General features: G+C 73.6%; 160 protein-coding genes, 1 tRNA gene and 3 pseudogenes (1 of these 164 only partly in view). 102 read left to right on the top strand and 62 right to left on the bottom strand.

The window, feature by feature from the left end:
* Both ABZ135_RS07275 and ABZ135_RS07270 read right to left on the bottom strand, forming a co-directional pair.
* Positions 1–440: hypothetical protein (locus ABZ135_RS07275; protein ID WP_356692702.1), on the bottom strand; the 440-nt coding region annotated here is incomplete at its 3' end.
* 34 nt (positions 441–474) lie between these two features.
* The gene (locus ABZ135_RS07270) at positions 475–1,677 is read right to left on the bottom strand and encodes a helix-turn-helix domain-containing protein (protein WP_356692700.1); all 1,203 of its coding nucleotides are present in this window, start codon (positions 1,675–1,677) and stop codon (positions 475–477) included.
* 175 nt (positions 1,678–1,852) lie between these two features.
* Between ABZ135_RS07270 and ABZ135_RS07265 the strand changes: the two genes are divergently transcribed.
* The 7 genes and pseudogenes from ABZ135_RS07265 to ABZ135_RS07235 form a co-directional block, all read left to right on the top strand.
* Complete coding sequence (locus tag ABZ135_RS07265) at positions 1,853–2,689, top strand: ABC transporter ATP-binding protein (RefSeq protein WP_356692698.1); 837 nt, start codon at positions 1,853–1,855, stop codon at positions 2,687–2,689.
* The gene (locus ABZ135_RS07260; RefSeq protein ID WP_356692696.1) at positions 2,686–3,639 is read left to right on the top strand and encodes an ABC transporter ATP-binding protein; all 954 of its coding nucleotides are present in this window, start codon (positions 2,686–2,688) and stop codon (positions 3,637–3,639) included. The genes ABZ135_RS07265 and ABZ135_RS07260 overlap by 4 nt, the downstream gene beginning before the upstream one ends.
* The gene (locus ABZ135_RS07255) at positions 3,636–4,526 is read left to right on the top strand and encodes a branched-chain amino acid ABC transporter permease (protein ID WP_356692694.1); all 891 of its coding nucleotides are present in this window, start codon (positions 3,636–3,638) and stop codon (positions 4,524–4,526) included. Before ABZ135_RS07260 ends, ABZ135_RS07255 begins: the two co-directional genes overlap by 4 nt.
* Complete coding sequence (locus ABZ135_RS07250; RefSeq protein WP_356692692.1) at positions 4,519–5,604, top strand: branched-chain amino acid ABC transporter permease; 1,086 nt, start codon at positions 4,519–4,521, stop codon at positions 5,602–5,604. The genes ABZ135_RS07255 and ABZ135_RS07250 overlap by 8 nt, the downstream gene beginning before the upstream one ends.
* Positions 5,601–6,866, top strand: coding sequence for an ABC transporter substrate-binding protein (locus ABZ135_RS07245; RefSeq protein WP_356692690.1), 1,266 nt, complete (start codon positions 5,601–5,603; stop codon positions 6,864–6,866). Before ABZ135_RS07250 ends, ABZ135_RS07245 begins: the two co-directional genes overlap by 4 nt.
* A gap of 39 nt (positions 6,867–6,905) precedes the next feature.
* Positions 6,906–7,325, top strand: a pseudogene (locus ABZ135_RS07240) (GNAT family N-acetyltransferase); the annotation flags it as partial.
* Between the two features lie 60 nt (positions 7,326–7,385).
* Positions 7,386–7,886: pseudogene (locus ABZ135_RS07235) on the top strand (GNAT family N-acetyltransferase); the annotation flags it as partial.
* Between the two features lie 94 nt (positions 7,887–7,980).
* On the opposite strand, the gene pssA reads toward ABZ135_RS07235, so the two are convergent.
* From pssA to ABZ135_RS07190, 9 genes are all read right to left on the bottom strand, one after another.
* Positions 7,981–8,859, bottom strand: a complete 879-nt coding sequence (gene pssA, locus ABZ135_RS07230) for a CDP-diacylglycerol--serine O-phosphatidyltransferase (protein ID WP_356692724.1) — start codon at positions 8,857–8,859, stop codon at positions 7,981–7,983.
* Entirely contained in the window at positions 8,852–9,508 is a 657-nt protein-coding gene (locus ABZ135_RS07225) for a phosphatidylserine decarboxylase (RefSeq protein WP_356692688.1), read from the bottom strand. Before ABZ135_RS07225 ends, pssA begins: the two co-directional genes overlap by 8 nt.
* 169 nt (positions 9,509–9,677) lie before the next feature.
* On the bottom strand, positions 9,678–10,883 hold the full coding sequence (locus ABZ135_RS07220) for an acyl-CoA dehydrogenase family protein (RefSeq protein ID WP_356692686.1): 1,206 nt from the start codon (positions 10,881–10,883) through the stop codon (positions 9,678–9,680).
* A 2-nt stretch (positions 10,884–10,885) separates the two neighbouring features.
* Complete coding sequence (locus tag ABZ135_RS07215; protein WP_345484522.1) at positions 10,886–11,398, bottom strand: MaoC family dehydratase; 513 nt, start codon at positions 11,396–11,398, stop codon at positions 10,886–10,888.
* Between the two features lie 5 nt (positions 11,399–11,403).
* On the bottom strand, positions 11,404–12,369 hold the full coding sequence (locus tag ABZ135_RS07210; RefSeq protein ID WP_356692684.1) for a CoA ester lyase: 966 nt from the start codon (positions 12,367–12,369) through the stop codon (positions 11,404–11,406).
* Positions 12,366–14,402, bottom strand: a complete 2,037-nt coding sequence (locus ABZ135_RS07205) for a protein meaA (RefSeq protein ID WP_356692682.1) — start codon at positions 14,400–14,402, stop codon at positions 12,366–12,368. Before ABZ135_RS07205 ends, ABZ135_RS07210 begins: the two co-directional genes overlap by 4 nt.
* A 14-nt stretch (positions 14,403–14,416) precedes the next feature.
* Positions 14,417–15,754 carry a crotonyl-CoA carboxylase/reductase gene (gene ccrA / locus ABZ135_RS07200; protein WP_356692680.1) on the bottom strand — a complete coding sequence of 446 codons (1,338 nt, stop codon included), beginning with the start codon at positions 15,752–15,754 and terminating at the stop codon, positions 14,417–14,419.
* Between the two features lie 519 nt (positions 15,755–16,273).
* A complete protein-coding gene (locus ABZ135_RS07195; protein ID WP_356692679.1) occupies positions 16,274–17,122 on the bottom strand; it encodes a TetR family transcriptional regulator in 849 nt (282 codons plus the stop codon).
* Positions 17,123–17,252: 130 nt separating this feature from the next.
* Positions 17,253–19,034 carry a 3-hydroxybutyryl-CoA dehydrogenase gene (locus ABZ135_RS07190; RefSeq protein WP_356692677.1) on the bottom strand — a complete coding sequence of 594 codons (1,782 nt, stop codon included), beginning with the start codon at positions 19,032–19,034 and terminating at the stop codon, positions 17,253–17,255.
* 391 nt (positions 19,035–19,425) lie between these two features.
* Between ABZ135_RS07190 and ABZ135_RS07185 the strand changes: the two genes are divergently transcribed.
* Positions 19,426–20,022, top strand: coding sequence for an adenylosuccinate lyase (locus tag ABZ135_RS07185; RefSeq protein WP_356692675.1), 597 nt, complete (start codon positions 19,426–19,428; stop codon positions 20,020–20,022).
* A gap of 63 nt (positions 20,023–20,085) precedes the next feature.
* On the opposite strand, the gene ABZ135_RS07180 is transcribed toward ABZ135_RS07185, so the two are convergent.
* The 5 genes from ABZ135_RS07180 to ABZ135_RS07160 form a co-directional block, all read right to left on the bottom strand.
* Positions 20,086–21,294 (bottom strand): FAD-dependent oxidoreductase, encoded by a 1,209-nt coding sequence (locus ABZ135_RS07180; RefSeq protein ID WP_356692673.1) that lies wholly within the window; start codon positions 21,292–21,294, stop codon positions 20,086–20,088.
* 138 nt (positions 21,295–21,432) lie between these two features.
* A complete protein-coding gene (locus ABZ135_RS07175; RefSeq protein WP_356692671.1) occupies positions 21,433–22,377 on the bottom strand; it encodes an RNA polymerase sigma-70 factor in 945 nt (314 codons plus the stop codon).
* 112 nt (positions 22,378–22,489) lie between these two features.
* Positions 22,490–22,906, bottom strand: a complete 417-nt coding sequence (locus ABZ135_RS07170; protein WP_356692669.1) for a RidA family protein — start codon at positions 22,904–22,906, stop codon at positions 22,490–22,492.
* Between the two features lie 85 nt (positions 22,907–22,991).
* Positions 22,992–24,629, bottom strand: a complete 1,638-nt coding sequence (locus tag ABZ135_RS07165) for an alpha/beta hydrolase (RefSeq protein ID WP_356692667.1) — start codon at positions 24,627–24,629, stop codon at positions 22,992–22,994.
* A 108-nt stretch (positions 24,630–24,737) separates the two neighbouring features.
* On the bottom strand, positions 24,738–25,769 hold the full coding sequence (locus tag ABZ135_RS07160) for an Rv2578c family radical SAM protein (RefSeq protein WP_356692665.1): 1,032 nt from the start codon (positions 25,767–25,769) through the stop codon (positions 24,738–24,740).
* A gap of 136 nt (positions 25,770–25,905) precedes the next feature.
* Here ABZ135_RS07160 and ABZ135_RS07155 point away from each other — a divergent pair, with 136 nt between their 5' ends.
* The gene (locus tag ABZ135_RS07155) at positions 25,906–26,349 is read left to right on the top strand and encodes an SRPBCC family protein (protein WP_356692663.1); all 444 of its coding nucleotides are present in this window, start codon (positions 25,906–25,908) and stop codon (positions 26,347–26,349) included.
* 413 nt (positions 26,350–26,762) lie between these two features.
* Complete coding sequence (locus tag ABZ135_RS07150) at positions 26,763–29,105, top strand: MFS transporter (protein ID WP_356692722.1); 2,343 nt, start codon at positions 26,763–26,765, stop codon at positions 29,103–29,105.
* 70 nt (positions 29,106–29,175) lie between these two features.
* Here ABZ135_RS07150 and ABZ135_RS07145 read toward each other — a convergent pair whose 3' ends face one another.
* Entirely contained in the window at positions 29,176–30,201 is a 1,026-nt protein-coding gene (locus tag ABZ135_RS07145) for a hypothetical protein (RefSeq protein WP_356692720.1), read from the bottom strand.
* A 221-nt stretch (positions 30,202–30,422) separates the two neighbouring features.
* Here ABZ135_RS07145 and ABZ135_RS07140 point away from each other — a divergent pair, with 221 nt between their 5' ends.
* From ABZ135_RS07140 to ABZ135_RS07120, 5 genes are all read left to right on the top strand, one after another.
* Positions 30,423–31,256, top strand: a complete 834-nt coding sequence (locus tag ABZ135_RS07140) for a M55 family metallopeptidase (protein ID WP_356692661.1) — start codon at positions 30,423–30,425, stop codon at positions 31,254–31,256.
* Positions 31,249–32,583, top strand: a complete 1,335-nt coding sequence (locus tag ABZ135_RS07135; RefSeq protein ID WP_356692659.1) for a M20/M25/M40 family metallo-hydrolase — start codon at positions 31,249–31,251, stop codon at positions 32,581–32,583. Before ABZ135_RS07140 ends, ABZ135_RS07135 begins: the two co-directional genes overlap by 8 nt.
* Before the next feature lie 45 nt (positions 32,584–32,628).
* On the top strand, positions 32,629–34,614 hold the full coding sequence (locus tag ABZ135_RS07130) for a prolyl oligopeptidase family serine peptidase (RefSeq protein ID WP_356692657.1): 1,986 nt from the start codon (positions 32,629–32,631) through the stop codon (positions 34,612–34,614).
* On the top strand, positions 34,611–35,552 hold the full coding sequence (locus ABZ135_RS07125) for an LD-carboxypeptidase (RefSeq protein WP_356692655.1): 942 nt from the start codon (positions 34,611–34,613) through the stop codon (positions 35,550–35,552). Before ABZ135_RS07130 ends, ABZ135_RS07125 begins: the two co-directional genes overlap by 4 nt.
* A 210-nt stretch (positions 35,553–35,762) precedes the next feature.
* Positions 35,763–37,559 carry a CocE/NonD family hydrolase gene (locus tag ABZ135_RS07120; protein WP_356692653.1) on the top strand — a complete coding sequence of 599 codons (1,797 nt, stop codon included), beginning with the start codon at positions 35,763–35,765 and terminating at the stop codon, positions 37,557–37,559.
* A 51-nt stretch (positions 37,560–37,610) separates the two neighbouring features.
* Here ABZ135_RS07120 and ABZ135_RS07115 read toward each other — a convergent pair whose 3' ends face one another.
* Both ABZ135_RS07115 and ABZ135_RS07110 read right to left on the bottom strand, forming a co-directional pair.
* Positions 37,611–38,729 (bottom strand): adenosine deaminase, encoded by a 1,119-nt coding sequence (locus ABZ135_RS07115; protein ID WP_356692651.1) that lies wholly within the window; start codon positions 38,727–38,729, stop codon positions 37,611–37,613.
* Positions 38,730–38,943: 214 nt separating this feature from the next.
* Positions 38,944–39,693, bottom strand: a complete 750-nt coding sequence (locus ABZ135_RS07110; RefSeq protein WP_356692649.1) for a GntR family transcriptional regulator — start codon at positions 39,691–39,693, stop codon at positions 38,944–38,946.
* Positions 39,694–39,888: 195 nt separating this feature from the next.
* Between ABZ135_RS07110 and ABZ135_RS07105 the strand changes: the two genes are divergently transcribed.
* From ABZ135_RS07105 to ABZ135_RS07095, 3 genes are all read left to right on the top strand, one after another.
* On the top strand, positions 39,889–40,026 hold the full coding sequence (locus tag ABZ135_RS07105) for a hypothetical protein (RefSeq protein WP_356692647.1): 138 nt from the start codon (positions 39,889–39,891) through the stop codon (positions 40,024–40,026).
* Positions 40,023–40,415 carry a hypothetical protein gene (locus ABZ135_RS07100; RefSeq protein WP_356692645.1) on the top strand — a complete coding sequence of 131 codons (393 nt, stop codon included), beginning with the start codon at positions 40,023–40,025 and terminating at the stop codon, positions 40,413–40,415. The genes ABZ135_RS07105 and ABZ135_RS07100 overlap by 4 nt, the downstream gene beginning before the upstream one ends.
* Before the next feature lie 490 nt (positions 40,416–40,905).
* A complete protein-coding gene (locus ABZ135_RS07095; protein ID WP_356692643.1) occupies positions 40,906–41,478 on the top strand; it encodes a GNAT family protein in 573 nt (190 codons plus the stop codon).
* Here the strand turns inward: ABZ135_RS07095 and ABZ135_RS07090 are convergent.
* Positions 41,466–41,798, bottom strand: coding sequence for a DUF6204 family protein (locus tag ABZ135_RS07090; RefSeq protein ID WP_356692641.1), 333 nt, complete (start codon positions 41,796–41,798; stop codon positions 41,466–41,468). The two genes, ABZ135_RS07095 and ABZ135_RS07090, sit on opposite strands and share 13 nt — an antisense overlap.
* A gap of 144 nt (positions 41,799–41,942) precedes the next feature.
* Between ABZ135_RS07090 and ABZ135_RS07085 the strand changes: the two genes are divergently transcribed.
* Positions 41,943–43,949 carry a DUF5107 domain-containing protein gene (locus ABZ135_RS07085; protein WP_356692639.1) on the top strand — a complete coding sequence of 669 codons (2,007 nt, stop codon included), beginning with the start codon at positions 41,943–41,945 and terminating at the stop codon, positions 43,947–43,949.
* A 105-nt stretch (positions 43,950–44,054) separates the two neighbouring features.
* Here the strand turns inward: ABZ135_RS07085 and ABZ135_RS07080 are convergent, their stop codons facing one another.
* Positions 44,055–44,864 carry a methyltransferase domain-containing protein gene (locus tag ABZ135_RS07080; RefSeq protein WP_356692637.1) on the bottom strand — a complete coding sequence of 270 codons (810 nt, stop codon included), beginning with the start codon at positions 44,862–44,864 and terminating at the stop codon, positions 44,055–44,057.
* A 44-nt stretch (positions 44,865–44,908) separates the two neighbouring features.
* Entirely contained in the window at positions 44,909–45,592 is a 684-nt protein-coding gene (locus ABZ135_RS07075) for a GNAT family N-acetyltransferase (protein ID WP_356692635.1), read from the bottom strand.
* A 144-nt stretch (positions 45,593–45,736) separates the two neighbouring features.
* Between ABZ135_RS07075 and ABZ135_RS07070 the strand changes: the two genes are divergently transcribed.
* Entirely contained in the window at positions 45,737–46,987 is a 1,251-nt protein-coding gene (locus ABZ135_RS07070) for an aminotransferase class I/II-fold pyridoxal phosphate-dependent enzyme (RefSeq protein WP_356692633.1), read from the top strand.
* Between the two features lie 242 nt (positions 46,988–47,229).
* Complete coding sequence (locus tag ABZ135_RS07065; RefSeq protein WP_356692631.1) at positions 47,230–48,267, top strand: MBL fold metallo-hydrolase; 1,038 nt, start codon at positions 47,230–47,232, stop codon at positions 48,265–48,267.
* On the opposite strand, the gene ABZ135_RS07060 is transcribed toward ABZ135_RS07065, so the two are convergent.
* Entirely contained in the window at positions 48,247–49,005 is a 759-nt protein-coding gene (locus ABZ135_RS07060; protein WP_356692718.1) for a VTT domain-containing protein, read from the bottom strand. The two genes, ABZ135_RS07065 and ABZ135_RS07060, sit on opposite strands and share 21 nt — an antisense overlap.
* A gap of 192 nt (positions 49,006–49,197) precedes the next feature.
* Positions 49,198–49,977: an MBL fold metallo-hydrolase gene (locus ABZ135_RS07055; protein WP_356692629.1), complete on the bottom strand. Its 780-nt coding sequence runs from the start codon at positions 49,975–49,977 to the stop codon at positions 49,198–49,200.
* Positions 49,978–50,176: 199 nt separating this feature from the next.
* Here ABZ135_RS07055 and ABZ135_RS07050 point away from each other — a divergent pair, with 199 nt between their 5' ends.
* The 5 genes from ABZ135_RS07050 (at position 50,177) to ABZ135_RS07030 (ending at position 55,135) form a co-directional block, all read left to right on the top strand.
* Positions 50,177–50,581 carry a recombinase family protein gene (locus ABZ135_RS07050; RefSeq protein ID WP_356692627.1) on the top strand — a complete coding sequence of 135 codons (405 nt, stop codon included), beginning with the start codon at positions 50,177–50,179 and terminating at the stop codon, positions 50,579–50,581.
* 207 nt (positions 50,582–50,788) lie between these two features.
* Positions 50,789–53,011: a phage holin family protein gene (locus ABZ135_RS07045; protein ID WP_356692625.1), complete on the top strand. Its 2,223-nt coding sequence runs from the start codon at positions 50,789–50,791 to the stop codon at positions 53,009–53,011.
* Between the two features lie 66 nt (positions 53,012–53,077).
* Entirely contained in the window at positions 53,078–54,478 is a 1,401-nt protein-coding gene (locus ABZ135_RS07040; RefSeq protein ID WP_356692623.1) for an amino acid permease, read from the top strand.
* A 135-nt stretch (positions 54,479–54,613) separates the two neighbouring features.
* Positions 54,614–54,916, top strand: coding sequence for a hypothetical protein (locus ABZ135_RS07035; protein WP_356692621.1), 303 nt, complete (start codon positions 54,614–54,616; stop codon positions 54,914–54,916).
* Positions 54,917–54,970: 54 nt separating this feature from the next.
* Complete coding sequence (locus ABZ135_RS07030) at positions 54,971–55,135, top strand: hypothetical protein (protein ID WP_356692619.1); 165 nt, start codon at positions 54,971–54,973, stop codon at positions 55,133–55,135.
* Positions 55,136–55,291: 156 nt separating this feature from the next.
* On the opposite strand, the gene ABZ135_RS07025 is transcribed toward ABZ135_RS07030, so the two are convergent.
* Positions 55,292–56,494 (bottom strand): low temperature requirement protein A, encoded by a 1,203-nt coding sequence (locus tag ABZ135_RS07025; RefSeq protein ID WP_356692617.1) that lies wholly within the window; start codon positions 56,492–56,494, stop codon positions 55,292–55,294.
* A gap of 240 nt (positions 56,495–56,734) precedes the next feature.
* Here ABZ135_RS07025 and ABZ135_RS07020 point away from each other — a divergent pair, with 240 nt between their 5' ends.
* Positions 56,735–57,151, top strand: coding sequence for a hypothetical protein (locus ABZ135_RS07020; RefSeq protein WP_356692615.1), 417 nt, complete (start codon positions 56,735–56,737; stop codon positions 57,149–57,151).
* Here ABZ135_RS07020 and ABZ135_RS07015 read toward each other — a convergent pair.
* Complete coding sequence (locus ABZ135_RS07015; RefSeq protein WP_356692613.1) at positions 57,141–57,968, bottom strand: helix-turn-helix transcriptional regulator; 828 nt, start codon at positions 57,966–57,968, stop codon at positions 57,141–57,143. The two genes, ABZ135_RS07020 and ABZ135_RS07015, sit on opposite strands and share 11 nt — an antisense overlap.
* A 101-nt stretch (positions 57,969–58,069) precedes the next feature.
* Here ABZ135_RS07015 and ABZ135_RS07010 point away from each other — a divergent pair, with 101 nt between their 5' ends.
* Positions 58,070–58,375, top strand: coding sequence for a 4a-hydroxytetrahydrobiopterin dehydratase (locus tag ABZ135_RS07010; RefSeq protein WP_356692611.1), 306 nt, complete (start codon positions 58,070–58,072; stop codon positions 58,373–58,375).
* Between the two features lie 43 nt (positions 58,376–58,418).
* Positions 58,419–59,165 carry a class I SAM-dependent methyltransferase gene (locus tag ABZ135_RS07005; RefSeq protein ID WP_356692609.1) on the top strand — a complete coding sequence of 249 codons (747 nt, stop codon included), beginning with the start codon at positions 58,419–58,421 and terminating at the stop codon, positions 59,163–59,165.
* Here the strand turns inward: ABZ135_RS07005 and ABZ135_RS07000 are convergent.
* Both ABZ135_RS07000 and ABZ135_RS06995 read right to left on the bottom strand, forming a co-directional pair.
* Positions 59,152–59,736 (bottom strand): hypothetical protein, encoded by a 585-nt coding sequence (locus ABZ135_RS07000; RefSeq protein WP_356692607.1) that lies wholly within the window; start codon positions 59,734–59,736, stop codon positions 59,152–59,154. The genes ABZ135_RS07005 and ABZ135_RS07000 overlap by 14 nt on opposite strands.
* The gene (locus ABZ135_RS06995) at positions 59,733–60,221 is read right to left on the bottom strand and encodes a hypothetical protein (RefSeq protein WP_356692605.1); all 489 of its coding nucleotides are present in this window, start codon (positions 60,219–60,221) and stop codon (positions 59,733–59,735) included. Before ABZ135_RS06995 ends, ABZ135_RS07000 begins: the two co-directional genes overlap by 4 nt.
* Positions 60,222–60,260: 39 nt before the next feature.
* On the opposite strand from ABZ135_RS06995, the gene ABZ135_RS06990 reads away from it, so the two are divergent.
* On the top strand, positions 60,261–61,217 hold the full coding sequence (locus ABZ135_RS06990) for a YafY family protein (RefSeq protein ID WP_356692603.1): 957 nt from the start codon (positions 60,261–60,263) through the stop codon (positions 61,215–61,217).
* On the opposite strand, the gene ABZ135_RS06985 is transcribed toward ABZ135_RS06990, so the two are convergent.
* Positions 61,202–62,188 (bottom strand): NmrA family transcriptional regulator, encoded by a 987-nt coding sequence (locus tag ABZ135_RS06985; RefSeq protein ID WP_356692601.1) that lies wholly within the window; start codon positions 62,186–62,188, stop codon positions 61,202–61,204. The genes ABZ135_RS06990 and ABZ135_RS06985 overlap by 16 nt on opposite strands.
* Positions 62,189–62,268: 80 nt before the next feature.
* On the opposite strand from ABZ135_RS06985, the gene ABZ135_RS06980 reads away from it, so the two are divergent.
* Together ABZ135_RS06980 and ABZ135_RS06975 are read left to right on the top strand one after the other, a co-directional pair.
* Positions 62,269–63,201, top strand: a complete 933-nt coding sequence (locus ABZ135_RS06980) for an AraC family transcriptional regulator (RefSeq protein ID WP_356692599.1) — start codon at positions 62,269–62,271, stop codon at positions 63,199–63,201.
* A gap of 87 nt (positions 63,202–63,288) precedes the next feature.
* Positions 63,289–64,302, top strand: a complete 1,014-nt coding sequence (locus tag ABZ135_RS06975) for a methyltransferase domain-containing protein (protein WP_356692597.1) — start codon at positions 63,289–63,291, stop codon at positions 64,300–64,302.
* A 71-nt stretch (positions 64,303–64,373) separates the two neighbouring features.
* On the opposite strand, the gene ABZ135_RS06970 is transcribed toward ABZ135_RS06975, so the two are convergent.
* The 3 genes from ABZ135_RS06970 to ABZ135_RS06960 all read right to left on the bottom strand — a co-directional run bounded on the left by ABZ135_RS06970 (position 64,374) and on the right by ABZ135_RS06960 (position 68,534).
* The gene (locus ABZ135_RS06970; RefSeq protein WP_356692716.1) at positions 64,374–65,168 is read right to left on the bottom strand and encodes an aldo/keto reductase; all 795 of its coding nucleotides are present in this window, start codon (positions 65,166–65,168) and stop codon (positions 64,374–64,376) included.
* Between the two features lie 242 nt (positions 65,169–65,410).
* The gene (locus ABZ135_RS06965; protein ID WP_356692595.1) at positions 65,411–67,240 is read right to left on the bottom strand and encodes an AMP-dependent synthetase/ligase; all 1,830 of its coding nucleotides are present in this window, start codon (positions 67,238–67,240) and stop codon (positions 65,411–65,413) included.
* A 406-nt stretch (positions 67,241–67,646) separates the two neighbouring features.
* Positions 67,647–68,534: a LysR substrate-binding domain-containing protein gene (locus ABZ135_RS06960; RefSeq protein WP_356692593.1), complete on the bottom strand. Its 888-nt coding sequence runs from the start codon at positions 68,532–68,534 to the stop codon at positions 67,647–67,649.
* A 109-nt stretch (positions 68,535–68,643) separates the two neighbouring features.
* On the opposite strand from ABZ135_RS06960, the gene ABZ135_RS06955 reads away from it, so the two are divergent.
* The 4 genes from ABZ135_RS06955 to ABZ135_RS06940 all read left to right on the top strand — a co-directional run bounded on the left by ABZ135_RS06955 (position 68,644) and on the right by ABZ135_RS06940 (position 71,378).
* Positions 68,644–69,762 carry a bile acid:sodium symporter family protein gene (locus ABZ135_RS06955; RefSeq protein WP_356692591.1) on the top strand — a complete coding sequence of 373 codons (1,119 nt, stop codon included), beginning with the start codon at positions 68,644–68,646 and terminating at the stop codon, positions 69,760–69,762.
* A gap of 203 nt (positions 69,763–69,965) precedes the next feature.
* Positions 69,966–70,451 carry a MarR family winged helix-turn-helix transcriptional regulator gene (locus ABZ135_RS06950; RefSeq protein WP_356692589.1) on the top strand — a complete coding sequence of 162 codons (486 nt, stop codon included), beginning with the start codon at positions 69,966–69,968 and terminating at the stop codon, positions 70,449–70,451.
* Between the two features lie 25 nt (positions 70,452–70,476).
* Positions 70,477–70,998, top strand: coding sequence for an isochorismatase family protein (locus ABZ135_RS06945; protein ID WP_356692587.1), 522 nt, complete (start codon positions 70,477–70,479; stop codon positions 70,996–70,998).
* Positions 70,995–71,378 carry a (2Fe-2S) ferredoxin domain-containing protein gene (locus ABZ135_RS06940; protein WP_356692585.1) on the top strand — a complete coding sequence of 128 codons (384 nt, stop codon included), beginning with the start codon at positions 70,995–70,997 and terminating at the stop codon, positions 71,376–71,378. The genes ABZ135_RS06945 and ABZ135_RS06940 overlap by 4 nt, the downstream gene beginning before the upstream one ends.
* 87 nt (positions 71,379–71,465) lie before the next feature.
* Here ABZ135_RS06940 and fdhD read toward each other — a convergent pair whose 3' ends face one another.
* Complete coding sequence (gene fdhD, locus ABZ135_RS06935) at positions 71,466–72,305, bottom strand: formate dehydrogenase accessory sulfurtransferase FdhD (protein ID WP_356692583.1); 840 nt, start codon at positions 72,303–72,305, stop codon at positions 71,466–71,468.
* Between the two features lie 217 nt (positions 72,306–72,522).
* Between fdhD and ABZ135_RS06930 the strand changes: the two genes are divergently transcribed.
* The 18 genes from ABZ135_RS06930 (at position 72,523) to ABZ135_RS06845 (ending at position 95,203) form a co-directional block, all read left to right on the top strand.
* Positions 72,523–73,467 (top strand): beta-ketoacyl-ACP synthase III, encoded by a 945-nt coding sequence (locus ABZ135_RS06930; protein WP_356692581.1) that lies wholly within the window; start codon positions 72,523–72,525, stop codon positions 73,465–73,467.
* A 202-nt stretch (positions 73,468–73,669) separates the two neighbouring features.
* A complete protein-coding gene (locus ABZ135_RS06925) occupies positions 73,670–74,341 on the top strand; it encodes a hypothetical protein (protein WP_356692579.1) in 672 nt (223 codons plus the stop codon).
* 153 nt (positions 74,342–74,494) lie between these two features.
* A complete protein-coding gene (locus ABZ135_RS06920; protein WP_356692578.1) occupies positions 74,495–75,199 on the top strand; it encodes a class F sortase in 705 nt (234 codons plus the stop codon).
* A gap of 184 nt (positions 75,200–75,383) precedes the next feature.
* Positions 75,384–76,565, top strand: a complete 1,182-nt coding sequence (locus tag ABZ135_RS06915) for an ROK family transcriptional regulator (RefSeq protein ID WP_356692576.1) — start codon at positions 75,384–75,386, stop codon at positions 76,563–76,565.
* 262 nt (positions 76,566–76,827) lie between these two features.
* Entirely contained in the window at positions 76,828–78,378 is a 1,551-nt protein-coding gene (locus ABZ135_RS06910; protein WP_356692574.1) for a sugar ABC transporter ATP-binding protein, read from the top strand.
* Positions 78,375–79,373: an ABC transporter permease gene (locus ABZ135_RS06905; protein WP_356692572.1), complete on the top strand. Its 999-nt coding sequence runs from the start codon at positions 78,375–78,377 to the stop codon at positions 79,371–79,373. The genes ABZ135_RS06910 and ABZ135_RS06905 overlap by 4 nt, the downstream gene beginning before the upstream one ends.
* Positions 79,374–79,417: 44 nt before the next feature.
* Positions 79,418–80,479, top strand: a complete 1,062-nt coding sequence (locus ABZ135_RS06900; RefSeq protein WP_356692570.1) for a substrate-binding domain-containing protein — start codon at positions 79,418–79,420, stop codon at positions 80,477–80,479.
* 63 nt (positions 80,480–80,542) lie between these two features.
* Entirely contained in the window at positions 80,543–81,763 is a 1,221-nt protein-coding gene (locus ABZ135_RS06895) for a Gfo/Idh/MocA family oxidoreductase (RefSeq protein WP_356692568.1), read from the top strand.
* Position 81,764: 1 nt separating this feature from the next.
* Positions 81,765–82,769, top strand: coding sequence for a sugar phosphate isomerase/epimerase family protein (locus ABZ135_RS06890; RefSeq protein ID WP_356692566.1), 1,005 nt, complete (start codon positions 81,765–81,767; stop codon positions 82,767–82,769).
* A gap of 255 nt (positions 82,770–83,024) precedes the next feature.
* Positions 83,025–86,735, top strand: a complete 3,711-nt coding sequence (locus tag ABZ135_RS06885) for a ThuA domain-containing protein (protein WP_356692564.1) — start codon at positions 83,025–83,027, stop codon at positions 86,733–86,735.
* Between the two features lie 131 nt (positions 86,736–86,866).
* Positions 86,867–87,985: an inositol-3-phosphate synthase gene (locus tag ABZ135_RS06880; protein WP_356692562.1), complete on the top strand. Its 1,119-nt coding sequence runs from the start codon at positions 86,867–86,869 to the stop codon at positions 87,983–87,985.
* Positions 87,982–89,037, top strand: coding sequence for an SCO3242 family prenyltransferase (locus ABZ135_RS06875; protein ID WP_356692560.1), 1,056 nt, complete (start codon positions 87,982–87,984; stop codon positions 89,035–89,037). Before ABZ135_RS06880 ends, ABZ135_RS06875 begins: the two co-directional genes overlap by 4 nt.
* On the top strand, positions 89,034–90,119 hold the full coding sequence (locus ABZ135_RS06870; protein ID WP_356692558.1) for a sugar phosphate isomerase/epimerase family protein: 1,086 nt from the start codon (positions 89,034–89,036) through the stop codon (positions 90,117–90,119). The genes ABZ135_RS06875 and ABZ135_RS06870 overlap by 4 nt, the downstream gene beginning before the upstream one ends.
* On the top strand, positions 90,113–90,658 hold the full coding sequence (locus ABZ135_RS06865) for an EboA domain-containing protein (protein ID WP_356692556.1): 546 nt from the start codon (positions 90,113–90,115) through the stop codon (positions 90,656–90,658). The genes ABZ135_RS06870 and ABZ135_RS06865 overlap by 7 nt, the downstream gene beginning before the upstream one ends.
* Positions 90,658–91,512 carry a TatD family hydrolase gene (locus ABZ135_RS06860; RefSeq protein ID WP_356692554.1) on the top strand — a complete coding sequence of 285 codons (855 nt, stop codon included), beginning with the start codon at positions 90,658–90,660 and terminating at the stop codon, positions 91,510–91,512. The genes ABZ135_RS06865 and ABZ135_RS06860 overlap by 1 nt, the downstream gene beginning before the upstream one ends.
* A gap of 12 nt (positions 91,513–91,524) precedes the next feature.
* Complete coding sequence (gene eboE, locus ABZ135_RS06855; RefSeq protein WP_356692552.1) at positions 91,525–92,694, top strand: metabolite traffic protein EboE; 1,170 nt, start codon at positions 91,525–91,527, stop codon at positions 92,692–92,694.
* The gene (locus tag ABZ135_RS06850; RefSeq protein WP_356692550.1) at positions 92,691–94,067 is read left to right on the top strand and encodes a nucleotide pyrophosphatase/phosphodiesterase family protein; all 1,377 of its coding nucleotides are present in this window, start codon (positions 92,691–92,693) and stop codon (positions 94,065–94,067) included. Before eboE ends, ABZ135_RS06850 begins: the two co-directional genes overlap by 4 nt.
* A 62-nt stretch (positions 94,068–94,129) precedes the next feature.
* Complete coding sequence (locus tag ABZ135_RS06845) at positions 94,130–95,203, top strand: sugar phosphate isomerase/epimerase (protein WP_356692548.1); 1,074 nt, start codon at positions 94,130–94,132, stop codon at positions 95,201–95,203.
* Between the two features lie 54 nt (positions 95,204–95,257).
* Here the strand turns inward: ABZ135_RS06845 and ABZ135_RS06840 are convergent, their stop codons facing one another.
* On the bottom strand, positions 95,258–96,535 hold the full coding sequence (locus ABZ135_RS06840) for a DUF2254 domain-containing protein (RefSeq protein ID WP_356692714.1): 1,278 nt from the start codon (positions 96,533–96,535) through the stop codon (positions 95,258–95,260).
* Between the two features lie 166 nt (positions 96,536–96,701).
* On the opposite strand from ABZ135_RS06840, the gene ABZ135_RS06835 reads away from it, so the two are divergent.
* Positions 96,702–96,786: transfer RNA gene (locus ABZ135_RS06835), tRNA-Leu, on the top strand.
* A 58-nt stretch (positions 96,787–96,844) separates the two neighbouring features.
* Here ABZ135_RS06835 and ABZ135_RS06830 read toward each other — a convergent pair.
* The 3 genes from ABZ135_RS06830 to ABZ135_RS06820 form a co-directional block, all read right to left on the bottom strand.
* Complete coding sequence (locus ABZ135_RS06830) at positions 96,845–97,570, bottom strand: class I SAM-dependent methyltransferase (protein ID WP_356692546.1); 726 nt, start codon at positions 97,568–97,570, stop codon at positions 96,845–96,847.
* 67 nt (positions 97,571–97,637) lie between these two features.
* Positions 97,638–98,090: a hypothetical protein gene (locus tag ABZ135_RS06825; protein ID WP_356692544.1), complete on the bottom strand. Its 453-nt coding sequence runs from the start codon at positions 98,088–98,090 to the stop codon at positions 97,638–97,640.
* Between the two features lie 5 nt (positions 98,091–98,095).
* On the bottom strand, positions 98,096–98,524 hold the full coding sequence (locus tag ABZ135_RS06820; protein WP_356692542.1) for an ATP-binding protein: 429 nt from the start codon (positions 98,522–98,524) through the stop codon (positions 98,096–98,098).
* Between the two features lie 257 nt (positions 98,525–98,781).
* On the opposite strand from ABZ135_RS06820, the gene ABZ135_RS06815 reads away from it, so the two are divergent.
* The 3 genes from ABZ135_RS06815 to ABZ135_RS06805 all read left to right on the top strand — a co-directional run bounded on the left by ABZ135_RS06815 (position 98,782) and on the right by ABZ135_RS06805 (position 100,788).
* Positions 98,782–99,648 carry a helix-turn-helix transcriptional regulator gene (locus ABZ135_RS06815; protein ID WP_356692540.1) on the top strand — a complete coding sequence of 289 codons (867 nt, stop codon included), beginning with the start codon at positions 98,782–98,784 and terminating at the stop codon, positions 99,646–99,648.
* Positions 99,649–99,885: a DUF397 domain-containing protein gene (locus tag ABZ135_RS06810; RefSeq protein WP_015037566.1), complete on the top strand. Its 237-nt coding sequence runs from the start codon at positions 99,649–99,651 to the stop codon at positions 99,883–99,885. It begins immediately after the preceding gene.
* 72 nt (positions 99,886–99,957) lie between these two features.
* Positions 99,958–100,788, top strand: a complete 831-nt coding sequence (locus ABZ135_RS06805) for an SAM-dependent methyltransferase (protein WP_356692538.1) — start codon at positions 99,958–99,960, stop codon at positions 100,786–100,788.
* 63 nt (positions 100,789–100,851) lie between these two features.
* Here ABZ135_RS06805 and ABZ135_RS06800 read toward each other — a convergent pair whose 3' ends face one another.
* Both ABZ135_RS06800 and ABZ135_RS06795 read right to left on the bottom strand, forming a co-directional pair.
* Positions 100,852–102,753: a M64 family metallopeptidase gene (locus ABZ135_RS06800; protein ID WP_356692536.1), complete on the bottom strand. Its 1,902-nt coding sequence runs from the start codon at positions 102,751–102,753 to the stop codon at positions 100,852–100,854.
* 58 nt (positions 102,754–102,811) lie between these two features.
* Positions 102,812–104,155 carry a 6-phospho-beta-glucosidase gene (locus ABZ135_RS06795; RefSeq protein WP_356692534.1) on the bottom strand — a complete coding sequence of 448 codons (1,344 nt, stop codon included), beginning with the start codon at positions 104,153–104,155 and terminating at the stop codon, positions 102,812–102,814.
* Positions 104,156–104,172: 17 nt separating this feature from the next.
* Here ABZ135_RS06795 and ABZ135_RS06790 point away from each other — a divergent pair, with 17 nt between their 5' ends.
* From ABZ135_RS06790 to ABZ135_RS06775, 4 genes are all read left to right on the top strand, one after another.
* Positions 104,173–104,559 carry a VOC family protein gene (locus tag ABZ135_RS06790; RefSeq protein WP_356692532.1) on the top strand — a complete coding sequence of 129 codons (387 nt, stop codon included), beginning with the start codon at positions 104,173–104,175 and terminating at the stop codon, positions 104,557–104,559.
* A gap of 65 nt (positions 104,560–104,624) precedes the next feature.
* Positions 104,625–105,548, top strand: coding sequence for an aminoglycoside phosphotransferase family protein (locus ABZ135_RS06785; RefSeq protein ID WP_356692530.1), 924 nt, complete (start codon positions 104,625–104,627; stop codon positions 105,546–105,548).
* 52 nt (positions 105,549–105,600) lie between these two features.
* Positions 105,601–106,194, top strand: coding sequence for a GNAT family N-acetyltransferase (locus ABZ135_RS06780; RefSeq protein ID WP_356692528.1), 594 nt, complete (start codon positions 105,601–105,603; stop codon positions 106,192–106,194).
* A 49-nt stretch (positions 106,195–106,243) separates the two neighbouring features.
* Complete coding sequence (locus tag ABZ135_RS06775) at positions 106,244–106,699, top strand: YchJ family metal-binding protein (protein WP_356692526.1); 456 nt, start codon at positions 106,244–106,246, stop codon at positions 106,697–106,699.
* Between the two features lie 15 nt (positions 106,700–106,714).
* Here ABZ135_RS06775 and ABZ135_RS06770 read toward each other — a convergent pair whose 3' ends face one another.
* The 3 genes from ABZ135_RS06770 to ABZ135_RS06760 all read right to left on the bottom strand — a co-directional run bounded on the left by ABZ135_RS06770 (position 106,715) and on the right by ABZ135_RS06760 (position 110,559).
* A complete protein-coding gene (locus ABZ135_RS06770) occupies positions 106,715–109,015 on the bottom strand; it encodes an MDR family MFS transporter (RefSeq protein ID WP_356692524.1) in 2,301 nt (766 codons plus the stop codon).
* Positions 108,907–109,161 carry a hypothetical protein gene (locus ABZ135_RS06765; protein ID WP_356692712.1) on the bottom strand — a complete coding sequence of 85 codons (255 nt, stop codon included), beginning with the start codon at positions 109,159–109,161 and terminating at the stop codon, positions 108,907–108,909. The genes ABZ135_RS06770 and ABZ135_RS06765 overlap by 109 nt, the downstream gene beginning before the upstream one ends.
* 339 nt (positions 109,162–109,500) lie before the next feature.
* A complete protein-coding gene (locus ABZ135_RS06760; RefSeq protein WP_356692522.1) occupies positions 109,501–110,559 on the bottom strand; it encodes an ATP-dependent DNA ligase in 1,059 nt (352 codons plus the stop codon).
* A 52-nt stretch (positions 110,560–110,611) separates the two neighbouring features.
* On the opposite strand from ABZ135_RS06760, the gene ligD reads away from it, so the two are divergent.
* A complete protein-coding gene (gene ligD / locus ABZ135_RS06755) occupies positions 110,612–111,631 on the top strand; it encodes a non-homologous end-joining DNA ligase (RefSeq protein WP_356692520.1) in 1,020 nt (339 codons plus the stop codon).
* Between the two features lie 102 nt (positions 111,632–111,733).
* Entirely contained in the window at positions 111,734–112,738 is a 1,005-nt protein-coding gene (locus tag ABZ135_RS06750) for an alpha/beta hydrolase (RefSeq protein WP_356692518.1), read from the top strand.
* Between the two features lies 1 nt (position 112,739).
* Here ABZ135_RS06750 and ABZ135_RS06745 read toward each other — a convergent pair whose 3' ends face one another.
* Positions 112,740–113,402: a TetR/AcrR family transcriptional regulator gene (locus ABZ135_RS06745; RefSeq protein ID WP_356692516.1), complete on the bottom strand. Its 663-nt coding sequence runs from the start codon at positions 113,400–113,402 to the stop codon at positions 112,740–112,742.
* Positions 113,403–113,608: 206 nt separating this feature from the next.
* Here ABZ135_RS06745 and ABZ135_RS06740 point away from each other — a divergent pair, with 206 nt between their 5' ends.
* Entirely contained in the window at positions 113,609–113,860 is a 252-nt protein-coding gene (locus ABZ135_RS06740; RefSeq protein ID WP_356692710.1) for a WhiB family transcriptional regulator, read from the top strand.
* Positions 113,861–113,934: 74 nt separating this feature from the next.
* Here ABZ135_RS06740 and ABZ135_RS06735 read toward each other — a convergent pair whose 3' ends face one another.
* The 3 genes from ABZ135_RS06735 to ABZ135_RS06725 form a co-directional block, all read right to left on the bottom strand.
* On the bottom strand, positions 113,935–114,909 hold the full coding sequence (locus ABZ135_RS06735) for an acyl-ACP desaturase (RefSeq protein WP_356692514.1): 975 nt from the start codon (positions 114,907–114,909) through the stop codon (positions 113,935–113,937).
* Between the two features lie 245 nt (positions 114,910–115,154).
* The gene (locus ABZ135_RS06730; RefSeq protein WP_356692512.1) at positions 115,155–116,825 is read right to left on the bottom strand and encodes an ABC-F family ATP-binding cassette domain-containing protein; all 1,671 of its coding nucleotides are present in this window, start codon (positions 116,823–116,825) and stop codon (positions 115,155–115,157) included.
* A 314-nt stretch (positions 116,826–117,139) separates the two neighbouring features.
* Positions 117,140–117,556 carry an SsgA family sporulation/cell division regulator gene (locus ABZ135_RS06725; RefSeq protein WP_356692510.1) on the bottom strand — a complete coding sequence of 139 codons (417 nt, stop codon included), beginning with the start codon at positions 117,554–117,556 and terminating at the stop codon, positions 117,140–117,142.
* Between the two features lie 215 nt (positions 117,557–117,771).
* Here ABZ135_RS06725 and ABZ135_RS06720 point away from each other — a divergent pair, with 215 nt between their 5' ends.
* Positions 117,772–118,896 carry an oxidoreductase gene (locus ABZ135_RS06720; RefSeq protein WP_356692508.1) on the top strand — a complete coding sequence of 375 codons (1,125 nt, stop codon included), beginning with the start codon at positions 117,772–117,774 and terminating at the stop codon, positions 118,894–118,896.
* Here ABZ135_RS06720 and ABZ135_RS06715 read toward each other — a convergent pair.
* Entirely contained in the window at positions 118,893–119,192 is a 300-nt protein-coding gene (locus ABZ135_RS06715; protein WP_356692506.1) for a YciI family protein, read from the bottom strand. The two genes, ABZ135_RS06720 and ABZ135_RS06715, sit on opposite strands and share 4 nt — an antisense overlap.
* Positions 119,193–119,359: 167 nt before the next feature.
* On the opposite strand from ABZ135_RS06715, the gene ABZ135_RS06710 reads away from it, so the two are divergent.
* Both ABZ135_RS06710 and ABZ135_RS06705 read left to right on the top strand, forming a co-directional pair.
* The gene (locus tag ABZ135_RS06710; RefSeq protein ID WP_356692504.1) at positions 119,360–120,001 is read left to right on the top strand and encodes a class I SAM-dependent methyltransferase; all 642 of its coding nucleotides are present in this window, start codon (positions 119,360–119,362) and stop codon (positions 119,999–120,001) included.
* An 84-nt stretch (positions 120,002–120,085) separates the two neighbouring features.
* Positions 120,086–120,787: an endonuclease V gene (locus ABZ135_RS06705; RefSeq protein WP_356692502.1), complete on the top strand. Its 702-nt coding sequence runs from the start codon at positions 120,086–120,088 to the stop codon at positions 120,785–120,787.
* A gap of 5 nt (positions 120,788–120,792) precedes the next feature.
* Here the strand turns inward: ABZ135_RS06705 and ABZ135_RS06700 are convergent, their stop codons facing one another.
* Positions 120,793–122,649, bottom strand: coding sequence for a VWA domain-containing protein (locus tag ABZ135_RS06700; protein WP_356692500.1), 1,857 nt, complete (start codon positions 122,647–122,649; stop codon positions 120,793–120,795).
* A gap of 218 nt (positions 122,650–122,867) precedes the next feature.
* On the opposite strand from ABZ135_RS06700, the gene ABZ135_RS06695 reads away from it, so the two are divergent.
* Entirely contained in the window at positions 122,868–123,305 is a 438-nt protein-coding gene (locus tag ABZ135_RS06695) for a VOC family protein (protein ID WP_356692499.1), read from the top strand.
* A gap of 13 nt (positions 123,306–123,318) precedes the next feature.
* Here ABZ135_RS06695 and ABZ135_RS06690 read toward each other — a convergent pair whose 3' ends face one another.
* On the bottom strand, positions 123,319–124,506 hold the full coding sequence (locus tag ABZ135_RS06690) for a saccharopine dehydrogenase NADP-binding domain-containing protein (RefSeq protein ID WP_356692497.1): 1,188 nt from the start codon (positions 124,504–124,506) through the stop codon (positions 123,319–123,321).
* A 233-nt stretch (positions 124,507–124,739) separates the two neighbouring features.
* On the opposite strand from ABZ135_RS06690, the gene ABZ135_RS06685 reads away from it, so the two are divergent.
* The 4 genes from ABZ135_RS06685 to ABZ135_RS06670 are packed head-to-tail and all read left to right on the top strand — an operon-like array spanning position 124,740 to position 130,489.
* Complete coding sequence (locus tag ABZ135_RS06685) at positions 124,740–125,897, top strand: CaiB/BaiF CoA-transferase family protein (RefSeq protein ID WP_356692495.1); 1,158 nt, start codon at positions 124,740–124,742, stop codon at positions 125,895–125,897.
* On the top strand, positions 125,894–127,036 hold the full coding sequence (locus ABZ135_RS06680; protein WP_356692493.1) for an acyl-CoA dehydrogenase family protein: 1,143 nt from the start codon (positions 125,894–125,896) through the stop codon (positions 127,034–127,036). The genes ABZ135_RS06685 and ABZ135_RS06680 overlap by 4 nt, the downstream gene beginning before the upstream one ends.
* A gap of 24 nt (positions 127,037–127,060) precedes the next feature.
* Positions 127,061–128,275: an acetyl-CoA C-acetyltransferase gene (locus ABZ135_RS06675; RefSeq protein WP_356692491.1), complete on the top strand. Its 1,215-nt coding sequence runs from the start codon at positions 127,061–127,063 to the stop codon at positions 128,273–128,275.
* A 36-nt stretch (positions 128,276–128,311) separates the two neighbouring features.
* Positions 128,312–130,489 carry a 3-hydroxyacyl-CoA dehydrogenase NAD-binding domain-containing protein gene (locus ABZ135_RS06670; protein WP_356692489.1) on the top strand — a complete coding sequence of 726 codons (2,178 nt, stop codon included), beginning with the start codon at positions 128,312–128,314 and terminating at the stop codon, positions 130,487–130,489.
* Here ABZ135_RS06670 and ABZ135_RS06665 read toward each other — a convergent pair.
* On the bottom strand, positions 130,473–131,252 hold the full coding sequence (locus ABZ135_RS06665; protein WP_356692488.1) for a MerR family transcriptional regulator: 780 nt from the start codon (positions 131,250–131,252) through the stop codon (positions 130,473–130,475). The genes ABZ135_RS06670 and ABZ135_RS06665 overlap by 17 nt on opposite strands.
* Positions 131,253–131,329: 77 nt before the next feature.
* Between ABZ135_RS06665 and ABZ135_RS06660 the strand changes: the two genes are divergently transcribed.
* The gene (locus tag ABZ135_RS06660) at positions 131,330–131,812 is read left to right on the top strand and encodes a macro domain-containing protein (RefSeq protein WP_356692486.1); all 483 of its coding nucleotides are present in this window, start codon (positions 131,330–131,332) and stop codon (positions 131,810–131,812) included.
* A 103-nt stretch (positions 131,813–131,915) separates the two neighbouring features.
* Positions 131,916–132,401 carry a hypothetical protein gene (locus tag ABZ135_RS06655; protein WP_356692484.1) on the top strand — a complete coding sequence of 162 codons (486 nt, stop codon included), beginning with the start codon at positions 131,916–131,918 and terminating at the stop codon, positions 132,399–132,401.
* Positions 132,402–132,453: 52 nt separating this feature from the next.
* Here the strand turns inward: ABZ135_RS06655 and sph are convergent, their stop codons facing one another.
* On the bottom strand, positions 132,454–133,461 hold the full coding sequence (sph, locus tag ABZ135_RS06650; protein ID WP_356692482.1) for a sphingomyelin phosphodiesterase: 1,008 nt from the start codon (positions 133,459–133,461) through the stop codon (positions 132,454–132,456).
* Positions 133,462–133,644: 183 nt separating this feature from the next.
* Between sph and ABZ135_RS06645 the strand changes: the two genes are divergently transcribed.
* Together ABZ135_RS06645 and ABZ135_RS06640 are read left to right on the top strand one after the other, a co-directional pair.
* Positions 133,645–134,133, top strand: a complete 489-nt coding sequence (locus ABZ135_RS06645; protein WP_356692480.1) for a hypothetical protein — start codon at positions 133,645–133,647, stop codon at positions 134,131–134,133.
* A 127-nt stretch (positions 134,134–134,260) separates the two neighbouring features.
* A complete protein-coding gene (locus ABZ135_RS06640; RefSeq protein WP_356692478.1) occupies positions 134,261–135,223 on the top strand; it encodes an oxygenase MpaB family protein in 963 nt (320 codons plus the stop codon).
* On the opposite strand, the gene ABZ135_RS06635 is transcribed toward ABZ135_RS06640, so the two are convergent.
* The 3 genes from ABZ135_RS06635 to ABZ135_RS06625 form a co-directional block, all read right to left on the bottom strand.
* Positions 135,192–136,562: a GH1 family beta-glucosidase gene (locus ABZ135_RS06635; protein ID WP_356692476.1), complete on the bottom strand. Its 1,371-nt coding sequence runs from the start codon at positions 136,560–136,562 to the stop codon at positions 135,192–135,194. The genes ABZ135_RS06640 and ABZ135_RS06635 overlap by 32 nt on opposite strands.
* Positions 136,563–136,628: 66 nt before the next feature.
* The gene (locus ABZ135_RS06630; protein WP_356692474.1) at positions 136,629–137,315 is read right to left on the bottom strand and encodes a hypothetical protein; all 687 of its coding nucleotides are present in this window, start codon (positions 137,313–137,315) and stop codon (positions 136,629–136,631) included.
* Between the two features lie 10 nt (positions 137,316–137,325).
* Positions 137,326–137,955: a TetR/AcrR family transcriptional regulator gene (locus ABZ135_RS06625; RefSeq protein ID WP_356692472.1), complete on the bottom strand. Its 630-nt coding sequence runs from the start codon at positions 137,953–137,955 to the stop codon at positions 137,326–137,328.
* 47 nt (positions 137,956–138,002) lie between these two features.
* Here ABZ135_RS06625 and ABZ135_RS06620 point away from each other — a divergent pair, with 47 nt between their 5' ends.
* A complete protein-coding gene (locus ABZ135_RS06620; protein WP_356692470.1) occupies positions 138,003–138,566 on the top strand; it encodes a GNAT family protein in 564 nt (187 codons plus the stop codon).
* Positions 138,567–138,673: 107 nt separating this feature from the next.
* On the opposite strand, the gene ABZ135_RS06615 is transcribed toward ABZ135_RS06620, so the two are convergent.
* The gene (locus ABZ135_RS06615) at positions 138,674–140,242 is read right to left on the bottom strand and encodes a M1 family metallopeptidase (protein WP_356692469.1); all 1,569 of its coding nucleotides are present in this window, start codon (positions 140,240–140,242) and stop codon (positions 138,674–138,676) included.
* 200 nt (positions 140,243–140,442) lie between these two features.
* Here ABZ135_RS06615 and ABZ135_RS06610 point away from each other — a divergent pair, with 200 nt between their 5' ends.
* The 3 genes from ABZ135_RS06610 (at position 140,443) to ABZ135_RS06600 (ending at position 144,242) form a co-directional block, all read left to right on the top strand.
* The gene (locus ABZ135_RS06610) at positions 140,443–142,518 is read left to right on the top strand and encodes a Xaa-Pro dipeptidyl-peptidase (protein ID WP_356692467.1); all 2,076 of its coding nucleotides are present in this window, start codon (positions 140,443–140,445) and stop codon (positions 142,516–142,518) included.
* A complete protein-coding gene (locus tag ABZ135_RS06605) occupies positions 142,515–143,816 on the top strand; it encodes a M14 family metallocarboxypeptidase (RefSeq protein WP_356692465.1) in 1,302 nt (433 codons plus the stop codon). The genes ABZ135_RS06610 and ABZ135_RS06605 overlap by 4 nt, the downstream gene beginning before the upstream one ends.
* 117 nt (positions 143,817–143,933) lie before the next feature.
* Positions 143,934–144,242, top strand: coding sequence for a hypothetical protein (locus ABZ135_RS06600; protein WP_356692463.1), 309 nt, complete (start codon positions 143,934–143,936; stop codon positions 144,240–144,242).
* A 313-nt stretch (positions 144,243–144,555) separates the two neighbouring features.
* Here ABZ135_RS06600 and ABZ135_RS06595 read toward each other — a convergent pair whose 3' ends face one another.
* Entirely contained in the window at positions 144,556–145,527 is a 972-nt protein-coding gene (locus tag ABZ135_RS06595) for an FAD-dependent oxidoreductase (RefSeq protein ID WP_356692461.1), read from the bottom strand.
* 58 nt (positions 145,528–145,585) lie between these two features.
* Here ABZ135_RS06595 and ABZ135_RS06590 point away from each other — a divergent pair, with 58 nt between their 5' ends.
* The 4 genes from ABZ135_RS06590 (at position 145,586) to ABZ135_RS06575 (ending at position 148,934) form a co-directional block, all read left to right on the top strand.
* The gene (locus ABZ135_RS06590) at positions 145,586–147,223 is read left to right on the top strand and encodes an ABC-F family ATP-binding cassette domain-containing protein (protein WP_356692459.1); all 1,638 of its coding nucleotides are present in this window, start codon (positions 145,586–145,588) and stop codon (positions 147,221–147,223) included.
* Positions 147,223–147,963: a 2-phosphosulfolactate phosphatase gene (locus tag ABZ135_RS06585; protein WP_356692457.1), complete on the top strand. Its 741-nt coding sequence runs from the start codon at positions 147,223–147,225 to the stop codon at positions 147,961–147,963. The genes ABZ135_RS06590 and ABZ135_RS06585 overlap by 1 nt, the downstream gene beginning before the upstream one ends.
* A complete protein-coding gene (locus ABZ135_RS06580) occupies positions 147,960–148,364 on the top strand; it encodes a hypothetical protein (RefSeq protein WP_356692455.1) in 405 nt (134 codons plus the stop codon). Before ABZ135_RS06585 ends, ABZ135_RS06580 begins: the two co-directional genes overlap by 4 nt.
* Before the next feature lie 117 nt (positions 148,365–148,481).
* The gene (locus tag ABZ135_RS06575) at positions 148,482–148,934 is read left to right on the top strand and encodes an ester cyclase (protein ID WP_356692453.1); all 453 of its coding nucleotides are present in this window, start codon (positions 148,482–148,484) and stop codon (positions 148,932–148,934) included.
* A gap of 197 nt (positions 148,935–149,131) precedes the next feature.
* On the opposite strand, the gene ABZ135_RS06570 is transcribed toward ABZ135_RS06575, so the two are convergent.
* A complete protein-coding gene (locus ABZ135_RS06570; RefSeq protein WP_356692451.1) occupies positions 149,132–151,552 on the bottom strand; it encodes a Tex family protein in 2,421 nt (806 codons plus the stop codon).
* Between the two features lie 94 nt (positions 151,553–151,646).
* Positions 151,647–152,510: a hypothetical protein gene (locus tag ABZ135_RS06565; RefSeq protein ID WP_356692449.1), complete on the bottom strand. Its 864-nt coding sequence runs from the start codon at positions 152,508–152,510 to the stop codon at positions 151,647–151,649.
* A 932-nt stretch (positions 152,511–153,442) separates the two neighbouring features.
* Between ABZ135_RS06565 and ABZ135_RS06560 the strand changes: the two genes are divergently transcribed.
* Complete coding sequence (locus ABZ135_RS06560) at positions 153,443–154,489, top strand: GlxA family transcriptional regulator (RefSeq protein ID WP_356692447.1); 1,047 nt, start codon at positions 153,443–153,445, stop codon at positions 154,487–154,489.
* 19 nt (positions 154,490–154,508) lie between these two features.
* Positions 154,509–155,153 (top strand): DJ-1/PfpI family protein, encoded by a 645-nt coding sequence (locus ABZ135_RS06555; RefSeq protein ID WP_356692445.1) that lies wholly within the window; start codon positions 154,509–154,511, stop codon positions 155,151–155,153.
* A 4-nt stretch (positions 155,154–155,157) separates the two neighbouring features.
* On the opposite strand, the gene ABZ135_RS06550 is transcribed toward ABZ135_RS06555, so the two are convergent.
* Positions 155,158–155,901 (bottom strand): enoyl-CoA hydratase-related protein, encoded by a 744-nt coding sequence (locus ABZ135_RS06550; protein WP_356692443.1) that lies wholly within the window; start codon positions 155,899–155,901, stop codon positions 155,158–155,160.
* Between the two features lie 64 nt (positions 155,902–155,965).
* Between ABZ135_RS06550 and ABZ135_RS06545 the strand changes: the two genes are divergently transcribed.
* Together ABZ135_RS06545 and ABZ135_RS06540 are read left to right on the top strand one after the other, a co-directional pair.
* Entirely contained in the window at positions 155,966–156,709 is a 744-nt protein-coding gene (locus tag ABZ135_RS06545) for a DUF308 domain-containing protein (RefSeq protein ID WP_356692441.1), read from the top strand.
* A 142-nt stretch (positions 156,710–156,851) separates the two neighbouring features.
* Positions 156,852–157,298: pseudogene (locus tag ABZ135_RS06540) on the top strand (ATP-binding protein); the annotation flags it as partial.
* Positions 157,299–157,410: 112 nt separating this feature from the next.
* Here ABZ135_RS06540 and idi read toward each other — a convergent pair.
* From idi to ABZ135_RS06525, 3 genes are all read right to left on the bottom strand, one after another.
* Positions 157,411–158,019, bottom strand: coding sequence for an isopentenyl-diphosphate Delta-isomerase (gene idi / locus ABZ135_RS06535; protein ID WP_356692439.1), 609 nt, complete (start codon positions 158,017–158,019; stop codon positions 157,411–157,413).
* A 141-nt stretch (positions 158,020–158,160) separates the two neighbouring features.
* A complete protein-coding gene (locus tag ABZ135_RS06530) occupies positions 158,161–159,417 on the bottom strand; it encodes a bifunctional class I SAM-dependent methyltransferase/N-acetyltransferase (RefSeq protein ID WP_356692437.1) in 1,257 nt (418 codons plus the stop codon).
* Between the two features lie 220 nt (positions 159,418–159,637).
* On the bottom strand, positions 159,638–160,579 hold the full coding sequence (locus tag ABZ135_RS06525; protein ID WP_356692435.1) for a cation diffusion facilitator family transporter: 942 nt from the start codon (positions 160,577–160,579) through the stop codon (positions 159,638–159,640).
* A gap of 417 nt (positions 160,580–160,996) precedes the next feature.
* Here ABZ135_RS06525 and ABZ135_RS06520 point away from each other — a divergent pair, with 417 nt between their 5' ends.
* The 13 genes from ABZ135_RS06520 to shc all read left to right on the top strand — a co-directional run.
* Entirely contained in the window at positions 160,997–162,802 is a 1,806-nt protein-coding gene (locus ABZ135_RS06520) for a DUF5941 domain-containing protein (RefSeq protein ID WP_356692708.1), read from the top strand.
* Positions 162,799–163,548: a phosphocholine cytidylyltransferase family protein gene (locus ABZ135_RS06515; RefSeq protein WP_356692433.1), complete on the top strand. Its 750-nt coding sequence runs from the start codon at positions 162,799–162,801 to the stop codon at positions 163,546–163,548. Before ABZ135_RS06520 ends, ABZ135_RS06515 begins: the two co-directional genes overlap by 4 nt.
* Positions 163,536–164,597 carry an iron-containing alcohol dehydrogenase family protein gene (locus ABZ135_RS06510; protein WP_356692431.1) on the top strand — a complete coding sequence of 354 codons (1,062 nt, stop codon included), beginning with the start codon at positions 163,536–163,538 and terminating at the stop codon, positions 164,595–164,597. The genes ABZ135_RS06515 and ABZ135_RS06510 overlap by 13 nt, the downstream gene beginning before the upstream one ends.
* Complete coding sequence (locus ABZ135_RS06505; protein WP_356692429.1) at positions 164,575–165,354, top strand: CDP-alcohol phosphatidyltransferase family protein; 780 nt, start codon at positions 164,575–164,577, stop codon at positions 165,352–165,354. The genes ABZ135_RS06510 and ABZ135_RS06505 overlap by 23 nt, the downstream gene beginning before the upstream one ends.
* Positions 165,355–165,365: 11 nt before the next feature.
* Positions 165,366–166,250, top strand: coding sequence for a glycosyltransferase (locus ABZ135_RS06500; protein WP_356692427.1), 885 nt, complete (start codon positions 165,366–165,368; stop codon positions 166,248–166,250).
* A 50-nt stretch (positions 166,251–166,300) separates the two neighbouring features.
* Entirely contained in the window at positions 166,301–167,230 is a 930-nt protein-coding gene (locus ABZ135_RS06495; protein ID WP_356692425.1) for an ABC transporter permease, read from the top strand.
* Positions 167,223–168,011, top strand: a complete 789-nt coding sequence (locus tag ABZ135_RS06490; protein WP_356692423.1) for an ABC transporter ATP-binding protein — start codon at positions 167,223–167,225, stop codon at positions 168,009–168,011. Before ABZ135_RS06495 ends, ABZ135_RS06490 begins: the two co-directional genes overlap by 8 nt.
* Before the next feature lie 171 nt (positions 168,012–168,182).
* The gene (locus tag ABZ135_RS06485; protein WP_356692421.1) at positions 168,183–168,845 is read left to right on the top strand and encodes a TetR/AcrR family transcriptional regulator; all 663 of its coding nucleotides are present in this window, start codon (positions 168,183–168,185) and stop codon (positions 168,843–168,845) included.
* Positions 168,846–169,181: 336 nt separating this feature from the next.
* Positions 169,182–170,102 carry a squalene synthase HpnC gene (gene hpnC / locus ABZ135_RS06480; protein ID WP_356692419.1) on the top strand — a complete coding sequence of 307 codons (921 nt, stop codon included), beginning with the start codon at positions 169,182–169,184 and terminating at the stop codon, positions 170,100–170,102.
* Positions 170,099–171,049: a presqualene diphosphate synthase HpnD gene (gene hpnD, locus ABZ135_RS06475; RefSeq protein WP_356692417.1), complete on the top strand. Its 951-nt coding sequence runs from the start codon at positions 170,099–170,101 to the stop codon at positions 171,047–171,049. Before hpnC ends, hpnD begins: the two co-directional genes overlap by 4 nt.
* A gap of 316 nt (positions 171,050–171,365) precedes the next feature.
* Positions 171,366–172,847, top strand: coding sequence for a hydroxysqualene dehydroxylase HpnE (gene hpnE / locus ABZ135_RS06470; RefSeq protein ID WP_356692415.1), 1,482 nt, complete (start codon positions 171,366–171,368; stop codon positions 172,845–172,847).
* Entirely contained in the window at positions 172,844–173,944 is a 1,101-nt protein-coding gene (locus ABZ135_RS06465; RefSeq protein WP_356692413.1) for a polyprenyl synthetase family protein, read from the top strand. Before hpnE ends, ABZ135_RS06465 begins: the two co-directional genes overlap by 4 nt.
* 119 nt (positions 173,945–174,063) lie before the next feature.
* On the top strand, positions 174,064–174,272 hold the beginning of the coding sequence (shc, locus tag ABZ135_RS06460; RefSeq protein WP_356692411.1) for a squalene--hopene cyclase. It continues 1,948 nt past the right edge of the window; the window shows 209 of its 2,157 coding nt (coding positions 1–209); its start codon is at positions 174,064–174,066; its stop codon lies beyond the right edge, outside the window.

Here is a 174,272-nt window from a genome sequence, read left to right as displayed (position 1 = left end):
GTGAGGGGCGGGCCGTCGACGACCGAGATCCGCCACAGGGGGTCGATCATCGCGGAGCCGCGTTCCACCACGAGGTGACGCTGCGCGTGATGAGGGGCGGCCCGGCGGTCGGTCTCCTCCCAGTCGCCGCTGAGCATCGGGAACAGCAGCAGGCGGAAGCCCAGCACCCCGGCCGCCGCCACCCCGCACAGGAAGGCCGCCGTCACCCGTATCGCGTTCCGGCGGACCGCCAGCCAGGCGCCCGTGCCCAGCAGCAGGGAGGCCAGCAGGGCCCACGGCCAGCGGTACTCGAACGCGGAGACCAGGACCAGGAGCCGGGTCGAGTCGGCCGCCCGGGAACCGAGCGGGTGCGCCACCACCGCCAGCAGGCCCGCCGCCAGGAGCAGCCGACCGAGGCGCCGAGCTCCCCGGCTCGTACGGGTGTTCGTCGTCATCGTCACCCGGGCATCCTGCCAGTCCCGGCCACCCCCGGGATCACCCCGTCGCCGTCAGGCGGAAGGCGTCCAGGGCCAGTGTCATCTCCGTGAGGTCCCGCGGCCGCGACAGGGACCGCGACGTCAACTGCTCCAGGCGGCGCAGCCGGTTGAAGACCGTGTTGCGGTGGCAGTAGAGACGGCCCGCCGCACGGCCCGCCGAGCCCTCGCAGTCCAGCCACACGTCCAGCGTCTCCAGGAGCACCGCCCGGTCGGCCGGGTCCAGCTCCAGAAGCCCGCCGAGGACGTCGTGGACGAGCAGCCCCGCCATCTCGGGCTGGCTCACCACCAGCGCGCCCGGCATCCGCCGGTCGAGGCGGACGATCTCCTGCGACTCCGGCGGACACGTCCGCAGCGCCAGTTCCGCGAGCCGCCGCGCCCGCCCCAGCTCCGCGAGCCCCGTCACCACCGGGCTGATCCCGCCCGGGCCCGGGCAGCGGCCCTGCAGCAGATCCGACAGCGCGTCCAGGTCCGTGCCGTCGGCGAGCGCGACCACGCCGATCTCGCAGTGCGCCCGCATCCGCCACAGGAACCGCACCCCCGCCCCCCGCACCCGCCGGTGGAACGGCTCCGGCACCTCCCGCCGGTCCTGGCGCAGCACCACCACCGCGTACCGGCCGTGCTCCGGCAGGTCGAGGCCCGCCGCGGCCCGCGCCACCACCTCCGCGGCCTGCGGGCGGTCGCCGAGCAGCTCGTCGAGGAGCGCCGCCAACTGCTCGTCCGTCCGACGCCGCAGCTCCAGCTCCGTCGCCCGGTACGCCTCCGAGGCCGTGTCCGCCTGCGTGTCCACCGCCTGCCACACCATCGTGGCCGCCTGCATCAGCGCCGTCAGCTCCCCGGGCCGCGCCGCCGCGCCCTCGATCAGCGCGTCCCACACCAGGTGGCCGGCGTGCCGGTACGCGTGCACGACGAGCTCCAGCGGCATGCCCTGCTCCGCCCGCCGCCGGCCCATCTCGTCCGCGTGCTCCAGATCCCGCCGGGGCGAGTCGCGGGGCGCCGAGATCATCTCGATCCCGATCCGCATCGCCTCGTGCGCCTCCTGCCAGTGCTGGTCGTACGGCACGATCCGGCCGTACGCCGGCTCGTACTCGTGCAGCTCCCTCAGATGCTCGTCCACCAGCTCCGGCAACCGTTCCAGGAGCGCCGTGCACGCCTGTGCCAGCAGCTTCCAGTCATCGCCGGTCCGCGGTCTGCGCCGTCCCATGCCGGGAGGATGCCATCCCTCCGCCGCTTCCCACAGGCCCCTGACACGCACCGTTGTGCGCGTGCACAACCCGCCGCCGGGCCCGCTGGTCAACGGCAGCGTTTCGGCCGCCGGACGTGGACGGGCGACCCGGCCCGGTGCTGGGGTGAGCGCCACGCATCACGGAAGGGGAACCATGGGAGGTACCGCACTCGCCCTGGAGGTCGCGGACCTGACGGCGGGATACGGGCCGGTACGCGCCTTGCGCGAGGTGTCGATCGAGGTGCCCGAGGGCGCGGTCGTCACCGTCCTCGGCGGCAACGGCGCCGGCAAGTCCACCCTGCTGCGGGCGATCTCGCGCACACTGCCGTTCCACGGCGGCGCCGTCACGGCCGGCACGGTCCGCTTCGGCGGCCGTCCGCTCGACGGCCTCGCGACGGACCGGGTGGTGGCCGCCGGGGTGTCCCAGGTCCCCGAGGGACGTCAGGTCTTCGCCCGGATGACCGTGGAGGACAACCTGCGCGCCGGGGCCCTCGGCGCCCGCGGCGACCGCGCCGCGAAGGCGGCGGCCCTGAAGCGGGTCCACGAGCTGTTCCCGGTCCTGGCCGAGCGCGCCCGGCAGCAGGCGGGCCTGCTCTCCGGCGGTGAGCAGCAGATGCTGGCCGTCGGCCGGGCCCTGATGGCCTCGCCGCGGCTGCTCCTGCTCGACGAGCCCTCGCTCGGCCTCGCCCCGCTGATGGCCGCCCGGATCGCCGACACCGTCCGGGAGATCAACGCGCAGGGCACGGCGGTGCTGCTCGTCGAGCAGAACGCGGCGCTCGCCCTGCGCCTCGCCTCCCGGGCGTACGTCCTGGAGGTCGGCCGGGTCACCCTCTCCGGGCCCGCCGCGGAGCTCGCCGCCTCGGACGAGATCCGGCGCCGCTACCTGGGCGTCGTCGACGAGGACGAGTCCGCCGGGAGCCCGGACCCGGACGGGCACGCGGCCGGTCCCGTCCGCCGCCCGGTGCTCGCCCGCTGGGAGGAGACCCGATGAGCCCCACCCCGCCCCCGCCCTCCGGCCGGGACCCGAAGCCCGCCCCCACCGTCCCCGCCGAGGCCCCCGGCGGGAACCCCGGCGCCGCCCCGGCCCCCGGAGCCGTCCCCGCCCCGGCCCCCGCACCCGTCCCCGCCCAGGCCCCCGGCAGGGACCCCGGCCACGGTGCCTCCTCCGGCGTCCCCGCCCTCTCCGTCCGGGACGTCACCGTCCGCTTCGCCGGGCTCACCGCCCTCGACGGCGTCTCCTTCACCGTGCGGCCCGGGACCGTGCACGCCGTCATCGGGCCCAACGGCGCCGGCAAGTCCACCTGCTTCAACGTGCTCTCCGGCGTCTACCGGGCCACCTCCGGCTCCGTACGCTTCGGCGAGCAGGAGCTGACCGGACTGCCCCCGCACCGGATCGCCGACCTCGGCGTCGCCCGGATCTTCCAGAACCTGGCCCTGCCGCCCCGCGCCACCGTCGAGGACAGCCTGATGCTCGGCCGGCACCGGCTCACCCGGACCGGCTTCCTCGCCGCCGGGCTCCGGCTGCCGTCCGCCGCCCGCGAGGAGGCCCGGCACCGGGCCAGGGTGCGGGAGATCGCCGCCTTCGTCGGCCTGGAGGAGGACCTGGCCCGACCGGCCGGCTCCCTCCCGTACGGCCGGCAGAAGCTCGCCGAACTCGCCCGCGCCCTCTGCATGGAGCCCAAGCTGCTGCTCCTCGACGAGCCCGTCGCCGGGATGACCGCCGACGAACGGCGCCGCACCGCCGCCGTCATCGCCGGCGTCCGCGACAGCCTCGGCATCTCCATCGTCCTCGTCGAACACGACATGGGCGTGGTGATGCGGCTCGCCGACGCCGTCACCGTCCTCGACTTCGGCCGCCGCATCGCCGACGGCACCCCCGCCGACGTGCAGAACGACCCGGCCGTCGTCCGCGCCTATCTCGGAGAGGAGGACGCCGAGTGAGCACCTTCGCCGAACTCCTCGTCAACGGCGTCTCACTGGGCTCGATCTACGCCCTCATCGCCCTCGGGTTCGTGGTCATCTTCCGGGCCACGGAGGTCGTCAACTTCGCCCACGCCTCGCTGCTGCTCGCCGGCGGCTATCTCACCGCCGTCCTCCACGACGACCTCGGCTTCTGGCCCGCGCTCGCCGTCGGCGTCGCCGGCGCGGCCCTGGTCGGCGCGGCCGTCGAGTTCCTGGTGATGCGCCGCTACCGGGGCGCCGACCACAGCGTCCTCGCCATCGTCACCATCGGCGTCGACATCCTGCTCGCCACCGAGCTGACCCGCAGGATCGGCACCGAGATCCTCTCGCAGGGCGACCCGTGGGGCGACGCCGTCGTCACGATCGGCCCGGTCACGATCGCCGAGACCCGGATCGCCGCCTTCCTCGCCGCCGCCCTGCTCATCACCGCCTTCCTGCTGGCCTTCCGCTACACCTCCTGGGGCGTGGCCATGCGGGCCGCCGCCGAGAACCGGGAGACGGCCGCCCTGATGGGCATCCGGCTCGGCCGGGTCTCGCTCGGCGCCTGGGCGGTCGCCGGCGCGCTCGCCGCCGTCGCCGCGCTCTTCCTCACCGTCTTCCCCACCCCCGGCCTGGAGCGCTCCACCTCCCTGGCCGCGCTCAAGGCATTCCCCGCGGCCATCCTCGGCGGCCTCGACTCCACCATCGGCGCCCTCGTCGGCGGCCTGCTCGTCGGCGTCACCGAGTCCCTGGCCACCGGCTACCAGGGCGACCTGACCTTCCTGGGCCGCGGCATCGGCGACCTCGCCCCGTACCTCGTCATGGTGGCGGTGCTGCTCGTCCGGCCCGCCGGTCTCTTCGGTACGAAGGAGCTGGCCCGTGTCTGAGACGCTCACCGCCCGCCGTACGGCCGCGCTCGCCCGACCCCGGCTCTGGGTCCGGGCCGCCGCCGGGGCCGTCCTGCTCGCCCTGCCCTTCTACCTGGACCGCTTCTGGCTGCAGGCCGGGCTCTTCGCCATCGCCGCCGCGATCGGCGCCATCGGCATCAACCTGCTCACCGGCGCCACCGGCCAGCTCTCCATGGGCCACGCCTTCTTCCTCGCCGTCGGCGCGTACGGCTACTGCGCCTTCGCCGGCGACGGCTCCGACGGGCTGACCGGCCTCGGACTGCCCGGGTGGCTCGCCGCCGTCCTCGCCGTCGCCCTCGCGGGCCTCGCCGGCGGGGTGTTCTCGCCGATCGCGGGCCGGCTGCGCGGCGCGTACCTCGGTATCGCCACCCTCGCGCTGATCTTCATCGGCCAGCACGTGCTGTTCAACGCGCACGACCTGACCGGCGGCTACAACGGGCGGGCCGTCCCGCCGCTGAGCCTGTTCGGGCTCACCTTCGACGACAGCGAGCTGCTGGTCGCCCAGGTGCCGTTCGGCTCCGCCGAGAAGCTCTGGTACCTGGGCCTCGCGCTGCTCCTCGCCGGCGCCCTCTTCGCCCGGGGCGTCCTCCGGGGCCGGCCCGGGCGGGCCATGAACGCCATCAGGGACCACCGGATCGCCGCCGGGGTGATGGGCATCCCGGTGGCCCGCTACCGCGCCGCCGTGTTCGTCCTGTCGTCCATGTACGCGGGCCTGGCGGGCGTGGTCCTGGCGCTGGTCTTCCAGCGCACCGTGCCGGAGTACTTCGGCATGATGCTCTCCCTCGAATACCTGGCCATGATCGTCATCGGCGGTCTCGGTTCGGTCGCCGGTGCGGTCGTCGGAGGCGTCTTCGTCTCCCTGCTGCCGCAGGTCCTCAACCGGTACAGCGACGTCCTTCCCCTGGTCTCCGCCCCCGGGACGGGCGGGATCGCACCGGGGGAGGCCGCCCGCTACCTCTATGGCGCCGCCGTCGTCGCGGTGGTGCTCTTCCTGCCCGGTGGCCTGGTCCGGCCGGCCGCCCGGCGCACCCGGTCCACCTCTGGAGGGGAACGATGAACCACCGACGACAGGCCGTGCGGGGCCTGGCCGCCGCACTCGCGACACTCGTCGCGCTGACCGCGGCCGGCTGCAGCTCCAAGGCCAAGGGCGGCGACGGCGAGGGCACCGGCGCGGGCGGCGTGAAGGCCGGCGAGGGCGTCACCGACAAGGTGATCACCCTCGGCGCGCTCACCGACATGACGGGTGTGTACGCGACCCTCGGCAAGAGCGTCACCCAGGCCCAGCAGCTTTACGTGAAGCAGGTCAACGCCGCCGGCGGGATCTGCGGCCGGCGACTGGAGCTCACGGTCCGCGACCACGGCTACGACCCGCAGAAGGCGCTCGCCGCCTACACGGAGCTGGAGCCGAAGGTCGTCGGCTACGCGCAGTTCATCGGCTCGCCCTTCGTCGCCGCCGTCAAGCAGCGCGTCGACGGCCAGGACAAGGGCCTGGTCCTGCCCCAGGCGTGGTCGGCGTCCCTGCTCGGCTCCCCGTACATCCGCGTCCTCGGATCCACGTACGACGTGGAGACCATCAACGCGGTCGACTTCCTGGTGAAGGAGAAGGGCCTGAAGTCGGGGGACAGGATCGGGCACGTCTACTTCGAGGGCGACTACGGCGAGAACGCGCTGGCCGGAGCGAAGCACGCGGCCGGGAAGGCGGGCCTCGACGTCGTCGAGCAGAAGATCAAGCCCACCGACAACGACATGTCGGCGCAGGTCGCGGCCTTGAAGCAGGCCGGGGTGAAGGCCGTCGTGCTCAGCGCGGGACCGCGCCAGGCGGCCTCGCTCGTCGGCGTCGCGGCCGCCACGGGCCTGAAGGTGCCGGTCATCGGGAACAACTCGGCGTTCTCGCCGCAGCTCCTCGGCACCCAGGCCGGGCCGGCCCTGCAGAAGATGTACTGGGTCGCCTCCCCGAGCCTTCCGATCGGCGCGGACACCCCGGCCGCGAAGAAGCTGGCCGCCGACTACAAGGCCGCCTATCCGGGTGACAGCCTCGACAACGGCATCGTGGCGGGCTGGACCGCGGCGAGCGTCTTCGGGGAGGCCCTGAAGAAGGCGTGCGCCGACAAGGACCTGACCCGCGAGGGCGTCGGCAAGGCGCTGCTGACGATGACGGCGTACGACGCGGGCTTCGGCATGACGCACGACTTCGGCGGCCCGAAGGCGCCCTCGTCGCGGGAGTCGGTCATCCTCCAGCCGGACGCGTCGGTGCCGGGCGGCATGCGGACGGTCCGCGAGCCCTTCACGGCGGAGGCGGCGAAGACCTACACGCACTGACGTCACTCCCCGGAAACAACGGAATGTGAAGCTCGGGCCATGAACGATCTCTTCACGGTCCGTCCCGCCGCCCCCGGCGATCCCCGCGTCCCGGCCCTCCTGGCCGCCTACCACCTCGGCACCGAGGCCGAGAAGGGGCAGCCCGTCGACACCGTCGACGGGCTGCCGGCCGTCTACCGCGCCGAGGTGCGGGACCCGCGGGCCGCCTTCGCCGACGCCACCGTGCTCCTGGCCGAGGGGCCCGGCGACGCCGCGGCCGGACTGGTGGTGCTCACCGGCGGCGGCGAGATCAAACGGCTCTGGGTGGAGCCCGGCGCCCGGGGGAGGGGCGTGGCCCGGGCCCTGACGGCCGAGGCGCTGCGCCGGGCCGAGGCGGCCGGCGCCCGCTCCGTACGCCTCTCCGTCTGGCCCTGGCGGGAGCGCGCGATCGCCCTGTACCGGCGGCTCGGCTTCGAGACGGCCCGCCCCTGGGACGACCGGCCCGGCCTGCTGTGCCTGGAGAAGCCCCTGGACCGCGTCCTGCGGCTCTCCCCGGACGACATTCGCGCCCGGGCCGCCGACGGCCTCGCCGCGCTCCTGTGCGACGCCGTGGACGGCGGCGCCTCCATCGGCTTCCTGGCGCCCCTGGAAGCGGCCGAGGCGGCCGCCTGGTGGCGTACGGCCGCCGAGGACGCCGAACGGGGCGTACGGGAGGTCTGGGCGGCGTACGGGCCCGGGGACGAGGTCCTGGGCGCCGTCACCCTCGTCCGCGACGGCAAGGCCAACGGGCGCCACCGCGGTGAGATCGCCCGCCTGGTGGTGCACCGCTCCGCCCGGGGCCGCGGCCTCGGCGCCCGGCTCCTCGCCACCGCCGAGGCGCACGCGGCGGCACAGGGCCTCACCCTGCTCGTCCTGGACACCGAGACCGACAGCCCGGCCGAGCGGCTCTACCGCGCCGCCGGGTGGACGCCCGCGGGCACCGTCCCGGACTTCGCCGCCGCCCCGGACGGCACCCTGCGCCCCACCACGCTGTACTACAAGCTCTTCGCCCCCTAGAGGGTGCCCGGCGCACGGGAAGGGCCCCGGACGCGATCCGCGTCCGGGGCCCTTCCCGTATGTCTCCCGTGTCCCGCCGCTACGGCAACTGCGCCGCCTGCGCCTGCCGCGCCTCGCGGCTCTCGCGCCGGTTGTCGCGGAAGGTGTTCACACGCCGGGCCGTCGCGAAGAGGGGGATCACGGCGCCCAGCACCACCTGAAGCGCGCAGCCGGTCTGGAGCAGGAGCTGACCTCCCGGGGCGTCGAACGCCCAGGCCGCCAGCATGGCCATCGCTCCGACGATCCAGCTCAGCATCGCCACCGCGAGGACACCCCGCGGCTTGGGGTACTCCACCCGGCTCACCATCAGCCACGCCGTGCCGATGATCGCCAGCAGGGTCGGGATGAACGGCAGCTCCAGGAGGACGATCGAGACGACCGTCAGCGCGCCGAAGGGGCTCGGCATGCCCTGGAACATGCCGTCCTTCATCGTCACGCAGGAGAACCGCGCGAGCCTGAGCACCACCGCGAGCAGCACCACGATCGCGGCCACGGCCGAGACCTTCTGGTGGGCGTCGTCCGCGACCATGCCGTACACGAGCACGAAGTACGCCGGCGCCAGACCGAAGCTGATCAGGTCCGACAGGTTGTCGAGCTCGGCGCCCATCGGGGAGCTGCGGAGCTTGCGCGCGACGATGCCGTCGAACAGGTCGAAGATCGCCGCGCCCAGCATGAGGATCACGGCGGTCGCGGCGGAGTGCCGCGCCATGCCGGTCTCCACACCGCTGCCGGTGAGGTGCGGGATGAGGATGCCGGTGGTGGTGAAGTACACCGCCATGAAGCCGCACGTGGCGTTGCCGAGCGTGAGGGCGTCCGCTATGGACAGCCTCATCGACAGCGGCATCTCCTCGGCGTCCTCGGCCGCCTCCGCCTCCCCGTCGGCGACCCAGTCGGCCGCCCGTGTGTCGGGATCAATCACGGTCAATGCGAGTCACCCCCGCGGTCGTGGGCTGTCCCACCTCGACAGCGACTTCGACACCTTCCGGGAGGTAGATGTCGACACGCGAGCCGAAGCGGATCAGACCGATACGGTCACCCTGCTCGACCTTCGTCCCCTGCGGGATGTACGGCACGATCCGCCGGGCCACGGCGCCCGCGATCTGGACCATCTCGATGTCACCGAGCTCGGTGTCGAAGTGCCAGACAACGCGCTCGTTGTTCTCGCTCTCCTTGTTGAACGCCGGCACGAAGCCGCCGGGGACGTGCTCCACGGACGTCACCGTGCCGGCCAGCGGCGCGCGGTTGACGTGGACGTTCAACGGGCTCATGAAGATGGCGACGCGGGTGCGTCCGTCCTTCCACGGCATGATGCTCTGCACCACACCGTCGGCGGGCGAGATGACCCGGCCCTGAGCGATCTCGCGCTCGGGGTCGCGGAAGAACCACAGCATGCCGGCCGCGAGAGCGGTGACCGGCACGGCGACGGCCGCGGCGCGCTTCGACTTGCGGGCGCGCGCGAGGCTGAGCGCCGCGGTGGCGACGGTCGGCAGAAGCCACGGCGATGCTCCGCGTGCGATGCGTGCGCCCTTGAGGCTGTCGCGGTGTGCAGAGGTTTGGCTGTGGGGCATGGATGACCTTCGTAGCGGATGATGCCGCACTGGCAACGGGGGACGGCGGCTTTCCGGCGATGCTATCGGTTGCGGGCCGCAACTGGGCAAGCCAGAAGCCGAGTCGGCGGCCGGAAGACGAACACAGGGTGTGATCTTCTTCGCGGCCGAACCGACCCAAATGCGACAATCAACCCTGGAATCGGTACTCCTCGAGCAGCCGACGACCAATGATCATTTTCTGGATCTCGGCGGTACCTTCGCCGATGAGCAGCATCGGCGCCTCGCGGTAGAGACGCTCGATCTCGTACTCCTTGGAGAAGCCGTAGCCGCCGTGGATACGGAAGGCGTCCTCGACGACCTCCTTGCAGTACTCGGAGGCGAGGTACTTCGCCATCCCGGCCTCGAGGTCGTTTCGCTCCCCGGAGTCCTTTTTGCGTGCTGCGTTCACCATCATGGCATGAGCGGCCTCGACCTTGGTAGCCATTTCGGCCAGTTTGAACTGGATCGCCTGGTGCTGGGCGATCGGCTTGCCGAAGGTGTGACGCTGCTGGGCGTACTGGACGCCCAGCTCGAAGGCACGCTGAGCGACGCCGCAGCCACGGGCCGCGACGTTCACGCGGCCGACCTCGACACCGTCCATCATTTGGTAAAAGCCTCGGCCGGTGACCCCGCCCAGGACCCGATTGGCCGGAATGCGCAGTCCGTCCATGATGAGCTCGGTCGTGTCGACGCCCTTGTAGCCCATCTTCTCGATCTTGCCGGGAATGGTGAGGCCCGGACGGACCTCCCCGAAACCGGGCTCCTTCTCGACGAGGAAGGTCGTCATCGACTTGTGCGGGGCGGTCCCCTCGGGGTGTCCTTCGTCACTTCGGACGAGAACGGCGACCAGCGTTGACGTACCGCCGTTCGTCAGCCACATCTTCTGACCGTTCAGGACGTACTCGTCGCCGTCCTTGACCGCCTTGGACGTGATCGCCGACACGTCCGAGCCGAGCCCCGGCTCCGACATCGAGAACGCGCCGCGCACCTCGCCGGCCGCCATCCGCGGAAGGAAGTGGTCCTTCTGCTCCTGGGTGCCGTGCTGCTTCAGCATGTACGCCACGATGAAGTGCGTGTTGATGATGCCCGACACCGACATCCAGCCGCGCGCGATCTCCTCCACGCACAGCGCGTAGGTGAGCAGCGACTCACCCAGACCCCCGTACTCCTCGGGGATCATCAGGCCGAAGACGCCGAGCTCCTTGAGCCCGTCCACGATCTGCTGGGGGTACTCGTCACGGTGCTCCAGCTCCGTGGCGACCGGGATGATCTCCTTGTCGACGAAGTCCCGGACGGTGGAGAGGATCTCCTGCTGGACGTCGGTCAGACCGTGCGTCTGGGCGAGTCGCGCCATGACTACTTCCCCTGCTCGTTGAGGACCGGGCGGCCGGGCTGCTCGCCGCCGCGCGCTTCGATGTACTCGGCCGTCGGGACCATGACCTTGCGGCGGAAGACGCACACCAGGGTGCCGTCCTGCTTGTAGCCCTTGGTCTCGACGTAGACGATGCCGCGGTCGCTCTTCGACTTCGACGGCGTCTTGTCGAGCACGGTCGTCTCGCCGTAGATGGTGTCGCCGTGGAAGGTCGGCGCCACGTGCCGCAGCGACTCGATCTCCAGGTTGGCGATCGCCTTGCCGGAGACGTCCGGCACGGACATGCCGAGCAGCAGCGAGTAGATGTAGTTGCCGACGACGACGTTCTTCTTGAAGTCCGTCGTGTTCTCCGCGTAATTCACGTCCATGTGAAGCGGGTGGTGGTTCATCGTCAGCAGACAGAAGAGATGGTCGTCGTACTCGGTGACCGTCTTTCCGGGCCAGTGCTTGTAGACGGCGCCGATCTCGAACTCTTCATAGGTGCGGCCGAACTGCATCGGACTCATGCCTCCGGGATCTCGAACTTGCTGGTGCGCTGCATACCGGCGGCACGGCCCTTGCCCGAGATGACCAGCGCCATCTTGCGGGAAGCCTCGTCGATCATCTCGTCGCCGAGCATGGCCGAGCCCTTCTTCCCGCCGGCCTCGGACGTGTAGTAGTCGTACGCGTCGAGGATCAGCTCCGCGTGGTCGAAGTCCTCCTGCGAGGGCGAGAAGATCTCGTTCGCCGCGGCGACCTGGTCCGGGTGCAGCACCCACTTGCCGTCGAAACCGAGGGCGGCGGCGCGCTGGGCCACCGCGCGGTAGCCCTCCTGGTTGCGGATCTGCAGGTAGGGGCCGTCGATCGCCTGGAGGTTGTTGGCCCGGGCGGCCATCAGGATGCTCATCAGGATGTGGTGGTACGCGTCCGCCGGGTAACCGGGCGGCTGCTCACCCACGACCAGCGACTTCATGTTGATGGAGGCCATGAAGTCGGCCGGGCCGAAGATGATCGTCTCCACGCGCTGCGACGCCTGGGCGATCGCGTTGACGTTGGTGAGGCCCTGGGCGTTCTCGATCTGCGCCTCGATGCCGATCTTGCCGACCTCGAAGCCCATGGTCTTCTCGATCTGGGTGAGCAGCAGGTCGAGCGCGACGATCTGCTCCGCGCTCTGCACCTTCGGCAGCATGATGCAGTCGAGGTTCTGGCCGGCGCCCTCGACGACCGTGACGACGTCACGGTACGTCCAGTGGGTCGTCCAGTCGTTGACCCGCACGACCCGGGTCTTGCCCGTCCAGTCGCCCTCGTTCAGGAACTTCACGATGGTGTGGCGGGCGTCCGGCTTGGCCAGCGGCGCGCAGGCGTCCTCCAGGTCGAGGAAGACCTGGTCCGCGGCGAGACCCTGGGCCTTCTCCAGGAAGCGCGGGTTGGAGCCGGGGACCGCCAGGCACGAGCGGCGGGGGCGCAGGCGGTTCACGGGGCTGGTCATGCGGGGACCTCCGTACTTTCGAGGGGGCTGAGCTTGTTGGCTTTGCGGATCTCGTCGACGATACGGCCGATGATCCCGGTGATGCCGAAGTCCTTCGGCGTGAAGACGGCGGCCACACCCGCCGCCCGCAGCTCCGCGGCGTCGGCGTTCGGGATGATCCCGCCGACGACGACCGGGATGTCGGCCGCGCCCGCCTCCTTCAGCCGGTCCAGGACGTCCGGCACGAGCTGGGCGTGGGAGCCCGACAGGATCGACAGACCGACCGCGTGCACGTCCTCCTCCAGGGCCGCGTCCACGATCTGCTCCGGCGTCAGCCGGATGCCCTGGTAGACCACCTCGAACCCGGCGTCACGGGCCCGTACGGCGATCTGCTCGGCACCGTTGGAGTGCCCGTCGAGGCCCGGCTTGCCGACCAGGAAGCGGAGCTTGCCCACCCCCATGTCCTGGGCCGTGCGGTCCACCTTGCGGCGCACCTCGGCCAGCGGGGAGCCCGCCTCGGCCGGCACGGCCACCGGGGCGGAGGAGACACCGGTCGGGGCGCGGAACTCGCCGAAGACCTCGCGCAGCGCCCCGGCCCACTCGCCGGTCGTCACGCCGGCGCGGGCGCACTCCAGGGTCGCCTCCATGAGGTTCCCGGTGCCCTTGGCGGCCTCCTTGAGGCGCTCCAGCGCCTTGCAGGGCCGCGGGTGGTTGAACGGCGGCTGGTAGCGGGTGTCGCGCCAGTCCCGGAGCGCGGCGACCACCCGTGCCTCGACGGCCGGGTCGACCGTCTGGATCGCGGTGTCCAGGTCCGCGGTCAGCGGGTTCGGCTCGGTCGTCTCGAAGATGTTCACGCCGACGATCTTCTCCTCGCCCGACTCGATGCGGGCGCGCCGTTCGGCGTGCGAGGAGACGAGCTGGGCCTTGAGGTAGCCGGACTCGACGGCGGCCATGGCGCCGCCCATCTCCTGGATCCGCTCGATCTCGGCCGTGCACTCGGCGACCAGGGCGTCCACCTTGGCCTCGATGACGTGCGAGCCGGCGAAGATGTCCTCGTACTCGAGCAGGTCCGACTCGTGGGCCAGGACCTGCTGGATGCGCAGCGACCACTGCTGGTCCCAGGGGCGCGGCAGACCGAGCGCCTCGTTCCAGGCGGGCAACTGCACGGCCCGGGCGCGGGCGTCCTTGGAGAGCGTGACGGCCAGCATCTCCAGGACGATCCGCTGGACGTTGTTCTCCGGCTGGGCCTCGGTCAGACCGAGCGAGTTGACCTGCACGCCGTAGCGGAAGCGGCGCTGCTTGGCGTCCTCGATGCCGTAGCGCTCGCGGGTGATCCGGTCCCAGATGCGGCCGAAGGCGCGCATCTTGCACATCTCCTCGATGAAGCGGACGCCGGCGTTCACGAAGAACGAGATCCGGGCGACGACCTCGCCGAACCGCTCCTCGGGGACCTGCCCCGAGTCGCGGACGGCGTCGAGGACGGCGATGGCCGTGGACATCGCGTACGCGATCTCCTGGACCGGAGTGGCCCCCGCCTCCTGCAGGTGGTAGCTGCAGATGTTGATCGGGTTCCACTTCGGCATGTGGTTCACCGTGTAGGCGATCATGTCCGTCGTGAGACGCAGGCTCGGCCCGGGCGGGAAGACGTGCGTCCCGCGCGACAGGTACTCCTTCACGATGTCGTTCTGGGTGGTGCCCTGGAGCTTGGAGATGTCCGCGCCCTGCTCCTCGGCGACCACCTGATAGAGCGCCAGCAGCCACATCGCGGTGGCGTTGATGGTCATCGAGGTGTTCATCTGCTCCAGGGGGATGTCCTGGAACAGCCGCCGCATGTCACCGAGGTGCGAGACGGGCACCCCGACCCGGCCGACCTCGCCGCGGGCGAGGATGTGGTCGGGGTCGTAGCCGGTCTGCGTGGGCAGGTCGAACGCGACCGAGAGGCCGGTCTGGCCCTTGGCGAGATTACGCCGGTAGAGCTCGTTCGACGCCTCGGCGGTCGAGTGGCCGGCGTACGTCCGCATGAGCCACGGCCGGTCCTTCTGACGCTCTGTCATCTGTGGTCCCGGGGTCAGATGTTACGGAAGCGGTTGATGGCGTCGATGTGCTTCGCGCGCAGCTCCGGGTTGCGGACGCCGAGGCCCTCCTCCGGGGCGAGGGCCAGCACGCCCACCTTGCCCTGGTGCAGGTTGCGGTGGACGTCGTACGCGGCCTGGCCGGTGTCATCCAGCGAGTACACCTTCGACAGCGTCGGGTGGATCTTGCCCTTGGCGATCAGGCGGTTGGCCTCCCACGCCTCGCGGTAGTTCGCGAAGTGCGAGCCGATGATCCGCTTCAGCGACATCCACAGGTAGCGGTTGTCGTACTGGTGCATGTAGCCCGAGGTCGAGGCGCAGGTGGTGATGGTGCCGCCCTTGCGGGTGACGTAGACGCTCGCGCCGAAGGTCTCCTTGCCGGGGTGCTCGAAGACGATGTCGATGTCCTCGCCGCCGGTCAGCTCCCGGATCTTGGAGCCGAAGCGCTTCCACTCGCGCGGGTCCTGGGTCTGCTCGTCCTTCCAGAACTTGTAGCCCTCGGCGTTGCGGTCGATGACCGCCTCCGCGCCCATGGAGCGGCAGATGTCGGCCTTCTCCGGGGACGAGACGACACAGATCGGGTTGGCACCGCCGGCCAGGGCGAACTGCGTGGCGTACGAGCCGAGGCCGCCGCTCGCGCCCCAGATCAGGACGTTGTCGCCCTGCTTCATGCCGGCGCCGTTGCGGGAGACGAGCTGGCGGTACGCGGTGGAGTTCACCAGGCCCGGCGCCGCCGCCTCCTCCCAGCTCAGGTGGTCGGGCTTCGGCATGAGCTGGTTCGACTTGACCAGGGCGATCTCGGCGAGGCCGCCGAAGTTGGTCTCGAAGCCCCAGATGCGCTGCTCGGGGTCGAGCATGGTGTCGTTGTGGCCGTCCGAGGACTCCAGCTCGACCGAGAGGCAGTGCGCGACGACCTCGTCGCCGGGCTTCCAGGCGTTGACGCCGGGGCCGGTGCGCAGGACGACGCCCGCGAGGTCGGAGCCGATGATGTGGTACGGCAGGTCGTGGCGCTTGGTGAGCTCGGAGAGACGGCCGTAGCGCTCCAGGAAGCCGAAGGTCGACACCGGCTCGAAGATCGAGGTCCAGACCGAGTTGTAGTTGACCGAGCTGGCCATGACGGCGACCAGGGCCTCGCCCGGCCCGAGCTCCGGCAGCGGCACCTCGTCGAGGTGCAGCGACTTGCGCGGGTCCTTGTCGCGGCTGGCCTGCCCGGCGAACATCTCCGCCTCGTCCTTGTGGACGGTGACGGCGCGGTACGACTCGGGGAGCTTGATGTTGGCGAAGTCGGCCGAGGTGGACTCGGGCGACTGGATCGCGTCCAGGATGTCCTTCACGGGATGCCTCCGGCGGTGCGGCGCCCACGGGGCGCGCTGAGGGTTACGTCGGGGTTGCTGCTGTGGAGGTGTGCCGTCGGTTCGGCGCGGTGGTGCTGTGGCGGCGCCGTTGTGCGGCGCGAGGTTGCCTGTGACGCAGGCGCCCGGGCGCACAAGCAGGATCGCTTGCGGGGACAGCCGGCGCGCGAGGAGTCCTCGGCGCGCCGGCCGCCCGGACACCCTCAACGTATGGCACGCCGTGTCACCTGACAAGGCACTGCGTGCCAACAATTTCACTCAGATGCAATCTGCCCGCCACAGATGAGCGATGATCGATCGATGAGTGGCCGTAAACCCGTCTGACCAGGGGCGATTCGGGCGGCGTGGCGGCGCACCGGCTCCTCGCGGAGGCGGGCTTGTCGGTGGGCCGGGGCTCCAGACGGGCGCCCCGGCGGGCCGCGGGCAGGGCAGGCGCCGGCGCCGGGCGGGCCAGGGCACGCGGTGCCATAGGGCCCACGGGCCCAGGGGCCCGCCCAGGGATCAGCGCTTGCGGAGGGCTTCCTCGATGGTGCGGACGACCTCGTTCAGGGGGGCGTCGGAGCGCATCACGGTCACCACGACGTCGGTCTCGGCGGAGACCGAGGCGACCGCCGCCGGCTCCTCCGCGGCGGCCGCGGCGGCCGTGCCGGGCTTGCGGCCGGCGCCTATGCCCGAGCCGAAGGTCTCCCGGACGATCGCGAAGGCGTGGTCGAGCTGGGCCTCCACGTCACCCTGCCCACCCGCCCGCAGCCAGCGGCGAAGGACGTGGTTGTGGGCCGTCACCACGGCCGAGGCGGCCACCTCGGCCAGCAGCGGGTCGTCGTTGCCGTCGTGGTGGTCGCGCTCGTCGAAGTGGCCGAGCAGATAGCGGGTGAAGAGGCGCTCGTAACGGGCCACCGAGGCGATCTCCCGCTCCCGCAGCGTCGGCACCTCGCGGGTGAGCCGGTACCGCTCGACGGAGACCGCGGGCGAACCCGCGTACATCTTCATGACTTCCTTGATGCCTCGGCACACCGTGTCGAGCGGATGCTCGTGCGCCGGCGCCGCGTTGAGGACCGCCTCGGCCCGCACGAGGGTGTCGTCGTGGTCCGGGAAGATCGCCTCTTCCTTGGAGCGGAAGTGCCGGAAGAAGGTCCGGCGCGCCACCCCCGCCGCCGCCGCGATCTCGTCGACCGTCGTCGCCTCGTACCCCTTCGTGGCGAAGAGTTCCATGGCCGCGGCGGCCAGCTCCCGGCGCATCTTCAGCCGCTGCGCGGCGGCACGGGTTCCCGCCGCGCTCTCCTGAGCGTCGGGCGTGGACGTGGCACGGGGTGTCTTCGCGGCCTTGGACATGTCCCGAACGTACTGCATCGGAGCGGGAGTGTGCCCAGGTGGGGGAGGGGAGCCCGGCCCGGCACCGACCGTGCCCGACCGGCTGAGCAGCCCTCCCCACCCCCCGTGAGACCTTCCGCGAGACCCCCCGTGCGGCCCGGGCCCGGCCTCAGCGGCGGGCATATTCGCGGAAGCCGCGCCCCGTCTTGCGGCCCAGGCAGCCCGCGGCCACCAGGTGCTCCAGGAGCGGCGCCGGCGCGAGACCCGGGTCGCGGAACTCGCGGTGCAGCACCTTCTCGATCGCGAGGGAGACGTCGAGCCCGACCACGTCGAGGAGCTCGAACGGCCCCATCGGGTAGCCGCCGCCCAGCTTCATGGCGGCGTCGATGTCGTCCAGGGAGGCGTAGTGCTCCTGGACCATCTTGATCGCGTTGTTGAGGTACGGGAAGAGAAGCGCGTTGACGATGAAGCCGGCCCGGTCGCCGCAGTCCACCGGGTGCTTCCGGATCTTCGCGGTGACCTCGCGGACGGTGGCGTGGACGTCGTCGGCGGTCAGCACCGTACGGACGATCTCCACCAGCTTCATGGCGGGCGCCGGGTTGAAGAAGTGCATCCCGATGACGTCCTGCGGGCGCGAGGTGGCCTTCGCGCAGGCGACCACCGGCAGCGAGGAGGTCGTGGTGGCGAGCACGGCTCCCGGCTTGCAGATCTTGTCGAGGCGGGCGAACAGGTCCTGCTTGATCTCCAGGTCCTCGGCGACCGCCTCGACGGCCAGGTCGACCTCGGCGAAGGAGTCGAGCGAACCGGCCGGGACGATCCGGGCCAGCGTCGCGTCGCGGGCCTCGCCGGTCATCCGGCCCTTGTCGACGGAACGGGCCAGCGACTTCGCGATCCGGGCCTTGGCGGTGTCGGCCTTCTCCTGCGAGCGCGCGGCGAGGACGACCTCGAAACCGGCCTTGGCGAAGACCTCGGCGATGCCGGACGCCATGGTGCCGGAGCCGGCGACGCCCACCGAGCGGACCTCCCGGCCCCCGGCGGTGACCGCCGCCTCCAGCGGGGTGAGCGCGTCGCGGACGACGACGGCCGAACCGGGGGCCTCGTAGGTGTAGAAGCCGCGGCCGGACTTGCGGCCGGTCAGGCCCGCCTCGCTGAGCTGCTTGAGGATCGGGGCCGGCGCGTGCAGCCGGTCGTGCGAGGCCGCGTACATCGCCTCCAGGACGGTACGGGCGGTGTCGATGCCGACCAGGTCGAGCAGCGCCAGCGGGCCCATCGGCAGCCCGCAGCCCAGTTGCATCGCGGCGTCGATGTCCTCGCGGGAGGCGTACTTGGCCTCGTACATGGCGGCGGCCTGGTTGAGGTAGCCGAAGAGCAGGCCGTCGGCGACGAAACCGGGCCGGTCGCCGACCGCGACCGTTTCCTTGCCGAGCTCCTGGGCCAGACGGGTGACGGCGTCGACCGCCTGCGGGGCGGTCAGCACCGAGGAGACCACCTCGACCAGCTTCATCGCCTGGACCGGCGCGAAGAAGTGCAGCCCGAGGACGCGCTCCGGATGCGCCGAGTCGGCGGCGAGCCGGGTGACGGAGAGGGCGTTGGTGCCGGTGGCGAGGATCGCGTCGGGCCGGACGATCCCGTCCAGGGCCCGGAAGACCTCCTGCTTCGTCTCGTACGACTCGGGCACGACCTCGATGACGAGGTCGGCCTCGGCCGCGGCCTGGAGGTCGGAGTAGGTGCGGAACCGGGCGAGGACGTCCTGCCGCTCCTCCTCCGTGATCCGCTCGCGGGCCACCGCGCGGGCGGTGGACGCCTCCAGGGCGGCGACGGCCCGGGCCGAGGCGCTCTCGCTGATGTCGATGCCGATGACCTCGCGGCCGGCCCGTGCGAGCACATCGGCGATACCCGTGCCCATGGTGCCGAGACCGACGACGGCGATGGTGGAGAGAGGGGTGTCCATCAGGGGACTCCTGGGAGGAAGAGTGACGACTGAAGGCAGACGGCGCTGCCGCGGCACGATGCCGCGGCGGTGCCCTCCTGCGTTGCCGCGGCGCAGCGCGCGGTGCGGTGCCGCTGCGAGGCGGTGCGGAGCTGCTGCGGTGCCGGTAAACGGCTCCGGAGAAGCGGGCACGAGTCGCGCGAGAGCGCGATGAGGAAAAGGGCGACGGACTCTGTCCCGGAGTCACGCCAGAACTGCCGAACCGAACAACTCCCACGACGGCTGCGTCACCAGGCCGTTGTGATATTGCGGGGGGTGGCCCGCTCACCTGAGATTAACCGGTGGGTAACGAGCGCGCCAGTCCTTGGAAGTTGACGTACATGTGATTTGGATCGCGGATAGGCTCCGCATCATGAATTTCGCCGAGGATCCCGAATTCTGCTCGATGATCGATCGATTGCGAGAAGAGATCGGGAATGCCGGGGAAGAGGTTCCCGAGGTTTTCGAAGAACTCCTCGGACCCCTCGGGGCGGAGGAGCTCCACCACGTTCTCACGGCCCCCGGCCGGCCGCTCTGGGCCCGTGAGATCGCCGCCTTCCGGCTCGGCCTCGCCGGCGACCCGCGCGCCTTCGAGGCCCTCGTCCTCCTGCTCAACCACCGCGACCCGGAGCGCTGCGTCTCCGCCGCGTACGCCCTCTCCCGGCTCGGCGACCCGCGCACCGCACGCGCCGCCGCCGCGCTCGCCACCAACGAACTCCGCGTCGCCTACGCCCTGGTGCCGGTCCGTCTGCTGGCCCGGCTGCGCGCCCCGGAGAGCGTGCCCGCCCTCGTCACCGTCCTGGAGCGGCGCCTCGCGACCGACGACCCCCACTGGCGCGTCGGACTCGCCTGCGTCGAGGGCCTGGGCACGCTCGCCGACCCGCGCGCCCGAGGCGTACTGGAGGCGGCCCTGCCGCACCCGACGCTCGGGGGAGCGGCACGGGAGGCACTGGGGCGGCTGGGGGAGTGAACGCCCCCAGCCGTCCCACGGTCGCCGCCTGCCGCCCCTCGCGCCGCCCCTGGCGGGGGCGGCTCAGACCGTCGCCTCCACCCGGGCGCCGTGCGCGGCCTCCTGCCGGGCGACCCGCCGGCGGCGGGAGGGCAGGCCCGCCGTCGGGTTGGCGACGCCCCAGGCCGCGCCCTTGCAGATCAGCTCCTTGTAGGCGGCGGCGAGGCGGCCGGTCAGGGCGCCGTCCTTCGCACGGTCGTCGGCGGTGACGAACTGGATCAGGCCCTCCTTGCGGCCGAGCGAGACGCACTGCTGGTAGTAGCGGATGGCGACACGGGGAACCTTGGTGCCGGCGAGACGCGCGGCGATGGCGTCGGCGGCCTGCCAGGCCATGGGGACGCCCGAGGCGCAGGACATGCGCAGCGGCCTGTCGTTCGGGCCCATCGCCATCGCGGCGTCGCCGACGGCGTACACGTCCGGGTGCGAGACCGAGCGCATCGTGCCGTCGACGACGATCTGACCGTGCTCGGTGACCTCCAGGCTCGTGGCCCGGGCGATCGGGTGGACGGCGAACCCGGTGGTCCAGACGGTGGCGTCGGAGGGGAGGGTCCTGCCGTCGGCCGTGGTCACGGCGTCGGCCGCCACGGCGGCGACCTCGGTGTGCTCGTGGACGGTGATGCCGAGCCCGTCCACCACCTTCCGCAGGTGGCTGCGGCCCTTATCGGAGAGCCAGTCGCCGAGGGCGCCGCGGACGGCCAGCGCGACATCGAGGTCCGGGCGGGCCTCGGCGATCTCGGTCGCGGCCTCCAGGCCGGTCAGACCGCCGCCCACCACGAGCACGGGCCGGCCGGCGCCCAGGGCGGCCAGACGGTCGCGGAGCCGCAGGGCGCCCGGGCGGCCGGCGACATCGTGGGCGTGCTCGGCGACGCCCGGCACACCGCCGTCGTTCCAGCCGCTGCCGAGGGCGTAGACCAGCGTGTCGTACGCCAGTTCCTCCCGCTCCGGCCCGGCGCCCCGGACGGCGGCGACCGTCACCGTCCTGCGGTCCACGTCCACGCCCGTGACCTTCGCCAGCTTCAGCTCCACGCCCGTACCCGCGAACATCTCGTCGAACGGCCGGGGCTTGAGGTCCTGACCGACCGCCACCTGGTGCATCCGGACGCGCTCGACGAAATCGGGCTCGGGGTTGACCAGGGTGAGGGAGACGTCCTCGCGGCGCAGACGCCGGGCGAGACGGCCGGCGGTGACGGCTCCGGTGTAGCCGGCTCCGAGGACGACGATGCGGTGCTGCATGGGCCTGCTCCTGTCTGCGAGGTTTCCACCGCTGTCCTGCGCGGTGTCGCCCCTTGAACCGGGCAGCCCGACGTTTCCTGACAGGATCGGGATGTGACCTGCGTCACATCCCGATGCCCGTCTTTCCGGGGGTGCGGATCAGAGGACGTAGAGCGGGCCGTCCCCGTGGTCCGAGGCCGTCCACTGCGCGGTCGCCCGCACGAGCTTGTCGGGGTTGACCTGGCTGCGGATCGCGACGATGCCGTCCGCGGTGACCTCCAGGCAGGTGATGGAGACGACCCGGCCGTCCACGACCGCCACGACCGCGGGCTCGCCGTTGGCGGTCGTCGCGTACATCTCCGGCGCGCCGCCGACGAGGGCCCGCTTGGCGGCGCTGGGCTTGAACAGACCGCGCAGGAACGTGGCCACCGCGAGCGCGCCCTCGAACGCCTTCGCGCGGGCCGGGACCTTTCCGCCGCCGTCGCCGACCGAGATGGCGTCCTGGGTGAGCAGGCGTACGAGCGGTTCGGTGCGGCCGCTGGTCGCCGCGGCCAGGAACTCCTCGACGATCCGCCGGGCGGCCGCCTCGTCGATCTCGGTGCGCGCCCGGCCGTCCGCGACGTGCTTCTTGGCCCGGTGGTAGATCTGCTGGCTGGCGGCCTCGCTGATGTCCAGGATCTCGGCGATCTCCCGGTGCGGATAGTCGAACGCCTCGCGCAGCACGTACACCGCCCGCTCGTTGGGTGACAGGCGCTCGAGGAGGACGAGGACGGCGTACGAGACCGATTCGCGCTGCTCCGCGGTGTCGGCGGGGCCGAGCATCGGGTCCCCGGCGAGCAGCGGCTCGGGCAGCCACTGCCCCACGTACGTCTCGCGCCGGGCGCGGGCCGACGTGAGCTGGTTGAGGCAGTAGTTGGTGAGGACCTTGGTCAGCCATGCCTCGGGCACCTCGATCCGCTCGACGTCGGCCGCCTGCCAGCGCAGGAACGTCTCCTGCACGGCGTCCTCCGCCTCGCTCGACGAGCCGAGCAGCCGATAGGCGATGGCCTCCAGCCGGGGCCTGGCGGCCTCGAACCGGTCGACGTCACTCATGATCAGGACCATGCGGGCGATCCTAGCCGCCGGGGCGGAGCGCGTCACCGGAGCGCGCGACGCCTGCCGCCGGCCCGGGCGCGGAGCCGATCAGCCGTAAGCCGCCGCCGGCCCGGGGCCGTCCTCAGGCGGCCTCCCCGTCCTCGGATATCAGCGCGAACGCCTCGATCTCCAGCACGAGTTCGGGCCGCACCAGGGCGGTCACCTGCACCGCCGAGCTGGCCGGCAGCGGCAGGCGCCCGAAGGCGGCGTCACGGGCCTCGCGGATCGCGGGCAGGTGCGCCATGTCCGTCACGAAATAGGTCAGCTTCACCACGTCCTCGAACCCCGCGCCGGCCGAGGCCAGGCAGCGGCCGAGGTTCTCGAAGACCTGACGGGCCTGCGCCACCGCGTCGCCGGCGCCGACGACCGCGCCCGAGGCGTCCAGGGCGATCTGGCCGGACACGGCCACGAACCGGCCCGTGCCCCATACGACATGGCTGTACTGCGGGCTGGGGGCGAGGCCCTCGGGGGCGGACACATGGGTCAGGTGCGTGCTCATGGCTCACATCCTGACCCATGCCACTGACAGTCCGGCCCGCCGCCCCCGCCGGCCTGTGGAAAACCTCGGGGAGCCGCGGGGAACCTCAGCGCACGTGGCCGAGCAAGCCGTGCAGCGTCGCGCCCGCCGGGAGAACCGCGCCACGCGCCGCCCCGGGCTTCGCCGTCCTGGCCGTCTTGGCCGTCGTGACCGTCCTCGGCTCGGGCTGTGGCTCCGGCGTCGTCTCGCAGACCGCGTCGGCCTCCGCACCCGCCTCCCCGCGCGGCACCTCCCCGGTCGCCAGGTAGGCGGTGAGGTGCTCGTCCATGCAGGCGTTGCCGGCCAGCGTCACCCCGTGGTTCCCGCCGCCCTCCTCGACGACCAGGCTGGAGCCGCGCACCATCCGGTGCAGGGCGACCCCGCCCTCGTACGGGGTGGCCGCGTCGTCGGTGGCCTGGAGGATCAGGACCGGCGGCACCCGGTCGTTGCGGACGTCCGGCGGTGTCAGCGAGGCGACCGGCCAGAAGGCGCACGGCGCGTTGTACCAGGCATTGTTCCAGGTGGAGAACGGCGCCTTGACGTGCACGTCCCAGTTGTCCTTGCGCCAGACGTTCCAGTCGCGCGGCCAGGCGGCGTCCCGGCACTGGACGCTCGTGTAGACCGAGTAGCCGTTCTCGCCGGCGGCGTCCGCGGCGCCGTACTCCTCGTACGCCTTCACCAGCGGGGTGCTGTCCTTGTCGTTGACGTACGCGGCGAACGCCGCCGCGAGCCGGGGCCAGTAGCCGTTGTAGTAGCCGCCCGGCAGGTAGGTGTCCTCCAGCTCGCCCGGGCCGACCTTGCCGCCCGCGGGGGCGGTCCGCAGCTCCTCGCGCATCCGGTACCAGGCGGCCTCCACCACCGCCGGGTCGGTGCCGAGGCGGTACGCGGCGTCGTGGCGGGCCACCCAGGCCGCGAAGTCCTTGTGGCGGGTGTCGAAGGCGTGGTCCTGCGCGATGTTGTCCTCGTACCAGACGCCGTGCGGGTTGACCACGGAGTCGAGGGCGAAGCGGCGCACCCGCTCGGGGAAGAGCCGTGCGTACACGGCGCCGAGATAGGTGCCGTAGGAGTAGCCGAGGTAGTTGATCCTCGGCGCGCCGAGCGCCGCGCGGATGGCGTCCAGGTCGCGGGCGGTGGAGACGGTGTCGATGTACGGCAGGAGGTCGGCGTACTTCTCGCCGCAGGCCCTGGCGAAGGCCCGGGCACGCTCGACGCCGGCCCGCTCGCCCTCGGCGCGCAGCGGCACGGAGTCGGGGCGTACGGGGGCGAAGTGGCCGGGGCGGCAGTTCAGGGCGGGCTCGCTCTTGCCGACGCCGCGCGGATCGAAGCCGATCACGTCGTACTGCGCCGCCACCTTCGCGGGCAGCGCGGCGGCCACGTATCCGGCCATCCCGCGCCCGCTGCCACCGGGGCCGCCCGGGTTGACCAGCAGCGGGCCCTGGTAGGTCTTCGCCGTGTGGGGGACCCGGGTCAGGGCGAGGGTGACGGTCCGCCCGGCCGGGTCGTCGTGGTTCAGCGGCACCTTCAGGGTCGAGCACTGCAGCTTCGGGTACGCCTTGGTGCCGCAGCCCTTCCAGGTGAGCGGCTGCACGGGGCGGACGGCCGGTCCCGGCTCGGCGGCGGAGACCGTGGCGGACGCGGGCAGGACGGTGACCGTCCCGGCGACCAGCGCCCCAGCGGCGATCAGCATTCCTGCGCGTGGGTTCATACGGCGTCCGTGCCCCGCACAGCGCCCGAAGGGACCGATTCCGGCGAGAGTCGACCCGATCGGAGGACGTGACACGCCGTCACGAGGCGGTTTCCGGGGTCACCGTGCTCACAGGAGCGTGAGCTGTTCGGCCTCCGGCACGCGCGCGTGGTGGTCGGGTACGGGAGTCGCGCGGTGGGCCCCGCGCCCGGCGGGCCCGATGCCGAACTCGGCGGCCAGCTCGTGCACCTGACGGGTGATCCGGCGCTGGTACCAGGTGGGGGCGTAGGCGCCGGCCGCGTACATCCGCTCGTACCGCCCGACCAGTCCGGGACGGTGCCGGCGCAGCCAGGTGAAGAACCACTCGCGGGCGCCGGGGCGCAGGTGCAGCACGAGCGGGGTGACGGAGGTGGCGCCGGCCTCGGCGATGGCGCGGACCGTGTCCCGAAGCTGCTCGGGCCGGTCGCCGAGGAAGGGCACGACCGGGGCCATCAGCACCCCGCAGCCGATGCCGTGGCCGGTGAGGGTCCGCACCACGTCCAGGCGCCGCTCGGGGGCCGGGGTGCCGGGCTCGACGGTGCGCCACAGCTCCTGGTCGGTGAAGCCGACGGAGACGGACACGCCGACCTCGGTGACCTCGGCGGCCTGCCGCAGCAGGTCCAGGTCCCGCAGGATCAGCGTGCCCTTGGTGAGGATCGAGAACGGGTTGGCGTGGTCGCGCAGCGCCTCCAGGATGCCCGGCATCAGGCGGTAGCGGCCCTCCGCTCTCTGGTAGCAGTCGACATTGGTGCCCATGGCGATGTGGGCGCCCTGCCAGCGTCGGGAGGCGAGCTGCCCGCGCAGCAGCTCCGGCGCGTTCACCTTGACGACGATCTGGGAGTCGAAGCCGATCCCGGTGTCCAGGTCCAGATAACTGTGGGTCTTGCGGGCGAAGCAGTACACGCACGCGTGCGTGCAGCCGCGGTACGGGTTGACCGTCCACTCGAACGGCATGCGGGAGGCGCCGGGGACCCGGTTGACGATCGAGCGGGCCCGCACCTCGTGGAAGGTGATGCCGCGGAACTCGGGGGTGTCGAAGGTGCGGGTGGTGACCGCGTCCCTGCCGAACAGCGCGATGTCGGCGGGGACGGCGGGGGTGTCGGCCAGATGGTCCCAGCGCATGGTCGCCTCCTCGGTGACGGGTGGTCCCAGATTAGAACACATGTTCCCTTGATCGCCGCAACCCGGATTTTGGGCCCCGGCGCCCAGGTGGTTGGCTTGGGTCACATCCCCGAAGGATCGAGCTGGAGGAAGTGCAATGGCGCAGGTCGAGGCCACGACGGAGCGGATCATCGCCGCCGACGCGGAGACGGTGTTCGACACCCTCGCCGACTACAGCGGCACGCGCGGGAAGCTGCTCCCCGAGCACTTCAGCGAGTACGAGGTCCGTGAGGGCGGCGACGGCGAGGGCACCCTCGTCCACTGGAAGCTCCAGGCCACCAGCAAGCGCGTCCGCGACTGCCTCCTCGAGGTCACCGAGCCCACCGACGGGCAGCTCGTCGAGAAGGACCGCAACTCCTCCATGGTCACGACCTGGACCGTCACCCCCGCCGGCGAGGGCAGGTCCAAGGCCGTCGTGACCACCGTCTGGAACGGCGCCGGCGGCATCGGCGGCTTCTTCGAGCGGACCTTCGCCCCCAAGGGCCTCGCCCGCATCTACGACCTGGTCCTCGCCAACCTCGCCGCCCGGGTCGAGAAGTAGCCCGCTCCCCGGGCGAGCGGCATCCGGTCGGTAGCCTCGGGAAACCGGAACCCGGAAGTAACGCCCGGATCCGTCACCGATTCGAGTGGTTTCCCCGCGACCCCCACCAGAGCGCCCGGCGCACTCGGGGGTCGCGGGCCGCCTCGTAAACGCCCTGATGAGCGCCCCAAGTGCGCCGTTGCGCCGGGCTGTTCGACCTCCCTCGCCCCACCTTCCCCCTGTACCGCCCGACTTGCTCCCACTTCGCGCCCGATGCGAACAATGGCGCGCGCAGACGCCGGGAACGAGGGGAGCAGCACGTGGGTGCGATCACGGCCGCGAAGGCCGCCGAGGCCGTGCGGGGCGGCGAGGCCGCCGCCGACGACGGCGAAGGCCGGGCGGTGCTCCTCACCGCGGACCCGCCCGGCGGCCACGTGCCACCGGCCGAACCGGAACCGGCCCTCGACCCGCGCCGCGTCCGGCTCGTCTTCTGCGGACTCATGCTCGCGCTGCTCCTCGCCGCGCTCGAGCAGATGATCGTCGCCACCGCCCTGCCGAAGATCGTCGGCGAACTCCAGGGCCTGGACCGCATGTCCTGGGCGATCACCGCCTACCTGCTGACCGCGACCATCGGCCTGCCGATCTACGGAAAGCTCGGCGACCTCCTCGGACGCAAGGGCGTCTTCCTCTTCGCCATCGTCGTCTTCGTCATCGGCTCCGGCCTGGCCGGCTGGTCACGCACCATGGACGAGCTCATCGCCTTCCGCGCCCTCCAGGGCGCCGGCGCCGGCGGACTGATGATCGGCGTCCAGGCGATCATCGCCGACATCGTGCCCTCCCGGGAACGCGGCCGCTACATGGGACTCATCGGCGCCGCCTTCGGCCTCGCCTCCGTCGCGGGCCCCCTGCTCGGCGGCTTCTTCACCGACCACGTCTCCTGGCGCTGGTGCTTCTACTTCAACGTCCCCTTTGGCCTCGTCACCCTCGCCGTCGTCGCCACCGTCCTCAAGCTCCCCAAGCCCGCCACCCGCGGCCGCTTCGACACGCTCGGCGCCCTCCTGCTCGCCGCCGCCTCCACCTGCCTGGTGCTCCTCACCAGTTGGGGCGGCACCGAGCACGCCTGGGACTCCCGGGTCATCGTCGGCCTCGGCTGCGGCGCCGCCGCCGCGACCCTGCTCTTCCTCGTCGTCGAGCGCTTCGCGCCCGAACCCCTCATCCCGCTGCGGCTCTTCCGCGACTCCGTCTTCACCGTCACCAGCCTCGTCGGCGCGGTCGTCGGCATCGCCCTCTTCGGCGCCGCCAGCTACCTGCCCACCTTCCTGCAGATGGTCGAGGGCGCCACCGCCACCGAATCCGGCCTCCTGATGCTGCCGCTCATGGGCGGCATCGTCATCGCGTCGATCGTCTCCGGCCGGCTCATCACCCGCACCGGCCGCTACAAGGTCTACCCGGTCGTCGGCGGCGCCGTCTCCACGCTCGGCATGTGGCTGCTCTCCCACATGGACGCCGACACCCCCCGCCTGACGCACAGCCTCTGGCAGGCCGTCCTCGGCGTCGGCATCGGCCTCGTCATGCCGGTCCTCGTCCTCGCCGTGCAGAACTCCGTACGCCCCAGCGACCTCGGCACCGCCACCAGCGCCCACAACTACTTCCGGCAGATCGGCGGCAGCGTCGGCGCCGCCGTTTTCGGCACCCTCTTCGCCGCCCGCCTCGACGACGCCCTCGCCGAGCGACTGCCCCGGGACGGGACCGCCGCGCTCCCGCCGGCCGACGCGATCACCCCGCAGGCCGTCCACGCGCTGCCGCCGGCCCTGCGCGAGGCGTTCGTCCAGGCGTACGCCGACGCCATGCCCCGGATCTTCCTCTACCTCGTGCCGGTCCTCGCACTCGGCCTCGTCCTCGCCTTCCTGCTCAAGGAGAAACCGCTGGTGTCCCACCACACCCCCGCCACCGAGGCCCCCACCACCGCCGTGCCGCACGCCCGGGCCGCCGCCCCGGCCCCCGCCGCTCCTCCGCTCGCCGGCGTGCCCGTCTGCGGCACCGTCCAGCACCACGACGGCAGTTGCGTGCCCCGGGCCGCGCTCACCCTCATCGACGTCCAAGGGCGCCAGATCGGGCGCGGCGCGAGCGGCGACGACGGGCGGTACGCGCTCAGCGTGCCGGGCTCCGGCGCGTACGTACTGATCGCGGCCGCCGGCGGACACCAGCCGCAGGCCGTCTCCGTCACCGTCGGCGAGCGCCCGGTCGAGCTGGACGTCGTCCTCGGCGGCGCCGGCCGGCTCGCCGGCACGGTCGTCACCGCCGACGGCGCCCCCGTCCGGGACGCGGCCGTCACCCTCACCGACGTCCGCGGCGAGGTCGTCGCCTCCACCCGCAGCGGACGCGAGGGCGGTTACGTGATCGGCGACCTGGTCGCCGGCGAGTACACCCTGGCGGCCAGCGCCCCCGCCTTCCGCCCGGCCGCGCTCCCGGTCAGCGTGCAGGCGTCCCGCGAGACCCGGCAGGACATCGAACTCGCCGGCGGCGCGGTGCTCCGCGGCACCGTACGGGCGGGCGGCGGGCGAGCCGTCGAGGACGCCCGGGTCACCCTCCTCGACGCGGCGGGCAACGTCGTCGACACCCTCACCACCGGCCCCGACGGCACCTTCCGCTTCGTGGACCTCTCCTCCGGCGAGTACACGGTCATCGCCGCCGGCTACCCGCCGGTCGCCACGGTCCTCCAGCTCGCGGGCGGCGGCCGCACCGAACGCGACCTGCAACTGGGCCACGAGGACTGAGACGCCGGCGGCGCGGGTGGTGGGTCGGCGGGCGGCGCCGGAGGCCCGCCCACCGCCGACCGGCGTCGGCTCAGGACGCGGTGGTCGCCTTGCGCAGCGCGTCGATGCAGGCGCCGATCGCCTGCTGGAGGGCCTCCAGGCGCTGGAGCATGTCCTCCTCGACGACGTCCTCCTCCAGGACCTCGTCGAGGGTGAGCTCCTCGAAGACCTTCGTCGCCTTCTGCAGGCTGTTGTAGAACTTCGTGCGGCGCTCCTGGACCCGCAGCGCCGGGTCCGACTCGACCGCCCGGGCCACCATCGACCGCACCGTGTCGTATGCCTCGCCGGCCCACTCGCCGGCCTCCTCGGAGTCGTCGAGCTCGTCGATGAGCGACAGGTGGCGCTCCGCCTCCGCGCGCAGCTCCGGCGGCGCCTCGACGCTCTGGCCGGCGGGCGTCCGGATCCGGCCGCCCTCGGCGATCTGCCGCACGTAGTCGATCCGGTCGGCGGCCTTCGCCTCCTGCGCCACGGCCTTCTTCAGGTCGCCGGTGCGGGCGATGGCCCGCGCCATCTCCGTCTGCAGCGCCGGATCCTCCTTCATCCGGTCGAGGAGGGCGCCCCGCGCCGCCTCGGCGGTGCCGGGGTCGGCGAGGATCGCGGCGCGCAGCGCGGTCGGGTTCTCGGCGACCTCCAGGGCCTTGGTCGGCTTGATGCCCTCCGCCTCGGCCGCCGCGGTGATGGCGTGGCCGCGCACGGACGTGGCGCTGGAGCGGGAGGAGTAGTACGAGAGCCACACGTCGGCCTCGGGAAGCTCGACCTCCTCGCCGGGGACCAGGGCCTCGAACTGCGGCACCAGGCCGTCGTCCGCGGCCATGTCCCATGCCTTGTAGTAGCGCATGACCCGCTCGGGCGAGCAGCCGGCGAGCTCCGCGAAGACCTTCGCCGACACCTTCTCCGAGCCCTCCGCGGCCTGACCGCCCGGCCGCACGCTCCGCGCCACCTTCAGCGCGAACGCCCAGCCGCCCGTCCGGGCGTACACCCCGAAGTCACGGGCGTCGCGGACCACGGCCTCCGCGACCGCCTCGGCGGCGGGTTCGACCCAGGTGTCGGTCTCGATCGGGGCGAGCTCGATCGGAGCGGGCGAGGTGGTCACCGAGAGTCTCCTCAAGGGGTGAGCAGGGCGGGAAAGTGCGCGGGTAAGCCTATACGCGTGTGATGAAAGGATTCGCCCGAATCCCCGGTCGCGGTACGCGGCCGAACCACCGCCACCGGTCCAGCCCTTCGACACTTTTCCACAGGGGTGGTCGGGGTCGCGGGTCGGCGCGTACGGTGCCAGACATGAAGATCCTGATCAGCGCCGACATGGAAGGCGCCACCGGTGTGACCTGGCCCGCCGACGTGCTGCCCGGCACCCCGCAGTGGGAGCGGTGCCGGTCCATGTTCACCTCGGACGTGAACGCGGCGGTGCTCGGCTTCTTCGACGGCGGCGCCGACGAGGTGCTGATCAACGAGGCGCACTGGACCATGCGCAATCTCCTCCTGGAGCGGCTCGACGAGCGGGCCGAGATGATCACCGGACGCCACAAGGCGCTGTCCATGGTCGAGGGCGTCCAGCACGGCGACGTCGACGGCATCGCCTTCGTCGGCTATCACACGGGAGCGGGCGCCGAGGGCGTCCTCGCCCACACCTATCTCGCCAACTCCATCACCGGCGTCTGGCTCAACGGGGTGCGCGCGAGCGAGGGACTGCTCAACGCCCATGTGGTCGCCGAGTTCGGAGTCCCCGTCATCCTCGTCACCGGTGACGACCTGACCTGCGAGGACGCTCTCGGGTACGCGCCGGAGGCGCGCAAGGTCGCCGTGAAGGACCATGTCTCCCGCTATGCGGCGGTGTGCCGCACACCCACCCGCACGGCCGCCGCCATCCGCGCGGCGGCCAAGGACGCCGCCTCGCTCGCCGTGCGCCACGAGCCGGTCGCCGGCGGGCCGTTCACCGTGGAGCTGGAGTTCGACGCGGAGCATCTGGCCGCCGCCGCGACGGTGGTCCCGGGCACCGGACGGAGTGGCGAGAGACGGGTCGCCTACACCAGCGAGACGATGTACGAGGCAATTCGCACGTTCAAGGCGGTCACCACGATCGTGTCCGCCGCCGTGGAGGAGCAGTATGGCTGACGAGGACCGAGGTCCCGACGGTGCGGCGCTCGACGAGGTCGTCACCTTCACCTCCGAGCTGATCAGGATCGACACCACCAACCGGGGCGGCGGCGACTGCCGCGAGCGGCCCGCCGCCGAGTACGTGGCCGAGCGGCTCGCCGACACGGGCCTGGAGCCCACCCTCCTGGAGCGCACCCCGGGCCGCACCAACGTCGTCGCCCGGATCCCCGGCACCGACCCCACGGCCGACGCGCTGCTGGTCCACGGCCACCTCGACGTCGTCCCGGCGGAGGCCGCCGACTGGACCGTGCACCCCTTCTCCGGCGAGGTCCGCGACGGCGTCGTGTGGGGGCGGGGCGCCGTCGACATGAAGAACATGGACGCGATGGTGCTCGCCGTCGTCCGGTCCTGGGCCCGCCAGGGCGTCCGGCCCCGCCGGGACATCGTCCTCGCCTACACCGCCGACGAGGAGGCGAGCGCCGAGGACGGCTCCGGCTTCCTCGCCGACCGGCACCCCGGCCTCTTCGAGGGCTGCACGGAGGGCATCAGCGAGTCCGGCGCGTTCAGCTTCCATCCCGATCCCGGCACCACGATCTACCCGATCGCGGCCGGCGAGCGCGGCACCGCCTGGCTCAAGCTCACCGCGCACGGCAGGGCCGGCCACGGCTCCAAGGTCAACACGGCCAACGCCGTCACCCGCCTCGCCGCCGCCGTCGCCCGCATCGGCGCCCACCAGTGGCCGGTCCGGCTCACGGCGACGGTGCGGGCCGCGCTCAGGGAGCTGGCCGCGCTGTACGGGATCGAGGCCGACGTCGACGCCGCCGACTTCGACACCGACGTCCTCCTGGAGAAGCTGGGACCGGCCGCCGCCCTGGTCCAGCCCACCGTCCGCAACAGCGCCAACCCGACGATGCTGGACGCCGGTTACAAGGTGAACGTCATCCCGGGCCATGCCGTCGCCTACGTCGACGGGCGAATGCTGCCCGGCGGCGAGGAGGAGTTCGCCGAGACGATGGACCGGCTCACCGGTCCCGACGTGGAGTGGGAGTTCCACCACCGGGAGGTCGCCCTGGAGGCGCCGGTCGACTCGCCGACCTTCGCCAAGCTCCGCGCCGCGGTCGAGCGCTTCGACCCCGACGGGCACGTCATCCCCTTCTCCATGTCCGGCGGCACCGACGCCAAGCAGTTCTCCCGCCTCGGCATCACCGGCTACGGCTTCTCGCCGCTGAAACTGCCGCCCGAGCTCGACTACGGGGCGCTGTTCCACGGCGTCGACGAACGCGTCCCCGTCGACGCCCTCCACTTCGGCGTCCGCGTCCTCGACCACTACCTGCGCTCCGCCTGACCCGCACCCCGACCACCGCACGAACCGCTCAAGGGGGGAATCCCGATGGCACCCACGGCCGCCTACGGCAGTTGGCCGTCACCCATCGACGCGGCGCTCGCCGCCGCACACGACGGACGGCCCGAGTTCCTCGGCGTCGTCGGCGACGAGGTGTGGTGGACCGCCCCGCGGCCCGCCGAGGGCGGCCGGCGCGCCCTGATGCGCCGCCGCCCGGACGGCACCGAGGAGCCGGTGCTGCCCGCCCCGTGGAACGTGCGCAGCCGCGTCATCGAGTACGGCGGACAGCCCTGGGCCGGCACGGTGCGGGCGGACGGCTCGGCGCTCGTCGTCTTCTGCCACCACCCCGACCAGCGCCTCTACGTCTACGAGCCGGACGCCGCCGACGGCGCGGGGCCCCGGCCGCTCACCCCCGTCTCCACCGTCGGCGACGGGCTGCGCTGGGCCGACCCCGTGCTCCGCCCCGAGCGCGGCGAGGTCTGGTGCGTCCTGGAGGAGTTCACCGGACCCGCGCCCACCGACGTACGCCGGGTGATCGCCGCCGTGCCCCTGGACGGCTCCGCCGCCGAGGACCGCTCGCGGGTGCGGGAACTCTCCGACGGCCGCCACCGCTTCGTCACCGGCCCCCGGCTCTCGCCCGACGGCCGGCAGGCCGCCTGGATCGCCTGGGACCACCCGCGCATGCCCTGGGACGGCACCGAGGCCCTGCTCGCCGACATCACCGAGGACGGCCGCCTGGGCACCCCCCGCACGGTCGCCGGCGGCCCCGAGGAATCGGTGCCCCAGATCGGCTGGACCCCCGACGGCCGCCTCCTGCACCTCAGCGACCGCACCGGCTGGTGGAACCTCTACCGCGGCGCCGAGGACGGCGAACCGGTCGCCCTCTGCCCGCGCGCCGAGGAGTTCGGCGGACCGCTCTGGCAGATCGGACTGAGCTGGTTCCGGCCGCTGGACAACGGACTGATCGCCGTCGTCCACGGCAAGGGCACCACCGCCCTCGGCATACTCGACCCCGAGACCGGCGAACTGGTCGACGCCGCCGGCCCCTGGACCGCGTGGGCCGCCACCCTCGCCGTCCACGGCACCCGGGTCGTCGGCGTCGCCGCGGGCCCCCGCAGCGCCTACGAGGTCGTGGAGCTGGACACCCGCACCGGCCGCACCCGCGTCATCGGCTCCCCGCACCACGACCCGGTCGACCCCGCCTACTATCCCGAGCCCCAAATCCGTACCTTCACCGGCCCCGACGGCCGGGAGATCCACGCTTACGTCCACCCGCCGCACAACCCCGACCGCGCCGGCCCCGGCGGACAGCTCCCGCCCTATGTCATCCGGGCGCACGGCGGCCCCACCGGGAACGCGCCGCTCGTGCTCGACCTGGAGATCGCCTACTTCACCTCCCGGGGCATCGGCGTCGCCGAGGTCAACTACGGCGGCTCCACCGGTTACGGCCGGGAGTACCGCGAGCGGCTCCGCGAGCAATGGGGCGTCGTCGACGTGGAGGACTGCGCCGCCGTGGCCCGCGCCCTCGCCGACGAGGGCACGGCCGACCCGGCCCGCCTCGCCGTCCGCGGCGGCAGCGCCGGCGGCTGGACCGCGGCCGCCTCCCTCGTCCACAGCGACCTCTACGCCTGCGGCACGATCATCTACCCCGTCCTCGACCCGGCGGCCTGGGCCGACGGCGAGACCCACGACTTCGAGGCGCAGTACCTGCGGTCGCTGATCGGCCCGATCGACGAGGTGCCCGCCCGCTACCACGAACGCTCCCCGCTGGAGCACGTCGACCGGGTCTCCGTCCCCTTCCTGCTGCTCCAGGGCCTCGACGACGTGATCTGCCCGCCCGCCCAGGCCGAGAGGTTCCTCGCCAAGGTCGCCGGCCGGGGCATCCCGCACGCCTACCTCGCCTTCGAGGGGGAGGGGCACGGCTTCCGCAGGGCCGAGACCATGACCCGCGCCCTGGAGGCCGAACTGTCCCTGTACGCCCAAATCTTCGGACTCGACCGGTTCGACGTCCCCGTCCTGGAGCTGAGGACATGACGACCGTACCGGCCGGCCGGCCGGTACGGCCCCCGAGGCTCCGCCCCGGCGACCGGGTGGCCGTCGTCGCGCCCAGCGGCCCCGTCCCCGAGGACCGCCTGCGGGCCGGACTCGACATCCTGCGCGGCTGGGACCTCGACCCGGTCGTGGCCCCGCACGTCCTCGCCACCCACCCCGCCCTCGGCCACCTCGCCGGGACGGACGAGGACCGGGCCCGCGACCTCACCGAGGCATGGTGCGCCCCGGACGTCACCGCCGTGTTCTGCGCCCGCGGCGGCTACGGCGCCCAGCGCATGGTGGACCTGCTCGACTGGACCGCGATACGGGCCGCCGCCCCCAAGGTGCTCGTCGGCTACAGCGACGTCACCGCGCTCCACGAGGCGTTCGCCGTCCGCCTCGGGCTCGCCACCCTGCACGGCCCGATGATCGCCGCCGGAGCCTTCCTCCAGGACGCCCGCACCCAGGAGTCCCTGCGCGCCACCCTGTTCGAACCGGAGTCCGTGCGCGTCCTCGGCCGGGAGACGGCGCGGGCCCTGGTCCCGGGACGGGCGCACGGCCTCACCCTCGGCGGCTGCGTCAGTCTGCTGGCCGCCGACCTCGGCACCCCGCACGCCCGGCCCTCCGCCCGTGGCGGGCTGCTGCTCCTGGAGGACGTGGGGGAGGAGCCGTACCGGCTCGACCGGATCCTCACCCAACTGCTGCGCTCCGGCTGGCTGGACGGGGTCGCCGGGATCGGACTCGGCTCCTGGGAGGAGTGCGGGCCGTACGAGGAGGTGCGCGCCGTGCTCGCCGACCGGCTCGGCGGGCTCGGCGTCCCGGTCGTGGAGGAGATGGGCTTCGGGCACCACGCGAGCGCGCCGACCGTGCCGTTCGGCGTCCCGGGCGTCCTGGACGCGGAGGCGGGGACGCTCACCCTGGACGTACCGGCGCTGAGCTGAGGCGCACCGGGCCCGCCGCCTTCACCGGGCCCGCCGCCTTCACCGGGCCCGCTCCACCGGATGCCCCTCCACCGGATCCCCTTCACTGAATCTCCGTCAACAACCTTCGTCCCGCGCGTTGACGGGCCTCTGACACGTGTCACACCATGGGCGCGGCCCCGTACCTACCGGTAGGTACGTCGATCGCGCGTCCTCGGTGTGGAGGTTCCCGTGTCCCCAGCCCTGCCCGTCCTGCCCAGATCCCGCACGATCCTCGCCCTCGCGGCCGCGGCCCTGACGGCCGCGCCGCTCGCGGTCACCGCCCCCGCCCGGGCGGCCGACACCGTCACGGACGGGACCAACGGCACCTACACCGTCACCCCACTGCGCTTCACCGTCCAGGCGGGCGGCCGGACCTGCGCCGTCGACGCCGACCTCTACCGCCCCGACGGCGTCGACGCCGACCATCCCGCACCCGCCGTCCTCGCCACCAACGGCTTCGGCGGCAGTAAGAACGACGGCTCCACCGACGCCATCGGCAAGGCCGTCGCCGCACGCGGCTACGTCGGACTCGTCTACTCCGGCCTCGGCTTCGGCAAGAGCGGCTGCCTGATCTCCCTCGACGACCCGCGCGTCGACGGACAGGCCGCCGCCCGGCTCGTCGACTTCCTCGCCGGCAGCCGCGCCGCCGACGACGGCACCCGCGTCGACTTCGTCACCAAGGACGGCGCGAACGACCCCCGGATCGGCATGATCGGCGGCTCCTACGGCGGCGCCATCCAGCTCGCCACCGCCGCCACCGACCCCCGCCTCGACGCCCTCGTCCCCCTCATCACCTGGAACGACCTCGCCCACTCCCTCGCCCCCAACAGCGCCGACCGCGCCACCCCCGGCGTCTTCAAATGGCAGTGGGCCAACGGCTTCTACCTCATGGGCGAGGGCCAGCCGCTCCTCGTGCCCTCCCTCGACCCCAGCCGGATCAACTCCCTCGACTGCCTGCACTTCGTCAGCAACGCCTGCGACACCGTCCGCCTGCTCAACTCCGGCAGCTACCCGCGGGCCGAGACGGACAAGATGCTCGCCTTCGCCCGGAGCGTCTCCCCGGTCTCCTACCTCGACCGGGTCAAGGCACCCACGCTCCTCGTCCAGGGCCAGGCCGACAGCCTGTTCACCCTCAACGAGGCCCAGGACACCTACGAGAAGCTCCAGCGCCAGGGCGTCGAGACCAAGATGATCTGGCAGTCCTGGGGACACAGCGGCGGACAGCGGCCCGGCGAACTCGACCTCGGCTCGGGCGACCTGGAGAACAGCTACGTCGGGCGGCGCGTCCTCGCCTGGTTCGACCGCCACCTGCGCGGCGACCGCACGACCGACACCGGCGCCGAGTTCGCCTACCACCGCACCTGGCAGAGCGGCTACGGCACCGCCGCCGCCGTGCCCCCGCTCAACCACAAGCTCTACCTCTCCGGCGACGGCAAACTCGTCGACAACCGGGCCGAGGTCACCCGCGGCTCCCGCACCTACGCCAACTGGCTCGTACCGACCAGCCACTCCGAGTCCTCGCTGGCCGGCCTCATCGGACTGCCCGACCCCACCCCGTACGACATCGCCGGCACCTACCTCGGCTGGAGCAGCGCCCCGCTCACCGCCCCCGCCGACCTCGTCGGCGCGCCCCGCGCCACCCTGAAGGTCGTCTCGCCGCGCACCGAACGCGTGCAGGGCTCCGGCGACGCCGCCGACAAGCTGGTCCTCTTCGCCAAGCTCTACGACGTGGCCCCCGACGGCACGAAGACCCTGGTCAACCGGCTCGTCGCCCCCGTCCGCGTACCGGACGTCACCCGCCCCTTCACCGTCGAACTCCCCGGCATCGTCCACCGCTACGAGACGGGCCACCGCCTGGAGTTCGTGATCGCGGCCAGCGACACCGCCTACTTCGGCAACCGGGGCGTCAAGCCGGTCACCGTCGTCAGCGCCCCCGAGGACACCGGGACGCTGGAACTGCCCCTCGTCCAGGGGCACATCGGCTAGCGACGGGCCGCACCCGGTGCGAGCCGGGTGCAGCCGACGACCGGGGCGCTCCTAGCCGGCGACGAGGGGCGCGAGGGCGGCGTAACCCGGGCGGACCAGCTCGTCGATGAGGCGGCGGCGCTCCGGCAGCGGCAGGAAGGCGGCCTCCAGGGCGGCGACCGTGAACTCCTCGAAGACCTCGGGGCCGTAGCCGAACGCGTCCACCATGTGCTGGAACTCCTCGCTCATGGTGGTGCCGGAGACCAGCCGGTTGTCCGTGTTGAGCGTGATCCGGAAGCCCAGGCGGCGCAGCTCGTCGATCGGGTGCGAGGCGTAGTCCTTGGCCGCGCCCGTCTGCAGGTTGGAGGTCGGGCAGACCTCCAGGGCGATGCGGTTGTCGCGGACGTACGAGGCCAGCCGGCCCAGCGTGCCGTCCTCGGCGATGTCGTCGGTGATCCGCACGCCGTGGCCGATCCGCTCGGTGCCGCAGACCTGCACGGCCTCGTGGATCGACTCGGCGCCGACCGCCTCACCCGCGTGGATCGTGAAGTGGCAGTTCTCCCGCTTCAGGTGCTGGAAGGCGGGCAGATGGCGGGCCGGCGGGTTGCCGATCTCGCCGCCGGCGATGTCGAAGCCCGCCACGCCGTTGTCCCGGTGCGCCACGGTCAGCCGCGCGATCTCCAGCGAGCGGTCGGTGTGCCGCATGCCGGTGAGCAGCGTACGGACGGTGATCCGGCCGCCGGTGCGGCGCTCGCCCTCGCGGAAGCCCTCGTTCACGGCCTCCACGACCTCGTCGAGGGTGAGGCCGCCCTCCAGGTGCTGCTCCGGGGCGTAGCGGATCTCGGCGTAGACGACCCCGTCGGCGGCCAGGTCCTCGGCACACTCGGCGGCGATCCGCGTCAGCGCCTCGCGGGTCTGCATCACCGCACAGGTGTGGGCGAAGGTCTCCAGATACCGCTCCAGCGATCCGGAGTCGGCGGCCTCCCGGAACCAGACCGCAAGCTCGGCCGGGTCCTCGGTGGGCAGCCCGGTGTACCCGCAGGCCCGCGCCAGCTCCACGATCGTGGCCGGGCGCAGCCCGCCGTCGAGGTGGTCGTGCAGGACGGCCTTGGGGGCCCGCCGGATCCAATCGGCGACGGCGGGGGAGGAGGCGGGAACGGCGGACGCGGCAGGGTTGTCAGACAAGTGCATGGCGGGGAAGTGTACGCCACGTGGGGGCGGTGGTGGTGTGACGGTGGTGACAGGGGGTGGGGGAGGGCTCGCCGGGGCCCGTGCGGCGGGCCCGGGCGGCGGCCCGGGCGGCGTCGAACCGGCCCCTGGGAGCAGGGCCCGACGCCGAGACGGATACGGGGGCGGGCGCGGGCATGGGCGTGGGCGTGGGCGTGTGAGCCGGCCGGGGCCGGCGTCAGTTCGTCTGCAGCACCGGCAGGGCGGGGGCGCCCGTCGGCAGCATGTGCTTGGCCGCGAGAACCGGGGTCCCGTCGACCCGTACCACCTGGGTGACAAGCACCGCCGGCGTGTCCGCGGAACGGCCGAGCTGCTCGCCCCTGCGGCGGCCGAGCAGCGTCGCCGTGACCGCGCTGTGCGCGGCCAGCGGGACGCCCCGCGAAGCCCCCGCGAGCACCGCCAGCATGGACGTGCGGTCCGGCGCCGGCACCGTGCGCAGTGCCTCGGCGAAGGCCGGATGCGTCCGGTCCAGGACGTCGTCGGCGGCGGCCCACTCGTGGCTCAGGGCCGCGGGCCCCGCCTCCCCCGCCAGCACGGACTCCCAGAACCGCAGCTCGGCCCCGGCCGGGGCGAGCAGATGCTGGGTGGTGAAGTCGGTGGGCTCCTCGACGGACCGGAGCAGCCCGCGCACCCGCAGCGGTACGCCGGCCCCGAGCAGCTCCTCGAGGGCCTGGACGTGCTCGAAACCGCGCCGCGGCGGGTGCGCGTTGACCGTGCGGCCCACCCCTCGGCGTACCGTCAGCAGCCCGTCCTCCTGGAGCAGCAGCAGCGCCTCGCGCAGCGCCGGGCGGCTCACGCCCAGTTCGCCGGCGAGCTTCGGCTCGGACGGCAGGGTGGAGCCCGGCGGATAGGTGCCGTCGTGGATGGCGTCCGCGATCCGTTCGTAGAGCGCGACGACGGGTCGACGCTGCTGTCCGCCGGCTGCCACGGATCCTCCTCGTGCTGGTGCCCGTGCGGTGCCGCTGCCCGGGGCCTCTGCCGCATCCTCTGTCGCGTCCTCTGACAGGACCACCGTAGCGGCCCGGCGTTGTCTGACAAGTCACTCGTACGGACCGTCCGCCGCCCCCGAGCGCGGGCATCGGCCCATCCTGGGGGGACGTACGACGGAGGGAAGGGCCCGGCCATGAGCCCCAAGGAGCCAACGAACACGGGCGGGGGGATCTTCGTCTTCGAGAACACCCGCCATGTACGGATCCGGCTGCTGGTCCCCGAGGCCGGCACGGTCCGCGGCCATGACGCGGCGGCCAGGAGGCGCAAGTGAGGCGGGCAGCCGTCGTGGGCGCGGGGGCGGTCCTCGCCCTGTGGGCCGTGGCCGTCGGCTCGGCGGAGCCGAGGACGCGGGCGGGGGCGAGGGCGGGCGAACCCGCCGCGCCGGGCGGAAACCCGCCCGCACCGGGCGGAAACCCGCCGATGCCCGACCTCCTCGGCCTCGGCCTGTGGCGCGTCTTCACCACCCTCACCCCACGCACCCGCCTCGACGTCCACGACGTGGGCGGCGACGACCGCCGCGTGCTGTGGCCCCCGAACTGGCACGTCTGCACCCAACACCCACCCCCGGGCACCGCCCGGGACCCGCGCGGCCGCGTCGTGGTCGGCGTGGCAAAGCACGGCGAAACCTGCCCACCCCGCGTCGCCACGTCCCGCCGCTGAGCAACGTCGCCCTTGCCGTCGGGCTGCCGTACGGGGACCCTGGCCGTTGGGGCGGCCCCCCGGCGCCCGGCGGCCCGGGCTGGGCGCCTCGGCGCGGGTCCCCCCGGCCCCGGTTCCCCGGCCGGGCCGTCCCTGGCCTCGGGCATCGGCCCCCGGCCGCCGCCTGGGCCCCGGCCGCCGCCTGGGCCCCGGCCGCCCCGGCCTTGGCGCCGCACCCCCAGGCCCCGGCCCCTCGGTTAACGGGGACGGCCACGGGCCCCGTCCCCGGGTAGCCGTCCCGGCCACGGGCGTCGGCACCCGGCGGCCGCCCCCGCGGCCCCCGCCTCACCGGGGCGCCGCCACGGCCCGCCCGCCCCGCCGGGCGCCCACGCCGCGGCCCGCCCTGCGGCGGCACCGCACCTGCGCCCGCCCCCGCCGGGGCGGCCCGCGCCGGTCCCCACCCCGCCCGCCCGCGCGGCGCCGGAGGCATCGGCACCGCTAGCCTGGGGGTATGGCCGACGATCTTGGTTCGTATCTTGCCGTGGGGCCGCGCGTCGGGTTGCGGGCGTTCACACTCGGGGACGGTGAGGAGTTCACCGCGCGCGCCCGGGAGAGCCGTGCGCTGCACGAGCCGTGGCTGTTTCCGCCGCGGACGACCGAGGCGTACGCCGCCTACGCGCGGCAACTGATCGACGACCCGGCCAGGGCCGGCTTCCTCGTGTGCGAGCGGGAGGGCGGCGGGATCGCCGGGTTCGTGAACATCAACAACATCGTCCGGGGCGCCTTCCTCTCCGGCGCGCTCGGTTACGGCGCGTTCGCGCACGCCGCCGGGCGCGGGCTGCTCTCGGAGGGCCTCGGGCTCGTTCTCACGTACGCCTTCGGGCCGCTCGGGCTGCACCGGCTGGAGGCCAACATCCAGCCCGGCAACACCGCTTCCCGCGCGCTCGTACGCCGCGCCGGCTTCCGACTCGAAGGGTTCTCGCCCGCGATGCTGTTCATCGACGGGGCGTGGCGCGACCACGAGCGCTGGGCCACCACCGCCGAACGGTGGCCGGGCCCGGCGCGCGACGCTCAGCGCTTGTAGTTGATCTTCATCGTGTCCATGTCGGTGACCGTGGACCTCAGGCCGCCGAACCCGTGGCCCAGCTCCCTCAGCGCCGTCTCCACCCGGTCCTCCGCGATCGCCCCGGCCATCTCCTCGCCGTCGGCCGCGTCGGAGACGACCACCACGCGGTACGAGAAGTGCTTCAGCGTCCGGTCGTAGGCGAGCGACCCCCGCTCCGTGAACTCCATCGCCAACAGGCCGTGTTCGTCCACCTCGGCGAGCAGTCGCCCGCGACTCTCCTCCGACAGCCCCTCGAACGTCCCCCGGACGATCACCCGGTAGGTGTGCCGCTCACTCATGTCCCGCGCCTTTCTCGTCGCCGGCACACACCCTACGGCGGCAGGTGTAGACCGCAACGGAATTTCCCGGCCGGGTGAGCGCGGGCCGGAGGCCCGTTGTCCACCCCCTGGCCAGCAGTGGTTCCGCCGTGTTCCATGGTCGGCATGACGACCGTACGACGTGCCGTACTCACCCTGCCCGCGGCGCCGTTGGGCCCGGACAACCCCCTGCCCGCCCTGCGTCTCCTCGGCGGCCCCGGAACCCCCGCGGTCGACGAGCGCGATCGGGCCGAGCTGCCCCGCGACATGGCCCGGCAGCTCGGCCACGCCCCACTGCGCACCCTGCTGCCCACCCGCGTGCGCGACGGCTACGGGCGCGAGCGCACCCTCACCGAGTTCGACGCGCTCGTGATCGAGAACGACCGGCTGCGCGTCACCGTCCTGCCGGGACTCGGCGGCCGCGTCCACTCCCTGCTCCACAAGGTGACGGGACGTGAACTCCTCTACTCCAACCCCGTGTTCCAGCCCGCCGCCTTCGCCCTCAACGGCGCCTGGTTCTCCGGCGGCATCGAATGGAACATCGGAGCCCGCGGCCACGGCGCCCTCTCCTGCGCCCCGCTGCACGCGGCGGTCGTCCCGGCGCCCGACGGCGGCCCGATGCTGCGGATGTGGGAGTGGGAACGGCTGCGCGACCTGCCGTTCCAGGTCGACCTGTGGCTGCCCGACGGCGCCGAGCACCTGCGCGTCGGTGTACGGATCCGCAACCCGCACGAGCGGGCCGTGCCCTGCTCCTGGTGGTCCAACACCGCCGTCCCCGAGGACCGCCGGATCCTCGCCCCCGCCGACTCGGCCTGGCACTTCGGGTACGCCCGTGCCCTGCGCCGGGTCACCGTGCCCCGTACCGCGGACGGCGTCGACCGCACGTACCCCCTCGAGAGCACCCACGCGGCCGACTACTTCTACGCGCTGCCGGACGGGCAGCGGCGCTGGATCGCCGCCCTCGACACCGACGGCGGCGGCCTCGTCCAGACCTCCACGGACCGGCTGCTCGGCCGCAAACTCTTCGTGTGGGGCACGGGCCGCGGCGGCCGGCGCTGGCAGGAGTGGCTCACCGAGCCCGGCACGCCCGGATACGCCGAGATCCAGGCCGGACTCGCCCGTACCCAGCTCGAGCACCCGACCCTGGAGGCGGGGGAGGAGGTCTCCTGGCTGGAGGTGTACGCGCCGCTGACCGCCGACCAGGCCGCCGTGCACGGCACCGACTGGGCGGCGGCCCGCGCGGGCGTCGAGGACGCCCTCGAACGGGCGGTGCCGCGCGCCGAGGTCGACACGGCGTACGAGCGGTGGCGCGCCGCCGCCGACACCGCACCCGGCCCGCTCCTGGCGACCGGATCCGGCTGGGGAGCGCTCGAAGTGCTGCGCGGGGGTTACGCGTTGCCGGGCACCCCCTTCCCTCCGTCCCTCCTCGGCGAGGAACAGCGGCCGTGGGTCACCCTGCTGCACACGGGCGCCCTCCCGGACCCGAACGAGGACGCGGACCGGGAGACGGGTCCGGGGCGGCGGTCGGACGGGGACCCGGCCCCTCGGGGCGGCGGCGCGCGCTGGTCGACCCCGGTGTCCGGCGCCTGGCGGGACATGCTGGAGACCGCCCCGGCCGACCCGGTCACCGAGTACCACCTGGGCATCGCCCAGTGGGCGGCGGGTGACCTGGCCCAGGCGGTACGGAGCTGGGAGCGCGGCCTCAAGAACGCGGCCGAGCGCTGGCCGCTGCTCTACTGCCTGGCCGTGGCCGACCGGGAGGGGGGCCATCCGGAACGGGCGGCCGAGCGGTACGAGGAGGCGTTCGACGACCACGAGGGCGGCGACCCGCTCGTCACCGTCGCCCTCGGGCGTGAGACGGTCGCCGCCCTCCTGGACACTGGCCACCCCGAGCGTGCCCGCGCCGTCCTCGCCCGCCTTCCGCAGGACGCCCGGGCCCGCGGCGCCTTCCGCTTCCTGGAGGCCAGACTGCTCCTCGCGGAGGGCAGGAAGGCGGAGGCCCGCGCCGTGTTCGACGCGGGCTTCGAGGTCGCGGACCTCCGTGAGGGAGCCGAGGAACTGGGCGCACTCTGGGCCCGCCTCACGGACGAACCCCTTCCCGACTTGTACGAGTTCCGTATGCACAGCGACTGACCACCCAGGTCCGGACCGCCTCTGGCCCGGCCGCATCCTGTCCGGGCAGCCGGGGCCGGACCGTGCCGGCCCCTGGCGGCGGCCGGTCGGCGGTGGTCCCGGTCGTCAGACCCGGCACAGGATCTCGCCGTGCGGCACCATGAACCAGGCGTCGGGCTCCCGCCCCCAGGCGCGCCAGGCGTCGGCGATCGCGGCCAGCTCCTCCGGGCTCGTGTGGCCGCCCTCGACCGCCAGCCGGGCGTACACCGACTCGGTGGTGCGGTCCGCCCACAGGCCGCTCCACCAGGCACGCTCCTCCGGCGTGGCGAAGCACCAGGCGCCCGCCGAGGAGGTGACGTCGGTGAAGCCGGCCTGGCGGGCCCAGGACAGCAGGCGGCGGCCCGCGTCCGGCTCGCCGCCGTTGGCGCGGGCGACCCGCCGGTACAGGGCCTGCCAGCCGTCCAGGGCGGGCGCCTCCGGGAACCAGACGAAGGCCCCGTAGTCGCTGTCCCGGGCGGCCACCACTCCGCCCGGCCGGCATACGCGGCGCATCTCCCGCAGCGCCCGCACCGGGTCGCCCACGTGCTGCAGCACCTGGTGGGCGTGGACGATGTCGAAGGAGTCGTCGGGGAAGTCCAGCGCGTGGACGTCGGCGACCGCGAACTCCACGTTGTCCAGCCCCCGTTCGTCGGCCACCGCCCGGGCCTTCGTCAGGACGTCCTCGGCCGCGTCCACCCCGGTCACCCGTCCCGGCGCGACCCGCGCGGCCAGGTCACCGGTGATCGTGCCGGGCCCGCAGCCCACGTCCAGGACGTCAAGTCCCGTCCGCAGTTCGGGAATCAGATAGGCGGCCGAGTTCTCGACGGTGCGCCAGCTATGCGACCGCAGGACGGACTCGTGGTGGCCGTGCGTGTAGACGGCGGTCTCGTGCGTCATGACCTGACTCCCTTGAACGAGTGGGTGCGATCACCGTACGCCGCTCATTCGCATACTGAGACCCCGTTCTCATGATGTGGACCGGCGGGAGGAATGCGGCTGCAGTGGACGGGAGTTGGAAGGGGCTGTGTGAACGGCTCCAGCACCTGGCGGTGCCACTCCCAGCGCCGCTCGCCGTCGTGGAACACCTCCGTCGGCGCCAGCCCCGCCGCCGCGGCCACCGCTGCCGAGGCATGGTGCTCCGGATGCACATGCGCGACGAGCCGCGGCACGCCCCGCTCGCGCAGCCAGCCGGTCAGGACCACCGCCGCCTCCCGGGCGAGCCCGCGCCCCTGCCACGGCGTGCCGACCACCCACGCCACCTCGGCCGAGCCGGGCGTCACCGTGACCTGCACCGTGCCCACCACCACCGCCACCGCGTCCGCCACCGCCACCGCGTCCGTCACCACCTCCGGCTCCGCCATCCCCGTCCGCTCCTCGTCCTCGCGCAACCGCAGCGTCCAGTTGCACCAGGAGACGTCCGGATCCGGCGAGCCCGCGAGAAGTCGCGCGTAGCGGGCGCGGAGCTCGGGCTCCGGGAGCGGGGCCCCGCCGATGAAGGCGTGCAGGGCCGGGTCGGCGAGCGCCACGGCCAGTTCGGCGGCGTCGTCGAGCCGCAGCGGCTCCAGGTCCAGACGGACGCTGCGCAGCGGGACCGCGGTGATCCGGTTCGATTCGGGTGCTCTCATCCGTACAGTCTCCCCAGCCCCCTGGTACCCCGAGTTCGCCGCGCAAGCGGCGAAACCTCCCTAACCTCCGTATAAAGGGCACAGGGGCGTCGATGGCGGACGCCCCGGACAAGGAGCGGCCGCGGGCGCGAGGAGGTTCGGGACATGCGGCGGGACGTGCGGCGGACGGCCCCGGAGGGCCGCGGCCCGGTGCGCTACGGGCCGCCGGCACCCGAGCCCGGGCTCCCCGTGCTGCCCGGACTGGCCGCCCTCCTGGCCGCCTCGGCCGACCGGCGCACCCCGGAGCCACCCGGCGGCGGGCCCGTCCTGCGCGAGGCCGCCGCCGGCTACTGGTGGCGGCGCGGACTGCGTACCCACGCCGAGGACGTCGTCGCCGCCCCCGGCGCCCCGCCGCTCCTGCTGGCCCTCATCGCCGCCCACGACGGCGACCTCCTGCTGCCCCGCCCGTGCCCCGCCTGGTGGAGCCCGCAGGCCCGGCTGCTCGGCCGGCCCGCCTACCTCGTGCCCACGCCCGCCGAGTGCGGCGGCGTCCCCGACCCCTTCGCCCTCCTGGAGACCGTCCGCCGGGTCCGCGCGGAGGGCGGCGACCCCCGCCTCCTGCTGCTGTCCGTCGCCGACGACCCCACCGCCACCGTCGCCCCGCCCGAGCTCGTCCGCGAGGCGTGCGAGGCCGCCGTCGCCGAGGGGCTGCACATCATCAGCGACGAGACCTGGCGCGACACCCTGCACCGCCCCCAGGAGACGGTGCTGGTCAGCCCCGCCGAGATGTGCCCCGACGACGTCACCGTCCTCACTGACCTGGCCGGCGCCCTCGCCCCCGCCGCCTGGCCCCTCGCCGTCGCCCGCTTCCCGCCCGCCGCCGCCGCCGCCCGCGCCGGTGGCCAGGGCGGCGGCAGGCCCCGCACCCTCGACGTCCTCACCGCGCTCGGCGCCCTCGTGCCCGGGCCGTTCGCCCCCGCCGCCGCCCACGCCCTCGACGAACCCGAGGACGTCACCGTACGGGCCCGGCTCACCGCCCATCTCCACGGGCGGGTGGCCGCCGCCGCCCACCGCGCGGTGCTCGCGGTCGGCGCCCTCGCCCGGCCCCCGCAGGCCGGCCGCCACCTCTACGCCGACCTGGGCCCGCTGCGCGCCGGGCTCGCCGCCCGGGGCGTGACCGACTCGCTGGAACTGGAGACCCACCTCACCGAGCGGCTCGGCACCCCCGTCCCCGGCGGGCACCGCTTCGGCGACGAACTCGGCGCGCTGCGGGTCCGGTTCGACACGGCGGCCTTCCTGGGGGCCACGGAGGAGGAGCGGACCACGGCCCTCACCGCGCCGCGGCCCGAGGAATCGCCCCACGTGGCGGACGCGTTGAAGTCCTTCGGAGCCGCCCTCGACGAACTGAGCGGGTGACGACGGGTGACGCCGGGTGACGCCGGGTGGCACCCGATGACATCGGACGACACCGGATGACATCTGGTGGCCGCGAGGAGGTGATCCGGAGGGCCCGGGCGGGAAGGCGGAAGGACGGCACAGCGCGGACGGCAGGGCACGGACGGCACGTACGGCACGGACGTACGGCAGGGACGGCACGGCACGGACTGCGCCGCACAGACGGCAGGCACGGACCAGACGGAACAGACGGAGGCGCAGAGATGACGGAACAGACGGCCCAGCCACCCCGGGCCCCGCACTCCGCCCGTACCCCCCAAGCCCCGCATCCCTCCACCCGGCTCCAGTCCGTCGGCCGGCTGCGTCACGACTGGCCCCGCAGCTTCGCCGACCGGCTGACCGCGCCGCTGCCCGGCGTACGCGCCATGGCCCGGCTCGCCCGCGAGGGCGCCGTGCGCCCCGGGCCCGACGGGCTGCGCGACATCCCGCTGCTGCCGTTCTCGCCCGGCCCGCTGCCCGAGGCCGGGCCCGACACCGTCGCCGTCACCTGGGCCGGCCACGCCAGTTGGGTGCTGCGGATCGGCGGCCTCACCGTGCTCACCGACCCCGTCTGGTCCCGCCGCATCCTCGGCACCCCGGCCCGGATCACCCCCGTCGGCGTCCGCTGGGAGGACCTGCCCCGGGTGGACGCCGTCGTCATCAGCCACAACCACTTCGACCACCTCGACGCCCCCACCCTCAAACGGCTGCCCCGCCACACTCCCGTCTTCGTGCCGGCCGGCCTCGGCCGCTGGTTCACCCGCCGCCGCTTCACCCGTGTCACCGAGCTCGACTGGTGGGAGGCCGCCGAACTCGGCGGCGTCCGCTTCGACTTCGTCCCCGCCCACCACTGGTCGAAGCGCACCCTGCTCGACACCTGCCGCTCCCTGTGGGGCGGCTGGGTGCTCACCGACCGTGCCGGGCACCGGACCTACTTCGCCGGCGACACCGGCTACGGCCACTGGTTCGGCGAGATCGGCCGCCGCCACCCCGGGATCGACCTCGCCCTCCTGCCGATCGGCGCCTACGACCCGCGCTGGTGGCTCAGCGACGTCCACACCGATCCCGAGGAGGCCGTCCGCGCCTTCCAGGACCTCGGGGCGCGCCGGATGGCACCCATGCACTGGGCCACCTTCGTGCTCTCCTCCGAACCCGTCCTCGAACCGCTCACCCGCGTCCGGGCCGCCTGGGAGAAGGCCGGCCTGCCCCGCGAGGACCTGTGGGACCTCCCGGTGGGCGGCTCACGGGTGCTCGTCCCCTGACCCGGAGGGGGTGTCCGGGCCGGAGGATGCCTCCGAGCCCGAGGAGCCGCCCGAGCCCGAGCCGGAGTCCGAGTCCGAGGAGGCGCCCGAGCCCGAGCCCTGGGGGGCGTCCGGGCTCGGAGCTGACGGGAGCTCGCGGTGCCCGCCGCCGCGCACCCGGCGCCACAGCGACGGCACCGCGCTGACCAGCACGGTCAGCACCACCGCGGCCACCACGCCCTGCCACGGCTCGGGGAAGAGTGAACCGCCCAGGATGCCGATGAGCTGGTACGTCGCCGCCCACGCCAGACACGCGGGCAGGTCGCCCCGCGCGAAGCGCCGCAGCGGCATTCCGGCGAGCAGGCAGGCCAGCATGACCGGGATCCGCCCCGCCGGCACCAGCCGCGAAAGCACCAGCACCGACACCTGATGGCTCTCCAGCCGCTCCTGCGCCTGGGCGAGGCGCTCCGGCGTCACCCGGCCGCGCAGGGCCGCCAGCCATCGCGAGCCGTTGCGGGACCGGACCCCGCGCCGGCCCAGCCAGTAGAGCGCGAGATCGCCGACGAACGCGGCGAAGGACGCCACCAGGAAGACGAAGAGCAGCGCGAACGGCGAGGTCTGATGGAAGGCCACCACCGCCGCCGAACTCACGATCGCGCCCGTCGGCACCACCGGCACCAGGGCGCCGAGCGCCACCAGCAGGAACAGGGACGGATAGCCGACGGCCTGCTGCGTCGACTCCGGCGGCAGCTCCCGCACCGCCGCCAGGAGCCGGTCGATCACCGGGCGCCCCCCGCCCACGCGGCGAAGCCGCGCGGAGCCACCCCGCACCGCACACGAGCACGCCCCACCGCCCCGCGCCCCCTCACTCCACGCCCCACCGCCCCGCGCCGCACCGCCTCGCGCCCCACCGCCCCGCACCGCGCGCGAGCACCCCGCCCCGCCCCGTCCTCATCGCGCCACCTCCGGCCGGACCCGTTCGCCGTGCGCGAGCAGGTGGACCGCGACCTTCGGGGCGAGCCGGGAGGCGTGCCGGACGAACTCGTGGCCCGGGGAGTGGAACTCGTACGGCCGGATCGCGTCCATGCCGATCGGCCAGTACGTGCCGTAGTGCACCGGCACCGCGGCCGCCGGGGACAGAGCGGCCAGCGCCTCGGCGGCGCGGCCCGCGTCCAGATGGCCGTGGCCCAGATACGGGCCCCAGCCGCCGACCGGCAGCAGCGCCACGTCGACCGCGCCGACCGCCTCCGCCATGCCGTCGAACAGGCCGGTGTCACCGGCGAAGTAGGTGCGGGCCTCGCCCTCCACCACGTAACCGAGCGCGGGACAGCGGTGCGGTCCCACCGGGAGCCGGCGCCCGTCGTGCAGGGCCGGGACGGCCCGTACCGTCACGCCCTCGACGGACACCTCGTCCCCCGGCGCCAGCTCCGTGAGCCGCAGCCCCCGGTCGACGAGCCGGCGCAGGGCCGGTACGGCACGGGGCGCGCCTGACGGCACGATGAGACGGGTGCCCGGGGCGAGCCGGGCGAGCGAGGGGAGATGGAGGTGGTCGGCGTGCAGGTGCGAGACCAGCACGGCCTCGGCCCGCGCCGCCTCCGGTGGCGGGGGCGCGCCGCGACGGCGGCGCAGATGCGCGAGCCGGCGCGCGAAGAGCGGATCGGTCAGGAAGCGGACCCCGGAGTCCTCGACCGTGCACGTGGCATGACCCCACCAGGTGACCTCCACCGCCACGCCACCTCTCTTCCTCCGCCGCCGTCTCCCGCCCACGGATCTCGACTCTCGACTCTCGACGCCCGACGCTCGACTCTCGACCATAACGCGGAGGCCGCCCGGAACGAGGGGAAACGTCCGTGGCCGGTCTTCGCCGGAGCGCCGCACTTGGTATACCGAAACCCTCCTCGGGCGCCGTGCGACGCAGTAGGGTCGCCCCATGGACGACGTTCGGGTGGCGGCGATCGCCAGCCTCACCCCGCTCGAAGAGCTCGACGAAGACCCCTTCCTGGTCGACACCCGCAGCCAGCACGCCATGTGCGTCCGCTGGGCCGGCGACAAGGGTTATGTGGTGACGCGGCAGCTTTCCTGCTATGGCATCAGGCCCGACCACCAGGCGCTGTGGGCGGACGTCGAGGAAGGCGCCGTCGACCTCTTCGTGGCCCCGAACGAACGCGTCCTCGCCCGCGCGTTGACCGACGTCCGCGCGTTCTTCGCCGAGTGCGAGCGGCGCGGGGTGCGGCTCGAGACGGCGGGCCTCGACGAACCGGCGTACGACGCTTCGATGAAGGCCGGCGTGCACCGCAGGCTCTCCATGCCCACCGCGGGATACGACGGCTCCTGAGCCCGCGTCGGCACCCGCGCCGACAGCACCTGCCCGTAGCGCGCGCCGGCAGCATGCGCCGGCAGCGCACGCCGAAACAGCATGCGCCGGCAGCGCGCACCGAAACAGCACGCGCCGACTGCGCCCGTCGCACACCTGTCGCCCCGCCCCGCCGGGTGCCCGTTGTGCCACGCTGGGGGCAGGAATCGGGTGAAAGGCGAACGAGGCGTGGGTGAAGGGCGAGGACGGATCCCCGCCCGCTGGCGGAGCGCGGGCCGCGCCCTGCTGCGGGTGATCACGGTGTGGGCGGTCTCCACCCTCACCCTGCTCGCCCTGGCCGGTCTCCTCCCCGACTTCCAGCTCCAGTCGCCCGACGGCGACAGCGTCACCCGGACCGCGCTCACCGCCGCCTGGGGCGCGGGCGCCTTCGGTCTGCTCGGGGCCCTGGTGTGGCCCCTCATCGTGCGGGCCCTGCTCCTCGTACCGGCGCTCGTCCTCGGCCTGTTGGTCTTCTTCCTCAACGGCTCGCTGCTGCTCGTCGCGCTCTGGCTGATCCCCGACGGGCGCGGCGCCGCCGACCCCGAGACCGCCGTCGTGGTCGCCGCCGTGATGTCGGCGGTCGCCTCGGCCACCTCCACCGCGCTCGCCGTCCACGACGACGACGCCTACCGGCGCCGCCTCTACCGGCTGACCGACCGCACCCGCCGCCGGACCGCCCACGGCGGTGCCGAACCCGTACCCGGCACCGTCTTCCTGCAACTCGACGGCGTCGGCCACCGGGTGCTGTGCGACGCCGTCGCCGCCGGCCGGATGCCCACCGTCGCCGACTGGCTCGCCACCACCCACGCGCTCACCTCCTGGCGCACCGACTGGTCCAGCCAGACCGGTGCCAGCCAGCTCGGCATCCTGCACGGCTCCAACGAGGACGTGCCCGCCTTCCGCTGGTACGAGAAGGACACCGGCCGGCTCATGGTGTCCAACCGGCCGGCGAGCGCCGTGGAACTCCAGCGCCGCGCCGTCGCACGCACCGGCGACGGCGGGCTGCTCACCCTCGACGGGGCCTCCCGCGGCAACCTGTTCAGCGGCGGCGCGGACCAGCTCGCGCTGGTCCTGTCGATGGCCGCGCGCCGAGGGCGGCGCAACCGCTCGCGCTCGGGATACTTCGCGTACTTCTCCGACCCCGCCAACGCCGTCCGCACCGCGGGCTCCTTCGTCGCCGAGGTCCTGCGCGAGATCGTCCAGTCGACGCGGGCCCGGCTCCGCCGCGACACCCCGAGGGTCTCGCGCGGCGGCCTCTATCCCTTCGTACGGGCCTTCGCCACGGTCGTCGAGCGGGACGTGGTGGTCGCCGCCGTCATGGGCGACATGCTGGCGGGGCGGACCGCCGTCTACGCCGACCTCGTCGCCTACGACGAGGTCGCCCACCACTCCGGGCCGCAGGGCCCGGACACCGACCAGGTCCTCGAACGGCTCGACCGGGCGATCGCCCTGATCGCCGAGGTCGCCGAGCACGCGCCCCGCCCGTACCGGATCGTGCTGCTCTCCGACCACGGGCAGAGCCCGGGGGAGACCTTCGCGTCCGCGTACGGGCTCACCCTGCGCGAACTGGTCCGCGTCGGCTGCGGCCTGCCCGTGCCCCGCCGGGTGGGGCGCACCCCCTGGGGGCATCCCCGGACGGAGCCCGGGGGAGCGGCCTCGGAGGCTAGAGACGCCGCCCGCGACGCGCTGCGCAGCGTGCTGCACCGGCCCGTCGACGACCAGGGGAAGGACGAGGCGGAGGCCGAAGCCGAGGCGGCGGCCGTGGCCGCGGCCCGCGCTCCCGAGCCGATCGTGCTCGCCTCCGGCAACCTCGGGCTCGTCTCCTTCCCCGGCGTCCCGCACCGGATGACCCGCGAGGAGATCGACCGGCTCCACCCGGCGCTGCTGCGCACCCTCGCCCACCACCCAGGGATCGGCTTCCTGCTCGTCGCGAGCGAGGAGCACGGCTCGGTGGTGCTCGCCCGGGACGGCGTGGAGGTGCCGGTCACCGCACTCACCGAGGGTCCCGAAGCCGCCGAAGGGTACGGGGGCGCCGCCGACGGGCCGCTCGCCGTCTTCGGGCCGGGAGCGGCCGAGGCGGTGCGGCGCACCGACGGCTTCCCGCATGTCGCCGACATCATGGTCAACTCGATGTACGACCCGGAGACCGGCACGGTCCACGCCTTCGAGGAGCAGATCGGCTCGCACGGCGGCCTGGGCGGCGAGCAGGGACGCGCCTTCCTGATGTGGCCGCGCGAGCTGTCGGCGCCGCCCGAGGACCTGGTGGGCGCCGAGCAGGTGCACCAGGTGCTGCGCGGCTGGCTGAGGGAGGGGCACGGCCCCCAGGTGCCCCTGGAGATTTCCCCGCCGAACGGCCGTACGGAAGCACTTCTTCCGGTTGACGGGCCCGCCCTGCCGGACAAAAACGGGTGATTTGGCGCCCCGTCTCACCTACCGGACCATGGGTGCGTTTGTACGACGAGAGGCGCACCACCCCCCATGAGCACGGCCCCCACCAGCCCCGCCCCCACCGGCACCGGTTCCGCCCCCGCCCTCACGCCCGCAGAGGGGCAGCCCAGCCGCCACGCCCGGCGGTTCGGACTCCCCGTAGCCACCGCGCTCGTCATGGGCAACATCATCGGCGGCGGCATCTTCCTCCTCCCCGCCTCCGTCGCCCCCTTCGGCACCATCAGCCTCGTCGCCTTCGGCATCCTCACCCTCGGCGCGATCGCCCTGGCCCTCGTCTTCGGCCGGCTCGCCCACCGCCTCCCGCAGACCGGCGGCCCCTACGTCTACGCCCGCGCCGCCTTCGGCGACTTCGCCGGCTTCCTCGCCGCGTGGTCGTACTGGATCACCGCCTGGGTCTCCAACGCGGCCCTCGCCGTCGCCGCCGTCGGCTACCTCGACGTCCTCGTCCCCCTCCACGACTCCAAGGCCGCCACCATCGGCGCCGCCCTGCTGATCCAGTGGCTGCCCGCGCTCGCCAACCTGGCCGGCACCCGTTACGTCGGCGCCGTGCAGATCGTCGCCACCGTCCTGAAGTTCGTCCCGCTGCTCCTGGTCGCCATCGGCGGGTTCTTCTTCTTCGACAGCGCCAACCTCGGCCCCTTCCAGGCCACCGACGGCAGCGCGCTCGGCGCGGTCTCCGCCTCCGCCGCGATCCTGCTCTTCAGCTACCTCGGCGTCGAGTCCGCCGCCGTCAGCGCCGGCGAGGTCCGCGACCCGCGCCGCAACGTCGGCCGTGCCACCGTCCTCGGCACCCTCGGCGCCGCCGCGCTCTACCTGCTCGGCACCCTCTCCGTCTTCGGTACCGTCGCCCACGACAAGCTCGTCACCTCCACCGCGCCCTTCTCCGACGCCGTGAACGTCATGTTCGGCGGCTCCTGGGGCGGCGCGGCCGTCGCCTGCATGGCGCTGGTCTCCATGGTCGGCGCGCTCAACGGCTGGACCCTGCTCAGCGCCCAGGCGCCGTACGCCGCCGCCCGCGACGGACTGTTCCCGAAGGTCTTCACCGTCAAGCGGCGCGGTGTGCCCACCGTCGGCGTCCTCGCCACCGTCGTACTCGCCTCGCTCCTGACGGTCTACAACTACACGGCCGGCACCCAGGGCGTCTTCGAGATCCTCGTGCTGATCACCACCTTCACCGCCACCGTGCCCTACCTGCTCTCCACGGCCGCGCAGATCTACTTCCTGCTCTCGGGCCAGTCCGAGAAGGTCTCCCGCGCCCGCCTCGTCCGCGACGGCGTCCTCGCCCTCGCCGCCTTCGGCTTCTCCCTCTGGCTCGTCGCCGGCTCCGGCTACGCGGCCGTCTACCAGGGCGTGCTGTTCCTCTTCGTGGGTGTGCTGGTGTACGCGGCGATGGCGGCCCGCAGGGTGCGCGGGGCGGCGACCGCCGGCTGAGGTCGTCCGGACGTGCGTCCGATGCCCTCGATGCCCTCCGGTGCGGTGAAAAGCGGGCCGGGAGCGTAGGCCGCCCGGGCGGATCTTCCGGCCAGGACGGCAGACGGGTGTCCGCGGCGGGCAGTACGGATCTCCATGAGACCCCTCGCCCGGTTCCCGCTCGCGGTGCTGCTCGTGCTGGCCGCGCTGCTCGGCGTGGGATCCGGAGCGGGTGCCGGGATCGCCGAGGGCGAGTCCCGGATCGTCTCCACGGCGGCCGAGCCGGGCGCGGAGACCCAGGAGACCGCCGAGACCGAGGCGACTGCGCCCGCCCGCGCGGTCCGGCGGCCCGCCGTGCCCCGCGTCCCATGGCGCCCGGCGCCCGACCGCCGCCCCGTCCTCGTGTCCGTACCGCCCGAGCGCGGCGACGCTCCCCGGTCGGCGGTGATGCGGTGCTGAGAGGTCCGACCTCTCCCGCACCCTTCACCCCCCACCGACGCAAGGAGCTCCACCATGCCCGTCGACCCCTTCGCCGTGCTCAACGCCCTGCTGCGCGCCGAGGCGTCCCGCCAGAACCACCGCGGTGAACGCCCCGAACCGGAACGGACGGCGGAACCGCCCGCCGCCCGCACGACCGCACCGGTCCGGTCCGCCGAACCGGAGGGCCGGGCGGACTGACCGGCCGGAGTCGCAGGGATCCGCCGGAGTCTGCGGCGGATCCCGGATCCAAAATATTGGATCCGAAATGCCGGATCCGAAGCCCCGATGCCTCATAGTCGGATCCGAAATATTGGATCCAAAATATGGGATCCCTTGATCGGATCCAGGATCCGATCAGGCCGCCGGCACCGGCTGAAGCTCCCGCTCCGCCCGGCCGTGCAGGCCCACCAGCGCCGTCACAGTGAGCGCGAGGGCGGCCAGGGAGAGCAGCGCCGGGACCAGCGTCACCACAGGCCCCGCCACCAGGCAGCAGACACTCCCGACGAGGAGGGCCACCGGTCGGGGTCCGGAGGACCGCAGCACGATCGCCGCGGTGCCCAGCAGGAAGACGCCCACCCCGCCCGTCAGCGACCAGGCCACCGTCCCGTGCAAGGGCTCGGCCAGGCCGTAGTGGCCCGTGTCGGCGACCTGGGTGAGGACCTTCTTCATGCCGAGCGCGCACAGCACCACGCCCGCCACCAGCGGCAGGTGCAGGAAGGTGTACACGTCCCGGGCGAAGCGCGTGCGGTCGTCGCCGTCCTGCGCCGCGAGCCGGTGTTCGGCGATCTCGCCGATCCGGCGGAAGTACAGCGCCCACAGCCCGGCCGCGAGCAGCAGCCCCGCCGCGCACGCCCCGATGACCGTGACCGTCAGCGGGAAGCCGGACACGCCCACGCCCATCGCCAGGAACGACTCGCCGAGGGCGATCATCAGGATCAGCCCGTGGCGTTCGGCGAAGTGGCCGGGGGAGTTGACCCGCCAGCCGGACGAGCCGGTGACGTAGATGCCGCCGTAGTCGATCGCCACCGCCCCCAGCCACAGCAGCAGCCGCACGTTCCCGTCGTACGCGCACCCCACGAGGAGCAGCACAAGCGGCGGGAGCACCGAGGCCAGCGCGGTGCGCCGCAGCGTGGCGCGCAGCGCCGCGTCACCCCGGCCGGAGAGCCAGTACGAGACGAGATGCAGCACCCGCACCGCGCCGTAACAGACGACGAACACCAGTGCCGCCGGCAGCCCGCCCGGCGCGTCCGCGAAGACCTCGGGCACGTCGAGCGAGACCACGAACACCACCGTCATCACGGTCACGAACACCGCGAACAACGCGCCCGAGTCCGCCCGCACGACATTGCCCAGCCAGGCGAAGGCGCACCAGCACCACCACAACAGCGCCAGCACCGCCATCGCCCCGACCACCCGCACCGGCGAGGGAGCGGCCGCCATCAAGGCCGTGACCTGCGTGATCGCATACACGAAGACCAGGTCGAAGAAGAGCTCCGCCGGCGTGACCTTGTGGTCGTCCCCGGTCGCGACCAGCCGCGACCGCTCCTTGCGCCTCACGGCACACCCCCTGTACGAGCGGGCCGGCGTCCCCCGGCCGTCCAGCCGCGAAGAATACCCAGCCACCGCCCCCACCCCCGGGCCGCCCCGGGCCCGCACCACCTCCCGCATTACCTCCCGCGTAATCGACCCGCTCCGCCCGCCCCGGCATGCTCGTGGTCACCGGGGTCCGGGCGGCGCACTCCGCCCGGGCGCCGGGTTCCCGAACGTCAGTTACGCCTCACTGGAGGGTGATCCGCCATGTCCCAGACCCTGCTCGCCGGTCTCTCCCGCACCACCCAGCCGCGGTCCATGGTGCGCCGGTTCCTCGCCCTCGACGCCGTCGTCACGGGCGGCAACGGGCTCGCCTACCTCGTCGCCTCCGGGCCGATCGGCGCGTTCCTCGGCGTCGACCGCGGCCTGCTGATCGAACTCGGCGTCTTCCTCACCGTGTTCGCCGCCGGCGTGGCCTGGCTGGCCAGCCGCCCGCAGCCGCCCGCCCTCGGTGTGAAGGCCGTCGTGGAGATCAACCTGCTGTGGGCGGCGCTCAGTGTCGTCGCGCTCGCCGCCTGGCTGGAGCCCACCACCGCGGGCGCGGTGTGGACCCTGATGCAGGCCGGCTCCGTCGCCGGCTTCGCCCTGCTCCAGTGGACCGCCCTGCGCGCCGCTACCCGTTGAGGGTGCGCTCCTTCACCGTCTGCAGATACGCGACCGTCGCCGGGTCGGCCGGGAGGAACGTCTCGATGGCCAGCTCGGCGACCGTCACGTCCATCGGCGTGTTGAAGGTGGAGATCGACGACACGAACGACAGCACCTGCCCGTCGTGCTCGATCCGCATCGGCAGCGCGAAGTACGGGTACGGCTCCGGATCCTCCCGGTCCTCCGGATCGGCCGCCGCCCCCTCCGGCAGCGGATAGGCCGCCACCTCCTCGTACAGGGCGCGCAGTGACTCCGACCGGGCCAGCCCGATCTGGCGCTCCATCTGGGCCAGCAGATGCCCCCGCCACTCCCGCAGATTGCGGATCCGCGGCGCAAGCCCCTCCGGGTGCAGCGTGATCCGCATCGCGTTCAGCGGCGGCGTCAGCAGGTGCTCCGGCAGCCCCGCCATCAGCATCCCGATGCCCTGGTTGGCCGCCACCACCGTGTAGGAGCCGTCGACCACGAGCGCGGGATAGGGCTCGTATCCCTGCAGCAGCCGCTCGATCCCCTCGCGCAGCGTCTCCAGCTCCGGCGCGTCGAGCGGCGACTCGGTGAAGCGCGGGGCGTAACCGGCCGCCAGGAGCAGGGCGTTGCGATCCCGCACCGGTACGTCCAGGTGCTCGGCCAGCCTGAGGATCATCTCCTCGCTGGGGCGCGAGCGGCCGGTCTCGATGAAGGAGATGTGCCGGGCGGACGACTCCGCCCGCAGCGCCAGTTCCAACTGGCTCAGCCGCCGCTGCTCGCGCCAGCCGCGCAGCAGCGGACCCACACCCGTGTCGGTCACGACAGTTGTCATGGCCAGACGGTATCCCAGAGGAGGACCCGGGTAGCTTTCCCCGGGACCGCGCCGTCATCACGCACCACCTTCACCAGCCGTACGACCGGAGGGAGCACCACGTGCCCACACAGCCCCTGTCGCAGAAGGAGATCGAGGACCGCCTGCGAGAGCTGCCGGGCTGGTCCGTCGAGGGCGACCGGCTCACCCGCGGCTATCGCCTCCCCGACCACTTCGCCGCGACCGCGCTCGTCGTCCACGTCGCCCAGATCCAGCAGGAGCTCGACCACCACAGCGATCTGACGCTCGGTTACAACACCGTCGCTCTGGCGGTGAACACCCACTCGGCCGGCGGGGCCGTCACCGAGAAGGACTTCGAACTGGCCGAGCGCGTCGAGGCCGTGGCACCCGGCCACGGCGCGAGCTGAACCGGCCGCCGCCCCGATAGGCCCCCGACGTACGATCTCGCCCATGGGGGAGACGATTCTCGACTACGAGGCCGAGGCCGCGCGTTACGACGAGACCCGTGGCGGCGTGCCGCGCGCCGAGGCCGCGGCCGACGCCCTGCTGCGGCTGCTGCCGCCCGGCACCCGCACCGTGCTCGACCTCGCCTGCGGCACCGGCCTCGTCACCGAACGCCTCGCCCGGACCGGCCTCGCCGTCTACGGAGCCGACGCCGCCCATGCGATGCTGCGCACCGCCGTCGGCCGCGTCCCGGGCCGCGTCGTGCGCGCCGACGCCCGCCGGCTCCCGCTGCCGGACGGCTCGGTCGACGCCGTCACCGCCGTCTGGCTGCTGCACCTCGTGCCCTTCGCCGACGAGATCGTCGCCGAGGCGGCCCGGGTGCTGCGGCCCGGCGGCGTGTTCGTCACCACTGTCGACAAGGACGCCGCCCACGACGTCGGCAGCGACATCGACGCGCTGCTCCGCCCGCACCGCGCGCCCGGGGCCGGCTCCGACCGCGCCGACCGCGTCACCGCGTACGCCGCCGCCCACGGACTGAGCCCGGCGCCCGGCGCCACCTTCACCGGACACGGGCAGGGCACCACCCCGCGCCGCACGGCCGAGAAGCTGCGCGGCGGCTACTACGCCTCCTGGTTCCGCGGCATGGCCGCCGACGTCGACGCCCTGTGCGCCGCCCTCGCCGCCCTGCCGGACCAGGACCGCCCCCGCGCCGACCCTGCCTACCCGCTGGCCCGCTACGTCAGGCGCGGCTGAACTCCATCACCCAGTTCGTCACCCACGCCTCCGTGCCGGCCGGCGCGAAGGACTGCTCCCAGCGGGCCGCGTCGGCCGTGATGCCGGACCAGCGGAACCGCACCCGCACCGGTCGCCCCGCCGAGACGTCGTCACCGAAGAACTCACCCGTGCCGTCCGCGCCGAACCGGCCCCGCACCGCCGGCTCCAGCCTGCCGGTCCGGCTCGCCGACCAGTTCAGCGTCCACTCGCCGGTCTCCGGCTCGTACAGCCGCAGCGTCAGACCGCTGAAGCCCTTCGAGGGGAACACGATCTCGTCGACGTGCGCCCGGCCGTCCCAGAACAGCCGGCCCGTCGTGTGCCCGTCGAACACGTCCCAGCCGCTGTCCGGGTCGAGCGGTTCCGCCAGCCGGCGGTTGCGGACGGTGAACCGGCCGTCGAGGAAGCCGAAGCCGAAGCCGGAGCTGGGGCCGGAGCCGGAGCCGGAGTCGGAGCCGGGGGCGGAGTCGGGCCCGCCCCCCGACCCGGGCCCCGGGCCGAGGTCGGAACACGACCCGGAGCCGGGCCCCGAGCCGGCGCCGTCGCCGCTCATGCCCGCACCTCCGTCGTGCCGGAACGCAGCGCGTCCCGGACGTAGCCGGCGAGGTCCGGGGTCTCGGGCGCGAGCACGTGCCGCGCCCAGGCCGCGCGCTCGTGGCCGAGCGGGGCCAGCTCCCACACGCACCCGATCCAGTTCCGCGCGCCCGGCGCGGTCCGTACGAAGTGCGTCGGGTCCAGATCCGGGCAGTCGAGGGCCGGCTGCCCCGCCGCCGCGCCGGAGAAGTGCAGCACGTTGTCCCACACCCAGCTATAGACGTTCAGATACGCGCCGGTGTCACCGCCCCGGTGCAGCACGGCGAAGCTCGCCGCCGGGGTGCCGTCCGGCTCCGGGAGGAGCTCGGGCAGCAGCGCGTACGCCGCCTTCTCCACCTCCGGTGCGATGCCGGCCGGGTCGGCGGTGACGTGGTAGCGCTTGACGTGCCGGCCGCCGACGACGACCGGCTCCTGTACGAGGAGGTACTTCTCTGCGAAAGCCATGGCTGGACTGTAGGAACGCTTCACTGACATCTTGTGTCAGTGAAGTCCAGCCGTCTTCTGACGATCCTGCTGCTCCTCCAGACCCGTGGCCGGATGACCGCCGCCCAGCTCGCCGAGGAGCTGGAGGTCTCCGTCCGCACCGTCTACCGGGACGTCGAAGCGCTGCACGCCGCCGGAGTGCCGCTCTACGGCGACGCCGGGCACCGCGGCGGCTACCGGCTGCTGGCCGGTCACCGCAACCGGCTCACCGGCCTGTACGCGCGCGAGGCCGAGGCCCTGGTGCTGGCCGGGCTCCCGGCCGCCGCCGACGAGCTCGGGCTCGGCGGGCACTTCGCCGACGCCCGGCTGAAACTGCGGGCCGCCCTGCCCGAACCGCTGCGCGAGCACGTCGACCGGCTCCGGGCCCGCTTCCACATCGACGCGCCCGGCTGGTACGCCCAGGACACCGGCGCGCCCTTCCTGCCGCAGGTCGCCGACGCCGTCCGCGCGGGCCGCGTGCTCGCCGTCCGCTACCGCCGCTGGAAGGAGCCGACCGACGTCGACCGGCGCCTGGAGCCGTACGGGCTGGTGCTCAAGGCGGGCCGCTGGTACCTGGTCGCCGGGCCCGGCCCCCGTACGTACCGGGTCGACCAGATCCTGGACCTCACCGTCACCGACGAGGAGGCCGTCGTGCCCGAGGGCTTCGACCTGGCCGCCCACTGGCGGGCGAGCCAGGAGGACTTCCACGCCCGGCTGCACCGGGGCGAGGCCGTCGTCCGGATCTCCCCGCGCGGCGCCACCCGGCTGACCGGCGCCGCCGCCCGCGCGCTCGCCGAGAACGGCACACCGGAACCCGACGGCTGGACCCGGGCCACCCTGCCCGTCGAAGGACCCGACCACGCCCACGACACCCTGCTCGCCCTCGGCACGGAGGTGGAGGTCCTCGCACCCGAGGACCTCCGCGAGCGGATCGCCGCCACCGTACGGACGCTGGCCGCGCGTTACGCCGGTGCCTGAACGGCCTTCGTCTGAACGCCCGTTGCTGGGGCGGGTGCCGGGGCCGGGGCCGTTGGTGCGGAGGCCGTTGGTGCGGAGGCCGTCGGGGCGAACGCCCGCGCCGCGTAGGCGGAAAAGTCGCGCGGCTCACGCCCGAGCACCCGCCGCACCCCGTCCGTCACCGGCGCGTTGTGCCCGTCGAGCAGCGCCGCGAACAGGCCGGCCAGCCAGGCCGCCTCCTCCTCCGGCACGCCGAACCCGGCCAGCATCCCGGCGAATTCGGCCTCACCCACGGGCACGTACACCACCTCACGGCCCGACGCGCGGGAGAGCTCCGCCGCCACCTCGGCGAAGGTCAGCGCCCGGGGCCCGGTCACCTCGTGGACCAGGCCCGCGTGCCCATCCCCGATCAGCGTCTCCACGACCACCTCCGCGAGGTGGTCCGCGTCGATGAACGGCTCCGCCGTGTTCCCCGCGGGAAAGGCGATCGTCCCGGCCGCGACGCCCTCGGCGAGCAGCCCCTCGTCGAAGTTCTGCGCGAAGAAGGAGGCCCGGACGACGGTGAGTTCGGACCCGGCGGCCCGGACCGGGCCGCGCAGCGCCTCCTCCGCGCGGACCGCCTCCGGCTCGCCCCGACCGGACAGCAGCGTGAGTCGCCGCAGCCCGTGCGCCGCCGCGAGCCCGCCGAAAGCCCGCAGTGCCTCCGGGGCGCCGGGAGCGGCGAGGTCGGGGTGGTAGTTCACGTACGCGGCGTCCGCGCCGTCCAGGGCCGGGCCCCAGGTGGCCGGGTCCTCCCAGTCGAAGCGGGTGCCGCCGGTGCGCGAACCCGCCCGCACCTCCATGCCGCGCTCGGAGAGACGCCGCGCCACCCGGCGCCCGGTCTTGCCGGTGGCGCCCGTGACCAGCACCGTCCACGAGTCGTTCGTGTCGTTCGTGTCGTTCTCGTTGTTCCTGCTGTTCGTGCTGTGCCTGGCGTTCCTGTTCGTCGTCATGGCTCAAGGCTCGTGGCGGGGGCGCCCGTTGCCCATGCTCCACCGGCTCACCCGCATACGCGTCCGTCTACGCTGCCGCCATGGACGCACTCGCCGGTCTCCTTGACGGGCCCCGCGCCAAGGGCGCCTTCGTCCTGCGCATGGTCATGGACCCACCCTGGTCCGTACGCATCGCGGACCGGGCGCCGCTGTGCCTGATGTGCGTCACCGACGGCGAGGCATGGATCGTGCCGGGCACCGGAGCGGCCGTCCTGCTGCGGCCCGGTGACCTCGCCATCGCCCGCGGCCCGGAGCCGTACACCGTCGCCCACACCGCCGACGCCCCGCCCACCGCCGTCATCGGCCCCGGCGGCCACTGCACCACCCTGAGCGGCGAACCGCTCGCCGAGTCGATGAGCCTGGGCGTACGGACCTGGGGCAACGCCCCCGACGGCGCCACCACCGTCCTCGTCGGCACCTACCAGTTGGCCGGTGAGGTCAGCCGGCGGCTGCTGGACGCGCTGCCCGGCCTGCTCCACCTGCCGGCGGACGTGTGGCGGTGTCCGCTGATGCCCTTCCTCGCGGAGGAGATCTCCCGGGACGAACCGGGCCAGAGCGTCGTCCTCGACCGGGTCCTCGACCTGCTGCTCATCGCCGCCGTCCGCGCCTGGTTCGCCCGGCCCGGGGCCGCCGCGCCCGCCTGGTACCGGGCGATGGGCGACCCCGTGGTCGGCCGGGCCCTGCGGCTCATGGAGGACGAACCGGCCCGGCCGTGGACGGTCGCCTCCCTCGCCGACGAGGCCGGCGTCTCGCGGGCGGCACTGGCCCGCCGCTTCACCGACCTGGTGGGGGAGCCCCCGATGGCGTACCTCACCGGACGGCGTCTCGCCCACGCCGCCGATCTGCTGCGGCAGTCGGACGCGACCGTGGAGTCCGTCGCCCGCCGGGTCGGCTACAGCAGTGCCTTCGCGCTGAGCGCCGCCTTCAAGCGGGTCCGCGGGATCAGCCCGCAGGAGTACCGCGGCCGCGGGTGACCCGTTCGGCCGACACACCTCAGGGCAGCGCTTGCCGGACCGGCAAGTTTTCTCGCGTACGCGGCAGGGGCGTCGCACGCTGTCCCCATGAGCACAAACGAGCACACCTCCCAGGGGCACGCCCACGACCGCCAGGCGCACCACGGCGGCCACGGACCCGGCACGGGCCACGGACCCGGCAAGAGCCATGGATCGGGCACAGGGCATGGGCACGCCCCGGGGCATGGGCACGGCCACGGGCACGGCCACGACGGATCCGACCTCGACTGGGCCGCGATGGCCTCGCTGCTCACCCAGCAGGCGGAGACCCAGAGCCCGCTCTACGCGGAGGCCGCCGCCTGGCTCGCCTCGCTCGCCCCCGCGGCCTCGGTCCGCCGAATCCTGGACTTCGGCAGCGGGCCCGGGGTCGTCACCGTCCTGCTCGCCGAGGCGTTCCCCGAGGCGGAGGTCGTCGCCGTCGACGCGACCCCCGAACTCCTCGCGCTCGCCCGCGAGCGGGCCGACGCCCGGGGCGTCGGCGACCGGGTGAGCACCCTGCGCGCCGAACTGCCCGAGGACTTCGGCGCCCTGGGCACCGCCGACCTCATCTGGGCCAGCAACTCGCTGCACCACATCGGCGACCAGCGGGCCGCCCTCGCCGCCTTCGCGGACGTGCTGAACCCGGGCGGCCTCATCGCCCTCGCCGAGGGCGGGCTGCCCTCCCGCCATCTGCCGTGGAACCAGGGCGTCGGCCGTCCCGGCCTGGAGGCGCGGCTCGACGCGGCCAACGCCGACTGGTTCGGCGAGATGCGGGCCGGGCTGCCCGACACCAAGGAGGAGATCGACGACTGGGGCGCCCTCCTCGCCGACGCCGGGCTGACCCCGAGCGGCACCCGCAGCTTCCTCTGCGACGTCCCCGCCCCGCTGCCGGCCGCCGTGCGCGAACAGGTCGTCGCCCACTACACGCGGCTGCGGGAAGGGCTGGCCGAGCGCATCGCCGACGACGACCGCGCCGCCGTCGACCGGCTGCTCGACCCGGCGGAGCCGCTCTCCCTGCACGCCCGCCCGGACGTCTTCCTGCTCACCGCCCGCACCGTCCACACGGGCCGCAAGGCGAAGTGAGCCGCAGGCCGGTCCCGGTCGGTCCCGGTCGGTCCCGGTCGGGTGCCGGTCGGTCCCGGTCGGGTGCCGGCTCAGGCGCCGGCGTTGAACCCGGCCGGGTCCGGGCCGAGCCGGCGGCCCTCGTCGAGCGCGGCGACGGCCGCCAGGTCCTCGGCGTCCAGCTCGAAGTCGAAGACGTCGATGTTCTCCCGGATACGGGACGGCGTCACCGACTTCGGGATCACCACGTTCCCGATCTGGAGGTGCCAGCGCAGCACCACCTGGGCCGGAGTACGGTCGTGCTTCCGCGCGATGGCGACGATCGCCGGGACCTCCAGGAGGCCCTTGCCCTGGCCGAGCGGCGACCACGCCTCCGTGGCGATGCCGAGACGGGCGTGCGCCTCGCGGGAGGCGGACTGCTGGAGCTGCGGGTGCAGCTCGATCTGGTTCACGGCCGGCACCACGGAGGTCTCGCCGATCAGCCGCTCCAGGTGCTCCGGCAGGAAGTTGGAGACGCCGATGGCCCGGGCCCGGCCGTCGGCGAGGATCTTCTCGAAGGCGCGGTAGGTGTCGACGTACGCGTCCTTCGCCGGCACCGGCCAGTGGATCAGGTACAGGTCGACGAAGTCCAGGCCCAGCCTGGACAGGGAGGCGTCGAAGGCGCGCAGCGTCGAGTCGTAGCCCTGCTCGCTGTTCCACAGCTTGGTCGTGACGAAGAGCTCCTCGCGGGGGAGCCCCGAGGCGGCGAGGGCCTTGCCCGTGCCCGTCTCGTTCTCGTAGATGGCGGCCGTGTCGATGGAGCGGTAGCCGGCCTCCAGGGCCGTCGTCACGGCCTGCTCGGCCTCGTCGTCCGGCACCTGCCAGACGCCGAAGCCGAGCTGCGGCATCCGTACGTCGTTGTTCAGGGTGAGGAAGGGCACCTTGCTGTCCGTGCTCACGAGGGGTCGTTCCTATCGTCGTCGCGGTTCACTCCACCCAGCCTCAACGATCACGACCCCGATCGCATTCCGCCGGGCCGGAGAAATTGCCACGGGAGCCGGAGCGGGAGCGGGGACCGGGGACCGGGGTTGCGGTGTGTGGGCACGGCCGAGGCCGGAGCCAGAGCAGGGCCCGCCCCCCGGCCCGCCCCTCAGCGGTACAGCGCCTCGACCTCCGCCGCGTACGCCTGCTCGATCGCCTTCCGCTTCAGCTTCAGGGACGGGGTGAGGAGCCCGTGCTCCTCGCTGAACGGGTGCGCCAGAATCCGGAAGGTGCGGATCGACTCGGCCTGCGACACCAGCGTGTTGGCCGCCACGACCGCCCGCCGGATCTCCGTCTCCAGAGCCGGGTCGTGCACCAGCTCCGCCGGCGGCAGCGGCGGCCGGTGCTGCATCGCCAGCCAGTGCTCCACCGCCTCCTGGTCCAGCGTCACCAGCGCCGCCACATACGGACGGTCGTTGCCCACCACGATGCACTGCGCCACCAGCGGATGCGCCCGCACCCGCTCCTCCAGACCCGCCGGCGACACGCTCTTGCCGCTCGCGGTCACCAGGATCTCCTTCTTGCGCCCGGTGATCGTCAGATAGCCGTCCTCGTCGAGCGCGCCCAGGTCACCCGTCGCCAGCCAGCCGTCGTTGAGCACCGCGCCGGTCGCCTGCGGATTGTTGAGATACCCGGAGAAGATGTGGCCGCCGTGCAGCCACACCTCGCCGTCCTCCGCGATGTGCACCGTCGTCCCCGGCACCGGCTGCCCGACCGTCCCGTACTTGGTGCGCTCCGGCGGGTTCGCCGTCGCCGCCGCCGAGGACTCCGTCAGGCCGTACCCCTCGAAGATCGTGACGCCCGCGCCCTCGAAGAAGAGGCCCAGCCGCCGGTCCATGCCCGAGCCGCCCGACATCGCGTGCCGCACCCGGCCGCCGAGCGCCTCCCGGACCTTCCCGTACACCGTCTTCTCGAAGAACTGGTGCTGCATCCGCAACGCCGCCGACGGCCCGGGACCGAGGCCGAAGGCCCTGTGCTCCAGGGCCTCCGCGTACTTCACCGCCACGTCCACGGCCTTGTCGAACGCGCCCCGCTTCCCCTCCGCCTCGGCCCTGCGGCGGGCCGCGTGGAAGACCTTCTCGAAGACGTACGGCACCGCGAGGACGAAACTCGGCCGGAACGCCCGCAGGTCCGGCAGCAGCTCGGAGGCCGCGAGGACCGGCTGGTGGCCCAGCTTCACCCCGCCCCGGATCGCCGCCACCTCCACCATCCGCCCGAAGACGTGCGCGAGCGGCAGGAAGAGGAGGGTGGACGCCTCGTCGCCGGGCCGGGAGTGGAAGACCGGCTCCCAGCGGCCGATCAGCATGTCCGTCTCGAACATGAAGTTGGAATGGGTGATCACACAGCCCTTGGGCCGGCCCGTCGTGCCGGAGGTGTAGATCACCGTCGCCACCGACTCGGGGGTCACGGCCTTCCGGTGCCGGTGCACCACGTCCTCGTCGATGTCCGCGCCCGCCGCCATCAGCTCCGCGACCGCGCCCTCGCCGGCGTCCAGTTGCCACAGGCGCTGCAGCCGGGGCAGCCGGTCGATCACCGAACCGATCGTCATCGCGTGGTCCTCGTGCTCCACCACGCACGCCGTGACCTCGGCGTCGTGCAGCATCCAGTAGACCTGTTCGGTGGAGGAGGTGGGGTACACCGGGACCGGCTGCGCGCCGAGCGTCCACAGCGCGAAGTCGAAGAGCGTCCACTCGTAGCGGGTACGCGCCATGATCGCGACCCGGTCGCCGAACCGCACGCCCTGCGCGATCAGCCCCTTCGCCAGCGCCAGGACCTCGTCCCGGAACTCCGCGGCCGTCACGTCCCGCCACCGGCCCGCCGCGTCCTTGCGGCCGAGCGCGACCCGGTCCGGCTGCCGCTCCGCGTGGTCGAACACGGCGTCCGCCAGACCGCCGACCTGAGGCGCCGCCTCGACGGGCGGCACGGTGAACTCGCGCACTGACCTGCTCCCTCCCCCGTTCGGCGTCGCGCTCCGCACGGCGCCGGTGAACCTACCCCAGACCGCAGCGCGGCGGGAGAACCTTCACCAAGCCGCGACAATGCACGTATCCACAGGTCAGCAAGGGAAAACGGGCAAGTGAACGGTTCGCGGGGTTCGCCGCCGGACCGCCGCGGTACGGGGGCGGCCGGAATCTCCACGGAATCTGTGCAGAGCGCTCACCCGGGCCGGTGGGGGCACCCGGGCGGGTGAGGTCATCCGGGCCGGTGGGGCATCCGGGCCGGTGGGGCATCCGGGCGGGTGGGGCATCCGGGCGGGTGGGGGCACCCGGGCCGGTGGGGTTGTCCGGGCCGATGGGCGGCGGGGTGCGGGGCGGGCGCGCGGCGCCCGCGCATCCGGTGCGCCGTCAGCGCGGGCGGTGGAGGCGGTCGCCGCCCGCCAGGATCGCCGAGGCCAGCGCGTCCGCCGCGTCCTGCGTCGCCCCGCGCCGCCGCCCCTTGCGCAGGACGAAGTCCACGGCACCGAGCTCGGGGAGCCCCGCGCGGGCCGGGAGCTCGACGAGACCGGGCGGTACGAGACCACGGGTGTGCGCCATCACGCCGAGCCCCGCCCGCGCCGCCGCCACATTGGCGCTCAGGCTGGAACTCGTACAGGCGATCCGCCACGACCGCCCCTGCGCCTGGAGCGCCTCCAGGGCGCGGGCCCGCGTGATACCCGGCGGCGGATAGACGATCAGCGGCACCGGGCGGTCCGGGTCGAGCCGCAGCCGCGGCGCGCCGATCCACACCAGGACGTCCTGCCAGACCAGCTCGCCCTCGCTCGCGCCCTCGCTGTCGCTCTCGCCGCCGCCGCGCCGCTTGGCCAGTATCAGATCGAGCCGCCCCGCCTCCAGACGGGACTGGAGCGTGCCGGACAGCTCGACCGTCAGCTCCAGGTCGACCTCCGGATGCTCGCGCCGGAACGCCTCCAGAATCTCCGGCAGCCGGGTGGTGACGAAGTCCTCCGAGGCGCCGAAGCGCAGCCGGCCGCGCAGCCGCGTCCCGGTGAAGAAGGTCGCCGCCCGCTCGTGCGCCTCCAGGATCGTGCGGGCGAAGCCGAGCATCGCCTCGCCGTCCTCGGTCAGCTCCACTCCGTGGGTGTCGCGGACGAAGAGCGGCCGGCCGGTCGCCCCCTCCAGCCGCCGCACATGCTGGCTGACGGTCGACTGGCGCAGCCCGAGCCGCCGGGCGGCCTGGGTGAAGCTCAGGGTCTGGGCGACGGCGAGGAAGGTGCGTAGCTGCGTCGGCTCGTACACGCCTCCGACGCTACCGCCCGCCCTCGGCCGCTGTCATCGCGTTCCGTGATGACAGTCAGTGCGCTGTACGGGATTCCCGATCGCGGGGGCGTCCACCAGGATGGACGCCATGAGCTCCCGCACGTCCCGCGGCTCCCGCGGCCCCCTCCTGCCGTCCTGGCTGCCGATCGACCCGTACATCCTGGCGCTGGTCGGCACCGTCGGGCTCGCCGCGCTGCTGCCCGCCTCCGGGACGGCGGCGACGGTCGCGAACGGCGCCGCCACGGGAGCCGTCGCGCTGCTCTTCTTCCTCTACGGGGCGCGGCTCTCCACCCGCGAGGCGTGGGACGGGCTGAAGCACTGGCGGCTGCACACCACCGTCCTCGCCTGCACCTTCCTGGTCTTCCCGCTGCTCGGCCTGGCGGCCGCGGCGCTCGTACCGACCGTCCTCACCGCCGACCTGTACAGCGGATTCCTCTTCCTCTGTCTGGTTCCGTCCACCATCCAGTCCTCGATCGCCTTCACCTCGATGGCCCGGGGCAACGTGCCCGCCGCCATCTGCGCCGGCTCCTTCTCCTCCCTCGCCGGCATCCTCCTCACCCCGCTGCTCGCCGCCCTGCTCCTCGGCAGCGGCGCGGGCGGCTTCTCCGCGGACTCGCTGGTCAAGATCGTGGTCCAGCTCCTCGTGCCCTTCCTGGCGGGGCAGTTCCTGCGCCGCTGGATCGGCGGATTCGTCACTCGGCACAAGAAGGTGCTCGGTCGCGTCGACCGCGGCTCGATCCTGCTCGTCGTCTACACCGCCTTCAGCGCGGGCATGACCGGGGGCGTCTGGGAGCTGGTCACCCCGGCCAGGCTCGGACTGCTGCTCCTCGTGGAGGCGGTGCTGCTCGCCGCCATGCTGGCGCTGACCTGGTACGGGGCGCGATGGCTCGGGTTCGGGCGGGAGGACCGGATCGCCATCCAGTTCGCCGGCTCCAAGAAGAGCCTGGCGGCCGGTCTGCCGATGGCGAGCGTGCTCTTCGGCGCGCAGGCCGCGCTCGCGGTGCTGCCGCTGATGCTCTTCCACCAGATGCAGCTCATCGTCTGCGCCGTGATCGCCCGCCGCCGGGCCCGCGACCCCGAGACGGCGGGGGAGGCGGGGGCGGCGGGGGAGACCGTCGCGGCCGGCGCCGGGGCGGGGACCGGCGGCACTGACGGGAGCGCCGAGCCCGTGCCGGCGGCGGGGGCCGAAGGGCTGCGGGGGCGGTGAAGCAGGCGGGGCGCCGGGCCATGCCGGGGCGATGTCGCGCGGTAGGCCGCGCCCGGGCCGGTGGGGCGCGCTCGACGTGATGGACCGAGTCCGCGCGGGAGCGGTGCCTGGCGGAGCCGGTGTCTCCGTCCGGGGCGCCCGGGGCAGAGACTGATCGTGGGGAAGTCCAACGGTTTTGCTCGTCGCGACGTAGACTTCCGGCCATGGCCGCCCACACCCCGCCCGCCCCCCGCGCCCTCGCCGACCTGCCGAGCTGGCTCCTCGGTCGCGCGGCCACCCGGGGCCGCGGGCTCGTCGCCGCCGCCCTCGTCGGCGAGGGCATGCGGATGTGGCACCACGCCGTGCTCGCCGCCGTCGCCGAACGCGGGCCCGTCGCCCAGGCGGAACTCGGCCGCAGCCTCGCCATCGACCCCAAGGACATGGTCGGCGTCCTCAACGACCTCCAGACCGACGGCTACGTCAGCCGCGCCCCCGACCCCCACGACCGGCGCAAGAACGCCATCACCGCCACCCCCGACGGTCTGCGCCTCCTCGAGCGCTGCCGCCGCCTCGCGGACCGCGCCAACGAGGAGCTCCTCGCCCCCCTCGAACCCGCCGAACGCGACCGGTTCCTCGCGATGCTCCGCCGTATCGCCCTCGAACCCGCCGACGCCGTTGGCGGGATCACACCGCCGCCCGCCCCGCGGTGATCATCGGGGCCGATACGGTGCTCCCATGCCCGCACTCGATCCCGACCGCACCGCGCTCGTCCTCGTCGACCTGATGGAACGCATGGTCGCGCTGCCGCTCGCGCCCCGCCCCGGCACCGACGTCCTCGACGCGGCCGGCCGGCTCGCCGGCACCTTCCGCGCCGCTGGCGCGCCCGTCGTCCACATCCGGGTCGAACGACCGGGCGTCGACACCCAGCCGCCCGGCAGCGACCTCGTCGCCGAACTCGTCCACGACGGCGACGACGTCGTCGTCAAGCGCACGATCGGCGGCTTCCAGGACACCGGGCTGCACGCGCTCCTCAGCGGCCGTGGCGTGTCCACCCTCGTCTTCGGCGGCATCGCCACCAACCTCGGCGTCGAGTCCACCGCCCGCGCCGCCGCCGACCTCGGCTACGACCTCGTCTTCGCCGAGGACGCCATGACCGCCCTCACCGCCGACGAGCACCACGCCTCCGTCCGACTGGACTTCCCGCGCCTCGGCACCGTCGCCACCACCGGCGCGATCACCCTCGGCGGCGCCGCATGACCCGCGTGCCGATACGGTACGGGGCCCGCCCCTGCTCCCTCGTCGTCTGCCGCGGCTGCTGCTGCGGCGACGCCCGGAAGAACCCCGGCATGGACCACGCCGGCCAGCTCGCCCGCCTCAAGGAGGCCGCGGCGGCCTCCGGCGGCCGGCTCGTCGTCCGTACCAGCGACTGCCTCGGACCCTGCGCCCAGGCCAACGTGCTCGTGGTCCAGCCGTCCACCGAAGGGCGCCGCCGGGGCGGCCGGGCCGCCTGGATCGGCTGGAGCGCCGACCACGACTGCCTCGACGACGTCCTCGCCTGGACCGCGGCGGGCGGCCCCGGAATCGCCCCGCCCCCGGCCACGCTCGAACTCCAGATGATCGACCCGCCCCGTAACTGAGCCGCCCCGCAAGCTCCGGAAGGCCCCGCAAGCTCCGGAAGACACCCCGCCAGATACGCCAGATATGCCAGATACGGAAGACTCGGCCTAAGGCACCCGGTCCAGATCGATCCGGTGCTCACCCGCGTACACGTTCATGTCCTGTCCGCGCAGGAAACCGACCAGGGTGAGCCCGGACTCGACCGCCAGGTCCACCGCCAGCGACGACGGCGCCGACACCGCCGCGAGCACCGGAACGCCCGCCATCACCGCCTTCTGCGCCAGCTCGAACGAGGCCCGCCCGGACACCAGCAGCACCGCCCGCTCCAGCGGCAGCAGGCCCTCCCGCAGCGCCCGCCCCACGAGCTTGTCCACGGCGTTGTGCCGGCCCACGTCCTCCCGTACGTCGAGCAGCTCGCCCTCCTCCGAGAAGAGCGCCGCCGCGTGCAGGCCGCCGGTCCGGTCGAAGACCCGCTGCGCCGCCCGCAGCCGGTCCGGCAGCTCCGCGAGGAGGGCGGGCGCGAGGCGCAGCGGGGGAGTGTCGGCGATCGCGAAGCGGGCCGTGGTGCGGACCGCGTCCAGGCTCGCCTTGCCGCACAGACCGCAGGACGAGGTGGTGTAGACGTTGCGCTCCAGCGTGATGTCGGGGACCGCCACCCCGGGCGCCAGTTGCACGTCCACCACGTTGTACGTGTTGGAGCCGTCCTCCGTCGCCCCCGCGCAGTACACGATGTTCCGCACGTCGGAGGCGGACGCGAGCACACCCTCGCTCACCAGGAAACCCGCCGCCAGCGCGAAGTCGTCACCCGGCGTGCGCATGGTGATCGCGATCGGCCGGCCGTTCAGCCGGATCTCCAGCGGCTCCTCCGCCACCAGCGTGTCCGGCCGCGTGCTCACCGCCCCGCCCCTGATGCGCACCACACGTCGTCGCTCGGTGACCCGTCCCATGGTCGCTGCACTCGTTTCTGTCCGTGCGGGACGTCACCGTCCCCGCGGAACGCCCCCAGGGGCCTGACCGGCCCATTCTCCTCTTGTCACGGTCGAACAGGCACTTCGGGTGAATCTTGGTGGTTTACGTCACCTGTTACCCATGAGTCGCTGGCGAGACTGGGTGGTCCTGCCGTACGAACGAACCGACGAACGAACCACCTAGGGGGCCCCGGGCATGACGGGCACACGAATCGCCGCGCTCGGGCACTACCAGCCCGCCAAGGTGCTCACCAACGACGACCTCGCCGGCCTCGTCGACACCAGCGACGCGTGGATCACCAGCCGGGTCGGCATCCGCACCCGGCACGTCGCCGGGCCCGAGGAGCCGGTCGACGAACTCGCCGCGCACGCCGCCGGCAAGGCCCTCGCCGCCGCCGGGCTCGCTCCCGGCGACATCGACCTGGTGCTCGTCGCCACGTCCACCGCGATCGACCGTTCGCCGAACACCGCCGCGCGCGTCGCGGCCCGCCTCGGCATGGCCTCGCCCGCCACCATGGACCTCAACGTGGTCTGCGCCGGTTTCACGCACGCCCTCGCCACCGCCGACCACGCGATCCGGGCCGGCGCCGCCCGCCGCGCGCTCGTCATCGGCGCCGACAAGATGACCGACGTGACGGACTGGACCGACCGCACGACCTGCGTGCTCGTCGGCGACGGCGCGGGCGCCGCGGTCGTCGAGGCGACGGAGACCGACACCGGAGCCATCGGCCCCGTCCTGTGGGGCTCGGTCCCCGAGATGGGCCACGCCGTCCGCATCGAGGGCACCCCGCCGCGCTTCGCCCAGGAGGGCCAGGCCGTCTACCGCTGGGCCACCCAGCGGCTCCCGGCGCTCGCCCGGCAGGTCTGCGAACGCTCCGGCACGGCCCCCGAGGAGCTGGCCGGCGTGGTGCTGCACCAGGCCAACCTGCGGATCGTCGAGCCGCTCGCCGCGAAGATCGGCGCGGTCAACGCCGTCGTCGCCCGCGACGTCGTCGACTCCGGCAACACCTCGGCCGCCTCCGTCCCGCTCGCCCTGTCCAAGCTCCTCGAACGCGGCGAACTCCCCTCCGGCGCCCCGGTCCTGCTCTTCGGCTTCGGCGGAAACCTCTCGTACGCGGGGCAGGTCGTCCGCGTGCCGTGACGGGCGGGAGGGGCGAGCGGGGGGTGCGGAACCCCCTGTCAGCGCAGCCGACGAGCCCACGACGACGGTTGACCCGTTCGGCGGAGCCCGGTGGCGGGGTGTGCGGTGCGCGCCTAGCTTCGAACGCGGCGAGGGTCTGCTTCTCCGGCTCCTCTGCGGAGGCCCTCCGCCCGTCCGCACTCGCGTGATCTGGAGGACCCCCATGCGCGCGATACGCGCCGCCGCCCCGGCGGTCCTGCTCGGCCCCCTCGCTGCCGTCGCCCTCATGCTGTCCGGGCCCGCGGCGGTGGCCGACGAGGTCGGCCCGGACGACGGCGGCCTGCCCGCCTCGGACGCCGGTCTCCCCGCGGAAGGAGACGAAGGCGGCTTCCCGGAGGAGGGCACCGGGCACGGCATCACCTCCTTCGGCTTCTCGGTCACGCCCTCGACCGTCGCCCCCGGTGGCACCGTCACGCTGAAGTCCGACGGCTGCGAGGTGCCCACCGTGACCGTCGAGTCCGGTGTCTTCGACCCGGTCACCCTGACCGAGGGCCGCCCGGGCACCGCCACCGTCGACGCCGACGCCAAGGTCGGCGCGCAGTACGAGGTCACCTTCGACTGCAAGGGCGAGCGCGGCACCACCACCCTCACCATCGCGGGCGGCGGCCACCCGACCGGCCACCCGACCGGCCATCCGACCGGTCACCCGACGGGGCATCCCACCCCGCACCCCACCCCGCACCCCACCGTCGCCCCGAAGGGCGTGAAGGCGGGCTTCGGCACCGGCTCCGACGAGGAGGCCGGCACCGCCGAGGTGGTCACCGGCACCGCGCTCATCGCCGGCGCGCTCGGCGCCGCCGTGGTGCTGGTCCGCCGCCGGGGCGCCGGGACCTGAGACGGCTCCTCCGCCCCGGTGTGACGAGGTCCGGGGCGGAGGAGCGCCACACGAGAAGAAGGCACGGCACGTCGGCACGGCAGGTCGGCGCGATGAGACGGTACGACGAGACGGCACCGCGAGACGGCATCACGAGGAGAGGGCGGGACGGACGTGTGGGGCGCGAGCGGACCGACGGGCGGCCGACCGGGACGGCCCGGCGCGTGGGGGCTCGTCGCCGTCGTCCTCCTGGTCGGCGTGCACCTCGTACGCGGCGGGGCGGGGGAGTGGCCGGCCGAGGGCCCGCCGCAGCCGGCCGCCGTCGCGGCCCCCGGCCGGGGCGCCGCCGGCACCGGAGCCGCACCCGATCCGCTGCCCGCGTCGCCGCCCCTCCGGGTCCGCGTGCCCGCCGTCAGGATCGACGCCTCCGTGACCCGGGTGGGCCTGGACGGCGACGGCTGGATCGAAGCCCCGCCCCCACCCGAGCCGAGCCCGTCGGAGCGGGGCCCATCCGAGCCGCGTCCGTCCGAGCCGGGCCCAGCCGGCTGGTTCACCGCCTCCGTCACGCCGGGCGAGCGCGGCACCGCCGTCGTCGTCGGCCATGTCGACACCCCGGCGGGCGGGCCGGCCGTCTTCTACGACCTCGGCGCGGTCGTCCGGGGGCAGCGCGTCGAGGTCGCCCGTGCCGACGGACGGACGGCGGTGTTCACCGTGTACGGCATCGAGGTCGTCCCGCTGGACGACTTCCCCTCCGAGCGGATCTACGGCTCCACCGGCGCCCCGGAACTCCGGCTGATCACCTGCGGCGGCCCGTACGCGCCGGGCGGGGGCTACGAGAGCAACCTCGTGGTCTCCGCCCGTCTGACCGAGGTGCGCTGAACCCCGCGCCGCTCTCTTTGCCGCACGATCCCCCACCTTTGTCCTCACCCGGGAAAAAGTCGGGACCGATTCCCGCGCAACTTCTTCCCACCCCGGGACACCGCTGCTACGTTCCCCTCGAAAGCCCGACAGGACGGCAGCGAAACGGCAGCGCATCGGCCAAGGGGAGGGGCGCGTGAGACGCATGACGGCACGACCTGCCAACGCCCACCAGGCGCGACTCCTCCGGCTGTTGCGCGACGGAGGACCCAACTCCCGCGCGCAGTTGGGCGATCAGATCGACCTCTCGCGCTCCAAGCTCGCCGTCGAGGTCGACCGGCTGCTCGACACCGGTCTCGTCGTCGCGGACGGCCTCGCCGCCTCGCGCGGCGGACGCCGCTCGCACAACATCCGGCTCGCGCCCGAACTCCGCTTCCTCGGCATCGACATCGGCGCCACCTCCATCGACGTCGCCGTCACCAACGCCGAGTTGGAGGTGCTCGGGCACCTCAACCACCCGATGGACGTCCGCGAGGGCCCCGTCGCGATCTTCGAACAGGCCCTGGCGATGGCGGCGAAGCTGCGCGCCTCCGGCCTCGCCGAAGGCTTCGACGGCGCCGGGATCGGCGTCCCCGGGCCCGTCCGCTTCCCCGAGGGCGTCCCGGTCGCCCCGCCGATCATGCCCGGCTGGGACGGCTTCCCGGTCCGGGAGGCGCTCAGCCAGGAACTCGGCTGCCCGGTCATGGTCGACAACGACGTGAACCTCATGGCCATGGGGGAGCAGCACGCCGGTGTCGCCCGTTCCGTCGGTGACTTCCTCTGCGTCAAGATCGGCACCGGCATCGGCTGCGGCATCGTCGTCGGCGGATCCGTCTACCGCGGTACGACCGGCAGCGCCGGCGACATCGGCCACATCCAGGTCGACCCCGGCGGCCGCCCCTGCGCCTGCGGCAACACCGGCTGCCTGGAAGCCCACTTCAGCGGCGCCGCCCTCGCCCGCGACGCCGAGGAGGCGGCGCGCGGCGGCCGGTCGGACGAGCTCGCCGCCCGCCTCGCGGCGGCCGGCCGGCTCACCGCCGTGGACGTCGCGGCGGCCGCGGCCGCCGGCGACGCCACCTCGCTCGCCCTCATCCGCGAGGGCGGCAACCGGGTCGGGCAGGTCATCGCCGGACTCGTCAGCTTCTTCAACCCCGGTCTGGTGGTGATCGGAGGCGGCGTCACCGGCCTCGGTCACCAGCTCCTCGCCAGTGTCCGCACCCAGGTCTACCGCCGGTCCCTCCCGCTGGCCACCGGCAACCTCCCCATCGTCCTCGGCGAGCTGGGCCACACCGCCGGCGTCATCGGCGCGGCCCGCCTGATCAGCGACCACGTCTTCTCGCCGGCGTAACAAGGGGCGGTGGACGGCCACCCGGGAACGGGTGCGCCCCCACCACCCACCGGCCCGCCGGTCGCGGGGCCGGCCCCGCGCCACCCCCTGCCACCGCACCGCCACGCCCCGCACCTCGCCGCCGCCCCACCCACCGCTCCGTACCCCCGTACCCCCGCAACCCCCATACCCCCGCGCGCCTCACCCGCCCCGCTGCCCCGCCCCGCCCCGCACCGCCCACTCGCCCAGGCGCCCGCCCGCACCCGCCGAGGGGATCCCCGCCATGCCTCAGGAACCGCCCCCGCCGACCTCGCCCCCGACCTCACCCCCGCCCCTGCTCACCATGTCCGGCATCACCAAGTCCTTCCCCGGCGTCCGCGCCCTCGACGGCGTCGACCTGGAGGTGCGCCCCGGCGAGGTGCACTGCCTCCTCGGCCAGAACGGCGCCGGGAAGTCCACGCTCATCAAGGTCCTCGCCGGCGCGCACCAGCCCGACGGAGGTGCCATCACCTGGTGCGGCGAACCGGTCCGCCTCCGCTCGCCCAGCGCCGCCGTGCGGCTCGGCATCGCCACCATCTACCAGGAGCTCGACCTCGTCGAAGGGCTCTCCGTCGCCGAGAACGTCCACCTCGGGCACGAGCCCACCGCCGCCGGCTTCGTCGTCCGCACCCGCCACGCCCGCGCCACCGCCGCCGCGCTGCTCGCCCGGCTCGGCCACCCCGAGATCGACCCCGCCCGCCTCGTCGGCGAACTCTCCGCCGCCCAGCGGCAGATCGTCTCCATGGCCAGGGCGCTGTCCCACGACGTACGCCTCATCGTGATGGACGAGCCGTCCGCCGCGCTCGACCCCGACGAGGTCGCCAACCTCTTCCGTATCGTCGAATCCCTCACCGCCGACGGGGTCGCCGTCGTCTACATCTCCCACCGCCTGGAGGAGATCCGCAGGATCGGCGACCGGGTCACCGTCCTCAAGGACGGCCGGGCCGTCGCCGGCGGCCTGCCCGCCGCCACCACCCCCACCCGCGAGATCGTCGCCCTGATGACCGGCCGGGACGTCCCGTACGTCTTCCCCGACCGGCCCGCCGAGCCACCCTCCGGCCCGCCCGTCCTCACGGTCGAACGGCTCACCCGCGCGGGCGAGTTCGCCCCGCTCGACCTGGAGGTGCGGCCCGGGGAGATCGTCGGCCTCGCCGGACTCGTCGGCTCGGGACGCTCCGAGATCCTGGAGACGGTCTACGGCGCCCGCCGGGCCACCGCCGGCCGGGTCCTCGTCGACGGGCGGCCCCTGCGCCCCGGCAGCGTCCGCGCCGCCGTCCGCGCCGGACTCGGCCTCGCCCCCGAGGAACGCAAGGCGCAGGCCCTGCTCCTGCTGGAGTCCGTCACCCGCAACGTCTCCGTGTCCTCCCTCGCCCGCTTCTCCCGCGCCGGGTGGATCGACCGCGCGGCCGAACGCACCGCGGCCCGCGCCGCCACCCGCTCCCTGTCGCTGCGCCCCGACCAGCCCGAGGCCCGCGTCCGCACCCTGTCCGGCGGCAACCAGCAGAAGGCCGTCCTCGCCCGCTGGCTGCTGCGCGGCTGCCGCGTGCTGCTGCTCGACGAGCCGACCCGCGGCGTGGACGTCGGCGCCCGCGCCGAGCTGTACGCCGTGATCCGCCGCCTCGCCGACGAAGGGCTCGCGGTGCTCCTCGTCTCCAGCGAGGTCCCCGAGGTCCTCGGCCTGGCCGACCGTGTCCTGGTCCTGCGCGAGGGCCGGGTCGTGCACACCGCACCCGCCCGCGACCTCGACGAACACCGCGTACTCGACCTCGTGATGGAAGGGAGCCCCGCGGCATGAGCCTGTCCACCGCCAAGTCCCCCGTGCGGGAGCACGGCCGGCGCCCACTCGGCCTCACACCCGACCTGCGCAACCTGTCCCTGCTGGGCGTGCTCGCCGCGCTGGTCGTGGTCGGCGGCCTCACCCGGCCCTCGGAGTTCCTGGCCACCTCCAACCTCCAACTCGTCCTCACCCAGGCGTCCGTGATCGGCGTCGTCACCGTCGGCATGACCTTCGTCATCACCAGCGGCGGCATCGACCTCTCCGTGGGCGCGATCGTCGCCCTCGCCTCGGTGTGGGCCACCACCGTCGCCACCCAGGAGTACGGCTTCGCGGGCATCCTCTTCACCGCCGTGGTCGTCGGGCTGGCCTGCGGTCTCGTCAACGGACTGCTCGTCGCGTACGGGCGGATGGTGCCGTTCATCGCGACCCTGGCCATGCTCGCCTCGGCCCGCGGCCTCGCCCTCCAGATCACCGACGGCCGCACCCAGATCGTCACCGTGCAGTCCGTGCTCGACCTCGGCGTCCCCGACGCGTACGTCCTCGGCATCCCGCCGCTCGTCCTCGTCTTCGCCGCGGTCACCGTCGCCGGATGGCTGATCCTCAACCGGACCACCTTCGGCCGCCGCACCGTCGCCGTCGGCGGCAACGCCGAGGCCGCCCGCCTCGCCGGCATCGACGTCCGCCGCCAGCGCCTCTACCTCTATCTGCTCTCCGGCCTGTGCTGCGGCATCGCCGCCTTCCTGCTGATCGTCCTGTCCGGCTCCGGACAGAACACCAACGGCAACCTGTACGAACTCGACGCCATCGCCGCCGCCATCATCGGCGGCACCCTCCTCAGCGGCGGCCGCGGCACCATCGTCGGCTCCGTCCTCGGCGTCCTCGTCTTCACCACGATCACCAACATCTTCGCCCTCAACAACCTCCAGAGCGACGTCCAGCAGATCGCCAAGGGCGCGATCATCGTCGCCGCCGTCCTGGTCCAGCGCCGCACCGCCCGCGACGCCGACGCCTGACCCCCGCCCGTCCCCGTTCGCCACGCCCGAAGGGTCGATCCGCCATGCCCGCATCCCGCACCGCGACCAGCACCGCGACCAGCCGCAGATCCCTCCTCCTCGGCGGCGCCGCCGTCTCCGCCGGCGCCCTGCTCACCGCCTGCACCAGCAACGAACCCAAGAGCCAGGCCCCGGCCGCCTCCGGCGCCCCCGTCGCCGACGACAAGCCCGGCACCCCCGTCACCATCGGCTTCGCCGGCCCCCAGGCCGACCACGGCTGGCTCAACGCCATCAACCAGAACGCCAAGAACCGCGCCGGGAAGTACGCGGACGTCACCCTGGAGATCACCGAGGGCTCCAACGACACCGCCACCCAGATCGGCCAGATCCAGACCCTCATCAACAAGAAGGTCGACGTCCTCGTCATCCTCCCCGCCGACGGCAAGGCCCTCACCCAGGTCGGCCTCCAGGCCATGAAGGCGGGCATCCCCGTCATCAACCTCGACCGGATCTTCGCCTCCCCACAGGCATACCGCTGCTGGATCGGCGGCGACAACTACGGCATGGGCCTCAACGCCGGCCGCTACATCGGCGAGAAACTCAAGGACAAGCCGAACGCCAAGGTCGTCGAACTCGCCGGCATGGACAGCCTGGAGCTCACCAAACAGCGCACCCAGGGCTTCGACGACGCCCTGAAGAACTACCCCAACATCACCAAGGTGGCCCGCCAGGCCGCCGACTTCACCGTCGAGTCCGGCCAGGCCAAGATGGCCCAGCTCCTCCAGGCACAGCCGAGCTTCGACGCGCTGTGGAACCACGACGACGACCAGGGCGTGGGCGCGCTCAGGGCCATCGCCCAGGCCGGCCGCAAGGACTTCCTCATGGTCGGCGGCGCCGGCGCCCGGTCCGCCATGGACGCCATCAAGGCGGACGACGGCGTGCTCAAGGCCACCGTCCTCTACCCGCCCACCATGGCCGCCTCCGCGATCGACCTGGCCCGCGCCCTCGGCCAGAAGAAGGGCGTCGGCGGCATGGCGGAGCTGGAGATCCCCGCCTCGATCACCCTCTACTCCGCCGTCGTCACCAAGGAGAACGTCGACGAGTACCTGCCGACCGGCTTCAACTGACCGACGGCGCACGGAGCGAAGGGCCGGTGACCGGCGGCCGCACCACGAAACGGGAGGAACCACATGGAAGAGACGCTCGGCGTCGGCATGGTCGGCTACGCCTTCATGGGCGCCGCCCACTCACAGGGCTGGCGCACCGCGGGCCGCGTGTTCGACCTGCCGCTGCGGCCGGTGCTCGCCGCCGTCGCGGGCCGGGACGCCGCCGCGGTCCGGGCGGCCGCCGACCGGCACGGCTGGGCCGCGGCGGAGACCGACTGGCGCGCCCTCGTCGCCCGCGACGACGTCCAGTTGGTCGACGTCTGCACCCCCGGCGACAGCCACGCGGAGATCGCGGTCGCCGCCCTGGAGGCCGGCAAGCACGTCCTGTGCGAGAAACCCCTCGCCAACTCGGTCGCCGAGGCGGAGCAGATGACCGCCGCCGCCGAGGCCGCCGCCGGCCGGGGCCAGATCGCCATGGTCGGCTTCAACTACCGCCGGGTGCCCGCCCTTTCCTTCGCCCGGCGGCTGATCGCCGACGGCCGGCTCGGTGCGCTGCGGCACGTCCGCGTCACCTACCTCCAGGACTGGCTGGTCGACCCCGGCTTCCCGCTGACCTGGCGCCTGGAGCGGGAGCACGCCGGGTCGGGGGCGCTGGGAGACCTCGGCGCGCACGCCGTGGACCTCGCCCAACACCTCGCGGGGGAGCCGCTGGTGGGCGTGTCGGCGCTCACCGAGACCTTCGTACGGGAGCGGCCGCTGCTCACCGGGGCCGCGGCCGGGCTCTCGGCCGGGCGCTCGTCGGGAGCGGGCCCGGCCACGTACGGGCCGGTCACGGTCGACGACGCGGCCCTGTTCACCGGGCGGCTCGCCTCGGGGGCGCTGGCCTCCTTCGAGGCGACCCGGATGGCGGCCGGCCGCAAGAACGCCCTGCGCCTGGAGATCAACGGGGAGAAGGGCTCGCTCGCCTTCGACCTGGAGCGGCTCAACGAGCTGTCCTTCCACGACCACACCGAACCCGCCGCCTCGGCCGGCTTCCGCCGCATCCTCGTGACCGAGCCCGACCACCCGTACCTGGAGGGCTGGTGGCCCCCCGGGCACGCGCTCGGCTACGAGCACACCTTCGTCCACCAGGCCCGCGACCTGGTGCTCGCCATCGCGTCCGGGACCGCCCCGGCGCCGTCCTTCGCCGACGGGCTGCAGGTGCAGCGGGTGCTGGCCGCGGTGGAGGAGAGCGCGCGGAACAACGCCGTCTACACCGCCGTACCGCTCGGGTCCCCTCGTCCGCTCGTCCCCAGGAGGCCGTGAGATGCCCCGTCCCTTCACCCTCTTCACCGGCCAGTGGGCCGACCTGCCGCTGGAGGAGGTCTGCCGGCTGGCCCGCGAATTCGGCTACGACGGTCTCGAACTCGCCTGCTGGGGCGACCACTTCGAGGTCGACAAGGCCCTCGCCGACCCCGCGTACGTCGACGGCAGGCGCGCCCTGCTGGAGAAGTACGGGCTGAAGTGCTGGGCGATCTCCAACCACCTGGTGGGTCAGGCCGTCTGCGACCATCCGATCGACGAGCGCCATCAGGCGATCGTTCCGGCCCGGATCTGGGGCGACGGCGACGCCGAGGGCGTACGGCGGCGGGCGGCGCGGGAGCTGGCCGACACCGCGCGGGCGGCCGCGGCCCTCGGGGTCGACACCGTCGTCGGGTTCACCGGCTCGTCGATCTGGCACCTGGTGGCGATGTTCCCGCCGGTGCCGGAGCGGATGGTCGAGCGGGGTTTCGAGGACTTCGCGGAGCGCTGGAACCCGATCCTCGACGTCTTCGACGCCGAGGGCGTGCGCTTCGCGCACGAGGTCCACCCGAGCGAGATCGCCTACGACTACTGGACGACCCAGCGGGCCCTGGAGGCGGTCGGCCGCCGGCCCGCCTTCGGGCTCAACTTCGACCCCAGCCACTTCGTGTGGCAGGACCTGGACCCGGTGGGCTTCCTGTGGGACTTCCGCGACCGGATCTACCACGTGGACTGCAAGGAGGCGCGCAGACGGCTCGACGGCCGCAACGGCCGGCTCGGCTCGCATCTGCCCTGGGGCGATCCGCGGCGCGGCTGGGACTTCGTCTCCGCCGGGCACGGGGACGTGCCGTGGGAGGACGTGTTCCGGATGCTCCGCTCGATCGGCTACGGGGGGCCGATCTCGGTGGAGTGGGAGGACGCCGGCATGGACCGACTGACCGGAGCGCCGGAAGCGCTTTCCCATCTCAAGCGCTTCGACTTCGACCCTCCCGCGGCATCCTTCGACGCCGCGTTCGGAGGCGGCGACTGAGCTGAAACGCACAGGTCCACGCCCGGAGGCGAGTCCGCCGCCGGGCCGGACCGGGCTGCCCGCGAGCGGCTTTGTCCTCTCGCGGGAGAAAGTCCGACTCTCCTCCCGCACAAGGGCTTTCCGTCATGGACGAAGCCCGCTACGGTCCCTGATGTGTACATGACCTATCTCGCGTAACGGGACGACTCGACCAGCGTGACGGCGCACGCCGGTCCCCGGACACCCGCACACCCGGCCCTACTCCGGAGGACATCCGTGCACAGACAACGACTCCGAGCCAGGCGAGCCCGGAAGGCCCTCGCCCTCCTCACCGTCGGCCTGCTCGCCCTCGGCGCCCCCCAGGCCCTGGCGGCCGATCCGGCCTCCACCACGGCCTCCACCACCACGGCCGCCGCCGAGGAGCAGTTCCAGCAGGTCACCCTCGCCAAGGGCGCCGCCGAGGTCGGCGAACCCATGTCGCTGGCCGTGCTGCCCGACCGCAGCGTCCTGCACACCTCCCGCAACGGCGAGCTGCGCCGTACCGACGCCGCCGGCAACACCACCGTCGTCGGCCGTGTCCCGGTCTACACCCACGACGAGGAGGGACTCCAAGGCATCGGTCTGGACCCCGACTTCGCCCGCAACCGGGCGATCTACCTCTACTACGCACCGCCGCTGACCACCCCCGCAGGAGACGCCCCCAACGAGGGCACCCCCGCCGACTTCGCGAAGTTCGACGGCGTCAACCGGCTCTCCCGCTTCACCCTCAACGCCGACTTCACCCTGGACAACGCCAGCGAGAAGAAGGTCATCGACATCCCCGCCACCCGAGGCATCTGCTGCCACGTCGGCGGCGACATCGACTTCGACGCCCAGGGCAACCTCTACCTGTCGACCGGCGACGACTCCAACCCCTTCGCCTCCGACGGCTTCACCCCCATCGACGAACGCCCCGGCCGCAACCCCGCCTACGACGCCCGCCGCACCTCCGGCAACACCAACGACCTGCGCGGCAAGATCCTGCGCATCAAGGTCGCCGAGGACGGCTCCTACACCGTCCCCGCCGGCAACCTCTTCGCCCCCGGCACGGACCGCACCCGGCCCGAGATCTACGCCATGGGCTTCCGCAACCCCTTCCGCTTCAGCGTCGACAAGGCCACCGGCGTCGTCTACGTCGGCGACTACGGCCCCGACGCCGGAGCCGCCGACCCACTGCGCGGCCCCGCCGGGCAGGTCGAATTCGCCCGGGTCACCAAGCCCGGCAACTACGGCTGGCCCTTCTGCACCGGGAACAACGACGCCTACGTCGACTACGACTTCGCCACGAAGACCTCCGGCGCCGCCTTCGACTGCGCCGCCCCGAAGAACGACTCGCCGTACAACACCGGCCTCGTCGACCTGCCGCCCGCCGAGCCCGCCTGGATCCCGTACAACGGCGGATCGGTCCCCGAGTTCGGCAGCGGCTCCGAATCCCCCATGGGCGGTCCCGTCTACCGCTACGACCCCGCCTCCACCTCCCCCGTGAAGTTCCCCGAGGCATACGACGGCGACTTCTTCGCGGGCGAGTTCGGACGGCGCTGGATCAAGCGCATCGAGCACGGCGCCGACGGCGCCGTCCAGTCCATCAACCCCGTGCCGTGGACCGGCACCCAGGTGATGGACATGTCCTTCGGACCCGACGGCGCGCTCTACGTCCTCGACTACGGCACCGCCTGGTTCGGCGGCGACCACAACTCCGGCCTCTACCGCATCGAGAACGCCACCGACGGCCGCTCCCCGGTCGCCGAGGCGAGCGCGAACAGGACCTCCGGTGTCGCGCCCCTCAGAGTCGCCTTCTCCTCCGCCGGAACCACCGACGCCGACGGCGACACCCTCACCTACACCTGGGACTTCGGCGACGGCGGCACCTCGACCGGCGCCAACCCCACCTACACGTACCGCAAGAACGGCACCTACACCGCGACCGTCACCGCCAAGGACCCCTCCGGCCGCACCGGATCCGCGTCCGTCCGTGTCGTGGTCGGCAACACCGCCCCCAAGGTCACCCTCGAACTCCCCGCCGACGGAGCCCTGTTCAGCTTCGGTGACGAAGTGCCGTTCAAGGTGACCGTCACCGACCCCGAGGACGGCGCCGCCGGACCCATCGACTGCGCCAAGGTCAAGGTCACCTATGTGCTCGGCCACGACAGCCACGGCCACCCCGTCACCACCGCCCACGGCTGCACCGGCACCATCAGGACCGACGCCGACGGCGGCCACGACGACGACGCCAACATCTTCGGTGTCTTCAACGCCGAGTACACCGACGGCGGAGGCGGCGGCCAGGCCGCCCTCACCGGCCACGACCAGGCCAAGCTCCAGCCCCGGCACCGCCAGGCCGAGCACTTCGACGGCCACGCCGGCATCCGCACGTACGACAAGACGCAGGCGCACGGCGGCCGGACCGTCGGCGACATCCACGACGGCGACTGGATCTCCTTCACGCCCTACCACCTCGCCGGGTCGACCAGGCTGACCGCCCGTGTCTCCTCCGGCGGCGTCGGAGGCTTCCTGGAGGTCCGCACCGGATCGCCCACCGGCACCCTCCTCGGCTCCGCGGCCGTCCCCGTCACCGGCGGCTGGGAGACCTTCCAGGACGTCGACGTGCCGCTGCGCAACGTACCGCGCCGCACCACCGAACTCTTCCTGGTCTTCAAGGGCGGCGCCGGCGCCCTCTACGACCTCGACGACTTCACCCTCTCGAACGCTCCCGTCGACCGCACCACCAAGCGCGTCCTCGTCTTCTCCCGCACCGCCGGCTTCCGTCACGACTCCATCCCGGCCGGCATCACCGCCCTCAAGGAGCTCGGCGCGGGCAGCGACATCGTCGTCGACGCCACCGAGGAGCCGCGCCAGTTCACCACCGCCAACCTCGCCCGCTACGACGCCGTCGTCTTCCTCTCCACCACCGGCGACGTCCTCGACGCCGGCCAGCAGACCGCCTTCGAGAACTACGTGGCCAACGGCGGCGGCTACATGGGCGTCCACGCCGCCGCCGACACCGAATACGACTGGGAGTTCTACGGCGGCCTCGTCGGCGCCCACTTCCACTCCCACCCGCACATCCAGCCCGCCACCGTCCGCGTCGAGGACCACGCCCACCCCGCCACCGCCCACCTCGACGGCACCTGGCAGCGCACCGACGAGTGGTACAACTACCGCACCAACCCGCGCGGCCAGGCCCGGATCCTCGCCACCCTCGACGAGACCAGCTACAGCGGCGGCACCATGAACGGCGACCACCCCATCGCCTGGTGCCAGTCCTACGGCGGCGGCCGCTCCTTCTACACCGGCGGCGGCCACACCAAGGAGTCCTACGCCGAACCCGCCTTCCGGCAGCACCTGCTCGGCGGGCTGCGCTACGCCACCGGCCAGGTCGCGGCCGACTGCCGGCCCCAGACCGGCTACCGCTCGCTCTTCAACGGCGAGACCAGGGACGGCTGGAAGCAGGCCGGCCCCGGCGGCTTCGACGTCGTCGACGGCGAACTGCGCTCCACCGGCGGCATGGGCCTGCTCTGGTACCAGGCCAAGGAGTTCCGGTCCTACTCCCTCACCCTGGACTGGAAGGCCGAGGGCGACGACAACTCCGGGATCTTCGTGGGCTTCCCCGCCTCCGACGACCCCTGGTCGGCCGTGCACAACGGCTACGAGATCCAGATCGACGCCACCGACGCCCCCGACCGCACCACCGGCGCCGTCTACGGCTTCAAGTCCGCCGACCTCCAGGCACGCGACCAGGTCCTGCGGCCGCCCGGCCAGTGGAACAGCTACGAGATCCGGGTCAAGGGCGAACGCCTCCAGGTCTTCCTCAACGGCGTGAAGATCAACGACTTCACCAACACCGACCCGGCCCGCAGCCTCGCCGACGGCCACATCGGCCTCCAGAACCACGGGGCCGAGGACCAGGTGTCCTTCCGGAACATCCGGATCAAGGAGCTCGCCCCCTAGCGGCTCCCACCGGCCGGCGGCGGGCGGGGAGGCGCCGTACCCCCCGCCCGCCGCCACCCTCTCCCTTTCCGTTCCCCCACTCTTCCCGTTTTCCGTTCCCCTTCCCGCCCATCGGTCCCGAGGAGGCAGGCGTGACGAGCACCCATGCGCGCACAGGAGTCTGGTTGATCGGGGCGAGAGGCTCCGTCGCCACCACGGTGGTCGCCGGCTGGGCCGCCGTCACCGCCGGACTGCACCCGCCGACCGGCATGGTGACGGAGTCGGCGGCCTTCGCGTCCGCCCACCTGCCTCCGCTGCCCTCCCTCGTCTTCGGCGGCCACGACACGGCGAGCTGTCCGCTGCCCAGACGCGCCGAGCAACTGACCGTCGCCGGGGTCCTGCCGCCCGGTCTCGCCCCGGCGATCGCCGGGGAACTCGCCGCCGCCGACGCCCGGATCCGCCCCGGCGGCCCGCTGCCGGGCGACACCCGCGACGACGAGGAGCTGATCTCCGCCTTCGCCGCGGACCTGACGGACTTCCGCATTGGACTGGACCTGGAGCGGGTCGTCGTGGTCAATGTAGCTTCCACGGAGCCGGCGTCGGGGGGCGTCGGGCTCCCACCGAGCTCGCTCTACGCCGCGGCCGCGCTGCGGGCCGGCTGCCCGTACGTCAACTTCACGCCCTCCACCGGACTGCGTCACCCCGGCCTGGCGGAGGCCCTGGCCGCATCCGGACTGCCGTACGCGGGCCAGGACGGCAAGACCGGACAGACCCTGCTCCGCTCGGTGCTCGCCCCGATGTTCCAGCGGCGGGCCCTGGCCGTACGCGCCTGGTCCGGCAGCAACCTCCTCGGCGGCGGCGACGGCGCCGCCCTCGCCGACCCGGCCGCCGCCGCGGCCAAGAACGCCGGCAAGGAACGGGTCCTCGACGAGGTCCTCGGCCCCGGCGTCGAGGGACAGGTCCACATCGACGACGTCCCGGCGCTCGGGGAGTGGAAGACCGCCTGGGACCACATCGCCTTCGACGGCTTCCTCGGCTCCCGCATGATCCTCCAGACCATCTGGCAGGGCTGCGACTCCGCCCTCGCCGCCCCCCTCGTCCTCGACCTGGCCCGCCTCACCGCCCGCGCCCACGCCCGCGGCCTGACCGGCCCCCTGGAGGACCTCGCCTTCTACTTCAAGGACCCCGACGGCACCCCGCCCGCCGCCCTCTCCGACCAGTACACCCGCCTGCTGGCCTTCGCCGATCGCCTGGGGGAGGACGGACGATGAGCGGGAAGGGGCGGACGGCGGCGGGGAAGCCCCCGGGGGTCGGGGCGGGCGCGCGGGCCGCCGTACGCGGTGCGGAGGGGGCTCCGGCCGGGGTGGCCGCGACCGGGGCGTGGCGGGACCGGGCCGCGGCCTGGGCGGAGCTGTTCCGGGTGTCGGCCCTGGCCACCGTGCCCGGGGACGCGCTGGCCGGAGCCGCGGCGCGCGGTGTGCGGCCGAACCGGGGGACGCTGCTCGCGATCGGTGCGTCCCTCTGCCTGTACGAGGCGGGGATGGCCCTCAACGACTGGGCCGACCGCGAGGAGGACGCCCTCGACCGCCCGCACCGTCCGCTCCCCTCGGGCCGCGTCCACCCCGCCGCCGCCCTCGCCGCCTCCGCCGCGCTGACCACCGCCGGACTCGCCCTCGCGGCCCGCGCGGGACGGCCGCCGCTCGCCGTGGCCGCCGCCCTCGCGGCCACCGTCTGGTCCTACGACCTCCACCTCAAGCACACCTTCCTCGGCCCCGCCGCGATGGGCGCCGCCCGCGCCCTCGACCTCCTCCTCGGCGCCACGGCCACAGCCACGGCCACAGCCACGGCGCCCGCCACTGCCACGGCGCCGGCGTCCGGCCGGGCAGCCCGTGCGACCGCCGTGCCATGGTGGTCCCGCCCGACCGCCGGCGTCCGGCGGGCCGCGCTGTCCGCCGGGCTGCTCGGAGCCCACACCTACGCCGTCACCGCCGTCTCGCGGCACGAGGCCCACGGCGGCTCGGCGACCGCCCCCGCCGCGGCGCTGACCGTCACCACCGCCGTGGCCGCGGCGGCCGGTGGGGGAGCACCGCTCGCCACGGTGCTGGCGGCCGACTACGCCCGCACCCCCGCCACCTCCCTCCTCCACGCCGTCCTCAACCCCTCGCCACCCCTCACCCGACGGGCCGTCGGCGCCGGGATCCGCGCCCTCATCCCGCTCCAGGCCGCCCTCGCGGCCCGCTCCGGCGCCCCGGCGACCGCGCTCGCCGTCCTCGCCCTCGGCCCGCTCGCCCGCGCCCTCGCCCGGAAGGTGAGCCCCACATGACCCACCCGACCCACTCGACCCATTCGACCCACCCGGCCCAGCCGACCGGCACCGCGCCCCAGCCGACCCGCACTCCCATCGAGTCGACCCGCACCCCGGCCAACTCGACCGGCACCCCGGCCCTGTCAAGCCGCACCCGGGACCTCCCGACCCGCACCCCGGCCCTCCCAAGCGGCACCCCGGACCTCCCGACCCGCGCCCCGGACCCCGTCCGGCCCCGGCTCGGCTACGGCACCAACGGCCTCACAGACCTCCGGCTCGACGACGCCCTCGCCCTCCTCGCGGACCTCGGCTACGACGGGGTCGGGCTGACCCTCGACCACATGCACCTCGATCCGCTCGCCGCCGACCTGCCCGCCCGCACCGCGCGGATCGCCCGCCGGCTGGACGCGCTCGGGCTCACCGTCACCGTCGAGACGGGCGCCCGCTATGTCCTCGACCCGCGCCGCAAGCACGGCCCCTCCCTCCTCGACCCGGACCCGGACGCCCGCGCCGCCCGCACCCGGCTCCTGCGCACCGCGCTCCGCGTCGCCGAGGACCTCGGCGCCCACGCCGTCCACTGCTTCAGCGGCACCACCCCCGAGGGCACCGACACCCCCACCGCCTGGAAGCGCCTCGCCGACGCCCTCACCCCGCTCCTGGACGCGGCCGCCGCCGCCCGCGTCCCGCTCGCCGTCGAACCCGAACCCGGACACCTCCTCGCCACCCTCGACGACTTCCACCACCTCCGCGGCCTCCTCGGCAGCCCCGACCCCGACCTCCTCGGCCTCACCCTGGACCTCGGCCACTGCCACTGCCTGGAACCCCTGCCGCCGGCCGACTGCCTGCGCGCCGCCGCACCCTGGATCCACCACCTCCAGATCGAGGACATGCGGCGCGGCGTCCACGAACACCTCCCGTTCGGCGACGGCGAGATCGACTTCCCTCCCCTCCTCGCCGCCCTCACCGAACTGACCGCCGCCGGCTACCCGGGCCTCACCGTCGTCGAACTGCCCCGCCACTCCCACGCCGGGCCCGAACTCGCCCGCGCCTCCCACCACTTCCTCAGCTCCCTCCTGCGCGAGGAGGCCGCCGCGTGCTGACCGAACCCGCCCGCGCCTGGCTCACCGCCGCCATCGGCGACGCCACCGCCCGCCTCCCCGCCTGGGAGGCGCACTTCGCCGCCGCCGGCCGCCACTGCGGCCACGACCAGGCCGACACCGCCCGGCTCCGCCTGCTGACCGCGGCCCGCGCCGACCCCGCCACCCTGACCCGCCTCTACCGGCAGGGCAGCTCCGCCGAACGCCGCGCCGTCCTCCTCGCCCTCCCCTCCCTCGTCACCGGCCCCGAGGCCCTCCCGCTCGTCGAGGACGCCCTGCGCACCCACGACACCACCCTCCTCGCCGCCGCCCTCGGCCCCTACGCCGCCCGCCACCTCCCCGCGCACCTGTGGCGGCACGCCGTCCTCAAATGCCTGTTCACCGCCGTCCCCGTCGACGCCGTCGCCGGACTCGACCGCCGCGCCGCCGGAGACGCCGAACTCGCCCGGATGCTCCGCGACTACGCCGCCGAACGCACCGCCGCCGGCCGGCCCGTCCCCGCCGACCTGCCCCGCGTGCTCGCCCTCACCGAGGAGTCCTGATGCGCATCTTCGACCCCCACATCCACATGACCTCGCGCACCACGGACGACTACCGGGCCATGTACGACGCCGGGGTCCGCGCCGTCGTCGAACCCTCCTTCTGGCTCGGCCAGCCCCGCACCTCGCCCGCCTCCTTCCTCGACTACTTCGACTCGCTCCTCGGCTGGGAGCCCTTCCGCGCCGCCCAGTACGGCATCGCCCACCACTGCGCCCTCGCCCTCAACCCCAAGGAGGCCGGCGACCCCCGCTGCGTCCCCGTCCTCGACGCCCTGCCCCGCTATCTCGCCAAGGACCACGTCGTCGCCGTCGGCGAGATCGGCTACGACTCCCTGACCCCCGCCGAGGACCACGCCCTCGCCGCCCAGCTCCAGCTCGCCGCCGACCACGGCCTGCCCGCCCTCGTCCACACCCCGCACCGCGACAAGCTCGCCGGACTGCGCCGCACCCTCGACGTCGTCAAGGAGTCCGCCCTCGACCCCGGCCGGGTCCTCCTCGACCACCTCAACGAGACCACCGTCAAGGAGGCCGCCGACAGCGGTGCCTGGCTCGGCTTCTCCGTCTACCCCGACACCAAGATGGACGAGGCCCGCACGGTCGCCGTCCTGAAGGCGCACGGAACCGAGCGCGTCCTCGTCAACTCGGCCGCCGACTGGGGCCACAGCGACCCCCTGAAGACCCGCAAGGTCGGCGACGCCATGCTCGCCGCCGGTTTCACCGAGGACGAGGTCGACCAGGTCCTGTGGCGCAACCCCGTCGCCTTCTACGGCCTCAGCGGCCGCCTCCGGCTCGACCCGCCGGCCGCCGGAACCGGCGGCCTCCACGAAGGCAACTCCATCCTGCGCGGCGGGGAATGAGAGGAGCCGGCCATGCGCTTCCGCCACCCCGACGGCTCCACCGTGCATCTCGCCTACTGCACCAACGTCCACCCCGCCGAGACCCTCGACGGCGTCCTCGCCCAGCTCCGCGACCACTGCGAACCCGTCCGCCGCCGCCTCGGCCGCGACCGGCTCGGCATCGGACTCTGGCTCGCCCGCGACGCCGCCCACGCCCTGGTCGCCGACCCCGCCGCCCTGCGCACCCTGCGCGCCGCCCTCGACCGGCGCGGCCTTGAGGTCGTCACCCTCAACGGCTTCCCCTACGAGGGATTCGGCGCCGACGAGGTCAAACACCGCGTCTACCAGCCCGACTGGACCCGCCCCGAACGCCTCGCCCACACCACCGACCTGGCCCGGCTGCTCGCCGCCCTCCTGCCCGACGACGTCACCGAGGGATCCGTCTCCACCCTCCCGATCGCCTGGCGCACCCCCTTCGACCACCGCGCCGCCGACCTCGCCCGCGGCGCGCTCACCACCCTCGCCGAACGCCTCGACGCCCTGGAGGACCTCACCGGACGCTCCGTCCGCGTCGGTCTCGAACCCGAACCCGGCTGCACCGTCGAGACCGTCGCCGACGCGATCGGCCCCCTCACCGCCGTCGCCAGCCCCCGCATCGGCGTCTGCCTCGACACCTGCCACCTCGCCACCTCCTTCGAAGACCCCCACGCCGCCCTCACAGCCCTCGACGCCGCCGGCATCACCGTCCCCAAGGCCCAGCTCTCCGCCGCCCTGCACGCCGAACACCCCCATCTCCCCGAGGTCCGGTCGGCCCTCGCCGCCTTCGCCGAACCCCGCTTCCTCCACCAGACCCGCACCCTCACCGCCGCCGGCCTGCGCGGCACCGACGACCTCCCCGAAGCCCTCGCCGGCGACGCCCTGCCCGACTCCACCCCCTGGCGCGCCCACTTCCACGTCCCCCTGCACGCCCCGCCCGCGCCCCCGCTCACCTCCACCCTCCCCGTCCTGCGCGACACCCTCGCCCTGCTCGTCGGCGGCCCCCGTCCCCGCACCCGCCACCTGGAGGTCGAGACCTACACCTGGCAGGCCCTCCCGCCCGACCGGCGCCCCCGCACCCGCGCCCGGCTCGCCGACGGCATCGCCGCCGAACTCACCCTGGCCCGCGACCTGCTCACCGACCTCGGCCTCAAGGAACTCCCATGACGCCCACCCCGCTCCTCGTCCTCGACGTGGTCGGCCTCACCCCGCGGCTGCTGCCCCACATGCCCCACCTGAGGGCCCTCGCCCGGGACGGCTCCCAGGCCGCCCTGTCCACCGTCCTGCCGGCCGTCACCTGCACCGCCCAGACCACCTTCCTCACCGGCACCCTCCCCTCCGAACACGGCATCGTCGGCAACGGCTGGTACTTCCGCGAACTCGGCGACGTCCTGCTGTGGCGCCAGCACAACGGCCTCGTCCACGGCGACCGCCTCTGGGACGCCGCCCGCCGCGCCCACCCCGGCTACACCGTCGCCAACATCTGCTGGTGGTACGCCATGGGCGCCGACACCGACATCACCGTCACCCCGCGCCCCGTCTACTACGCCGACGGCCGCAAGGAACCCGACTGCTACACCCGGCCCCCCGAACTCCACGACGAACTCACCACGGCCCTGGGCACCTTCCCCCTCTTCCACTTCTGGGGCCCCGGCGCCGACCTCGTCTCCAGCCGCTGGATCATCGACGCCACCCGCCACGTCCTGCGCACCCGCCGCCCCGACCTCGCCCTCGCCTACCTCCCCCACCTCGACTACGACCTCCAGCGCTTCGGCCCCGACGACCCGCGCTCCCACCGCGCCGCCACCGCACTCGACGCCGCCCTCGCCCCCCTCCTCGACGACGCCCGCGCCGAGGGCCGCACCGTCGTCGCGCTCTCCGAATACGGCATCACCCGCGCCGACCGCCCCGTCGACATCAACCGCGCCCTGCGCCGCGCCGGCCTCCTGGAGGTGCACACCCAGGACGGCATGGAATACCTCGACCCCATGGCCTCTCGGGCCTTCGCCGTCGCCGACCACCAGATCGCCCACGTCTACGTCCGACGCCCCGCCGACCTCGAAGCGACCCGCGCCGCACTCGCCGGGCTCCCCGGCCTCGACCGGCTCCTCGACGACGCCGGGAAGAAGGAGCACGGCCTCGACCACCCGCGCTCCGGCGAACTCGTCGCCCTCGCGGAACCCGACGCCTGGTTCACGTACTACTACTGGCTCGACGACGCCCGGGCCCCCGACTTCGCCCGTCTGGTCGAGATCCACCGCAAACCCGGCTACGACCCGGCCGAACTCCTCATGGACCCGCTCGACCCGTACGTACGGCTCAAGGCGGCCACGGCGATCGCCCGCAAGAAGATCGGCATGCGCTACCGCATGGCGGTCGTGCCCCTCGACCCGTCACCTCTTCGCGGCAGCCACGGCCGCCTCCCCGCGAGCGAGGACGAAGGTCCGCTCATCCTGTGCTCCACCCCCCGAGCCGTACCCGGCCGCGTCGCGGCCACCGATGTGAAAGCCCTGCTGCTCGGCCTGGCGGGCCTGTCCTGACCCGCGCCCGCCTGCCGGATCAGTACAGCAGACGAAACAGACGACCAAGGAGTTATCCACAGATGAGTCGCACCTCCCGCCGGACCCCCGCTGACGCCGAGCTCTCCCACCGCCTCAGCAGACGGAACATGCTCGGCGTCGCCGCCGGAGCGACCGCCGCCGCCCTCCTCGGCGCGACCGCCGCCCCCGCGCAGGCCACCGCCTCCGCCTCCGACTCCGCCGCCGACCCCGCCGAACGCGGCCAGGGCCACGGCCGCCCCGTCCTGCCCCCCGGCCGCCTCGGCATCCAGCTCTACTCGCTGCGCGACAAGGTCTCCACCCTCGGCTTCGCCGCCGTCTTCGCCGAGCTCCAGCGCTACGGCTACGACGAGGTCGAGTTCGCCGGCTACACCCAGGGCTCCGCCGGCCCGATCACCCTCGCCCAGCTCAAGCGCCTCACCGCCGACCACGGACTGCGCGGGATCGGCAGCCACGTCGGCTACTACTCCGCCGACCCCCGGGCCTACACCTTCGCCCAGAACCTCGACCGCGTCCTCGACGACGCCGCCGCCCTCGGGCTCCCGCACATCGGCACCGCCTCCGGCCCGTGGCGCTACGGCGCCACCGTCGACGGCTGGAAGCACTGCGCCGAGGAGTTCAACCGCTTCGGTGCCGCCGCCAAGGCGCGCGGCATGAAGTTCTACCAGCACAACCACTCCGAGGAGTTCTCCTTCGCCACCGACCGCCCCGACGTCCGCCTCTACGACGTCCTCCTCGCCGAGACCGACCCCGAGCTCGTCCACCTGGAGATGGACGTCTACTGGGCCTACGTCGGCCAGTACCGCTACTCCCGCCGCCCCGACGGCACCCCCGCCCCCTTCGACCCGCTGGACTACGTGCTCGCCCAGCCCCACCGCTTCCCGCTCTTCCACGTCAAGGACGGCGACCGCGACGACTCCGCCGTCCCCTACGGCTACCGCATGACCGACGTCGGCGACGGCGACATCGACTACCGGCGCTTCATCTCCGAGGTCACCCGCACCCACCACGGCCGCCCCGGCCACCACTGGCAGGCCGAACGCGACAACCCGGTCGACTCGCTCTCCTTCGCCCGCCGCTCCAGCGCCCACCTCCACTCCCTGAGGGAGAAGGACTGAGGGAGAAGGACTGACCCGGGACCGGCCCCTCCGTTCTCCCCCCCCGGAGGCCCGTCAGCCGATCCCCTGACGGTCCGCCTCCAGGGCGAAGGCCCGGTCCGCCGCCTGCGGCACCGTGCGCTCCACCAGCTCCGTCAGGAGCACACGGTGCCGCAGCAGCGGCTCCCTGCGGTCCTCGGGCACCAGCGCCAGCAGGTCGTCGAGCCCCGCCAGCATCCGCCGCGACACCTGCGGACTGCCCACCGCGCAGCCCCGGATCTCGGCGAACCCCAGATCCACCAGGTCCACCCACCCCGGCACGTCCTGCACCAGCCGCACCGCCCCGCGGCCGTCCCGCCCGTCCCGGTACGCCACCGCGCCCAGCGGCCGGCGGGCGAGCGACGCCAGGAGCTGGACGATCCGGTCCAGGCACTGCACCGCCGTCGTCGGATCGTTCACGGCGGGCGACAGGGCCCGCAGCGCGATGTCCGCGAGCTGCCGCAGCCCGAAGCCGAGGTCCTGGTGGAAGGTCCGCTCGATCCCCACCGACACGGAGGACGAGAGCCCCTTCGGCGCCGCCCCGCCGTGCACCGCCAGGATCGGCGTGCCCGGCACCACGAAGTCCCCGATCCGCGGCAGCAGCCGCAGCACCAGACCGTGCCGCCGCGCCGCCCGCACCAGCCGCGCCACGTTCACGTCCCGCAGCACCCCGGCCCGCCCCCGGTGCACCACGTGCCCGGTCACCGGCCCGAGCTCGGCGCCCCCACCCTCGTACGACGGCGTCTTCGCGAGCACCCGGAACGACTCCCAGGCGATCCGGTCCACCACGTGTCCCACCCGCATCAGCCGCAGCGTCGAGTTCACGTACGCCACGAAGAGCAGCAGGCTCAGCCCCACCATCACCAGCGTGAGGATCGACTGCAGCAGGGGAACGGACGTCACGAGCCGGGGATCGGTCTCGCTCTCGTACGAGGTCAGCACGAGCAGTGACAGCAGGAAGGTGGCGAGGAAGACCGCGAGCGTCGCCTTGGTGATGCGGCTGCGGACGAAGATCCGCACCACGCGCGGGCTGAACTGCCCACTGGCCATCTGCACGGCCACCAGCGAGATCGAGAACACGACGCCGATGAAGGTCATCATCGCCGAGCTGACCGTGGTCACGACCGTCTTCGCGTCCTCGGCGATCCCGGCCAGGTCGCCGACGACCTCGTACTCGCCCTCCTCCCGCAGCACCTCGACGATCTTCGTGTCGAGGTCGGCGCACGCCCACCACAGCACGCAGATCGCCACCATGGCCGCGACCGGCGCGAACCAGAAGGTGTCCCGTAGGTGCTCCCGCAGCGGTGACAGCATCCGGGGCCTGCGGTAGGGGAGGGCGGCGGGGGAAAGGTGGCTCACCTGGCGCAGGCTAGGCCCAGCCGCCCCCACTGACCACGGGAAACGCTGGTGAAAGCCACCTCGAACCCCTGGTAGAGTTATCCATGTCGCCGCGGGGAACACCCGAGCGACACGACACCTCGTCCGGGTGGCGGAATGGCAGACGCGCTAGCTTGAGGTGCTAGTGCCCTTTATCGGGCGTGGGGGTTCAAGTCCCCCCTCGGACACCGTACGGAAGGACCCCGACACATGTCGGGGTCCTTCCGCGTTTGCGCGCTCAGGACCTCAGAAGGCCGCGTCCTCGGCCTTGCGCGCCACGACCAGCCGGCAGTGCGGGCTGCCGTCGTCCCGGAGGCCCAGGGACCGGACCGGGAGCAGCTCGACGCGGAAGCCGGCGTCCTGGAGGCGGGAGCGGACGTCGGCGAGGCGGAAGGTCCGGTAGTACATGACGAAGGGCGGCCGCCACAGAGCGTTGCGGACCCGCATCACCGCGTCGAAGCCCCACAGCGTCCAGTACGGGACGGACCCCACCGGCGGCGGGGCCGGCAGCGGGAAGGCGAGGACGCCGCCCGGGCGCAGGGCCGCGTGGACCTGGCGGAACAGGGTGCGCTGGTCGGCCGGCAGGAAGTGGCCGAAGGCGCCGAAGCTGACGGCCAGGTCGAAGGCGGGTGCGAAGGGGAGGGCCAGGGCGTCGGCCCGTACGAGGGTCGCGGTGGGGTGGGCGCGGCGGGCCTCGGCGAGCATGCCGGCGCTGAAGTCGACCCCGGTGATCCGTCCCGCGCACACCGACCGCAGCACCCCGAGACCGGCGCCGGTGCCGCAGCACACGTCCAGGCCGGAGTCGAAGGGCCCGAGCGGGTCCAAGGTCTCGGCGACCGCGGTGAGCAGCCGGTCCGAGGTGCGGAACGGGGTGGCGTCGAACTTGTCCGCGAGCAGGTCGTAGCCGTGCTCGACCGACGACAGCGCCTGACGGGTCAGCTCGCGGAGCGTGGGGCCCTCGGGGGAGAACATGCCCCGACCCTACGGCCCGGGGAGCGGGCGGGCCAGGAGTTCCGTGCGTCGCGGCCGGTCATGGCGATCACAGCGGGCTGCGCACCTGCGGAGGCACGGTCCACGCCGGGGCGATCCCGGTGAGCTGGCAGATCAGCAGGTAGAGCGGGATGGGCGGGGTGTACGGGGAGTCGCCGTCGGGGTGGTGGATCAGCCGGGGCCTGCGGTCGGGGATCACGGCGCCCGGGCCGTAGCAGGCCGGCAGCGGCCAGGTGAGGTCGAGGTCGGAGCCGGACGGCACCAGCCACCACCACCAGTCGCTGTCGGCGTACACGCAGCCCTTCGCGGGCAGCCGGGACAGGATGCGGAAGCCGTAGCGGGCGGGGACGCCCACCGCGTCGCAGCCCAGGGTGGTCGGGAGGTCGACGGGCACGAAGAGGCGGGTCACGGCGGCCGGCTCGACCGGTGCCGCGGGGGAGAGCGGATTCCGGGAGGCGTTCCCGGGGCTCTTGCGGGCGCGCGGGAGCAGCAGTGTCGCCATGGACCTCAGCACGGCTCTCCCATGCCGTGGGCGAGCTCCGCCCACACGATCTGGGCGGTGCCGTGGCCGGTGCGGTCCGCGCCCCAGGCGCTGGCCAGGGCGTCGACCAGGATGAGGCCCCGGCCGCGCTCCTCCTCGCCGCAGTCGCGGATGCGCGGTCCCGCGGGACCGCCCTCGTCGCGCACGGCTATCCGCAGCCGCTCCTCGCCCTCGCGCAGCTCGCAGACGACCCGGGCGCTCGCGGTGTGCACGACGGCGTTGGTGACCAGCTCCGAGACGACGAGCGCGACCGTGTCGCGTATGTCCGGGCCGCAGCCCCAGAGGATCAGCCGTTCCTCCGCGAGCCGCCGGGCGCGGGCGACCGACTCGGTGCGGGCGGGCAGTTCGAAGGCGAAGCGGCGGACGTCGGTGTGGGGCCGTGGGCGCTGGGGCATGACGCGGGGACTCATGAGACCTGAGGAGTGCGCGTTACCAGAAGCCACGACCGGATCCTCACAACAGTGGGCAGCAGTGCCGTACGCATCCCTCCGCCTCGAAGCGCACGGCGGCATGCGTACTGGTTCATCGGAATACTCTGCTCCTGAGTCGGACACTTGGCAAGCGGCACTCTGAAAAATGCAGAGTGCTGTGTTCTCTCTGGCCGTGTTCATGGCACACTCGTCGAAACAGCGCGTCGGGGAGGTCTTCTTAAGTGAGCGAGCCGCGGTCCGCCCCCACCGTGGGACAGGTCGTCCTCGGCAAGCGTCTCCAGGATCTGCGCGAACGGGCCGGCCTCAAGCGGGAAGAGGCCGCCAGGATCCTGCGGGTCGCCCCGGCCACGATCCGGCGCATGGAGACCGCCGAGGTCGCGCTGAAGATCCCGTACGTCCAGCTCCTGCTGAAGGCGTACGGCATCACGGACTCCGAGGCGGAGGGCTTCGTCGCCCTCGCGGAGGAGGCCAACCTGCCCGGCTGGTGGCAGCGCTTCCACGACGTGCTGCCCGGCTGGTTCTCCATGTACGTCAGCCTGGAGGGGGCGGCGAGCCTCATCCGGGCCTACGAGCCCCAGTTCGTCCCCGGTCTGCTCCAGACCGAGGACTACGCCCGTGCCATTCTGCGCAGCGGGGCCGTCGGCGGCAGCAACGACGCCGAGGAGATCGACCGGCATGTAGCCCTCCGCATGGAGCGCCAGTCCCTGCTCACCAGGGAGGACGCGCCCAAGTTCTGGGTGATCATGGACGAGACGGTCTTCCGCCGACCGGTCGGCCACGGGCCCGAAGTGATGCGCGACCAGCTCGACCGGCTGCTCGAAGCGTCGGAGCTGCCGAACGTCACCCTGCAGATCGCGGAGTTCGCGTCCGGCCACCACCCCGGCACCTACGGACCGTTCGTCCTCTTCCGCTTCGCCATGCCCGAACTCCCGGACATGGTCTACAGCGAGTACCTGACCGGCGCCGTCTACCTCGACGCGCGCCCCGAGGTGGCCTCCCACCTCGAGGTCATGGACCGCATGGCGGCCCAGGCCGCGACTGCACAACGCACGAAGGAGATTCTCCGGAATCTCCGCAAGGAGCTGTGAATGGATCGCATATACAACGGCATGCCCGCCGCCGAGCTCGGTGCCGAGGGCTGGCACAAGCCGTGGAGCGGCGGGAACGGGGGCAACTGCGTGGAGGCCATGAAGCTGGCCGACGGCAGAGTCGCCGTGCGACAGTCCGCAGACCCTGAGGGACCCGCGCTCATCTACACCCACGGAGAGATCGCCGCCTTCATCCAGGGGGCCAAATCAGGCCAGGCTGACTTCCTGCTCACCTGAACCTTCCGTCCCCGCCCTCACATCGCGTAACTCTTGCTGTAAGCGCCACCGTCGTCCCGCCGAGGAGAGCCGATGACCCAGGACCCCGCGTCCGTACGCAGCGAACTGCGCAGCGACCTGCGGATCGACACCAGCAAGCCGCATCCCGCGCGGATGTACGACTGGTTCCTGGGCGGCAAGGACAACTACCCCGTCGACGAGGAGATGGCCCGCCAGCTCCTCACCGTCGACGCCCGGGGCCGGGACATGGCCCGGGTCAACCGGGCCTTCATGCACCGCGCCATCCGCTGGCTCAGCGCCAACGGCATACGGCAGTACCTGGACATCGGCACCGGCATCCCCACCGAGCCCAACCTGCACCAGATCGCGCAGGAGGCCGCGCCGGAGGCCCGGATCGTCTACTGCGACAACGACCCCATCGTGCTCGCGCACGCCGCCGCGCTGCTGCGCTCGACCCCGGAAGGGGCCACCGAGTACATCCAGGCGGACGCCCGCGAGCCCGAGGTGATCCTCGAAAGGGCCGGAAAGGTCCTTGATTTCGACCAGCCCATCGCGCTGTCGATGCTCGCCCTGCTCCACTTCGTCGGCGACGAGGACGGTGCCTACGAGCTGGTCGCCAAGATCGTCGACAAGCTCGCCCCCGGCAGCTACCTCGTGCTCTCCCACGTCACCGGCGACTTCGACCCCGAAGGCGCCGCCAAGGCCGCCGCCATGTACAAGGCACGCGGCCTGACCCTGCGGCCGCGCTCGCGCGAGGAGCTGGCCGCGTTCTTCGACGGCCTCGACCTGGTCGAGCCCGGCGTGTCCCTCACCGCCGAGTGGCACCCGGAGCTGGGCGAGCCCGTACCGGTCCAGGGCGACGACCCGATTCCGGGCTGGGCGGCGGTCGGACGCAAGCGCTGACGATCCCGTACGGACGAGGAGGGGCCCGCGGACGACTCCGCGGGCCCCTCCTCGTTCGTACGCCTACTCGGGCCTGACCAGCGTCACCAGGAAGCTCCGGGCCGGGCTCACGTTCCCCGCCGCGTCGATCGTCCGGTACTCCACGGTGTGCGTGCCGTAGTCGGGCGTGGCGTCGTCCCACGGGACGGCCCTGCTCCGGCCCAGCTTGCCGTAGACGAGATCGTCGATCACCGTGCCGGAGGGCGAGAAGCGGAACGGCGCCGAGGCGTCGGTCGGCCAGCCGTAGTACGTGTACCAGCCGTCACCGTCCACCCGGAACTGGCTCACCACCGCGCCCTCCCGGTCGTCCCGCGCGGTCAGCCGCATCGTGAACTCCCCGTCGTACACGTACTCCACCGGCTGCCCCGGCCGGTGCACCGTGCGCAGCGGAGGCGACAGCTCGTACGCGGCGGAGGCGGCGCGCGCGTCCACCGTCCACCTCAACTCCGCGCCGCTGCCCGGGATGCCGGCCGTGAGGGTGTGGCTGCCGGGGGAGAGCCGCAGCGACCGCAGATCGAGGTCGCGGTCGTTGCCCGGGTTCGGCACCGTCTCCCCGTCGAGCCGCCAGCGCACCGCGACCGTCCCGCGCACCGGGTGAGTGGTGTCCGCGTGCACCACCGAACGGGCGCCGACGGGAGAGGCCGTCGAGGTGTGCCCGGTGAAGGCCGGCGCGACCTCCTCCCGCCGCGTGGTGAGCGCGGGGTTCACCGTCCAGGCGACCGTACGGGTGAGGGCGGCCGACGCCCGCACCGCCGGATCCCGCACGAACGGCGTGGGGTCCGTGACCTTCGCCGTCAGCGTGTGCGTACGGCCCCGGGGCAGATCCAGGGACCGCAGGTCGACCGTGCGGGCGCCACGGGTGTCGAGCAGCCGGCCGTCGAGCCGCCACTCCACGGCGAGTTCACCGCCCACCGGGTGCATCGTGTCCACCCACACCGAACGGTCGGCCCCGATCGGCGCCGTGTTCGGGGTGTGCGCCTGCACCAGGTCCACCTTGGCCGAGATCGCCCGCACCATGACCTCGCGCTCCACCTGGTCGAAGGCGTAGCCCAGCGTCTTCATGAGGGAGTGGCGGCTGGGCCGCCAGACGCCCGTGGTGCTGTAGAGGCCGCCCTCGTGGCGGCCGATGACCCCGCCCGACTCGCTCTCCTCGCCCAGCCAGCGCCACCACTTGGCCCGCTGTTCCCGCATCTGGCGTTCCGTCAGGAGGGTGTGGTGGACGGAGGACGGCTCCCCGCCCGTGTACGCGCCGCCCGGCACCCCGCGCGCGTAGTAGTCGTACTCGTCCTGGAGCCCGCCGAGCGAATGCCCGATCTCGTGCGGGGTGATGAGCGCCGACAGCGCGTTGCCGCCGGAGGCCGTGGCGTAACTGCCGCCCGCGCCGCCGTAGGTCGTGCTGTTCGCGAGCGCCACGATCTGCCGGTTCGCGCGGCCGGTGCCGGGCACCAGGTCGGCGAAGGAGGCGGCCTTGCCGCCGTCGACGGTCAGCAGCCGCTGCACGCCGGCGGCGTTGCAGCCGCCCCAGAAGCCCATGTCCAGGGCGGTGTCGCGGGCCGGCGCGTCGAGCCCCGGGTCGCAGTCCACGCCCGACTCGCGGGACGGGATCTCCACCGCCCACACATTGATGTACGAGCGGTAGGAGGCGAACGGCTCGATGCTCCACAGCATGCTCAGATGCCGCTCCACGTGGGCCCGGAACTCCGGCATCTCCTCGGCCGTGTACCCGTCGCCCATGACCACCAGGTTGAACCGCCGGTCCGCGGGACCGGTCGTCTGGACGGGCACCACGGTCGCCCCGTCCGACTCGGCGGTGGCCGGACTGCCCGCGGCCGCGGACCCCGTGCTCACGAGTCCCGCGGCCAGCAGGCAGCCCACGACAAGCCGGGCCACTCCGCGTCGAACACCCCTGCGTCGCTGTGAAGTCATGGGGCGCGAGCCTAGGCCGCGCTCCCGACGCCGTAAAGATGTTCGTCAGCCGTCCATCTCAGCGACGGAGATAGGCCAGTCCGGCGTGCTCGGCCGTGTAGCCCTCGACCAGTCGGCGGGCCACCGTCACCGAGTCGACCAGCGGATGCAGCGCGAAGGCCCGCACCGCCGCCGCCCGCGAACCGCTCTCCGCCGCGGCCAGCACCTCCCGCTCCACCGCCTTCACCGCCGTCACCAGACCGACCGCGTGGGACGGCAGCGGCTCCACCGACACCGGATGGGCGCCGGCCGCGTCGACGAAGCACGGCACCTCGATCACCGCGTCCGCGTCCAGGACCGACAGCGTGTGCCGGTTGCGGACGTTGAGGATCAGCGTGGCCCGCTCGTTGCGCGCGACGGCCCGCATCAGCGCCAGCGCCACCTTCTCGTAGCCGCCCGACTCCAGGTCCTCGTCGGCCCGTTCACCGACGCCGGCGGCCTCCCGGTTGTGCGCCATGTAGGTCGCCTCGCGGTCGGCGAGCGTCCGCCGCCAGGCGGCCAGCGCGGGCGTGTCCGGCTTGCCCATCTCCTCGTAGAAGCCGGACTGCTGGTCGAGCAGGAAGGCGCCCCGCGTCTTCTCCGCCTCCCGATAGGCCCGGACCGCCTCGCGGTTGAAGTAGTAATAATGCAGATACTCGTTGGGGATCGCGCCGAGCGACCGCAGCCACTCCGTCCCGAAAAGCTTCCCTTCCTCGAAGGAGCCGAGCAGGGCGTCGTCCTCGAAGAGCCGCGGCAGTATGTCACGTCCGCCGACCCGCAGCCCCCGCAGCCAGCCCAGGTGGTTGAGGCCCACGTAGTCGATCCACGCCTCGTCCGGGCGCGCGCCGAGCACCCGCGCCACCCGCCGTCCGAGCCCCACCGGCGAGTCGCAGATGCCGATCACCCGGTCGCCGAGGATCCGCGACATCGCCTCCGTGACCATGCCGGCCGGGTTGGTGAAGTTGATGACCCAGGCGTCCGGGGCGAGTTCGGCGATCCGCCGGGCGATGTGCGTCACCACCGGCAGGGTCCGCAGCCCGTACGCGATGCCGCCCGCGCCCACCGTCTCCTGCCCCAGCACGCCCTCGGCCAGCGCGATCCGCTCGTCGGCGGCCCGGCCCGCGAGCCCGCCCACCCGGATGGCGGAGAAGACGAAGTCCGCGCCGCGCAGCGCCTCGTCCAGATCCGTCGTCGCGCTCACCACCGGCGCGTCCGGCACCCCCGCGCCCTGCTCGGCGAGCACCCGGGCGATCGCCGACAGCCGCCCGGCGTCCAGGTCGTACAGGGTGACATGAGTGACCCGTCCCTCGGCGTGGTCGCCGAGCAGGGCGCCGTACACGAGCGGCACCCGGAATCCGCCGCCTCCGAGAATCGTCAGTTTCATGCTCGTACGCTACTCGGATGCACGTACTGAGCAGCAGGATCCTGCTCCGCCCGACCGACCCCGAACGCTCCCGCCGCTTCTACGGCGAGACCCTCGGCCTCGCCGTCTACCGCGAGTTCGGCACCGGCCCCGACCGCGGCACCGTCTACTTCCTCGGCGGCGGCTTCCTCGAACTCTCCGGCCGCGCCGCCACCGCGCCGCCCGAACCCGAACTCCGGCTCTGGCTCCAGGTGGCCGACGTCCACGCGGCCCGCGAGGAACTGCGCGGCACGGACGTCCGGGTGCTGCGCGAACCGGTCACCGAACCGTGGGGCCTGATCGAGATGTGGCTCGCCGACCCGGACGGCGTACGGATCGCGGTCGTGGAGGTCCCGGCGGACCACCCGCTCCGCCACCGACCGTAGACGCGGCGCACGGACGCGGCGAAATTCGCTGGCCGCCACCGAACGGGCGTCCTACGGTGGCGATCATGCTGCCCCCGGTGGAGACGGACCAGGAGTGGGACGCGGTCGTCCCCGACGAGACCGTGATGCGCCCCGGCGCGGAGGACCTCTGCGCGCGCCTCGGCTTCGCCGGCGCGGCGCTGACACGGTTCCCCGACGGCTCGCAGCCGGTGTACGCGGTGGGGGACGGGCACGTGCTCAAGCTGTTCCCGGGAGCCGCCGCCCGCGACGGCGTCGCCGAGGGGCGGGTGCTCGCCCACGTCGAGGGGCGGCTTCCGGTGCGGACCCCGGAGGTGCGGGCCGCCGGGGCGTACGAGAACGGCTGGCGGTACGTCCTGATGTCCCGGCTCCCCGGCGAGAACCTCGCCCAGGTCTGGGACCGCGTCCCGCGCGCGCACCGCGAACGGCTCGTCACCGAGATCGGCGAGACGCTGGCCGCCCTGCACGCCCTGGACCCGGAACCGCTGGCCGACGTCCTCGGCCCGGGCGACTGGGGAGCCTTCGTCGACCGGCAGCGGGCCGGCGCGGTGGCCCGGCAGCGGGCGTGCGGACTGGGGCCCGCGTGGCTGGAGCAGATCCCCGGCTTCCTCGCCTCCGTCCCCCTGCCGCGCGCCCCTCGCCCGTGCCTCCTGCACACCGAGGTCATGCAACAGCACTTCCTCGTCGCCCCCGACGGCTGGCGGCTCACCGGCTTCTTCGACTTCGAGCCGGCCATGATCGGTGACGCCGCCTACGACTTCGTGGGCGTCGGCCTGTTCGTCACCCGCGGCGACCCGGCCCTGCTGGCCCGCCTCACCCACGCGTACGGCCGGACGGTCGAGCCGTCCACGGCGCTCGCGTACACCCTGCTCCACGTCTACAGCAACCTCCCCTGGTACCTCCGCGAACGGGGCGTGACGGAGGAGGGGAAGCTGAGCGCGCTCGCCGAGTCCTGGTTCGGGACGGTGTGACCACCGGGACCCCCGGTGCACCGTTCAAGATCGTCGAGAGCAGAATGTCCGCATGGCGACAACCAATCTGCCCACGACGGCAGTGCTCGAGGACGCCCCGGCGATCAGCCACACGCTGGCCCGGGCCTTCGACGACGACCCGATGATGCGCTGGTTCTTCCCCGAGGACGCCTCGCGCGAGGCGACCCTGGGCCGCTACTTCTCCACCCTCTTCACCCGCCAGTACCTCCACAACGGCGTGTGCGAGCGCACCGACGCCGCCGCGGCCTTCTGGGTGCCGGCCGACGCGCAGGAGAAGGCCGTTCCCGACGCGGAGACCATCCAGGAGCTCATCGGCATCCTCGGTGACCGCGCCGGCCTGTTCAAGGAGGCCGTCGAGACCGCCGCCGCGCACGCCCCGAGCGCCCCGCACTGGTCCCTCGCCCTCATCGGAGCCGACCCGGTCGCCCAGGGCACGGGACAGGGCGCCGCCCTGCTGCGCTCGGGCCTCGCGAAGGCCGACGCGGCCGGCCAGGCCACCTACCTGGAGTCCTCCAAGGCCGCCAACCTCCCCGTCTACGAGCACTTCGGCTTCACCGTGCGCGAGGAGTTCGCACTGCCGGGCGGCGGCCCGGTCCTGTGGGGGATGTGGCGCGACCCGCGCTGACGCGGAACCTCGGCGGGGCGGGCGGCCGGCGGCACGGGACAATGGAGCCATGTCCCGACGCAAGGCTCGCCCCGCCCGTTCCGCCCGCACCGCCGCTCCCGCGCCCGCTCCCGTGGTGAGCGCCGACTCGCCGTGCCCCTGCGGGCTCCCCGCCTCGTACGGCGCCTGCTGCGGACGCTTCCACGCGGGACCCGCCACCGCGCCCACCGCCGAACTGCTCATGCGCTCGCGCTACAGCGCCTTCGTCGTCCGCGACGAGGCGTACCTGCTGCGCACCTGGGCGCCGGAGACGCGGCCCGGCGCGATCGACTTCGACCCCGGGATGCGGTGGGCGGGCCTGGAGATCGAGGAGACCGGTGACGGCACCGCCTTCCACCAGCACGGCACGGTGACCTTCCGGGCCCGCTTCACCCAGGCCGGGGTGCCGGGAGAACTGCACGAGCGGAGCCGGTTCGCGCGGCACGAGGGGGCGTGGGTGTACGTGGACGGGGAGTTCCTGGACTGAGTGAGGGTGTCGCCCTCACCGCACCCCCGCGCCCACCGTCTCCCGGTCGCCCCGCGGCAGTCCCTGCGCCAGGTCCTCCGCGATCAGCTTCTTCGCGATCGCGTCGGTCGCCGCCCGCAGTTCCGGGCCGCTCGGCCGGCCGCTCTCGCGTTCGACGCGCTCGCTGAGCCAGTCGCCCCAGGCCCTGGTGATGACCTCGGCCTCCCGCTTGCCGGCCGGTGTGTGCGACAGAAGGGTGCCGTCCCGGGTGAGGAAGCCCTCGTCGACCATGCGGTCGAAGACCGGCAGCAGCACCTCGGGCGGGACCCGGCGGCCCGCCGCGATCAGGCCGAGGCTGGCGTGGCCCACCAGTCGGGTGAAGAGCTCCACCTGCATGACGGCCCACGCACCGGCGGGGTCCAGCCGCGTGTCGGACGCGTTGACGATCCGTCGGGCCGTGTGGACGTCGGTCCCGCGGATGATCCGGCCGACCGCGAGTTCGAGCAGCTTGGCCGAGTCACCGCTGGTGGTGGGGGAGGCGAAGCCCTCGCCCATGTCGGGCGCGGACGCCCGGACCGTGTCCCGGAGCGTCACCTGCTTGAGGAAGAGCGCCACGACGAGGCCGACGGCCGCGACCGGCACGGTCCAGAGGAAGACGGTGTGCAGGGTGTCGGCGTACGCGTCCACGATCGGCGCCGCCACCCGCTCGGGCAGCCCGTGCACACCGGCCGGACTCTGCGCGGCCCCGGCCACGGCCCCCGGGTCGAGACCGAGGGGTGCGCCGACGGCCGTGGCCCCGGCGACGCCCTCCGTCAGGTTGGGCGTGAGGGCGTTGGCGTAGATGGTGCCGAAGACGGCGGTGCCGAAGGCGCTGCCGAGCGTACGGAAGAAGGTGACGCCCGAGGTGGCGGTGCCCAGGTCCGCGTAGTCGACGGTGTTCTGGACGGCGATGGTGAGGACCTGCATGCACAGGCCGATGCCGGCGCCGAGCACGAACATGTACAGGGACTCCAGCCAGGTTCCGGTCGCGGGCCCCATCAGGGACAGCAGGTAGAGGCCGACGCCCATCACCAGGCAGCCGGCGATGGGGAAGATCCGGTACCGGCCCGTCTTGCTGACGACGTTGCCGCTGAAGACGGAGGCGATGAGCAGGCCGACGACCATGGGGAGGGTGCGGATGCCGGAGGTCGTGGCCGAGTCCCCGTCGACGTATTGCAGATAGGTCGGCAGGAAGATCATCGCGCCCAGCATCGCGAAGCCGACGACGAAGCTGAGCACCGAGCAGACCGTGAAGACCGGGTCGCGGAACAGCCGTATGGGCAGCATCGGTTCGGCCGCCCGGGTCTCCACGAGGCAGAAGAGCGCGAGCGCGATCAGGCCCCCCGCGAAGAGCCCGATGATGACGCCGGAGCCCCACGCGTACTCGTTCCCGCCCCAGCTTGTCGCGAGGATGAGGGCGCTGGAGCCCGCCGCGACCAGCGCGATGCCCGCGTAGTCGATGACCGGGCGGCTCGCGGAGCGTACGGACGGGATGGAACGGGCGGCGGCGATGACGACCAGGATCGCCAGGGGCACGTTCACGTAGAACGCCCACCGCCAGCTCAGGTGGTCGGTGAACAGGCCGCCGAGCAGCGGGCCGACGACGGTGGAGACGCCGAACACGGCCCCGATCGCGCCCTGGTACTTGCCGCGTTCGCGCAGCGGGATCACATCGGCGATCAGCGCCATCGAGGTGACCATGAGCCCGCCGGCTCCGATGCCCTGGAGACCACGCCAGACGATCAGCAGCGTCATGTTGGTGGCGAAGCCGCACAGGAACGAGCCGGTGATGAAGACGACCGCCGAGATCTGGAAGATCACCTTGCGGCCGAACAGGTCGCCGAACTTGCCGACGAGGACGGTCGCGACCGTCTCGGCGAGCAGATACGCGGTGACCACCCAGGACATGTGCGCGGCGCCGCCGAGGTCCGAGACGATCGTCGGCAGCGCGGTGCCCACGATCGTCTGGTCGAGCGCGGCCAGGAGGACACCGAGCATGATCGTCCCGAAGACGATGGTGCGGCGGCGGCTGTCGAGCACCGGGGGCGCGGCGGCGGAGGGCGCGGGCGCTGCTTCGCTGGTGGTGGTCACGCTGGCAGCCTCACACCGGCGGCCGGGTCCCGCATGCGGAGTACGCCCGAACCGGTGCGGGGCGGGGGCCGCGCCCCGAACGGCGCAACGCCGGAGGGTCAGAAGCCCGGCCGCACCGGCAGCTTCGGGTGGTGCTTCGCGAGGATCTTGTTGGCCCGGGCGAGCGCGGCGAGCGCGTGCTCGCGGTCGGCCCGGTCCTCCGCGCACAGCGGCCCGCGGAAGCGGTACACCTCGCGCGCCGCGCAGTCGGCGTCGACCTCGGCCTGGAGCACGTGCAGCGGCAGGCAGGAGCCGATGAGCGCGGCGACACGGTCGGGGATCGGCACGGGGACGAGGGGCGAGGGCGAGGCGATCACGATCGGTCCTTGTGGGTCTGTGTCCGGGGCTGGGTCGGTCGGGGCGGCGAGAGGGCTTCTCTCCTCTCTGCCTCTCCATACGTACCGGATGGCGGTGCCGGTTCGACGACGGCTCCGTCACCGCCGGGCAACAGCGGCGTGCGGCCTTCGGCGAGGCGTGCGGACGGCCGCGCGGACGCGCCGCGCGTTCCCGCAGGTGCGGGGTGGTGCGCGAGTCCGATCGCTCGTCAGTTCCCCGCACGACACGCCGAGAAGAGCCGATCGTCGCGCAAACCCGATGTGGGGCATCTCACGCCGCCGCCGGCGCGGAACGATCTCCGTACGGCCGGGGCGGGGTTACGAGAGGATCGCGCCGAGGTCGTACGAGACGGGCTCCTCCAGTTGCGCGTACCCGCAGGACTCGGGGGTGCGGTCCGGGCGCCAGCGCTTGAACTGGGCCGTGTGCCGGAAGCGGTCGCCCTCCATGTGGTCGTACCCCACCTCGCAGACCCGCTCGGGCCGCAGCGCCACCCAGGACAGGTCCTTCTTGCCCGTCCAGCGGCTCTGCGCGCCCGGGAGGCGGGAGGACTCGTGCGCGGCCTCGTCGGCCCAGGCCGCCCACGGGTGGCCGTCGGGCGGGTCCATGCGCAGCGGCTCCAGTTCCTCGACCAGTTCGGCGCGCCGCTTGGCGGTGAAGGCCGCGCAGACGCCGACGTGCTGGAGGGTGCCCCGGTCGTCGTAGAGGCCGAGGAGCAGCGAGCCGACCACCGGCCCGCTCTTGTGGAAGCGGTATCCGGCCACGACCACGTCGGCCGTGCGCTCGTGCTTGATCTTGTACATCAGCCGGGCGTCCGGCCGGTAGGGCAGGTCGAGCGGCTTGGCGATCACCCCGTCGAGCCCGGCGCCCTCGTACTGCTCGAACCAGTGCGCGGCGACCGTGACGTCTGTGGTGGCGGGGGCGAGGTGGACCGGGGGCTCGACCCCGGTCAGCGCGGTCTCCAGGACGGACCGCCGCTCGGCGAGCGGGGTGTCGAGGAAGGACTCGTCGCCGAGGGCGAGCAGGTCGAAGGCGATGAACCGGGCCGGCGTCGTCTCCGCGAGCATCCGGACCCGGGAGGCGGCCGGGTGGATCCGTTCGGTGAGCCGGTCGAAGTCGAGCCGGCCCTCGTGCGCGATGACGATCTCCCCGTCGACGACACAGCGCTCGGGCAGCCGGTCGGGGAGGGCCTCGGCGAGCTCGGGGAAGTAGCGGGTCAGCGGCTTGCCCGTACGGCTGCCGATGAAGAGCTCCGGGCCGTCCCGGTGGACGAGGGCGCGGAAGCCGTCCCACTTGGCCTCGTACTGCATGCCCGGCGGGATCGTCTTGACGGTCTTCGCCAGCATCGGTTTCACGGGCGGCATCACCGGCAGGTCCATGGGGAGATTGTCCGGTATGCGGGAGTTGTCGGCGAGCTCTAGGCTGACCCGCATGGCAGGCAAGGCGGCAGCGGTGGAGCTCGAGGTCGGCGACCGGACCGTACGGGTGTCCAACCCGGAGAAGGTCTACTTTCCCGAGACGGGTTACACCAAGCTGGACATGGTGACCTACTACCTGGCCGTCGGTGAGGGCGTCACCCGCGCCCTGCGGAACCGGCCGACCACCCTGGAGCGCTATCCCGACGGCGTGACGGGGGAGTCCTTCTTCCAGAAGCGGGCCCCGAAGTATCTGCCCGACTGGATCCCGACCGCCCACATCACCTTCCCCAGCGGCCGGTCGGCCGACGAGATGTGCCCCACCGAACCGGCGGCCGTGTTGTGGGCCGCGAATCTGGGGGCCGTCACCTTCCACCCCTGGCCCGTACGCCGGGACGACACCGATCATCCCGACGAGCTGCGCCTCGACCTCGACCCCCAGCCCGGCACCGACTACGCCGACGCCGTCCGCGCCGCCCACGAACTGCGCGCGGTCCTGGACGAGCACGGGCTGCGCGGCTGGCCCAAGACCTCGGGCGGCCGTGGTCTGCACGTCTTCGTGCCGATCCTGCCGAACTGGACGTTCACCCAGGTCAGGCGGGCCGCCATCGCCTGCGGCCGGGAGCTGGAGCGGCGGATGCCGGAGCGGGTCACCATCAAGTGGTGGAAGGAGGAGCGCGGCGAGCGGATCTTCCTCGACTACAACCAGACCGCCCGCGACCGCACCATCGCCTCCGCCTACTCCGTGCGGCCGCACCCGCACGCCCCCGTCTCCGCGCCGCTGCGCTGGGACGAGGTCGACGACGCCGTGCCGCGCGACTTCGACATCCGCACCATGCCGGCCCGCTACGCCGAACTCGGCGACGTGCACGCGGACATGGACGACGAGCGGTTCAGCCTGGAGTCCCTGCTCGAACTGGCCCGCAAGGACGAGGCGGAGCACGGTCTCGGCGACCTGCCCTATCCGCCGGAGTATCCGAAGATGCCGGGCGAGCCCAAGCGGGTCCAGCCGAGCCGGGCGAAGAAGGAGGGCTAGGAGCGCCGCGGTCGCGAGCCGCGGCCGTGCCGTTCGGCCAAAAACAACACGAACGGTCGTGCTAGCATTTTCTCGTATCGAGGACGATCGAGGAGATCCGGCATGTTTCCCAAGGCTCTGCTGGTCCGCACCGCGCTCAACGCCGCCGCCCGCGTCGCTCCCGCCCTCGCGGGGCGCGCGGTCTTCCACCTCTTCGTCCGCCCCGCCGGACGGGCCCGCCTCCAGCCGGCCGAGCAGCGCCTGATGGCCGCCGCCCGGGTCGACCGGATCCGGGTACGCGGCAAGGAGGCCGTCCTCTACGCCTGGGGCGACGGGCGGCGGCCGGTGCTCCTGGTCCACGGCTGGTCCTCACGGGCCTCGCGCCTCGCCGCCTTCGCCGAGGAACTGCTCGACCGCGGCTACAGCCCCGTCGCCTTCGACGCGCCCGGCCACGGCGACGCGCCCGGTCGCGCCACCAACATCGTCGAATACCGCGCGATCATCCGTGAGCTGCACGCCCGGCACGGCGACTTCGAGGCCGTCCTCGCGCACTCGTTCGGGGTGGTCGCCGCCCTCTTCGCGCTGCGCGACGGCGTGCGCACCGGCCGCTTCGTCGGCATCTCCGGCGTCGGCTCCTTCAGCCTGCTCACCGACTGGTTCCAGGGCGCCTTCGGTCTCACCGAGCACGCGCTCGGCGCGATGCGCCGCCACGTCGAGCGCCGGATCGTTCCGGGCGAGCCGGAGATCTGGCGCCGGCTGGACGCGGACTGGCGGCCCGACGACCTCGGCGCGCCCGTCCTGCTGTTCCACGACGAGGCGGACGAGATGGTCCCCCTCGCCCATGCCCGCTTCCTCGCCCGGGCGCACGGCGAGCGTGCCCGACTGGTCGTCACGCGAGGGCTCGGCCACCGGCGCATCCTGAAGGACCCGCAGGTGGTCGCGGAAGCCCTCGCGTTCATCACCGCGGAGCGCGGCGCGATCGCGGGCCCCGCGGGGCAGGCCAGGGGCGCGAGCGCGGGCCAGGCGGGGCAGGCCGGGGGCGCGAGCGCGGGCCAGGCGGGGCAGGCCGGGGGCGCGAGTGTGGAGCCCGCCGAGGTGGCGGGCGGGCCGGGCGTCGTCGCCCGCTGATCTACCGCCCGGCGGCCGGGGCGTCGATCTCCTCGCGCCCCCGGTCCGTCGTCTCCGCCCGCAGCAGCCGCGCGATCCCGCGCTCGGCCCGGGCGTACGGGGAGGGGTCCCCGAGAAGGACGGACTGGGCGTTGGCCGACTCCATGAGGGCGATGATCTCGAAGGCGAGCTGCGGGGCGTCGACGTCCTCGACGAAGCCTCCGGCCAGCCGGGCCTCCTCGATCGTCCGCTCCACGTAGGCGACCCAGTCGCGGCGGGCCTGCGCGACGGCGTCGTGGACCGGGCCCGTGCGGGCGTCGAACTCCGCCGACACCGCGTAGAAGAAGCAGCCGCCCTCGAAGATCCGCTGCGACGAGTACGCGAGCCAGTTCCGGCACAGCGCCCACACCCGGCCCGGGCCGGGCGGCAGGTCGGCCAGCGGGGTGACGACCTGGCCGACGAAGACGGCGGTGGCGGCCCGTACGGTGGCGAGCTGGAGCTCCTCCTTGGAGCCGAACAGGGCGAAGACGCCGCTCTTGCTCAGCTTGAGCTCGGTGGCGATCCGCCCCAGCGACAGCCCTTCGAGGCCCTCCACGGAGGCGATGTGCATCGTGCGGCCCAGGACGAGTCGCCGGGTCTGGTTGCCGCGCTCGACGCGCCCGTCCGTTCTGGTGCTGCCGCTCATGCCGCCATCGTACTGTCCGCACGACCGTGCGGACAGTCACCGTGCGGGCGGCCGCCGTGCGGGGGCCGCCGGGGTGCGCGCCGGCCGGAACAGGCGAGTCGGTCCCCGGCGCGCCGCGTTGAGCAGACGTTGATGCCGCGTTTAGGCCACCTGGTCAGTCTGGTTCCATGCAGACCGACACGATGCCCTCCGCCCCGCAGACCCTCATGGCTCCCGGCCTGGCCTCCGACCTGGCTCCCGACCTCTCCTGGCAGCAGGACGCGCTGTGCGCGCAGGCCGGACCGGAGTTCTTCTTCCCGGCGCCCGGCTCCTCGACCCGCGAGGCGAAGCTGCTCTGCGGGGCGTGCGAGGGACGCGTCGCGTGCCTGGAGTACGCGCTGAAGCACGACGAGCGCTTCGGGGTGTGGGGCGGGCTCTCGGAGAAGGAGCGGATCAAGCTGAAGCGGCGCCGCGGCTGAACGCGCCCGCCGCACGGGCCGCCGTATCCCGCCGCACGGGGTACCGCACGTGCCTCGCGGGCCCAGCGCGTCCGTCAGCCGGCCGCCCGGGCCGCCATCCGCGCCTTGCGCGCCGCGAGCCGCTCGTCGAACTTGCTCGCCTCGCCGTCCAGCCCGTCCAGATACAGACCCAGCTCCTCCTGGGCCTTCAGGCCCTCGGGGCCGAGGCCGTCGATCTGCAGCACCTTCAGGAAACGCAGCACCGGCTGGATCACGTCGTCGTGGTGGATGCGCAGGTTGTAGATCTCGCCGATCGCCATCTGGGCCGCCGCGCGCTCGAAACCGGGCATGCCGTGACCGGGCATACGGAAGTTGACGACCACGTCCCGCACGGCCTGCATCGTGAGGTCGGGGGCGAGCTCGAAGGCCGCGCCCAGCAGGTTGCGGTAGAAGACCATGTGCAGGTTCTCGTCCAGCGCGATGCGGGCGAGCATGCGGTCGCAGACCGGGTCGCCGGACTGGTGGCCGGTGTTGCGGTGCGAGATGCGGGTGGCGAGCTCCTGGAAGGCCACGTACGCGATCGAGTGCAGCATCGAGTGCCGGTTGTCGGACTCGAAGCCCTCGCTCATGTGGGCCATGCGGAAGCGCTCGAGCTCGTCCGGGTCGACCGCCCGCGAGGCCAGCAGGTAGTCGCGCATCACGATCCCGTGCCGGCCCTCCTCCGCCGTCCAGCGGTGCACCCAGGTGCCCCAGGCGCCGTCGCGGCCGAAGAGCGTGGCGATCTCGTGGTGGTAGCTCGGGAGGTTGTCCTCGGTGAGCAGGTTGACCACGAGCGCGATCCGGCCGACGTCGGTGACCTTGGACTGCGAGCGGTCCCATGCCTCGCCGTCCTCGAAGAAACCGGGGAAGTTCCGGCCGTCCGACCACGGCACGTACTCGTGCGGCATCCAGTCCTTGGTGACCTTCAGATGCCGGTTGAGCTCCTTCTCGACCACTTCCTCCAAGGCGTACAGCAGCCGTGCGTCGGTCCACTGCGCCGAACTGCCGAGATGGGAAGGGGTGAGCGTCACAGAAACTCCAGGGGGACGGGGGAGGGCATACGGAACTACCTACGGATTCGTAGGTTACGAGACCGTAGGTTAAGGCGTCGTAAGGGGACGGCCAAGCCCGTCTCGGCGATGTCCGGTTACGTTCCGTTATGCCCCCAGCTCCCGTGCGGTGCGGAGAGATCCAGGTCACGCGGATGGGGCACCCCGTTCACCCCTCCCCGCGTGACCCGGCGGCTACACACGGCAGACGCACACCCCTCCGGGCGTCACTCCACCGGCACCGCCCCCGCTCCCGGCGCCCCCGCGCCGAGACCCGCCCGCACGGCCTCGGCGGTCGTCGGCCGCAGCTCACCGTCGAGCAGCAGCCAGCGGGTGATCCCCAGCGACTCCAGGAACGGCACGTCGTGGCTCGCCACGACGAGCGCGCCCTCGTACGCGTCGAGCGCGGCCGTCAGGCTCCGTACCGACGCCGCGTCCAGGTTGTTGGTCGGCTCGTCGAGCATCAGCAACCGCGGCGCCGGTTCGGCCAGGAGGAGCGCCGCCAGCGTCGCGCGGAACCTCTCGCCGCCCGACAGCGTCCCCGCCGGCCGGTCCGCCCGAGCGCCCCGGAACAGGAAGCGGGCCAGCCGTGCCCGGATCTCGTTGGGCGTCGCCGCCGGAGCGAACCGGGCCACGTTCTGCACCACGGTCAGCCCGTCGTCCAGGACGTCGAGCCGCTGCGGCAGGAAGCGCAGCGGGACCCGCACCGCCACCTCGCCCGCGACCGGGGCGAGCTCACCCGCGATCGTCCGCAGCAGCGTCGTCTTCCCGGCGCCGTTCCGGCCGAGCAGCGCGACCCGCTCCGGCCCCCGCAGCTCGAACTCCCCGGCCACCCGGGCCCCGTACGGCAGCTCCAGGTCGCGCAGCAGCAGCACGCCCCGGCCCGGGTGGACGACGGTGCGCGGCAGCTCGATGCGGATCTCGTCGTCGTCCCGCACCATCTCCACCGCCGCGTCGAGACGCGAGCGCGCCTCCGCGAGCCGCTCGGTGTGCAGCGCGCGATGCTTGGCCGAGGACACCTGGGCGGCGGCCTTGCGGTTGTTGGCGACGATCTTCGGCACGACCTTGTTCTCGTAGCTCTTCTGCCCGTAGCGCTTGCGACGGGCCAACTTGGTCTCGGCGTCCGCCAGTTCGCGCCGCTGCCGCTGGACGTCGGCCTCGGCGACCCGCACCATCCGCTCGGCCGCCTCCTGCTCGACCGCCAGCGCCTCCTGATAGTCCGACCAGGTGCCGCCGTACCAGGCGACCTCGCCGTCCCGCAGATCGGCGATCTGGTCCACCCGCTCCAGGAGTTCCCGGTCGTGGCTGACCACGACCAGCACCCCCGACCAGGCGTCCACCGCCTCGTAGAGCCGGTGCCGGGCGTACAGGTCGAGATTGTTCGTCGGCTCGTCGAGCAGCAGCACGTCGGGCCGGGCCAGCAGCAGCGCCGCGAGCCGCAGCAGCACCGACTCGCCGCCCGAGACCTCGCCGATCGTGCGGTCGAGCCCGATGTGCCCCAGCCCGAGCTGGTCGAGCACCGCCCGGGCCCGCTCCTCCACGTCCCAGTCGTCACCGACGGCCGTGAAGTGCTCCTCCGCCGTGTCGCCCGCCTCGATGGCGTGCAGCGCGGCCCGGGTCCGGTCGATGCCGAGCACCCGGTCGACGCGCAGATCGGTGCGCAGCACGAGGTTCTGCGGCAGATAGCCGACCTCGCCGGCGACCCTGACCGTGCCTTCGGTCGGGGTCAGCTCACCGGCGATCAGCTTGAGCAGGGTGGACTTCCCCGCCCCGTTGAGACCGACGAGACCGGTCCGGCCGGGGCCGACGGCCAGCCGGAAGTCGTCGAGGACTCCGGTCCCGTCGGGCCAGGAGAAGGACAGGGACGTGCAGGTGATGAAGGTGGGGCGCGTAGACATGAGGGCCTCCCGAGTGCGCGACGTGGGCGTGGGCATCGCGTGTGAGACACCGGGCGCGGGCGGGAAGCCGAAGGGGCCGGAGAGGGACCGGAACGGCAGGCGGCTCGTACGCCGAGGTCGAGTACGGCACACGCGGCGGACGGCACGCGCGGCACGGTGTCTCGAACCTCAGACGAGCAACGGCCTTCTCCGATCGGGCGACAACAGGGCCAGGACGAAACGTTAGGACCGGGAGGCGGAGGGCCGCAAACGAATTAAAGGTGCTCCTCTTGAAGGTGCTCCTCCGGGAGAGCGAGGGCGCTCCCCCAGGACCTTCAGGGGTGCTCCTCCAGGAGGTGCGCCAGATCCCGGTCCCAGTCCAGGTACTGGTGCTCGCGGCCCCGCGGCACCAGGTGCTGCGAGCGCTCCAGGAAGGTGCGCAGCTCGTCCGTGCGGACGTGCACCACGGCCACGCCCTCGGGGGCGTGGAACTCCACCACCGTGCGGTCGTAGCCGTACGGGCGCAGCCGCACGTCCCCGACCCCCGCCGGTCCGTCCACGCCCTCGACGAGCAGCTCGCGCGCGAACGCCCACGACACCTCGACGCCCTCCAGGGTGGCGGGCGGCGGGAAGGCCATGCTCACGGCGTACGGGTCCTCGCGGTCGTACCGCAGGGTGGCGGCCACCGACTCCGTCCGGGGCGCGGACGCGACCAGCCGGGCCTGCACGGCCTGCTCGATGACGGTGGACATGGGCCAGCCTCCTGTCGCGCGGCTACGTTCTCCTGGCATCTCCCTGACACCAGGAGAGACGAGCGGAGGAGCCATGACGTGCACTGGAGGGGCACGTGAGCTGCGTCACCGCTCCTGCGGCCCGGTCGCCGCACGGCAGCGCCGGCCGGAGGGACCCCGGACGGGACCGGAGGCACTCTGGACGGGATCTCCGCGGTGGGCTAGCTTCCGGCGCCATGACGTCCATGGGGAAGACGAGACGAAAGACGCGTGGGGGACTGGCGGCGGGACTGGCCGGGGCGGCGCTCGCCGCGGCCCTGACGGCCCCGGCCCCGGCCCTGGCGCGGACCGCGCCCGAGGCGGAGACCGCCGGTGTGGGCTGGCGGCTCACCCCGACCGGGACGGACGCCCGCTTCCGCGGCCTCGCCGCCGTGAGCCGGTCCGTCGCGTGGGCCGCCGGTTCCCGGGGCACGGTGCTGCTCACCACCGACGGCGGAGCCGCCTGGCGAAACGTCTCTCCGCCGGGGGCCGGGGAGCTGGAGTTCCGCGACGTGGAGGCGTTCGACGCCCGCCGGGCCGTGGTCCTCGCCATCGGTGAGGGCGAGGCGTCCCGGATCTTCCGCACCGAGGACGGCGGGACGACCTGGACGGAGTCCTTCCGCAACCCCGACCCGCGCGCCTTCTACGACTGCATGACCTTCTTCGACCACCGGCACGGCCTCGCGATGAGCGACCCGGTGGACGGCAGATACCGCATTCTGTCCACCCGCGACGGCGGCCGCTCCTGGCACGTCCTGCCGAGCGACGGAATGCCGGAGGCCCTGCCCGGCGAGGCCGGATTCGCGGCGAGCGGCCAGTGCCTGGTGTCGTCCGGTCCCGAGGACGTGTGGCTCGCGACCGGCGGCGGGGCGACCGGCCGGGTGCTGCACTCCGCCGACCGCGGACTGACCTGGCGCGCCACCGCGACCACGATCCCGGCGGGGGAGGGCGCCAAGGGCGTCTTCGGGCTCGCCTTCCGCGACCGCCGGCACGGCATCGCGGTCGGCGGCGACTACCGCAAGGACCAGCCCTCGCCGCGCGCCGCCGCCGTCACCGACGACGCCGGCCGCGCCTGGACCGCGTCCACCACCCCGCCGCCCGCCTACCGCTCGGGCGTCGCCTGGCTTCCGCACTCCCGCTCCGCCGCCCTCGCCGTCGGCCCCACCGGCACGGACCTGACCACCGACGGCGGCCGCACCTGGCGCACCGTCGACACCGGCTCGTACGACACGGTCGACTGCACCCGCGACGGCGCCTGCTGGGCCTCGGGCGAGAAGGGCCGCATCGCGCGGGCGGAGGCCCGACCCCGGGCCGTGGGCTAGGCGGGCAGCTCGTCGCGGTACGGAGCGAGTCCCTCCACCGTCTTGGTGGCGTAGAACTCGACGATCCGGTACGCGCAGACCCCTTCGACGGTGAACGGGTCGGTCGCCACGATCTTCTCGATCTCCTCGCGACCGACCCCGCCGGCCAGGATCACCCCGCCGTCCCGCGGATTCTTCCGCCCGGACGCCAGGAACACCCCGGCGGCGTACTGCGCGTCCAGCCACTCGACATGGGCGGGGATCAGCGCGTCGACGCGCTCGACGGGCGCGGTGTAGGTCAGCTCCAGTACGAACATGATCGCCAGGCTACCCGGCGCCCTTCCGCGCCGACCGGGCGCGGGTGGCGCAGCACGACTCCACCGCTCCACCGCGTCGCGGGTCCCGCGCGGGTCGGATCGCGGGTCCCCTCGGGGAGGGGGTGCGGGGTGCGCGGGAGGCCGCGTCCCGTCTACCCTCCACGCCCGTGACCGAACTCTCCTCGCTGCACCGTGCGACGGCCGACGCCTACGACGCCGTCTCCGCGCTCTACTCCGCACTGCCGCGCCCCGACCTCGAATCCCTGCCCCTGGACCGCGCGGTGCTCGCCGCCTTCGCCGAGACCGTGCGGGGGGACGGCGGCGCGGCCGTCGTCGAGGTGGGGTGCGGGCCGGGCCGGGTCACGGCGCATCTGCGGGACCTGGGCCTCGACGTCTCCGGGGTGGACCTGTCGCCCGTGATGATCGGCCTCGCCCGCGAGACGTACCCGGACCTGCGGTTCGAGGTCGGGTCCATGGACGCCCTCGACCTGCCCGACGGGCGGCTCGGCGGCGTGGTGTCCTGGTACTCGGTCATCCACACCCCGCCGGAGGGCCTGCCCGGCTACTTCGCCGAGTTCCGTCGGGTCCTCGCGCCCGGCGGGGCCCTGCTGCTCGCCTTCTTCGAGTCGGAAGGCGACCCCGTCACGGCCTTCGACCACAAGGTCGCGACGGCCTACCGCTGGCCCGTCGACGACCTCGCGGCACTGGCCGCCGACGCCGGCTTCACCGAGATCGGCCGGATGCTGCGGGAGCCCGGCGAGGGGGAGCGGTTCCGCCGGGGCCGTCTGCTGATGCGCGCGACGCACTGACCACGGCCTCGCGGCCCCGCCTGCCCGTGCCCCGTGGCCCTGCGCCCCTGCGTCCCCGCCGCCCCGCCGCGTAGGGTCGCCGGCATGACGATCATCGAGATTCCCGACGGCTGGCCCGCCGACGAGGCGGCCGCCCTGGCCGTGCAGGAGGAGTTGCGGGGACGGCTCGTACGGGCCGAGGAGGGGCCGGCGGTCGGCGAGGGGAACGTCACCGGGGTCGACGTGGCGTACGACGACGAGCGGGACCTCGTCGCGGCGGCGGCCGTCGTGCTCGACGGGCGGACGCTCGACGTCGTGGAGGAGGCGACCGCCGTCGGGCGGGTGTCCTTCCCGTACGTGCCGGGGCTCCTGGCCTTCCGCGAGGTCCCCACCGTGCTCGCCGCCCTCGACCGCCTCACCGCCGACCCCGGGCTCCTGGTCTGCGACGGTTACGGGCTCGCCCACCCCCGCCGCTTCGGCCTGGCCGCGCACCTCGGCGTGCTCACGGGGAAGCCCTCGATCGGCGTCGCCAAGAACCCCTTCACCTTCACCTACGCGCAACCGGCCGAGGACCGGGGCGCGTTCGGCGACCTCGTCGCCGAGGGCGAGACCGTCGGCCGGGCCCTGCGCACCCGCGCCGGCGTGAAGCCGGTCTTCGTCTCGGTCGGCCACCGGGTCTCGCTGGAGCGGGCCTGCGCCCACACGCTGCACCTCACCCCGCGCTACCGCCTGCCCGAGACCACCCGCCACGCCGACGCGCTGTGCCGCCGGGCCCTCCAGGAGGCCCTGGGCGCCGGGACCGGCTGACGGCGTCAGGCCGCCCGGCGGCGCCGGAGGACGACGAAGGCGATGCCGCCGACCAGAAGGACCCCGGCCCCGACACCCAGCCCCACCACGAGCCCGTTCCCCGAGGTGTCCTCGTCCTTCGCGGCAACCGTCGCGCCGCCCTTCCCGGAGGACGGCGAGGGGCCCGGGGCGGCGTGGCCGCCGGTGTCGCCGAAGAAGAACACGGGGCTGTTCGCGGAGGGACGCGGGGTGCCGGAGACGTCCACGGTCAGCGTGATCGGGACGACGAGGCCCTTCGCCTCGTCGTGCGGCTCGGCGACCTGCGCCTGGATGTAGTACGTGCCGGGGACGTCGTACCCGCGGGAGTCGGGGCTCTTCGTGTCGTCCTGCTCGGTGATGTCCCAGGGCCCGCAGACCCGCTCGACGTGCCCGGTCCTGCCGGACAGGAGCTCGGTCACGCGGTGGTCCTCGTTGCACAGCGTCGACTCGCGCTGGGCGTTGTAGACGGTGACGGCCCACCCGCTGGTGGCGGACCGGGGGAAGTCGGCCGGGATCTCCACGCCCGCCCTGACCGTCAGCCGCTGGCCGGCCTGCAACTCCACCCGCCAGAAGGGGGCCTCACCGACGGCGAGGGACTGGCGGTGGGTGCCCGGTCCGATCGGGGTGGCGCTGTTGAAGGAGAAGCCGCCCTCGGCGTCCGCCCCGGTGCGGGGCTCCGGGGTCCGTGCGCCGGCCTGCCGGGTCGTCCGGTCGGCGATGCCGACGAGCAGCTCGACGGGCATCGGCTTGTCGCCGGGCCGGGTCACCTGGTTCTCGACCACGATGCAGCCGAGGTCGCCGGGCGCGGGCGTCTCGCCGCCCGCTCCGGGCCCGCTGCGGCCTCCGGTGGAGATGACGTTCGCCCAGCCCATCGACTGGGTGAACTCCCGCAGCCAGGCGGAGGGTTTGCCGTCGCCCAGCGGCCCGGCGGAGACGGCGATGATGGAACCGCGCGAGTAGCCCTCCTCGGCGACGGCGGTGGCGCTCACCTGGAGCCGCTGGTCCGGCCGCTTCCTGACCTTGTAGTAGAGGTCGCGCCCGCCGGTGAACCTGTCCAGGTACTGGCCGGGCGTGACCAGCGGAGCGTTCCGGCAGCCGTCGGGGGAGCCCGCGACCGGCTTCCCGGTGGCGTGGTAGGTCCGCCACGCCGTGCGGAACAGGGTGCCCAGGTTGTCGGTCAGCGAGTCCGCGTCGTCGGCATCCGCGTACGACCCGTCGGTCACGTCGGCGATGCACTTGAGCTGTGCCCGGGCCGAGGAGGGCGTCCGGAACCCGACCACGTCCACGGCGAGGTCGACGCCCTGGGCCTTGAGCTCGCGGGCCACCTCGCACGGGGGCGGCGGCGCACAGGTGTCGTCCCCGTCCGAGACCAGGACGATGCGGCGCTTGCCGCCGGTGCCGAGGTCCTCGGCGGCTTCCCTGAGCGAGACGCCGATCGGTGTGAACCCGACCGCCTTGAACCCCGCCACCCGCCGCGTGGCGTCGGCGCGCGCCGCCCGGTCCATCGGGGCGACCGGCAGGACCTGCTGCGTGTCGGCGCAGCCTTGCTTCCTGTCCTGCCCGGGGTACGTGGCGCCGTAGACGCGCAGTCCCAGCGGGGCCTGTTCGGGGGCGGTCTCGATGATCCGGGTGACCGCCTGCTTCGCGGCGGCGAGGCGGGTCTGCCCGCCGGCGTCGTTCTCGTTCATCGACCCGGACAGGTCGAGCACCAGGTTGATCCGCGGGGGCTCGGCAGCCTCGGGCGGCGGAGTGGTGGCGCTCGCGCTCGCCGCCGGTGACAGGAGTGTGCCGAGCAGCAGCAGGGGAGCGGCGGCGAGCGCGCGTCGTCGGAGTGGTCGGTGCATGAAGGTGATCTCCACGAGGGTCGGTCGGCCGGAACGTCGGGCCGGCCCGGCAGGTGAGTCTCCCCCGAAGCGCGCGTCCTTTCCACGGACGGTGCGTGCAGACAATGGCTCACGGCCCGCCCCGGCCGAGGGCGCCCAACGGATCCGGACGACCGGCCGAGTAGCTGAGTACCTGTACGGATACCCCGCGGTGACGCTCGGGCGGCAGAGTGTGCGGCATGACGTTCCCCGGTCCTGACACCCTCCGCTCCGACGCGCCCGGTTCCCGCACCGCGCCGATCGGCACCCTGCAGTGCGTCGTCCTCGACTGCCCCGACGTCCTGGAACTGGCCACGTTCTACCAGCGGTTGCTCGGCGGCGAGATCAACCGGCCGGATCCCCAGTGGGCGGTCGGCGAGTCCTGGGCCACGCTGCACGGGGCCTCCGGGGCGCCGGTGCTCGCGTTCCAGGGCGTGGCCGACCACCGGCCGCCGGTGTGGGGCGCGCCCGAGCAGCAGTTCCACATCGACGTGCGGGTGACCGATCTGGACGCCGCGCACGAGGCGGTGCTCGCGCTCGGGGCCTGGCGGCTCGACTCCCCCGAGGAGGACGAGGACCGGGCCTGGCGCATCTACGCCGACCCGGCCGGCCACCCGTTCTGCCTGGTCAGGCACTGAGCGCGGGGGCGGTTCAGCCCGAGTACGCCACCCGGAAGCGCAGGCCCGCCGCGCGCAGCCGCTCCAGGAGCGCGTCCCCCATCGCGACCGCCGTGGTGACCTGACCCGAGGTCTTCGGCAGCTCGTCGAGCGCGAGGCAGAGCGCCGACTCGGCGAGCATCTTCGCGGTCTCGTCGTAGCCGGGATCGCCGCCGGACACCTCGGTGAAGACACGGCGCCCGCCGCCCTCCCCGACGAACCGCACGGAGAACCAGCTTCGCGCCCGTCGTTCGGCGCTCGGGCCCTGCCCCGGCTCGTAACGCTCCATCAGCCAGCGCCGTACGAGGGAAAGTTGGGCCACGAGCACGCCCGTGCCGGCGGCCGCCGTGCCGCCCAGGGCCATCGGCAGGGTCTTCACCGAGGCGTAGTGGCGGTAGCGGAAGTCCGGGCCGTAGCGCTCCAGGGCCGCCGCGGAGCGCGCCACCACCCGCGGGTCGAGGGTGGGCAGCGGCAGGGCCCAGGTGCCCGTCTCGCGGCTGAAGCGGGGGCCGCCCAGGGGTGCGCGGGCCCGCCGGGTCACCAACCGCGGCTCGTGCAGCCGCCGTTCGTGCGCGGCCCGCAGGATCTGCCGGCCGCGCCCGAACGCGGTCAGCGCCGAGGCGAAGGTGCCGCCCGAGAAGATCGCCCCGGCCCGCACGAACCCGTCGATCCGCAGCGGGACGCCCTCGGGCAACTGCCGTACGGTGAAGTAGACGCCCAGATCGTGCGGGACGGAGTCGAAGCCGCAGGCGTGCACCAGCCGGGCGCCCGTCTCCCGGGCCCGCGCGTCGTACCGTACGTACATCCGGTCCACGAACTCGGCCTCGCCGGTCAGGTCCAGATAGTCGGTGCCGGCCTCCGCGCAGGCGGCCACCAGCTCCTCCCCGTACCAGACGTACGGACCGACGGTGCTGGCCACCACCCGCGCCGACGCGGCCAGTTCGCGCAGCGACGCCGGGTCGGTGGAGTCGGCGACGATCAGCGGCAGCCCGGCCAGGGCCGGCCGGCGCGCGGCGAGCCGGTCGCGCAGGGCGGCGAGCCTGTCCCGGCTGCGTCCGGCGAGGGCCCAGCGGCAGCCCGCCGGGGCGTGCTCGGCCAGATACTCCGCGGTGAGCTCTCCCACGAACCCGGTCGCCCCGAAGAGAACCACGTCGTACGGCCGCACGGCCGCCCCCTTGTTCATCCCAGCCCAGCCCCTCCGCTTTCGCCCGCACCGTCCCCGGGCGCGCATGTCGTCGGCGGACTCTAGCGGAAGTCCCGCCCGGCGCGACCGGGCCGGGTCCCTCCGCATTTTCCAAGCGCTTGCTCGGCCCGGGGGCTTGTGCCGAGTGGAACGCGTTCCTAGCATCTCCGGTGTTACATCATCACTGTCACACCGACCGTGCACCCACCGCACACCCACCCCCAGGGGGCCCGATGACGACACCGCACCCGCCCGCCCGCGGCCCGCTCGCCGGCGTCCGCGTGGTCGAACTCGCCGGCATCGGCCCCGGCCCCTTCGCCGCCATGCTGCTCGCCGACCTCGGCGCCGACGTCGTCCGCGTCGACCGGCCCGGCGGCCCCGGCCTCGGCATCGACCCCGCCCGTGACCTCACCAACCGCAACAAGCGCTCCGTCCTCGTCGACCTCAAGGCCGACGGCGGCCCGGACACCGTGCTCGACCTGGTCGCACGCGCCGACGTCCTGATCGAGGGCTACCGCCCCGGCGTCGCCGAACGCCTCGGCGTCGGCCCCGACGCCTGCCTCGCCCGCAACCCGCGGCTGGTCTACGGCCGGATGACCGGCTGGGGCCAGAGCGGACCGCTCGCCCACACCGCCGGCCACGACATCGGCTACATCGCCCTCACCGGCACCCTCGGCATGATCGGCCCCGACCCCGAGGGCCCGCCCACCGTCCCCGCCAACCTGGTCGGCGACTACGCGGGCGGCTCGCTCTATCTCGTCATCGGCGTCCTCGCCGCCCTCCAGCACGCCCGCGCGCACGGCGAGGGCCAGGTCGTCGACGCCGCCATCGTCGACGGCACCGCCCACCTCGCCACCATGATCCACGGCATGCTCGCGGCCGGCGGCTGGCAGGACCGGCGCGGGGTCAACCTGCTCGACGGCGGCTGCCCCTTCTACGGCACCTACGCCACCTCCGACGGCGGCTACATGGCCGTCGGCGCCCTGGAGCAGCGGTTCTACGACGAGTTCGTCCGCCTCCTCGGCATCGAGGAGGCCGCCCCCGCCCGCCACGACCTCGCCCGCTGGGACGAGCTGCGCGCCGCCGTCGCCGAGCGCTTCCGGAGCCGTACGCGGGACGAGTGGACCGCGGTCTTCGAGGGCACCGACGCCTGCGTGGCGCCCGTCCTGTCGCTGCGCGAGGCCCCCGGCCATCCGCACCTCGCCGCCCGCGGCACCTTCGTCGAGCACGGCGGACTCGTCCAGCCCGCGCCCGCACCCCGCTTCTCCGCGACCCCGGGCGCCGTCCGCACCGGCCCTGCGCTGCCCGGCGCCGACACCGCCGACGTCGCCCGCGACTGGGCCGTGCCCTCCCTCCACCCCGCCGACGCCGCCAAGGAGTCCTCCGCATGAAGCGCCAGCTCTACACCGCCGACCACGAGGCATTCCGCGAGACCGTCCGCACCTTCCTCGCCAAGGAGGTGCTGCCCCACTACGAGCGGTGGGAGAAGGACGGCATCGTCTCCCGCGAGGTCTGGCGGGCCGCCGGACGGCAGGGGCTGCTCGGCCTCGCCGTCGACGAGGAGTACGGCGGCGGCGGGAACCCCGACTTCCGCTACAGCGCCGTCCTCGCCGAGGAGTTCACCCGCGCCGGCACCCCCGGCCTCGCCATCGGGCTGCACAACGACATCATCGGCCCCTACCTCACCTCCCTCGCCACCGAGGAGCAGAAGCGCCGCTGGCTGCCCGGCTTCTGCAGCGGGGAGACCGTCACCGCCATCGCCATGACCGAACCCGGCGCCGGCTCCGACCTCCAGGCCATCCGCACCAGCGCCGAGGACCACGGCGACCACTGGATCCTCAACGGCTCCAAGACCTTCATCTCCAACGGCATCCTCGCCGACCTCGTCATCGTCGTCGCGAAGACCACCCCCGAGGGCGGCGCCCACGGCCTCTCCCTCCTCGTCGTCGAACGCGGCATGGAAGGCTTCGAACGCGGCCGCAACCTCGACAAGATCGGCCAGAAGTCCCAGGACACCGCCGAACTCTTCTTCCACGACGTCCGCGTCCCCAAGGAGAACCTGCTCGGCGAGCTCGACGGCGCCTTCCTCCACCTGATGACCAACCTGGCGCAGGAGCGGCTCGCCATCGCGGTCGCCGCCATCGCCGGCGCCGAACACCTCCTGGAGCTCACCACCGCCTACGTCAAGGAGCGCGAGGCGTTCGGACGGCCGCTCGCCCGGCTCCAGCACATCCGCTTCGAGATCGCCGAGATGGCCACCGAGTGCGCCGTCACGCGCACCTTCATCGACCGCTGCGTCGAGGAGCACGCGAGCGGCGGGCTCGACGCCGTCCACGCCTCCATGGCCAAGTGGTGGTCGACCGAACTGCAGAAGAGGGTCGCCGACCGCTGTCTGCAACTCCACGGCGGGTACGGCTACATGAGCGAATTCCCGGTCGCCAGGGCCTTCACCGACGGCCGGATCCAGACCATCTACGGCGGGACGACCGAGATCATGAAGGAGATCATCGGCCGCTCCCTGCTCGCCTGACCCTCACGCGAAAGGCTCTGCCCAGTGACCACCGAAGCGTACGTCTACGACGCGATCCGCACCCCGCGCGGCCGCGGCAAGGCCAACGGCGCCCTGCACGGCACCAAGCCGATCGACCTCGTCGTCGGCCTCATCCACGAGATCCGCTCCCGCTTCCCCGGCCTCGACCCGGCCGCGATCGACGACATCGTCCTCGGCGTCGTCGGACCCGTCGGCGACCAGGGCTCCGACATCGCCCGGATCGCCGCCATCGCCGCGGGACTGCCCGACACCGTCGCCGGAGTCCAGGAGAACCGCTTCTGCGCCTCCGGCCTCGAAGCCGTCAACATGGCCGCGATGAAGGTCCGCTCCGGCTGGGAGGACCTCGTCCTCGCCGGCGGCGTCGAGTCCATGTCCCGCGTCCCGATGGCCTCCGACGGCGGCGCCTGGTTCGCCGACCCCATGACCAACATCGAGACCAACTTCGTCCCCCAGGGCATCGGCGCCGACCTCATCGCCACCATCGAGGGCTTCACCCGCCGCGACGTCGACGAGTACGCCGCCCTCTCCCAGGAGCGCGCCGCCGCGGCCTGGAAGGACGGCCGCTTCGACCGCTCCGTCGTGCCCGTCAAGGACCGCGCGGGCCTCACCGTCCTCGACCACGACGAGCACCTGCGCCCCGGCACCACCGCCGACTCCCTCGCCAAGCTGAAGCCCTCCTTCGCCGACATCGGCGAGCTCGGCGGCTTCGACGCCGTGGCGCTGCAGAAGTACCACTGGATCGAGGAGATCGACCACGTCCACCACGCCGGCAACTCCTCCGGCATCGTCGACGGCGCCTCCCTCGTCGCCATCGGCTCCCGGGCCGTCGGCGAGCGCTACGGGCTGACCCCGCGCGCCCGGATCGTCGCCGCCGCCGTCTCCGGCTCCGAGCCCACCATCATGCTCACCGGCCCCGCCCCCGCCGCCCGCAAGGCGCTCGCCAAGGCCGGCCTCACCATCGACGACATCGACCTCATCGAGATCAACGAGGCGTTCGCCGCCGTCGTCCTGCGCTTCGTCAAGGACATGGGCGTCTCCCTCGACAAGGTCAACGTCAACGGCGGCGCCATCGCGCTCGGCCACCCGCTCGGCGCCACCGGCGCCATGATCCTCGGCACCCTCGTCGACGAGCTGGAGCGCCAGGACAAGCGCTACGGCCTCGCCACCCTCTGCGTCGGCGGCGGCATGGGCATCGCCACCATCGTCGAGCGCGTCTGACCGCCCGTCCGAACCCCTTACGGAGAAGCATCAGTCATGAGCGAGAGCACCACCATCCGCTGGGAGCAGGACGAGACCGGCGTCGTCACCCTCGTCCTCGACGACCCCAACCAGTCCGCCAACACCATGAACCAGGCATTCCGGGCCTCCATCGCCGCGATCGCCGACCGCGCGGAGGCCGAGAAGGACTCCATCCGCGGCATCATCTACACCTCCGCGAAGAAGACCTTCTTCGCCGGCGGCGACCTCAAGGACATGATCAAGGCCGGCCCCGAGGACGCCCGGGCGATCTTCGACGCCGCCATGGAGATGAAGAACGCGCTCCGCCGCATCGAGACCCTCGGCAAGCCGGTCGTCGCCGCCCTCAACGGCGCCGCGCTCGGCGGCGGCTACGAGATCGCCCTCGCCTCCCACCACCGCATCGCCCTCGACGCCCCCGGCTCCAAGATCGGCCTGCCCGAGGTCACCCTCGGCCTGCTCCCCGGCGGCGGTGGCGTCACCCGCACCGTACGCCTCATGGGCATCACCGACGCCCTGCTCAAGGTGCTCCTCCAGGGCACTCAGTACAACCCGAAGCGCGCTCTGGAGAACGGCCTCGTGCACGAGCTGGCCGCCACCCCGGAGGAGATGCTCGCCAAGGCCCGCGCCTTCATCGACGCCCACCCGGAGTCCCAGCAGCCCTGGGACGTCCCCGGCTACAAGATCCCCGGCGGCACCCCGTCCAACCCGCGCTTCGCCGCCAACCTCCCGGCCTTCCCCGCCAACCTGCGCAAGCAGCTCAACGGCGCCCCCTACCCGGCCCCGCGCAACATCATGGCGGCGGCCGTCGAGGGCTCCCAGGTCGACTTCCAGACGGCCCTCACCATCGAGAGCCGCTACTTCACCGAGCTGGTCACCGGCCAGACCGCGAAGAACATGATCCAGGCGTTCTTCTTCGACCTCCAGGCCGTCAACTCCGGCGCCAACCGCCCGCAGGGCGTCGAGCCCCGTACGGTCCGCAAGGTCGCCGTCCTCGGCGCCGGCATGATGGGCGCCGGCATCGCGTACTCCTGCGCCCGCGCCGGCATCGAGGTCGTCCTCAAGGACGTCTCCGCCGAAGCGGCCGCCAAGGGCAAGGCGTACTCCGAGAAGCTGTGCGCCAAGGCCGTCGCCAAGGGCCGCACCACCCAGGAGAAGGCCGACGCGCTCCTCTCCCTCATCACGCCGACCGCCGAGGCGGCCGACCTCGCCGGCTGCGACGCCGTGATCGAGGCGGTCTTCGAGGACACCGCGCTCAAGCACCGGGTGTTCCAGGAGATCCAGCACGTCGTCGAGCCCGACGCGCTGCTGTGCTCCAACACCTCCACCCTCCCCATCACCGTCCTCGCCGAGGGCGTCGAGCGGCAGACCGACTTCATCGGCCTGCACTTCTTCTCGCCCGTCGACAAGATGCCGCTCGTGGAGATCATCAAGGGCGAGCGCACCGGCGACGAGGCCCTGGCCCGCGCCTTCGACCTGGTCCGCCAGATCAACAAGACGCCGATCGTCGTCAACGACTCCCGCGGCTTCTTCACCTCCCGGGTGATCGGCCACTTCATCAACGAGGGCGTCGCCATGGTCGGCGAGGGCGTCGAGCCCGCGTCCGTCGAGCAGGCCGCCGCCCAGGCCGGCTACCCGGCGAAGGTCCTCTCTCTCATGGACGAGCTGACCCTCACCCTGCCCCGCAAGATCCGCAACGAGACGAGGAAGGCCGTCGAGGCGGCCGGCGGCACCTGGGTCACCCACCCCGGCGAGAGGGTCATCGACCGCATGGTCGACGAGTTCGGCCGCCCCGGCCGCAGCGGCGGCGCCGGGTTCTACGAGTACGGCGAGGACGGCCGGCGCGGGAAGCTCTGGCCGGGCCTGCGCGAGCACTTCGCCAAGCCGGACGTGGACGTGCCGTTCCGCGACATGCAGGAGCGGATGCTCTTCGCGGAGGCGCTGGACACCGTCCGGCTCCTGGAGGAGGGCGTCCTGACCTCGGTCGCCGACGCCAACATCGGCTCCATCCTGGGCATCGGCTTCCCCGCGTGGACCGGCGGCGTGCTCCAGTACATCAACGGGTACGAAGGGGGCCCGGCCGGCTTCGTCGAGCGGGCCCGCGAGCTGGCCGCCACCTACGGCGAGCGCTTCACCCCGCCCGCCCTCCTGGTGGAGAAGGCCGAGCGCGGCGAGGTCTTCACGGACGCGGAGTAGTCCGGAACGCGGTCCTCAGCTCCTCGCTGAGGGACCGCTGGAAGGCCGTCACGAGGGCCTGGATCACCATCGGCTGCATGTGCGCCGAGAGCGACTTCATCGCCGCCAGGTGATCCGGGTCCTCCCCGCTCTCCCGGTACGGGTTCCACACCTGCTCCTGGAACAGCCGGGCCAGCTCCTGCGCGGCCGCCCGGGCGTGCTCCAGGAGCACGGTCCGCGAGGCCAGGATCGTCTCGTGGCCGATGGGCACGTCGAGCAGCTCCACGCCGAGCCGCAGCAGCGCGCCGTCCAGCCGGAAGACGTCCGGGGCGGGCCCCTTGTCCAACACGCCCATCGCGGCCAGCCGCTCCACGTCCCGGTCGGCCAGCGGCCGCCCCGCCCGCCGCTCCAGCTCCTGCCGGGTGATCTCCTCGGCGGACTCGGGCGCCCACGAGGCCACCAGCGCGCGGTGCACGGCCAGATCGCGGGCGCTCAGGTCGGGCGGCAACTGCTCCAGGTACCGTTCGATCGCGGCGAGCGTCATGCCCTGGCGCTGGAGCTCCTCGATCAGGGCGAGCCGGGACAGGTGCTCCGGCCCGTAGCGCCCGACCCGCCGCGGGCCGATCACCGGCGGCGGCAACAGGCCCCGCGTCCCGTAGAACCGCACCGTCCGCACGGTCACCCCGGCCCGGGCGGCCAGCTCGTCGACCGTATAGGTGGGCGTCGCGGCAGCCCGCTCCCCGCCCGGCTCCCGGCCCTGGTGCTCGTCGCTCGCCTGCTCCATGGTGCAACAGTATTGCTGTCTCACCAGGCATGTAAAAGGGTGCGGCCGTTGTCAGTGGCGGCTCGTACGGTGATGCCATGACAGCGATCGAGTACGTACGGGGGGACGCCACCGCGCCGCGCGGCAAGGGCGTCAAGATCGTGGCGCACGTCTGCAACGACCTGGGCGGCTGGGGGAAAGGCTTCGTCCTCGCCGTCTCGCGGCGCTGGCCGGAGCCCGAGGCGGCCTACCGCCGCTGGCACCGCGAGCGCGCGAAGAACGACTTCGGGCTCGGCGCGGCCCAGTTCGTCCAGGTGGAACCGTATGTGTGGGTGGCCAATCTGGTGGGACAGCGCGGGATACGCACGGGCCGGAGCAGCGGGGTGCCGGTGCGGTACGAGGCGATCGACGCGGCCCTCGGGCTGCTCGCCGACCGGGCGGTGGAGCTGGGCGCGTCCGTGCACATGCCCCGGATCGGCTGCGGGCTCGCGGGCGGGACGTGGACCCGGGTCGAGCCGCTGATAGCGGAGCGCCTGTCGGCGCGGGGGATAGCGGTCACGGTGTACGACGTCGGGGCGTAGCGGCCGGCGGGGCACCCGGGTGGGTACCCCGGTCGGGGGCGGGGCACGGCGGGCGCTAGAGTCATGCGCCTGTTCGAATTCGGGGGCATGACAGGGGAGGGTTATGCAGGCGCAACTCAGGGAGACGGCCACGGAGTTGGCCGCGGTCCTGTGGCGGGAGCACACCGTCTACCGCGAGCGCGGCGGCGGGGTGGTGATCCGGGGCGAGCATGTGCGGCGCTGGATCAGCCTGGCGCCGACCGGCGGCAAGGACCAGGCGCTGGTCCGCGCCGGCCGCATCCTGGACGGCGGGACGACCGCGCCCGCCCGCCTGGAGGCCGTGGTGGACCTGACGGCCGGCACCACCGAGCTGGCCGCGGTCTGCCGGCGTCTGCTCGCCGAGACCGCCGCCGACGCGGCGCCGTCCACGGCGGGCGCCCGTCCCGCCCGTCCCGCCCGCTCGGCCGGCCCCGTCCGCTCCGGGCGCCCGGCCAAGGCGGCCCGCCCGCGCAAGGGGCGCCACACCGGCATCGGCTCATGGGTGGTGCTGCTGTGCGTCGGCGGCGTCGTGGCCCTGTGGGCGTACAGCGTCTTCGGCGGCGCGTACTAGCCGGTGCGGGGCTCGCTCCACGCGAGCCCCGCACCGCACGGCGGCGCGGCGGTCAGCCCGCGGCGTAACCCGTCACCGGGTAGTGGTCCGAGAGGTTGGTGTACGTGTAGCGGGTGCCCCAGCTCGAGACGGTCCAGGGCGCGCTCTGCTCCAGGACCACGTGGTTGGTCCAGCCCGCCGGGCGGGCGTGGCCGGCCCGGAAGAGGACGTAGTCGAGGTCCTCGCGCGGGTCGTCCGGGTAGCGGTCGCGGGCGATCGAGTTCTGCTCCGTGTCGAAGGAGTAGGGGTGACCGGTCCGGGCGTCCGCGCCGACCAGGCCCGCGTCGGCGAGCATGGTCGCGTACTCGGGCGTGCGCGAGTCCACGTTCAGGTCGCCCGTGACGATCACCTGCTCGCCCGCCGGGATGTTCTTGGCGTCCAGGAAGGCGTCGATGTTCCTGAACTGCCGGCTGCGCATCTGCGCCGCCTCGCCCGCCGAGCAGCCCGGGTCGGTGGACTGGGCGTGCGTGCCGACGACGTGCGCCTTGGTGCCGTTCACGTCGAGGACGGCGTAGACGAAGCCCTTGTTCGAGTACCAGTCCGCGCCGCAGGCGTCCTTGTAGACGTACTGCTCCTTGCGGACGATCGGCCACTTGCTGAGCAGCGTCACCCCGCCGTCCTCCGGCGTCGTGGCCGAGTAGGCGCCGCCCGTGGCGTCCCAGCCCGAGGTCGAGCGGCCGAGGACCGGCGTCTGGTGCGGGTACTGGGCGGCCGCCTTCGCCTTGAGGGCGTCGGAGGAGGAGTTGTCGAACGCCTCCTGGAGCACGACCACGTCGTTGCCCTGGAAGAAGGGCGTCTGCGGGATCGCGGCGGCCCGGTGGTCCTGGCCCCAGTTCGGGTAGAGCGACTTGGAAAAAAGGAACACGTTATAGGTCAGCACCTTCAGCCGCGGGGTCGCGGTGGTCGCGGTGGTCGCCGTTTCGGCGGCCGAGGCGGCGGGCGCGGTCGCGGCCAGGGTGGCGGCGGCGAGCGCGACGGAGAGGGCTGCGCCGGGGAGGCGGCGGAGCGCGGCGAACGGCACTGTGAACTCCCAAGGAAGGGTGGGGGGTTGGACCGGGCGCCGCACATCAAATCAGCCGTGGTTACCTTCCGGTAGCCATTGGATGCCACGAATCTTGCGAGGCTCGCACAAACGCGCCAACTCTCCGGCGATGGCCGGGCATCTGCCGGAATTGCGACGATTGCGACCAGGTAAGATGCGGCCATGACCCTCGCGCAGAACTCGCAGATCTTCCCCATGGACCTGGGCCCGCTCAACCCCGTCTGGGCCGAGCTCGTCCTGGGTGCCGTGCTCTTCGGCCTGACCTTCCTGATCCTGGCCAAGGGGATCCTGCCGAAGATCAACCGCACGCTCGCCGAGCGTGAGGACGCCATCGACGGCGGCACCGAGCGTGCCGACGACCTGCGCGCCGAGGCCGCCGCCATCCGCGCCCAGTACGAGGCCGAGCTCGCCGAGGCCCGCCACGACGCCGCCCGCATCCGCGCGCAGGCCACCGAGGAGGGCTCCGCCGCCATCGCCGCCGCCCGCGCCGAGGGCGCGCGCGAGCGCGAGGCCATCCTCGCCTCCGGCCACGCGCAGATCGCCGCCGAGCGCGAGGCCGCCGAGCGCGAGCTCGCCGGTGACGTCGACGCCTGGGCCCGCGCCCTGGCCGGCCGCATCGTCGGCGAGCCGGTCGGCGCCGAGCGCTCCTGACGCACCGCGCACCCACCCGTACGGGGCCGCGCCCCGGGCCACCACGCCCGGGCCGCGGCCCCGCGTCGTATCCGCGTCCCCCTTGCCCGTCGCGCACGGCACCGGCAGCCTGAGAAGAGACGACCGCGTGAGGAAGAACGCCCCGATGCCCCGCCCCCAGCCCCCGACGCCCGGCCCTCAGCCCCCGACGCCCGAGACCGCCCCCGCCGGGCGCCGGGCGCGGCGGGCGGAACCCGAGCCGCCGCCCGTCGGAGGCGTGCTGTGGACCCTCGCCGGAGACGTCCGGGCGCTGCTGATGCTGCCCGCCGCCCTCACCCTCCAGGTCGCCCACCCCGCCGTCGGCGCCGGCGTCGACGACCACTCCGTCTTCCGCACCGACCCGTGGGGCCGCGGCGAGCGCTCCCTGCGCTCGCTCCAGCTCTGGATCTACGGCGGCGCGGCGGCCGCCGAGGAGGGCCGCAGGCTCCGCGCGCTCCACAAGGAGATCCAGGGCACCGACACGCGCGGCCGCCGCTACCACGCCCTCACCCCCGCCCACTACGCCTGGGTCCACGCCACCGGCTTCCCCGTCTACCACCACGGCCTGCGCTACCTCTTCCGCCCCCTCACCGAGGCCCAGGAGCGGAAGCTGTACGCCGAGTGGCTCCAGGTCGGCCGGGTGCTCGGCATCCACGACCGCGACATGCCGCAGACGATCGAGGAGTTCTGGCCGTACTACCGCCGTGTCCTCGACGAGGAGCTGGAGGCCACCGCCGTCGTGCGCGACCTGGTCGCCACCGACCTTCCCGTACCGGCCCCCGACCGGGGCCCGCTGCCCGTACGGCTCGTCCTCAAGGCCCTGTGGCCGGTGCTCCGCGGCCCGTTCCTGCGGGCCCGGGCCTTCCTCACGGTCGGGTTCATGCCGCCGGACGCCCGCGCCGCCATCGGCCTGGAGTGGACCGAGGAGCAGGAACGGCGGCTGCGCCGCTTCGCCCGGGTCGTACGGGTCGTGGGGCCCGTACTCCCCGAGCGGTTGCGCTACCTCCCGCTCGCCCGGCAGGCCCGCCGGGCGGCCCGGCTCAGCGGGGCGGCAGGCCGCCGCGGGCGATGACGTCCGCGTACCAGCGGGCGCTGTCCTTCGGCGTACGGCGGCCGGTGGGGAAGTCCACGTGGACGATCCCGAAGCGCTTGCCGTAGCCGTACGCCCACTCGAAGTTGTCCAGGAGCGACCAGAGGAAGTAGCCCCGCAGGTCCACCCCGGCGCCGAGCGCCCGGTGCGCCGCCGCCAAGTGCGCGTGGAGGTACGCGATGCGCTCGGGGTCGTGGACGCCGCCCTCCGGGTCGGCGTAGTCGTCGTAGGCGGCGCCGTTCTCCGTGATCAGCAGCGGTACGTGCGGCAGCTCGTCCCGCAGCCGTACGAGCAGCTCGTACAGTCCGTCCGCGTCCACCGGCCAGTCCATCGCGGTGCGCGGGCCGGGCACGTACGGGAAGCGGACGTGCCCGGCGGCGCCCGGCCACGGCGAGGGCGTCTCGGAGGTGCCGGCGGCGACCACGGCGGGGCAGTAGTAGTTCACCCCCAGGACGTCGATCGGGGTCGAGACGGCCTCCAGGTCGCCGTCGTGGACGAAGGACCAGTCGGTGATCCCGGCCGTGTCGGCCACCAGGTCCTCCGGCAGCCGCCCGTGGAACACCGGGTCCAGGAAGATCCGGTTCCCGACGGCGTCGATCCTGCGCACCGCGTCCCGGTCCTCCGGTGTGTCCGCGTACGGCCGCAGCGCGTGCAGATTGAGGGTCAGCGAGAGCTCGGCGGGAGCGGGCAGGGCCGCCCGCAGGGCCTGTACGGCGAGACCGTGCGCCAGGTTGAGGTGGTGCGCGGCCCGCAGCGCCGCCCGGTCGTCGGTGCGCCCCGGGGCGTGCACCCCCGCGCCGTACCCGAGGAAGGCCGCGCACCAGGGTTCGTTGAGCGTGGTCCAGGTGGCGACCCGGTCGCCGAGCGCCCCGGCCGCGACCGCCGCGTACTCGGCGAAGCGCTCGGCCGTCGCCCGCTCCGGCCACCCGCCCTCCTCCTCGTACTCCTGCGGCAGGTCCCAGTGGTAGAGGGTGGCGACCGGCCGGATGCCCGCGTCGAGCAGCTCGTCGACGAGTCCCCGGTAGAAGTCGAGGCCCTTCTGCGACGCGGGCCGACGGCCGCCGGGCAGCACGCGGGACCAGGAGAGCGAGAAGCGGTAGTCGGTGAGCCCGAGCTCCTTCATCAGCGCGATGTCCTCGCGCACGCGGTGGTAGTGGTCGGTGGCGATGTCACCGGTGTCGCCGTTGCGGACCCGGCCCGGCGTCCGGCTGAAGGTGTCCCAGATGGAGGGCGTACGGCCGTCCTCGGCCGCGGCCCCCTCGATCTGGTACGCGGCGGTGGCGGAGCCCCAGCGGAAGCCGTCGGGGAAGAGAGCGTTCATGTGAGGGGAACGCCCGCCGCCGTACGAAGGGCACGGGGGCCGGGCCGGACCCCGCCGGACGGCCCGCTATCCCCGGCGGCGGCCGAACCAGCCACGGCGCGCGCCCTCGGTCGCCGGCGCCGGTCCTGGTGCCGGGGCCGGGGCCGGGGCGAAGGCGGTGCCCGGCGGGGTGAAGGCGGGCAGGGTCTTGAAGCCCTCGTGCAGGGCGAGCGAGGGGGTGATCCGCCGCAGGACCTCGCGGACGCGGGTGAGCGGGTGGTCGGGGAAGCGCGCGTCCCACCGCTCCTGGTCGGCGACGTGGGACGGCAGGCCGCCCGTGATGTCCGCGCCATACGGGTGCGGGGTGAAATAGCGGTCGGGGCCGACCTCGTGGGCGACGAGGGCCTCGCGCAGACCGGTCGTCGCCCCCTCGGCCGCCTGCACCTTCACCACCGTGCTGCACCGGTCGCGCGGGATCGTCCAGGAGGCCAGGAATGCCTGGCCGGGGCGCCCGCCCAGGGGCACCTTGATGAGCTGACGGACGGCGGGAAGCGTGTCCACCGTCGCGACCTCCGCCTCGATCAGCGCGCCGCCGGCCCGGGCGGCGGACCGGGCGAGCCCGGGCCGGAGCAGGTCCGGCGCGTCGAGGGATGCCGGCAGGTCCGGCACCAGGCCGAAGAAGTGGAGCGAGAGCAGGAGACCGTGGGCGTCGGTCCACACCCCCGGCTCCCGCTCGGTGAATCCGGTGAGGTCGATGGCGGTGATCGGTGTCATGGCTCCATCATCACGGAGCCTCCCGGGCCGACGGCGGGGGTGGGGGCGGGGTCGAGCCGCCGGCGAGGGAGGTCAGGTAGTCGTCGAGCAGCGCGACCTGGTGGGCGGGCGGGAAGGCGGCGGGGGCGAGGAGGGCCTGGACCACCAGGCCGAGGGCGAAGGACTGGGCGCCGGCCGCGAGGCGGGCCGGGTCGCCGGGGGGCAGTTCGCCCAGCTCCTGCGCGCTCGCGACGAGTTCGGCGAGCCGGGCCCGGCTCCGCGCGTACTTCTCGGCGTGGCCCTCGCTCAGGGCGGGGTCGGCCAGGGCCGTGTCCCAGGAGGAGACCCAGATGCGGTTGCTCGCCGTGGCCTCGGCGGTGAGCGGCAGGATGTCGAGCAGGGCGGCCCGCACGGCGGCGAGGCCCTGGCCGGCGGCGCGGCGCGGGCGGGCGGCGGTGCGCTCGTCAAGCAGATCGAGGGCGTGGGCGACCAGGTCGCGTTTGGCCGGAAAGTAGTGGGTCAACAAACCTGTGGTCGCGCCGAGTTCGGTCGCGACGGCGCGCAGGGTCAGGCCGCCGAAGCCGTGCGCGGCCAGCACGCGCCAGACCGCCTCGGACACCTCGCGGCGCCGGGCCTCGTGGTCGCCCTTGGTACGTGGCATGCTGCTACGGTAATACTCATAACAGTTGTTGTGTGAATGGGGTGTCCATGTTCTCCCTCCCGCTGCGGGACGACGCAGAGCTCCGGCCGCTCGAGACCTGGCACGCCGAGGAGTTCGCCACCCACCTGGACCGGGCCCGCGAGCACATCAGGCCGTGGGTGGGGCAGGCGTTCGTCACCACGGACCTCGACGGCGCCCGGGGCACCCTCGCCCGGTACGGCGAGCGCCGGGCCGCCGACGGCGGCGGCCTCTACGGCATCTGGCGGCGCGGAACCCTGGTCGGCGGCGTGATGTTCACCGGCTTCGACACCGCCTCGGGCGGCTGCGAGCTGGGCTGCTGGACCGAACCCGCGGGCGAGGGACACGGGCTGGTCACCGACGCCTGCGCGGTCCTCCTCGACTGGGCCCTCGTCGAGCGCGGACTGCACCGCGCCGAATGGCACTGCCGCGCCGACAACGACCGCAGCGCCGCGGTCGCCGAGCGGCTCGGCATGACCCTCGAAGGGGTACGGCGCGAGGCGTGGCCCTACGACGGCGTCCGTTACGACCAGCAGATCTGGGGCGTCCTCGCCTCCGAATGGCGGGGCCGCCGCGCGGACGCCCGCCGCTGACGGAGCGGTGCCGACGGAACGGTGCCGACGGAGCGGCGCCCCCGTCCCGCCCCGAGCGCGGGGAGGGACGAGGGCGCCGCCGGTGCGCCGAGGCGCGGAGTCGTACGTCAGTGCCCGCCGTGCTCGCGCCCGGCCGCGTGATCACCGTCGTGGTCGTGGATCGTGTTCGTCTCCGCGATCTTCTTCCACGACTTCGGCTGCACCGGCTTCGCCGGCCGCACGCCCGCCGTCGAGCCCGCCGTCCGGGCCGCCGGGGCCGCCGCGACGCCCGCCTCCGCCGCCGACGGGGCGGACGGCTTCACCGGCTGGTAGAGCCAGGTGTCGAACAGCGCCGCGAGCGGCTTGCCCGACACCCGCTCCGCGTACCCCACGAAGTCGGCCACCGAGGCGTTGCCGTACGCGTGCTCCTGCGGCCAGCCCTTGAGGATCGCGAAGAAGTCCTCGTCGCCGATCTCGTTGCGCAGCGCCTGGAGCGCCAGCGCGCCCCGGTCGTACACGGCGATGTGGAACTGGGCGTCGGCGCCCGGGTCGCCCGGCTTCACGGTCCAGAACGGGTCGTCGGCCGCACGCGTCTGGTACACGTAGTCGGCGAGCTCCTGGGCCGTGCCCTCGCCCTCCTTCTCCGACCACAGCCACTGGCTGTAGCGGGCGAAGCCCTCGTTGACCCAGATGTCCTTCCAGTCGGCGACCGACACGCTGTCGCCGTACCACTGGTGGGCCAGCTCGTGCACGACCACCGAGACGTTCGCCCCGTTGGCGAACTGCCGCGGGCTGTAGAACGGCCGGGTCTGCGTCTCCAGGGCGTAACCGCTGGTCACATTGGGCACGTAGCCGCCGAGGGAGTTGAAGGGGTACGGCCCGAAGACCGACTCCAGCCACTCGGCGACCTCGACGGTCCGCTCGATCGACGCGCGCGCCGCGCCCGCGTTGTCGCCGAGGTCCTTGCTGTACGCGTTGAGGACCGGCAGGCCGGCCGCCGTCTTGTCCGTGGTGATGTCGAACTTGCCGACGGCCAGTGTGGCCAGATACGTCGCCTGCGGCTTGTTGGAGCGCCAGTTGTAGCGGGTCCAGCCGAGCCGCGAGGACTGCGACTGGAGCACGCCGTTGCTGATCGCCTGGGTGCCGTCCGGCACCAGGACCGAGACGTCGAAGGTGGCCTTGTCCAGAGGGTGGTCGTTCGACGGGAACCACCAGACGGCCGAGTCCGGCTGCTGGGCCGCGACACCGCCGTCCGGGGTGCGGTGCCAGGCCGTCCAGCCGCCTATCTTGAGCTCGGACGGCTTGCCCGCGTAACGGACCACGACCGAGATCGACTTGTTCTTCTCCAGCCGGACGGCCGGGGTGACCTCCAGCTCGTGGTCACCGGAGGCGGTGAACTTCGCGACCCGGCCGTTCACCCGCACCTCGCTGACCTTGAGGCCCAGGTCCAGGTTGAAGCGCGACAGGTTCTGCGTGGTGGTGGCGAGGATCGTCGCGGTCCCCTCCAACAGGTCGGTCACCGGCTGGTACTTCAGCCGCAGGTCGTAGTGCGAGACGTCGTAGCCGCCGTTGCCGCTCGCCGGGTAGTAGGAGTCGCCGATGCCCGGCGCGCCCGGGACGTAGTCGGCCGCCGATGCCGGGATCGCCAGCAGCAGCGAGGCCGCGAGGGCGCTCGGAACGATGAGTCTGCGGTGCACAGGTGCTCCCCAAGTCGTAAGAATCACAAGACGCACGGGTGGTCGTCGGTCCTCAGCGAGACTATTCAGCCCTCGGACGGTCCGTCACGTCCAGAGCACCGCCCGTCACATGATCGCCATTCGGCCGACATGAATCACACGTATCGCCTGTCCGAGGCGGCACTCTTTTGCGCCGGAGTCGACCGGAGTACCTTCCGCCCATGCCGATACGCGTGCGGAGACCCCGCGGAGCCCGTTCGTCGCGCACACCCCTGGCCGCCTTCGCCGCGGCCGCCGTCACCACCGCCCTCACCGCGGTCCTGATCGCCCCGGGCGGGGCCCAGGCCGCCCCACCGCCCGTCCCGTCGCCCGACTCCTCGTCCGTCTCGCCGGCCGTCCGGGCGCCCGTCCCCGAGTCGCGGCCGGTGTACTCCTACGCCGACGCCGTCCGCGAGTCCGTCTGGGTCGACACCGGCCTCGACGCCGACGCCGACGGCCGCACCGACCGGGTCGCCGTCGACATCGTCCGGCCCCGGGAACCCGCCGCGGCGGGCCGGAAGGTCCCCGTCATCATGGACGCCAGCCCCTACTACGCCTGTTGCGGACGCGGCAACGAGGGACAGAAGAAGACCTACGACGCCGACGGCGACCCGGTCGGCTTCCCGCTCTTCTACGACAATCACTTCGTCCCCCGCGGCTACGCCTTCGCCGCCGTCGACCTCACCGGCACCGGCCGCTCCGACGGCTGCGACGACGTCGGCGGACGCTCCGACGTCCAGTCCGCCAAGGCCGTCGTCGACTGGCTGAACGGCCGCGTCCCCGGCTACACCACCCGCACCGGCGACCGGCCCGCCCGCGCCACCGCCTGGTCCACCGGCGCCGTCGGCATGATCGGCAAGAGCTGGGACGGCACCGTCGCCAACGGCGTCGCCGCCACCGGCGTCGAGGGGCTGCGCACCATCGTCCCGATCGGCGCGATCTCCTCCTGGTACGACTACTTCCACTCCCAGGGCGCCCCGCTCTACGACGCCAACCCGACCTGGCTCTCCGACTACGTCCACAGCCCCGAGGCCCGGGCGCGCTGCGGAGCCGTGCAGGAACGTATCGCCGCCGCCACCCCGTACAGCGGCGACTGGACCCCGGCCTGGACCGAGCGGGACTACGTCCCCGACGCCGGCGAGGTGAAGGCCAGCGTCTTCGTCGTCCACGGACAGCAGGACCTCAACGTCCGCGCCTCGCACTTCGGCCGGTGGTGGGACGCCCTCGCCGCCCACGGCGTCGAGCGCAAGATCTGGCTCTCGCAGACCGGGCACGTCGACCCCTTCGACTTCCGCCGCGCCGAGTGGGTGCGCACCCTGCACCGCTGGTTCGACCACTACCTGCTCGGCCACGACAACGGCATCGACCGCGAACCGATGGCCGACATCGAGCGCGCCCCCGACCGCTGGACCACCGACCGGAGTTGGCCGCCGCGCGGCACGGTGCCCACCGTGCTCCGCCCCGCGCCCGGCGCCGCCCCCGGAGTCGGCACCCTCGGCCGTGGCCCCGCCGCGCCCGGCGGTACCGAGACCTTCACCGACGACCCGGCCCTCGACGAGCTCGACTGGGCCGCCGACGCCGACCGCCCCACCCCCGCCAAGGTCTCCTTCACCACCCGGCCCCTCACCCGCGACCTGCGGATCTCCGGCGCCTCCACGGTGACCGTCACCGCCACCCCGAGCACCCCGACCGCCCACCTGACCGCCGTCCTCGTCGACCTCGGCCCCGACACCATCCGCGCCTACAGCGCGCCGGGCGAAGGCATCACCACCCTCGCCACGCGCACCTGTTGGGGCGCGAGCACCGCCGGCGACAGCGCCTGCTACAAGGAGACGACGGCGCGCACCGCCGATGTCGCCCACACCGTCGTCAGCCGCGGCTGGGCCGACCTCGGCACCTGGGCGGACCCCCACCGGGGCCGGCCGCTCACCCCCGGACGGGCGTACACGCTCACCCTGAACCTCGCCGCCACCGACCATGTCGTCCCCGCCGGCCACCGCCTCGCCCTCATCGTCGCCGGCACCGACAACGGCCTGCTCGACCCTCCGTCGACCCGGCCGACGCTCACGCTCGACCTGGCCCGCACCCGGGCGGTCGTGCCCCTGCTTGGCGGGCCCCGGGCCTTCGACCGCGCCACCACCGGCCGCGGCGCGACAGGTGACCTTCCGGCCGGCCCGGACGTTCAGCAGCGTGTCGTCCCGACCGGCGCCGCCACGCCTCCGCGCGACGGCGCCCCGATCCCCGGTGAGGCCCGATGACCCGCACCCACCGCAGCCCCCGGCGCGCCCTCCTGGCCGTGGCGGGCGCCGTCGCCCTCGGCCTGCCGCTGCTCGCCGCCCCGACCGAGGCCGTGGGCAGCGCGCCCCCACCGCCCGTACCCCGCACCGGGTTCGAGACCAGCGACGGCGCACGCTGGACGACCGAGGCCGAGGAGACCGCCTTCCTCGCCGCCCTGGACCGGGGCAGCGCGCGCCTCTCGGTCCGCACGGTCACCACCACCGCGCAGGGCCGCCCGCTGCGCCTCGCCACCGTCGGCACGGGCCCCGCCACCGTGCTGCTGATCTGCACCCAGCACGGTGACGAACCCTCGGGCCGGGAAGCCTGCCTGACCACCCTGCGCGACCTCGCCCACGGCCGGGACCACGCCACCCGGCGCCTCCTCGCCCGCACCACCGTCCTCGTCGTCCCCACCGCCAACCCCGACGGCCGGGAGGCGAACACCCGGGGCAACAGCGACGGCATCGACATCAACCGCGACCACCTCGCGCTGCGCACCGCCGAGGGCCGGGCGCTCGCCGCGATCATCCGGGACCGGCGCCCCGAACTGATCTACGACCTCCACGAGTACGGCGCCACCCCGCACTTCTACGACAAGGACCTGCTCGCCCTCTGGCCGCGCAACCTCAACACCGACCCCCGCGTCCACGACGAGTCCCGCACCCTGTCCGAGACATACGTGCGGCCCGCCGCCGAACGGGCCGGCCACGACAGCGGCATCTACGGCATCTGGACCGACCCCCTCACCGGCAAACCGCTCAAGCAGGTCGCGGGCGACGGCCAGGAACGCATCCTGCGCAACACCGCGGGCGTCAAGCACGCCGTCGGACTGCTGGTCGAGACCCGCGAGGACGCCCTCGACCCGGCCGAGCAGAACGACCCGGCGCTGGCCCACCGGCGCCGTGTCGCCACCCAACGGGTCGCCCTTGAGGGCGCGTTCGCCTACCTCGACGAGCGCCTCGGGCAGCTCACGGCCGCCACCGCCCGGGCCCGGCACACCGGCTTCGCCGACCGCGGGCCCGTCCTGCTCGGCGGCGCCGACAACGACCCGGCCGAGCCCGCCGAGATCCTCCAGGACCCGCCGTGCGCCTACCGCCTGACGGACGCTCAGTACGCGGAGGTCGGCGACGAGCTCGACCTGCACGGCGTCGTGGTGCGTGAGGGAAGTGACGAGGTCCTGGTGCCGCTGCGGCAGTCGCAGCGGGCGCTGGTGGCCCTGCTGCTCGATCCCCGGGCGGAGTACGCGATCACTCGCGGAGAGCCTGTGGAGAGGTGTTGAGGGCCTGGTGACCGGTGCCGGCGCGGTGCGAGTTCAAGATCATTCCAGGTTATGGTTACTCACCGGTATTGACCATACCTGAACGGGCCGTCCCGGCCCGGAACTTGGAGTGACACCATGACGAACGCGACGCCGCTGCGCCGCACCCTGACGGCTCTCGCCGCCACGACGCTGCTGGCCGGGGGCCTGCTGCTCGGGCAGACCGCGGCCGCCCCGTCGGCCGAGGCCGCCGGCAAGACCACGACCTGCCACGTGGAGGACATGCGCAAGCAGTCCCGCGACCTGCGCGCCAAGGCCGCCAAGCTCAAGCGCCTCGGCGCCACGACCGAGGCCCGCCGCGTCCTGGCCCAGGCCGACGCCCTGGACCGCAGGATCCAGAACTGCATCGACGCGGACAACGACGCGGCGAAGCCCTTCCCGCGCTAGAACCCTCCCGGGCCCCGCGCCCGGCCCCGCCCGCCCGGCAGGCCCCTCGGCCCGCCGGGCGGGCGTTTCCCGTCCGGCGGGCCGCTCGAACACCCCTCCGCCGGATCCGGCCGCCCCCCGCACTGTCCGCCCCGCCGGCCCCTGGCAGGGCGACGTGCTACGGATCTCCCGCCCGCCCCCGAGGTCGCCCCGGCCCCACCAGGCTCCGGCGGTACGGATCGCCCGCCCGCCCCCGAGGCCGTACGGCCCACGCGTCGCCCCGGTCACCCGCGGGCCAGTGCTCCGCCCCCGCCGGTGCCCCCGCCCCCTCCCGTCAGCTCCCGCACACCAGCTCGGCCACCCGGTCCGCGCAGCCCCACGCCACCGTCACGCCCGCACCGCCGTGGCCGTAGTCGTGGACCAGCAGCCCGCCGCCCGGCAGGGGCTCCGACTCGATGCGGACGCCGCCCGCGCGGGTCGGGCGCAGGCCCACACGGTGGCCCAGGACGCGGGCGCGCGCGATCTCGGGGCGGATGCGGGCGCAGCGCGCCACGATCGCCGCCGCCGTCGACGGGTCCGGCGCGGACCGCTCGTCGTCCTCCTGGGCCGTACCGCCCAGAATCAGGCGTCCCGGCTGCGGAAAGAAGTACGTGGTCTCGCTCGACGCCCCGTCGGCCGCCGTGAACCAGGTGTCCACCCCCGGGTTCTCCACCAGCACCAGTTGCCCCCGCACCGCCCGCACCCCCGGGTCCGGCACCAGGTCGCGCGCGGCGAGCCCCGTGCAGTTCACCACCACCGGCGCCACGGCCGCCGCCTCCCGCAGGTCCGTCACCGCCCGGTGCTCGACGACTCCGCCCGCCGCCTCGAACCGGGCGCGCAGCCACGCCAGGTGCACCGGCATGTCGATGAGCGGGAGCCGGGCCGCGAGACCCACCTCGTACGGCCCCGGCACCTCCTCCGCCGCCAGCGGGCGCAGCCCCGCGACCTCCCCGGCCCAGGCGCCGAGACCCGACAGCAGCGTGTCCGCGTGCACGCCCGCCACCAGACGCACCCCCGTCGCGGCCGGATCGGCGGCCAGCCCCTCGTACACCCGCAGCGACGCCAGCGACCAGGCCCCGACCTCGGCCGCCGGCTCGATCCGGTACGGCCACCACAGCGCCCCCGCCACCGCCGACGTCGTCCCCGTCACCGCGTCCCGCGACCACACCCGGACCCGCAGGCCCCGCTCCGCCAGCCGGATCGCGGCCGTCAGACCGACGACCCCGCCCCCCACCACGACCCCGTCGACGACCCCATCGCTGTCCATGCCGGGACCGTACCGGCTGCCCACCTCCCGCGGGCCCTGACCTAGGATTCATCCCCTGATGACTGCCACTCTCGTCGCCAAGAACCTCGCCGCCGGCCACGGCGACCGTTCCCTCTTCTCCGGGCTCGACCTCGTCGTCGCCCCCGGGGACGTCATCGGCCTCGTCGGTGTCAACGGCGCCGGCAAGTCGACCCTCCTCCGGCTGCTCGCCGGCCTCGACACCCCCGAGGACGGAGAGCTGCGGCTCTCCCCGCCCACCGCCACCGTCGGGCACCTCCCGCAGGAGCCCGAGCGGCGCGAGGGAGAGACCGTCCGGGACTTCCTGGCCCGGCGCACCGGCGTCGCCGCCGCCCAGGCGGCCATGGACGAGGCCACCCAGGGCCTCGTCGACGGCACGCCCGGCGCCGACGACGCGTACGCCGTCAGCCTGGAGCGCTGGCTCGACCTCGGCGGCGCCGACCTCGACGAGCGCGCCGATGAGGTCGCCGCCTCCCTCGGCCTCACTGTCGGCCTCGACCAGCCGATGACCTCCCTCTCCGGCGGCCAGGCCGCCCGCGCCGGACTCGCCTCCCTCCTCCTCTCCCGCTACGACGTCTTCCTCCTCGACGAGCCCACCAACGACCTCGACCTCGACGGCCTGGAACGGCTCGAGACCTTCGTCCAGGGCCTGCGCGCCGGCACCGTCGTCATCAGCCACGACCGCGAGTTCCTCACCCGCACCGTCACCAAGGTCCTCGAACTCGACCTCGCCCAGCAGCAGATCACCCTCTACGGCGGCGGCTACGAGGCGTATCTGGAGGAGCGGGACACCGCCCGGCGGCACGCCCGCGAGGAGTTCGAGGAGTACGCAGACAAGAAGGCGTCCCTCGAATCGCGCGCCCTCATGCAGCGCAACTGGATGGACAAGGGCGTCCGCAACGCCCGCCGCAAGGCCACCGACAACGACAAGATCGGCCGCAAGCTGCGCGGCGAGGCCAGCGAGAAGCAGGCCGCCAAGGCCCGGCAGACCCAGCGCATGATCGAACGCCTCGACGTCGTCGACGAGCCCCGCAAGGAGTGGGAGCTGCGCATGGAGATCGCCGCCGCGCCCCGCTCCGGCGCGGTCGTGGCCACCCTGCGCGAGGCCGAGGTCCGCCGCGGCGACTTCGCCTTCGGACCCGTCACCCTCCAGATCGACTGGGCCGACCGGGTCGCCATCACCGGCGCCAACGGCGCCGGCAAGTCCACCCTGCTCGCCGCGCTCCTCGGCCGGCTCCCGCTGGACGCGGGCGACGCGGCCCTCGGCCCCGGCGTCGTCGTCGGCGAGGTCGACCAGGCCCGCAGGCTCTTCCACGGTACGGAGACCCTCCTCGACGCGTTCTGCGCCGCCGTCCCCGAGACCGAGCCGGCCGAGGTCCGCACCCTGCTCGCCAAGTTCGGCCTCAAGGCCGACCACGTCCTTCGCCCCGCCACCACCCTCTCGCCGGGCGAACGGACCCGCGCCGCGCTCGCCCTCCTCCAGGGCCGCGGAGTGAACCTGCTCGTCCTCGACGAGCCGACCAACCACCTCGACCTGCCGGCCATCGAACAGTTGGAGGCCGCCCTCGACTCGTACGACGGCACCCTCCTGCTCGTCACCCACGACCGCCGCATGCTCGACGCGGTCCGCACCACCCGGCGCGTCGAGGTCGCCGACGGCAAGGTGACCGAGCTCTGATGACCGTCTCCTTCGGCTGGGGCCCCGTCGAGGCGCGGCACCTCGCCCCCGCGGGCGGCTGCGTGGTCGTCGTCGACGTCCTGTCCTTCACCACCTCCGTCGGCGTCGCCGTCGAGGGCGGCACCGCGGTGTACCCGTACCGCTGGCGGGACGCGAGCGCCCTCGCGTACGCCGAGCGGAAGGACGCCGTCCTCGCCGTGGGCCGGAGCGAGGCCACCGCGGCGCACCCGTGGTCGCTCTCCCCGGCCGCGCTGCGGGCCGCGCCCGCGCCCTGGCCCGACCGCCTCGTGCTGCCCTCCCCGAACGGCTCCACCATCGCCGTGGAGGCCGCGTCCGGACAGGCGACCGTCGTCGCCGCCTCCCTGCGCAACCCCACCGCCGTCGCCCGCCGGCTCGCCGAGCGCGGATACGGCACCGCCGAGCGGCCCCTCGCCGTCGTCGCCGCCGGTGAACGGTGGCCCGACGGCTCCCTGCGCCCCGCCCTGGAGGACCTGCTCGGGGCCGGAGCGGTGCTGGCCGCGCTGCGGGGCCTCGCCCCGCACCCCTTCACCCCCGAGGCGACCGCGGCGGCCACGCTGTGGGAGGCCACCGAGGACCCGGTCGCCGCCTTGCACGGCTGCGACTCGGGCCGTGAACTGTACGAGTACGGCTATCCGCAGGACGTGGAGGTGGCCGCCGAGATCGACGCGTCGACCGCGGTACCCGTCCTCGTGGACGGCGCATTCCAGGAGGCACCATGACCGACGACCGCGTGACCCGGCTCATCGAGATGCTGGACGACCTCGACGCCGACGTCGACGAGACGATCGACCTCGCCGACGAGATCGCCGCGTCCGGAGACCAGGGCGCGCTGGTGCGCCTGGAGGCCGAACTCGACCGGGCGGTCGCCGACCGCAACGCCTACGCCCGCGAGCTCCTCGGCGGCGTCATCGCCGCCCTCGGCGGCACCGAGCGGCTCCCGGTCCTCGTCCGGGCCTCCGCCGTCGACCTCGGCGACGACCAGGACGGCCTCGCCACCGAGATCGTCGACCTCGTCCAGGCCGACCCGAAGACCGCCCAGCGCCTGCTCCGCCCCCTGACGGAGGACGACGACCTGGTGGTGGCGAACCGGGCGGACTGGGCACTGCGGTTCGTGCCGTAACGGTGACGGCGGCCGGGCCCCGCCGCCCCGGGCCCCCGTCGCGCGCCGTCGCCGGGGGCCCGGCCCGTTCGTAGAATCGGGGGAGGGGGCGACGTCGGCAGGACGGGACGGCGCGTCATGGACCGCGACGAGATGATCCGGTTGTTCGAGACCCACCGGGCCGCCGAGGCCGCCCGCGACTACGACGCCATCCTCGCCACCTTCGTGCCCGACTGCTACCTGGAGACCGCCGCCCTGGGCCTGCGCAGCGAGGGCCACGCCGCCGCGCGGGCCGCGTACCAGGGCTACTTCACCGCCTTCCCGGACCTCCAGCCCGACGACCGGGGGCGCGCCTTCGGGGACGACGTCATCGTGGTCTGGGGGACGCTGCGCGGCACCAGCGGCGGCGACTGGCTGGGCGTCCCACCGAGCGGCGGCACCTTCGAGGTGCCCTTCGCGAACGTCGCCCCCTTCCGGGAGGGCCGGATGGCCGGCGAGACGATCTACTTCGACCTGGCCACGCTGTGCGCGCAGGCCGGCATCGACCTCACGGCGATCAGATCCGCGGCCGCGTCGCGAGCGGGGCGATGACGAGGCGCCCGGCTTCTCGGCCGGGCCTGCGCCCACCTGCGTGTCTCGTCGGCGGCCCGCCCGGCCGCACCGAGGCGCCCAGCCGCCGCAGTGGCGCGGCCATGCCGCGAGAGGCGCCGTACGGGCGTAGGCGGTGGCCGGCCGCGTCCCGCCCGGCGCCGCACCGTCGCACCTCGGTGCGGCGCCTCAGCGACAGGTCAGCGCCCGCGCCGCTTGCCGCTGCCCCCGCCCTCGTTCAGGAGGCCGGCCTTCCGCAGGGCGTCGGCCATCGCGCTGTTGGCGGGGGCCGGGGCGGACTGGCCCCGGTTGCGGTCGCCACCGGTACCGGCACCGCCGCCCGCGCGGCGCTGCTGCGGGGGGCGCCCGCCCCGTTCGCGGCGCGGCGCGCGTTCGCCGCCGCCCGGGGCCTCGGAGGCGCCGGTCTTGGCCTCGTCGTCGAGGCGGAGCGTCAGGGAGATCCGCTTGCGCGGGATGTCGACGTCGAGGACCTTCACCCGCACCACGTCACCCGGCTTCACCACGTCCCGGGGGTCCTTGACGAAGTTCTTCGACATCGCCGAGACGTGCACCAGACCGTCCTGGTGGACGCCGATGTCGACGAACGCGCCGAACGCGGCCACGTTGGTGACGACCCCCTCCAGGATCATCCCGGAGGACAGGTCGGAGATCTTCTCCACGCCCTCCTTGAAGGTGGCCGTCCGGAACGCGGGGCGCGGGTCGCGGCCCGGCTTCTCCAGCTCCTTCAGGATGTCGGTGACCGTCGGCAGACCGAAGGTCTCGTCGACGTAGTCGTCCGCGCGCAGCGAGCGCAGCACCCCGGTGTTGCCGATCAGAGCGGCGACGTCGCCCCCCGTCGCCTTCACCATGCGGCGCACCACCGGGTACGCCTCCGGGTGCACCGCCGACGCGTCCAGCGGGTCGTCGCCGCCGCGGATCCGCAGGAAGCCCGCGCACTGCTCGTACGCCTTCGGGCCGAGCCGGGCCACGTCCTTCAGGGCGCGGCGGGAGCGGAAGGGACCGTGGGCGTCGCGGTGGGCCACGATGTTCTCGGCGAGGCCGGCGCCGATGCCGGAGACCCGCGAAAGCAGCGGCACGGACGCCGTGTTGACGTCGACGCCGACGCCGTTCACACAGTCCTCGACGACCGCGTCGAGGGAGCGCGAGAGCTTCACCTCGGACAGGTCGTGCTGGTACTGGCCGACGCCGATCGACTTCGGGTCGATCTTCACGAGCTCGGCGAGCGGGTCCTGGAGCCGGCGGGCGATGGACACCGCGCCGCGCAACGACACGTCCAGCTCGGGCAGTTCCTGGGAGGCGAAGGCGGAGGCGGAGTAGACCGAGGCGCCCGCCTCGGACACCATCACCTTCGTCAGGTTCAACTCGGGGTGCTTCGCGATGAGTTCACCGGCGAGCTTGTCCGTCTCGCGGGACGCGGTGCCGTTACCGATGGCGACCAGCTCGACCGCGTGCTCCTTCGCGAGCCGGGCCAGCTTCGCGAGCGACTCGTCCCACCGGTTGGCCGGGACGTGCGGGTGGATCGTGTCCGTGGCGACGACCTTGCCGGTCGCGTCCACCACGGCCACCTTCACGCCCGTACGGAAACCGGGGTCGAGGCCCAGGGTGGCCCGCGTCCCGGCCGGCGCGGCGAGCAGCAGGTCGCGCAGGTTCGCGGCGAAGACCCGCACGGCCTCGTCCTCGGCGGCCGTCCGCAGCCGCAGCCGCAGGTCGATCCCGAGGTGGACCAGGATCCGGGTCCGCCAGGCCCAGCGGACGGTGTCCAGGAGCCACTTGTCGCCGGGGCGGCCGCGGTCGGCCACGCCGAAGCGGTGCGCGATGATCGGCTCGTACGACGAGGAGGCGCCCGGCGAGGAGGTGCCCGGGGTCTCGGAGGGCTCCTCCGGCTCCAGCTCCAGGCTGAGGACGTCCTCCTTCTCGCCGCGCAGCATGGCGAGGATCCGGTGCGAGGGCAGCGCGGTGAACGGCTCGGCGAAGTCGAAGTAGTCGGCGAACTTCGCGCCCGCCTCCTCCTTGCCCTCCTTGACCTTGGCCACCAGCCGGCCCCGGCCCCACATGCGCTCGCGCAGCTCGCCGATCAGGTCGGCGTCCTCCGAGAACCGCTCGGTGAGGATGGCCCGCGCGCCCTCCAGGGCGGCCGCCGGGTCCGCGACGCCCTTGCCGGCGTCGACGAACGCGGCCGCGGCGGCGAGCGGTTCCACCGACGGGTCGGCGAGCAGCCCGTCGGCCAGCGGCTCCAGACCGGCCTCGCGGGCGATCTGCGCCTTGGTCCGCCGCTTCGGCTTGAACGGCAGATAGATGTCCTCGAGACGCGCCTTGGTGTCGGCGGCCCGGATCCGCGCCTCCAGCTCCGGCGTCAGCTTGCCCTGTTCGCGTACGGAGTCGAGGACGGCGGTCCGCCGGTCCTCCAGCTCGCGCAGATACCGCAGCCGCTCCTCCAGCGTGCGGAGCTGCGCGTCGTCGAGCATCTCCGTCGCTTCCTTGCGGTAGCGCGCGATGAACGGCACGGTGGAACCGCCGTCGAGCAGCTCGACGGCCGCCCTCACCTGTCGCTCGCGTACGCCGAGCTCCTCGGCGATCCTTGCCTCGATGGACGTCGTCACGATGTCCCGACCCGCCTTCTCGTGCCTCAAGCTTGCGGGAAGCATTCTGCCGGGTCGGTCACCCGTACGCGGCAACCGACCCGCCTCCCGTCCGTCACGCCGTGCCGGTGAGATCCGCCGGGAAGGCGCCCGCGCCGACCGCCGTCACCAGGAAACCCTTGGTGAGCTCGGCGAGCCGGGCCGTGCCGTCCGCGCCCAGGTGCTCGTACGGGGCGGCGTCCAGCCGGTCCGTCTCGTCCTCCAGGGCCTCGCGCAGCGCCGCGCCCGCCTCGGTGAGCGCGCCGTCCGCGTCGAGCAGCCCGCGCCCGCGCAGCCGCTCCACGGCCGCGTCCCAATCGGCGCGCCGCCAGCCGCGGGTGCCGAGGACCCAGCGCGGCGCCATGCCGCGGCCGGTGGCGGTGTGGCTGGCCAGGGCCTCCACCGGGTCGAGCCCCGCGCTCAGCAGGGCCGCCAGGTGGCCGTCCCCGCGGTGCTCGCGCAGCAGCGTCGTGGCGTGCCAGAGCCGCAGGTGCGGGGCGTCCGGCACCGGCAGGTCCGCGTTGCCGGCGTACAGCGGGCGGGCGTGCCGGGTGCAGCCCTCGGTGGCGCGCAGGGCGAGCTCGGCCGCCTCCGCCATCTCGGGAGAGGCGACGGCCTCCTCCCCGAGCAGCCGGCGCAGGGTGGCGTCCGCGGCCCGCAGCCGGGCGTCGAGGACGGCGGCGGGGGAGGCGGTCTCCCAGACGGCGGGCAGGTGCCGGGCGAGGAAGGCGTGGTTGTAGTTGTAGAACGTCGCGGCGACCGTTCCGGCGCCGACGGCCCCGAGCGGGGCGCTGCGCGCGGCCAGCCGCGCGGCGCTCTGGTCCGTGATCCCGATCCGCTGGAACTCGGTGTCCAGGTCGGGCGAGAAGAACAGCGTCGCGTGCAGCATGTTCACCGGATGGGCGCAGCGGCGGCCCGCGCGGGGCGGCAGATTCGTCATGAAGCCGCACCTTACCTACCGGTCGGTACGCCGTGAATCCCGGGTGCCACCCCGACCCGCCCGACGACGGGCGCGCCCCGACCGCTCCGGACCCTGGCCTGCGGGGCCCTGCCGGGCGGCGGATCCGCCCCGGCCCCGGTCCGGCCTGCGGCGGCCCGTCCGGCCCGGGTGGTCCCCAGGTGCCTACCCCGGCCGCGGGTGCGGCCCTGGCGCCGCCCCGGTGCCGCTCCGGCCTGGACCGACCCGCCGGGCCGGGATTGGCCACCCGGGCCTGCCCCGGAAGCGGGTGTACCTCGGCGCCGCTCCGGCCCGCGAGGGCCTGCCCTTCGGCGGGTCCGGCCCGGACCGCTCCGGACCCGGTCTGCGGGAACAGTCCCGGGCCGGGGTCGGCCCGGGATGCCTGCCCCGCCGCCGCCCCGGTGCCGCTCCGGCCTGGGCCGACCCGCCGGGCCGGGATCGGCCACCCGGGCCTGCCCCGGCGGGTGCGGCCCCGGCGCCGCCCCCGCCTGCGAGGGCCTGCCCTTCGGCAGGTCCGCCCCCGGACCGCTCCGGACCCGGTCTGCGGGGACCGTCCCGGGCCGGGGTTTGTCCGGGGTGCCTGCCCCGGCGCCCCCCTGGCCTGCGGCAGCCCGCCGGGTGCCTGCCCCGGAAGCGGGTGCGGCCTCGGTGCCGCTCCGGTCTGCGCCGACCCGCCGACCCGCCGACCTGCCGGCCCGGGTCGGCCCCGGAAGCGGGTGCACCCCGGCGCCGCCCCGGCCTGCGGAGGGCCTGCCCTTCGGCAGGTCCGCCCCGGCGTCGCCGCCCCGCCCGCGCCCGGCCCCCCACAGCCCGCGGAGCACCGCACCAAACGATGGCGCCGCCCCTCGGGCCATGGCAGGAAAGGTGGGGACCTCGTCATTGCGGCCATGCGTGCCGCCGCGAAGGATGAGGGCATGACGCAGCGACCCGTCCTCGTCGTCCTCTTCGACGACGTGCAGAGCCTCGATGTCACCGGCCCCGTCGAGGTCTTCGCCGGTGCCGGCCGGCTCGCCGGGCGGCGGGGCGGTTATCCGATCCGGACCGCCTCCCTCGACGGCGGGCCCGTCCGCTCGTCGAGCGGGCTGCGGCTGCTGCCCGACACCACGCTCGCGGAGGCGGTCGCCGACGGGCCCCCGCACACCCTGCTCGTCCCCGGCGGCGAGGGGACCCGGGCACCCGTCCCCGCGCTCGTCGACTGGCTGCGCGCCCACGCCCCGGCCGCACAGCGGCTGGTGTCGGTGTGCACCGGTGCGCTGCTGCTCGCGGAGGCCGGGCTGCTCGACGGCCACCGCGCCACCACGCACTGGATCGCCTGCGACCACCTCGCCCGCTGCTACCCGGAGGTCGACGTCGACCCCGACCCGATCTTCGTGCGGGACGGGCGGCTGTCCACCTCCGCCGGGGTGACCGCGGGCATCGACCTCGCGCTCGCGCTGGTGGAGGAGGACCTCGGCCGCGACGCCGCCCTCACCGTCGCCCGCCACCTGGTCGTCTTCCTGCGCAGGCCCGGCAACCAGGCGCAGTTCAGCGCCCAACTGGCCGCGCAGACCGCCCGCCGCGCACCGCTGCGGGACCTCCAGCACTGGATCGCCGAGCACCCCGACGCGGACCTGTCGGTCGAGGCCCTCGCCGCCCGAGCCCGACTCTCGCCCCGCCACTTCGCGCGCGCCTTCCATGCCGAGACCGGCACGACACCGGGCCGCTTCGTCGACCGCGTACGCCTCGAACACGCCCGCAGGCTCCTGGAGGAGTCCGTCCAGGGCGTCCAGGAGGTCGCCCGCGCCTCCGGATACGGCACCCCGGAGGCGATGCGCCGCGCCTTCGTCAAGGCGTTCGGCACCGCCCCGGCCGACTACCGGCGCCGCTTCCACGCCCCCCTCACCCCCGCACCCGTCTCCCAGGCCCCCCTCACCCCCGCCCCCCTCACCCCCGCACCCGTCATCCAGGCCCCCGTCGTCTGATCAGGAAAGGACCACCGTCGTGCAGATCGCCGTCCTCCTCTACGACCGCTTCACCTCGCTGGACGCCATCGGCCCGTACGAGCTCCTCGGCCGCCTCCCCGGCGCCGAGGCCGTCTTCGTCGGCAAGGAGCCCGGGCCCGTACGGAACGACCAGGGGAGCCTCGCGCTCGTCGCCGACCGGGCGCTCGGGGACGTGCCCCGGCCCGACATCGTGCTCGTCCCCGGCGGACCGGGCTCGCGCGAGGCCATGCACGACCCGGAGATCCTCGCCTGGCTGCGCGCCGCCGACGCCACCAGCACCTGGACCACCTCCGTGTGCACCGGATCCCTGATCCTCGGCGGGGCGGGGCTGCTCACGGGCCGCCGCGCCACCAGCCACTGGCTCGCGCTGGACGAGCTCGCCCCGCTGGGCGCCGAACCGACCGGCGAGCGCGTCGTCTTCGACGGCAAGTACGTCACGGCCGCCGGGGTCTCCTCCGGTATCGACATGGCACTGCACCTGCTCGGCCGCATCGGCGGCGACGAGACCGCGCAGACCGTCCAGTTGCTCACCGAGTACGACCCGCAGCCGCCGTACGACGCGGGCTCGCCCGACAAGGCCCCGGCCGCGATCGTCGCCCGCTGGCGCGCTCAGGCGGAGAAGGTCCTCGTCCAGGAGCCGTGACCGGTCAGCGCCCGTACGTGAAGCGGGGGGCGCGGCGTTCGAGGAAGGCGGCGACACCCTCGGCGGTGTCGCCGCTGCCGCGCGCCTGCTCGGCCCAGTGCGCGTCCCGGTCGGTGCGCCCGTCGGCGAACTCCTTGGCCGCGGCCTGGGTGAGCAGGGAGCGGGAGACGAGGGTACGGGTGAACTCCGCGACCCGCTTGTCGAGTTCACCCGCCGGATGCACCTCGTCGACGAGCCCGGTGCGCAGCGCCCGCTCCGTGTCGACGAGTTCGCCGGAGAACAGCAGGAACTTGGCGGTCGAGGGTCCCACCAGCGCGGCGAGGCGCCGGGTGGAGGAGGCGGGGTAGACGATGCCGAGCTTGGCCGGGGTCACCCCGAAGCGGGCGCCCTCCTCGGCGAAGCGCAGGTCGCAGGCGGCGGCGAGCTGGCTGCCGCCGCCGACGCAGTAGCCGCGGATCGCGGCGAGGGTCGGCTTGGGGAAGGCGGCGAGCGCCTCCTCGGCACGGACCGCGAGGGCCTGCTGCTCGTCGCCCGGCTCGCGCAGGGTCGAGATGTCGGCCCCGGCGCAGAAGGTCTCGCCCGCACCGGTCAGCACGAGGGCGCGCACCGCGGGGTCGGCGGCGAGCGGGGCGAGCAGGCCGGGCAGGGACCGCCACATGCCGGCGGTCATGGCGTTGCGCTTGGCGGGGTTCGCGATGACGACGGTGGCGACCTCGTCGGCGACGCTGACGGTCAGGTGCGGCTCCATGCGCCGGATGCTATCCGGGCCCCCGCTCCGTACGATCAAGAAGGGGGTGCGAGAGGAGACGCCGATGGCCCGCAAGGACACGCCCCCGCAGGACACGCCCCCGCAGGACAGGCCGCCGCACGGCAGGCACGGTCCGACGGCCCGCCCGACGGCCCGCCCGACGGTCGGTACGACGGCCGGCACGACGGCCGGCACGAGGGACGACCCCAGGGACGAGCTGAACCGCGAGGGCAGGAGGCTCAGCCGTGGCTTCGGCCGGCTGGCCGCCCTCGGACTGCTGCTCGCGCTCGCCGGCATCGTCGGTCTGATCTACACCGGTGTCGCCACGCTGACCTCCATGCTGCTCTTCGGCTGGCTGCTGCTGATCGGCGGAGTCGTCGGTCTGCTGCACGCCGTCGAGTCGCGCGGCAGCAACTACTTCTGGCTCGCCGTGGTGGTCGCCGCCCTGAACATCGCGGCCGGTGTGGTCGTCGTCCGGCACCCGGAGGGCTCCGCCGAGGCGCTGACCATGTTCGCGGCCCTCCTCTTCCTGACCGGCGGGGTGTTCCGCCTGGTCGGCAGCGCGGTGGTGCGCGGGCCGCAGTTCGGCTGGACCCTGCTGCAGGGCGCCTTCGGTCTGCTGCTCGGCCTGCTGGTGCTCTTCGACTGGCCGCACAGCAGCCGGTACGTGCTCGGGGTGTTCTTCTCGCTCGCGCTGCTCTTCGACGGTCTCGGCCTGATCGCGATGGGAATCGGGGGACGCCGTATCGTCAGTATGGTCACACCGGCCGCCCCTCCTCCGAAGTCGTCAACGGAGGATCAGGAGTAGTCGAACAACTGACGTTGGCATACTCACCCGATCAGAAGTCGATCGATAGGTGTCGACTTCTGGTCAGTTTCCCGAGCCGCACCGCCGGATTCCCAAGACTCGACCTGTGGCGACAATCGAGCACGAGGGCGGGAGTCGGACTATGGAGAGCCGCGGGAGCGTCCCCGCCCGGCCACCGTCCTACGAAGGGGTCTGGCGGTTCACCGCTCCCGCGGTCGACGTCTCCGTGCCGCAGGCCCGGCACGCCGTCCGCGACCTTCTCGTCAGGCAGGGTGTCCCGGCCCACGACGACACCGTCCAGGGACTGCTTCTCATCGTCTCCGAGCTGGTCACCAACGCGGTCAAGCACGCCGCGCTGCTCTCCCCGGAGATAGCGGTGGAGGTGGCGATCGGGGCGGAGTGGATCCGGGTGTCCGTCGAGGACAACCACCCCTACCGCCCCAAGGCCCTGGAAGCGGACTGGGGCCAGACCGGCGGGCGCGGACTGCTGCTCGTCCGGGAGATCGCGCTGGAGTCCGGCGGCGCCTGCGACGTCGAGCACACCGCGAGCGGCGGCAAGATCATCTGGGCGGCGCTGCCCCTGAACCCGTTCGTCCCGGGCGGGGCGCCGACCGGGCCGGTGCTGCCGAGCACGGTGCCGGGGCCCCTGCCCGGCGCCGCGCCGGGAGCGCCGCCCGGCACCGCGCCGGGACTTCCCGAGTTCACCAGCCCCCGGACTGACCCGTCAGCTCCTTGATCGCCGGACGCGCCGCGTCGAGCACCGTCATGAACCAGGCGGAGAACGGCGCGGTCGCGTGGCGCTCGGCGAGCTCGGCCGCGGTCACGAAGGCGGTCTCCTCGACCTCCTCCGGGTCCGGCCGCACGCCCGCCTGCACCAGACCGACGAAGAGGTGGTTGAACTCCTGCTCCACCAGGCCCGAGGCCGGGTCCGGGTGGTTGTAGCGGACCGTCCCCGCCTCCGCGAGCAGCGAGGGCGAGACACCCAGCTCCTCGAAGGTGCGCCGGGCGGCCGCCGCGAACGGCGCCTCGCCCGGATAGGGGTGACCGCAGCAGGTGTTCGACCAGACACCGGGGGAGTGGTACTTGCCCAGGGCGCGCCGCTGGAGCAGCAGCCGCCCCGCCTCGTCGAAGAGGAAGACCGAGAAGGCCCGGTGCAACTGCCCCGGAGCCTGATGGGCGGCGAGCTTCTCCGCCGTACCGATCGTGACGCCGTCCTCGTCGACCAGTTCGAGCAAGATCGGCGCCTCGGCCGCGACCGGCAGGCTGCCGTTCGAGGAGCTGTGGGCCACGGTGGCTGGTGTGGTCGGCATACCCATCCTTCGCTTCGGTCCTCGCCCTGAGGGGCCACCTCAGTCTGCCGTACAAAACCGGCTTGTCCGTACTTCGGCGGCCGGACATGGCCGCTCCCACCGCACCGGAGTACATCCGGTGCGGCGGGAGCATCGCTCTTGTCAGACCCCGAAAGCCGCCGGATACGCGATCGTGCCCCGGGGCACGGCCCCGGAACCGCCGAGATCGAGCGCCATCATCACCTCGTCCGGCACCGCGAAGGCTGGCTTGATCCCATACGCGGACGCACGTACGAACCCGAACCGCGGGTAGTACTCCGGATGGCCCAGCACCAGGACGAGCCGCTCGCCGCGCAGCCGCGCCGCGTCGAGCACGGCCCGCACGACGGCCTGCCCGGCGCCCGTGCGCTGATACGCCGGGGCCACCGCGACGGGCGCGAGCGCCGCCGCGGGGACGCCGTCGACATGGCAGCGGGTGATCAGCGCGTACGCCGCCACCGTGCCGTCCGGGGCCTCCGCGACGTACGACAGGCCGGGGAGCCAGGCTCCCGGGTCCTGGCGCAGGGCGTCGACCAGGGCGGCCTCCGCCGGGGTCTCGAAGGCCGCCGTGTTGATCTCCCGTACGCGGGAGAGGTCGGCCGCCGTCTCCTCACGGGTCCGCCAGCGCGGATCGGCCGGACGCAGGACGTATCCGGTGTAGCCGTAGTCGCCGCCGTGCTCGCGGCGCAGTTCCAGCTCCTCCCGGGTGGCGGCCAGGGCCTCGGCCATCCCCGGCGCCGCCGGATCGGCGGCCGCGGCCCGCTCGGCCAGCGGGCCGTAGTACGCGTCCCAGTCGCTCTCGGGCTGCGGGACGGTGCCGAGGACGTGATAGCCGGCGGCGACCGCCGCGGCCGTGTTCCCGGCGGTGGTACGGAGCGGGTAGTGCCGCTCCCAGAAGGCGCGGGCCACGGGGCCCGGCTCGTCGGTGGTCCACTCGCACTCGGTGAGCACGAGCGTGCCGCCGGGGGCGAGCAGCCGGCGCCACTCGGCCAGCGCCCGGTCGAAGCCGATGGCGTAGGCCGAGCTCTCGGCCCAGACCAGGTCGAAGGAGCCGTCGGGCAGATCGTCGAGCGCGCCCATGTCGGCGCGCAGGGTGCGGATCCGTCCGCCGAGGCCGCGGGCGGCGGCGGCCTCCCGCAGTTCGGCCAGGAACGGCTCGTGCAGGTCGACCGCGGTCACCTCGGCGCCCGCCTCGGCGGCGAGGAGCAGCGCGGAGCGGCCGGGACCGCAGCCGAGGTCGAGCACGCGCGGACGCGCGGGCAGCGGCCCGGCCAGGGCCAGCAGGCGGCGGGTGGTGGTGTCGGAGCCCGGGCCCTGCCGCGGAAGACCGTGGTGCAGGGCGAAGAAGGCGTCGTACAGAGCGTTGTTGTTGTCGGACAACGTGGGAAACCCTTGGGTGTGAGGGCCCCGGCCGACGTCAGAGGTGCCGCCGCGCGGCACCGGGATCAGGTCAGCCGGAGACCCGGGAGTCGAGGGACGACCGGGCGCTGCCGCTGCGGGCAGCCTCCTTCGCGACGGTCATCAACCTCAGCTCCTCTCCACACTCACGTCACCGGTCCGCGCGCACGTCACCGGCGTACGGACCCCGCCAGGCTAACAGTCACAGGCAGAGCTTGGCCTCGTGCTCGGCGTGCCCGGCCGGCTCCAACTGGAAGGTGCAGTGCTCCACGTCGAAGTGCGAGCCCAGGCAGCCCTGGAGGTCGTGCAGCATCTTCTCGTGACCGATCGCGTCCAGCGTGTCCTGGGTCACCACCACGTGCGCGGACAGCACCGGCATCCCCGAGGTGATCGTCCAGGCGTGCAGGTCGTGCACGTCCTCGACGCCCGGCAGGGCCAGGATGTGCGACCGCACCTCGGCCATGTCGACGCCCTTCGGGGCGGCCTCCAGGAGGACGTCCAGGGTCTCCCGCAGCAGCTTCACCGTGCGCGGCACGATCATCAGGCCGATCACGATCGAGGCGATCGGGTCCGCGTACTGCCAGCCGGTGAGCAGGATCACGCCCGCGGCGACGATCACCGTCACCGAGCCCAGCGCGTCGGCGAGCACCTCCAGATAGGCGCCGCGCACGTTCAGACTCTCCTTCTGGCCGCGCATGAGCAGCGAGAGGGAGACGATGTTGGCGACCAGACCGACCACGGCGAAGGCGATGGCGAGGCCGCCGCGGGTCTCGGCCGGCTCGACGAACCGCTGGATCGCCTCGAACAGCACATAGCCGCCGACGCCGAGCAGCAGCAGACAGTTCGCCAGCGCCGCCAGTATCTCGGCGCGCGCGAAGCCGAAGGTGCGGTTGGCCGACGCCGGCCGGTTGGCGAAGTGGATCGCGAGCAGCGCCATCGCGAGGCCGACCGCGTCGGTCGCCATGTGGGCCGCGTCGGCGATCAGGGCGAGCGAGTCGGCGAGGATGCCGCCGACGATCTCGATCACCATCACGGAGAGCGTGATGCCGAGTGCGATCCGCAGCCGGTTCCGGTACGCCAGGGCCGCGGTGCCGCTGGGCGGCGGCCCGCCGTGGCTGTGCCCGTGGTCGTGTCCAGCCCCCATGACATGGCCTCCCGGTCGTGTCGACGACGTGCTCGGTGGTGTCTTCCGATGCGCAAGTGAACTACGGGTGGGGGGTATCCGCAACACGGCACTGAACACCGTTGTCATATGCTCTGACCTGCGGTGATGCGGACCGGACCGGGCGTGGCCGAAACCCTGCGCCCGGAGGGTTCCCGGCACGGTTTGGAGGCCGGGCCGCCGATCACCCATGATGATCTCCACAGCACCCGGCGCACCCCTGCGGACGCGAGGCGGCCCGGGGGAGGCCGTACCGCGAAACCTCGGTGAACTCGCGCTTGGCGTATCCGATAGCCTCAGCCGACGCGCCGCCGCCCGGTGCCGGGCCGCACCGCCGCGCCCGGGACCGTGCCGTGGGTCCCGCCGGCCCGTCCGCCAGCTCCAAGGAGTGAGTTCGCCCTGTCGACCGCCATCCTCACCGGTCCGCCGGTACCCGGATCGTCGCTCGACGCCGATCTGCGGTCCCTCGGCTTCCACGTCGAGGTCGCCTCCGGCCCCCGCGAGACGGGCACCCTGCTCGCCGGCGTCCCCGCCGGACAGCGCGTCGCCGTCGTGGACCCCCGCTTCGTCGGCCACCTCCACGCCCTGCGGCTCGCCCTCACCGACCCCCGCTTCCCGGCCGCCGCCGCGCCCGGCGTTCTCACCGCGCAGCCCGAGGCCCGGCCCGCCCTGGCCCGCGCGCTCGACCGGGCCGCCGTGCCCGCGGGCGCCCCCGCCGCCGGGACGGGCCTGCCCGACGCCCTCGCCGCCGCGCTCGACGCCGACGGCGTCGCCGTCCACCGGCCGCAGCTCGGCACCCTTGTCGCCGCCGTGCCCGAGGACCCCGAGGGCCGCCACCGGGCGCGCGCCGCCGTCGAGGCCGTCGACGAGGAGGCCGTACGGCTGCGCTCCGCCGTCAAGGCCCACGACGGCTTCTTCACCACCTTCTTCATCAGCCCGTACTCGCGCTACATCGCCCGCTGGTGCGCGCGCCGCGGCCTCACCCCCAACCAGGTCACCACCGCCTCGCTGCTCACCGCGCTCGTCGCGGCCGGCTGCGCCGCCACCGGCGACCGCGCCGGGTACGTCGCGGCCGGCGTCCTGCTCCTGGTCTCCTTCGTCCTCGACTGCACCGACGGCCAGCTCGCCCGCTACTCCCTGCAGTACTCGACGATGGGCGCCTGGCTGGACGCCACCTTCGATCGGGCCAAGGAGTACGCCTTCTACGCCGGGCTCGCCCTCGGCGCCGCCCGCGGCGGTGACGACGTGTGGTTCCTCGCGCTGACCGCGATGATCCTCATGACCTGCCGGCATGTCGTGGACTTCTCCTTCAACGAGGCGAACGCCCAGAGCGCGGGCGCCACGGCCAAGACCAGCCTCGCCCTGTCCAACCGGCTCGACAACGTCGGCTGGACCGTCTGGGCCCGGCGCATGATCATCCTTCCGATCGGCGAACGCTGGGCGATGATCGCCGTCCTCACCGCCGTCACCAGCCCCCGGATCGTCTTCTGGGCCCTGATCATCGGCTGCGCCTTCGGCGCCTGCTACACCACCGCCGGCCGCCTGCTGCGTTCGCTCACCCGCAAGGCCCCCCGCACCGACAGCGCGGCGCGGGCGCTGGCGGACCTCGCGGACACGGGCCCGCTCGCCGGGGCCGTGGCCCGTATCACCGCCCGCCGTCCCCGCGCCGGATTCCTCGCGCCGCTCCTCGCTGCCCTCGGCGCGGCGGCCGTGCTCGTCACCGCCGCCCTCACCGGCCCCGGCTGGGCCGTCGCGGGCGCCGCCGTCGCCTACGCGCTGCTCTCCGGCCTCGCCGTCGCCGCCCCCCTCAAGGGCGCCCTCGACTGGCTCGTCCCGCCGGTCTTCCGCGCCGCCGAGTACGCCACGATCCTGATCCTGGCGGCCGAGGCCGACTCCGCGCAGGCGCTGCCCGCCGCATTCGGGCTGGTCGCGGCGGTCGCCTACCATCACTACGACACGGTGTACCGCATCCGCGGCAACGCCGGCGCGCCGCCGGCCTGGCTGGTGCGCACCATCGGCGGCCACGAGGGACGCACGCTCGTGGTGGCCGTGCTCGCCGCTCTGACGGCGAGCCGCGGCAACGACTTCACCTCGGCGCTCACCGCTCTCGCGGTCGCCGTCGGCCTCGTGGTGCTCGTGGAGTCGGTCCGCTTCTGGGTCTCCTCCGGAGCACCCGCCGTACATGACGAAGGAGAGACAGCATGATTGGCCTCGTACTGGCAGCCGGTGCCGGACGGCGTCTGCGCCCCTACACCGACACGCTCCCGAAGGCCCTCGTGCCCGTGGACCCCGCCGGTGACGGTTCTCTCACCGTGCTGGACCTCACGCTGAAGAACTTCGCCGAGGTCGGCCTCACCGAGGCCGCCATCGTCGTCGGCTACCGCAAGGAGGCCGTGTACGCGCGCAAGGAGGCCCTGGAGGCGAAGTACGGCCTGAAGCTGACCCTCATCGACAACGACAAGGCCGAGGAGTGGAACAACGCCTACTCCCTGTGGTGCGCGCGTGAGGTCCTCAAGCGCGGTGTGATCCTCGCCAACGGCGACACCGTCCACCCCGTCTCCGTCGAGAAGACCCTGCTCGCCGCCCGCGGCGAGGGCCGGAAGATCATCCTCGCCCTCGACACGGTGAAGAACCTCGCCGACGAGGAGATGAAGGTCGTCACCGCCGAGGGCAAGGGCGTCCGGAAGATCACGAAGCTGATGGACCCGGCCGACGCGACCGGCGAGTACATCGGTGTCACCCTCATCGAGGCCGAGGCCGCCGAGGAGCTCGCCGACGCCCTGAAGACCACCTTCGAGCGCGACCCCGACCTCTACTACGAGGACGGCTACCAGGAGCTGGTGAACCGCGGCTTCACCGTCGACGTGGCGCCCATCGGCGACGTCTCGTGGGTGGAGATCGACAACCACGACGACCTGGCGAAGGGCCGTGACATCGCGTGCCAGTACTGACCCGGCTCATTCCGTCGCCGGTCGTCGTCGACATCCGCGGAGGAGCGCTGGACGACCTGTCCGCGCTCCTCGCGGACCGGCGGATCTCCAGCAACGGGCGGATCGCCGTCGCCATCAGCGGCGGCTCCGGCCTGAAACTGCGTGACCGCTTCGCCGCCGAGCTCCCCGACGCCGACTGGTACCCGGTCGCGGGCGGCACCATCGACGAGGCCGTCAAGCTCGCCGACGCCATGCGCGGCAAGCGCTACGACGCGGTCGTGGCGCTCGGCGGCGGCAAGATCATCGACGTGACCAAGTACGCGGCGGCCCGGGTCGGCCTGCCGCTCGTCGCCATCGCCACCAACCTGTCGCACGACGGCATCTGCTCGCCGATCTCCACCCTGGACAACGACAACGGCCGCGGCTCCTACGGTGTGCCGACCCCGATCGCGCTGGTCATCGACCTCGACGTGATCCGGGACGCGCCGATCCGCTTCGTCCGCTCCGGCATCGGCGACGCGATCTCCAACCTCTCCGCGATCGCCGACTGGGAGCTCTCCCACCGCGAGACCGGCGAGAAGGTCGACGGCCTGGCCGCCGCCATGGCCCGCAGCGCGGGCGAGGCGGTGCTCCGCCACCCCGGCGGCGTCGGCGACGACGACTTCCTCGTCACCCTCTCCGAGGGCCTGGTGATGTCCGGCATCGCCATGTCGATCAGCGGCGACAGCCGCCCCTCCTCGGGCGCCTGCCACGAGATCAGCCACGCCTTCGACCTGCTCTACCCCACCCGGGCGGCCAGCCACGGCGAGCAGTGCGGCCTCGGCGCCGCCTTCGCCATGCACCTGCGCGGCGCCCGCGACGGGTCCGCGCAGATGGTGGAGACCCTGCGGCGGCACGGCCTGCCCGTGCTGCCCGAGGAGATGGGCTTCACCGTCGACGAGTTCGTACGGGCGGTGGAGTTCGCCCCGCAGACCCGGCCCGGCCGCTTCACCATCCTCGAACACCTCGACCTGTCCGCCGACGAGATCAGGGACGCATACGCCGACTATGCAAAAGCCATCGGTAGCTGAGCTCCGCCCGGTCGTCCACCCGCCGGGTGTGAAGGACCGGCGGAGCGGCGAACACTGGGGCGGCCGCCTGTACATGCGGGAGATCTCGCTGCGGATCACCCGCCACCTGGTGAACACCAGGGTCACGCCGAACCAGCTCACGTACGTGATGACCCTCGCCGGTGTCCTCGCCGCCCCCGCGCTGCTGATCCCCGGCATCCCGGGGGCGCTGCTCGGCGTGCTCATGGTCCAGCTCTACCTGCTGCTCGACTGCGTCGACGGCGAGGTGGCCCGCTGGAAGCAGCAGTTCTCGCTCGGCGGCGTCTACCTGGACCGGGTCGGCGCGTACCTCTGCGACGCGGCCGTGCTCGTCGGCTTCGGCCTGCGCGCCGCCGACCTGTGGGGGTCCGGCCGCATCGACTGGCTGTGGGCCTTCCTCGGCACCCTCGCCGCGCTCGGCGCCATCCTGATCAAGGCCGAGACCGACCTCGTCGGCGTCGCCCGCCACCAGGGCGGTCTGCCGCCGGTCAAGGAGGCCGCCTCCGAGCCGCGCTCCTCCGGCATGGCGCTGGCCCGCCGCGCCGCCGCCGCGCTCAAGTTCCACCGCCTGATCCTGGGGATCGAGGCGTCCCTGCTGATCCTGGTCCTCGCCGTCGGGGACCAGATCCGGGGCGACCTGTTCCTCTCCCGGCTCGGCGTCGCCGTCCTGGCCGGCATCGCGCTGCTGCAGACCGTGCTGCACCTGGTGTCGATCCTGGCCTCCAGCAGGCTGAAGTGAGGGCGCCCGTCATGACCGCACCGATGAAGCTGGGCGCCGTCGTCATCACGATGGGCAACCGGCCCGACGACCTGCGGGCCCTGCTCGACTCGATCGCCAAGCAGGAGGGCGACCCGATCGAGGTCGTCGTCGTCGGCCAGGGCGTCGAGCTCACCGACCTGCCCGACGGAGTCCGCTCCGTGAGCCTGCCCGAGAACATCGGCATCCCCGGCGGCCGCAACGTCGGCATCGAGGCGTTCGGGCCCGGCGGCACCGACGTCGACGCGCTGCTCTTCCTCGACGACGACGGACTGCTCGCCAACACCGACACCGCCGAGCTGATCCGCCAGGCATTCACCGCCGACCCGCGCCTGGGCATCATCAGCTTCCGGATCGCCGACCCGGAGACCGGTCTCACCCAGCGCCGGCACGTGCCGCGGCTGCGCGCCTCGGACCCGATGCGCTCCTCCCGGGTGACCACCTTCCTCGGCGGCGCCAACGCCGTACGGACCAAGGTCTTCGCCGAGGTCGGCGGCCTGCCGGACGCGTTCTTCTACGCGCACGAGGAGACCGACCTCGCCTGGCGGGCCCTCGACGCCGACTGGATGATCGACTACCGTTCCGACATGGTGCTGCTGCACCCCACCACCCCGCCGTCCCGGCACGCGTCGTACCACTTCAACGTGGCCCGCAACCGGGTGTGGCTGGCTCGCCGCAATCTTCCCGCGCCCCTGGTGCCGGTCTATCTCGGCGTGTGGCTGCTGCTCACCCTGGCACGACGACCCTCCGTACCCGCTCTCAGGGCCTGGTTCGGCGGTTTCCGGGAGGGCTGGACGGCCCCCTGCGGACCTCGGCATCCCATGAGGTGGCGTACGGTGTGGCGGCTGACCCGACTGGGACGCCCGCCCGTCGTCTGACATCGTGGTACCCGACTTGCCGCGCATCTTGAACACGAAAGTTTCGACTTGTGAGTGACACATCCCGGGACGGTGGGGTCGTGACGAGCACCCGACCGTCCGTCGACGACGGGCTGAGCCCGGCCGAGCTGGCCGCGAAGTACGGTCTCACCGTCAGCGGTGCCCGGCCGGGGCTCGTGGAGTACATCCGCCAGCTCTGGGGCCGGCGCCACTTCATCCTGGCCTTCTCCCAGGCGAAGCTCACCGCCCAGTACAGCCAGGCGAAGCTGGGTCAGCTCTGGCAGGTGGTGACGCCCCTGCTGAACGCGCTGGTCTACTTCCTGATCTTCGGCCTGATCCTCGACGCGGACCGGGGCATGTCACGGTCGGTGTACATCCCGTTCCTCGTGACCGGTGTGTTCGTGTTCACCTTCACGCAGAGCTCGGTGATGGCCGGCGTGCGCGCGATCTCCGGCAACCTCGGCCTGGTGCGGGCCCTGCACTTCCCCCGGGCCTCGCTGCCGATCTCGTTCGCGCTCCAGCAGCTCCAGCAACTGCTGTTCTCGATGGTCGTGCTCATCGTCATCGCCGTGTCCTTCGGCAGCTACCCGGCGCTGAGCTGGCTGCTGATGATCCCCGCCCTGGTGCTGCAGTTCGTCTTCAACGCCGGACTCGCCATGATCGTGGCGCGGATGGGCGCCAAGACGCCCGACCTCGCCCAGCTCATGCCGTTCATCATGCGCACCTGGATGTACGCGTCCGGCGTGATGTTCTCCATCCCGGTGATGCTGAAGGACCAGCCCGCCTGGATCGCCGACCTGCTCCAGTACAACCCGGCCGCCCTCCACATGGACCTGATCCGCTTCGCGCTGATCGACGGCTACGGGGCCTCGAACCTCCCGCCGCACGTCTGGGCCATCACCGTGGCCTGGTCCCTGGTGATCGGCGTGGGCGGCTTCGTCTACTTCTGGAAGGCCGAGGAAAGGTACGGCCGTGGCTGACCACGACACCCAGGACCGCGTGCCCACCGTCATCGCGGACAACGTCCACATCGTCTACCGGGTCAACGGCGCCGCCGGCGGCAAGGGCAGCGCCACCGCCGCCCTCAGCCGCATCATCCGCCGCCGCAAGGGCGAGACCGAACGCGGTGTGCGCAAGGTGCACGCCGTGCGCGGCGTCTCCTTCACCGCCTACCGCGGCGAGGCCATCGGCCTGATCGGCACCAACGGCTCCGGCAAGTCGACCCTGCTGCGCGCCATCGCCGGCCTGCTGCCCACCGAGAGCGGCAAGGTCTACACCGACGGCCAGCCCTCGCTGCTCGGCGTCAACGCGGCGCTGATGAGCGACCTCACCGGTGAGCGCAACGTGATCCTCGGCGGCCTCGCGATGGGCATGAGCCGCGACGAGATCAAGAGCCGGTATCAGGACATCGTCGACTTCTCCGGCATCAACGAGAAGGGCGACTTCATCTCGCTGCCGATGCGGACCTACTCCTCCGGCATGGGCGCCCGGCTCCGCTTCGCCATCGCCGCCGCCAAGCAGCACGACGTCCTCATGATCGACGAGGCCCTCGCGACCGGCGACCGCAAGTTCCAGATCCGCTCCGAGGAGCGCATCCGCGAGCTGCGCAAGGAGGCCGGCACGGTCTTCCTGGTCAGCCACAGCAACAAGTCCATCCGCGACACCTGCGACCGGGTGCTGTGGCTGGAGAAGGGCGAGCTGCTCATGGACGGCCCGACCGACGAGGTCATCGCCGCCTACGAGCGCGAGACCGGCAAGTAGCCCCGGCCGCCCGCGGGCCGTCCGCCCGACCCCTCGGGCCGTCCGCCGGCCCCCGACCGCCCCCTCCGATCCGATCGGAGGGGGCGGTTTCGTGTCCGGAAGCGTCCGGTTCTCGCGCGTCGGGAGCCCGCCCGGAATGTTCATGCGGTCAACATCGGGCAGGATGTGCGCATGGCAGCGATCTCGGGAGGAAAGACCTACCACCACGGCGATCTGCGCAACGCCCTCCTCTGCGCGGCCGTCGACCTCGCCACCGAAGGAGGCCCCGAACGGGTCGTGCTCCGTGAGGCGGCCCGTCGCGTCGGCGTCTCGCCCACCGCCGCCTACCGGCACTTCGAAGGACGCGGGGAGCTCCTCGCGGCCGTCCGCGACCACGCCCGGCGCGCCCTCGCCGACGCCATGGAACGGGCCGCCGCGCGCGCCCCCGGCGCCGACGACCCCGTCCTCGCCGCCGAGGCCCGGCTCGCCGCCCTCTGCCGCGGCTACATCGACTTCGCCGTCGCGCAGCCCGGCCTCTACCGCTCCGCCTTCACCGCCCTCCGCACCGCCGACGACGACGGCGACGTCGACGCCCTCCCCGGCGCCGACCCCGGGGCCTGCGCCGGTGACGTACGCGCGTTCACCCTGCTCACCGACGCGCTCACCGCCCTCGCCGCCACCGCCCGCCCGCCGCGCGCCGCCCGCCCCGCCGCCGAGGCGGCCGCGTGGTCGGCCGTGCACGGCCTGTCCCTCCTCCTGCTCGAAGGCCCGCTGCGCCGCCTGCCCGCCCAGCGCAGGGACGACGTCGTCGAGTGCACCCTCGCCATGGTCGTGTCCGGCACCCGCGTCCCCTGACCCACGCCGCCCGAAGGTGTCCGGCAGGTGAACTTCCTTGCCTGGTGGGAGGGTTGACGGGCCCCTCGGCGTCCTCGCCGGGCGTCCGACGCTCCGGCGGGGCCCGCGCGCGGCGCGAAGCCCCGTACAACGTAAGCTGTACCGGTCTGTTTCGCGGCAAGTGGGGCGATACCCCTCGGCGCCCGGCCACCGGGCACTGAGCCACGGGCAGGGGTCGGCGGCGTGTCCGAAATAGGATGGATTGGATCCGCAGTGTAGAACGGGAGATGTGACGGCCATGACGCAGAATCTCCATCTCCACGAGGGTGTCGCCGTCCCCGCGTCGGGCAGCGGCCGGTGACGGGAACCCGGCAGGTGCGCCCCGACGCCTCCTCGCGCACCACACTCGGCAAGGCCGCGGACGAGAACTTCCCCGTGGCCCCCTTCTTCCTGCCGCGCGCCTGGCGGGACGACCTGATGGCGGTGTACGGCTTCGCCCGCCTCGTCGACGACATCGGCGACGGCGACCTCGCCCCCGGCGGGGCCGACGCCCGGCACCTCGGCGTCGCCCCCGAGCAGGCCGGGGACCGCCTCGCCCTCCTGGACGCCTTCGAGACCGACCTCCTGCGCGTCTTCGACCCGGCCGACGGCGCCCCCCGCCATCCGCTGCTGCGCGCCCTCGTCCCCACCGTCGAGCGGTGCCGGCTCACCCCGGAGCCGTTCCTCGGACTCGTCGCCGCCAACCGCCAGGACCAGCTCGTCCGCTGCTACGAGACCTACGACGACCTCCTCGCCTACTGCGAGCTCTCCGCCAACCCCGTCGGCCGGCTCGTCCTCGGCATCACCGGCACCGCCACCCCCGAGCGGATCCGCCGCTCCGACGAGATCTGCACGGCGCTGCAGATCGTCGAGCACCTCCAGGACGTCGCCGAGGACCTGGGCCGCGACCGGATCTATCTGCCCGCCGAGGACCTGAAGCGCTTCCACGTCACCGAGGACGACCTCGCCCGCCCCACCGCCGGAGCCTCGGTGCGCGCGCTGATCGCCTTCGAGGCGGACCGGGCCCGCGCCCTGCTCGACGCCGGCGCCCCGCTCGTCGGCAGCGTCCACGGCCGGCTGCGTCTGCTGCTCGCCGGCTTCACCGCCGGCGGCTACGCGGCACTCGACGCGATCGCCGCCGCCGGCTTCGACGTCCTGCCCGGGCCGCCCAAGGCCGACAAACCGAGGCTTATGCGCCGGGCGGGCGCCGTCCTGCTCGCGGCGCGGAGAGAGGGGTGAGCCGCACCGTGGAGGAACAGCCGCAGCCGTCCGCGCCGGTCCAGGCCGCGTACAGCTACTGCGAGGCCGTGACCGGCGGCCAGGCCCGTAACTTCGCCTACGGGATCCGGCTCCTGCCGACCGACAGGCGACAGGCCATGTCCGCGCTCTACGCCTTCTCGCGCCGGGTCGACGACATCGGCGACGGGCCGCTCCCGCCCGCCGAGAAGAAGGACCGCCTGGAGGCCACCCGCACGCTCCTCGGCCGGATCCGCGCCGGGGAGATCGAGGAGGACGACACCGACCCGGTCGCCGTCGCCCTCGCCGACTCCGCCCGCCGCTTCCCGATCCCGCTCGACGGGCTCGACGAGCTCATCGACGGCGTCCTCATGGACGTGCGCGGCGAGACCTACGAGACCTGGGACGACCTCAAGGTCTACTGCCGCTGCGTGGCCGGCGCGATCGGGCGGCTCTCCCTCGGCGTCTTCGGCACCCAGCCCGGCGCGCCGGGCGCCGAGCGCGCCCCCGAGTACGCCGACACCCTCGGCCTCGCCCTCCAGCTCACCAACATCCTCCGCGACGTCCGCGAGGACGCGGGCAACGGCCGCACGTATCTGCCGGCCGACGACCTGGCCAAGTTCGGCTGCTCCGAGGGCTTCTCCGGCGCCACCCCGCCGGCGGGCGCCGACTTCGCCGGCCTGATCCACTTCGAGGTCCGCCGCGCCCGCGCCCTCTTCGCCGAGGGCTACCGGCTCCTGCCGATGCTGGACCGGCGCAGCGGCGCCTGCGTGGCCGCCATGGCCGGCATCTACCGCCGCCTGCTCGACCGCATCGAACGCGACCCCGAAGCCGTCCTGCGCGGCCGCGTCTCGCTCCCGGGCCACGAGAAGGCGTACGTCGCCGTCCGCGGCCTCTCCGGCCTCGACTCCCGCCACATCGCCCGCCGCACGCCCAGGAGGCCCGCGTGACCCACGCCCGGACTGACCTGAGCGCGCCCCGGTACCAGTCCGCCGCGCCCGCCCGCGGCACCGGCGCCGCCGCCCCGGTCGCCCGGGGCGCGGCGACCCGTGGTTCGCGAGCGGCGCGGTCGCTGTCCGTGGCCGGGCCTGCCCGTCAAGCCGACCCGGTCGTCCGTCCGGGTGGCACCGCACCCGCGCCGACGGCGCCCACCCGGCCCCCGGCCGGGGGAGAGGGCCGCGCCGTCGCGGCGCGTTCCCGCGGCGGCGTGACAACCCGCGCCGGTCGCCGCGCGTCCCTGACCATGACGCTCCGGAGGGAGGCCGCATGACCGCCGACGAGGGAATCGACGCGGGACACCGGCCGCCGGCAGGCGGGCCGGCGGACGAGGTCACGGGCGGGCGGCCGCGCACGGCCGGGACGGCCGGGCACGGTGGGTCGCGGCCCCGTGCCGTCGTCGTCGGTGGCGGGCTCGCGGGGGTGACCGCCGCGCTGCAGCTCGCCGAGGCCGGTGTGCGGGTCACGCTGCTCGAAGGGCGGCCGCGGCTCGGCGGGCTCGCCTTCTCGTTCCGGCGCGGGGACCTGACCGTCGACAACGGCCAGCACGTCTACCTGCGCTGCTGCACCGCGTACCGCTGGTTCCTCGACCGGATCGGGGGCGCCCACCTCGCCCCCGTACAGCCGCGGCTCGACGTGCCCGTGCTCGATGTCGCACACCCGCGCGGGCCACGGCTCGGGCGGCTGCGGCGCACCGCGCTGCCCGTGCCGCTGCACCTGGCGCGCAGCCTCGCCACCTACCCGCACCTCTCGCTCGCCGAGCGCGCCTCCGTCGCCCGCGCCGCGCTCGCCCTGAAGAAGCTCGACCCCGCCGACCCCGCCCTCGACGGCATCGACTTCGCCACCTGGCTCGGCCGCCACGGCCAGTCCGCCCGCGCCGTCGAGGCCCTGTGGGACCTCGTCGGCGTCGCCACCCTCAACGCCACCGCCCCGCACGCCTCCATGGGCCTGGCCGCCATGGTCTTCAAGACCGGGCTCCTCTCCGAGCCCGGCGCCGCCGACATCGGCTGGGCGCACGTCCCGCTCGGCGAGCTCCACGACACCCTCGCCGGCAAGGCCCTGGACTCCCTCGGCGTCCGCGTCGAGCTGCGCACCAAGGCCGAGCGGATCAGCCGCACCGACGACGGGCGCTGGGCCGTCCGGGTGCCGGGGGAGACCCTGGAGGCCGACACGGTCGTGCTCGCCGTACCGCAGCGCGAGACCCGCGAGCTGCTGCCCGACGGCGCCCTCGACGACCCCGACCGGCTCCTCGACATCGGCACCGCGCCCATCCTCAACCTGCACGTCGTCTACGACCGCAAGGTGCTGCGGCAGCCCTTCTTCACCGCGCTCGGCTCCCCGGTCCAGTGGGTCTTCGACCGCACCGAGTCCTCAGGACTGACCGGCGGCGGCCAGTACCTGGCGGTCTCCCAGTCCGCCGCCCACGACGACATCGACGAGCCCGTCGCCGTCCTGCGCGAGCGCTACCTCCCCGAGCTGGAGCGGCTGCTGCCCGCCGCCCGGGGCGCCGGGATCCGGGACTTCTTCGTCACCCGCGAGCGGACCGCGACGTTCGCCCCGACCCCAGGCGTCGGCCGGCTCCGCCCCGGCGCCCACACCCACGCACCCGGCCTCCACCTGGCCGGCGCGTGGACGGCCACCGGCTGGCCCGCGACCATGGAGGGTGCCGTCCGCAGCGGCTTCAGCGCCGCCGGCGCCGCGCTCTCCGCCCTCGGCCGCCACTACGAGCATCCGCTGCAGGAGGCGGCATGAGTGTGAGTACCGGAACTAGAGGAGAGACCGTGCCGACTGTGAGCCCGGGGAATCCGGCCGTCGACACCGCGGACGTCGCCGCACTGCTGGAGCGGGGCCGCGCCCTGTCCACGCCCGTCCTGCGAGCGGCCGTCGACCGCCTCGCGCCGCCCATGGACACCGTGGCCGCCTACCACTTCGGCTGGATCGACGCCCGAGGCAATCCCGCCGACGGCGACGGCGGAAAGGCCGTCCGCCCCGCGCTCGCGCTGATCTCCGCCGAGGCGGCCGGCGCCGCCCCCGAGGTCGGCATCCCCGGCGCCGTCGCCGTGGAGCTGGTCCACAACTTCTCGCTGCTGCACGACGACCTGATGGACGGCGACGAGCAGCGCCGCCACCGCGACACGGTGTGGAAGGTGCACGGCCCCGCCCAGGCGATCCTGGTCGGCGACGCGCTCTTCGCCCTCGCCAACGAGCTGCTGCTGGAACTCGGCACCGTCGAGGCCGGCCGCGCCACCCGCCGGCTGACCACCGCCACCCGCAAGCTCATCGACGGCCAGGCCCAGGACATCTCCTACGAGCACCGGGAGCGGGTCACCGTCGAGGAGTGCCTGGAGATGGAGGGCAACAAGACCGGTGCCCTCCTCGCCTGCGCCGTCTCCATCGGAGCCGTCCTCGGCGGCGCGGACGACCGCACCGCCGACAAGCTGGAGGAGTACGGCTACCACCTGGGCCTCGCCTTCCAGGCGGTCGACGACCTCCTCGGCATCTGGGGCGACCCGGTCGCCACCGGCAAGCAGACCTGGTCCGACCTGCGCCAGCGCAAGAAGTCGCTGCCGGTCGTCGCCGCCCTCGCGGCGGGAGGCCCGGCCTCCGAGCGGCTCGGCGAGCTGCTCGCCGCCGACGCCAAGAGCAGCGACCTCGACTCCTTCTCGGAGGAGGAGTTCGCCGCCCGCGCCGCCCTCATCGAGGAGGCCGGCGGCCGGGAGTGGACCTCCGAGGAGGCCCGCCGTCAGCACGCCATCGCCATCCGGGCCCTGCACGAGGTGGACCTGCCGGCCCACGTCCGGGCCCAGCTCACGGCGCTGGCCGATTTCGTCGTCGTACGGAAGAGATGATCACCATCGCTCTGATATGAGTTCGCAGTCGCCGGCCGGTGCCACCCGGCGCCGGCCGACGGCAGACCCGAAGAAGCAGAACGTACGCGGAAGTACACCGACTGCACGAAGGGGAAGCCATGACAGCGACGACCGACGGAAGCGCCGGGCCCATGGGACCCCGGGCAGCCGCGGCCAGCGAAACGACCACCGACGCCGCCCCGGAGACGGGCGTGCTCGACGGGACCCCGGAGAGGGGCGCCCCCGACGGACCCGCCGAGGCGGGTGTCCTCGACGGGGCCCTGACGACGGGTGTCCTCGACGGGACTCTGACGACGGACGTCCTCGA

Origin of the sequence: Streptomyces sp. NPDC006339 (assembly GCF_040612775.1) — a bacterium.
Classification (GTDB): domain Bacteria; phylum Actinomycetota; class Actinomycetes; order Streptomycetales; family Streptomycetaceae; genus Streptomyces.
This window is presented reverse-complemented; position numbering and strand designations above follow the sequence as displayed.

What these genes read in the sequence shown, in the direction of transcription:
- fdhD (WP_356692583.1), bottom strand. Translation starts at nt 72,305, where the DNA reads ATGGGACGGGTCACCGAGCGACGACGTGTGGTGCGCATCAGGGGCGGG.
- ABZ135_RS07210 (WP_356692684.1), bottom strand. Translation starts at nt 12,369, where the DNA reads ATGACCAGCCCCGTGAACCGCCTGCGCCCCCGCCGCTCGTGCCTGGCG.
- ABZ135_RS06665 (WP_356692488.1), bottom strand. Translation starts at nt 131,252, where the DNA reads ATGGAGCAGGCGAGCGACGAGCACCAGGGCCGGGAGCCGGGCGGGGAG.
- ABZ135_RS06515 (WP_356692433.1), top strand. Translation starts at nt 162,799, where the DNA reads ATGATTGGCCTCGTACTGGCAGCCGGTGCCGGACGGCGTCTGCGCCCC.
- hpnE (WP_356692415.1), top strand. Translation starts at nt 171,366, where the DNA reads ATGACCGCCGACGAGGGAATCGACGCGGGACACCGGCCGCCGGCAGGC.
- ABZ135_RS06975 (WP_356692597.1), top strand. Translation starts at nt 63,289, where the DNA reads ATGAGCACAAACGAGCACACCTCCCAGGGGCACGCCCACGACCGCCAG.
- ABZ135_RS06725 (WP_356692510.1), bottom strand. Translation starts at nt 117,556, where the DNA reads ATGTCCACCGTCATCGAGCAGGCCGTGCAGGCCCGGCTGGTCGCGTCC.
- ABZ135_RS06730 (WP_356692512.1), bottom strand. Translation starts at nt 116,825, where the DNA reads ATGTCTACGCGCCCCACCTTCATCACCTGCACGTCCCTGTCCTTCTCC.
- ABZ135_RS06900 (WP_356692570.1), top strand. Translation starts at nt 79,418, where the DNA reads ATGCCCGCATCCCGCACCGCGACCAGCACCGCGACCAGCCGCAGATCC.
- ABZ135_RS06580 (WP_356692455.1), top strand. Translation starts at nt 147,960, where the DNA reads ATGACCGACGACCGCGTGACCCGGCTCATCGAGATGCTGGACGACCTC.
- ABZ135_RS06860 (WP_356692554.1), top strand. Translation starts at nt 90,658, where the DNA reads ATGCGCATCTTCGACCCCCACATCCACATGACCTCGCGCACCACGGAC.
- ABZ135_RS07115 (WP_356692651.1), bottom strand. Translation starts at nt 38,729, where the DNA reads ATGCACTTGTCTGACAACCCTGCCGCGTCCGCCGTTCCCGCCTCCTCC.
- eboE (WP_356692552.1), top strand. Translation starts at nt 91,525, where the DNA reads ATGCGCTTCCGCCACCCCGACGGCTCCACCGTGCATCTCGCCTACTGC.
- ABZ135_RS06545 (WP_356692441.1), top strand. Translation starts at nt 155,966, where the DNA reads ATGGCCCGCAAGGACACGCCCCCGCAGGACACGCCCCCGCAGGACAGG.
- ABZ135_RS06995 (WP_356692605.1), bottom strand. Translation starts at nt 60,221, where the DNA reads ATGGCTTTCGCAGAGAAGTACCTCCTCGTACAGGAGCCGGTCGTCGTC.
- ABZ135_RS06750 (WP_356692518.1), top strand. Translation starts at nt 111,734, where the DNA reads ATGTTTCCCAAGGCTCTGCTGGTCCGCACCGCGCTCAACGCCGCCGCC.
- ABZ135_RS06780 (WP_356692528.1), top strand. Translation starts at nt 105,601, where the DNA reads ATGGCGACAACCAATCTGCCCACGACGGCAGTGCTCGAGGACGCCCCG.
- ABZ135_RS07185 (WP_356692675.1), top strand. Translation starts at nt 19,426, where the DNA reads ATGAATTTCGCCGAGGATCCCGAATTCTGCTCGATGATCGATCGATTG.
- ABZ135_RS07205 (WP_356692682.1), bottom strand. Translation starts at nt 14,402, where the DNA reads ATGACAGAGCGTCAGAAGGACCGGCCGTGGCTCATGCGGACGTACGCC.
- ABZ135_RS07190 (WP_356692677.1), bottom strand. Translation starts at nt 19,034, where the DNA reads ATGGACACCCCTCTCTCCACCATCGCCGTCGTCGGTCTCGGCACCATG.
- ABZ135_RS06565 (WP_356692449.1), bottom strand. Translation starts at nt 152,510, where the DNA reads ATGACGAATCTGCCGCCCCGCGCGGGCCGCCGCTGCGCCCATCCGGTG.
- ABZ135_RS06955 (WP_356692591.1), top strand. Translation starts at nt 68,644, where the DNA reads ATGAGCTCCCGCACGTCCCGCGGCTCCCGCGGCCCCCTCCTGCCGTCC.
- ABZ135_RS07225 (WP_356692688.1), bottom strand. Translation starts at nt 9,508, where the DNA reads ATGCCCCACAGCCAAACCTCTGCACACCGCGACAGCCTCAAGGGCGCA.
- ABZ135_RS06840 (WP_356692714.1), bottom strand. Translation starts at nt 96,535, where the DNA reads ATGCTGTCACCGCTGCGGGAGCACCTACGGGACACCTTCTGGTTCGCG.
- ABZ135_RS06660 (WP_356692486.1), top strand. Translation starts at nt 131,330, where the DNA reads ATGACAGCGATCGAGTACGTACGGGGGGACGCCACCGCGCCGCGCGGC.
- ABZ135_RS07015 (WP_356692613.1), bottom strand. Translation starts at nt 57,968, where the DNA reads ATGACAACTGTCGTGACCGACACGGGTGTGGGTCCGCTGCTGCGCGGC.
- ABZ135_RS07195 (WP_356692679.1), bottom strand. Translation starts at nt 17,122, where the DNA reads ATGCAGTACGTTCGGGACATGTCCAAGGCCGCGAAGACACCCCGTGCC.
- ABZ135_RS06925 (WP_356692579.1), top strand. Translation starts at nt 73,670, where the DNA reads ATGCGCGCGATACGCGCCGCCGCCCCGGCGGTCCTGCTCGGCCCCCTC.
- ABZ135_RS06575 (WP_356692453.1), top strand. Translation starts at nt 148,482, where the DNA reads ATGGACCGCGACGAGATGATCCGGTTGTTCGAGACCCACCGGGCCGCC.
- ABZ135_RS07095 (WP_356692643.1), top strand. Translation starts at nt 40,906, where the DNA reads ATGGCCGACGATCTTGGTTCGTATCTTGCCGTGGGGCCGCGCGTCGGG.
- ABZ135_RS06590 (WP_356692459.1), top strand. Translation starts at nt 145,586, where the DNA reads ATGACTGCCACTCTCGTCGCCAAGAACCTCGCCGCCGGCCACGGCGAC.
- ABZ135_RS06980 (WP_356692599.1), top strand. Translation starts at nt 62,269, where the DNA reads ATGGACGCACTCGCCGGTCTCCTTGACGGGCCCCGCGCCAAGGGCGCC.
- ABZ135_RS06810 (WP_015037566.1), top strand. Translation starts at nt 99,649, where the DNA reads ATGGATCGCATATACAACGGCATGCCCGCCGCCGAGCTCGGTGCCGAG.
- ABZ135_RS07125 (WP_356692655.1), top strand. Translation starts at nt 34,611, where the DNA reads ATGACGACCGTACCGGCCGGCCGGCCGGTACGGCCCCCGAGGCTCCGC.
- ABZ135_RS07220 (WP_356692686.1), bottom strand. Translation starts at nt 10,883, where the DNA reads ATGGCGCGACTCGCCCAGACGCACGGTCTGACCGACGTCCAGCAGGAG.
- ABZ135_RS06685 (WP_356692495.1), top strand. Translation starts at nt 124,740, where the DNA reads ATGACGACACCGCACCCGCCCGCCCGCGGCCCGCTCGCCGGCGTCCGC.
- ABZ135_RS06695 (WP_356692499.1), top strand. Translation starts at nt 122,868, where the DNA reads ATGACGTTCCCCGGTCCTGACACCCTCCGCTCCGACGCGCCCGGTTCC.
- ABZ135_RS06550 (WP_356692443.1), bottom strand. Translation starts at nt 155,901, where the DNA reads ATGGAGCCGCACCTGACCGTCAGCGTCGCCGACGAGGTCGCCACCGTC.
- ABZ135_RS06830 (WP_356692546.1), bottom strand. Translation starts at nt 97,570, where the DNA reads ATGTTCTCCCCCGAGGGCCCCACGCTCCGCGAGCTGACCCGTCAGGCG.
- ABZ135_RS07140 (WP_356692661.1), top strand. Translation starts at nt 30,423, where the DNA reads ATGAAGATCCTGATCAGCGCCGACATGGAAGGCGCCACCGGTGTGACC.
- ABZ135_RS06890 (WP_356692566.1), top strand. Translation starts at nt 81,765, where the DNA reads ATGCCCCGTCCCTTCACCCTCTTCACCGGCCAGTGGGCCGACCTGCCG.
- ABZ135_RS06820 (WP_356692542.1), bottom strand. Translation starts at nt 98,524, where the DNA reads ATGCCCCAGCGCCCACGGCCCCACACCGACGTCCGCCGCTTCGCCTTC.
- ABZ135_RS06720 (WP_356692508.1), top strand. Translation starts at nt 117,772, where the DNA reads ATGACGTCCATGGGGAAGACGAGACGAAAGACGCGTGGGGGACTGGCG.
- ABZ135_RS07135 (WP_356692659.1), top strand. Translation starts at nt 31,249, where the DNA reads ATGGCTGACGAGGACCGAGGTCCCGACGGTGCGGCGCTCGACGAGGTC.
- ABZ135_RS06505 (WP_356692429.1), top strand. Translation starts at nt 164,575, where the DNA reads ATGCAAAAGCCATCGGTAGCTGAGCTCCGCCCGGTCGTCCACCCGCCG.
- ABZ135_RS06930 (WP_356692581.1), top strand. Translation starts at nt 72,523, where the DNA reads ATGACGGGCACACGAATCGCCGCGCTCGGGCACTACCAGCCCGCCAAG.
- ABZ135_RS06800 (WP_356692536.1), bottom strand. Translation starts at nt 102,753, where the DNA reads ATGACTTCACAGCGACGCAGGGGTGTTCGACGCGGAGTGGCCCGGCTT.
- ABZ135_RS06630 (WP_356692474.1), bottom strand. Translation starts at nt 137,315, where the DNA reads ATGACACCGATCACCGCCATCGACCTCACCGGATTCACCGAGCGGGAG.
- ABZ135_RS07080 (WP_356692637.1), bottom strand. Translation starts at nt 44,864, where the DNA reads ATGACGCACGAGACCGCCGTCTACACGCACGGCCACCACGAGTCCGTC.
- ABZ135_RS07245 (WP_356692690.1), top strand. Translation starts at nt 5,601, where the DNA reads ATGAACCACCGACGACAGGCCGTGCGGGGCCTGGCCGCCGCACTCGCG.
- ABZ135_RS07260 (WP_356692696.1), top strand. Translation starts at nt 2,686, where the DNA reads ATGAGCCCCACCCCGCCCCCGCCCTCCGGCCGGGACCCGAAGCCCGCC.
- ABZ135_RS06850 (WP_356692550.1), top strand. Translation starts at nt 92,691, where the DNA reads ATGACGCCCACCCCGCTCCTCGTCCTCGACGTGGTCGGCCTCACCCCG.
- ABZ135_RS06700 (WP_356692500.1), bottom strand. Translation starts at nt 122,649, where the DNA reads ATGCACCGACCACTCCGACGACGCGCGCTCGCCGCCGCTCCCCTGCTG.
- ABZ135_RS06875 (WP_356692560.1), top strand. Translation starts at nt 87,982, where the DNA reads ATGAGCGGGAAGGGGCGGACGGCGGCGGGGAAGCCCCCGGGGGTCGGG.
- ABZ135_RS07130 (WP_356692657.1), top strand. Translation starts at nt 32,629, where the DNA reads ATGGCACCCACGGCCGCCTACGGCAGTTGGCCGTCACCCATCGACGCG.
- ABZ135_RS06525 (WP_356692435.1), bottom strand. Translation starts at nt 160,579, where the DNA reads ATGGGGGCTGGACACGACCACGGGCACAGCCACGGCGGGCCGCCGCCC.
- ABZ135_RS06635 (WP_356692476.1), bottom strand. Translation starts at nt 136,562, where the DNA reads ATGAACGCTCTCTTCCCCGACGGCTTCCGCTGGGGCTCCGCCACCGCC.
- ligD (WP_356692520.1), top strand. Translation starts at nt 110,612, where the DNA reads ATGGCAGGCAAGGCGGCAGCGGTGGAGCTCGAGGTCGGCGACCGGACC.
- ABZ135_RS06610 (WP_356692467.1), top strand. Translation starts at nt 140,443, where the DNA reads ATGCCGATACGCGTGCGGAGACCCCGCGGAGCCCGTTCGTCGCGCACA.
- ABZ135_RS06970 (WP_356692716.1), bottom strand. Translation starts at nt 65,168, where the DNA reads ATGCCGCAGCTCGGCTTCGGCGTCTGGCAGGTGCCGGACGACGAGGCC.
- ABZ135_RS06465 (WP_356692413.1), top strand. Translation starts at nt 172,844, where the DNA reads ATGAGTGTGAGTACCGGAACTAGAGGAGAGACCGTGCCGACTGTGAGC.
- ABZ135_RS07085 (WP_356692639.1), top strand. Translation starts at nt 41,943, where the DNA reads ATGACGACCGTACGACGTGCCGTACTCACCCTGCCCGCGGCGCCGTTG.
- ABZ135_RS06600 (WP_356692463.1), top strand. Translation starts at nt 143,934, where the DNA reads ATGACGAACGCGACGCCGCTGCGCCGCACCCTGACGGCTCTCGCCGCC.
- ABZ135_RS07050 (WP_356692627.1), top strand. Translation starts at nt 50,177, where the DNA reads ATGGACGACGTTCGGGTGGCGGCGATCGCCAGCCTCACCCCGCTCGAA.
- ABZ135_RS06605 (WP_356692465.1), top strand. Translation starts at nt 142,515, where the DNA reads ATGACCCGCACCCACCGCAGCCCCCGGCGCGCCCTCCTGGCCGTGGCG.
- ABZ135_RS07155 (WP_356692663.1), top strand. Translation starts at nt 25,906, where the DNA reads ATGGCGCAGGTCGAGGCCACGACGGAGCGGATCATCGCCGCCGACGCG.
- ABZ135_RS07165 (WP_356692667.1), bottom strand. Translation starts at nt 24,629, where the DNA reads ATGAACCCACGCGCAGGAATGCTGATCGCCGCTGGGGCGCTGGTCGCC.
- ABZ135_RS07070 (WP_356692633.1), top strand. Translation starts at nt 45,737, where the DNA reads ATGCGGCGGGACGTGCGGCGGACGGCCCCGGAGGGCCGCGGCCCGGTG.
- ABZ135_RS06585 (WP_356692457.1), top strand. Translation starts at nt 147,223, where the DNA reads ATGACCGTCTCCTTCGGCTGGGGCCCCGTCGAGGCGCGGCACCTCGCC.
- ABZ135_RS07075 (WP_356692635.1), bottom strand. Translation starts at nt 45,592, where the DNA reads ATGAGAGCACCCGAATCGAACCGGATCACCGCGGTCCCGCTGCGCAGC.
- ABZ135_RS07020 (WP_356692615.1), top strand. Translation starts at nt 56,735, where the DNA reads ATGTCCCAGACCCTGCTCGCCGGTCTCTCCCGCACCACCCAGCCGCGG.
- ABZ135_RS06740 (WP_356692710.1), top strand. Translation starts at nt 113,609, where the DNA reads ATGGCTCCCGGCCTGGCCTCCGACCTGGCTCCCGACCTCTCCTGGCAG.
- ABZ135_RS06945 (WP_356692587.1), top strand. Translation starts at nt 70,477, where the DNA reads ATGCCCGCACTCGATCCCGACCGCACCGCGCTCGTCCTCGTCGACCTG.
- ABZ135_RS06485 (WP_356692421.1), top strand. Translation starts at nt 168,183, where the DNA reads ATGGCAGCGATCTCGGGAGGAAAGACCTACCACCACGGCGATCTGCGC.
- ABZ135_RS07175 (WP_356692671.1), bottom strand. Translation starts at nt 22,377, where the DNA reads ATGGTCCTGATCATGAGTGACGTCGACCGGTTCGAGGCCGCCAGGCCC.
- ABZ135_RS06790 (WP_356692532.1), top strand. Translation starts at nt 104,173, where the DNA reads ATGCACGTACTGAGCAGCAGGATCCTGCTCCGCCCGACCGACCCCGAA.
- ABZ135_RS07105 (WP_356692647.1), top strand. Translation starts at nt 39,889, where the DNA reads ATGAGCCCCAAGGAGCCAACGAACACGGGCGGGGGGATCTTCGTCTTC.
- ABZ135_RS07000 (WP_356692607.1), bottom strand. Translation starts at nt 59,736, where the DNA reads ATGAGCGGCGACGGCGCCGGCTCGGGGCCCGGCTCCGGGTCGTGTTCC.
- ABZ135_RS06940 (WP_356692585.1), top strand. Translation starts at nt 70,995, where the DNA reads ATGACCCGCGTGCCGATACGGTACGGGGCCCGCCCCTGCTCCCTCGTC.
- ABZ135_RS06745 (WP_356692516.1), bottom strand. Translation starts at nt 113,402, where the DNA reads ATGAGCGGCAGCACCAGAACGGACGGGCGCGTCGAGCGCGGCAACCAG.
- idi (WP_356692439.1), bottom strand. Translation starts at nt 158,019, where the DNA reads ATGCCGACCACACCAGCCACCGTGGCCCACAGCTCCTCGAACGGCAGC.
- ABZ135_RS06985 (WP_356692601.1), bottom strand. Translation starts at nt 62,188, where the DNA reads ATGACGACGAACAGGAACGCCAGGCACAGCACGAACAGCAGGAACAAC.
- ABZ135_RS06560 (WP_356692447.1), top strand. Translation starts at nt 153,443, where the DNA reads ATGACGCAGCGACCCGTCCTCGTCGTCCTCTTCGACGACGTGCAGAGC.
- ABZ135_RS06915 (WP_356692576.1), top strand. Translation starts at nt 75,384, where the DNA reads ATGACGGCACGACCTGCCAACGCCCACCAGGCGCGACTCCTCCGGCTG.
- ABZ135_RS06775 (WP_356692526.1), top strand. Translation starts at nt 106,244, where the DNA reads ATGTCCCGACGCAAGGCTCGCCCCGCCCGTTCCGCCCGCACCGCCGCT.
- ABZ135_RS07090 (WP_356692641.1), bottom strand. Translation starts at nt 41,798, where the DNA reads ATGAGTGAGCGGCACACCTACCGGGTGATCGTCCGGGGGACGTTCGAG.
- ABZ135_RS07180 (WP_356692673.1), bottom strand. Translation starts at nt 21,294, where the DNA reads ATGCAGCACCGCATCGTCGTCCTCGGAGCCGGCTACACCGGAGCCGTC.
- ABZ135_RS06620 (WP_356692470.1), top strand. Translation starts at nt 138,003, where the DNA reads ATGTTCTCCCTCCCGCTGCGGGACGACGCAGAGCTCCGGCCGCTCGAG.
- ABZ135_RS06625 (WP_356692472.1), bottom strand. Translation starts at nt 137,955, where the DNA reads ATGCCACGTACCAAGGGCGACCACGAGGCCCGGCGCCGCGAGGTGTCC.
- ABZ135_RS07215 (WP_345484522.1), bottom strand. Translation starts at nt 11,398, where the DNA reads ATGCAGTTCGGCCGCACCTATGAAGAGTTCGAGATCGGCGCCGTCTAC.
- ABZ135_RS07270 (WP_356692700.1), bottom strand. Translation starts at nt 1,677, where the DNA reads ATGGGACGGCGCAGACCGCGGACCGGCGATGACTGGAAGCTGCTGGCA.
- ABZ135_RS06950 (WP_356692589.1), top strand. Translation starts at nt 69,966, where the DNA reads ATGGCCGCCCACACCCCGCCCGCCCCCCGCGCCCTCGCCGACCTGCCG.
- ABZ135_RS06680 (WP_356692493.1), top strand. Translation starts at nt 125,894, where the DNA reads ATGAAGCGCCAGCTCTACACCGCCGACCACGAGGCATTCCGCGAGACC.
- ABZ135_RS07030 (WP_356692619.1), top strand. Translation starts at nt 54,971, where the DNA reads ATGCCCGTCGACCCCTTCGCCGTGCTCAACGCCCTGCTGCGCGCCGAG.
- ABZ135_RS07265 (WP_356692698.1), top strand. Translation starts at nt 1,853, where the DNA reads ATGGGAGGTACCGCACTCGCCCTGGAGGTCGCGGACCTGACGGCGGGA.
- ABZ135_RS07170 (WP_356692669.1), bottom strand. Translation starts at nt 22,906, where the DNA reads ATGAGCACGCACCTGACCCATGTGTCCGCCCCCGAGGGCCTCGCCCCC.
- ABZ135_RS06845 (WP_356692548.1), top strand. Translation starts at nt 94,130, where the DNA reads ATGAGTCGCACCTCCCGCCGGACCCCCGCTGACGCCGAGCTCTCCCAC.
- ABZ135_RS06705 (WP_356692502.1), top strand. Translation starts at nt 120,086, where the DNA reads ATGACGATCATCGAGATTCCCGACGGCTGGCCCGCCGACGAGGCGGCC.
- ABZ135_RS07160 (WP_356692665.1), bottom strand. Translation starts at nt 25,769, where the DNA reads ATGCGCTGGGACCATCTGGCCGACACCCCCGCCGTCCCCGCCGACATC.
- ABZ135_RS06870 (WP_356692558.1), top strand. Translation starts at nt 89,034, where the DNA reads ATGACCCACCCGACCCACTCGACCCATTCGACCCACCCGGCCCAGCCG.
- ABZ135_RS06785 (WP_356692530.1), top strand. Translation starts at nt 104,625, where the DNA reads ATGCTGCCCCCGGTGGAGACGGACCAGGAGTGGGACGCGGTCGTCCCC.
- ABZ135_RS06595 (WP_356692461.1), bottom strand. Translation starts at nt 145,527, where the DNA reads ATGGACAGCGATGGGGTCGTCGACGGGGTCGTGGTGGGGGGCGGGGTC.
- ABZ135_RS06670 (WP_356692489.1), top strand. Translation starts at nt 128,312, where the DNA reads ATGAGCGAGAGCACCACCATCCGCTGGGAGCAGGACGAGACCGGCGTC.
- ABZ135_RS06645 (WP_356692480.1), top strand. Translation starts at nt 133,645, where the DNA reads ATGACCCTCGCGCAGAACTCGCAGATCTTCCCCATGGACCTGGGCCCG.
- ABZ135_RS06795 (WP_356692534.1), bottom strand. Translation starts at nt 104,155, where the DNA reads ATGAAACTGACGATTCTCGGAGGCGGCGGATTCCGGGTGCCGCTCGTG.
- ABZ135_RS07005 (WP_356692609.1), top strand. Translation starts at nt 58,419, where the DNA reads ATGGGGGAGACGATTCTCGACTACGAGGCCGAGGCCGCGCGTTACGAC.
- ABZ135_RS06500 (WP_356692427.1), top strand. Translation starts at nt 165,366, where the DNA reads ATGACCGCACCGATGAAGCTGGGCGCCGTCGTCATCACGATGGGCAAC.
- ABZ135_RS06655 (WP_356692484.1), top strand. Translation starts at nt 131,916, where the DNA reads ATGCAGGCGCAACTCAGGGAGACGGCCACGGAGTTGGCCGCGGTCCTG.
- ABZ135_RS06690 (WP_356692497.1), bottom strand. Translation starts at nt 124,506, where the DNA reads ATGAACAAGGGGGCGGCCGTGCGGCCGTACGACGTGGTTCTCTTCGGG.
- ABZ135_RS06805 (WP_356692538.1), top strand. Translation starts at nt 99,958, where the DNA reads ATGACCCAGGACCCCGCGTCCGTACGCAGCGAACTGCGCAGCGACCTG.
- ABZ135_RS07065 (WP_356692631.1), top strand. Translation starts at nt 47,230, where the DNA reads ATGACGGAACAGACGGCCCAGCCACCCCGGGCCCCGCACTCCGCCCGT.
- ABZ135_RS06895 (WP_356692568.1), top strand. Translation starts at nt 80,543, where the DNA reads ATGGAAGAGACGCTCGGCGTCGGCATGGTCGGCTACGCCTTCATGGGC.
- ABZ135_RS06760 (WP_356692522.1), bottom strand. Translation starts at nt 110,559, where the DNA reads ATGGACCTGCCGGTGATGCCGCCCGTGAAACCGATGCTGGCGAAGACC.
- ABZ135_RS07035 (WP_356692621.1), top strand. Translation starts at nt 54,614, where the DNA reads ATGAGACCCCTCGCCCGGTTCCCGCTCGCGGTGCTGCTCGTGCTGGCC.
- ABZ135_RS06905 (WP_356692572.1), top strand. Translation starts at nt 78,375, where the DNA reads ATGAGCCTGTCCACCGCCAAGTCCCCCGTGCGGGAGCACGGCCGGCGC.
- ABZ135_RS07040 (WP_356692623.1), top strand. Translation starts at nt 53,078, where the DNA reads ATGAGCACGGCCCCCACCAGCCCCGCCCCCACCGGCACCGGTTCCGCC.
- ABZ135_RS06910 (WP_356692574.1), top strand. Translation starts at nt 76,828, where the DNA reads ATGCCTCAGGAACCGCCCCCGCCGACCTCGCCCCCGACCTCACCCCCG.
- ABZ135_RS06825 (WP_356692544.1), bottom strand. Translation starts at nt 98,090, where the DNA reads ATGGCGACACTGCTGCTCCCGCGCGCCCGCAAGAGCCCCGGGAACGCC.
- ABZ135_RS06715 (WP_356692506.1), bottom strand. Translation starts at nt 119,192, where the DNA reads ATGTTCGTACTGGAGCTGACCTACACCGCGCCCGTCGAGCGCGTCGAC.